Source organism: Streptomyces sp. I05A-00742 (assembly GCF_013055795.1).
Taxonomy (GTDB): domain Bacteria; phylum Actinomycetota; class Actinomycetes; order Streptomycetales; family Streptomycetaceae; genus Streptomyces.
On sequence record NZ_JABETO010000013.1, the window covers coordinates 1 to 181,785 of the forward strand.

General features: G+C 73.6%; 119 protein-coding genes, 7 pseudogenes and 1 riboswitch. Of the genes and pseudogenes, 73 read left to right on the forward strand and 53 right to left on the reverse strand.

Features of this window, described 5'->3' with window-relative positions:
• From HN013_RS14935 to HN013_RS33920, 7 genes and pseudogenes are all read left to right on the forward strand, one after another.
• A partial coding sequence (locus HN013_RS14935; RefSeq protein ID WP_171166621.1) for a beta-ketoacyl reductase occupies positions 1-1,159 on the forward strand: 1,159 nt, incomplete at its 5' end.
• Positions 1,160-1,184: 25 nt separating this feature from the next.
• Positions 1,185-6,260: a type I polyketide synthase gene (locus HN013_RS14940; RefSeq protein ID WP_171166622.1), complete on the forward strand. Its 5,076-nt coding sequence runs from the start codon at positions 1,185-1,187 to the stop codon at positions 6,258-6,260.
• A 198-nt stretch (positions 6,261-6,458) separates the two neighbouring features.
• Entirely contained in the window at positions 6,459-7,124 is a 666-nt protein-coding gene (locus HN013_RS14945) for a TetR/AcrR family transcriptional regulator (protein ID WP_171166623.1), read from the forward strand.
• Between the two features lie 54 nt (positions 7,125-7,178).
• A complete protein-coding gene (locus HN013_RS14950) occupies positions 7,179-7,964 on the forward strand; it encodes a collagen binding domain-containing protein (protein ID WP_171166624.1) in 786 nt (261 codons plus the stop codon).
• Between the two features lie 237 nt (positions 7,965-8,201).
• Positions 8,202-9,752: an MFS transporter gene (locus tag HN013_RS14955; protein ID WP_171166625.1), complete on the forward strand. Its 1,551-nt coding sequence runs from the start codon at positions 8,202-8,204 to the stop codon at positions 9,750-9,752.
• Between the two features lie 237 nt (positions 9,753-9,989).
• Positions 9,990-10,433: pseudogene (locus HN013_RS34140) on the forward strand (AAA family ATPase); the annotation flags it as partial.
• Between the two features lie 198 nt (positions 10,434-10,631).
• Positions 10,632-12,752 carry a helix-turn-helix transcriptional regulator gene (locus HN013_RS33920; RefSeq protein ID WP_312018607.1) on the forward strand — a complete coding sequence of 707 codons (2,121 nt, stop codon included), beginning with the start codon at positions 10,632-10,634 and terminating at the stop codon, positions 12,750-12,752.
• A 94-nt stretch (positions 12,753-12,846) separates the two neighbouring features.
• Here HN013_RS33920 and HN013_RS14965 read toward each other — a convergent pair whose 3' ends face one another.
• A complete protein-coding gene (locus HN013_RS14965; protein ID WP_171166627.1) occupies positions 12,847-13,278 on the reverse strand; it encodes a GNAT family N-acetyltransferase in 432 nt (143 codons plus the stop codon).
• An 88-nt stretch (positions 13,279-13,366) separates the two neighbouring features.
• Between HN013_RS14965 and fhuB the strand changes: the two genes are divergently transcribed.
• Genes fhuB through HN013_RS14980 form a run of 3 tightly spaced genes read left to right on the forward strand, consistent with a single transcriptional unit; the run spans position 13,367 to position 18,016 of the window.
• Positions 13,367-15,568: a Fe(3+)-hydroxamate ABC transporter permease FhuB gene (gene fhuB, locus HN013_RS14970; RefSeq protein ID WP_171166628.1), complete on the forward strand. Its 2,202-nt coding sequence runs from the start codon at positions 13,367-13,369 to the stop codon at positions 15,566-15,568.
• Positions 15,569-15,617: 49 nt separating this feature from the next.
• The gene (fes, locus tag HN013_RS14975) at positions 15,618-16,889 is read left to right on the forward strand and encodes an enterochelin esterase (protein ID WP_171166629.1); all 1,272 of its coding nucleotides are present in this window, start codon (positions 15,618-15,620) and stop codon (positions 16,887-16,889) included.
• Positions 16,886-18,016 carry a M20 family metallopeptidase gene (locus HN013_RS14980; RefSeq protein ID WP_171166630.1) on the forward strand — a complete coding sequence of 377 codons (1,131 nt, stop codon included), beginning with the start codon at positions 16,886-16,888 and terminating at the stop codon, positions 18,014-18,016. The genes fes and HN013_RS14980 overlap by 4 nt, the downstream gene beginning before the upstream one ends.
• A gap of 60 nt (positions 18,017-18,076) precedes the next feature.
• Here HN013_RS14980 and HN013_RS14985 read toward each other — a convergent pair whose 3' ends face one another.
• On the reverse strand, positions 18,077-19,072 hold the full coding sequence (locus HN013_RS14985; RefSeq protein ID WP_171166631.1) for an ABC transporter substrate-binding protein: 996 nt from the start codon (positions 19,070-19,072) through the stop codon (positions 18,077-18,079).
• A gap of 173 nt (positions 19,073-19,245) precedes the next feature.
• Between HN013_RS14985 and HN013_RS14990 the strand changes: the two genes are divergently transcribed.
• Positions 19,246-20,046, forward strand: a complete 801-nt coding sequence (locus tag HN013_RS14990) for an ABC transporter ATP-binding protein (RefSeq protein WP_171166632.1) — start codon at positions 19,246-19,248, stop codon at positions 20,044-20,046.
• A 51-nt stretch (positions 20,047-20,097) separates the two neighbouring features.
• On the opposite strand, the gene HN013_RS14995 is transcribed toward HN013_RS14990, so the two are convergent.
• Positions 20,098-22,077: an ABC transporter ATP-binding protein gene (locus HN013_RS14995; protein ID WP_312018608.1), complete on the reverse strand. Its 1,980-nt coding sequence runs from the start codon at positions 22,075-22,077 to the stop codon at positions 20,098-20,100.
• Positions 22,078-22,176: 99 nt separating this feature from the next.
• On the opposite strand from HN013_RS14995, the gene HN013_RS15000 reads away from it, so the two are divergent.
• A complete protein-coding gene (locus tag HN013_RS15000) occupies positions 22,177-22,608 on the forward strand; it encodes a hypothetical protein (protein ID WP_171166633.1) in 432 nt (143 codons plus the stop codon).
• A 35-nt stretch (positions 22,609-22,643) separates the two neighbouring features.
• Here the strand turns inward: HN013_RS15000 and HN013_RS15005 are convergent, their stop codons facing one another.
• On the reverse strand, positions 22,644-23,729 hold the full coding sequence (locus HN013_RS15005; RefSeq protein WP_171166634.1) for an NAD-dependent epimerase/dehydratase family protein: 1,086 nt from the start codon (positions 23,727-23,729) through the stop codon (positions 22,644-22,646).
• Between the two features lie 162 nt (positions 23,730-23,891).
• Here HN013_RS15005 and HN013_RS15010 point away from each other — a divergent pair, with 162 nt between their 5' ends.
• From HN013_RS15010 to HN013_RS15030, 5 genes are all read left to right on the forward strand, one after another.
• Complete coding sequence (locus tag HN013_RS15010) at positions 23,892-24,077, forward strand: hypothetical protein (RefSeq protein ID WP_168094306.1); 186 nt, start codon at positions 23,892-23,894, stop codon at positions 24,075-24,077.
• An 18-nt stretch (positions 24,078-24,095) separates the two neighbouring features.
• Positions 24,096-25,436, forward strand: a complete 1,341-nt coding sequence (locus HN013_RS15015) for a lanthionine synthetase C family protein (RefSeq protein WP_171166635.1) — start codon at positions 24,096-24,098, stop codon at positions 25,434-25,436.
• Positions 25,437-25,512: 76 nt separating this feature from the next.
• Complete coding sequence (locus tag HN013_RS15020; RefSeq protein ID WP_171166636.1) at positions 25,513-28,752, forward strand: lantibiotic dehydratase; 3,240 nt, start codon at positions 25,513-25,515, stop codon at positions 28,750-28,752.
• A complete protein-coding gene (locus tag HN013_RS15025; RefSeq protein ID WP_171166637.1) occupies positions 28,749-29,678 on the forward strand; it encodes a phytanoyl-CoA dioxygenase family protein in 930 nt (309 codons plus the stop codon). Before HN013_RS15020 ends, HN013_RS15025 begins: the two co-directional genes overlap by 4 nt.
• A 25-nt stretch (positions 29,679-29,703) precedes the next feature.
• On the forward strand, positions 29,704-30,561 hold the full coding sequence (locus HN013_RS15030) for a phytanoyl-CoA dioxygenase family protein (RefSeq protein ID WP_171166638.1): 858 nt from the start codon (positions 29,704-29,706) through the stop codon (positions 30,559-30,561).
• 48 nt (positions 30,562-30,609) lie between these two features.
• Here HN013_RS15030 and HN013_RS15035 read toward each other — a convergent pair whose 3' ends face one another.
• From HN013_RS15035 to HN013_RS15070, 8 genes are all read right to left on the reverse strand, one after another.
• Positions 30,610-32,808 carry a terpene synthase family protein gene (locus HN013_RS15035; RefSeq protein ID WP_171166639.1) on the reverse strand — a complete coding sequence of 733 codons (2,199 nt, stop codon included), beginning with the start codon at positions 32,806-32,808 and terminating at the stop codon, positions 30,610-30,612.
• A gap of 157 nt (positions 32,809-32,965) precedes the next feature.
• Positions 32,966-34,372 carry a family 2B encapsulin nanocompartment shell protein gene (locus HN013_RS15040; RefSeq protein ID WP_171166640.1) on the reverse strand — a complete coding sequence of 469 codons (1,407 nt, stop codon included), beginning with the start codon at positions 34,370-34,372 and terminating at the stop codon, positions 32,966-32,968.
• A 257-nt stretch (positions 34,373-34,629) separates the two neighbouring features.
• Positions 34,630-35,688, reverse strand: a complete 1,059-nt coding sequence (locus HN013_RS15045; protein WP_171166641.1) for a cation diffusion facilitator family transporter — start codon at positions 35,686-35,688, stop codon at positions 34,630-34,632.
• Between the two features lie 230 nt (positions 35,689-35,918).
• A complete protein-coding gene (locus HN013_RS15050) occupies positions 35,919-36,128 on the reverse strand; it encodes a hypothetical protein (protein WP_171166642.1) in 210 nt (69 codons plus the stop codon).
• A gap of 474 nt (positions 36,129-36,602) precedes the next feature.
• A complete protein-coding gene (locus HN013_RS33925; protein WP_171166643.1) occupies positions 36,603-37,568 on the reverse strand; it encodes a GNAT family N-acetyltransferase in 966 nt (321 codons plus the stop codon).
• 79 nt (positions 37,569-37,647) lie between these two features.
• On the reverse strand, positions 37,648-38,727 hold the full coding sequence (locus HN013_RS15060; protein WP_171166644.1) for an SDR family oxidoreductase: 1,080 nt from the start codon (positions 38,725-38,727) through the stop codon (positions 37,648-37,650).
• A complete protein-coding gene (locus tag HN013_RS15065) occupies positions 38,672-39,058 on the reverse strand; it encodes a diiron oxygenase (RefSeq protein WP_171166645.1) in 387 nt (128 codons plus the stop codon). Before HN013_RS15065 ends, HN013_RS15060 begins: the two co-directional genes overlap by 56 nt.
• A gap of 171 nt (positions 39,059-39,229) precedes the next feature.
• Positions 39,230-40,561 carry a CAP domain-containing protein gene (locus tag HN013_RS15070; RefSeq protein ID WP_171166646.1) on the reverse strand — a complete coding sequence of 444 codons (1,332 nt, stop codon included), beginning with the start codon at positions 40,559-40,561 and terminating at the stop codon, positions 39,230-39,232.
• A gap of 151 nt (positions 40,562-40,712) precedes the next feature.
• Between HN013_RS15070 and HN013_RS15075 the strand changes: the two genes are divergently transcribed.
• Entirely contained in the window at positions 40,713-41,315 is a 603-nt protein-coding gene (locus HN013_RS15075; protein WP_171166647.1) for an HD domain-containing protein, read from the forward strand.
• 28 nt (positions 41,316-41,343) lie between these two features.
• Here the strand turns inward: HN013_RS15075 and HN013_RS15080 are convergent, their stop codons facing one another.
• Positions 41,344-41,844, reverse strand: coding sequence for an NUDIX domain-containing protein (locus tag HN013_RS15080; protein ID WP_171166648.1), 501 nt, complete (start codon positions 41,842-41,844; stop codon positions 41,344-41,346).
• A 321-nt stretch (positions 41,845-42,165) separates the two neighbouring features.
• On the opposite strand from HN013_RS15080, the gene HN013_RS15085 reads away from it, so the two are divergent.
• On the forward strand, positions 42,166-43,278 hold the full coding sequence (locus tag HN013_RS15085) for a DUF5954 family protein (protein ID WP_171166649.1): 1,113 nt from the start codon (positions 42,166-42,168) through the stop codon (positions 43,276-43,278).
• 62 nt (positions 43,279-43,340) lie between these two features.
• On the opposite strand, the gene HN013_RS15090 is transcribed toward HN013_RS15085, so the two are convergent.
• A complete protein-coding gene (locus HN013_RS15090) occupies positions 43,341-43,844 on the reverse strand; it encodes an AfsR/SARP family transcriptional regulator (RefSeq protein ID WP_312018609.1) in 504 nt (167 codons plus the stop codon).
• A 15-nt stretch (positions 43,845-43,859) separates the two neighbouring features.
• Positions 43,860-44,402, reverse strand: a pseudogene (locus HN013_RS34145) (winged helix-turn-helix domain-containing protein); the annotation flags it as partial.
• A gap of 429 nt (positions 44,403-44,831) precedes the next feature.
• Here HN013_RS34145 and HN013_RS15095 point away from each other — a divergent pair.
• The 15 genes and pseudogenes from HN013_RS15095 to HN013_RS15165 all read left to right on the forward strand — a co-directional run bounded on the left by HN013_RS15095 (position 44,832) and on the right by HN013_RS15165 (position 98,125).
• Positions 44,832-52,874, forward strand: coding sequence for a type I polyketide synthase (locus tag HN013_RS15095; protein WP_171166651.1), 8,043 nt, complete (start codon positions 44,832-44,834; stop codon positions 52,872-52,874).
• Between the two features lie 30 nt (positions 52,875-52,904).
• The gene (locus HN013_RS15100) at positions 52,905-54,665 is read left to right on the forward strand and encodes a beta-ketoacyl synthase N-terminal-like domain-containing protein (RefSeq protein WP_249375028.1); all 1,761 of its coding nucleotides are present in this window, start codon (positions 52,905-52,907) and stop codon (positions 54,663-54,665) included.
• Positions 54,562-63,048 (forward strand): annotated as a pseudogene (locus HN013_RS15105) (SDR family NAD(P)-dependent oxidoreductase); the annotation flags it as partial. The gene HN013_RS15100 and the pseudogene HN013_RS15105, both read left to right, overlap by 104 nt.
• A 319-nt stretch (positions 63,049-63,367) precedes the next feature.
• On the forward strand, positions 63,368-68,809 hold the full coding sequence (locus HN013_RS15110) for an SDR family NAD(P)-dependent oxidoreductase (RefSeq protein WP_398979733.1): 5,442 nt from the start codon (positions 63,368-63,370) through the stop codon (positions 68,807-68,809).
• Positions 68,806-75,369 carry an SDR family NAD(P)-dependent oxidoreductase gene (locus HN013_RS15115; protein WP_398979735.1) on the forward strand — a complete coding sequence of 2,188 codons (6,564 nt, stop codon included), beginning with the start codon at positions 68,806-68,808 and terminating at the stop codon, positions 75,367-75,369. The genes HN013_RS15110 and HN013_RS15115 overlap by 4 nt, the downstream gene beginning before the upstream one ends.
• Before the next feature lie 53 nt (positions 75,370-75,422).
• The gene (locus HN013_RS15120) at positions 75,423-80,975 is read left to right on the forward strand and encodes an SDR family NAD(P)-dependent oxidoreductase (RefSeq protein ID WP_398979793.1); all 5,553 of its coding nucleotides are present in this window, start codon (positions 75,423-75,425) and stop codon (positions 80,973-80,975) included.
• 44 nt (positions 80,976-81,019) lie between these two features.
• Complete coding sequence (locus HN013_RS15125; RefSeq protein ID WP_171166655.1) at positions 81,020-88,069, forward strand: type I polyketide synthase; 7,050 nt, start codon at positions 81,020-81,022, stop codon at positions 88,067-88,069.
• A gap of 56 nt (positions 88,070-88,125) precedes the next feature.
• Complete coding sequence (locus tag HN013_RS15130) at positions 88,126-88,812, forward strand: class I SAM-dependent methyltransferase (RefSeq protein ID WP_171166656.1); 687 nt, start codon at positions 88,126-88,128, stop codon at positions 88,810-88,812.
• Between the two features lie 16 nt (positions 88,813-88,828).
• Positions 88,829-89,332 carry an SRPBCC family protein gene (locus HN013_RS15135; RefSeq protein WP_171166657.1) on the forward strand — a complete coding sequence of 168 codons (504 nt, stop codon included), beginning with the start codon at positions 88,829-88,831 and terminating at the stop codon, positions 89,330-89,332.
• Between the two features lie 123 nt (positions 89,333-89,455).
• Positions 89,456-91,297 (forward strand): asparagine synthase (glutamine-hydrolyzing), encoded by a 1,842-nt coding sequence (asnB, locus tag HN013_RS15140; protein ID WP_171166658.1) that lies wholly within the window; start codon positions 89,456-89,458, stop codon positions 91,295-91,297.
• A gap of 19 nt (positions 91,298-91,316) precedes the next feature.
• Positions 91,317-92,111: a bifunctional 2-polyprenyl-6-hydroxyphenol methylase/3-demethylubiquinol 3-O-methyltransferase UbiG gene (gene ubiG, locus HN013_RS15145; protein ID WP_171166659.1), complete on the forward strand. Its 795-nt coding sequence runs from the start codon at positions 91,317-91,319 to the stop codon at positions 92,109-92,111.
• Positions 92,098-93,891: an FAD-dependent monooxygenase gene (locus HN013_RS15150; protein ID WP_171166660.1), complete on the forward strand. Its 1,794-nt coding sequence runs from the start codon at positions 92,098-92,100 to the stop codon at positions 93,889-93,891. Before ubiG ends, HN013_RS15150 begins: the two co-directional genes overlap by 14 nt.
• Positions 93,892-94,022: 131 nt before the next feature.
• A complete protein-coding gene (locus HN013_RS15155; RefSeq protein ID WP_171166661.1) occupies positions 94,023-94,643 on the forward strand; it encodes an HD domain-containing protein in 621 nt (206 codons plus the stop codon).
• A gap of 189 nt (positions 94,644-94,832) precedes the next feature.
• A complete protein-coding gene (locus HN013_RS15160; RefSeq protein ID WP_171166662.1) occupies positions 94,833-95,600 on the forward strand; it encodes a phosphatase PAP2 family protein in 768 nt (255 codons plus the stop codon).
• Positions 95,601-95,782: 182 nt separating this feature from the next.
• Positions 95,783-98,125: a serine/threonine-protein kinase gene (locus tag HN013_RS15165; RefSeq protein WP_171166663.1), complete on the forward strand. Its 2,343-nt coding sequence runs from the start codon at positions 95,783-95,785 to the stop codon at positions 98,123-98,125.
• A gap of 16 nt (positions 98,126-98,141) precedes the next feature.
• Here the strand turns inward: HN013_RS15165 and HN013_RS15170 are convergent.
• The 3 genes and pseudogenes from HN013_RS15170 to HN013_RS15180 all read right to left on the reverse strand — a co-directional run.
• A pseudogene (locus tag HN013_RS15170) lies at positions 98,142-98,390 on the reverse strand (nuclear transport factor 2 family protein); the annotation flags it as partial.
• Between the two features lie 35 nt (positions 98,391-98,425).
• Positions 98,426-99,364 (reverse strand): nuclease, encoded by a 939-nt coding sequence (locus tag HN013_RS15175; RefSeq protein ID WP_171166664.1) that lies wholly within the window; start codon positions 99,362-99,364, stop codon positions 98,426-98,428.
• A 153-nt stretch (positions 99,365-99,517) separates the two neighbouring features.
• Positions 99,518-99,937: a DUF6234 family protein gene (locus HN013_RS15180; RefSeq protein ID WP_171166665.1), complete on the reverse strand. Its 420-nt coding sequence runs from the start codon at positions 99,935-99,937 to the stop codon at positions 99,518-99,520.
• 130 nt (positions 99,938-100,067) lie between these two features.
• On the opposite strand from HN013_RS15180, the gene HN013_RS15185 reads away from it, so the two are divergent.
• Positions 100,068-100,643, forward strand: a complete 576-nt coding sequence (locus tag HN013_RS15185; protein ID WP_171166666.1) for a MepB family protein — start codon at positions 100,068-100,070, stop codon at positions 100,641-100,643.
• A gap of 13 nt (positions 100,644-100,656) precedes the next feature.
• Here the strand turns inward: HN013_RS15185 and HN013_RS15190 are convergent, their stop codons facing one another.
• Positions 100,657-101,931, reverse strand: coding sequence for an MFS transporter (locus HN013_RS15190; protein ID WP_171166667.1), 1,275 nt, complete (start codon positions 101,929-101,931; stop codon positions 100,657-100,659).
• Between the two features lie 76 nt (positions 101,932-102,007).
• On the opposite strand from HN013_RS15190, the gene HN013_RS15195 reads away from it, so the two are divergent.
• Positions 102,008-102,592 carry an ABATE domain-containing protein gene (locus tag HN013_RS15195; protein ID WP_171166668.1) on the forward strand — a complete coding sequence of 195 codons (585 nt, stop codon included), beginning with the start codon at positions 102,008-102,010 and terminating at the stop codon, positions 102,590-102,592.
• A 122-nt stretch (positions 102,593-102,714) separates the two neighbouring features.
• On the opposite strand, the gene paaK is transcribed toward HN013_RS15195, so the two are convergent.
• Positions 102,715-104,007 (reverse strand): phenylacetate--CoA ligase PaaK, encoded by a 1,293-nt coding sequence (gene paaK, locus HN013_RS15200; protein WP_171166669.1) that lies wholly within the window; start codon positions 104,005-104,007, stop codon positions 102,715-102,717.
• A gap of 229 nt (positions 104,008-104,236) precedes the next feature.
• Between paaK and HN013_RS15205 the strand changes: the two genes are divergently transcribed.
• Positions 104,237-104,473 carry a DUF397 domain-containing protein gene (locus HN013_RS15205; protein ID WP_171166670.1) on the forward strand — a complete coding sequence of 79 codons (237 nt, stop codon included), beginning with the start codon at positions 104,237-104,239 and terminating at the stop codon, positions 104,471-104,473.
• Positions 104,474-104,509: 36 nt separating this feature from the next.
• On the opposite strand, the gene HN013_RS15210 is transcribed toward HN013_RS15205, so the two are convergent.
• Entirely contained in the window at positions 104,510-105,232 is a 723-nt protein-coding gene (locus tag HN013_RS15210) for a leucine-rich repeat domain-containing protein (protein WP_171166671.1), read from the reverse strand.
• A gap of 133 nt (positions 105,233-105,365) precedes the next feature.
• Between HN013_RS15210 and HN013_RS15215 the strand changes: the two genes are divergently transcribed.
• A complete protein-coding gene (locus tag HN013_RS15215; RefSeq protein ID WP_171166672.1) occupies positions 105,366-105,866 on the forward strand; it encodes a hypothetical protein in 501 nt (166 codons plus the stop codon).
• 48 nt (positions 105,867-105,914) lie between these two features.
• On the opposite strand, the gene HN013_RS15220 is transcribed toward HN013_RS15215, so the two are convergent.
• Both HN013_RS15220 and HN013_RS15225 read right to left on the reverse strand, forming a co-directional pair.
• Positions 105,915-107,933 carry an N-acetylmuramoyl-L-alanine amidase gene (locus HN013_RS15220; protein ID WP_171166673.1) on the reverse strand — a complete coding sequence of 673 codons (2,019 nt, stop codon included), beginning with the start codon at positions 107,931-107,933 and terminating at the stop codon, positions 105,915-105,917.
• 221 nt (positions 107,934-108,154) lie between these two features.
• Positions 108,155-109,270, reverse strand: coding sequence for an aminoglycoside phosphotransferase family protein (locus HN013_RS15225; protein ID WP_171166674.1), 1,116 nt, complete (start codon positions 109,268-109,270; stop codon positions 108,155-108,157).
• Between the two features lie 331 nt (positions 109,271-109,601).
• On the opposite strand from HN013_RS15225, the gene HN013_RS15230 reads away from it, so the two are divergent.
• Complete coding sequence (locus HN013_RS15230; RefSeq protein ID WP_171166675.1) at positions 109,602-111,101, forward strand: hypothetical protein; 1,500 nt, start codon at positions 109,602-109,604, stop codon at positions 111,099-111,101.
• 100 nt (positions 111,102-111,201) lie between these two features.
• Here HN013_RS15230 and HN013_RS15235 read toward each other — a convergent pair whose 3' ends face one another.
• Complete coding sequence (locus HN013_RS15235) at positions 111,202-112,659, reverse strand: PP2C family protein-serine/threonine phosphatase (RefSeq protein ID WP_171166676.1); 1,458 nt, start codon at positions 112,657-112,659, stop codon at positions 111,202-111,204.
• A 328-nt stretch (positions 112,660-112,987) separates the two neighbouring features.
• Here HN013_RS15235 and HN013_RS15240 point away from each other — a divergent pair, with 328 nt between their 5' ends.
• The 4 genes from HN013_RS15240 to HN013_RS15255 all read left to right on the forward strand — a co-directional run bounded on the left by HN013_RS15240 (position 112,988) and on the right by HN013_RS15255 (position 118,071).
• Complete coding sequence (locus HN013_RS15240) at positions 112,988-114,415, forward strand: HEAT repeat domain-containing protein (RefSeq protein ID WP_171166677.1); 1,428 nt, start codon at positions 112,988-112,990, stop codon at positions 114,413-114,415.
• 98 nt (positions 114,416-114,513) lie between these two features.
• Positions 114,514-114,726, forward strand: a complete 213-nt coding sequence (locus tag HN013_RS15245) for a DUF5302 domain-containing protein (protein ID WP_171166678.1) — start codon at positions 114,514-114,516, stop codon at positions 114,724-114,726.
• A gap of 170 nt (positions 114,727-114,896) precedes the next feature.
• The gene (locus tag HN013_RS15250) at positions 114,897-117,197 is read left to right on the forward strand and encodes an MMPL family transporter (protein WP_171166679.1); all 2,301 of its coding nucleotides are present in this window, start codon (positions 114,897-114,899) and stop codon (positions 117,195-117,197) included.
• Positions 117,163-118,071, forward strand: coding sequence for a diiron oxygenase (locus HN013_RS15255; protein ID WP_171166680.1), 909 nt, complete (start codon positions 117,163-117,165; stop codon positions 118,069-118,071). The genes HN013_RS15250 and HN013_RS15255 overlap by 35 nt, the downstream gene beginning before the upstream one ends.
• 50 nt (positions 118,072-118,121) lie before the next feature.
• On the opposite strand, the gene HN013_RS15260 is transcribed toward HN013_RS15255, so the two are convergent.
• From HN013_RS15260 to HN013_RS15280, 5 genes are all read right to left on the reverse strand, one after another.
• Complete coding sequence (locus tag HN013_RS15260; protein WP_171166681.1) at positions 118,122-119,345, reverse strand: beta-ketoacyl synthase; 1,224 nt, start codon at positions 119,343-119,345, stop codon at positions 118,122-118,124.
• On the reverse strand, positions 119,342-119,620 hold the full coding sequence (locus HN013_RS15265) for an acyl carrier protein (RefSeq protein WP_171166682.1): 279 nt from the start codon (positions 119,618-119,620) through the stop codon (positions 119,342-119,344). Before HN013_RS15265 ends, HN013_RS15260 begins: the two co-directional genes overlap by 4 nt.
• A 67-nt stretch (positions 119,621-119,687) precedes the next feature.
• A complete protein-coding gene (locus tag HN013_RS15270; protein WP_312018610.1) occupies positions 119,688-120,713 on the reverse strand; it encodes a 3-oxoacyl-[acyl-carrier-protein] synthase III C-terminal domain-containing protein in 1,026 nt (341 codons plus the stop codon).
• A 93-nt stretch (positions 120,714-120,806) separates the two neighbouring features.
• Positions 120,807-121,703: an SDR family oxidoreductase gene (locus HN013_RS15275; protein ID WP_171166683.1), complete on the reverse strand. Its 897-nt coding sequence runs from the start codon at positions 121,701-121,703 to the stop codon at positions 120,807-120,809.
• Positions 121,704-121,828: 125 nt separating this feature from the next.
• Positions 121,829-122,278 carry a VOC family protein gene (locus tag HN013_RS15280; protein ID WP_171166684.1) on the reverse strand — a complete coding sequence of 150 codons (450 nt, stop codon included), beginning with the start codon at positions 122,276-122,278 and terminating at the stop codon, positions 121,829-121,831.
• 243 nt (positions 122,279-122,521) lie between these two features.
• Here HN013_RS15280 and HN013_RS15285 point away from each other — a divergent pair, with 243 nt between their 5' ends.
• The gene (locus tag HN013_RS15285; protein ID WP_171166685.1) at positions 122,522-122,938 is read left to right on the forward strand and encodes a hypothetical protein; all 417 of its coding nucleotides are present in this window, start codon (positions 122,522-122,524) and stop codon (positions 122,936-122,938) included.
• A 173-nt stretch (positions 122,939-123,111) separates the two neighbouring features.
• A complete protein-coding gene (locus HN013_RS15290; RefSeq protein ID WP_171166686.1) occupies positions 123,112-125,484 on the forward strand; it encodes an excinuclease ABC subunit UvrA in 2,373 nt (790 codons plus the stop codon).
• A 23-nt stretch (positions 125,485-125,507) separates the two neighbouring features.
• Here the strand turns inward: HN013_RS15290 and HN013_RS15295 are convergent, their stop codons facing one another.
• From HN013_RS15295 to HN013_RS33020, 3 genes are all read right to left on the reverse strand, one after another.
• Positions 125,508-126,425 carry a hypothetical protein gene (locus HN013_RS15295; RefSeq protein WP_171166687.1) on the reverse strand — a complete coding sequence of 306 codons (918 nt, stop codon included), beginning with the start codon at positions 126,423-126,425 and terminating at the stop codon, positions 125,508-125,510.
• 99 nt (positions 126,426-126,524) lie between these two features.
• Positions 126,525-126,887 (reverse strand): DUF6233 domain-containing protein, encoded by a 363-nt coding sequence (locus HN013_RS15300; protein WP_171166688.1) that lies wholly within the window; start codon positions 126,885-126,887, stop codon positions 126,525-126,527.
• Positions 126,888-127,235: 348 nt separating this feature from the next.
• Positions 127,236-127,364, reverse strand: a complete 129-nt coding sequence (locus HN013_RS33020; protein WP_312018611.1) for a DUF6126 family protein — start codon at positions 127,362-127,364, stop codon at positions 127,236-127,238.
• A 262-nt stretch (positions 127,365-127,626) separates the two neighbouring features.
• Between HN013_RS33020 and HN013_RS15305 the strand changes: the two genes are divergently transcribed.
• Complete coding sequence (locus HN013_RS15305; RefSeq protein WP_171166689.1) at positions 127,627-129,630, forward strand: glycosyltransferase family 2 protein; 2,004 nt, start codon at positions 127,627-127,629, stop codon at positions 129,628-129,630.
• A 213-nt stretch (positions 129,631-129,843) separates the two neighbouring features.
• Here the strand turns inward: HN013_RS15305 and HN013_RS15310 are convergent, their stop codons facing one another.
• Positions 129,844-130,236, reverse strand: a complete 393-nt coding sequence (locus tag HN013_RS15310) for a VOC family protein (RefSeq protein WP_171166690.1) — start codon at positions 130,234-130,236, stop codon at positions 129,844-129,846.
• Positions 130,237-130,283: 47 nt separating this feature from the next.
• Entirely contained in the window at positions 130,284-131,003 is a 720-nt protein-coding gene (locus HN013_RS15315) for an NADPH-dependent F420 reductase (protein WP_171166691.1), read from the reverse strand.
• 92 nt (positions 131,004-131,095) lie between these two features.
• Here HN013_RS15315 and HN013_RS15320 point away from each other — a divergent pair, with 92 nt between their 5' ends.
• Positions 131,096-132,070: a YafY family protein gene (locus tag HN013_RS15320; RefSeq protein WP_249375030.1), complete on the forward strand. Its 975-nt coding sequence runs from the start codon at positions 131,096-131,098 to the stop codon at positions 132,068-132,070.
• A gap of 13 nt (positions 132,071-132,083) precedes the next feature.
• On the opposite strand, the gene HN013_RS15325 is transcribed toward HN013_RS15320, so the two are convergent.
• Positions 132,084-133,379: a glycoside hydrolase family 6 protein gene (locus HN013_RS15325; RefSeq protein ID WP_249375031.1), complete on the reverse strand. Its 1,296-nt coding sequence runs from the start codon at positions 133,377-133,379 to the stop codon at positions 132,084-132,086.
• Between the two features lie 277 nt (positions 133,380-133,656).
• Positions 133,657-134,718, reverse strand: coding sequence for an ATP-dependent DNA ligase (locus HN013_RS15330; RefSeq protein ID WP_171166693.1), 1,062 nt, complete (start codon positions 134,716-134,718; stop codon positions 133,657-133,659).
• 78 nt (positions 134,719-134,796) lie between these two features.
• On the opposite strand from HN013_RS15330, the gene ligD reads away from it, so the two are divergent.
• The 3 genes from ligD to HN013_RS15345 all read left to right on the forward strand — a co-directional run bounded on the left by ligD (position 134,797) and on the right by HN013_RS15345 (position 137,749).
• The gene (gene ligD, locus HN013_RS15335) at positions 134,797-135,846 is read left to right on the forward strand and encodes a non-homologous end-joining DNA ligase (RefSeq protein WP_171166694.1); all 1,050 of its coding nucleotides are present in this window, start codon (positions 134,797-134,799) and stop codon (positions 135,844-135,846) included.
• Positions 135,847-135,965: 119 nt separating this feature from the next.
• Entirely contained in the window at positions 135,966-136,367 is a 402-nt protein-coding gene (locus HN013_RS15340) for an SH3 domain-containing protein (RefSeq protein ID WP_249375032.1), read from the forward strand.
• Positions 136,368-136,573: 206 nt separating this feature from the next.
• Positions 136,574-137,749, forward strand: a complete 1,176-nt coding sequence (locus tag HN013_RS15345; protein WP_171166695.1) for a hypothetical protein — start codon at positions 136,574-136,576, stop codon at positions 137,747-137,749.
• A 12-nt stretch (positions 137,750-137,761) separates the two neighbouring features.
• Here the strand turns inward: HN013_RS15345 and HN013_RS15350 are convergent, their stop codons facing one another.
• Together HN013_RS15350 and HN013_RS15355 are read right to left on the reverse strand one after the other, a co-directional pair.
• On the reverse strand, positions 137,762-138,727 hold the full coding sequence (locus HN013_RS15350; RefSeq protein WP_171166696.1) for a DUF6528 family protein: 966 nt from the start codon (positions 138,725-138,727) through the stop codon (positions 137,762-137,764).
• A 215-nt stretch (positions 138,728-138,942) separates the two neighbouring features.
• Positions 138,943-139,383, reverse strand: coding sequence for a nuclear transport factor 2 family protein (locus HN013_RS15355; RefSeq protein ID WP_171166697.1), 441 nt, complete (start codon positions 139,381-139,383; stop codon positions 138,943-138,945).
• 99 nt (positions 139,384-139,482) lie between these two features.
• On the opposite strand from HN013_RS15355, the gene HN013_RS15360 reads away from it, so the two are divergent.
• A complete protein-coding gene (locus tag HN013_RS15360) occupies positions 139,483-140,064 on the forward strand; it encodes a TetR/AcrR family transcriptional regulator (protein ID WP_171166698.1) in 582 nt (193 codons plus the stop codon).
• A 7-nt stretch (positions 140,065-140,071) separates the two neighbouring features.
• Here HN013_RS15360 and HN013_RS15365 read toward each other — a convergent pair whose 3' ends face one another.
• The gene (locus HN013_RS15365) at positions 140,072-141,571 is read right to left on the reverse strand and encodes a PLP-dependent aminotransferase family protein (RefSeq protein ID WP_171166699.1); all 1,500 of its coding nucleotides are present in this window, start codon (positions 141,569-141,571) and stop codon (positions 140,072-140,074) included.
• Between the two features lie 73 nt (positions 141,572-141,644).
• Here HN013_RS15365 and HN013_RS15370 point away from each other — a divergent pair, with 73 nt between their 5' ends.
• Positions 141,645-142,250 (forward strand): LysE family translocator, encoded by a 606-nt coding sequence (locus HN013_RS15370; RefSeq protein ID WP_171166700.1) that lies wholly within the window; start codon positions 141,645-141,647, stop codon positions 142,248-142,250.
• Here HN013_RS15370 and HN013_RS15375 read toward each other — a convergent pair.
• From HN013_RS15375 to HN013_RS15385, 3 genes are all read right to left on the reverse strand, one after another.
• Positions 142,167-143,477 carry a DUF6777 domain-containing protein gene (locus HN013_RS15375; protein ID WP_171166701.1) on the reverse strand — a complete coding sequence of 437 codons (1,311 nt, stop codon included), beginning with the start codon at positions 143,475-143,477 and terminating at the stop codon, positions 142,167-142,169. The genes HN013_RS15370 and HN013_RS15375 overlap by 84 nt on opposite strands.
• A gap of 103 nt (positions 143,478-143,580) precedes the next feature.
• Complete coding sequence (locus tag HN013_RS33025) at positions 143,581-145,428, reverse strand: serine/threonine-protein kinase (RefSeq protein ID WP_249375033.1); 1,848 nt, start codon at positions 145,426-145,428, stop codon at positions 143,581-143,583.
• Between the two features lie 164 nt (positions 145,429-145,592).
• Positions 145,593-146,711 carry an esterase family protein gene (locus HN013_RS15385; RefSeq protein ID WP_171166702.1) on the reverse strand — a complete coding sequence of 373 codons (1,119 nt, stop codon included), beginning with the start codon at positions 146,709-146,711 and terminating at the stop codon, positions 145,593-145,595.
• A gap of 816 nt (positions 146,712-147,527) precedes the next feature.
• Here HN013_RS15385 and HN013_RS15390 point away from each other — a divergent pair.
• The 10 genes from HN013_RS15390 to HN013_RS15435 all read left to right on the forward strand — a co-directional run bounded on the left by HN013_RS15390 (position 147,528) and on the right by HN013_RS15435 (position 159,941).
• Positions 147,528-148,259: a 2OG-Fe dioxygenase family protein gene (locus HN013_RS15390; RefSeq protein ID WP_171166703.1), complete on the forward strand. Its 732-nt coding sequence runs from the start codon at positions 147,528-147,530 to the stop codon at positions 148,257-148,259.
• A 688-nt stretch (positions 148,260-148,947) separates the two neighbouring features.
• Positions 148,948-151,125, forward strand: coding sequence for a hypothetical protein (locus tag HN013_RS15395; RefSeq protein ID WP_171166704.1), 2,178 nt, complete (start codon positions 148,948-148,950; stop codon positions 151,123-151,125).
• A gap of 66 nt (positions 151,126-151,191) precedes the next feature.
• Entirely contained in the window at positions 151,192-152,703 is a 1,512-nt protein-coding gene (gene pelF / locus HN013_RS15400) for a GT4 family glycosyltransferase PelF (protein ID WP_249375034.1), read from the forward strand.
• Positions 152,700-154,139 (forward strand): hypothetical protein, encoded by a 1,440-nt coding sequence (locus tag HN013_RS15405; protein ID WP_171166705.1) that lies wholly within the window; start codon positions 152,700-152,702, stop codon positions 154,137-154,139. Before pelF ends, HN013_RS15405 begins: the two co-directional genes overlap by 4 nt.
• A 524-nt stretch (positions 154,140-154,663) precedes the next feature.
• Positions 154,664-155,725, forward strand: a complete 1,062-nt coding sequence (locus HN013_RS15410) for an SDR family NAD(P)-dependent oxidoreductase (protein WP_171166706.1) — start codon at positions 154,664-154,666, stop codon at positions 155,723-155,725.
• Positions 155,726-155,787: 62 nt separating this feature from the next.
• Positions 155,788-156,501, forward strand: coding sequence for a sugar phosphate nucleotidyltransferase (locus HN013_RS15415; RefSeq protein WP_171166707.1), 714 nt, complete (start codon positions 155,788-155,790; stop codon positions 156,499-156,501).
• A 9-nt stretch (positions 156,502-156,510) separates the two neighbouring features.
• Positions 156,511-157,416 carry an NAD(P)-dependent oxidoreductase gene (locus HN013_RS15420; RefSeq protein WP_171166708.1) on the forward strand — a complete coding sequence of 302 codons (906 nt, stop codon included), beginning with the start codon at positions 156,511-156,513 and terminating at the stop codon, positions 157,414-157,416.
• Positions 157,413-158,081: a spherulation-specific family 4 protein gene (locus HN013_RS15425; protein ID WP_312018612.1), complete on the forward strand. Its 669-nt coding sequence runs from the start codon at positions 157,413-157,415 to the stop codon at positions 158,079-158,081. Before HN013_RS15420 ends, HN013_RS15425 begins: the two co-directional genes overlap by 4 nt.
• Positions 158,051-159,130, forward strand: coding sequence for an endo alpha-1,4 polygalactosaminidase (locus HN013_RS15430; protein ID WP_171166709.1), 1,080 nt, complete (start codon positions 158,051-158,053; stop codon positions 159,128-159,130). The genes HN013_RS15425 and HN013_RS15430 overlap by 31 nt, the downstream gene beginning before the upstream one ends.
• A gap of 170 nt (positions 159,131-159,300) precedes the next feature.
• Positions 159,301-159,462, forward strand: a riboswitch (cyclic di-AMP (ydaO/yuaA leader).
• A gap of 5 nt (positions 159,463-159,467) precedes the next feature.
• Positions 159,468-159,941, forward strand: a complete 474-nt coding sequence (locus HN013_RS15435) for a C40 family peptidase (protein WP_171166710.1) — start codon at positions 159,468-159,470, stop codon at positions 159,939-159,941.
• A gap of 75 nt (positions 159,942-160,016) precedes the next feature.
• On the opposite strand, the gene HN013_RS15440 is transcribed toward HN013_RS15435, so the two are convergent.
• Entirely contained in the window at positions 160,017-160,445 is a 429-nt protein-coding gene (locus tag HN013_RS15440; RefSeq protein WP_398979776.1) for a DUF1330 domain-containing protein, read from the reverse strand.
• A 25-nt stretch (positions 160,446-160,470) separates the two neighbouring features.
• Positions 160,471-160,869: a YchJ family protein gene (locus HN013_RS15445; protein WP_171166711.1), complete on the reverse strand. Its 399-nt coding sequence runs from the start codon at positions 160,867-160,869 to the stop codon at positions 160,471-160,473.
• Between the two features lie 200 nt (positions 160,870-161,069).
• On the opposite strand from HN013_RS15445, the gene HN013_RS15450 reads away from it, so the two are divergent.
• Positions 161,070-161,714, forward strand: a complete 645-nt coding sequence (locus HN013_RS15450) for a hypothetical protein (RefSeq protein ID WP_171166620.1) — start codon at positions 161,070-161,072, stop codon at positions 161,712-161,714.
• A 73-nt stretch (positions 161,715-161,787) separates the two neighbouring features.
• Entirely contained in the window at positions 161,788-162,816 is a 1,029-nt protein-coding gene (locus HN013_RS15455; RefSeq protein ID WP_171166712.1) for a PD40 domain-containing protein, read from the forward strand.
• A 21-nt stretch (positions 162,817-162,837) separates the two neighbouring features.
• Here HN013_RS15455 and HN013_RS15460 read toward each other — a convergent pair whose 3' ends face one another.
• Positions 162,838-164,973: a hypothetical protein gene (locus HN013_RS15460; RefSeq protein ID WP_249375035.1), complete on the reverse strand. Its 2,136-nt coding sequence runs from the start codon at positions 164,971-164,973 to the stop codon at positions 162,838-162,840.
• A gap of 235 nt (positions 164,974-165,208) precedes the next feature.
• Between HN013_RS15460 and HN013_RS15465 the strand changes: the two genes are divergently transcribed.
• Together HN013_RS15465 and HN013_RS33930 are read left to right on the forward strand one after the other, a co-directional pair.
• Positions 165,209-166,525: an esterase family protein gene (locus HN013_RS15465; RefSeq protein ID WP_171166713.1), complete on the forward strand. Its 1,317-nt coding sequence runs from the start codon at positions 165,209-165,211 to the stop codon at positions 166,523-166,525.
• Positions 166,522-169,059 carry a bifunctional lysylphosphatidylglycerol flippase/synthetase MprF gene (locus tag HN013_RS33930; RefSeq protein WP_171166714.1) on the forward strand — a complete coding sequence of 846 codons (2,538 nt, stop codon included), beginning with the start codon at positions 166,522-166,524 and terminating at the stop codon, positions 169,057-169,059. Before HN013_RS15465 ends, HN013_RS33930 begins: the two co-directional genes overlap by 4 nt.
• 177 nt (positions 169,060-169,236) lie before the next feature.
• On the opposite strand, the pseudogene HN013_RS15475 reads toward HN013_RS33930, so the two are convergent.
• Positions 169,237-169,395: pseudogene (locus tag HN013_RS15475) on the reverse strand (TetR family transcriptional regulator); the annotation flags it as partial.
• Here HN013_RS15475 and HN013_RS15480 point away from each other — a divergent pair.
• Positions 169,387-169,737: pseudogene (locus HN013_RS15480) on the forward strand (anthrone oxygenase family protein); the annotation flags it as partial. The pseudogenes HN013_RS15475 and HN013_RS15480 sit on opposite strands and share 9 nt — an antisense overlap.
• A 168-nt stretch (positions 169,738-169,905) precedes the next feature.
• On the opposite strand, the gene HN013_RS15485 reads toward HN013_RS15480, so the two are convergent.
• From HN013_RS15485 to HN013_RS15500, 4 genes are all read right to left on the reverse strand, one after another.
• On the reverse strand, positions 169,906-170,361 hold the full coding sequence (locus tag HN013_RS15485; protein ID WP_171166716.1) for a PQQ-binding-like beta-propeller repeat protein: 456 nt from the start codon (positions 170,359-170,361) through the stop codon (positions 169,906-169,908).
• Between the two features lie 1,069 nt (positions 170,362-171,430).
• Positions 171,431-171,964, reverse strand: coding sequence for an AAA family ATPase (locus HN013_RS15490; protein WP_212764381.1), 534 nt, complete (start codon positions 171,962-171,964; stop codon positions 171,431-171,433).
• 53 nt (positions 171,965-172,017) lie between these two features.
• On the reverse strand, positions 172,018-172,269 hold the full coding sequence (locus HN013_RS15495) for an HAD family hydrolase (protein ID WP_171166717.1): 252 nt from the start codon (positions 172,267-172,269) through the stop codon (positions 172,018-172,020).
• On the reverse strand, positions 172,260-172,766 hold the full coding sequence (locus tag HN013_RS15500; RefSeq protein WP_171166718.1) for an HIT family protein: 507 nt from the start codon (positions 172,764-172,766) through the stop codon (positions 172,260-172,262). The genes HN013_RS15495 and HN013_RS15500 overlap by 10 nt, the downstream gene beginning before the upstream one ends.
• Positions 172,767-173,269: 503 nt before the next feature.
• Here HN013_RS15500 and HN013_RS15505 point away from each other — a divergent pair.
• Together HN013_RS15505 and HN013_RS15510 are read left to right on the forward strand one after the other, a co-directional pair.
• Positions 173,270-173,608, forward strand: a complete 339-nt coding sequence (locus HN013_RS15505) for a trypco2 family protein (RefSeq protein ID WP_171166719.1) — start codon at positions 173,270-173,272, stop codon at positions 173,606-173,608.
• Between the two features lie 48 nt (positions 173,609-173,656).
• A complete protein-coding gene (locus tag HN013_RS15510) occupies positions 173,657-173,953 on the forward strand; it encodes a hypothetical protein (RefSeq protein ID WP_171166720.1) in 297 nt (98 codons plus the stop codon).
• 368 nt (positions 173,954-174,321) lie between these two features.
• Here HN013_RS15510 and HN013_RS33670 read toward each other — a convergent pair whose 3' ends face one another.
• On the reverse strand, positions 174,322-174,447 hold the full coding sequence (locus HN013_RS33670; protein WP_283247562.1) for a hypothetical protein: 126 nt from the start codon (positions 174,445-174,447) through the stop codon (positions 174,322-174,324).
• Between the two features lie 324 nt (positions 174,448-174,771).
• Here HN013_RS33670 and HN013_RS15515 point away from each other — a divergent pair, with 324 nt between their 5' ends.
• Both HN013_RS15515 and HN013_RS15520 read left to right on the forward strand, forming a co-directional pair.
• On the forward strand, positions 174,772-176,247 hold the full coding sequence (locus tag HN013_RS15515; RefSeq protein WP_171166721.1) for an NF041680 family putative transposase: 1,476 nt from the start codon (positions 174,772-174,774) through the stop codon (positions 176,245-176,247).
• A gap of 581 nt (positions 176,248-176,828) precedes the next feature.
• Entirely contained in the window at positions 176,829-177,704 is an 876-nt protein-coding gene (locus HN013_RS15520; RefSeq protein ID WP_171166722.1) for a DUF5995 family protein, read from the forward strand.
• Here HN013_RS15520 and HN013_RS15525 read toward each other — a convergent pair.
• The gene (locus HN013_RS15525; RefSeq protein WP_171166723.1) at positions 177,677-178,438 is read right to left on the reverse strand and encodes a DUF6406 domain-containing protein; all 762 of its coding nucleotides are present in this window, start codon (positions 178,436-178,438) and stop codon (positions 177,677-177,679) included. The genes HN013_RS15520 and HN013_RS15525 overlap by 28 nt on opposite strands.
• A gap of 707 nt (positions 178,439-179,145) precedes the next feature.
• Positions 179,146-179,619: a hypothetical protein gene (locus HN013_RS15530; RefSeq protein WP_171166724.1), complete on the reverse strand. Its 474-nt coding sequence runs from the start codon at positions 179,617-179,619 to the stop codon at positions 179,146-179,148.
• 335 nt (positions 179,620-179,954) lie between these two features.
• On the opposite strand from HN013_RS15530, the gene HN013_RS15535 reads away from it, so the two are divergent.
• Both HN013_RS15535 and HN013_RS15540 read left to right on the forward strand, forming a co-directional pair.
• Complete coding sequence (locus HN013_RS15535; protein WP_171166725.1) at positions 179,955-180,809, forward strand: arylamine N-acetyltransferase; 855 nt, start codon at positions 179,955-179,957, stop codon at positions 180,807-180,809.
• Positions 180,810-180,913: 104 nt separating this feature from the next.
• Positions 180,914-181,785 (forward strand): annotated as a pseudogene (locus tag HN013_RS15540) (FUSC family protein); the annotation flags it as partial.

Here is a 181,785-nt window from a genome sequence, read left to right on the forward strand (position 1 = left end):
CCACACCCTCGGCGCCCACACCGTCACCATCACCGCCTGCGACACCACCAACAAAACCGCCCTCACCCACACCCTCAACACCATCCCCACCAACCACCCCCTCACCGCCGTCATCCACACCACGGGTGTGCTCGACGACTCGACGCTGACCGAGCTGACTCCCAAGCAGCTGCGGACCGTGCTGGCGTCGAAGGTGGACTCGGCGGTCAACCTCCATGAGCTGACCAAGGACCTCGACCTGGGCGCGTTCGTCCTCTTCTCCTCGGTCGCCGGCCTCCTCGGCAGCCCCGGCCAGGCCAACTACAGTGCGGCCAACGCGTTCCTGGACGCCCTCGCCGCCCACCGCCAGGCCCACGGCCTGCCCGCCACCAGCCTCGCCTGGGGCCTGTGGGCCCAGGCCAGCGGCATGACCGGCCACCTCAGCGACCAGGACCTCGCCCGCATGTCCCGCAGCGTGATCGTTCCGCTGGAGTCGGAGAAGGGGCTGCAGATCTTCGACGCCGCCAACCAGGCGCACCGGCCCCTGTATCTGGCGTCCTTGCTCAACCTTGAGCACATACCGCAGCTCCCCGTGTGGTCGCGGCTGGCCACGGTGCGGCGCACGGCCACGGCGGAACAGGCGGGCGGCCCGGCGCTGTCGGACCAGTTGGCCGGGATCGCCCCCGCCGAGCGTCACGAGCACGTTCTCCACCTCGTGCGTGCACAGATCGCCGTGATCCTCACGCTGGACTCGCCGGACGCGGTGGAACCGAACCGGGGATTCCTCGACCAGGGTCTCGACTCGCTCACCGCGGTCGAACTCCGCAACCGGCTCTTCTCCATCACCGGAATCCGGCTGCCCGCCACCACCGTCTTCGACCACCCCACCCCCACCGCACTCGCGCAATTCATCCTTGACCAGCTGGCCCCCGCCGATTCGGAATCCACGGAGACGAGCGCGGACGGCGGCGAGGCGGGCGAGGCCGAGATCCGACGGGCACTGGCAAGGGTCCCGTTGGAGCACCTCAGGAAAGCGGGTCTGATGACCTCCCTGCTGCAGGCCATTGGGCTGACCGCCCCGGCCGGGGCGGCGGAGACGGACGGCGGGAGCACTGAGGAATCCATCGACCAGATGGATATCGAAGACCTCGTCCAGTTCGCCTTCGGCGACGAATCCTGAACCGACTCCGAAAGCAGGTTTGCTCATGGCTTCATCGACTGAAGACGTTGTTCGGGCACTGCGGGCGACGCTGAAGGAACGCGACCGTCTGCAGCGGGAGAACAGCCGGCTGATCGAGGCATCACGGGAGCCGATCGCCGTGGTGGGTATGGCGTGCCGGTATCCCGGGGGCGTGTCGTCGCCCGACGAATTGTGGGACCTGGTGGCGAACGGGATCGATGCGACCTCGGAGTTCCCCACGGACCGCGGGTGGCCGGAAGACCTCTACGACCCGGACCCCGAAAGGACCGGAAAGTCGTATACCCGTCGTGGCGGATTCCTCGACGATGTCGCGGGGTTCGATGCGGAGTTCTTCGGGATTTCGCCGCGTGAGGCGTTGGCGATGGACCCGCAGCAGCGCCTGCTGCTGGAGGCTTCCTGGGGCGCCCTGGAACATGCCGGCCTGAACCCCTCCGGCTTGCGCGGAAGCCGGACCGGCGTGTTCGTGGGCGGCTCCGCGTCGGCGTACGTTCCCAATCCGGATCAGGTGCCGCAGTCCGTGGAAGGTCATGCCTTCACCGGTAATACGTCGAGTGTGCTGTCGGGGCGGGTGTCGTATTCGTTCGGCTTCGAGGGCCCTGCCGTGTCGGTGGACACTGCCTGCTCCTCATCGCTCGTTGCGCTGCACCTGGCGGTCCAGGCGCTGCGGCAGGGCGAATGCGGTCTGGCACTGGCCGGTGGTGTGACCGTACTGGCCGGCCCGGGTGGATTCACGGAGTTCTCGCGTCAGCGCGCGTTGTCTCCGGAGGGCCGTTGCAAGGCATTTTCTGCTGATGCCGATGGGACGGCGTGGGCTGAGGGTGTGGGGTTGGTGGTGTTGGAGCGGTTGTCGGATGCTCGGCGGTTGGGGCATCGGGTGTTGGGTGTGGTGCGTGGTTCGGCGGTGAATCAGGATGGTGCGAGGAGTGGGTTGACGGCTCCGAATGGTCCGTCGCAGCAGCGGGTGATTCGTGCGGCGCTGGCGAATGCTGGCTTGTCCACCGGGGATGTGGATGCGGTCGAGGCGCATGGCACCGGTACGAAGCTGGGCGATCCGATCGAGGCGCAGGCGCTGCTTGCCACGTACGGTCAGGAGCGTTCGTCGGAGCGTCCGGTGTGGCTGGGTTCGCTGAAGTCGAACATCGGGCATTCGGTTGCGGCCGCCGGTATCGGTGGTGTTATCAAGATGCTGATGGCCCTGCGGCAGGAGGAGTTGCCGCGCACCTTGCATGTGGGTGAGCCGTCGCCGTTCGTGGACTGGGACGCGGGCGCCGTGTCGCTGTTGACGGAGCCGGTGGCCTGGCCGCGTGGTGAGGATGTCCGTCGTGCGGGGATCTCGTCGTTCGGCGCGAGCGGTACCAACGCGCATGTGATCGTGGAGGAAGCTCCGGTCGAGGAGCCGGCGGACGAACCGTCCGCCGTCGAGATGGCTCCGGTGGTCTCGGGCGCGGCGGTGCCCTGGGCACTCTCCGGTGGCAGTGCCGCCGGTCTGCGGTCCCAGGCCGCCCGGCTGCGGGACTTCGTCACCGAACAGGGCGACGCCGCGGACCCCGCCTCCGTCGCCCGGGCACTGACCCGGCGCGAGGAGCTGAGCCACCGCCTGGTGGCGACGGGCGAGAACCGCGAGGAACTCCTCGCCGCACTCGAAGCCTTCGCGATATCCGGCGAGGTGAGTGCCGGCGTATCGGGGGTCGCTGTCGAAGGAGGCAAGTCTGCGTTCCTGTTCTCCGGCCAGGGTGCGCAGCGTGCCGGTATGGGGCGGGAGTTGTACGAGGTGTCGCCGGTGTTCGCGGCGGCACTGGATGAGGTGTGCGACGGCCTGGACCGTGAGATGGACGGCCCCGGGGTGCGAGAGGTGATGTTCGCCGAGCCCGGCAGTGAGCCGGCCGCTCTGCTGGACCAGACCGCGTACACACAAACAGCGCTGTTCGCCTTCGAAGTCGCCCTGTACCGGCTGGTCGAGGCATGCGATCTGCGTCCAGACTTCCTGCTCGGGCACTCCATCGGTGAGCTGGCCGCCGCGTATGTGGCGGGGGTGTGGAGTCTGGAGGACGCCTGCCGGCTGGTGGCCGCACGCGGCCGCCTCATGCAGGCCCTGCCCGCCGGCGGCGGCATGCTCTCCGTCCAGGCACCCGCCGAACACGTCACCGAAACGATCACCGGGCACGAGGCAGTGGAGATCGCCGCCGTCAACGGCCCCGCCGCCACCGTGGTCTCCGGCGACCTCGACGCCCTCACAACCCTCGCCGCCACATGGCAGGAGCAGGGCGTCAAGACCCAGGCCCTGACCGTCTCGCACGCGTTCCACTCCGCACGCATGGAACCCATGCTGGAGGAGTTCGGCCGCATCGCCGCCTCCCTCACCTACCACACCCCCACCGTCCCCCTCATCTCCAACCTCACCGGCCGCACCGCCACCGACGAACTGCTCACCCCCCACTACTGGGTGCAGCAGGTACGCCGCCCGGTCCAGTTCCTCGACGCCGTCCGCACCCTCACCACCCTGGGCGTGCGCACATTCACCGAGATCGGCCCGCGCGGCGTCCTGACCGCGATGACCGCCCAGTGCCTGCCCGAAGAACACCAGGCCACCACCACCCTCATCCCCCTCACCCGCACCAACCGCCCCGAACCCGCCACTTTGCTGACGGCTCTGGCCCGGGTATGGACCACCGGCCAGACCCTCAACTGGCCCGCCCTCATCCCCGCTTCCACATCGTCACCGAAGCTGCCGACCTACGCCTTCGCGCACACCCGCTACTGGCTCGACCGCACCTCCGCCACCACCGACCCGGACGAGAGCCGCTTCTGGGAAGTGGTCGAGCGCCACGACACCGACGAGCTCGCCGCGCTGGTGGGCATCGAGGGCGAGGAGTCCCGGTCGTCGCTGGAAGCGGTCGTGCCCGCCCTCGCGTCCTGGCGCCAAGTGCGCCAGGGCAACCGGGCGTTGGACTCCTGGCGCTATCGCGTCGAGTGGAAGCGGCTGCCGGACGGCGAGCCGACGGCGGTGTCGGGTACCTGGCTGGTCGTGGTGCCGTCGTCGTCCGACGGCGACGACCACATAGCGGGCTGCGTCGAGGCGTTGAAGGCGGGCGGCAACGACGTCCGGCTCCTGNTGGTGCCGTCGCCGTCGGACGACCACATAGCGGGCTGCGTCGAGGCGTTGAAGGCGGGCGGCAACGACGTCCGGCTCCTGGAAGTGGACTGCGCCGGGGCGAGCCGCGACGGTCTGACGGAATCCGTCCGCACCACGGCCCAGAACCTCGGCGAAGGCGAATTCGACGGCGTGCTGTCCTTGTTGGGCCTGTGCGAGACGGCCCACCCCCGCCACCCCGAGGTTCCCGCCGGAGTGGCGGCGACAGTGCTGCTCACGCAGGCCCTGGCCGACACGGACGCGCAGGTCCCGTTCTGGTCGGCCACCCGCGGCGCCGTCGCCGCCCTGCCCGGCGAAAGGCTCACCAGCCCCGGCCAGGCGCAGATCTGGGGCCTGGGCCGGGTCGCGGGTCTGGAGAGCCCCGACAGGAAGGTCGGTCTCCTCGACCTGCCCCCGGTCATGGACGCGGCGGCCGGGGCACGCCTGTGCGCCGCGCTGATCGGTGCCGAACCCGGCTCCGGCAACGGCTCCGGCCACGGCCACGGCACCGACACCGGTGACGAGGACCAGCTCGCCCTGCGCGACACCGGTGTGCTGGCCCGTCGGCTCGTCCGCGCCCCCCTGCCCGACGCCCCTCCGGCGGCTCACTGGCGTCCCTCCGGCACCGCCCTCGTCACCGGTGGCACCGGTGCGATCGGCGGACACGTCGCCCGCTGGCTCGCCGGCAACGGCGCACCCCACATCATGCTGTTGAGCCGAAAGGGCCCGGACGCCCCCGGCGCCGCGGAACTCCGGGACGAGCTCCTGGAGGCGGGAGCCGGCGAGGTCACCCTCGTCGCCTGTGACACGTCGGACCGCGACGCGCTCGCCCGCGTCATCGACGGCGTTCCCGCCGAGCGGCCCCTGACCGCCGTGTTCCACGCGGCGGGTGTGGCCGGTGAGGCGAGGCCGCTGCTGGACACGGAACCGGCGGACATGGCGGGCCTGCTGGCGGCCAAGGCGACGGGCGCCGGGCATCTGCACGAGCTGCTCCGCGACACCCCGCTGGAGGTCTTCCTGCTGTTCTCGTCGAGCGCCGGGGTGTGGGGAAGCTCCGGGCAGGCGGGGTACGCCGCCGCCAACGCGTACCTCGACGCCCTCGCCGAGCACCGCCGCGCGGAGGGCCTGCGGGGCACGGCCGTGGCGTGGGGTGCCTGGGCGGGGGAGGGCATGGCCCGGGACGCCGAGTACGTGGCGTGGCTCAACAAGACGGGCATGCGCACCATGGCCCCGGCCCGGGCGATCGCCGCGCTCCAGGCCGCGGTCGACCACGACGAGACCTTCGTGGCCGTGTCCGACATGGACTGGACGCGCTTCGCCGAGGTCTTCAGCGCCGCCCGTCCGCGCCCGCTGCTGGACGGACTCGCCGCGGCCGGCGGCGAGACCGCCGCGGCGGACGAGTCCGGGGCGGGTCCCGCGCCGCTGGCCGAGCTGGTCCGGCGGGTTCCCGTCGCGCAGCGGCGTTCGGCCCTGCTGGAGGCGCTCGGTGGCGAAGTGGCCGCGGTGCTCGGCCACAGCGGGGCGGTGGACCTCGACGAGGGCCTGTCGTTCGTCAAGCTGGGCTTCGACTCGCTCACCGGCATCGAGCTGAAGGCGCGGCTGGTCACGACGACCGGACTGGAGCTCCCCGGCACGCTGATCTACGACCACCCCACTCCGGGGGAGCTCGCCGCGCACCTGCTGGAGCGTCTCCAGGGCGACGAGGAAGGGGACCCGGCCGACTCCGCGCTCACCGGGATCCGGCAACTGGAGCAGGCGCTGGCCTCGCTGCCGGACGACGAAGGGCTTCGGGACGAGATCACCGGCCGGCTGGAGACCCTGCTGTGGACCTGGCAGCAGGCGACCAAGGGCCGCCCGGACTCCGAGTTCCCGGGGTCCGGCGACGACTTGGAGGCGGCCACGGACGAGGAGATCTTCGACTTCCTCGACAAGGAGATCGGGCTGGGCTGAGCGGCGCCGTGCCGAAGGGGGCGGCTGTCGGCCGACGGCCGCCCCCGGCCGCTCTTTTGATAGTCTACTGTCACTTGGGGTGCGCTCTGCCCTCGCGCGGAACCGGACGGACCGGACGGCAGTCCCTCAGGGGATGCTCACGTGATCAGAGCCGTTGGACCCCGGATCGTCCGTACCGGTGACACAGGGAGAAGCCGTATGAGCCCTTCGAAGGTGAACGACACATCAGCGCCGGAGACGGGCTCGCGCACCATCGGTCTGCGGGAGCGGAAGAAGGCCAGGACCCGCGCCACGATCCAGCAGCACGCGCTGCGGCTCTTCCGCGACCAGGGGTACGACGCCACCACCATGGAGCAGATCGCCGAGTCGGCGGAAGTGTCGGTGAGCACCGTCTTCCGGTACTTCCCGACCAAGGAGGAACTGGTGGTCTCCGACGAGCAGGAGGCCTTCTTCATCCAGGCCTGGCGCTCCCAGCCCCAGGACCTGCCGCCGGTACGGGCGCTCCGCCAGGCCATCCGGAGCGCTCTGGAAGGTCTGTCGCCCAATGAGCTCGGCGCGCACCGGGACCGGGACATCCTGATGTTCACCGTGCCCGAGCTCTGGGCAGCCAGTCTTGGGAACGTCACCCACGCCACCCGGACCATCAACGAGCTGGTGGCCGAACGCTCGGGGCGTTCTCCCGACGACCCCGCGGTGCGCGCGGTGAGCGGCACCGTCTTCGGCATCATCCTGGACGCGATGCTGCGGTGGGCGCAGGACCCCGGCCAGGACATCGCCGCGGAGCTCGACCGGGTGCTGGCCTTCGTCGACAACGATCAGTTCAACGGCCTGACGGTGGAGGGACCGGTGACGGGCCGCGCGTAATGGGGCCGCCGGACACACCCTCGCCGGCCGGAATCGCGAGAGGGGAAGGCAGCCATGGGACGGCAAGGTGACAGCCTGGGGGACGTCCGGGGACGGGTGATGAACGCGGGAGGTCTTCCCGTGTCCGGCGCGCGGCTCACCATCCTGGACTACGGGGGCCGCCGGATGGGCGACGGCCTGGCGGACCAGGACGGTTTATACCGGCTCCCGGTGCCCCCGACGGGCGAGTACGCGGTGCTCGCCTCCACGGTGGGGCACCTGCCGCAAGTCGTCGAGATCGTCGTGGAGCGTCCCCGGGGTACGGAGCCCGCTCCGCGGCCCGCGCGGGCCGCGGTCGTCCGGGGAACGGTCACCGAGGACTGCCTGCGCATGCCGGTGCCCGAGGCGCTGGTGGTCTTCGTGGACGCCGGGGGAATGGTGGTCGGATCCACGCTGACCTCGGCGGAAGGGTGCTACGAGTACCGAGGGCTGGCGCCCGGGAGCTACGGCGTCGCCGTGTTGCACCGTCAGTACGAGCCGCTGGTACGCCAGTTGGCCGTCTCCGGGGCGGACCCGGAGCCCGTCGACATCGAACTGACGCGAAGACTGCTGACGTTCTCCGGAGTCGTTCGTGACGCGGACGGACGGTCCGTGCCGGGCGTTCCGGTCAGGCTCGCCGACGGCTCCGGGTGCGATCTGCGCGAAGACGCCGACGACGAGGGCCGGTTCGCCTTCTCCGCCGTTCCGCTGGGCATGTACAGCCTGCTGGTCGAGGATCCGCCCGTCACGGGCGAGCGCGTCCTGGTCGACAGGGACCGCTGTGACGCACAAGTCATCCTGAGGCGCGACACCGCCCGCTGACCCTGCCGCCGGCCCTTCCGCCGCGGCGAGCGAAAACACTGAGCTCGGGCCGTAGTCCCGCCTGCCCATCAGTCGTCACTCAGTGTAGTGGAACGGTCGCCGTGTGCCCGCTTCGGAGTGGGGCCCTCGATGAACACCCCGCCCTCCTCCCCCCGGTTGGGCAATCGTGGTAGCGCGACTAGCAAATGAGAGGTAACCTTCAAAAGAAGGTACACATCGAATTGAAGTGGGGTTTCCGTGTCACAGTCAGGAAGCCGTAAGTGGTGGGCGCTGGGAGCGCTGAGCCTGTCGATGCTCGCGGTTGGCCTGGACGGCACCATCCTGAGCGTGGCTCTGCCCGAGCTGTCGGATGCCTTCCAGGCCACCGAGACGGACTTGCAGTGGTTCTCGTCGTCCTATCTGTTGTTCCTCGCGGCGCTGATGCTGCCGGTCGGTCTGCTGGGTGACCGCTACGGGCGCAAGAAGGTGCTGATGGGGTCGCTGGTGCTGTTCGCCGGCTCGTCCGCCGCGTGCGCCTACGCCGATACGCCCTGGCAGTTCATCGCGGCGCGGTGCGTGCTCGGTGTGGCCGGCGCCGGGATCATCGTGATGGCCCTGTCCGCCCTGACCGTGCTGTTCACGGCGGAGGAGCGCCCGAAGGCGGTCGGTATCTGGTCCGCGGCGAACTTCCTGGCGCTGCCGCTGGGGCCGCTGCTGGGCGGCTATCTGCTGACGCACGCCTGGTGGGGCTGGGTCTTCCTGATCAATGTGCCGGTCGCCCTGCTCGGCGCGCTGGTCGTCATGGCCCTGGTCCCGGATTCGCGCGCCGACGAGCGCCCGCAGCTCGACTTTGTCGGGGCCGGGCTGTCCACGCTGGGGCTGACCGGCATCACGTACGGCCTGATCCGGGTCGGTGAGCACAGCTGGAGCGACGCCCTGGCCTGGGGCGCGATGTGCGGCGGCCTGGTGCTGCTGATCGCCTTCTACCGGTACGAGAGCCACGTCAGCCGGCGCGGCGGGCGGCCGATGGTCGATCCGGCGCTCTTCCAGGTGCGGTCCTACACCTGGGGCATTATCCTCATCGGTTTCGTCGCCCTGGCCAACATCGGTGTCATCTTCATCATGCCGCAGTACTTCCAGGCCGTGCAGGGCACCGACGCCATGGGCTCCGGGCTGCGCCTGCTGCCGCTCATCGGCGGTCTGATCGTGGGCGCGGTGCCCGCCGAGAAGTTCGCCCGGCTCCTCGGGGCCAAGATCACCATCTCGGCCGGATTCGTCGCGATGGCCGTGGGTCTCTTCATCGGGGCCGCCACCGACTCCGGCTCGGGGGACGGCTACTCCGGCACGTGGATGGCGCTGTCCGGCATCGGCATGGGTCTCTCCATGGCCACGGCCACCTCGGTGGTGCTGTCCCAGGTGCCCAAGGAGCGCAGCGGTGTCGGCGCGGCGGTGCTGCAGTCGGTGAACAAGGTCGGAGCGCCGCTCGGTGCCGCCATCCTCGGCAGTGTGCTGCTGAACGCCTATCAGTCGCACCTCTCCCTGCCGGACGGGGTGCGGGGCGCGGCCGCCGAGGAGACGCGCTCGGGCGTCTTCGGCGGGGTCGCCGTCGCCGAGAAGAGCGGCTCGCACGACCTGCTCACCACGGTGCGGGACTCCTTCGTGCACGGCCTCGACGTCTCGCTGCTGGTCTCGGGCGGCTTCGCCCTCGCGGGCCTGCTGTGCACGCTGCTGTTCCTGCCGAAGATCCCGAAGCGGACCGCCGCGGACGAGAAGGCCGGAGACGCCGGAGACGTCGTCTCGGTGGCCTGACCAAGCTCCAGGGCCCGTGGGCGGCCCCCGTGTCGACGGGCCCTGGTTCGGCACCGGCGTCCCGGCGCCGGTGCCGAGATCATTTGAGGGTCCACCCATCCCGCCAAATGCCAGTAATGCAAGGGGAGTTGAGTCAAACCCCGCATAGCGAACAGCATCCCGAATGGATCTATGATCCATCGCACAGGGTTGCTATTGTCGGGGGCTCAACACGGACCACTGCGGGGGGTGGCTGTCATGAGTACGATCGAGCGCGATCCCGAACTGGAGACTCTGGACAACCTGTTAACTGAATGTTCGAACGGCAGGGGTGGTGTCGCGCTCATCACGGGCGCGGTGGGCAGCGGCAAGACGGAACTTCTCAACACTTTCGCCCGACGGGTTTCCGCCGCCGGGGTCACCGTGCTCTCCGCCATGGCATCACCTGCCGAATGCGCGATTCCGTTCGGGGTCGCGGACCAGCTCTCGCACAATGTGACGTTGTCTTCCGATGATGTCATGGAGGTGCAGGAGATCATCCAGGACGGAGTCCTGCTCGCAGGCATCGCGTCCGCGGATCCCGAGCGCATTCATCCCCAGCACGCACGTGTGCTGGCGAAGTTGCATGCAGCACTGATGCGCCTGGCGGGTATGGGACCGCTGCTGGTCACCGTTGACGACCTGCAGCATGCCGACAGGATGTCGTTGCACTTTCTGCGATATCTGGCCCGGCGGATTACGAACAAACCCGTTCTCCTCGTTCTCAATCTACTTTCCGGGGCAACACCTGCCTACCCGTTGTTCCAAATGGAAATCCTTTCCCAGCCCAACACCAGACGGATCCGGCTGGAACCGCTTTCCGAACCGGGCATCGCGCGGATCCTGGAAGAACGCTTGGGAGTGGCGGAGGCGAACCGGCTGAGCGCCATGTACGAGCGGCTGAGCGGCGGCAACCCGCTGCTGGTCAACGCGCTGCTGGAGGACCGCCTCGGGGGCGCCGACAGCACGGCCATGCCGCCTCCGGCGCAGGCCTACCGGCACGCCGTGGTGACCTGTCTGCAGCGCAGCGACGAGCTCACGGCGCAGGTCGCCCGCGGCCTGGCCGCGCTCGACCTGTCCCGGGCCACGCGTCTGGTCGGCCGGCTGCTCTCCCTGGAGCACGAAGCGGTCCAGCGGTGCAAGCACGTCCTCCGGCTCACCGGCCTGCTCGACCAGACGGGCTTCCGGCACCCGGAGACCCGGGCGGCGGTGCTCGACAGCCTCGCCCCGGACCGGCGTTCGGCCCTGCACCTGCAGGTGGCACGGCTCCTGTTCAGCGAGGGCGCGGCCGCCGCGGAGGTGGCGAAGCACCTGCTCGCCGCGGACGACGCGGGAGAGACCTGGGCGCCCGGGCTGCTGCTGGAGGCGTCCGCGCAGGCGCTGCACGAGGACCGGACGGACCTGGCGGCCCGTTACGCGCGGTTGGCCCGGAGCGGCACGCTCAACGAGGAGGAGCGCGTCGCGGTGACGTTCATGCTGGCCCAGGTGGACGGGCGGGTGAACCCGGTGGCCTCGGTGCGGCACTTCTCCTCGCTGCTGGATGCCCTGACCGAGGGTCAGCTGCATTTCGACCAGGCCATCGACCTCGTCAAGCACCTCCTCTGGCACGGCCAGCTGGAGCAGGCGGAGGAGGCGCTGCGGTACGTCGCCCGCATCCGGAAGGACGCGGACGCCACCGAGCCGCCCGAGTGGGAGGCGTTCCGGCTCTGGCTGGGCTGCACCTATCCCGCGCTGGCGCGGAACGTGTCGGACGCCCTGGACCCCCAGGGGGCCGACGCGCCGCCGCGGCACACCGCCGATCCTCATGTGCAGGCCGCCTGGCTGCTCAACGGCGTGCTGCGCGGACGGCTGTCACAGCTCGACATCGCCGCAGTCCAGGAGCACCTGCAGCCGCTGAGGCTGAGCGAGACGACGTACGAGCCGCTGGCGATGACGCTCACCGCGCTGGTCTACGCGGACCGGCACGAGACCGCGGCGGCCTGGGGCGAACTGCTGCTCAAGGACGCGAGGGACCGTGAGGTGCCCAGCTGGAAGGCGACCCTGTCGTCGATCACGGCGGAGGCCGCGATGCGCTGCGGGGACCCCGAGGTCGCGGAGGACCACGCCCGGGCGACGCTGCGGTGGGGCCTCGGGGTCGAGCACGCGACCGCCAGTCTGCTGCTCGCCCTCGTCGCCCGCGGGGCCCTGGAGGAGGCGGGAAGACTCCTGGGTCGGCCCGTGCGGAACTCCGCCCCGCATACGCCCGCCGACCTCTACTACCGGCATGCCCGGGGGCACTACTACCTCGCCATCAACCGTCCGCTCGCGGCCCTGGCCGAGTTCGAGACGTGCGGCCGGAGCGCGCGCTCCTGGGAGATGGACCTGCCCTCGTTCGTGCCGTGGCGCAGCGACACGGCGCAGGCGCTGGTCGCCCTGGGACGGGAGAAGGAGGCGGGGGACCTCGTGAACGAGCAGCTGTCCCTCCTCACTTCCGCGCAGGGCCGCACCCGGGCGCTCACCCTGCGCGTCCTTGCCGGGGCCTCCGCCCCCGAAAACCGGGTGCCGCTGCTGCTGGAGGCCCTGGAGTGCCTCCGGGACGATCCGGACCGCGTGGAGCGCTGCCGGGTGCTCGGCCTCCTGGGGCACGCGTACCACGCGCAGGGAGATCCCACCGAGGGCAGGAGATGGATCCGGCAGGCGCGGGACCTGGCCCGGGAGTGCAAGGCCGACGGGCTGCTGACCGCCCTGAACCTCGTGGGCGAGCCGGAGCGGGAGACCGTCCAGGACCGGGACGGCGCGGTGGGCATCGAGGACCTGAGCAAGGCGGAACAGCGCGTCGCCCTGCTGGTCAGCCGGGGGCACACCAACAGCGAGATAGCGGGCAAGCTGTTCATCACGGTCAGCACCGTCGAGCAGCACCTCACCCGTATCTACCGCAAGCTGGGAATCAAGCACCGCAGCGGTCTGCGGTCGATGTACGAAGGGGTGGTGGCACCCTGCTGACCTCCCGCTGACCTTCCGGCCCGGCGCGCCGGGAGGGTGTCAGTGGCCGTGGGCCGGTGGTGGACCACCGGCCCTTCATTCTGTTCATACTTTGTCAGTCGAGGTCCTTTTCGAAGTGGAAGGCGGTTATGGCCATCCGCTCCCGGAAGTAGAAGCGGTGGGCGTCGGTCCGCTGGGTGCCCGAGTCCAGGGTGAGGCGGTGGCAGCCGGCCTCGCGGGCCCGCTCCTCCAGGTACGCGACGAGGGCCTGCCCGACGCCGGTGGAGCGCGCGTCGGCGGTGGTCACGAGGTCGTCCACGTACAGGGCGCGCAGGGTGTAGGTGCTGATCACGATGCGCCAACCGGCCGCGCCGACGCACACGCCGTCGTCCCGGTAGGCGGCGGTGAACCGCAGGCCCTGCCCATGGCCCTCCTCGTACACCTCCCGGAAGCTGTCCTCGGTCAGGTGCGGGCGCAGCTGGCGCAGCACGGGCAGGAGGTCGGACACGAGTCGCGGGTCGCCGGGCTCAAGATCGATGAGTTTCATGAAGGCACCCTAAGCCTCGGTCCACCGGCCGCCGGCTGTGGATAACGCCTGGGAGAAGGCGGATCAAGGCTTAGGCTAGCCTTCCCTTATGACTCTGTTGCAAGTGGGTCCTCAGGAGGTGCGGCCCGCCGGGCAACAGGCTCCGGCCGGGCGTCGGCACGGCACCCGGACCATCCTGGTCGCGTCGGCCGTCCTCGTCCTGGCCGTCCTCGTCCTGTCCGCCGTCTCGCTGTCGGTGGGCGCGGGCGAGGTCGGGGCCGGCGATGTCCTGGACTATGTGCTGGGGCGGAACGGCGCCCGCGACAACAACCGGCTGTCGCTGGTCGTCGGAGACCTGCGGCTGCCCCGGACGCTCACCGCGCTCGCCGTCGGCGCCGCCCTCGGCACGGCCGGCTGTCTGCTCCAGGCCGTCACCCGGAACCCGCTCGCCGAGACGGGCCTGCTCGGGGTCAACGCCGGCGCCTCGCTGGGCGTCGTCGTCGCCATCGCCTTCCTCGGCGTGGAGAGCGGCTACGGGTACCTGATGTGGGCGTTCGGCGGGGCCGTCGTCGCCAGCGCGCTCGTGCTGTTCATGGCCGGCCGCCGCGGCGGGGGTTCGCCGATGCGGCTGGTCCTCGCCGGGTCGGCGCTGGGCGCCACCTTCGGCGGCGTCACCAGCGTGATCATCGTCAACTCCGCCGAGACCTACGACCGCTTCCGCTTCTGGGTGCTCGGCTCGCTGGCCGGCGTCGAGGGCTTCACCAAGCTCGGCAGCCTCGCACCCGTCCTGGCCCTGGGCTTCGTCGTGGCCCTGCTCATCGCCCGGCCGCTGTCCGCGCTCGCACTCGGCGACGACCTCGCCCGGGGCCTCGGCCACCGGCCCGGCGTCATCCGCGTCGTGGTCGCCCTCGCCGTGACCCTGCTGACCGCCGCGTCCGTCGCGCTGATCGGCCCCATCTCCTTCCTCGGGCTGCTCGCCGGCTTCGTCGCGCGCGCCATCACCGGCCCCCGGCTGACGGCGCAGATCGCGCTCGCCGGCGTCATCGGCGCGGGCGTCCTGACCGGCTCCGACATCCTCGCCCGGGTCGTCTCCCGGCCGTTCGAGGCGCCGGTGTCCGTCATCATCGCGCTGTTCGGCGCTCCCGTTCTCATCGGTATCGTCCGCTCCAAGCGGCTGGGCGCGATGGGCATGACGGATCCCGCCACCGCCGAGAGCGGCAAGCCGGGACGGCGCCCGCTGCCCCGGCTCCCGCTGCCCCGGCTCCCGCGCCGGTCCGAGGAGCTCGCCGCCGGCCTCGTCGTACGCCGCGGCGCCCTGTCGCTGCTCGTACCCCGCCGGGCGGCACTCGCCACGCTGCTGCTGATCGCCCTGCTGGTCGGGGCCGTGATGGTGTCCGCGTACGCCGGGCAGAGCGACATGAGCCTCGGCCGCACCTTCTGGGCGGTCCTCGGTTCCGGCGACCGCTTCGATGTGCTGCTGGTGCAGAAGTTCCGGCTCGGCCGGATCGTGGCCGGGCTGGCCGCCGGCGCGGCCCTCGGGCTCGCCGGCTGCCTGACCCAGACCCTCGCCCGCAACCGCCTCGCCACCCCCGAACTCCTCGGCGTCAACGACGGCGCCACCGCGGCCGTCCTGCTCTCGACCACCCTCACCGGCACCTTCGGCGCCTGGTGGGCGGGCCCGGTCGGCGCGCTCGCCGCCGTACTGGTCGTCACCACCGTCTCGGGTGGCCTCGGTCAGCGCGGCTACCGCGTCCTGGTCGTGGGCCTGGCGATGTCCGCGCTCGCCTCCGCGATCACCCAGGTCGTGGTCTCGCGCCGCTCGCTGAACTCCGCGACGTCCCTGTACGTGTGGACGTCCGGCAGCCTCAACGGGCGCGGCTACTCGGTCGCTACGCCGGTGCTCATCGGCCTGGCCGTGCTCGTACCGCTCGCGCTCGTCGTCGCCCGCCATCTGAACGTGCTGCGCTTCGACGACTCGACGGCCGCGTCGCTCGGCGTCGCGCCCGGGCGGGTGCGTCTGCTGTGCCTGCTCCTGGCGGTGGGCCTCGCCGGCCTGGCGGTCGGCATCTGCGGGCCCGTCGGCTTCGTCGCGCTCGCCTCGCCCGTCATCGCGGGGCGGCTCGCGGGGCCGTCGCGGGTGCCGGTGGTGGGGTCGATGCTGGTCGGGGCCACGCTGATCGTCCTCGCGGACACGGTGGGGCGTGTGGTCTTCTCCGGTGCCGAGGTGCCGGTCGGCATCGTCACGACCGTGCTCGGGGGACCGTTCCTGCTGTGGGTGCTGCTGGGGCGGTCGGCGACGGCGCGGGTGTAGGCCCGTCCCACCGGAACCCGTACAGGAATCCCCTCAGGAACAAGGAGTCATGGAGATTCAGAGTCCGCTGCTGCGCGACCTGGCCGAAGCCGTGCGGAGCGGCACCCCCGGTGCCGTCGACGCCTTCTGGCAGCACGCGAAAGCCACCGGCACCCCCCTCGTCGAACCCGACCCCACCGATCCCGCCCACCGCCTCGTGACCTTCGTCCGGCAGGACGTCGCCGCCACCGATGTGCTCACCCTCCTCCACACCGTCACCGACAAGGACCGGCACGCCGGCGACCTCTCCCCCCACCTCATGGAGAAGGTGCCCGGCACGGACGTCTGGGCCCTCACCCACCGGCTGCGCGCCGACCACCGCGCCTCCTATCAGTTCTTCCCCGCGCCCGGCCCCCGCGCGGAGACGCTGCGCACGGACCGGGAGGCGTGGCTGGGCGTCCTGGACGCTGCCGTGCCCGACCCGTTGAACCCGGCACCCGTGCTGCCGTCCCGTGACGGCCGCCACCCCTCGTCCGTGCTGGAGCTGCCCGAGGCCCCGGCCCAGCCGTGGACGCACCCGCGCCCCGGGGTGCCGCGCGGCGAGCGCGGCATGGCCGAGGTCGACGGCCGGCGCGTGGGCGTCCACCTGCCCGCCGGGCATACGGAGGCCGGCGGGCCGTACGCCGTCGCCGTGCTGCTCGACGGCGAGATGTGGGGGCCGGTCCTGGGGTTCGCCGACACGCTCGACAACCTGCACGCGGAGCAGGCCGTGGTGCCGACCGTCACCCTGTTCGTGGAGACCATGGGCCGGGACCGCAGGATGGCCGATCTCTGTTGCAGCGAGGAGTTCGTCGACTGGCTGGCCGACGGGCTGCTGCCGTGGGCGGCGCGGATGTACGGGGTCACGGACGACCCGGCGCGCACGGTCGTGGCGGGGCAGAGCGCGGGCGGGCTGACGGCGGCGTTCGCGGGGTTCCGCAGGCCGGAGCGGTTCGGGAACGTCCTGTCGCAGTCGGGGTCGTTCTGGTGGCCGGACGGGACGGAGTTCGACAGCGGCAGCGAGTGGCTGACCCGCCAGTACGCGGTGCGCGAGAGGCTGCCGGTCCGCTTCCGCCTGGAGGTGGGCCTCCAGGAGTGGATGCTCCTCCCGCAGAACCGTCACCTCCGCGATGTGCTCCAGGCGCGCGGCTACGAGGTGGCGTACCACGAGTTCAACGGCGGTCACGACTACGCCTGCTGGCGCGGCGGGCTCGCCGCGGGACTGGCCGGCCTGCTGCCGGGCCGGAACGTACGGACGTCGGACCGGAGCATCCGGAACATACGGACAGGAGCCGGATCATGACCGCGGCCGACGGCCTCAAGGCCGCCCTGCGCGATCGCGTGCGCGCCCACCAGGAGGACCTCCTGACGCTGAGCCGGCGTATCCACGGGCACCCCGAGACGGCCTTCGCCGAGCACCGCGCCGCCGCCTGGTGCGCGGACCTCCTGCGGGAGCACGGCTTCGACGTCATCGCCCCGGCGTACGGCCTCGACACCGCCTTCACCGCGACCGCCGGCTCCGGTCCTGTGACGGTGGCCGTCGTCTGCGAGTACGACGCGCTGCCCGGGCTCGGACACGCCTGCGGCCACAACCTGATCGCCGCCGCCGGCGTGGGCGCGGCGCTCGCCCTGGCCCCGCACACCGGGGAACTCGGCCTGACGGTAAGGGTCGTGGGCACCCCGGCGGAGGAGCGCGGCGGGGGAAAGGCGCTGCTGCTGGAGGCCGGCGCGTTCGACGGGGTGGACGCGGCGATGATGGTGCACCCGTGCCCGTTCGAGGTGGCGGACTTCCGCTCGTTCGCGCTGGGCACGCTCTCGGTCGCGTACACCGGCAGGTCCGCGCACGCGAGCCTCGATCCGTACGAGGGCCGCAACGCCGCCGACGCCCTGACGGTCGCCCAGGTCGCGCTCGGTCTGCTGCGCCAGCAGCTGCCGCCGGGGTGGAAGGTGCACGGGGTGACCACGGGCGCGGGGACGGCGCCGAACCTGATTCCCGGCCGGGCGACCGCCGAGTACGAGATCCGCGCGTCGGCCGCCGAGGACCTGCGCGAACTGCGGGAGCGGGTCGAGGCGTGCTTCCGCGCCGGCGCGCTGGCCACGGGGTGCGAGGTCGAACTGACCCGCCCCGAACCGGACTACCTGGACTTCCGCACGGACCCCGGACTCAGCGCGCTGTGGCAGGCCAACGCGCGCGCACTCGGCCGCCCGGAGCCGCTGCGGCGCGAGGCGTTCGCGTGCACCGACATGGGCAACGTCTCGCACGTCGTCCCGTCCATCCACCCGGTGCTGGACATCACGGGGGGTGCGTGCGGGCCGCACGAGGCGGAGTTCGCGGAGGCGGCGGTGTCGCCGATGGGGGAGCGGGCGCTGCTGGACGGTGCGGTCGGCATGGCGTGGACCGCGGCGGACTTCGCCGCCGCCCGCGCGTAGCGGCCGCCCTCCGCAGGACGGGCCGGGTTCGGCCCGTCCTGCGGTCGAGCACGCCGGCGGCTATCCGTGGAGCGCCTTCACGATGTCGTCGATGACGACCTGGCTCGCCAGCGGACCGCCCCGCGTGGACCAGACGGAGCCGTTGACCGTCACGGCGTGCTTCTTCTTGACCGCGTTCAGGTCCTTGTACGCCGGCTTCTCCTGGACGTCCTTCAGCGCCTTCTCACCGTCGGAGGTGAGGGTGGAGAGGAAGAGCCAGTCGCCGTCGATCTCGTTGATCTTCTCCAGGCTGAGCGCCGGGGTGTGGGCGTTGCCGTCCTTGTCCTGGGACTTGGGGCGCTTGAGGCCCATGTCCAGGGCGACACCGCTGGCGAACTGCTTCTTCTCCATCCAGCTGGGGCCGTCCGGGTTCCAGCGCACGATGCTGACCTCGGCGCCCTTGTTGTCGCCCAGACCCTCACCGGCCTTCTTGGCCTTGGTCTCGTAGTCGGAGATGACCTTGTTGGCCTTGTCGGTGGCGTTGAGGGCGTTGCCGATGCCCCGGAAGGACAGCTTCCAGTCGTCGTTCGGAGCCATGGTGACCAGCGTGGCCGGGGTGATCTCGCGCAGCTGCTTGAGCATCTGCTCGTCCTGCATGTCACCGGCCAGGATGAGGTCCGGCTTGGCGGCGACGACCTTGTCGATCACCGGCTGGAGCAGGTTGCCGACGACCTTGACGTCCTTGACCTTGTCCTCGAGGTAGGCCGGCGGCTTGGCGAGGCCCTGGCCGTTGGTGATGCCGACCGGCTTGATGCCGAGGGCCAGCACCGCGTCGAGGTCCTCCTGAGTGAGCGTCACAACGCGCTGGGGGTGCGACGGGACCTGTACGGCCTTGCCGGTGGCGTCCTTGACGGTGCGGGTGCCCCCCTCGGAGGTGCCGGACGACGCCTCCGACTTCTTGTCCGCGTCGGAGTCCGAGCCGCAGCCCGTCACCAGCACGGCCGCAGCGCCGACGGCGGCGAGAACCGCCACCGCCCGGCGGGGGGCGGACAGCAGGAAACGGTGGGGTGAGGTCATCGCAAGCTCCGAACGAGAGGAAACAGGACAAAATTAGACAAGAAATAAGCCAAGTGTCCGCACAAGGGTTTCCTCATCCGGACCGGCTCTAATATAGGTTAGCCTTGCCTAAGGGATCTTCGATCAGGGGTCTCCGTAACAATCCGGCGATCTTCTTCGAAAGGCACCCGCCCGTGGAGCTCCGCGTCGAACAGCTCATCGCCGGTTACCCCGGTCACCGCGCCGTGGCAGGCGTCGACCTCACCGTGCCGTCAGGCCAGGTCGTCGCCATCGTCGGGCCCAACGGCTGCGGCAAGTCCACGCTGCTGCGCTCCATCGCCCGTCTCCACCAGCCCGAGTCCGGCCGCGTCCTCGCGGGCGACGCGGACATCTGGCGGCTGAAGCAGCGCCGGGCCGCGCACCGCATCGCGCTTCTTCCCCAGTCCCCGCTGGCTCCCGAGGCCGTCACGGTCGCCGGGCTCGTACGCTACGGACGCCACCCGCACCAGGGCCTTTTCCGCCAGTGGTCCCGCGAGGACGAGCGGGCCGTCGGGGAGGCCCTGCGCGCCACCGGCGTCGACGGACTGGCCGACCGCCGCCTCGACCAGCTCTCCGGCGGCCAGCGGCAGCGCTGCTGGCTGGCGATGGTCTTGGCCCAGGAGACACCGGTCGTGCTCCTTGACGAGCCGACCAGCGCGCTCGACATCGGCCACGCCGTCGAAGTCCTCGACCTCGTACGCGAGGTAGCCGTCGCCGGCCGTACGGTCGTGATGGTCCTCCACGACCTGGCCGGCGCCGCCCGCTACGCCGACACCGTCGTCGCCATGAAGGACGGCCGGATCGTCGCCCAGGGGGCGCCGCGCGACGTCGTCGTCCCCGCCCTGGTGCGCGAGCTGTACGGCATCGAGGCCGACGTCCTCCAGGCGCCGGACGACGGCTCCCCCGTGGTGGTGCCCGCCGCCCGGCACGCCACCACGGCGGTCACCGCGTCGTAGCCGGGATCATCCGGCGGGGGTCAGGGCCGAGCGGCTCCCCCCGGGGGCCGGTCACCCGGGACCGGCGGGCCCGGCCGGTCCGGACGCGGCGGCCCGGCCCGCCCCGGCGTACGGGGTCTGCTCCGGTCCGTCCCGGAACTGCTCGGCCTGGAGGCGGTAGGCCGCCGCGAAGGCGCCCCGCGCGGCCAGCAGGCCGTCGTGGTCGCCCTGTTCGATCACCTTGCCGCGGTCGAGGACGTAGATGGTGTCGGCGCAGCGCACCGACGCGAGGCGGTGGGTGATGAGGACGACCGTACGGCCGCTGTCGGCCAGGGCCCGTATGCGGTGGAAGACCTCGATCTCGGAGGCGGCGTCGAGCGCCGCGGTGGGTTCGTCGACGATGACGACGGACGCGTCGCGGAAGTGGGCCCGGGCCAGGGCGAAACGCTGCTGCTGGCCGCCGGAGAGGCCCTGGCCGCCGTGGAAGCCGCGTTCGAGGAGGGTGTCCCAGCCGCGGGGGAGCGTCTTCACCAGGCCGTCCACATCGGCGAACGCGGCGGAGCGCCGCAGGGCGTCCTCGTCGTGGGCGCGTTCGGGACGTCCCAGGGTCACATTGGCGCGGGCCGTGAAGGGCCACTTGAGGAAGTCCTGGTCGACGAGGGCGACGCGGTCGAACACGGTGTCCCGGTCCAGCTCCCTGATGTCGGTGCCGTCCCAGGCGAGGCGGCCGGAGTCCGGGAGGTAGAGCCCGGCGATCAGCTTCGCCAGCGTGGACTTGCCCGAGCCGTTGTCCCCGACCAGGGCGACGACGCCGCCGCGCGGAATGCGCAGGCTCACCCCGGAGACCGCGGGAGTGTGCTGTCCCCGGTAGGTGAACGAGACGTCGTCGAGCTCCAGGACGGTCGGCCGCCCGGTCAGCGGAACGCCGCCGTCCGGAATGGCGCGCTCGCGTGCCAGGGCGACCGCCCGGTCCAGGTCCAGGAGGTAGAGCGACTGCTCGTACAGGTAGTTGACGTTCCGGACCAGCCCGGACAGCTGGCTCGTGGTGTTGCGGACGGCCAGCACCGCGGTGCCGGCGGCGGCCATCGGCAGATGCCCGGAGACGAGGAGCAGCCCGAGGACGGCGTACGTGCCCCCGGTGGCGGCGCCCGACACGGCACCGGCGGCCAGGTCGGTGCCGGCGGCCGCCAGCGCGAGCCGTTTCTGCTCCGCCGTCGACTGATCGGTCAGCTCCCGGTACCGCCGCAGCAGATGGGGACCCACGGCGTGGGCCCGGAGCTCCCGGGCCGGGTCGGGGGCCAGCAGCAGGTCGGACAGGCGCCGGCGCACCCGTACGTGGTCGAGCCAGCGCTGGATGCTGCGGTAGACCCGGCGGGCCGTGCGGACCGTGCCGTAGCCCTTGGGGATGGCGGTGAGCAGGAGGAGGGGCAGCAGGACCGGGTGCAGCACGGTCAGCACCCACGCGGCCGCGACCAACGAGATCAAGCCATTGACCACGGCCACGGCGTGCCCGATCAGCCGCCGCGCGGCGTCGGTGCCGTATTCGGCCGTCTCCAGCAGCCGGCGCACCTCCGCGTCCTCCAGGTCGGCGAGCTCCACCCGGATCGAACGGGAGAGCAGCCGGAGCGAGGCGGCCCGCTCCACCTGGGGTTCGAGCCGGCCGACCGCCAGCGAGGACACGGCGGTGAGCAGCGCGACGAGCACCGCCATACCGGCCACGAACAGCAGGGACGGCAGCGCGGCGCGCACCCGGTCCGGCGTCGGGCCGCCCGCGAACAGATCGACCAGCACCTCGTTGGTGGCCAGCAGCCCGAAGGCCGTGGCCGTGCCCCGGCCCACCTCCGCGACGGCCACGGCGACCAGGGAGACCCGGTCCACCGCCCAGGCCATCGCGGCGGACCGCGCCAGCAGCGCCGGCACCTGGCCGGCCATCCTGCGGAAGGGGATCTCCAGCGGCACCTGCTCGTGCCGGACCGACGCCTCGTCCATCCGGAGGCGGCCCCCGAAGAGTTCCCGTTCCGCGTCGTTCGCCTGCTCCTGATCGGACGTCACTGGGCCCAGCGCCTCCCGTTCCGGTGTCGTTCGTCAGCGTCCGAAAGCCGCTGTCTCAAAGTGGATGTCCTGTCACGTCGTGTGCAGTTCAGTGGACTTATGACTCAGCTGACCACCACGTCCCGGCCCGGACGGCATGTGCTCGGCAAGCGGCTGGGCTTCGTCGCGCTCTTCGCCGCGCTCGCCGGGTGGCTGATTTTCGTCACCTTCTCCATCGCCACGGAGGACGACGGCAGCGAACCGAGCCCACAGAAGCTCGCCGAGGCGGTGCAGCGGGACCTGCGGAAGGGCGACGCGGACGCTCTGCAGAAACGCTTCACCGATGACACGGCGGGCGAGAAGTACGCCGACACCTTCGTCGGCAAGCTCAAGGACATCCCCGGGGACCGGATCGCGGTGCGGGCGGTCCGCGACGCGCTGCGCGTCGAGGTCGCCGGCTCCCCCTCCTGTACGGCGTGGACGCTGGTGGAGGAGGAGAAGGGGCACTGGAAGCTGGACGGCACTCCGCCCGGCCCCGGCTCGGGCTGCTGACCGGTCTCCGTACCGGAGCGGGTGCGCCGGCGCGGTCACGCCGGCCGCGCCCGTACGTCCCGGGCTTCCGCCTCCGGGGCTCCGGCGGCCAGGCCGTCCGCGTCCCGTGTCCCCGCCTCGCCGGGCCGGGTGTCCCAGGCCCGCAGCAGGGCCTCCTCCCGCTCCGGCGTGAGCGCGTAGACGCCGGCCGCGTAGTCCCGGCCTGCCCGGCCGTCGGCCGTCATCCAGGCCCAGGTGTCGCGCACGGTCTCGCCGACGGGCCGGGTGCGCAGGCCGGCGGCCTCCGCGCGGGAGGTGTCCACGGCCCGGACCCCGTCGCCGCCGGCGGCCCACAGCGGCAGCCCGAGCCACGGCCGGACGTCGTGGGCCCGCAGGAACTCCCCGTCGGCCCAGACGGTTTCGGCGCCGACGGTACCGGCGGCGTCCAGGCAGTGCGCCAGCAGTTCGCCGAACGTGGTCTGCCCCGGCGGGCCGGTGACGTTGAACGCCCCGGCCGCCGACGGGCCTTCGAGGATGTCGAGCAGCCAGCGGGCCAGGTCGCGCGCGTCGAGGAAGCGCAGCGGCCGGGCGGGCGGCCCCGGGGTGAGGATCCTGCCGCCCCGCGCGGCGCGGTTCAGCCATCGCGGCAGCCGCCCCAGGTCCTCGTGCGGCCCGAGGAGGAAGCCCGGGCGGACGATGAGGGAACGCGGCCCGAAGACCCCCGTGACCGCCCGTTCGCAGCCCGCCTTGAGGGTGTCGAAGTCCGCGTCGTCGAGACCGGCGTCGGGCGGACAGGGCCGCAGCGGTGAGTCGCCGGTGACCGCGGTCCGCGGCCAGCCGAGGGCCGCCAGCGACGAGACGAACACGTACCGCCCGGCGGCCCCCTCCAGCTCGCGGGCCGAGGCGAGCACGTCCCGGGGGAGCATCCCCGAGGTGTCCACGACCGCGTCCCACGGCCCGCTCGCGGCCAGCCGCCGGAGGTCCGCAGCCCGGGTGCGGTCGCCGCGAACCACCGCGGCGCCCGGGTGGTCGGGGCCGTGCGTCCCGCGGTTGAACGTGGTGACGCGCCGGCCGCGCGCCAGGGCCTGTGCCACCAGGGTCCTGCCGAGGAATCCCGTTCCGCCCAGTACCAGGATGCGCATGACTCTCCCTCGCTCGGGGCCCGTTGGCCGAGGGGCGTGAACACCGGCGGTCCGATTCCCCTGCCCCTCGCGTCACTGTTGACACGCGTTCAACAGCAACCTAGCTTCATTGACGGCGTCTTGAAAGCCGTACAAGAGATGTTCCGAGAGGAGTGATCCGTCGTGTCATCCGCAACGCTGATCGATCTGGACAGCGAGTTCGACCTCGACATTCACATCGCGTCGCCGGACGCCCTGGACACCGAGCCGACGGCCTGGTGGTGCACCCACCCGTACAGCTGCCGGTGGACCAAGTGCTGTTCGGGTTCCGAGAGCCCCGAGGGCGACCCGACCGCGTTCGGTCGCTGACGGGCTGGAGAACATCGTATGAATCGGGACGTCCCGGCAGTCGTGCCCGCAACCCGCTTCGGCCGTGACGTCCCGGCCCGCCCGCCGCTCCGTGACACGGCCCTCGGGATCGTGCGCGAGGCGGCGGGCCGGCTGCGCGACCCGGAGGCGGCGCCCCGGTACGCCGACCTGGCCCGGAGCCGGTCGGCGGGCGGCTTCGAGTTCTGGCCCACCGCGCTGTCCTCGGGACTGCCCAGCGCCGCCCTGCTGATGACCGAACTCGCCCGCGCCCTGCCCGGCGAGGGCTGGGACGCCGCGGCCCACACCCATCTGAAGACCCTCGCCGGAGCCACCCGCGCCCGGCCGGTCGCCGGCCTCGGCATGCACGGCGGCCTCGGCGGCGTGGCCCTGACCTTCGCCGCGGCCGAGGCCATGGACCCGCGCTACCGCACGGTCCGGCGCTCCCTCGACCTCGCCCTGGCCGAACGCGTCAGGGACCACCCCTGGCGCCACGGCGACGACGGCGTCCGGGACCACGACTACGACGCGGTCAACGGCGCCGCCGGCCTGCTCGGTTACCTCGTCACCGCCACCGGCTCCGGCCCGGCCGTCACCGAGGCCGTCACCGTGCTCGTCGGCCACCTCGTCCGGCTGGCCGGTCCGCCCGACGCGCCGCGCTGGCGGATCGCCGCGCACGCCGACGGCCACGGCCACCCCGGCGGCCACTACGACCTCGGCCTCGCCCATGGCATCGCGGGACCGCTCGCCGCCCTCGCCCTCGCCCGCCGCGCCGACCACGGCGGCCCGGCCCTCGACCGCGCCCTCGGCGACACCGCCGACTGGCTGCTCGCCCGGCGCACGGATCCCGTCGCCCCGGACGAGACACCCGACTGGCCCGCCACCGTCCCGGCCCCCGCGCCGGCCACGGGCGCGGGGCTGCAACCAGGCCGTCCCGGCTGGTGCTACGGCGGCCTCGGCGTCGCCCGCGCCCTCTGGCACGCGGGCAGCGCCCTGGGGCGGGACGACCTCCGACAGCACGCCCTGCGCCGTGCCGCCGCCGACCACCGGCCCCAACTCGACCACACCGCGGGGGACTCGCCGGGCCTCTGCCACGGCACGGCCGGACTCCTGCGGCTGTGGACCCTGTTCGCCCCCGACGACCCCGGCGGCCGGGCCCGCGCGGCGGCGGACGCGGCCCTCGCCCGGCTGACCGCCGAGTACGACCCGTCCACCCCCCTCGGCTACCGCGACGAGGAACAACCGGGGGTCCACCTGGACGACCCCGGCTTCCTGACCGGCGTCTGCGGCGTGCTGCTGAGCATGCTGGCCGCCGTCACCGACACGGCCCCGCTGTGGGACCGCGGCCTGCTCATCGACTGAGGGGGCGACACCCGCCGAGGCCGAGGCCGGCGGCGAAGGATGCGTCGCCCCACTGATGGTGAAGGAGAGAGTGCACGTGACCGTCCGCACCGCGGCACCGGGCCAACCCCTGTACGAACCCGCGCCGTTCTACGTCCTGCGGGCCCCGGCGCTGAGCACGGACGTCTACCGGAGGACCGCCCCCGGGCCCGGGACCGGGACGCCGGCCTGGGAGGCGGACCTGCTCCGCACGGCCGCCCTCCCCGCCGTACGGCACGCCCTCCGGCTCGCCAGCCCTTCCCTCGCCGACGCCGTCACCCACCGGCTGACCGGGACGGACCCGTCCGACGGAACCGCCGGCGCGGCGGAGTCCCGGCGCCGCGCCCGCACCCGCGCCGCGCTGCTGCGCTACGTCACACGCATGAGCACGCGCCCCACCCCGTTCGGGGCCTTCGCGGGCGTCTCCGTCGGCCGCTTCGCCGACAGCAGCACCGAGCGCCTGGGTGCCACCGCGCTCGCCGCCGTCCGTACCCGCGCCGACTCCGGCTGGCTGCTCGGCGTCATCGAGCGGATCGAACAGGACGAGACGCTGCGCGCCGGGCTCCCCGTCCACGTCAACGGCGCCTGCCAGGTCGTGGCCGGCCGGCTCGTCCTGCCGCAGGCCGACGTCTACGGGCGGCGCGACGTCCGGCGGGCCACGGTCCGGATCTCCCGGCCGGTCGCCGCCGTCCTCGGCCTCGCGGCGGAGCCGATCGCCCTCGGGGACCTGCACACCAAGCTCGCCGCGGAGTTCCCCCAGGCCGGACCCCAACGGATCGGCGCCCTCCTCGGCAGGCTCTGGGAGAGCCACTTCCTCGTGGGCGCCCTCCGCCCGTCACCCACCGACCCCGACCCCACCCGCTCCCTGCGCGACGCGGTCGGCCGCCTCCCCGGCGGCGAAGCGTTCAACGCGGCCCTCGACGAGGTCCTCGCCCGCACCGCCGACCTCGACCGCGCCGCACCCGCGGACGCCGACGACGCGCTGCGCGCCCTCCACCGCAGCCAGCACGCGCTGTGCGACACGACGCCCGCCGCGCAGGCCGACGCGCGCCTAGCCACCGTCGGCCGCACCCTGCACCGGGACGTGGCCAGGGCCGCCGCCGACGCCGCGGAGATCCTGCTGCGCCTGGGCCGCTTCCCGCACGGCCACGACCACCTGTCGGCCTACCGGGACGCCTTCCTGGAGCGCTACGGCATCGGGGCCCAGGTGCCCGTCGAGGAGTTGCTGTCCCCCGAGACCGGGCTCGGACCGCCCGCCACCTACACCGAGCCCCGCCCGGTGCGGCCCCCCACGCCCTCGGCGCCCACCCGTGAACAGGAACGCGACGACATCCTGCTGCGCATCGTCAGCAACGCCGTCAACTCCCGTACCGCGGAAGTGGAGTTGACCGACGACCTGGTCGCCCGGCTCACTCGCTGGTCGCCCGCCGACTCGCCCGCCCCGCCCGCCCTCGACGTGTTCCTCCAACTGCACGCCCGCAGCCGGGAAGACCTCGACCGCGGCGACTGGCGGGCCGTCCTCGGCGTCACGCCCCTGGCGCCGGGCGGCCGTTCCCTCAGCCGCTTCCACGATCTGCTGGACGAGGCCGAACTCTCGGCCCTGCGGGCGCTGTACGACGCCGAGGCGCGCGCCGAAGGAGCCCTGCCGGTCGAGCTGAGCTATCTGCCCAGCGCGGGCCGGGCGGGGAACGTCGCCCTCCACCCGGTCGTCCGGCCCTATGAGATCGCCGTCAACGTGGCGCCGTCCGTGCCCGCCGACCGTGTGCTGCCGCTGTCCGACCTCACGGTCGGGGTCGAGGGTGGCCGGTTCGTCGTCCGCTCCCGGCGGCTCGGCCGTGAACTCGCCATCGGGCAGAGCCACATGCTCACCGCCATGCAGGCGCCGAACGTCTGCCGGTTCCTGCTGGAAGTGGCGGAGGACGCCCGCCCGCTGCCGTCCGTCTTCCACTGGGGAGGCGTTGGCAAGGCACCGTTCCTGCCCCGCCTGGTCCGGGACCGGATCGTGCTGAGCCCCGCCCAGTGGAACGTCACCGACAACACGGTGGTCCCGGAGGGCGAGGGCAGCGAGGACGAACGATGGTTCCGCGGCGTGCGGCGCTGGCGCCGCGAGTGGCGGGTGCCGCGCCATGTGTACCTGGTCGAGTTCGACAACCGGCTGCTCCTGGACCTGGAACACCCGTCCTTCGCCGCCGAGTTGGCCGCCCAGCTGCGCAAGGCCCGGGGGCAGGGACGCCAGCGGGTCACCGTCCAGGAGATGCTGCCCGACTTCGACCACCTGTGGCTGCGGGACGAGACCGGGGCGCCCTACCTCTCCGAGGTCATCGTCCCGGTGGTGACCAAGGGAACCAGGGGAGCCCCGGCGGACGCGGCCCCCAGCCGGACCCTCGCCCCGGCGGACCGCCGGTGCCTGCCCGGCGGCGACTGGGCGTACCTCAAGCTCTACGGCACGCCGGAACAGCTCGAACACCTGGTGTCCGGCCGCGTCCCCGGCCTCGTCCAGGGACTCGCGGACGACGGCCTCCTGGACCGCTGGTTCTGGATGCGCTACGCCGACCCGGACCACCACCTGCGCCTGCGGCTGCGCGGCATCACACCCGAGGCGGGGGAGGAGGTGCTGACGCGAGCTCTGCGCTGGGCCCGCGAGGCGGCCGACGCCGAGGGGCTGTCCGCCGTCGCGGTCGACACCTACCGGCCGGAGACCGAACGGTACGGCGGCCCGGCCGCGCTCGCCGCCATGGAGCGCGCGTTCGGCGCCGACAGCACGGTGTGCGCGGCCGTCCTGGGCGACGCCCGGTCCGCGGAGCCCGGCCCCGACCGGCTCGCGGAGGCCACCTTCACCCTGGACCGGCTCTTCGCGCACTGGGGACTCGACCCTGCCCAACGCCTCGCCCTCGCCGCCGACTTGAGCGACGGACACCGCGCCGACGACACCGTCCGCGGCCTCGTCCGCCGGGTCGGCCTGCGGATCGCCGCCGCCGACCGCCCCGCGCCCGCAGGGCCCGGGGACCGCACCCCGCCGCCGGACCTCCTCCGCCCCTACGCCGACCTGCTGCCCGCCGCCGCCGCCGCGGCGGACCGGCTGCACCGGGCCGGGGAGCTGTGGCGGCCCCCGCGCGAGATCCACGCGAGCCTCGCGCACATGCACGCCAACCGGCTCTTCGGCATCGCCCGCGAATGGGAGAACCGGATGTACACCCTCTGGGCGCAGGCGCTGCGCGCGGCGGCCCACCTGGGAGCGGCGGCGGACGGGGCACCGGCCGGGACGGCACGAGAGAAGAGGAGCGTGGAGACCGCATGATCACCCATCCGCTCGACCGTCCCGAGGACGTCGAACGAGCCGCCGCGGCCTTCCGGGAGGACGGGTACGTCGTCCTCGACGGCCTGTGCACCGAGGACGACGTCGCGCACTTCCGGCGGCTGCGCGAACGGGCCGTCGCCGACACCCAGTTCACCGACGGCACCGACGACCGGCCGCTGTTCGTCACCGACCTGGTGGAGCGCTACCCCCGCGAGGTCTGGCCGACGGTCAGCCGGCCCGCGCTGGTGCGGTTCGCCGAAGCCGTCATGGGCCCCCGCGTCCAGCTCGACAGCACCGTGCTGTTCGGGGCGCCCGCGATGGAGCCCGAACTCCGCCGGCTGCCGGTGCACTGGCACCGCGACCGCTTCGGCTCCTTCCCCCGGGGCGGCTACGCCCACCCCCTGCTGATCATCTGCTTCCTCTACCTCCAGCCCATGACGGACGACGCGGGCCCCCTCCGCGTCGTCCCCGGCTCCCACCGCCGCGCCGTGACGATCGAACCCGACGCGCTGGACCTGCCCCACCCCGAGGAACGGCTGCTCGCGACCCGGCCCGGCCACCTCGTCGTCATCCACCACAACCTGCTCCACTCCGGCACGCACAGCGTCCTCGCGGAGGAGCGGCAGTTCCTCGGCATCGGCTTCAACACCTCCGCGATGCGCCAGGACGACACCTTCACCGGCCCCAACTGCACCGCCCTCGCCCGGACCGCCCGCCGCACCGGCGACCGGCGGGCCCTGCGGCTGCTGGGCCGGGACGACACGATCAACCTGCGCCAGAACGCGGGCTTCACCACACCCGAGGACCCCGTCTGGGCGCGCTGGGCGGACGAGGACGACCGGGCGCTGAACCCGGAGGAGGACAAGGCCGTCCGCACCGCCCGGGCCGCGCTGCTCCCCGACGGACCCCAAGGACCAACGGCGTAGGCCGGGAAGGAAGGGAACCCCTCCGATGCGACTCTCCCAGGAGCAGATCGAGCACTACCGGAACTTCGGATACGTCGTGCTTCCGCGCCTCCTCAACGACGACGAGACCGGACGCCTGACGGACGAGGTCCGCCGGGCCCACGCCGACGCCTTCGTCACGGACGAACGGACCGACGGGGGCGGGATCCCCGGCCGCTACCTGCCGATGATGACACCGGACCGGACGCCGCTCAGCCTGTCCCTGCTGGAGGACCCCCGGTTCCTCGACACGGCCGGGCAGCTCGTCGGCAACGTGCTGCCGACCTTCGCGGAGAGCGTCCTCTTCTACCGGGAGGCGCCGCTGCACAAGGACGCGATCCCGGGGATGTCCGGCGTCAAGCTCATCATGTACCTGGAGCACGTGACGGCCGACACGGGCGCGCTCCGCGTGCTGCCCGGCTCCCACCACGCCGACTACAGCGCCGTACTGGCCGACTGGCACCGGAAGTTCGGCGTCTGGGAGGGCGAGTGGGACGGCAAGCGCCTGCGCCGCCAGCTCGCCGGGCTGCCCCTCCAGGTGCTGGAGACCCGGCCGGGCGACGTCGTCGCCTTCGACTGGCACCTCTGGCACGCGACCCTCGGCGGCATCGACCGCCACCAGTGGACCGTCAGCTACGTCCGGGACCCGCAGACCCCGGAGGAGACCGACCGCTTCCGCCGGCAGATGGCGGCCGTCGACGAATCCGGGCTCGACGTCCCGTACGACCCGGCGAAGTATCCGCGGTACGCGCCGTCCTGGCTGACCACCGGCCTCGGCGACGAACGGCACGACCGGGTCATCGGCCGCATGCGGGAACTGGGCATGGTGGCACAGGAGCAGGACGTGCCGTCCGCCGCGCGCTGAGCCGGGCGGCGGTGGCCCCCGGACGGGGACGGCACGCCGCCCGGCGGGTCACGGTGCCGCCCCGACGGGGGCCGGCGGCGGCACCGGCGCGGGCAGGAGCGGAGCGGGGAGGAAGCGGAAGTTCTGTTCCAGGACCTCCTGCCGGTACCGCCGGCACTTCAGGTGCCAGTTCAGGATGCCCGCGAGCCAGTTCTCCAGCTCCTTCACATAGCCGTCGAGAGCGGCCCGTGCCTCCGCCGTGAGCCCGGCGTCCTCGTAGAGGAGCGGCAGTTCGTGCCGGGCCACGTGCTGGAACTGGCTCATCCTGCCGCGCATCAGGTCGTCGACGATGCCGAGCGCCTTCGGGTAGTCGCAGCCGAAGAACGTCTGCACCACGAGGACGGCGTTGTGCACCTCGCCCTCGTACTCGATCTCCTTCTGGTACGAGAACACGTCGTTGAGCAGCGTCGCGTAGTCCACCGCCGCGTTCTCCAGGGAACGCACCGTGCCGCTCCGGTAGATCTCGTCCGGCACCGCGCGCCCGTGCCCGACGCGGCACAGCGCGATCGTGAGGTCGGACCCGAAGGTGCGGCGGCGCATCTCGATGTAGTCGACGGGCTCGGGGACGCGGTGGGCGGCCTGGTTGTGGAGCTCCCACAGCCAGCTCTCCGTCATGACCGCCACGGCGTCCCGCAGTTGCGTCCGCCCGTCGGCGTTCATCGGCCCCGCCGTCCGCACCCACAGGTCCGCGAGGCCGCGCTCCAGGGAATTCACGGGCACCGGAAGACCCGTCAGATCGAGCGGCATGCAGGCGAGCATGCGCTCGTGGCAGACCTTGGCACCGAGCAGGTCGCGCGGGCGGCCGTAGACGACGGGGAAGTAGTCGTCGCCGTACGTACCCCAGGTCAGCCACTGCGAGGCCAGGTCGAGCTCCTCGGGGGTGGCGTCCGGATGGAGGCCCGCCGCGCACAGCGGGAAGTCGTACCCGTACAGCTTCCGCTCGTCCCAGATGTCCGACGCCGGGATGCCGGGCTGCGGGGCGAGCATGCCCATCTCCCGTGACCAGACGACGGTGTTCGTCCGGGCGCCGTCCAGGTGCGGGCTCAGCCGCAGCGTGAACGGCACGTCGAAATCGAGCAGTTGGGACGGCCCGACCTGTTGGTGGGGGACATGGGTGTGGGAACGGACGATCTGCGCGCCCGTCGCCGCGATCAGCTCCTTGATCCCGAGACCGGACGTGCCGGGCCCCGTGGGGCCGGGCAGGAGGGAAGGGGCCGCCTCCTTGTTCATATAGCGGCTGGAGCGCATGTGCCACTCGTGGCCGCCGGACTGCCAGTCCTGGAGGCCCTTGGCGTACGCGAGGACGGCGGCGCACTCCTGCGGGCCGAGCGCGTACTCGGCGAACAGCGGGGCCAGCTCGGTCAGGGTCGTGTGCTCGAACTGCCGCATCCGCGAGGTGAGCAGATCGCCGACCGCGTCGGCGGCCTCCTGGGTGGAGCAGCCCAGGAAAGTCTCCAGCACCAGGACACCGTTGGACAGTTCGCCCTCGTCCTCGATCTCCCGCTGGTACGAGAACAGGTCGTTGCGCAGGTGCACGGCGTCCGCGAACGTGTCCCGCAGCACCCGGAGCGGCCGCGATCCGGCCACCGCCTCCGGGACCTCGGCCCCGGCCGCGTACTCCACGATCCCCGCCGACCAGGGCGCGCCGCCCACCTTGCGGCGCATCTCGATGTACTCGACCGGGTTGGCGACCCTCCCCTCGTTGATGTTGGACAGCTCCCAGAGGGACTCGTTCAGGAGGTTCCTGGTGCTCTCCGCGAACCGGGCGCGCCAGTCGGCGGACATGTGCGGGACGGTGCGCGCCCACAGGTCCGCCAGGCCCGCCTCCACCGGATGGGTCGGCTCCGGCACGGCGGCGTCCGGATCCATCGGCATGAACGCCGGAAGCCGGTCCAGGTAGTCCTTGCCGCCCTCACGGTCCTGCGTCCGCTTGAACAGCTCCAGGAAGTGGTCGTCGAAGAAGAACACCCACACGTACCAGTCGGTGACCAGCGACAGCGTCGGGCCGTCGCAGTCGGGGTGGGTGTACGCGCACAGCAGCGCGTAGTCGTGCGCGTCCAGATCCGCCTGGTCCCACACGCCCGACCCCTCCAGCATGCCCATCTCGCGGGCCCACTCCCGTGTGTGGGCGCGGGCCTCCTCGAGGTGCGGGTTGAGCCGGGCGGGGTGGTTCATGTAGAAGGCGGGCAGGGTGAAGGGCTGGCTCACTCAGGGCTCCTCGTCCGGTCCGGGTTCGGTCCGCGCGCCCGGCCGCGGCACCGCGCCGGAGCCCGGCGGCCCGGGGCGCGGTGTGGCCCCGGACGCGGGGATCCGGGGCCCGAGCTCCCGGATCCCCGTGCTCCCGCGGGGCCGGCGGGACGAACGCTCAACGCCACCGCCCGATCTCCACGTTCTCCAGGACGCCGAGCGCGTCCGGCACCAGCACGGCCGCCGAGTAGTACGCCGTCACCAGGTACGACATGACCGCCTGCTCGTTGATGCCCATGAACCGCACCGACAGGCTCGGCTCGATCTCGTCCGGGATCCCGGCCTGCCGCAGCCCGACGACGCCCTGCTCGCCCTCGCCGGTACGCATGCAGATGATCGAGGTCGTCCGCTCCTCGCTGATCGGGATCTTGTTGCACGGGAAGATCGGGACGCCGCGCCAGGTCGGGATGCGGTGGCCGCCCATGTCGATGGTCTCCGGGACGAGGCTGCGCTTGCTGAACTCGCGCCCGATCGCCGCGATCGCCCGCGGGTGCGCCAGGAACAGCTTTGACCCCCGCCTGCGGCTGAGCAGTTCGTCCAGGTCGTCGGGGCTCGGCACGCCGTCGTGCGGCTGGAGCCGCTGCTCGTAGGCGCAGTTGCTCAGCAGCCCGAACTCCCGGTTGTTGATCAGCTCGTGCTCCTGGCGCTCCTTGAGCGCCTCGACCGTGAGCCGCAGCTGCTGCTCCGTCTGGTTCATCGGCTGGTTGTAGAGATCGGCCACGCGCGTGTGGATGCGCAGTACGGTCTGCGCCACGCTCAGTTCGTACTCCCGTGGACGCAGCTCGTAGTCGACGTACGTCGCCGGGATGTCGGCCTCGCCCACGTGGCCGGCCGACAGGTCGATCTCCTTCTCACCGAACTTGTTGGTCCGCTGGGCCGGCAGCGCGCGCAGCCGTTCCAACTGCCCGCGCAGTGAGTCCGAGCGCTCGACGGCCTGGTTGAACGCGAGCTTCGGCAGCACGAGCACCGTGCAGGCGGTCACGGCGCGGGCGGTGTACTCCCATGTGCCGTCGGATTCGAGCAGACAGTGCTCACCGAAGTGCGCGCCGTCGGCCAGCACGCTGAGCACCGCGTCGTCCCCGTACGGCCCCGAGCCGACCTTCTCCACCCTGCCGTGCGCCAGCAGCACCACCCCGTCGACCGGGTCCCCCGCCGAGGCCAGGAGCTCACCCGCCCCGTACTCCCGCTGCTCGCACCGGCGCGCGAGCTCGGTGAGCACCTCCTGGTCCTCGTAGCCGCGCAGCACCGGCAGTTCGGCCAGCTCGCCCGGGATGACCTCGACCCGGTCGCCCGTCTTGACGAAGCTGATGCGCCCGTCCCCGACCGTGTACGTCAGCCGGCGGTTCACCCGGTACGTGCCGCCCTGGACCTGGGCCCACGGCAACATCTTCAGCAGCCAGCGGGAGGTGATCTCCTGCATCTGCGGCACGGACTTGGTGGTCGTGGCCAGGTTCCGTGCGGCGGCCGTGCCGAGACTCTGTTGCGGGCGGTCCTGCTCGGTACGGTTCTCTTCGCCTACGGGCATGTGTGCGTCCTCCTGGTCACGTTGCGGTCGGCACGGGTGTACCGGGAAGAGACTTCCAACGCGGGCCGTGGTCGCATCCCCACACAAGTGAGTGAGAATGACCGCTGGGTTTCGACTGCCGTGTTCGACTGCGCGGAACAAAGTCCGCGATTCCAACTCTTCGACCAGGATGGGTTGTTAACGGCTTTGGGAGTGAAGTGAGAAGCTTCGCCGAGTCCTCGGGCCCATCGCGGTGGGGAGTCGAGGGCTCGAACCGCTCAGCGGTCCTCCGGCTCCCGGCGGTGGACCGTGCCGTGCGGCTCCTCGCAGTGCCGGCCGGCCGGTTCGCCGGAGCCGACGGCGACGAGCTCGCCGTCGGGGGCGGAGCAGACCTCCAGGGTGGCGTGGGTGATCCCGTAGCCGTCGCGGAGGTCGGCCTGGACGGCGGTGCGGACGGCGTGGCAGTCGCCGCCGGGCTCCACGAGCACATGGGCGGAGAGCGCCACCTCGCCCGAGGTGATTTCCCAGATGTGCAGGTCGTGGACCTCCACGACGCCGTCCTGGCGCGCCATGCGGGCGCCCACCTCGTCGGGCTCCATACCGGGGGGAGCGGCCTCCAGGAAGATCCGTCCGGAGGCCCGGACGAGCGACACCCCGGACCGGACCATGAGGGCGACGACGACCAGGGTCGCGAGGGAGTCGGCGCGGGTGAAGCCGGTCAGCATGACCACCGCGCCGGCGACCGCCGTGGCGATGAAGCCGTAGAGGTCGGTGAGGACGTGCTGGAACGCGCCCTCGATGTTGAGGGACGAGCGGTTGGCCTTCGACATGCACCAGGCCGCGGCTATGTTGACCAGCACTCCCGACAGGGCGGTCACCAGCACCATGCCCCCGCCCACCTCCGGCGGATCGACCAGGCGCTCGACGCTCTCGTAGGCCAGCCAGGCGGAGAGCAGCAGCAGGGTGAGCCCGTTGCCCTGGGCGGAAAGGATTTCCGCCCGCTTCAATCCGTAGGTGTAACCGCCCCGCGCGGGACGGGCCGCCAGCCGCATCGCGATCAGGGCGAGCACGATGGAGGCGGCGTCGGACAGCATGTGGGCGGCATCGGAAATAAGCGCCAGTGAATGGGCCAGGAAAGCGACGACGACTTCCACTGCCATATACGCGACGATGAGCCCCAGCGCGATCGTCAGCCAGCGGCGGTCCGCGTCGGCGGATACCCCGTGACTGTGCCCGCCGTGGCCGTGCTCGCCGTGGCCGTGGGGGCGGCCGTGCTCGTGTCCGTGCCCGTCCCCGTCCGTCGATTTGTTTTCGGCATGCCGGTGCGCCTGCTGCATGAAACCCCCTCGATCCTGTCCTGGGCACGGAAAGTGAAGCGCATCGGTTCGGTAATTTCAAAGGCTGCAATGACGACGGTTATCAAGAGCGTGGCAGCCTGCGGAAAAGTCCCGCATTCTTTCGTTCAATTCCGCGCGGCGGACGGCCAGGGGTGGCCGGAAATCGCCGGAGAAACCGGTCCGGTGGAGGGGATTCGGACAGATCACGGGGAAGCCGGCACCGGTCCGGGTCACGCCACCGGGCCCGCCGTCTCCCACCACCGGAGCAACTGGTCGTACGGGCCGGAGGACTTGGTCAGCGCGAGGATGGACAGGGTGGTGTTGGTCCACTCGATGCCGTTGCCCTCGCCGTCCCGGTCCCGGTAGCACGCCGTGGTGCCGACGATCCTGCCGTCGACGGCGTAGGCTGCCTGCCGTTCAGGGGAGTTGACGCGTCGCACCTGTTGTGGGCGAACGAGTAGTCGCTCAGGTCGCTGTCGAAGGCGTTCTGCATGCCGGACGTGTCCGAGAACCGCATGTAGACGACCGGTATCCCGCCCGGGGGCCTGCAGCCGACCGCACCGACGGCGGAGGACGGAAGGTCCGGGGCGGGCACGGGGGAGCAGGAGCCGCGTATGGCCGTGGGCACATGGGCGAGGAGGCCGCCGTCCGCGGCGGACGCCCGGGCGGGCTGCACGGCCGGCAGGGCGACGCACGCCGCTCCGGCCATCACCGCCCCGGTCCTGGCGCGAGCCGATGACGGGCGGGGGCCGGTGGGGACGCGGGGCATGGCTGACTCCTCGGCGGGGCGGCGGCGGGCCTGTGGGGGAGTCTGTTGGGCGCCGTGCCGGTTACAGGGCGGTACACGACCGTGCGCCCCCGCCCCGGCTCCTGTGCGCTCCCGCGGCTCGGATTGCCCGCTTCCGCGGCGTCCCTCAGTCCAGCGGCCGGCCGTACGTCACGAACTCCCGCTCCGTCACGAAGCCCATCCGTTCGTAGAGCGCCAGCGCCCCGGTCGGGTTGGCCGAGTCGACGATCAGCTCCGCATTGTCGTACCCCTGGCGCCCGGCCTCGGCCAGCGTGTGCGCCAGCAGGGCGCGCGCCGCGCCGCGGTTCCGGTGGGCGGGACGGGTGCCCAGGTGGCCGATCGTGCACGAGCGGTGCCCCGTGGCCGCGCTGTCGGCGACGTACTCGTCGGCGAGGAGGTACGCCGCGACGAGGCCGTCGGCGTCGAGCAGCAGGGCGGACAGGCCGGCGCGGAACGAACGGTCCCCGGTGAACCAGGTGTCCCAGTCGACTCTGTCCGTCTCGGTGTGGTTCCAGTGGTCGCGGAACGCGTCGTTGTGCGCCAGACGCGTCGCTTCGTCGAGGCCCGCCTCGAAGGGCACCAGGCGCAGACCGGCCGGCACCGTCGCGGCGGGCAGCCGGTCCGCGCGCAGGTCGTGCGTCATACTGAACCAGTACCGGCGGGGCTCGAACCCGGCCCGCCGGGCCAGGGCCGCCAGACCGGCGTTGCCGACCGCGCCGTCGATCAGCAGCTCCCCCGGCACGTCGGAGTGGCGCTCCGCCCGGATCGCGTCCGCGCGGTCGCGCATCCAGTCGACCAGCAGCGTGCCGATCCCCTGCCGCCGCAGGTCCGGATGGACGGCGGCGGTGGTTCCGAAGCGGGCGATGTCCCGTACCCGCTCCGGCTCGTACACCACCGCATAGGCCACCAGCCGTGAGCCCTGCCAGATGCCGGCGGAGTTGCGCGCCAGGTCCACCTTGGGGTCGCCGAGCTCGTGGAGGACATCCTCCTCGTCCTCGTGGAGGCCTGTCCTGTCGACGCGTTCGACCTCTGCGCGCAAGGTCGCGAGGTCCCGGGCGTCGGTCTTGTCGAGGGGCTTGAGGAGAGGGATCACCAGCAAACAGTACAAAGAGGCGGAAGGACGGATCAAAGGCTTTTCAGCAGGCCGGCCCGCCGGGGATGCCCCTTCACGCTCACGCCAGAGACCTCACCAGATAGGCCTCGTCGAGAGGCGCGTCGGCCGGCCAGTCCAGCCCCATCGCCCTGGTGCGTGCGGTCTCGTACCGCCGGGTGCCGGCCATGAAGGGCAGAAACCTGCCCCACATCTCCCCCGCGGCCCGCTGGGCGGCCGAAGCGGGAGGCAGCGGGTCGGGGACGAAGACGGGGCGGCCGCCGAGACCGCGGGTGAGGGCGGAGAGGAAGGTCCCCACCGGGGTGCCGGCCGGGTGGGTGATGTGCTGGATGTACGCGCCGTGGGCGGGAAGGGCGCGGTCCACGGTTTCGGCCATGACACGGGCGACGTGTTCCACGGGCAGGTAGTTGATCACGGCGTCGGGGTTCGTGCCCGGCAGCCGGACGGTGCCGTCGGGGCCGATGACTTCGGGGTGGGCGCGCAGGGCGGCCCGGCAGACGGCTGCCACCGTGGCGAGGGGGTGTTCCGGGCGGCCCGGGTAGGCGGGCGCGTCCGTGATCAGGCCGGGCAGGCGGAACACGGCGGCGCCGCGCCGGTGGTGTGCGCACCAGCGGTGGATCAGGAGTTCGCTCAGGAACTTCGACTCCTCGTAAGGGCTGTTGAAGCCGGAGTCGCCGGTGAGGGGCGCTTCGGGGACGATTCCCCCTTGCTGGGCCCCGGCGACCGCGAAGGTGCTGGCGTGGGCGAGCACGGCCCGGGGCGGTCCCGCCTCCAGAAGGCGCAGCACGTTCCTCGTTCCCGCGACATTGCGGGTGCGGACGGCGGCGTCGGTGGGGCTGAGGGAGATGTCGGCCGCGCAGTGCCAGAGCACGTCGACGCTGTCGGCCAGGCGGCGGAAGACGGGCTCGGGCAGGCCCAGGAGGGGCAGGGTGACGTCGCCCTCCACCAGCGACAGCCGCCGGGGCAGCAGGCGCAGCTCGTTCTCCGGCATGCCGCCGTGTTCCAGGAACCGCAGGACGCGGGGCAGGGCGGGCGGGGAACCGGCCCGGGTGAGGAGGGTCAGGGCCGGGTGGCGGCCGAGGAGTTCACGGATCAGGTGCAGACCGAGGAAGCCGGTGCTTCCGGTGATGACGACGGACATACGGAGCCGGCTCCTTCACGGTCTCGCCGGGCGGATGGCGGGAGAGCATCCGCATCGGACAGAGTTCGGTCCAGATGCCCGTGCTCACCCAGTTGACGGCCTCGCTGCGCGACAGGGCGATGCGCCGGTCCTGATCCATCGCCTCCCACAGTGGTGTTCCGTAGAGGGTGATCAATTCCGGGGGCATGAACCACTGGTCCGGTGCGACAGGGACGCTCCAGTCGATGTTCACGGACGGGTCGGAAAAGTGCTCCGCGGAAGCGCGCAGCAGGCGGGCGGCGGTTCTTCCCGCTTCACTCGAACGGTCGTTCGCGTGGATGGTTCCTGCCACGTCGTGTCCTCTCCCGACGGGTGGTGCCGCAGAGCGGATTGATGTGAGGATGCCGCGGGTGCCGCCCCCGGCGGACCCGCGTCCCGGTCCACAGCCTTTCAACTCCTCCACGGCTCTGCCATCGCGGCAGATCAAGTGGGTGACCCCGCTTGCCGACCCGTCGGCCGCTCCCTAGGCGGACCCCCCGAAGAGCTGGGTCCAGTACGTGCCCGCCGGGCCGCCGCCCGCGAAGCCGACGCCGAGGTGGGTGAAGCCGGGGGTGAGGATGTTGGCGCGGTGGCCGGGGCTGTTCATCCAGCCCTCGACGACCTCGGCGGGGGAGCGCTGGCCGCAGGCGATGTTCTCGCCTGTGGAACGGTGTGTGGAGCCGGCGGCGACGGCCCGGTCCCAGGGTTGGCGGCCGTCGGGGGAGGTGTGGGAGTGGTAGCCGCGCGCCGCCATGTCCCCGCTGTGCGCCTGGGCCGCGGCGGCGAGCCGTGCGTCGTCGGACAGGGGGCGCAGCCCGGCCGCGGCCCGGCGGGCGTTGGTGAGGGCGAGGACCTCGGCGGCGGTCCGCGACAGGCCGTCGGGGGTGAGGGGGCGGGCCCACAGGGCGGTCCAGTACATGTCACCGGAACGGGCGTCCACGGCGTGGGCCAGCCCGGCCGCGGTGAACGCCGGATCCGTCACGGGGACGGACGCCCGGGCGTCCCCCAGGCAGAAGTCGAGGAACTCGGCCGGCGTCCGCGGGCCGGACACCAGCTGCTCCGCCAGCGAGAGATAGGCGTAGCCGCACGCGGTGACCTGTTGGAAGAGGGAGACGCCGGACGGTCCATCGGTACCGAGGCGGCCCAGGCGGGCCATGCCCTCGGCGTGACGGCGTGCGGCGTCGGCGAGCCGTGCGTCCGGTGCCACCGGGGGTACGCCCCTGCGGCCGCGTTCGGCGTTGACGAGCGCGGCGAACGCCCGGGCGTCGTCGGGAACGGCGTTGCCGGGCACGGCGGGGGCGGGTCGTGCCGGTGCGGGCGGCGGCGGGGAGGTGCCGTCGTCCGCGACCTCGATGCCGAAGTCCCGGGCCACGCCGGCCAGGCCGTCCGCGTACCCCTGCCCCAGGGCACGCAGCTTCCAGCCCGGGCCCCGGCGGTAGATCTCCGCGAGGAGCAGCACCGTCTCGCGCGTCGGCCGCGGCGGCGTGAACCGGGCGACCGCCCGGCCGTCCGGCCCGGTGACCCGCAGCACGGGGACGGGAAGCGCGGCCGGGCGGGCCCCGGGATCCTCCGGGCTGACGACGGCCGTCAGACGGCTCGCCCCCGGGCGGAGGCCGCGGCGGTCCACGACGACGGCGCCCGGACCGAGCCGGACGCCCGGCGCGGCCGGCTGGTTGTAGAAGACGAAGTCCCCGTCGCCCGCGACCTTTCCACCGTCCCCGGTGATCAGCACCGACAGGTCGTAGGGCCCCGTCACCTCCACCGTCAGGACGCCGTCGGGCAGATGCAGGGTGCCCCCCGGGACCAGCGTGCTCATCGGCCATCACGTCCTCGCCGTACGGTGAACGGGCCGCTCGCGCCGCGCCCGCGGACCCCGCCTGCCGCGGGTCGTGCCCGGAACAACGCAGGGCGGCGGCGTCGTGGTTCCCACTGCCGCACGCCTCCCGGGTCGTTGTTACGCTGCCCGGATGCCATCACTCCCGACCGTCGAGGACATCCGCGCCCTGCACGAGAAGTACGCGCCCACGCAGGAGGCGTTCGATCTCGTGCACACCCACTGCGAGATCGTCGCCCACCTCGCCGAGCAGCTGCGGGCCGCCGCCGCGCCGGAGGCCGATGCCGCGCTGGTGCGGGCGGGGGCGCTGCTGCACGACATCGGCGTCTACGGGCTGCTCGACGCCGACGGACGGTTCACGATGGGGCAGTACGTCCGGCACGGTGTGCTGGGGTACGAGATCCTGCGCAAGGAGGGCTTTCCGGAGCCGCTGTGCCGCTTCTGCTCGTGCCACACCGGGGTCGGGATCACCCGGGAGGACATCCGGACGCAGGGGCTGCCGCTGCCGGAGGGGGACTATGTGGCGGGGACGGTCGAGGAGCAACTGGTCATGTACGCCGACAAGTTCCACACCAAGCGCACACCGCCGGCGTTCCTCTCCGCCGGGACCTGCGCGGCGGGCCTGGCCAGGTTGTTCGGGCCGGGGAAGGCCGCCGCGTTCGAGGAGCTGCGGGAGCGGTTCGGCGAGCCCGTGGTCGACGGCCTCGCCGCCCGCTACGGCCACGTCCGGAGGTGACGGGCGGCGAGGCCGGGGCCTGGCTCGGTCAGCAGGCGGGGTCCGGGGAGCTCTCCAGGTAGGCGGTGGTGCGGGTGCGGCGCGCCCGGTTGACGGCCGCGAGGCGGTGCCAGGTGCGGGTGTCCATGATCCGGGCCCAGCCGGTCATCGGCCGGACCTCCCAGGCGTCGTGCTCACCGGGGTCGAGGACGATGCGGGCCAGGGCGTCCGGGGTGAGGCGGCCGCCGTCGAAGACGAAGCCCGTCTTGGCCACCGGCCACAGGCCGGGCAGGGCGAAGTCCACCGCCAGCAGGTGCGGACGGCCGGTGAAGACGATGCCCGTCTCCTCCCGGCACTCCCGCACGGCCGTGCCGAACGGGCTCTCACCGGGATCCATGTCCCCGCCCGGGAACTGCCACAGCCCCTGTTTCACGGAGGAGCGCAGCTGGAGGGGGCGGTCCTCGGTGTCGGTGAAGAACAGCGCCGCGTACACGGCGGCCTTGGGCAGACCGGCGACGTACTCGGCGAGCGGCAGCCGCGGTTTCACCACATGAACTCCTCGGGTCGGCCGGAGGTCCGGAATCCCAGGATGCGGTAAACCGCCGCATTCCGGGAAGAGTTGGGGAATCCGCGTGGTGCCTCCCGTAAGGCGCGTCGGCGGGAGCACACCACCCACAGCGGTGAGCGGGACTTCACGGGCCCTTCGCGTCCCTCGGGAACGAACACGGGGCGTCGGCCGGCGATCAGTGGGCTGTCACGTCCACGCACGACCGGACGGATATCGTCGCGCCCTCGTCCCGAGGGGGCGCGAAAGGCTCCTGAAGCCCCGTTCCGCTGCGCGGGCGCGCGCGGACCCGACATGCTGGTGCGCATGCCCGATCACAGTGAGCAGGTGCCGGGTTACCGGCAGATCAGAATGACACCGCCGACCGCCCCGGTCGCGGCACTCGCGGACGAGGACGCCTGGCGCGCCCGGGACGCCTACCCCGACATCATGGGCGTCGGCGGCGCGGCCTTCGGGGTGGCGCGTGAACGCGAGGAGGGCGGCTGGGAGATGCTGACGCACCTCGGCGACTTCGCTCCCCAGGACGCCCGGGACACGATGGCCTCGCTCTTCCGGCGGCGGGCCCATGAGGCGGAGCAGGCCGGGGACGAGGCCACCCGGGAGGAGTGCGTCAAGGCGTACGAACTCCTCGACTGGGAGGTCGTCGACGAGCTGACGGTCCTCGGCAGCCGCCACCGGGTGGTGCGCGGCGAGCGGTTCATCCGCTCGGGCCCCACGGGTCCCGAGCCCCCGCGCCTGTCCGACCCGGATCCGGCGGGACCCGGCCAGGGGTACCGCGTCGCCGACCCGGTCGTGGGCTTCGTCATCGACACCGTCACGGTGACGGGTCTGTCCGAGGGGATCCTGAAGACGGAGCTGCTGTCGCTGGTCCGCGCCACGGGGACCGTCCCGGACGATATGCGCGACGACTCGTTGTGCGCGGCGCTGACCCACCCCGGCGGGGTCCTGCTCCCCGCCGAGTTCATGATCGCGGAACGGATCGACGGCCGCTGGTCGCCGCTGACGAACGGCTGCTCGAACCCGCAGGGCGCCCGGGACGCCCTCACCATGGACCTGCGGGTGATGGCCCCGGTGATGCGCCGGCTGGACGAGCGCGAGCGGGCGGAGTACGCGCGGGCGGCCGACCGCTTCGACGAGGAGCGGGGCGCGGCACTGCGGGTCGGCGACCGGCTCTTCCGCGTCGTGCGGGTGGAGCGGCTGGTCCGCGTGGGGCCGGACGGCCCGGAGGGGCCGCGCCCGTCCGACCCCGACCCCCAGCCCCCGGTGATGGTGCACGACCGGCAGCTGAGGGAACAGGGTCTGCTCCGGGACGACGACGAGGAGGAGGAGCCGCCGGAGGAGGTCAAGGAGATGATGGAGCTCGCGGAGAAGGAGCGCGAGCGGCGGCGGCGCCGGGACGAGGCATCCGGGTCCTCCTGATACGGCGTCATATCAGTTCTGACACAGGGCATTTGTGAAGAAAGGCGGCCGTATGGAGGCCGTCAGATGACCGCGCCCGGCCGTGCGCGTTGGACGGCCGACACGCCCCGGAGGATGGACCCGAACAGGTCCTGCAACTCCGGGCAGGGGTCGACGCCGTACTCGTCCGCCAGCAGGCGCCGCGTCTGGTGGTAGACCTTGAGTGCTTCCGCCTGGCGGCCCGCCCGGTAGAGCGCCTGCATATGCAGCCAGCTCAGGCGCTCCCGGGTCGGGAACTTCATACTGAGCGTCGCCAGATCGGCGGCGATCACGGAGTAGTCCCGTTCCTGGGCCAGTTCCGCCTCCCAGCGGCTCTCCAGGGCCAGCAGCCGCAGCTCCTCCAGGCGGGTCGCGGCCTGCGCGCCCAGCTCGTCGTCGCACATCTCCGGGTAGGGGGCTCCGCGCCAGAGCGCCAGGCAGGTCTCCAGGGTGCGGCTGGCGGCCTGGTGGCGGCCCTCCAGGAGCAGACGGCGCCCGTCGCGGAGCAACTGTTCGAAACGGCAGACATCGATGAGTTCCGGTGCCACGGCAAGGACATATCCGGATGGTTCGCGGCGCAGAATCCGGTTGCGGCACCGCGGTGGACTGCTTGGTTCCAATTTCCTTCGCAGATTGGACACATAGCTGTGCAGGGTCGTCATCACGGCACTCGGCGGGTTGCGCGGCCATACGGCTTCGGTCAGCCGTTCGGTGGTGACCGCTTCGCCCGGTGTCAGCAAAAGCGCCGCGAGCACGGCGCGTTGGCGGGCAGGACCCAGATCCACCGGCCGGTCACCGGCGTGGACCTCCAGCGGTCCCAGAACACTGATCTGTAACCCGGCTGCTATGGACATCGACACTTTCCTCCAGTCACGAGTCCCGACGGCGGCGAACGCACGGGAATGGTCGTCCCCCCGCCGGTGCCCGCACCGCTTCCGCACATGACGTTCGGGGCGCACGTTCGTTCGCGCCTCCGATGCCAAGTGTGCCCCTCTTTTCCGGACGTGGGCCAGGCGAGGTTTCGTTCCCGGACGGCCGATGATCCAGCAGGCGCCGCGCCCGCGCACCGGTGCGTGGCCGACGCGGTCCGCCGGGAAGGGTTCCATGGCACGGAAACATGCAGGATAAACGTGACCAACAACACGTACGGGACGTAAGTCCGCTGGTGCGGCCCAGGAGGTTTCCCGCACTCCGGCGGACTCCTCCGGTCCGGTAGGGCCCCCTCCGGCACCAGCCGCACCACGCCCGTGGTGGGGGCCTTCGGGCGCTCCCGTCGACGTCCGTTCGGAAAGGGTTCACGCGGGCGACGGTACGTAGTGGATTTCACCGTCGTAATTCAGGTGACGCCATTGTTGATTTCTTGTTTCGGCGGGGTTCCGTTTGGTGTCCAAGAAGGATCCAAGACGGCTTCAAGATGCCGCCAAGACGGTCGCGCTAGGGTGCCCGGAGCCGTCCGGGAGGAAGTCCCGAAAAGAATGCGGTAAGAGGCCGCGGCATATTCGTGTCCGAGTGTTTCCGGTAACGGGGAGCAGCCCATGAGCAATTCCGATCGCCTTGCGCCGGAACCGCCTGTCGCCCCGGACGAGGCGGTGGCGGTCATCGGAATGTCCGCCCGTACGCCGTGGGCCGCAGGACCGGACGGGCTCCGGCGGAAACTCCGGGACGGAATACCGGCGGAAACCGGGCCGGAGGGCGGCGCCTGGTGCGATCCCGCGTTGTTCGACGCGGAATTCTTCGGCCTGTCCGGCGCGCGGGCGGACCGACTGGACGCGGAACAGCGGCTGTTGACGGAACTCGGCTGGGAGGCCCTGGAGAACGCGGGCATCGTCCCGGGACCCGGCACGTCCGGTGGAACGGCCGGCCTCTTCCTCGGGCCCGTCCCCTCCGGGACGGCGACGGACGTGATCGCCGCCGCGCTGCGGCTGACCGCACCTCATACGCCGTCGGACACCGCGCCCCTGCCGTCGGCCGCCCCCGGCGCCCACCTCGCGCGGGCGGTACGGAGCCTGCGCGACGGCCACTGCTCCCTGGCCCTCGCCGGCGCCGCGCACCTCGGCACGGACCCCTCGGCCGACGCCCCCGTGCCCCCCGGCGCCTTCGTCGTGGTCCTCAAGCCGTGGTCCCGCGCGCTACACGACGGGGACCGGATCCTCTGCCTGATCCGGCCCGACGACGAGGACGCGCCCGAGGTCACCGCGGCGAGCCGGCCGGTATCCGGTGGATCCGGGCCGGGACCGGTCCCGGCCCGGCCGGGGGACGGCCACGGCGTCACGGACGTCCTCGCCGGACTCGTCCGCGTCGCACACGGTGACGAGGCCCGCTCGGCCGTCGGCGGAGTCCTCCTGGAGCCGCCCGGTGCCGCGGAACCGGACACCACGACCGATGTCGCCCCCGCCGCCGACGCGTTACTCGTCCCCTGGCGGATATCCGCGCGGAGCGAAGGCGCGCTGCGCGCCCAGGCCGAACGCCTGCTCCGGCATCTGGACGAACACCCCGCGGCCGATCCGGCCGGCATCGGCCTGTCCCTCGCCACCACCCGCCCGCTGTTCGAGCACCGTGCCGTTCTGCTTGCCGCCGACCGTGCCGACGCCCTTCGGGCATTGACCGTTCTGGCGGCGGGGGACAGCACACCGGACGTCATTCGGGGCGTGGCGGGCCCGGGCGGAAGGACGGCGAACGCAATCCCGGACGGGACCGCTCCGCACGCGGCCGGCGCCATTGCGGACGCGGCGAAGAAAGCCCCCGCGAAAGCCGTGTTCGTCTTTCCCGGACAGGGCACCCAATGGCCCGGCATGACGCACGAACTCCGTGAATCCTCCGAGGTGTTCGCGAACAGCCTCCGCGCCTGCGCCGAGGTGCTGGACCCGCTGACGGGCTGGTCGCTGCTGGACGTCCTGGACGGCGCGGACGGGACTCCGGACCCGGAGCGGGTGGACGTCGTGCAGCCCGTGCTGTTCGCCGTCATGGTCTCCCTCGCGGCGCTCTGGCGCTCCCATGGGGTGGAGCCCGCCGCGGTCGCCGGAGCCAGCCTGGGCGAGATCGCCGCCGCCCACGTCGCGGGCGCGCTGACCCTGGAGGACGCGGCGCGCGTCGTCGTGCCCTGGAGCGCCGCCCAGGCCCGCGTGGCCGGCCGCGGCGACATGGCCTCCATCCTCCTCACCCGGACCGAACTGGCGCCCCGGCTGGCCCGCTTCGGCGACCGGCTGAGCCTCGCCGGCGCCAACGGACCGCGCAGCGCCCTGGTCTCCGGGGAGCGCGCGGCCGTCGCCGAGCTGCTGGACGAGCTCACGGCGGAGGGCATCCGCGCCAGGAAGCTGAGCAACGGACTCGCCGCGCACTCCCGGCAGTTGGAGGAGGCCCACGAGCAGCTGCTGAAGGACCTGTCGGCGGTCTCCCCACGCCCGTCCACCGTGCCGTTCTTCTCCTCCGCCACCGGGGAACGCCTCGACACCCGGGAGCTGGACGGCGCCTACTGGTGCCGCAACATCACGGAGGAGATCCGCTTCGACGAGGCGGCCCGCGCCCTCGTCCGGGACGGTCACCGCGCGTTCGTCGAGGTCGCCCCGCACCCCGTGCTCGCCGTGGGCCTCCAGGACACGCTCGACGACGCGGGAGCGGGCGGGGAGGGCGTCGTCGTGGAGACGCTGCGCCGAGGCCGGGGCGGCCCGGACCGGTTCCTCGCCGCGCTCGCGGAACTCCACGTCCACGGCGTGGACGTGGACTGGGCGGCCCTGCCCGCCTTCGCCGGAGCCCGGCGTGTCGAACTGCCCTCGTACCCCTTCCGGTCCGGGAGCCCCGAGCCGGACCCGAGCGCCTCCCTGACGCACCGTCTGAAAAGCCTCACCGAGCCCGAACAGCGGCGGACACTCGGCGAGTTGATCCGCACGCACATGGCTCGTCTTATCGGCGACGCCGCGGACGTTCCCGAGGACCGGTCGTTCCGCGAGCTCGGCCTCGACTCGGCCGCCGCCCTCGCCCTGCGCAACCGGCTCCGGGAGGCCACCGGACTCCCGCTGCCCACCGGCCTCGTCTACGAGCACCCGACGGTCGCCGCCCTCGCCGAACACCTGCGCACCGCCCTCCTCGGCCTGCGCCCCGCCCCCGCCCTCCCGGCGACCGGCCCCGTACGGGACGGTGAGCCCGTCGCCGTGGTCGGCATCGGCTGCCGCTTCCCCGGGGACGTCCGGACCCCCGAGGACCTGTGGAACCTGGTCGCGGAGGGCAGGGAGACTCGTTCGGAGTTCCCCGCCGGGCGCGGCTGGGACCTCGACTCCCTCCAGGACCCCGACGCGGACAAGCCCGGCACGACCTACGTGCGGCACGGCTCGTTCCTGCACGACGCCGACCGCTTCGACGCGGCCTTCTTCGGGATCAGCCCGCGCGAGGCCCTGGCCATGGACCCGCAGCAGCGGCTGCTGCTGGAGACGGCGTGGGAGGCGTGCGAACGGGCCGGCGTCGACCCGGCCGGGCTGCGCGGCAGCCGCACCGGCGTGTTCGTCGGCGCCATGCGGCAGGAGTACGGACCCCGCCTGTACGAACCGGCCGAGGGCCTGGAGGGCCACCTCCTCACCGGCACCGAGGGCAGCGTCCTCTCCGGCCGGCTGTCGTACGTGCTGGGCCTGGAAGGGCCCGCCCTCACCGTGGACACGGCCTGCTCGTCGTCCCTGGTCGCCCTCCACCTCGCCTGCGAGGCGCTGCGCCGCGGGGAGTGCTCCCTGGCGCTGGCCGGCGGGGCGACGGTGATGTCGGCGCCCGGCCTGTTCGTCCAGTTCAGCCGGCAGCGCGGGCTGGCTCCCGACGGCCGGTGCAAGGCGTTCGCCGCGGCGGCGGACGGCACCGCCTGGGGCGAGGGCGTCGGCGTCCTGCTGCTGGAACCCCTCTCCGAGGCGCGCCGCAACGGCCATCCCGTCCTCGCGGTCCTCCGGGGCTCCGCGGTCAACCAGGACGGCGCCTCCAACGGGCTGACCGCCCCCAACGGCCGCGCCCAGCAGCGACTCGTCGAACAGGCCCTCGCCGCCTCGGGGTTGACCGCCGCCGAGGTGGACGCGGTGGAGGCGCACGGGACGGGGACGAGGCTCGGCGACCCCATCGAGGCCGAGGCGCTCCTGGCGACGTACGGGCAGGGCCGCCCGGCGGACCGGCCGCTGTGGCTCGGGTCGCTGAAGTCGAACATCGGTCACACGCAGGCCGCGGCGGGCGTGGCCGGTGTCATCAAGATGGTGATGGCGCTGCGGCACGGCGTGCTGCCGCGCACCCTGAACGTGGACGCCCCCACCCCGCACGTCGACTGGTCGGCGGGCGCGGTCGAACTCCTGGCGGAGGAGCGCGCCTGGCCGGAGACGGGCCGGCCGCGCCGCGCGGGCGTCTCGGGCTTCGGCATCAGCGGCACCAACGCCCACCTGATCGTGGAGCAGGCGCCGGACGAGGAGCCCGCCCCGCCGGACCCCGGCACGGGCGTCCTCCCCTGGGTGGTGTCGGCCCGCTCGCCCGAGGCGCTGCGGGCGCAGGCCGGGCGCCTGGCCGCCGCCGCCCCGGACGACCCGGGAGCCGTCGGATGGACACTGGCCACCGGACGGCCGTCCTTCGAGCACCGCGCGGTGGTCGTCGGGGACGACCACGACAGCCTGCTCCGCGGCCTGGCCGCCGTCGCCCGGGACGTCTCCGCGCCGGAGGCGGTCACGGGCACGGCCGGCCCCCTCGCGGGTGCCGTGTTCGTCTTCCCGGGGCAGGGCTCGCAATGGGCCGGGATGGCCGTCGAACTGCTAGACGCCGACGAGGAGTTCGCGGAGCGGATCGCCGCGTGCGAGCGGGCGCTGGAGCCGTTCGTCGACTGGTCGCTCGTGGACGTGCTGCGGGAGGCGCCCGGGGCGCCGGGGCTGGACCGGGTGGACGTGGTGCAGCCCGTGCTGTGGGCGGTGATGGTCTCCCTGGCAGGCCTGTGGCGGTCCCTGGGCGTGGAACCGGTGGCGGTCGTCGGGCACTCGCAGGGCGAGATCGCCGCGGCCTGCGTGGCGGGCGGACTGTCCCTGGAGGACGGCGCCCGCGTCGTCGCCCTCCGCTCCCGCGTCATCCGTGAGGTACTGGCCGGGGACGGCGGCATGGTCGCCGTGTCCCTCGGCGCCGAGGCCACCGGCGAGCTGGTGGCCGCGTACGGCGGACGCGTGTCGGTGGCCGCCGTCAACGGTCCGCTCTCCACGGTCGTGTCCGGTGAACCGGACGCCCTGGACGCCCTGTTGGCACACTGCGAGGAGCGGGGGACCAGGGCCCGGCGGATCCCCGTCGACTACGCCTCCCACTCCGCCCAGGTGGAGCGGATCCGCGACCGGATCCTCGCCGACCTGGCCGACGTCCGGCCCCGCACCGGCACGGTCCCCTTCCACTCCACCGTCACCGGCGAGGTCCTCGACACGGCCCGGCTCGACGCCGAGTACTGGTACACCAACCTGCGGCACACCGTGCGGTTCGCGCCCGTCGTCCGGGACCTCGCCGCCCGCGGCCGGCACGCGTTCGTCGAGTGCAGCGCCCACCCCGTGCTCACCGTCGGCATCGAGGAGACCGCGGAGGAGGCGGGCCGGCCGGCCGTCGTCACCGGCTCGCTGCGCCGCGACGAGGGCGGCCCGCGGCGGTTCCTGACCTCCGTGGCCGAGGCGTACACCCGCGGCCTGCCGGTGGACTGGGCGGCGGTGTTCCCCGAGCGCTCCCGCCGGATCACCGATCTGCCGGCCCACCCGTTCCGGGGCGAACGGTTCTGGGCGGAGGCGCCGCGGGCCGCCGGCGACCTCCGATGGGCCGGACTGGCCGGCACCGCCCACCCGCTGCTCGGCGCCGACGTCGCCCTCGCCGGGGGCGAGGACACCCTCCTCACCGGCCGGCTCTCCCTCGCGACGCACCCCTGGCTCGCCGACCACGCCGTCCGCGGCACCGTCCTGCTGCCCGGCACCGCCCTCGTCGAACTCGCCCTGCACGCGGGGGAGCGGACCGGCTGCCGCACCGTCGAGGAACTGACCCTGGAGGCCCCGCTGGTCCTGCCGGCGGACCCCGCCGACGCGGCCGTACTGATCCAGGTCAGGGCCGGCGCCCCGGACGAGGACGGACGGCGGCCCGTCACCGTCCACTCCCGCGCCGAGGAGGCCGCGGACCCGTGGACGCGCAACGCCACCGGATTCCTCGCCCCCGCCGGCGACGAACCCGAGGCACGCACCGGCGGCGCCTGGCTCCCACCGGGCGCGGCCCCCGTCGACCTCCGGGGCGCCTACGACCGGCTCGCCGCCGTCGGATTCGAGTACGGCCCGGTGTTCCAGGGCCTGCACGCCGTGTGGCGGCACGGGGACGACCTCTACGCCGAGGTCCGGCTGGACCGCGCCGCCCACACCGGCGCCGACGCCTACGCCGTCCACCCCGCGCTCCTGGACGCCGCCCTGCACGCGAGCCTGCTCGACGGAACGGAACAGGTACGCCTGCCGTTCGCCTGGACGGGCGTGACCGCGTCCGCCGCCGGGGCGACCTCGCTGCGCGTCCGGCTCTCCCCGGCCGGCCCCGACGCACTGTCCGTCGAGGCGTCCGACGACAACGGCCGCCCGGTCGCCCGCATCGCCTCACTGACGCTCCGTCACATCACGGACGAGCAGCTGCGGTCCGCCGCCCAGGGCGCCCGCGAACCGCTCCACGAGGTGACCTGGACACCCCTGCCGGACGACGGCCCCGCACCGGACACCGCACCCCTCGCGGTGGCCGGACCCGGCGCGGCGCCGCTGAACGACACGCTGGCCGCGGCCGGCGCCCGGACGACCGCGTACCCGGACCTCGCGGCCCTCACCGAGGCCGTCGCCGACGGCACCCCGGCGCCCCGCGTCGTCCTCGTCCCCCTGCTCCCCGACTCCGGCGCACCGCGGGACGACGCCGCGGCGGCCGCCCGCGCCGCCACGCACCACGCCCTGGACCTGGTCCGCTCGTGGCTGTCCGACGAGCGGTTCGCCGCCTCCCGCATGGTGCTCCTCACCCGCGGCGCGGTGGCGACCGCACCCGGCGACGACGTGCCCGACCTGGCCCACGCCCCGCTCTGGGGCCTGGTCCGCTCCGCGCAGACCGAGAACCCCGGCCGCCTCGCGCTGCTGGACACCGACGGCCCCGAGGCCTCCGGCGCACCGGCGCTGCTGCGCGCCCTGGCCGCCGACGAACCCCAACTCGCCGTCCGCTCCGGGAAGGTGCTCGCCGCACGCCTGGCCCGCGCCGCCACCGCCCCCGACGGACCGGCCGCGTTCGGCGGCGGGGGCACCGTCCTGGTCACCGGCGGCACCGGCGTCCTCGGCGGCGCGCTCGCCCGCCACCTCGTCACCGTCCACGGCGTCCGAGACCTGCTGCTCGTCAGCCGCCGCGGCCCCCGGGCCGACGGCGCCGCCGAACTCGACGCCGAACTCACCGCCCTCGGCGCCCGCGTGACCGTCACGGCCTGCGACGCGGCGGACCGGGACGCCCTCGCACGGGTCGTGGCGGCGGCCGAGCCGCCCCTGACCGGCGTCGTGCACCTGGCCGGCGTCCTGGACGACGGCGTCGTCGCGTCCCTGACGCCCGAACGGCTCGACACCGTCGCCCGGCCCAAGGCCGACGCCGCCTGGCACCTCCACGACCTCACCCGCGGCCTCGGCCTGACGGACTTCGTGCTGTTCTCCTCCGCCGCGGGCGTCATCGGCACCGCCGGACAGGCCAACTACGCGGCCGCCAACGCCTTCCTGGACGCCCTCGCCCACCACCGGCGCACCCGCGGCCTCCCGGCCCTGTCCCTCGCCTGGGGCCTGTGGGCGGACGCCAGCGGCATGACCGGCCACCTCGACGACACCGACGTCCGCCGGCTGAGCCGCGCCGGACTCCTGCCGATGCCCACCGACCAGGGCCTCGCCCTCTTCGACGCCGCCGTGGCCGCCGGCCGCGAGGGCCCCGCCGTGCTCGTACCGGCCCGGCTGGACACCGCGGGCGTCCGCGCCGGGGGCGAGATCCCGGCGCTGCTCCGCGGCCTCGTCAAGGCCCCCGCCCGGCGGGCCGCCGACGCCTCCCCGGGCATCGCCCTGGAGCAGCGGCTCGCGGACCTCCCCGAGGCCGAACAGGAGCGGGTCCTCCTCGAACTCGTCCGCGGCCGGCTCGCCGACGTCCTCGGCCACTCCGCGCCGCACGCCCTGGACCTCGACCGGGGCTTCCTCGAACTCGGCCTGGACTCCCTCACGGCGCTGGAGTTCCGCAACCGGCTGGGCGCCGCCGCGGGCCGCCGGCTGCCCCCCACCCTGATCTTCGACCACCCCACCCCGGCCGCGGTCGGCCGCTACCTGCACGTAGAGCTCCGGCCCGCCGACCGCCCCGACGGGGCACCCGAACCCCTCCCCGACGAACGGGAGTTCCACCGCGCCCTGGCCGCCGTCCCGCTGGCCCGCTTCCAGGAGGCGGGACTGGTGACGACCCTGATGCGGCTCGCCGAGTCCGCGGGCGTCCCCACCGGGGGCGACGGACCGGCCGGCGACGACGGCGGCAACCCCCTGGACAGCATGGACCTCCAGAGCCTCGTACGGGTGGCGCTCGGTGACAACTGACCGGCACGGAACAGACATTCGGAGTGAGCGATGACCGCATCCAGCGAAGAAGTCATCAAGGCGCTGAGGGTTTCCCTCAAGGAGGCGGAACAGCTCCGGCAGCAGAACCGCAAGCTGACCGAGGCCCATTCCGAACCCGTCGCCATCGTCGGCATGGCCTGCCGCCTGCCCGGGAACGTACGGTCGCCCGAGGACCTGTGGCGGCTCGTCGCGTCCGGCACCGACGCGATCACCCCGTTCCCCGAGGACCGCGGCTGGGACGTCGACGCCCTGTACGACCCCGACCCCGACGCCCCCGGCCGGACCTACGTCCGGGAGGGCGGGTTCGTCCACGAGGCCGCCGGGTTCGACGCCGACTTCTTCGGCATCAGCCCCCGCGAGGCCACGGCCATGCACCCCCAGCAGCGGCTGCTCCTGGAGACCGCCTGGGAGGCGCTGGAACGGGCCGGCATCGACCCGTCGTCCGTCCGCGGCAGCCGCACCGGCGTGTTCGCCGGCGTGATGCAGATGGACTACGCCTCCCGCCTGCGCAGGACCCCCGAGGACCTGGAGGGCTACCTGATGACCGGCGGCCAGGGCAGCGTCGTCTCGGGGCGTATCGCCTACACGCTCGGCCTGGAGGGCCCCGCCGTCACGGTGGACACCGCCTGCTCCTCCTCCCTGGTGGCCATGCACCTCGCCTGCCAGTCCCTCCGGCGGGAGGAGTGCACCCTGGCGCTGGCCGGCGGCGTCACCGTCATGGCCGACACCCTCGGCTTCGTCGAGTTCAGCCGGCAGCGCGCCCTCTCCCCGGACGGCCGCTGCCGCTCCTTCGCCGAGGGCGCCGACGGCACCGGCTGGGCCGAGGGCGCCGGCGTCCTGCTGCTGGAACGGCTCTCGGACGCCCGCCGCAACGGCCACCGGATACTCGCCGTCCTGCGCGGCTCCGCCGTCAACCAGGACGGCGGCAGCAGCGGCTTCTCCGCACCCAACGGGCCCGCACAGCAGCGCGTCATCCGGGACGCGCTCGCCAACGCCCGCCTCGGCGCGACGGACGTGGACGCGGTCGAGGCACACGGCACGGGCACCAAGCTCGGCGATCCGATCGAGGCGCAGGCCCTGCTGGCGACGTACGGGCGGGGCCGTCCCGCGGACCGGCCGCTGTGGCTCGGCTCCTTGAAGTCCAACATCGGCCACACCCAGGCCGCCGCGGGCGTGGCCGGTCTGATCAAGACGGTGATGGCGCTGCGCCACGGCGTCCTCCCGCGCACCCTGCACGTCGACGCGCCCACCCCGCATGTCGACTGGGCCGCCGGCGGCGTCGCGCTGCTGACGGAGGAGCACGACTGGCCGGAGACCGGACGGCCGCGCCGGGCCGCCGTCTCCTCCTTCGGCATCAGCGGCACCAACGCCCACATCATCATCGAGCAGGCGCCCGCCGACGGCAGCGACGAACCCGCCGGCGCCGGCGCGGTGGCCGACGGTTCCGGCGTNGCCGGAGACCGGACGGCCGCGCCGGGCCGCCGTCTCCTCCTTCGGCATCAGCGGCACCAACGCCCACATCATCATCGAGCAGGCGCCCGCCGACGGCAGCGACGAACCCGCCGGCGCCGGCGCGGTGGCCGACGGTTCCGGCGTCCTCCCGTGGCTCCTCTCCGCCCGTACGCCCGAGGCCCTGCGGGCCCAGGCGGCCGCACTGAGCGAGAGCGTCACCACCCACCCGGAGTGGTGCGCCGGCGAGGTGGGCTGGTCGCTGGCCGCCGGGCGCGGCTCCTTCGAGCAGCGCGCCGTCGTCATCGGGAGCGACCGTGACGGACTGCTCCGCGGGCTGTCCGCCGTGGCGGACGGCGACCCGGCACCCGCCGTCGTGACCGGCGGAACGAGCGGCACCCTGGGCCGTCCCGTCTTCGTCTTCCCCGGCCAGGGGTCGCAGTGGCTCGGCATGGCGGTCGAACTGCTCGGCTCCTCCGAGGTGTTCGCCGGCCGGATGGCCGACTGCGAGCGGGCGCTCGACCCGTTCGTGGACTGGTCGTTGGTGGATGTGCTGCGGGGTGCGGAGGGTGCTCCGGGGCTGGAGCGGGTGGATGTGGTGCAGCCCGCGCTGTGGGCGGTGATGGTGTCGTTGGCGGGGTTGTGGCGGTCGGTGGGTGTGGAGCCGGTTGCTGTGGTGGGCCACTCCCAGGGGGAGATCGCTGCGGCGTGTGTGGCGGGCGGGCTGTCGTTGGAGGATGGCGCGCGTGTGGTGGCGCTGCGCTCCCGAGCGTTGCTGGAGATCGCGGGAGAGGGCGGCATGATGTCCGTTCCTCTTCCGGTGGACGAGGCGGAGGCGCTCGTCGGACGCTGGGACGGGCGAATATCGGTGGCGGCCCTCAACGGCCCGCGCTCCACGGTGGTATGCGGCGACGCGGGCGCGCTGGACCAATTACTGGCCCACTGCGAGGAGCGTGAGATCCGGGCGCGGCGGATTCCGGTCGACTACGCCTCGCACTCGGAGCACGTGGAGCGGATCCGTGAACGGATCCACCGGGAGCTGGCGGACATCCGCCCCCGCTCGGGTTCCGTTCCCTTCCACTCCACGCTGACCGGCGAGGTGATGGACACCGCCGGTCTGGACGCCGACTACTGGTACCGCAACCTCCGCAACACCGTCCGCTTCGAGTCCGTGATCAGTGGTCTCCTGGCCGACGGCCACCGGGCGTTCGTCGAATGCAGCGCCCACCCCGTCCTCACCGTCGGCGTGGAGGAGACCGCCCAGGAGGCGGGCGTCCCGGCGGTGGTCGTCGGTTCGCTGCGCCGGGACGAGGGGGACTGGCGACGGTTCCTGACCTCGATGGCCGAGGCCCACACGCAAGGCCTGTCCCTCGACTGGCCCTCGCTCTTCGCCGGTGGCGCGCGCCGCCTCGTCGACCTCCCCACCTACGCCTTCCAGCACCGCCGTTACTGGCTGGAGGAGGCGGCGCCCGACGTCGCGCAGACCGCCGACGACGGCCTGGAGGCCGGGTTCTGGAACGCGGTGGAGGCGGAGGACGCCGAGGCCCTGGCGGCGGCCCTCCGGGTCGAGGACGACGCACAGCGCACCTCCGTGGCCTCTCTCCTCCCGGCGCTGTCCTCCTGGCGGCGGCAGAGCCGGGAACACTCCGCCGTGGACGGCTGGCGCTACCGGATCGGCTGGAAGCCGGTCGCCGGGCGGCCCGGCTCCGGCCCGTCCGGCACCTGGCTCGTGGCCGTGCCCGAAGGGCACGCCGACGACCCGTGGGTGGCGGCGGCCCTGCGGTCCCTCGCGGCCCGCGGCGTCGACGTCGTCACCCTGGAACCGACCGCAGCGGACACCGGCCGGGAGGCCCTGGCCGCCCGCGTCCGCGCCGCGCTGTCCGGTGCGGAGCCCACGGGAGTGCTGTCGTTCCTCCCCCTGGACGCACGCCCGTCGACGGACCGCCCGGAACTGGCGACCGGTGTCGCGCAGACGCTCGGCCTGGTGCAGGCGCTGGGCGACGCCGGGGTGCGGGCGCCCCTGTGGTGCGTCACGCGCGGCGCGGTGGCCACCGGCCCGTCCGACCCGCCGGCGGACCCGGTGCAGGCCCAGGTCTGGGGACTCGGCCGCGTCGTGGCCGTGGAACACGCCGAGCGCTGGGGCGGCCTGGTGGACCTGCCCGCCGGTGCCGGCCCGGACGAGCGGACGCTCGACCAGCTGTGCCGGGCCCTCGCGGGGGACGGCGGCGCGGGGGCGGGAGACGGCGGCGAGGACCAGGTGGCCGTACGCCCCGCGGGCCTGTTCGCCCGCCGTATGCTCCCCGCCCCGCTGGGCGACGCCCGCCCGTCCCGCACCTGGAAGCCGCGCGGCACCGTCCTGGTCACCGGCGGCACCGGCGTCCTCGGCCGGCGCCTCGCCCACTGGCTGGCCGCCTCCGGGGCCGGCCACCTCGTCCTCGTCAGCCGTCGCGGCGCCGACGCCCCGGGCGCCCGCGAACTCCGCGCCGAACTGGCCGAGTCGGGCACCGACGTCACACTGGCCGCCTGCGACCTCGCCGACCGCGACGCGGTCGCCGCCCTGCTCGACGGGCTGAAGGAGGACGGCCGCACGGTCCGCGCCGTGCTGCACACGGCCGCCCACATCGCCCTCGACCGGGTCGACGGGACGACGCACGACGCCCTCGCCGACGCCCTCGGCGCCAAGGTGGCCGGCGCCCGGCACCTGGCCGACCTCCTGGACCCGGCGGAGCTCGACGCGTTCGTCATGTTCTCCTCGATCGCCAGTGTCTGGGGCAGCGGCGAACACGCCGCCTACGCCGCGGCCAACGCCGCCCTCGACGCGTTCGCCGAACACGGCCGCGCCCGCGGCCTCCCGCTGACCACCGTGGCCTGGGGCGTCTGGGAGGACGCCGTGCACACCTGGGAGGACCACGGCCTGGACGTCGAGGACCGGCGCCGGCGCGTCCGGGAGCAGGGCCTGCCCCTGATGCGCACCGAACTGGCCCTCGCCGCCCTCCGGCAGGTCCTCGACCACCGCGACACCTTCGTGGCCGTCGCCGACATCGACTGGGACCGCTTCGTCCCCCTCTTCACCTCGGCCCGCCCCAGCGCCCTCCTGCGCGAACTGCCGCAGGCCCACCGCACCCCCGACGCCACGGCCGGACCCGCCGCCGGCGCCGCGGAGGGAGAGGGCAACGCGCTGCGGGACCGCCTCACCGGTCTGTCCCCGGCCGATCGGCAGCGCACCCTCCTCGACCTGGTGCGCACCCACGCCGTAGCCGTCCTCGGCCACACCGCGCCCGAGGCCATCGGCGCCGAACGCGCCTTCAAGGAGCTCGGGTTCGAGTCCCTGACGGCCGTCGGCCTCCGCAACCGGCTCGCCACCGCCACCGGCCTGCGGCTGCCCGCCACCCTCGTCTTCGACTACCCCACACCCCTCGCCCTCGCCGCCCACCTCGGCGAACAGATCCTCGGCAGCGCCCCGGCCGCCGCCGCGCGGACCACCGCCGCTCCGGCGCCCGACGACGACCCGATCGCGATCGTCGGCATGGGCTGCCGCTTCCCCGGCGGCGTCGGGAGCCCCGAGGACCTGTGGCGGCTCGTCGCCTCCGGCGGCGACGCGGTCTCCGGCTTCCCCACGGGCCGCGGCTGGGACACCGACGGCCTCTACGACCCCGACCCCGACCGGCTCGGCACGAGCTACGTCCGCGAGGGCGGATTCGTGTACGACGCGGACCGGTTCGACGCGGCCTTCTTCGGGATCAGCCCGCGCGAGGCCCTGGCCATGGACCCGCAGCAGCGGCTGCTGCTCGAAACCGCCTGGGAAGCCTTCGAACGGGCCGGTATCGGCCGGGAGGCCCTGCGCGGCAGCGCCACCGGTGCGTTCATCGGCGCCATGACCAACGGGTACGGCCCCCGGCCCCACGAGGCACCCCGCGAGATCGGCGACTACGTCGTCACCGGCAGCGTCACCAGCGTCGTCTCCGGCCGGCTCGCCTACGCCTTCGGCCTGGAGGGCCCGGCCGTCACCGTCGAGACGGCCTGCTCGTCCTCCCTGGTCGCCCTCCATCTCGCCTGCCAGGCCCTGCGGGCGGGCGACTGCACGATGGCCCTCGCCGGCGGCACCGTCGTCATGCCCACCCCGGACGCCTTCATCGGCTTCAGCCGGCTCCGGGGGCTGTCGCGGGACGGCCGCTGCAAGGCGTTCTCCGACGACGCCGACGGCTTCGGCCTGTCCGAGGGCGCCGGTGTCGTCCTGCTGGAACGCCTCTCCCAGGCCCGCCGCAACGGCCATCCGGTCCTCGCCGTGGTCCGCGGCTCCGCGGTCAACCAGGACGGCACCTCCAACGGCCTCGCCGCCCCCAACGGCCCCTCCCAGCAGCGCGTCATCCGCGAGGCCTTGGCGAACGCCCGGGTGTCGGCGGCGGACGTGGACGCGGTCGAGGCACACGGGACCGGAACCAAGCTCGGCGATCCGATCGAGGCGCAGGCCCTGCTGGCGACGTACGGACAGGACCGTCCGGCGGACCGGCCGCTGTGGCTCGGCACGGTGAAGTCCAACATCGGCCACACACAGGCGGCGGCGGGTGTCGCCGGGGTCATCAAGACGGTGATGGCGCTGCGTCATGGCGTCCTGCCGCGCACCCTGCACATCGCCGAACGGACGACCCAGGTGGACTGGTCGGCCGGTGGCGTCGACCTGTTGAGGGAACGTCAGGACTGGCCCGCCCTCGACCGGCCGCGCCGGGCCGGCGTCTCGGCCTTCGGCATCAGCGGGACGAACGCCCACGTGATCCTGGAGCAGGCGCCGGAGGAGGAGCCCGCCCCGGTCGTCGGGGTGGGTGACGGCGCCGGTGTGGTGCCGTGGGTGGTGTCGGCGCGTTCCGCGGGGGCGTTGCGGGCGCAGGCCGGGCGGCTCGCGGAGGCCGTGGGGGATGTCGACCCGGGGCGGGTGGGCTGGTCGCTGGCCTCCGGGCGGTCGTCCTTCGAGCACCGAGCGGTGGTCGTGGGGGAGGGCGCCGGTGAACTCCTCGACGGGCTCGGTGCGCTGGGCCGGGGAGACGTCGCCGCAGGTGTGATCGCCGGGACGGCCGGTGAGGTGGACGGCGCGGTGTTCGTGTTCCCGGGGCAGGGGTCGCAGTGGGCCGGGATGGCGGTCGAACTGCTGGACTCCAGTGAGGTGTTCGGGGAGTGGATCGGCGAGTGCGAGCGGGCGCTCGATCCGTTCGTGGAGTGGTCGTTGGTGGATGTGCTGCGGGGTGTGGAGGGTGCTCCTGGGTTGGATCGGGTGGATGTGGTGCAGCCGGTGTTGTGGGCGGTGATGGTGTCGTTGGCGGGGTTGTGGCGGTCGGTGGGTGTGGAGCCGGTTGCTGTGGTGGGGCATTCGCAGGGTGAGATTGCTGCGGCGTGTGTGGCGGGTGGGCTGTCGTTGGAGGACGGGGCGCGTGTGGTGGCGCTGCGGTCGCAGGCGTTGCTGGAGATCGCGGGGGAGGGCGGCATGGTGTCCGTTCCCCTCCCGGTGGACGAGACGCGCGAGCTGCTGGCCGCCTGGGGTGAGCGGATATCGGTGGCCGCGCTCAACGGTCCGCGCTCCACGGTGGTGTCGGGCGAGGCCGGTGCGCTGGACGAGTTGCTGGCGCATTGTGAGGGGCGTGAGATCCGGGCGCGGCGGATTCCGGTGGACTACGCCTCGCACTCGGAGCATGTGGAGCGGATCCGTGAGCGGATTCACCGGGAGCTGGCGGACGTCCGTCCGCGTTCGGGTTCTGTCCCCTTCCACTCCACGCTGACCGGTGAGGTGGTGGACACCGCCGGTCTGGACGCCGACTACTGGTACCGCAACCTCCGCAACACCGTCCGCTTCGAGTCCGTCGTCAGCGGCCTGCTCGCGGCGGGTCACCGGGCGTTCGTCGAGTGCAGCGCGCACCCCGTGCTCACCGTCGGCGTGGAGGAGACAGCCCAGGAAGCCGGCGTCCCGGCCGTCGTGGTCGGCTCCCTGCGTCGTGACGAAGGAGGCCGGCGGCGGTTCCTGACCTCGATGGCCGAGGCGTACACCCAGGGCGTGCCCGTCGACTGGACCACCGTCTTCCCGGACGGCACCCGTCAACCCGTCGACCTCCCCACCTACGCGTTCCAGCGCGAGCGGTTCTGGGCCGACACCCCGCGCCCCTCCGGCGACGTCGGACAGGCCGGCCTGGCCGAGGCTGGGCACCCGCTGCTGGGTGCGGGTGTGGCGCTGGCCGGAGGTGAAGGGCTGCTGTTCACGGGCCGGTTGTCCGTGGAGAGCCATCCCTGGCTCGCCGACCACGCCGTGTGGGGCACCGTGCTCCTCCCCGGCACCGCTCTCGTCGAACTCGCCGTCCACGCGGGTGACCAGGCCGGATGTGACACCCTGGACGAACTGACGCTCCAGGCGCCGCTCTTGCTGCCGGAGACGGGTGCGGTCCAGGTGCAGGTGCGCCTCGGTGCCCCCGACGAGCACGGGCGGCGGGCCGTCGGCATCCACTCCCGCACCGGAACGGCCGCCCCGGCGCTCGTCGACGACGACTGGGTGTGCCACGCCACGGGTCTCCTCAGCGCCGTGGCGTCGGAACCCGCCTCCCGGCCCGACGCCGTCTGGCCCCCCTCCGGTGCCGTCCCCGTGGAGCTGGACGGGCTCTACGAACGCCTCCTGGACGACGGTTTCGGGTACGGACCTGCCTTCCGCGGGCTGCACGCGGTGTGGCGGACGGAGGACGAGTTCTTCGCGGAGGTCCGCCTGGACCGGGAACAGCACGCCGACGCCGGGCACTTCGCCGTCCACCCGGCCCTGCTCGACGCCGCCCTGCACACCACGCTCCTGGAGGGTGTCGACCAGGTGAGGCTGCCGTTCGCCTGGACGGGGGTGACCCTGCACGCGACCGGCGCGACGGCCCTGCGCGTACGGCTCTCCCCGTCCGGACCGGACACGCTCTCCCTCACCGCGTCCGACCCGGCCGGCCGCCCGGTGGCGTCCGTCGAGTCGCTGGTGGTCCGGCCGGTCCGGCCCGACCAGCTGCGGAACGCGGCCACCGGCCACCGGGACGCGCTGTTCCACCTCGACTGGCAGCGGCACGAGACCTCTCCGGCCGCGCCCGCCACCGCCGGTTGGGCCCTGCTCGGCACCGACACGACGGGCCTGGCGGACGCGCTGACGGCTGCCGGAACACCCGTGACCGCCTACCCGGACCGGGAGGCCCTGACCACCGCCCTCGCCGGCGGAACCGAGGCCCCGGACGTCCTGCTGCTGCCCTGGATCGCCGGGACGGACGACGCGGCCGATCCGGTCGGGGCCACCCATGCCGGGGTCGCCCAGGCCCTGACGTCACTTCAATTCAGCCTCAGCGAGCCGAGGTTGCAGAACACCCGTGTGGTATGGGTGACCCGGGGCGCGGTGAGCGTCCGCGACGGCGAGGACGTCACGGACCTGCCCGCCGCCGCCGTGCACGGCGCGGTACGGGCGGCGCAGGTGGAGCACCCCGAGCGGTTCGCCGCGGTGGATCTCGACGGCGACGACGTCTCCGTCCGCGCCCTGCCCTCCGTGCCGTTCGCCACCGAGCCCGGGACGGCCGTCCGGGCGGGCCGGGTGCTCGTCCCACGGCTCGCCCGGTCCGGCGCGCCGGGTACGGAGGCCGGGGCGCCCATGACGCCCGGGGACGGCACGGTGCTCATCACCGGCGGCACGGGCACGCTCGGCGGGCTGCTGGCCCGGCACCTGGTGACCGTCCACGGCGTGCGGAACCTGCTGCTGGCCGGCCGGCGCGGGCCGGACGCCCCCGGTGCCGCCGAGCTGGTGACCGAACTCACCGCGCTGGGCGCCCGGGTGACGGCCGTGGCCTGCGACGTCGCCGACCGGGACGCGCTGGCCCGGGTCATGGCGGCGGCCGAGCCGCCGCTGACCGGCGTCGTCCACGCCGCCGGCGTCCTGGACGACGGGGTCGTCACCTCGCTGACGCCCGGCCGGATGAGCGCGGTCCTGCGGCCGAAGGCGGACGCGGCCTGGCACCTGCACGAGCTGACCCGGGACGCGCCGCTGTCGATGTTCGTCCTGTTCTCCGGCGCCGGCAGCACGCTCGGCAACGGAGGCCAGGCCAACTACGGCGCGGCCAACGCCTTCCTGGACGGACTGGCCGCACACCGCAGGGCGCTCGGGCTGCCTGCCGTGTCGATGGCCTGGGGCCACTGGGCCGACACCAGCAGCATGACCGGCGGGCTGGACGGGGCCGACCGGGCCCGGATGCGGCGCTCCGGCATCCTGCCGCTGTCCGCCGCCGAGGGCCTGGCCCTGTTCGACGCGGCCCTGGGCCGGGACCGGGCGTTCGTCCTCCCGGCGCGGATCGACCTCGCCGGGCTGCGGGACGGCACCCCGCCGCCGCTGCTGCGGTCGCTCGTGGGGCCGTCCAGGCGGCGGGCCGCGAGCGCCGGGGCCTCCGCGGACGGTTCCGGGCTGGGCGTGCGGCTGGCGTCGCTGCCCCCGGCGGAACGCGGGGCGGTGCTGCTGGACCTGGTCCGCGCCCATGTGGCGACCGTCCTCGGGTACGGCTCGCCGGACGAGGTGGACACCGGGCGCGGCTTCCTCGAATCGGGCTTCGACTCGCTGCGGGCGGTCGAGCTCCGCAACCGGCTCTCCGCCGCCACCGGGCTGCGGCTCCCGGCCACCCTCACCTTCGACCACCCGAGCCCGGCCGCGCTCGCCGCGCACCTGCGGACCCGGCTGCTGGAGGACGAAGTGCCCGCACAGGCACCGGTGTTGGCGGAACTCGACGGACTGGAGTCCGCCGTACGGGCCCTGCCGGCCGACGACCCCGGCCGCGCGGGCGTCGCGGCCCGGCTCCGGGACCTGCTGACGGAGCTGAAGAACGACACGGAACCCGCCGACGGGGACGACGACGCGGTGACGGCGGCGACCCTCGACGAGATCTTCGACATCGTCGACGACGAACTGCGCAGGTCCTGACCGCCGGGACGGGGTGCCTCGCACCCCCCACCCCGGCACAGGAACTGTTCGTGGCAGAGAAGGGCCAAGAGTGAAGATGACCAGTGACGAGAAGGTTCTCGACTACCTCAAGCGCCTGACCGTCGACCTGCGCAGGACCCGGCAGCGGCTGCAGGAGGTCGAGGAGGGCGCCCGCGAGCCGATCGCCGTCGTGGGCATGGCCTGCCGCTACCCCGGTGGCGTGCGGTCGCCCGAGGACCTCTGGGAACTGGTCGCGACCGGCACGGACGCGATCACCGGATTCCCCGTCGACCGGGGCTGGGACCCGGACCTGTACGACCCGGACCCGGCCCGGCACGGCCGGGTGTACGTCCGCGAGGGCGGGTTCCTGCGCGACGCCCACCGGTTCGACGCCGGCTTCTTCGGGATCAGCGGGCGCGAGGCCCTGGCCATGGACCCCCAGCAGCGGCTGCTGCTGGAGACCTCCTGGGAAGCCCTCGAACGCGCCGGCATCGACCCGGCCGGCCTGGCCGGCACCCGGACCGGCGTCTTCGCCGGGGTGATCTACCAGGACTACGCGTCCCGACTGCGGCGCGTACCCCCCGAGTTCGAGGGCTACATCGGCAACGGCAGCGCCGCGAGCGTCGCCTCGGGCCGGGTGGCCTACACCTTCGGCCTGGAGGGCCCGGCCGTCACCGTCGACACCGCCTGCTCGTCGTCGCTGGTCGCCCTCCACCTCGCCTGCCAGTCGCTGCGGCTCGGCGAGAGCACCACCGCGCTGGCGGGCGGCGTCACCGTGATGGCCTCCCCGATGGCGCTCGTCGAGTTCAGCCGCCAGCGCGGACTGGCCCCGGACGCCCGCTGCAAGGCGTTCGCCGCGGGCGCCGACGGCACCGCCCTGGGCGAGGGCGCCGGCATGCTCGTCCTCGAACGGCTGTCGGACGCCCGGCGGAACGGCCACCCCGTGCTCGCGGTGATCCGGGGCAGCGCCGTCAACCAGGACGGCGCGAGCAGCGGACTGACCGCGCCCAGCGGGCCCGCCCAGCAGCGCGTCATCCGCCAGGCCCTGGACGCCGCTGGCGTCCGGGCCGCCGACGTCGACGCCGTCGAGGCACACGGCACGGGCACCACCCTCGGCGACCCCATCGAGGCCCAGGCCCTGCTCGCCACCTACGGCCAGGACCGGCCGGACGGCCGGCCCGTCCGGGTCGGCTCGGTGAAGTCCAACATCGGCCACGCGCAGGCCGCCGCCGGTGCGGCCGGTGTGATCAAGATAGTGATGGCGCTGCGGCAGAGCGTCCTGCCGCGCACTCTGCACATCGACGAGCCGTCGCCGCACGTCGACTGGTCGGCCGGTGCGCTGTCCCTGCTCACCGAGCCCACACCGTGGCCGGCGGACGGGCGGCCCCGGCGGGCCGGGGTGTCCTCCTTCGGCGTCAGCGGCACCAACGCGCACCTGGTCCTGGAGGAGGCACCGGGCCCTGTGGAACCGGCGGCCGAGGGCGATGGTTCTGCGTCCGGCCCATCCGTCCTGGGTGTGGTGCCCTGGCCGCTGTCCGCGAAGTCCCCCGAGGCCCTGCGCGAGCAGGCAGCCCGGCTCCTCGCCCACCTGGACGCGCACCCCGACGAGAGCGCCGCCGACATCGGGGCCGCCCTCGCGCGTACCCGCTCGGTTTTCGAGCACCGCGCGGTGGCTCTCGGGGCCGACCGGGATGAACTGAGCCGGGTGGTCGAAGGGTTGGCCGAGGGGAACGCGGGGCCGGTGGCAGCCCACGAGGCCACGAAGGTCGTCTTCGTCTTCCCCGGCACCCTCGCGGGAGGGGGTGCTGTACGTGAACTCCTGGTTGAATCCCCGGAGTTCGCCCGCCGCATGGAGGAGTGCGCCGCCGCCCTGGCCCGGACCGTCGAGGAGATCCTGCGGAACGCGGAGGGCGGGCCGGGCGACGAGGCCGACGCCCGTGCGGCGCGCTGGGCCGTGATGGTTTCGCTCGCCGCCCTCTGGCGCCACCACGGCGTACGGCCCGCCTCGGTGGTGGGCGACGGCATCGGAGAGATCGCCGCGGCCTGCGCGGCGGGCGTGCTGTCCCTGGAGGACGGAGCGCGCGCGGTGACCGGGCGCGCCGCGGACGCCGTCACGCCGCGCGCGGCGGAGCTGCCGTTCCACTCGACGGCGGGGTCTGTGGGTGAGGACAGCGCCGGCTGGCAGCGTGCGGACCGGCCGGAGCACGGACTCCGGCCCACCGTCCGGGAGCTGGCGGGACGCGCTCGTACCGTCTTCGTCGTCATGAGCACGGACCCCGCGCCCCTCGCCGAGGTCACCGAGGGTGCACGGGACGGCGGCCCGGACTCCTTCGCCGTCCCCGCGCTGCGCCATGATGACAGCGGCGCGCGCGGCTTCCTGGCTTCCCTCGCCGACGTGCACGTCCGCTCCGCCGCCGTCGACTGGTCCGCGGCCCTGCCGGTCGCGGGCATCCGCCGGGCGGACCTGCCGACCTACCCCTTCCGGCGCCGCCGCTACTGGCTGGACGACGCGCCCGCCACCGGTGACGTGGCCTCCGCCGGGCTGGGCGCCGTCGACCACCCGTTGCTGAGCGCCGCCGTCGAACTGCCCGAAGGCAGCGGTGTGTTGTACACCGGCAGGCTGTCGACGCGAACGCATCCGTGGCTCGCCGACCACACCGTCCTCGGCCGGACCCTGCTGCCCGGCACGGCCTGCCTGGAACTCGCCCTGTGGGCCGCCGCCCGCGCCGACTGCGACCTCGTCGAGGAACTGACCCTGCACGCCCCGCTCGTCGTCCCCGGCGGCCTTCCCGGGGATTCGTCCGGCGTCCGCCTCCGGCTGGCCGTGACCGACCCCGACGCGTCCGGCCGCCGCGGCATCACCCTCGACGCACGTCCCGACGGTGACCAGGACTGGACCCGGCACGCGAGCGGCACCCTGGCCACGGGCGCGCCGGTCGCCGCGTACGACCTGATGAGCTGGCCGCCGAAGGGTGCCGAGGAGACGGACGCCACCGCCTTCTACGAGCGTGCCGCCGCCCGCGGATACGCCTACGGCCCGGCCTTCCGCGGCCTGCGGGCGCTGTGGCGGCGCGGCGACGAGGTCTTCGCCGAGGTCTCCCTCGACCAGGACCGTCAGTCCGAGTCCGGCCGCTTCCGCCTCCACCCGGCCCTGTCCGACGCCGCCCTCCAGGCCCTCGGCGCCCTGACCGAGGACGACGACAGCCGTCAACTCCCCTTCTCCTGGCGCAACGTGACCCTCCACGCCCCCGGCGCCGCCTCCCTCCGCGTCCACATCGCCCGCACCGGCCCGGACACCGTCACCCTCCACGCCGCCGACCCGGCCGGGACGCCCGTCGCCTCGGCGGGCGGCGTCGTCCTCCGGTCCGCCGGTCCGGCACGGGACGAGACTGTGACGGGCGGCCTGTACCGGCTGGACTGGATCCCGGCAGCTGCCGTGTCCGATGCGGATGTCCGCGCTGCTGCCTTGTCGGGTGCGGATGACGTGGCGGCAGGCGCGTCCGGTACCGATGCCGCTGCTGTACTCCTCGGTGCCAGTGACACAGCCCTCGTGACCGGCGTCCCCCACACCGCCGTGTACCCGGACCTCACCTCCCTCACCGAAGCGTTCGAGGCGGAAACTCCCGCTCCCCGCGCGGTGATCGCCCTCCTGCCCGCCCACGCCGGTGACCCCGGCTCGGACGCCCTGCGCTCGGCCACCCGGGCCGCTCTGGACCTCGCCCGCACGTGGATCGGAAACCCCCGCCTCAGTGGGGCGACGCTCGTGGTCGTCACCTGCGGCGCCGTGGCTGCCCGACCCGGCGAGGACGTCCCCGACCCGGCCGCCGCGGCGGCCCTGGGTCTGCTGCGCACGGCCCAGTCGGAGCACCCGGGCCGGATCGTCCTCCTCGACACCGACGCTCCGGTGGACATCCGGGTCGTCGCGGCCGTGCTGGCGGGCGACGAACCCCAGTTGGCGGTGCGCGGGGGCGAGATCCTGGTTCCGCGACTGATGCAGGCCGCCCGGCCCGCCGGTACCGGAACCGCGGCGGATGCGGCCCATGGCGCCCGCACCGACGCCGACGCCGACACCGGCATCCGCATGGACGAGCGCACCGAGGCCGAGCCTGCCGGCGGCGATGCCGCCGCCCTCGACCCGAGCGGCACCGTCCTCGTGACCGGCGGCACCGGAGCCCTCGGCGGCGAAGTGGCCCGGCACCTCGCCCGGAGCGGCGTCAGCAGGCTCCTGCTCACCGCGCGGCGCGGCCAGGAGGCGCCCGGAGCAAGGGAGTTGGTGGCGGAGCTGGCCGGACTCGGCGCGGAAGCCACCGTAGCCGCCTGCGACGTCTCCGACCGCGCGGCACTCGCGGAGCTCCTGGAGAGCGTGCCCGCCGGGCACCCGCTGACGGCGGTGTTCCACGTCGCGGGGGTCACCGATGACGGCGTCCTGGACGCGCAGACGCCCGAACGCCTGGACGCCGTGCTGCGGCCCAAGGCAGACGCCGCCTGGCACCTCCATGATCTGACGAAGCGTCACAATCTGGCGGCGTTCGTGATGTTCTCGTCCGCCGCAGGTACGTTCGGCTCCGCCGGGCAGGCCGGCTACGCCGCGGCCAACGCCTACCTCGACGCTCTGGCCCGACACCGGCGCTCCCGGGGCCTGCCCGCGCAGGCTCTGGCCTGGGGGCTGTGGGCCCGGGGAAGCGGACTCACCGACGCCCTGGACGCCGCGGGGCGGGCGCGCATCGGCCGGGCGGGCGTCCTGCCGCTGGCCACGGAGGACGCACTCGGGCTCCTCGACGCCGCCCGCGCGGAAGGGACGCCGGTCCTGCTGCCGCTCCGGCTGGACACCGACCGGCCGCGCGCCCAGGGCACGCCCCCCGCACTGCTGCGGGCGCTCACCGGAACCCCCACCCCGTCCACGACTCCCCAGGCGACGGAACCCGAGCAGGAGCAGCCCGCCCCGCAGAGCGACGGCCCGCTCGGCCGGCGGCTCGCCGCCCTGCCGGAGGCCGAGCGGCGGCGCGTCGTGCTCGGGCTGGTCCGGACGCATGCCGCGGCCGTCCTGGGCGAGGCGACTCCGGCGGACATCGCGCCGGACCGCGGCTTCGTCGACCTCGGCCTGGACTCACTGGCGGACCTCGAACTCCGCGACCGGCTCCACGAGGCGACGGGACTGCCCCTGCCCACCACGCTGATCTTCGACTACCCGACGGCGGCCGTCCTCGCGGACCACCTCTGCGAGGGGTTCGCGGCCACCGCACCCGCCGGGGACGCCGGCACCGGCCTCGACGAGCTCGACGGAGAGCTCGACCGCCTGGAGGCGGCCCTGACCCCGTACGCCGACGACGACGGGGCGAGGGCGGCCGTGACCCTGCGACTGAAGGACATGCTGTCCCGCTGGGAATCCGCCCCCGGCGCACGGGACGCGGACGCCGGGCAGGACAGCGGCACCTCCGACGACTTCGCCACCGCCACCGACGACGAGCTCTTCGAAGCGCTTCGAGAGCTGCGCACCGCAGACCGCGGGTGACCACCGAACCGCACAGTCCCCTGAGGAGCTGGCTCGAAGTGAGCAACGAAGAGAAGCTGCGCGAACACCTCCGGTGGGCGACCGCCGAACTCAAGGAGACCCGACGCCGGGTCAGGGAGCTGGAGGACGGCGACCGCGAGCCCGTCGCCGTCGTCGGCATGAGCTGCCGGCTGCCCGGCGGCGTCGGCTCGCCCGACGACCTGTGGCAGCTGGTCGTCAAGGGCGCCGACGCCATCGGCGCGCCGCCCGCCGACCGGGGGTGGCGCATCGACGACCTCTACGACCCGGACCCCGAGTCGGACCGGCCCGGCACCACCTACGTCCGCGAAGGCGGCTTCGTCGACGGGGCCGACCGCTTCGACCCGGCGTTCTTCGGGATCAGCCCGCGCGAGGCCCTGGCGATGGACCCGCAGCAGCGGCTGCTGCTGGAGGCATCCTGGGAGGCCGTCGAACGGGCCGGGGTCGACCCGCGCGGACTGCGCGGCGAACGCGTCGGCGTCTACGCCGGACTCATGTACCACGAGTACGGCAATCGCGGCATCCAGGTCCCCGAGTCCGTCGCGGGCTTCCTCGGCAGCGGCACCTCCGGCAGCGTCGCCTCCGGACGCATCGCCTACACCTTCGGCTTCGAGGGCCCCGCCGTCACCGTCGACACGGCCTGCTCCTCGTCGCTCGTCACCCTCCACCTCGCCGCCCAGGCGCTGCGCCGAGGCGACTGCACGCTCGCCCTGGCGGGCGGCGTCACGGTGATGGTCACCCCCGGCACCTTCGTCGAGTTCAGCCGGCAGCGCGGACTGGCCCCCGACGGGCGGTGCAAGTCCTTCGCCGCTGCGGCCGACGGCACCGCGTGGGGCGAGGGCGTCGCCATGCTCCTGCTGGAACGCCTGTCGGACGCCCGCCGCAACGGCCACCCCGTCCTCGCCGTGGTCCGCGGCTCCGCCGTCAACCAGGACGGCGCCAGCAGCGCCCTCGCCGCCCCCAACGGCCCGTCCCAGCAGCGCGTCATCCGACGCGCCCTGGACGACGCCCGGCTCACCCCGGCCGACGTCGACGCCGTGGAGGCGCACGGGACCGGGACGAAGCTCGGCGACCCGATCGAGGCGCAGGCCCTGCTGGCGACCTACGGCAAGGACCGGCCGGCCGACCGGCCGCTGTGGCTCGGCTCGCTGAAGTCCAACATCGGTCACACGCAGGCCGCCGCCGGGGCCGCCGGGGTCATCAAGATGGTGATGGCCCTGCGCCATGGAGTCCTCCCGCAGACCCTCCACATCGAGGAGCCGACTCCGCGCGTCGACTGGACGTCGGGCGCGGTGGAACTGCTGACGGAACGCCGCGACTGGCCGGAGACCGGCCGCCCGCGCCGCGCCGCCGTGTCCTCGTTCGGCGTCAGCGGGACGAACGCCCACGTCATCCTGGAGCAGGCGCCGGAGGAGGAGGCCATCCAGGCCGTCGCGAGCGGCGGTGACACTGCCGGCCTCGTGCCGTGGGTGGTGTCGGCGCGTTCCGCGGGGGCGTTGCGGGCGCAGGCCGGGCGGCTCGCGGAGGCCGTGCGCGATGCCGACCCGGGTCGGGTCGGGTGGTCGCTGGCGTCGGGGCGGTCGTCGTTCGAGCACCGCGCGGTGGTCATGGGGGACGGGCGGGAAGAACTGCTCGCCGGACTGGGTGTCCTGGCCGACGGCGGTGTGGCACCGGGGGTGGTGACGGGGACGGCCGGTGAGGTGGACGGCGCGGTGTTCGTGTTCCCGGGGCAGGGGTCGCAGTGGGCCGGAATGGCGGTCGAACTGCTGGATTCCAGCGAGGAGTTCGGGGAGTGGATCGGTCGCTGCGAGCGGGCGCTGGAGCCCGTTGTGGAGTGGTCGTTGACCGATGTGCTGCGGGGTGTGGAGGGTGCTCCCGGGTTGGACCGGGTGGATGTGGTGCAGCCCGCGCTGTGGGCGGTGATGGTCTCGCTGGCGGGGTTGTGGCGGTCGGTGGGTGTGGAGCCGGTTGCTGTGGTGGGCCACTCCCAGGGGGAGATCGCTGCGGCGTGTGTGGCGGGCGGGCTGTCGCTGGAGGACGGGGCGCGTGTGGTGGCGCTGCGCTCCCGGGCGTTGCTGGAGATCGCGGGAGAGGGCGGCATGGTGTCCATCCCCCTGTCGCCCGGGGAGGCGGAGGCGCTCGCGGGACGCTGGGACGGGCGGATATCGGTGGCGGCCCTCAACGGCCCGCGCTCCACGGTGGTATGCGGCGACGCGGGCGCGCTCGACGAATTACTGGCCCACTGCGAGGAGCATGAGATCCGGGCCCGGCGTATCCCGGTCGACTACGCCTCCCACTCGGAACATGTCGAGCGGATCCACGACCGGATCCACCAGGACCTGGCGGACATCCGCCCCCGCTCGGGTTCCGTCCCCTTCCACTCCACGCTGACCGGCCAGGTGGAGGACACCGCTGGTCTGGACGCCGACTACTGGTACCGCAACCTCCGCAACACCGTCCGCTTCGAATCCGTCATCAGCGGCCTGCTCGCGGCGGGCCACCGGGCGTTCGTCGAATGCAGCGCCCACCCCGTCCTCACCGTCGGCGTGGAGGAGACCGCCCAGGAGGCTGGCGTCCCGGCTGTGGCGGTCGGCTCCCTGCGCCGGGACGAAGGAGGCCGACGACGGTTCCTGACCTCAGTGGCCGAGGCGTACACCCGGGGCGTGCCCGTCGACTGGACCACTGTCTTCCCCGAAGGCGCCCGTGCCCTCACCGAGTTGCCCACCTACGCCTTCCAGCGCGACCGCTACTGGCTGGAGGGCGGCACCGCCACCGGCGACGTCACCGCCGTCGGCCTCCGGGCCACCGGTCACCCGCTGCTCGGCGCGGCCGTCCCCGTGGCCGGCGGGGACGGGCTGCTGCTCACCGGGCGGGTCTCCGTCGAGACGCACCCTTGGCTCGCCGACCACTCCGTGTGGGGCACCATCCTGGTGCCGGGTGCCGCGCTCGTCGAACTCGCCGCCCAGGCAGGTGATGTGGTCGGCAGCGGCACTCTGGAGGAGCTGACGCTCCAGGCGCCCCTCGTCCTGCCCGAGTCCGGCGGCGTCCATCTCCAGCTCTCCGTCGGCACGGCCGACGAGGACGGCCGCCGGCCGCTCGCCCTCCACTCCCGCCCCGAGGGCGCCGCACCCGACGCCCCATGGACCGGCCACGCGACCGGCTTCCTGACCGCGGATGCCGCACCCCGGGCCGACTGGGACCTGTCCGCCTGGCCGCCCCCGGGAGCCACCCCGGTCGCCGTCGACACGCTGTACGAGGACTTGGCCGAGGACGGCCTGGGCTACGGCCCGGCGTTCCGCGGGCTGCATGCCCTCTGGCAGCGGGGGGACGAGCTGTACGCCGACGTCCGGCTGCCGCGTGAACAGCAGGAAACGGCGGGTTCGTTCGCCCTGCACCCCGCCCTGCTGGACGCCGCCCTGCACGCGGCCGCGGCCCGGTCGTCCGGCGAGGTCCGGCTGCCGTTCGCCTGGACGGGTGTCACCGTGCACGCCACCGGCGCCACCGCCCTCCGCGTCCACCTCACCCCCACAGGAACCGACGGCCTGTCACTCAGGGCCGCCGACGGCTCCGGTGCCCCCGTCGTGACCGTCGCGTCGCTGGTGAGCCGTGCCGTCAGCCGGGAACAGCTGGAGGCGGCCGGGTCCGCGCGCCACCACGACTCCCTCTTCCACGTCGAATGGGCGGAAGCGGCCGCCGAAGAGCGGGAGTTCGACTGGGCCCTGGTCGGTGACGACGACCTCGGCCTGGCCGGCGGGCGGCAGGACGTGCCCGTCCACCCGGACCTCGCGGCGCTCGCCACCGCCCCGGCCGTGCCCGGCACTGTCGTCGTCCCCTGCCGCTTCGACACCGGCGATGCCGCAGCCCCCGTCGGCGAAGCGGCCACAGCGGTGACGCACCGGCTGCTGGCCCTGCTGCGCGACTGGCTGGCCGAGGAGCGCTTCGCGTCGTCCCGGCTCGTCCTCGTCACCTCGGGCGCGGTGCCCGCGGCCCCGGGGGAGACCGTGCGCGACCTGGCGCACGCCGCGGTGTGGGGCATGGTCCGCTCCGCCCGCACCGAGCACCCGGGCCGGTTCGTCCTGCTCGACATCGACGGGCTGCCCGGCTCCCGCCGTGCCCTGCCCACCGCCCTCGCCTCGGACGAGCCCGAAACCGCGCTCCGCAACGGGCAGTTGCTCGTCCCCCGGCTCGCCCGCACCGCCGCCGGGCGGTCTCTGGAACCGCCGCAGGACGCGCCCGACTGGCGGCTCGACGTCACCAGCAAGGGCACCCTGGAGAACCTGGCCCTCGTCCCCGCCCCCGAGGCGGCCGGGCCGCCGGGACCGGGGCAGGTGCGGATCGCCGTGCGTGCCGCCGGGATGAACTTCCGGGACGTCGTCCTCGGGCTCGGCATGGTCGACCAGGACGTCATGGGCGGCGAGGCGGCCGGCGTCGTCCTGGAGACCGGCCCGGATGTCACCGAATTCGCGCCCGGTGACCGGGTGTTCGGCATGGTCCCCGGCGCCTTCGGGCCGCACGCGGTCGTCGACCGGCGGCTGCTCGCGCGGATGCCCGACGACTGGACGTACACCGACGCCGCCACCGTCCCGATCGCCTTCCTCACCGCCTGGTACGGGCTGGTCGACCTCGCCGCCGTCCGGCCCGGCGACACTCTGCTCGTCCACGCGGCCACCGGGGGCGTCGGCCTCGCCGCGCTCCAGCTGGCGCGGCATCTGGGCGCCGAGGTGTACGCCACCGCGAGCCCCGCGAAATGGGACACGCTGCGGGCGCTGGGCGTGCCCGACGACCGGATCGCCTCCTCGCGCGACCTGGACTTCGAGACGGCGTTCCGGGCGGCGACCGGCGGGCGCGGGGTGGACGTCGTCCTCAACTCCCTCGCCCAGGAGTACGTGGACGCCTCGCTGCGGCTGCTCGCGCCCGGCGGCCGGTTCGTCGAGATGGGCAAGACCGACATCCGCGACGCGGGGACGACGGAGGCCGCCCACCCGGGCACCACCTACCGGTACTTCGACCTCATCGACGCCGGACACGAGCGCATCGGCGCGATGATGGCCGAGCTGATGGCCCTGTTCGGGCGCGGGGTCCTCCGGCCGCTCCCGGCGGCCACCTGGGACGTGCGCCGCGCCCCCGAGGCGTTCCGGTTCATGAGCAGGGCCCGCCACACCGGCAAGGTCGTCCTCACCATGCCGGACGTCCTCGACCCGGACGGCACCGTCCTGATCACCGGCGGCACGGGCGTCCTCGGCGGCCTGGTCGCCCGGGACCTCGTCGAGCGGCACGGCATGCGGCACCTGCTGCTGATCGGCCGCCGGGGCGCCGACGCCCCGGGCGTCGCCGGTCTCACCGCCGAACTCACCGCCCTCGGCGCCGAGGTGACCGTCGCCGCCTGCGACGCCGCCGACCGCGAGGCGCTGGCCGCCGTGCTCGCCGCCGTCCCCGCCGACCGCCCGCTGACCGGTGTCGTGCACGCCGCCGGGGTGCTGGACGACGCCGTCATCGCCTCCCTCACCGCCGAACAGGTGGACGCCGTCCTGCGCCCCAAGGTCCGGGCCGCGTGGAACCTGCACGAGCTCACCCGGGACGCCCCACTCGGCGCGTTCGTCCTGTTCTCCTCGGCCGCCGCCACCCTCGGCGGCCCCGGGCAGGGCAACTACGCGGCCGCCAACGCGTTCCTGGACGCCCTGGCCCGGCGGCGGCGGGCCGACGGCCTGCCCGGCCTCTCGGTCGCGTGGGGCCTGTGGGAGACCGCGAGTGGTATGACCGGCCACCTGGACACGGCCGACCTGACAAGGATGCGGCGCTCCGGCGTCGCCCCGCTGACCGACGCGGAGGGGCTGGACCTGTTCGCGGCGGCACTCGCCGGGGACCGGCCGCTGCCCGTCGCCCTGCGTCTCGACGCCGCGGCCCTGCGCGCCTCCGCGGGACCCGAGGGCGTCCCGCCGCTGCTGCGGGCCCTGGCCGGCGGACCCGTGCGGCGGACCGCGGAGGCCGGGGCGGGGGAGGGACGGGACGCCCTCGGCGCCCGGCTGGCCGCCCTGCCCGCCGCCGAACGCGACGGCGCGCTGCTGGACCTCGTCCGCGACCACGCGGCGACCGTCCTCGGCCACGCCTCACCGGAAGAGGTCCACGACCGGCAGCCGTTCAAGGCGCTCGGCTTCGACTCCCTCACCTCCGTCGAACTGCGCAACCGCCTGAACGCCGCCACCGGCCTCCGGCTCCCGGCCACCCTGCTCTTCGACCACCCGACCCCCGCCGACCTCGCCGCCCACCTGCGGACCCTGCTCCTGCCCGACGGCGGCAACGGCCTCGACGACCCCGGAACGGCCCGGAACGCGGCGGCCACGGGAGAGGACGGCGTACGGAACCTGCTCGCCACCATCCCGGTGGCCCGCCTCCGGGCCGCCGGACTGCTCGACCCCCTGCTCCGACTGGCCGCCGAAGAAGGCGAGTTGCCGCCGGACGGCCGGGAGGACGAGGACTCGATCGACACCATGGACGCCGACTCACTGGTGGACATGGCCCTGGACATGACGGACATCCGATAGCGCCCGGACGGCGGAGAACCAGCATGGCTGCATACGAAAAGGTCCTTGAAGCGCTGCGGGCGTCCGTCAAGGAGACGACACGGCTCCGGCAGGAGAACCAGCGGCTCACCGACGCCGCGCGGGAACCCGTCGCGATCGTCGGCATGGCCTGCCGCTTCCCGGGGGACGTACGGTCCCCCGAGGACTTCTGGCGGCTCGTCGACAGCGGCACCGACGCCGTCGGACCGTTCCCCGACGACCGGGGCTGGGACACCGCGGAGCTGTACGACCCCGACCCCGACCGGGTGGGCAAGAGCTATGTGCGGCAGGGGGCGTTCGTCCGCGACGCGGACCGGTTCGACGCCGCCTTCTTCGGGATCAGCCCGCGCGAGGCCGTCGCCATGGACCCGCAGCAGCGGCTGCTGCTGGAGACCGCCTGGGAGGCCTTCGAACGGGCGGGCATCGACCCGGAGTCCGTGCGCGGCAGCCGCACCGGCGTCTTCGTCGGCACCGCGCCCCTCGGCTACGCCACCGGCGCCCGGCAGGGCTCGGACGGCGCCGAGGGGTACCTGCTGACCGGCACGACCGTCAGCGTCGCCTCCGGGCGGCTCGCCTACGTCCTCGGCCTGGAGGGCCCGGCCGTCACCGTCGACACCGCCTGCTCCTCCTCACTGGTCGCCCTGCACCTCGCCTGCCAGTCGCTGCGCCGCGGCGAGTGCACCATGGCGCTGGCCGGCGGGATGGCCGTGATGGCCGAGCCGCGTATGTTCGTCGAGTTCAGCCGGCAGCGCGGGCTGGCGCCCGACGGCCGGTGCAAGGCGTTCGCCGCCGGGGCCGACGGCACCGCCTGGGGCGAGGGCGGCGGCGTCCTGCTCGTCGAACGGCTGTCGGACGCCCGGCGCAACGGGCACCCCGTCCTCGCCGTGGTCCGCGGCTCCGCCGTCAACCAGGACGGCGCCTCCAACGGGCTGACCGCGCCCAGCGGCCCGTCCCAGCAGCGCGTCATCCGCGAGGCGCTGGCCGACGCCGGGCTCACCCCCGGCGAGGTCGACGCCGTGGAGGCGCACGGCACCGGCACCGCTCTCGGCGACCCCATCGAGGCCCAGGCCCTGCTCGCCACCTACGGCCAGGACCGGCCGGCCGAACGGCCGCTGTGGCTGGGCTCGGTGAAGTCCAACATCGGCCACACCCAGCTCGCCGCCGGCGTGGCCGGGGTCATCAAGACGGTCCTCGCGATGGGCCACGGCACCCTGCCCCGCACCCTGCACATCGACGAGCCCACCCCGCACGTCGACTGGTCCTCCGGCGCGGTGTCCCTGCTCACCGAGCCCGTGGCCTGGCCGGAGACCGGACGGCCGCGGCGGGCCGCGGTGTCCTCGTTCGGCATCAGCGGCACCAACGCCCACGTCGTCCTGGAGCAGGGCGAAGGCCTGTCCGTACCGGCCGAACAGCCCGCGGAAGAAGGCCCGTTGCTGTGGGCGGTGTCGGCCCGCGGCCCCGAGGCGCTGCGCGCCCAGGCCGCCAGGCTGGCGGACGCCGTCCGCGCCCACCCCGAGTGGCGGCCCGGTGACCTCGCCCGGTCCCTCGCCGGCCGCCGCGCCGCCCTGGAGCACCGCGCGGTCGTCACCGGCACCACCCGCGAGGACCTGCTCGGCGGCCTCGACGCCCTGCGCTCCGGGACCTCCGGGCCCCACCTCGTCCGGGGCACCGTCCTCCGCGCCGCCAAGACCGCCTTCCTGTTCACCGGACAGGGCGCCCAGCGCATCGGCGCCGGCGCCGAACTCCACGCCACCCAGCCCGACTTCGCCCGCGCCCTGGACGACGTCTGCGAAGCCCTGGGCGACGGCCTCGGGGCGCAGACCCGGGCCCTCGTCCTCGGCACCGGCGACCCCGCGCTCCTCGACGGCACCCTGCACGCCCAGACCACCCTGTTCGCCCTGGAGACCGCCCTCTTCCGGCTCCTCGAATCGTGGGGGCGGCGTCCGGACGCCGTCCTCGGCCACTCCATCGGCCAGTTGACCGCCGCCCACGCCGCCGGGGTGCTCTCGCTCCAGGACGCGGCCACCGTCGTCGCCGCCCGCGGCCGCCTGATGGCCGACCTGCCGACCGGCGGGTCCATGACCGCCGTCCAGGCCGACGAGGACGAGGTGCTGCCGCTCCTGGAGGGCCGCGCCCACCTCGCGTCCGTCGCCGCCGTCAACGGCCCGCGCGCCGTCGTCGTCTCCGGCGACGAGGAGACCGTGCGGGACATCGCCGCCCGGTTCACCGCCGACGGCCGGCGCACCAAACGGCTCCACGTCAGCCACGCCTTCCACTCCCCGCACATGGACGGCATGCTCGACGCGTTCCGGGCCGTCCTGGACCGCGTCACTTTCCACGAGCCCGTTCTGCCGCTCGTCTCCGACCTCACCGGCGGGACCGTCACCGGCGCCGAGGTCCGCACCGCCGACCACTGGGTCCGGCACGTCCGCGAGACCGTCCGCTTCCACGCCGGCGTCCGCCGCCTCGTCGCGCAGGGCGTGCGCACCTGCCTCGAACTCGGGCCCGCCGGTGTGCTGTCCGCCCTGGCCCAGGAGAGCGCGGCAGAGGACGGCACGGACCTGGTGGCCGTCCCCCTGCTGCGCCCCGACCGGCCCGAGCCCGAGACCGTCCGCACCGCCGTCGCCCACGCCTGGGTCCGCGGCGCCCGCGGCGGCCTCGCCGCCGTCCTGCCGGAGGGCCCCGCGCCCCACCTGGACCTGCCCACCTACGCCTTCCAGGGCGAACGCCACTGGCTCCGGCCCGCGGAAGGCACGGACGGCACGGGCGGTCCCGCCGCCCTCGGCCTCGACGCGTCGGGCCACCCGCTGCTCGGCGCGGCCGTCCGGCCGGCCGACGACGACCGGCTTGTGCTCACCGGCCGCGTCTCCACCCGCTCCCACCCCTGGATCGCCGATCACGTGGTGCTCGGCACGGTCATCGTCCCCGGCACCGCCTACCTCGACCTCGTCCTCGACGCCGCCCGCCGCGTCGGCTGCGGCACGGTCGAGGAGCTCAACCAGGAAGCCCCGCTGATCCTCACCGGCACCCGCCCGGTCGCCGTCCAGCTGACCGTCGCCGTCGGGGGCGCCGACGGCGACGGCCGGCGCACCGTCGGCCTGCACTCGCGGCCCGACGACGGCACCNGCGCCCCCGACGGCGACGGCCGGCGCACCGTCGGCCTGCACTCGCGGCCCGACGACGGCACCGGGCAGCCGTGGACCCGGCACGCCCACGGCACCGTCGCCCCCGGCGAGCCCGAGCCCGCCCGCGACCTGGGCGGCGACTGGCTCCCGGCGGACGCCGTCCCCGTCGACCTCACCGACTTCTACCCGGCGGTCGTCGCCGACGGCTTCTCCTACGGGCCCTCCTTCCGCGGCCTCCGCGCGCTGTGGCGGTCCGGCGACGAGGTGTTCGCGGAGGTCACCCTGCCGGAGGAGGGCCGGGACGGCGCCGAGGGGTACGGGGTGCACCCCGCCCTGCTCGACGCGGCCCTGCACGCCGGACTCGTCGGCAACACCGGCGACACCGTCCGCCTCCCCTTCTGCTGGAACCACGTCGCCCTCCACACCACCGGCGCCACGGCCCTCCGCGTCCACCTCGCCCCCGCCGGGCCGGACGCCATACGGCTGACGGTCGCCGACGCGGGCGGCACCCCCGTCCTCACGGCCGGCTCCCTCCAGGCCCGCCCGGTCTCCCTCGCCCAACTGCGCGCCGCCCGCCGCGACGACGCCCTGCACGAGGTGCGGTGGACCGCCGCGCCCGACGCCGAGCCCGGCACCCGGGCCCGCACCTGGGCCGTCGTCGGCGACGGACTGAAGGGCACGGCCGACGCCCTGCCCGCCGGGGACACGCTCGACGCACACCCCGCGCTCGACGCCGTCACCTCCGTCCCCGACGTGGTCCTGGCGGCCGCCCCCGCGCCCGGCGGAGAGGTACGGGAGACCGTCCACGCGACCCTGGCACTCCTCCAACAGTGGCTCGCCGACGAGCGGTTCGCCTCCTCCGTTCTCGCCGTGGTCACCCGCGGCGCGGTCGCCACCGGGCCGGACGACGGCGTCCCCCACCCCGAACAGGCCGCCGTCTGGGGCCTCGTCCGCGCCGCCCAGGCCGAGAACCCGGGCCGCTTCGTCCTCGCCGACCTCACGGCGGACGACGAGGTGAGCCCCGCACTGCTCCGCGCAGTGCTCTCGGGCGAGCCCCAACTCGCCCGGCGGGCCGGGACCGTACGGGTTCCCCGGCTGGTCCCGGCCCGCCTGTCGGCCGCCGCGGAACCGGCCGTCCTCGACCCCGAGGGCACCGTCCTCGTCACCGGCGGCACCGGCGCGCTGGGCGCCCTCGTCGCCCGGCACTTGGTGGCCCGGCACGGCGTCCGCCACCTGCTGCTGCTCGGCCGCCGCGGGCCCGACGCCGACGGCGCGACCGGCCTCGTGGCCGAACTGGAGGGTCTGGGCGCCCGCGTGACCCTCCGCTCCTGCGACGTCTCCGACCGCACGGACCTCGCCGCGGCGCTCGACGGCATACCCGCCGCCCACCCCCTGACCGCCGTCGTGCACGCGGCCGGCGTGGTGGACGACGCCGTCGTCCCCGCCCTCACCCCGGAGCGCGCCGACACCGTCCTCGCCCCCAAGGCCGACGGCGCCCGGCACCTCCACGACCTCACCCGGGACCTGCCGCTCGCCGCCTTCGTGCTCTTCTCCTCCGCCACCGCCACCCTCGGCGGCGCCGGACAGGGCACCTACGCGGCCGCCAACGCCTACCTCGACGCCCTCGCCGAACACCGCGGCGCCCGGGGCCTGCCCGCCCTCTCCCTGGCCTGGGGCCCGTGGGAGGGCACCGGCGGCATGGCCGACGCGCTGGACGAGGCCGGCCGGCGGCGGATGCGCCGCTCCGGCGTGCTGCCGCTCCCGGCCGACGAGGGCCTGGCCCTCCTCGATGCCGCCCTCGCCGGGGACCGGCGGACGCTGCTGCCCGTCCGGCTCGACACCGCCGCCCTGCGCGCCGCGGCCGCCCAACTGCCGCCCTTGTTCCACGGCTTGGTCCCCCCGTCCGTCCGCCCGTCCGGGGACACCGGACCGGGCGCCGACGGGGAGCTGCTGCAGCGCCTCGCCGGGCTGGACGCGGCAGGGCAGGACCGCGTCCTGCTCGACCTCGTACGCACCCAGGCCGCCCAGGTCCTCGGCCACGCCGGTGCCGCAGCCATCGCCGCCGACCAGCCGTTCGAGGAGCTGGGCTTCGACTCGCTGACCGCCGTCGAACTCCGCAACCGGCTCACCGCCGCCACCGGCGCCCGGCTGTCCGCGACCCTCGTCTTCGACTACCCGACGGCCACGGCCCTGGCCCGGCACCTCCGCGAAGGGCTGCCGGCGGAGGGCGTCCCCGCCGCCAGGACCGTCCTCGACGACCTCGACCGGCTGGAGACCGCCCTCGCCGCGCTCGCCCCGGACGACCCCGACCGGAACAGGGTCGCCACCCGGCTGCGGGCCGTCGCCGCCCGGTGGGACGACGACAGGACCGCCGACGGGGAACCGGCGTTCGGCGCCGACCTCGCCGCCGCCGACGACGACGAGGTCTTCGACTACATCGAGAAGGAACTCGGAATTTCCTGACCGCTCGGGAACCGTGCCGGAAATCTGTGAAGGGTGTTGCGTCCATGGGGACCGAGGAAAAGCCTGCCGGCGGCGCGCAGCCGCGCACCGAGGACAAGCTGCGCTACTACCTCAAGCGCGTCACCGCCGACCTGGGGGAGACCCGGCGGCGGCTGGAGGAGATGGAGGCCGTCGCCGGCGAACCCATCGCCGTCGTCGGTATGGCCTGCCGCTTCCCCGGCGGCGTCGCGGGCCCGGAGGACCTGTGGCGGCTGGTGGCCGAGGGCCGCGACGCCGTCGCGCCGTTCCCCGACGACCGCGGCTGGGACCTCGACGCGCTCTACCACCCCGACCCCGACCACCCGGGCACCTGCTACGCCCGCGAGGGCGGATTCCTGGACGACGCCGACCGGTTCGACGCCGCGTTCTTCGGCATCGGCCCCCGCGAGGCCCTCGCCATGGACCCGCAGCAGCGACTGCTCCTGGAGACCTCCTGGGAGGCGCTGGAACGCGCCGGGATCGACCCGGAGGTGCTGCGCGGCAGCCGCACCGGCGTCTTCGTCGGCACCGGCCACCAGGAGTACGGCGCCCTCCTCCAGCGGGCCACCGAGAACTTCGAGGGCTACCTGCTGTCCGGCAGCGCCGCCAGCGTGCTCTCCGGCCGGCTGTCGTACGTCCTCGGCCTGGAGGGCCCGGCCGTCACCGTCGACACCGCCTGCTCGTCGTCGCTGGTGACCCTGCACCTCGCCTGCCAGGCCCTGCGGCGCGGAGAATGCACCACGGCACTGGCCGGCGGCGCGGCGGTCATGGCCTCGCCGGGCATGTTCGTCGAGTTCAGCCGGCAGCGCGGAATGGCCCCCGACGGCCGGTGCAAGGCCTTCGCCGCCTCCGCCGACGGCACCGGCTGGGGCGAGGGCGTCGGCATGCTCGTCCTCGAACGGCTCTCCGACGCCCGGCGGAACGGCCGTCCGGTCCTCGCCGTGGTCCGCGGCTCCGCCGTCAACCAGGACGGCGCCTCCAACGGGCTGACCGCGCCCAACGGCCCGTCCCAGCAACGGGTGATCTGGCAGGCGCTCGCCGACGCCCGGCTCTCCGCCCGGGACGTGGACGCCGTCGAGGCGCACGGCACCGGCACCTCCCTGGGCGACCCCATCGAGGCCCAGGCCCTGCTCGCCACCTACGGCCAGGACCGGCCCGCGGACCGGCCGCTGTGGCTCGGCTCGCTCAAGTCCAACATCGGCCACACCCAGGCCGCGGCGGGTGTCGCCGGGGTCATCAAGACGGTCATGGCGCTGCGCCACGGCGTCCTCCCGCGCACCCTGCACGTCGACGAGCCGACACCGCACGTCGACTGGACGGCCGGCGCGGTGGAACTGCTGACCGAGCACCGGGACTGGCCCGAGACCGGACAGCCCCGGCGCGCCGGCGTGTCCTCCTTCGGCGTCAGCGGCACCAACGCCCACGTGATCCTGGAGCAGGCGCCGGACGCCGCCCCCGTCGCCCCCGCCGGCGACGCCGGGGTCCTCCCGTGGCTGCTGTCGGCCAAGCACGCGGGCGCCCTGCGCGCCCAGGCCGGGCGGCTCGCCGCACACCTCACCGCCGGGCCGGAGACCGACGCGGCCGCCGTCGGCTGGTCGCTGGCCTCCGGCCGGTCGACCTTCGCCCACCGGGCCGTGGTCATCGGCCGGGCCGACGAACTCATCGACGGAGTCCGCGAGTTGGAGTCCGGCGGTGCCGCGCCGGGTGTGGTGACGGGCGAGGCCGGGGCCGCGCACGACGGTGCCGTCTTCGTCTTCCCCGGGCAGGGCTCGCAGTGGGCGGGCATGGCCGTTGGGCTGCTGGACACCAGCGAGCCCTTCCGGGAGAGCGTCGAGGCGTGCGAGCGGGCGCTGAACCCCTTCGTGGACTGGTCGCTGACGGACGTCCTGCGCGGCGCGCCCGGCGCCCCGGGGCTGGAGCGCGTCGACGTCGTCCAGCCGGTGCTGTGGGCCGTGATGGTGTCCCTGGCGGCGCTGTGGCGGTCGGTGGGCGTGGAACCCGTGGGCGTGGTGGGTCACTCCCAGGGGGAGATCGCCGCCGCCTGCGTCGCCGGCGGGCTGACCCTGGAGGACGGCGCCCGGGTGGCAGCCCTCCGCTCCCGGGCCATCGGCGAGATCCTCTCCGGCGCCGGCGGCATGGTGGCCGTGACCCTCGGCGCCGACGCCGTAGCGGACCTGCTCGACGGGCTCGGCGACCGGGTGTCCGTCGCCGCCGTGAACGGACCGCTGTCCACGGTCGTCTCCGGCGAACCGGCCGCCCTGGAAGAGCTGTTGGCCCGCTGCGAGGCCCGCGAGATCCGCGCCCGGCGGATACCCGTCGACTACGCCTCCCACTCCGCCCAGGTCGAACGCGTCCGCGACCGGATCCTCGCCGACCTCGCCGACCTCGCCCCCCGCACCGGAACCGTCCCCTTCCACTCCACGCTCACCGGCGAGGTGACGGACACCGCCGGCCTGGACGCCGACTACTGGTACCGCAACCTCCGCGAGACCGTCCGCTTCGAGCCCGTCGTCCGCGACCTCCTCGACCGGGGCCGCGGCGCGTTCGTCGAGTGCAGCCCGCACCCCGTCCTCACCGTCGGCATCGAGGAGGCCGCCCAGGAGGCGGACACCCCGGCCGTGGCCGTCGGTTCGCTGCGCCGCGACGAGGGCGACTGGCGCCGCTTCCTCACCTCCATGGCCGAGGCCCACACCCGCGGCCTCGCCGTGGACTGGACGCCCGCCTTCCCGCCCGCCTCCCGCCGCCTCGTCGACCTGCCCACCTACGCCTTCCGGCACCGCCGTTACTGGGTGGAGACCCGGCCGGACACCGCCACCCACCCTGCCCCGCTGCCGGCGGGGCGGCAGGGCGAGGAGGAGGCGGCGGACGAGCCGGACACCGCCGCGTCCGCGCTGCGCCGCAGGCTCGACGCGCTGCCCGAGGCGGAACAAGTGCGGGTGCTGGTGGACATGGTGGCCGCGCACGCCGTGGCCGTGCTCGGGCAGGACGTGACGGTCGAGCCCCAACGGCCGTTCAACGAGCTGGGGTTCGTGTCGCTCACCGCGGTGGAACTGCGCAACCGGCTGCGCGCGGCCACCGGCCTGCCGCTCCCGGCGACGGTGGTCTTCGACCACCCGAGCGCCGAGGCGCTGGGCCGCCACCTCCTCGCGGAGCTCCTGGGCGGCGGCGAGAGGGCCCCCCTGGCCGTGGCGGCGGGGGCGGACGACGAGCCGATCGCCGTCGTCGCGATGGCGTGCCGCTTCCCGGCGGGGATCGCCTCCCCGGAGGACCTGTGGCGGCTGGTGGACGCCGGGGGCGACGCGATCACCCCGTTCCCCGACGACCGCGGCTGGGACGTCGACGCCCTGTACCACCCGGACCCGGCCCACCCGGGCACCACCTACACCCGCGAGGGCGGCTTCATCGAGGGCGCCGACCGGTTCGACGCGGGGCTGTTCGGCATCAGCCCCCGCGAGGCGCTGGCGATGGACCCCCAGCAGCGGCTGCTGCTGGAGACCGCGTGGGAGGCGTTCGAGCGCGCGGGCATCGACCCGAAGTCGCTGCGGGGCAGCCGCACGGGCGTGTTCGCCGGCTCCAGCGGGCAGGACTACACGTCGCTCGTGGCGGGCACCGCCGAGGGGCTGGAGGGGTACGTCCTCACCGGCAACGCCGCCAGCGTGATCTCCGGACGGCTGGCCTACACCTTCGGCCTGGAGGGCCCGGCCGTCACGGTCGACACGGCCTGCTCCTCCTCGCTGGTGGCCCTGCACCTGGCCTGCCAGTCGCTGCGCTCGGGCGAGTCGACGCTCGCCCTCGCGGGCGGGGTGACGGTGCTGTCCACCCCACAGGCGTTCGTCGGGTTCTCCCGGCAGCGCGGACTGGCGCCCGACGGGCGCTGCAAGGCGTTCTCGGCGGACGCCGACGGCACCGCCTGGGGCGAGGGGGCGGGACTGCTCCTCGTCGAGCGGCTGTCCGACGCGCGGCGCAACGGCCACCCCGTGCTCGCCCTCGTCCGGGGCACGGCCACCAACCAGGACGGCGCCAGCAACGGCCTCGCCGCCCCCAACGGCCCGTCCCAGCGGCGCGTCATCGCCCAGGCGCTCGCCAACGCCCGGCTGGCCCCGGCCGACGTGGACGCCGTGGACGCCCACGGCACCGGCACCCCCCTCGGCGACCCCATCGAGGCCCAGGCGCTGCTCGCCGCGTACGGCGGGGACCGGCCCGCGGACCGGCCGCTGTGGCTGGGCTCGGTGAAGTCCAACATCGGCCACACGGCCGCCGCGGCCGGCCTCGCGGGCGTCATCAAGATGGTGAAGGCGATGGAACACGGCGTCCTGCCCAGGACGTTGCACGCCGACGAGCCCACCCCGCACGTGGACTGGTCGTCCGGCGCGGTCTCCCTGCTCACCGACGCCCGGCCGTGGCCCGACGCCGGCCGCCCCCGCCGGGCGGGCGTCTCCTCGTTCGGCATCAGCGGCACCAACGCGCACGTCATCCTCGAACAGGCACCGCCGGAGACCGCGCCCGAGGAGCCCGCACGGGACGGGCACGCCCCCGCACTCGTCCCCTGCCCGGTCTCCGCCCGCACCGACCAGGCGCTGCGCGCCCAGGCCGAGCGCCTGCACGCGTTCGTCGCCGCCCGCCCGGAGCTGGACCCGCTGGACGTCGGGTACGCGCTCGCCACCACCCGCAGCGCGCTCGAACACCGGGCCGCCGTGCTCGCCGCCGACCGCGAAGGGCTGCTCACCGGACTCGCCGCGCTGGCCGCCGGCACCCCGGCGCCGCACGTCGTCCGCGAGGTCGCCGCCGGGGGCAGAACCGCGTTCCTCTTCCCCGGCCAGGGCAGCCAGCGGCCGGGCGCGGGCCGCGCCCTGTACGCGGCGTTCCCCGCCTTCGCCCGCGCGCTGGACGAGGTGTGCGACCACCTGGACCCGCACCTGGAACGCCCGTTGCGGGACGTGATGTTCGCCGAGGAGGGCACGCCCGAGGCCGCGCTCCTGGACGACACGTCGTACACCCAGCCCGCGCTGTTCGCCACCGGCGTCGCGCTCGCCCGGCTGCTGGAGGGCTGGGGCGTCGTCCCCGACCGGCTCGGCGGGCACTCCGTCGGCGAACTGACGGCCGCCTGCGTGGCCGGCGTGCTGTCCCTGGAGGACGCCTGCGCCCTGGTCGCCGCCCGCGGCCGGCTGATGCGGGCGTCGTCGCCCGACGGCGCCATGGCGGCGGTCGAGGCCGGAGAGGACGAGGTGACCGCCGTCCTCGCCGAGCTCTCCGTCGACGGCACGACCGGCATCGCCGGGCTCAACGGCCCGTCGGCCACCGTCGTTTCGGGCCCGGGCGCCGACGTGGACCGGGTGACCGAGGCCTTCGCCGCCCGCGGCGCGCGCGTCAAGCGGCTCAGGGTGACGCGGGCGTTCCACTCGCCGCTCATGGACGAGGTGCTGGACGGGTTCGCCGCCGTCGCGGCCGGGCTCACCTACCACGCGCCGCGCGTCCCCCTGGTGTCCAACGTGACCGGCGCGACGGCCTCGCCGGACGAGGTGTGCTCCCCGGACTACTGGGTGCGCCACATCCGCCGCCCGGTGCGGTTCCACGACGGCGTCCGGCAGCTGGCGGCGGACGGCGTGACGACCTTCCTCGAACTGGGCCCCGGCGGCGTCCTGTCGGCGCTGGTCCGGGACGGCCTGGCCGGAGGGGACACCGCCGCCGCGGCCGTGCCCCTGCTCCGGCACGGCCACGACGAGGCTACCGGCGTGATCACGGCCCTCGCCCGGGCCCAGGCGCGCGGCGCGGACGGCCCCGGCCGGTCGCGGTTCCACGCGGAGCACGGCGCGCGGCGCGTCGAACTGCCCACGTACGCCTTCCAGCGGCAGCGCTACTGGCCCGACACCGTCTCCACCTCCACCCCGGGCCCGGACACCCCGGCCGTGAACGTCCCCGCCGAACCGGCCCCGGCGTCGTCCCTCCGGGAGCGTCTGTTGTCCCTCCCCGGAGGCGAACGGGAGGAACTGATAACGGAGTTGGCCGCCACGCACATCGCCGCCGTCCTCGGCCACCCGACCACCGAGGCGGTCGAGGCGAGCGTCGGCCTCCCCGAGCTCGGCTTCGACTCGCTCGCCGCCGCCGAACTCCGCGCCGCCCTCCAGACGGCCACCGGACTGACCCTCTCCTCCTCGCTGGTCTTCGACCACCCCACCCTCAAGGCGCTCTCCGCCCACCTGCTGGCCGCCCTGGAGGAGGAGCCGGCCGGCGAGCCCGGCACCGGGACCGGCGACGGCACTCTCGCCGCACTCGCCCTCCGGGCCGGGGAACTGGGTGAGTTCGCCGCCTTCCAGGGCCTGCTGAGGACCGCCTCCCGGTTCCGTCGGACCTTCGGCTCGGGGGAGCGGAGCACCGCCCGCCCGGAGCCCGTCCGGCTCTCCCGCGGCCCGGCGGACACCCGCCTGCTCTGCTTCCCGTCGTTCGCCGGCCGCTCCGCCGCCCACCAGTACGCCCGGCTCGCCGCGGCGGCCCGCGGCGGGGCCGAGCTGTGGGCGCTGCCCGCACCCGGCTTCGTCCGCGACGAGGACCTTCCGGAGAGCCTCGAAGCGCTCACCCGCCACCACGCGGACGACGTCGAACGCTGCGCCCCCGACGGCGCGTTCACCCTCCTCGGCCACTCCGCGGGCGGCTGGATCGCCCACGCCGTCGCCGCCCGGCTGGAAGCACAGGGCACCCCGCCGCGCGCGGTCGTCCTGCTCGACAGTTACCTGCCGGGCAGCGCGGCACTGACCGCGATCCAGGAGGAGATCGGACGGCAACTGCGCACCGGCGGAGGCTCCCTCGGCCCCGGCGACGACCGCTGGGACGACACCTGCCTGACCGCGATGGGCGGCTACGACCGGCTGTTCACCGGCTGGCGGCCGGAACCGCTGACCACACCCGTCCTCCACCTCCGGGCGGCCGAACCGCTGCCGGCCTTCCCCGCCGACGGCTGGCAGGCCGTGTGGCCACCCGCCCGGGACACCGCCGAGGTGCCCGGAGACCACTTCACCCTGGCCGGCGACCGGGCCGCCACCACCCTGCGGGCCGTCCTCGGCCTGCTCGGCCCGGCCTGAGACCGCACCACCCGAACCCGTACCGTCCACCAACCACAGCGAAGGACACCACACCCATGAGCATCGATCAGGTCCGGCCGGAACCCGTGGACCAAGCCGTCATCGACGGCCAGGCCTCCTACCACCGGCGTGCGCTCGCCTTCTACGACCTGGTCGTCTTCCGCGGCAGCGCGCCCCTGTTCTGGCGCTGCTCGCCGCGCAACTTCCACCGGATGTACGAGACCTGCGCCGGTGAAAAGCACCTGGAGGTCGGCGTCGGCACCGGCTACCTGCTGGACCACTGCCCCTTCCCGGGCCCCGACCCGGACATCACCCTCGTCGACCTCAACCCCAGCACCCTCGCCTACACGGCCCGCCGTCTGAAGCGCTACCGCACCACCCAGGTCCGGGGGAACGCCCTCGAACCGCTGCCGGTGCCGGAGGCCTCCTTCGACTCGGTCGCCCTGAGCTTCCTGCTGCACTGCATCCCCGGCAGCCTGCGCGAGAAGGGCATCGCCTTCCGGCACGCGGCACAGGCCGTGCGGCCCGGCGGCTATGTCTTCGGCAGCACGGTCCTCTCCCAGGGCGTCCCCGTCACCCGCGCCGGCCGCTCGCTGATGGACAGGCTCAACGCCAAGGGCGTGTTCCACAACGCCGAGGACAGCCTCGACGACCTGCGCGACCAGCTCACCGAGCACTTCACCGACCACGAACTGGTCGTGCGCGGCTGCGTCGGCCTCTTCCGCGCCCGCGCGGCCCGCTGAGCGGAGGAACCCGGCCATGGCACACCGCTGGTACCCCATCGAGGAAGCGGGCGACGCGTTCCTCACCTCGGCGCCCATGCGCCACACGCGCACCGTCGACCTGCCCTTCCCGCCCGAGGAGACCTGGGCCGTACTGACCGGCGACGAGGCGTCGAGCTGGACCCGGGGCATGGAGAAGCTGCGCTGGACGTCCGAACGGCCCTTCGGCGTCGGCACCACCCGCGAGATCAACATGAGCGGCAACTTCGTCCTCAAGGAGCGCTTCTACCGCTGGGACGACGGACACCGCAAGACCTTCACCGGGGTCGAGGCGTCCCGCCCGATCTTCCGGCGGCTGGTCGAGGACTACGAGGTCGAACCGGCCCCGAACGGATCCCGGCTCCGCTGGCGCTGGGCCGCCGAACTCCGCGCCCCCTGGAGCCTCGGCCCCGTGCGGTACGCCCTCGACCGGTTCTTCTTCGCGCCGACGGGCCGGTCGCACATCGACGGGCTGCGCACCTACATGACCACCCGGCGCTGAACCGCGGGGCACCGGGGCAGGGATGACGGCGGCGGGGCCGACACCGGGCGGCGCCGCGACACGAACGACCGAACGACCGAACGACACGAGCGGGAACGACCGGAAAAGAGGGCGTGGGCAACCATGTGCGGTATCGCAGGCTGGATCTCCTTCCAGCGCAACCTGGAGGGCGAAGGGCCCGTACTGCGGGCCATGAACGACACGATGGCCTGCCGCGGCCCCGACGCCGAGGGCACCTGGCTGTCGCGGCACGCCGCACTGGGCCACCGCAGGCTGGCCGTCATCGACATCGAGGGCGGCGTCCAGCCCATGGTCGCGCAGACCGACGACGGGCCGGTGGCCCTCACCTACAGCGGTGAGGCGTACAACTTCACCGAGCTCCGCGACGAACTCCGGCGCCTCGGGCACGTGTTCCGCACGGCCAGCGACACCGAGGTCGTCCTCCGCGGCTACCTGGAGTGGGGCCCGGGCGTCGCCGACCGGCTCAACGGCATGTACGCCCTGGGCATCTGGGACAGCAGGACCGAACGGCTCGTCCTCATCCGCGACCGGCTCGGCATCAAGCCCCTCCACTACCACCCCACCAAGGACGGTGTGGTCTTCGGCTCCGAGGCCAAGGCCCTCCTCGCCCACCCCCTGGTCGAGCCGGTGGTCGACGCCGACGGCCTCCGCGAGCTGTTCGGCTTCGTCAAGGCCCCCGGGCGGGCCGTCTGGTCGGGCATGCGCGAGGTACGGCCCGGCACCGTCGTCACCGTCGACCGCGGCGGGCTGCGGGAACACGTCTACTGGACCCTGGAGGCCAGGGAGCACCCGGACGACACGGAGACCACCGTGCGCCGGATCCGCGAGCTGCTCGACGACACCGTCGCCCGGCAGCTCGTCGCCGACGTCCCCCAGTGCGTCCTGCTCTCCGGCGGCCTGGACTCCAGCGCGCTGACCGCCCTGGCCGGCCGGCACCTGGCCGAACAGGGCGGGCGGACCCGCACGTTCACCGTCGACTTCACGCAGAGCGAGGAGTTCGCCCCCGACGATCTGCACGACACCCAGGACGCCCCCTTCGCCCGGGACGTCGTCCGGCACGTCGGCACCCTCCACCAGGACATCCGCCTCGACCACCAGCAGCTCGCCGACCCCGCGGTCCGCAGGGCCGTTGTCACCGCCCGCGACCTGCCGTTCGGCTTCGGCGAGGCCGACAACTCGCTCTACCTGCTGTTCAAGGCGATCCGCGAGCACTCCACCGTCGCCCTGTCGGGGGAGTCGGCCGACGAGGTCTTCGGCGGCTACCCCTGGTTCCACATCCCCGCCGTCCAGGAACGCGCCATGTTCCCCTGGGTCACCGCCTCGTCGCTGGACCCGTCCGGCCACCCCACCAAGCTCATCGACCCCGACCTGCTGCTCCGCACCCTGGACGTGCCCGGCTACTGGGCCCAGCGGTACGCCGACTCCGTGGCCGCCATACCCGAGGTGCCGGGGGAGGACGCGCGGGAACGCCGCATGCGTGAGTTCTGCCACGTCCACCTCACGAGCCTGCTGCCCATGCTGCTGGACCGCAAGGACCGGATGAGCATGGCCGTCGGTCTGGAGGTCCGCGTCCCCTTCTGCGACCACCGGATCGTCGAGTACGTCTACAACACCCCCTGGGCCATGAAGACCCACGACGGCCGCGAGAAGAGCCTGCTGCGCAGCGCCACCCGGGACGTCCTGCCGCGCTCCGTCGCCGAGCGCGTCAAGGCCCTGTACCCCCGGACGCAGGAGCTCCGCTACGTCTCCGCGCTCCAGCGGCAGGTCTCCGACCTGCTGGCCGAGGACCACCAGGCCGTCGCGTTCTTCGACCGCGCCGCCCTCCGCGACGCCGCCCACGGCGCGCCCGAGGCCGTCCGCCGCGACGCGCGCGACGCCTTCGAGCGCGTGCTCGACCTGGCCGTCTGGTTCGACGTCCGCCGCCCGATCGTCAAGCTGCCCTGAATCCGAGGAGGACGCACCCATGAGGGTCAACAACGAGGTCTACGACCAGCCGGACTCCTGGTGGCGCGACGACCGCCCGTTCGCCACGCTCCAGGAGTTCACCCCCGCCCGCTTCGCCTACTTCCACGACGTCCTCACCCGGCGGCTGCGGATGGACCTGAACGGCCTGTCCGTCCTCGACATCGGCTGCGGCGGCGGCCTGCTCGCCGAGGAGTTCACCCGGGCCGGCTGCCGTGTCACCGGCATCGACCCGTCCAGGCCGTCCCTGGACGCCGCGGCCAAGCACGCCGCCGGGCAGGGACTCGACATCACCTACCAGCAGGGAACCGCGGAGCAACTGCCCTTCCCGGACCACAGCTTCGACCTGGTCTACTGCTGCGACACCCTGGAGCACGTCACCGACGTCGACCGGGCCGTCGCCGAGGCGGTCCGGGTGCTGCGGCCCGGCGGCCACTACCTCTACGACACCATCAACCGGACCTTCGCCTCCTGGCTGGTCATGGTGAAGATGGCCCAGGACTGGCCGGCCGTCAGCTGGGCCGAGAAGGACCTGCACGTCTGGCGGCAGTTCATCAAACCCGACGAGCTCTACCGGATCTTCGGCCGGCACGGCCTGCGCAACCAGGGCCAGGCCGGCTTCTCCTCCAGCCGCCGCCCGCTGGAGGTGCTCCGGCTGCTCCGCCGCCGGGCCCGCGGCCACATCTCCTACGGCGAACTCGGCCGCGAGTTCCGGCTGGGCACCAGCACCGACATCTCCGTCATCTACGCCGGATACGCCCGCAAGACCGGAGGGAGCGCGGATGCCGGCCTGTGACCACCCGGCCGGGGACACCGCCGACGTCCGGGTCCCCGTCCTCATCGTGGGCGGCGGCCCCGCGGGCCTCGCCGCCTCCCTCGCCCTGTCCCGGTACGGCGTCCGCCACCTCCTCGTCAACAAGCACCGCGGGACGGCCCACACCCCCCGCGCCCACCTGCTCAACCAGCGCACCGGGGAGATCCTGCGCGACCTCGGCGTCGAACAGCGGGTGCTGGACCGGGCGACCCCGCCCGAACTCCTCGCCAACCACGTGTTCATGTCCACCTTCACCGGCACCGAGGTCGCCCGGCTCGACGCCTACGGCAACGGCCCGGACCGGATCGGTGACTACCGGGCCGCCAGCCCCGCCCGGATGTGCAACCTGCCGCAGCACCTGCTGGAACCGATCCTCGCCGAGGCGGTCGAGGAGGCCGGCGTCGGCGAACTCCGCTTCGGCCAGGAGTTCCTGTCCCTGACGCAGGACGAGAAGGGCGTCACCGCGCTGGTCCGCGACCGCGGGTCGGGCCGCGAGTACACCGTCCGCTCCGACTACCTCGTCGGCGCCGACGGAGCCCGCAGCCGCGTCCTCCGGCAGCTCGGCCTCGGCCTCACCGGCGCCGACGGGGTCGCCCAGGCCGTCTCCGTCTGGTTCGAGGCCGACCTGAGCCGCTACGCCGCCCACCGGCCCGGCATCCTCTACGTGGGCGCCGTCCCCGGCCGTCCCCCCACCGACGGCCGGGTCTTCGTCAGCGTCCGGCCCTGGGACGAGTGGGTCTTCCTCTCCTTCCCACACCCGGACGAGCCCCTCGACCTCGACGACCACGAGGCGGTCCTGGCGCGCATCCGGGAGAGCATCGGCGACGACTCGATCCCCGTCCGCATCAAGAACATCTCCCCCTGGGAGGTCAACGGGACGGTCGCCGAACGGTACTCCGCCGGGCGCGTGTTCTGCGTCGGCGACGCCGTCCACCAGGGGCCGCCCACCAACGGCCTGGGGCTGAACTCCGCGGTCGCCGACTCGTTCAACCTCTGCTGGAAGCTCAAGCTGGTCCTGGACGGCCCGGCCGGACCCGGACTGCTGGACACCTACCACAGCGAACGGCACCCGGTCGGCCGGCAGGTCGTCGACCGGGCCTTCCGCAGCATGGCGGACCTCCTCGCCGTCCCGCAGGCCCTGGGCTTCACCGAGGGCCAGAGCGCGCGCGAACAACTCCGCATCCTGGGTTCCCTGCACGACGACACCGAGGAGGCCCGCGCCCGCGGCGAGGCCCTCGCCGCCGCCACCCGCCGCATCAACTACCAGGTCAACGCGCACGGCGTCGAACTCGGCTACCGCTACCGGACCGGCGCCACGGTCCCGGACCACACCCCGGAACCGGACCCCGACCGCGACCCCGAGCTCTACTACCGGCCCACCACCTGGCCCGGCGCCCACGTCCCGCACGCCTGGCTGGAGGACGGCCGCCGCCGCTGCTCCACCCTCGACATCGTCGGCCACGGCACCTTCGTCCTGCTCACCGGCCCCGGCGGCAAAGCCTGGCACGCCGCCGCCCGCGAGGCCGCCCGCCTCACCGGCGTCGAGCTCACCGTCCGCGTCATCGGCTCCCCGGAGGGCCTGCGCGACCCGTACGGAGCCTGGGCCGAGGTCCGCGAAGTCGCCGCGGACGGCTGCGTCCTGGTCCGCCCCGACGCCCACGTCGCCTGGCGCGCCGCCGACAGCGGCCGGGCGCGCGAACTGCCCGGCGTCATGGCGCGGCTGCTGCGCATCGGCGTCGCGGAGGCGGGCGCCGGGAGATGACCGACGGCCCGCGGCGGCGGCGCGCACCCTCGGCGCGCCGCCCCGCGGCGGACGTCCGCCGGCCGCGGACTCCTCGTCATCCGGGCGAGTTTAGGATCATGGTGATCCACTGAGCTCCGGGGGAGGACCACATGGACGACGAGCTGCGCGGCCGGCTGGACTTCATCACGTTCACCGCGCGCCTGCGCGAGGTCGAGCGGCACAACAACGCCACGGCGTCCCGCAGGGAGAGCGTCGCCGAGCACTCGTGGCACCTCGCGATGGTCTGCTGGGCGCTGCACACCCGGTTCGAGCGGGAGCACGGCGGGGCCCTCGACCTGTCCAGGATGATCAAGATGTGCCTGCTGCACGACGTGGTGGAGATCGAGGCGGGCGATCCGTCCGCCTGGCGGACGGACGGCGACGCCGCCGCCGACAAGGCCCGCACGGAGGAGGAAGTGGCCCGGCGCCGCTTCACCGGCCTCCCGGACGGCCTCGGCGACGAGCTGCTCGCCCTCTGGCACGAGTACGAGCGCGGGGAGACCCCCGAGTCCCGCCTGGTGCGCGGGGTGGACCGGCTGAACCCCGCCCTGATGAGGTATCTCACCGGCCAGGGGTGGGCGGACGTCGGCGCCGACGCCGACGACCTGGACCGGTTGCAGCTGCCTCGCGTCGGCGTGAGCGACGCGCTCACCGCCCTGTACGGGGAGGTACGCGACGCGGCCGTGGCGCAGGGACTGCTGCCGCCCGGCAAGGAAGGCGACGCTCCGTGACCGTTCGGGTGCGAGGTGTCCCCGTGATCCGTGGGTGTGACGGCCGCGCTTGGGGGGACACCCGCTCACGCGTGTAGTTTTTGTAGTACGGCCGCACCGGTCCTCCCGGAGCATGCGGCACGTACTCGTCATCAAGCGCGTGCTGCCGCCCCCCGGCGCCGCCCTGCCGATACGAAGGACGCCCCACCCATGCCCTATGTGCGCCACTGGCTGCGCAATTCCGTCCTGCTGTTCGCGGCAGCGATCGTGCTCGGGCTGACCGCCGCCCACACGTCCCTGATCCAGCCGCACGACCTGGACATGGACCGCACGATCCAGACCAACACCCGCACCGGCTGGCTGAACAACGTGATGGAGGGCGTCAGCTACCTGGCCTCGCCCGTCGCGGGCGTGATCATCCTTGCGCTGTGGAGCGGCTGGCTGCTGATCGCCCGGCGCCGCCCGATCCAGGCCGTGGCCACCTTCCTCGTGGTCGCCGTCGGCTGGAACAGCACCCAGATCGCGAAGGCCCTCGTCGCCCGCGAGCGGCCGCCGCGGCAGTTCTCCCTCGACCCGGAGATCGGCTCCAACAGCTTCCCCAGCGGCCACACCGCCTTCACCGTGGCGATGGCCATCGCCGTGTACTTCCTCTTCCGGGAGTCCCGCCACCGGCGCACCGTCGCCGTCTGCGGCGTCCTCGCGGTGCTGCTGGTCGCCTTCTCCCGTATGTACATCGGCGCCCACTACCCGACGGACACCTTCGGGTCGGTCCTGGTCGCCGGGTCGGCGATCCTCTTCGTCACGGGGGTGTGGCACGCCTGGCTGCTGCCGCGGCTGGACCGGATCCCGCTGCTGGGCCGGTTCGGCCTGGAGCAGGAGCGGGCCGAGCTGGAGGCCCGGCACGGCGGGTACGCGGACGTGCCCGGGCCGGGCGGTCCCCGGCGCCCCGGCCGGCACCGCCGGCACGCCGCCCGCTGAGCCCCCGCCGAGGGCCCGCCGCCTCCCCGGAGGCGGCGGGCCCTCGGCCTTTCCCGGCGGGCGGACCCCCGTCCGCGCCCCCGTGAGCCGTTCCCGTCGCCCTACAAGCCGCTGGGACGGCCCGCCATACTTGGAGTGGGCCGGGGGCGGCACGGCGTAGTCGACGGGGCGGCGGGGCGGGGATGGCGGAGACCAGGCTGATCCAGGGCAGGTACCAGCTGCTCGACAGGATCGGGCGGGGCGGCATGGGAGAGGTCTGGCGCGCCCGCGACGAGTCCCTCGGCCGGCACGTGGCCGTCAAGTGCCTCAAGCCGCTGGGCCCGCAGCACGAACAGTCCTACCTGAGGGTGCTGCGCGAGCGCTTCCGCCGCGAGGCCCGCGTCGCCGCCTCGCTCCAGCACCGCGGCATCACCGTCGTGCACGACTTCGGCGAGAGCGACGGCGTCCTCTACCTGGTGATGGAGCTCCTCGACGGGCGCAACCTCAGCCAGCTCCTGGAGGACAACAAGCAGCACCCGCTCCCCGTCCCCGAGGTCGTCGAGATCGCCGAACAGGTCGGCGCGGCCCTCGCCCACACCCACCGCCAGGGCATCGTCCACCGCGACCTCAAGCCGGCCAACATCATGCGGCTGACCGACGGCACGGTGAAGATATGCGACTTCGGCATAGCGCGCCTCGGGCACGACATCGGCTTCACCGCCCGGCTCACCGGCACCGGCATCGCCATGGGCACCCCGCACTACATGTCGCCCGAGCAGATCGGCGCGCGCGCCGTCGACCACCGCAGCGATCTGTACTCCCTGGGCTGTGTGCTGTACGAGGTCGCCACCGGCACCCCGCCGTTCGACATGGACGACGCCTGGGCGGTGCTCGTCGGCCACCGCGACACCGCGCCCCGGCCCCCGCGCGAATTCCGTCCCGAGCTGCCCGAGGTGCTCGAACGCCTCATCCTCGACCTGCTCGCCAAGGACCCCGACGACCGTCCCGACGACGCCGCGGAACTCGTCCACCGGCTCACCGGGGCGCGGCCGCGCCCCGGGGCCACGGCGGGCCGGGCCTTCCAGGCGGAGGGGCTGCCGCGCCCCGGCCAGGACGGCTTCCGCCCGGCCGAGCCGCCCCGGCTCCCCGCCTGGGCCCGCAATATGACCACCGGCTCCAAGGCCGCGGGCACCGGCACCGTGACGCCGCCGCACGACCCCTCCGCCGTGCTGACCGGCACCTGGACCGCGCCGTGGCGCGACGCGCCGGCCCGCGCGACGCCGGGCGCGGACCCGCGCCTCTCCCTCGGCACGGGCGCGCTCCTCTCCGCCGGGACGGAACGCCCGTCGCCGTCCGCGCCCGTACCGGGACCCGTGCCCGCCGGCGTGCTCGACGAGCTCGCCGCCCGGCACACCGGCGGCCTGCGCCTCGGCCGGGCGGGCCGCTGGGCGGAGGCGGGCGAGACACACCGGGCCGTGGTCGCCGACCGGGAACGGCTGCTCGGCCCGGACCACCCGGACACCCTCGCCAGCCGCTACGAGGTGGCCTTCTCGCTCAGCCGCCTCGGCCGCCCCGAGGAAGCGCTCCGCGAGTTCGCCCGCACCGCCGCCGCCCGGTCCCGGGTGCTCGGCCCCGACCACCCCGACACGCTCGCGGCCCGGCAGGAGACGGCGTACGTCCTCGGCCGGCTCGGCCGCCACTTCGAGGCCCGGGAGGTGTACGCCGACGTGCTGACGGCCCGCGAACGCATCATGGGCCCCGACCACCCCGACACCCTCCGCTGTGCCCACAACCTCGCCTTCAGCCTCAGCAGACTGGGGCTGCTGGAGGAGTCGTACCGGATGGCCCAGGACGTCGCCGTCGCCCGGGCCGGGGTGCTGGGCCCGGACCACCCCGACACGCTCGTCACCCGCTACGAGGTCGCCTACACCCTCGGCCAGCTGGACCGGTGGAGCGACGCCCTGCGCACCTACCGCGACGTCGCGGAGGCCCGCACCCGCGTGCTCGGCCCGGATCATCCCGACACCCTCGCCGCCCGCTACGAGGCCGGCATCTGCCTCGGCCGCCTCGGCCGCAGCGCCGAGGCGCTGGAGCTGTACCGCGCCCTGATCGACGACCGCACCCGGGTCCAGGGCCACGACCACCCCGACACCCTCCGCGCCCGGCACGGCATGGGTGTCAACCTCGGCCGCCTCGGCCGCTGGGAGGAAGCCCTCGCCGAGGCCCGCGACGTCTGCGCCCTCCGCGCGCGCGTCCTCGGCGCCGACCACCCCGACACCCTCGTCAGCCGCCGCGAAGTGGCCGTCGGCCTCGGCTGGCTCGGCCGCTGGACCGACGCCCTGGCCGTCTACCGCGACGTGGCCCAGGCCCGGCAGCGCGTCCTCGGCGCCGACCACCCGGACGCCCTCGCCAGCCGCAACGACGAGGCCCGCTGTCTGCAACAGCTCGGCCGCACCGCCGAGGCCGGCGAACTCTACCGCCAGGTCGCCGCGTTGCAGCACACCCGCGCCACCCGCGGCCGGGTCCCGGGGGCCGGCCCGGGGTAAACGCCGTGCCGGACCCTCACCCCTCGAACGCCTGCTCCGCCGCGAGGCTGTCCTCGTACATGTGATGCCGCGTCACCAGCCCGTTCTCCACCGTCAGGCGCAGCGCGAACCGCGCCCGGTACGTCCGTCCCGTCGGCCGCGCCGTCAGCCGCAGCTCACCCGTCACCACCGCGTCCGCCCCGTCGACGAGCACCCGCTCGATCCGCGTCCCCGTCGCCTCCGGCACGCGGTGCGCCCCGGTCTCCCGGTAGTGCGCCGCCGCGTCCCGCGGGGGAGGGCGCCTACCGCCCGCGGCCCTCGCTACCGCCCGCGGCCCCCGCCCCCGAGCTCCCTCGACGGCACCAGGTTGAGACGCCCCACGGCCTCGTTCACGTCCGCGGGCCAGAACCAGAGCCGGTACACGGGCGGGACCCGGAAGTAGTCCTCGGGGCCGAAGAGCTCGCGGGTGCGCATGTCCGCGCAGTACCGCTGACGCCAGGAGAAGGATTCCCCCGGCCTCAGGGGCTTCCCCTCGGCGATCTTCTGCGTGACACCGTGGAGCTTCTCGACGGCTCGGTACTCGTAACCGAGAAGGGTTTCGGGGTTCTTCCAGATGCCCTTCTTGCCCTTCACGGCCTTGTCGGCGGCCTCCAGGGTGAGGGGGAGGTCGAGTTCGCCGGGGATGGAGGGGAAGATGATGAACGTGGCGGCCCAGCCCTCGGCGATGAGGTCGAGGTTGAAGGTGGCCCGCTGCCGCCGGGTGAGAACGGCCCGTTCGTCCTTCGAGTAGTCGGGCGCCACATAGGCCAGCAGGCGGTGGTGGTCGTCGAAGGGGTCGTCGGCCGTGCGGACGAAGATCTTCCGCGGCTTGTCGCGAGGAGGCTGTCCCTCGGGCACGCCCTCGATCAGTCGCTTGGTGATGTTCGACGTGTTGAACTCGGCCGCGGCCGTGCCCTGTTCGAGCTGCAGCGTTCCGGCACGCCCTGTGTCGATCTTCGGCAGCAGGAACTCGGCGAGGTCACGGGAGATGGGCGCGATGCCCTGTCTGATCCACTCGGCGAGCTGCTTGAACTTCGCGTCCACGTTGGCGGCGCCCGTGGCGCTCCGCGCCGTCACTTCCGGTGTGTCGACGGACAGCATGCGGACCGGCATCCGGATGTTCGGCGTATCACCGTCATGGACGTCCGCCAGGGCGTTGGAACCCAGCGACGGCATGGAGGCGCCGGCGGGCGACCACAGGACCTGCAAGGGGTCGATCACGACTCTCGTCCTTCCGCTCCGCCCCCACCACCGCCTCTGCCCGGCCCGCGTGCCCCGCCGCCGGTCCCCTCCACAGCCTCGGGCCGCGTCCCCCGCTCCGCAACAGGGGATCCGCCATGTGGGGCCGGGCGGGCGGGTCCGTCACCTCGTCCGTCACCAGTCGTCGCACGCCGGTGCGGACGGCGTGTCACGGCACGCGGCCCGTGTGTCCTCGTAGTTCTGCGCCATCACTCCGCCCAGGGTGATGACGCAGATCAGGGTGGCCATGACGCCCTGGCTGACGACGGTCACCATCGCCCTTGCGCGGGCGGCGATCCCGGCCGCCACGACGGAGAGGACACCGACCCCGCCGGCGGCGATCAGGTAGCCCCACAACGGGTCGCCCTCGACGGTCGATTCCGGGTCGAGGTTGAACCAGGACAGCCACCAGAGCCCGAAGATCACCACCAAGGCGATCAGCTCCAGGAACACCAGCCCGCACCCGGCTCCGATGTCGGCGCCGAGGTTCGCACGGTGGTGCCGCCGGGAGCCGTCGGCGGTGTCGGCGACGGGCGGGGCAACAGGCAGGCTCATGACCACCACGCTGCCCGGCCGGGCGAGGCGGGCGCATGAGTACGGGTACTCAGCTCCGCGGGTCCGCCGGCACCGGGAGCCCCGGCGGCCTCATTCGTTCGCACGTTCGATATCTGGCAGAATGGCGGGAATGGCGAGGGAAAGTGAAGTCTCTTCGGAATTCGGCGCGTGGTCGCCCGAGCCGGGCATTCCCGATGATCTGCTGAGGGCGAAGACGCTGGTGTACGACCCGGGTGGGTTCACGTGCTCACAGCCGGTGCCCGAAGCGGAGAGTGTCGAGTACGGGGCCTGCGAGTTCACGCTGAACGGCCTCTCGGTCAGGTTCCGCGCGGCCAAAACGACTCCGACGAAGGCCGGCCAGTTCGTCACGGTGTGGAAGAGGTCCGCGAGCGGGCCGATCCGGCCCTTCGATGCCGAGGACCCCATTGATCTTTTCGTCGTCAGTACCCGCGAGGGCGAGCGCTTCGGGCAGTTCGTGTTCCCGCGAGACGTGCTCCGTGAGCGGGACATCGTGTCGGCGAACGGTTCCGGCGGGAAACGGGCCTTCCGCGTCTATCCCCCGTGGGTGACCACCACCAACCGCCAAGCCCGCGGCACACAGGCCTGGCAGGTCAAACACTTCCTCCACCTGCCTGAAGACGCGGCCGTCGACATGCCCCGGGCCCACACGCTCTATCACCCCTTGGGCACCGACGGCGCTGCTTGACCGGGCGGGCGGCTCAGTCGGCCGTGCCGGGAGAGCCCACGCCCTCGGGAACGGGGCTGCCGCCGCTCCGCGCCGCGCGCGGGCCCTGAGTGCGGGTGCGGCCCGCGCGTGTCGTGCCCGCGGCCAGGGACAGCAGGGCCAGTACCTCGAAGCCCGCGCCCGTCCAGGGGAGCGACCCCAGGTGTCCGGCGCCGGCGAGGAGGCCGCCGGCCGCGGCGGCCAGGGTCTGGCCCAGGTAGACGGCGCTGTTGTTGAGGGCGAGCAGCATGTCGCCGTTGTCGCCGCCGAGGGTCAGCAGGCGGTGCTGGATGAGCGGGAAGCAGGACCAGTGGACCAGCCCCCACACGGTGAGGGCCACCGCCGTGCCCGCAGTGGAGTGCAGGGCCGGCGCCAGCGCCGCCAGGACGACGGCGAGCAGGCCCACCGAGGCGGCGAGACCCCTGCGCGGGTCGACGCGGTCGGCGAGGCGCCCGCCGGCCATCACACCGGCGAAGCTGCCGATGCCGAAGAGGAGCAGGAGCCAGGGGCGTCCGGCGGTGCCGACGTGCCCGGCCCGGTCGAGCAGGGTGCCCAGGTAGGTGTAGACGACGAACGTCCCGACCACCCAGAGCATGGTCGTCAGCAGTGCCGAGGGAGCCCGGTGGATGCGCACCGCCGCGAGGCGCCGCCGGATGCCCGTCCGGCCGGGGCCCGGCACCGAAGGGAGGCTGGGCCAGAGCCCGGCCAGGGTGACCAGGGCCAGCAGGGCGACGAACCCGAACGCCCAGCGCCACGAGGAGAAGTCGCCGATCAGGCTGCCCAGGGGCACGCCGAGGGCGATCGCCGTCGTCATGCCCGCGTAGACGACGGCCAGTGAGCGTCCCCGCCGTTCGGGGGCGGTGATCCCGGCCGCGACGGCCGACGCGGTGGACGCGTACAGCGCCGCCCCGGCGCCCGCCACGACCCGGCTGAGCAGCAGGACCGGGTAGGAGGGGGCGACGGCCGACAGGCCGTTCCCCGCGGCGAACACGATCAGCACCACGACCAGCAGGGTGCGGCGGTCGACGGCCGATGTGAGCCCGGCGAGGACCGGCGCGGCGATGGCGTAGGTCAGCGCGAACACCGTCACCGTCTGGCCGGCGGCCGCCGTGGACAGCCCCAGCTCGTCGGCGACGGACGGGAGCAGCCCCGAGACGATGAACAGGTCCGTCCCGATGGCGAACATCCCCAGGGCCAGCAGCCAGATCCGGGCCGCGCCCGGGCTCCTCCCGCCCGGTGCCCCTCCCGCGCCGTCCGTGTCGTCCCTCATCGCGCCCACCCCTTCCGGACCGGAGTAACCGGTCATGTGGTTACTTTTGCCGAGGCGGGTAACCTAACATGGGGTTATGAGTGCGGAGCAAGAGGAGAAGGACCGCGACTGGGTCTGGTACGGCGCCCGGATCAGCGTCGACTTCGTCAACACCCGGCGCGACCGCTGGGCGGCCGGCCGCGAACTGCTGCGACGGCCGGAGGACCTGACCACCTGGTTCGAGGCGGCCGGGATCGGACCCGCCTGCATCCCCGTCGACGAGCCGCTGCTCGCCCAGGCCGTCGAGCTGCGGGAGGCGGTCGACGCCGGGCTGCTCGCGGTCGTCGAGGGGGACGCCTTTCCCGCCGCCTCGCAGGAGGTCCTCAACGGCTGGCTCGCCCGGGCCGCGGAGAGCCCGCCGCGGCTCGATGTGCGCGACGGTGTGCCCGTGCTCACGGCCGGTGCCCTGCCCGTGGACGGACGCGGCGCGCTGAGCCGGATCGCGGTGGACGCGGTGGAGATCCTCGGCGGTGCGGACCGTGACCGGCTGCGCGTCTGCGCGGGCGAGCGGTGCAGCGCGCGGTTCTTCGACAACTCGGCCGGGCGGCGCCGGCGGTGGTGCTCGATGGCGGCCTGCGGCAATCGCGCCAAGGCGGCCCAGCACCGCAGGGCACGCGCCTGACACCGGGCGGACGGACGAACCCGTACACGCGAAGGGTGCGCCGCGCGGCGCACCCTTCGTGACGGGCCGGCGCGGTCAGCGGCCCTCTCACCTCATCCGGTCACCGCACAGGAGCGACTTCCTTACGCGCCACGCTCGTCGACGATGCGCCTGATCTTGCCCACCGACCGTTCCAGCGTCTCCGGCGGCACGATCTCCACGGCCACCGAGACCCCCACGTCGTCCTTCACCCGCCGGGCGATCGTCTCCACGGCCGCCGCGCGCTGCTCCGGCGTCGCCCCCGGACGGGCCTCCGCCCGTACGGTCAGCCGGTCCATCCGGCCCTCGCGGGTGAGCCGCAGCTGGAAGTGGGGCGCGACACCCGGGACGCGCAGGACGATCTCCTCGATCTGGCCGGGAAACAGGTTCACACCCCGGAGGATGATCAGGTCGTCGCTGCGGCCGGTGATCCGTTCCATCCGGCGGAAGACGCGGGCGGTGCCCGGGAGCAGCCGGGTGAGGTCGCGGGTGCGGTAGCGGATGACGGGCATGGCCTCCTTGGTGAGCGAGGTGAGGACGAGCTCCCCGTGCTCGCCGTCGGGCAGTACCTCGCCCGTGACCGGGTCGACGACCTCCGGGTAGAAGTGGTCCTCCCAGATGTGCAGCCCGTCCTTGGTCTCCACGCACTCCTGCGCGACGCCGGGACCGATCACCTCGGAGAGGCCGTAGATGTCGACCGCGTCGACGGCGAACCGCTCCTCGATCTCCCGCCGCATCCCGTCGCTCCACGGCTCGGCGCCGAAGACGCCCACGCGCAGGGAGGTGGAGCGGGGGTCGACGCCCTGGCGCTCGAACTCGTCGAGGAGGGTGAGCATGTAGGAGGGGGTGACCATGATGACGTCGGGCCGCAGGTCGCGGATGAGCCGGACCTGCCGGGCGGTCATGCCGCCGGAGGCGGGGATCACCGTGCAGCCGAGCCGTTCCGCGCCGTAGTGGGCGCCAAGGCCTCCGGTGAACAGGCCGTATCCATAGGCCACATGGACCTTGTCGCCGGGCCGCCCGCCCGCCGCGCGGAGGGAACGGGCGACGACGTCGGACCAGGTGTCGATGTCCCGTTCGGTGTAGCCGACGACGGTGGGTTCGCCCGTGGTGCCGCTGGACGCGTGGAGGCGCCGGACGCGGTCCTCGGGCACGGCGAACATGCCGAAGGGGTAGTGGGCGCGGAGGTCGCCCTTGGTGGTGAACGGGAAGCGGGCGAGGTCGGCGGTCGAACGGCAGTCCTCGGGGCGGAGCCCGGCCGCGTCGAACGCCTCGCGGTAGAAGGCCACGTTGTCGTACGCGTGCCGCAAGGTGGCCCGCAGCCGCTCCTGTTGGAGCACCGTCAGTTCCTCGCGCGACAGGCGTTCCCCCGCGTCGAGCGTTCCGGCTCCCGTCATGACGCCCTACCCCCGATGTGCCGACCGATCATTCGGTAGTTTCTCTCCGGGCAAAAGAATCAGCCATCGCCCACGGGCGTCAAGAGGGCGGTCCACGATTGCCCCACCCGTATGGGCGATCTTGAATTGCTCCGCGTCGACGCCGTGCCCGGCGGCGGCCTGTCCGTGGCGCGGCGGGCTCGCTAGGGTGGCGGGACGGGACACCGTGCGACCGGGAGGGGAACGGCACGTGGCGAAGAGCGCGACCGAACACCTGGTGGACGACGAGCGGCAACGGCTCGACCTGGCCAACGCCACCTGGCAGTCGGGCAGTCAGGGCAAGGGGGACGTCCAGATCGGGTTCATCGAGGGGTACGTCGCCCTGCGCGACCGGCGCACCCCCGACGTGCCGGCCCTGATCTTCAACCCGGAGGAGTGGCGCGCCTTCGTGGACCTCGCCCGGGAGGGCGAGTTCGACCTCACATAGGCCGTAGCGGCGCGGCGCCGCCGAGCCGACGCACCGTCAGACGAGCACCGCGCAGCCCCGTCCCGCCAACGCGTCCAGCAGCCGCGGCGCCGGATCGAGCGGGTTCCACCGCAGGTCCAGCTTCTCCAGCGACGGCAGCTCGGCCAGCCAGCCGGGCAGCGCCGTCAGCCGGTTGGCCCGCAGGTCGAGTCGGCGGAGCAGCGGCAGCCCCCGCAGCGCGCCGGGCACGGCGGCGAACGCGTTCTCACGCAGCTCCAGTTCACGCAGCTCGCCCAGCCGTGCCACTGAACCGGGCAGCTCCTCCAGGGCGTTGCCGCGCAGCCACAGCTCGCGCAGCGCCCGGAGGCGGCCCGTGCCCTCCGGGAGCCGGACGAGGCGGTTGTGCTGGGCGCGCAGCTCGACGAGAGCACTCATGTCCCCGATGCTGTCCGGCAGTTCCGTCAGACGGTTGCCGCCGACATTGAGGTAGCGCAGCCGGGTCAGCCGGCCCAGCGGGGCGGGGAGCTCGGTCAGCACGTTCTCGTGCAGGTACAGATACCGGTCCAGACCGCTCAGCCCGCCCAGCTCGTCCGGCAGGGACGTCAGCGCGTTGTGCCCGAGGTCGAGGGTCCGCAGGCCGTCCAGCCGCCCGATCCGCCCGGGCAGCGAGGTCAGTCTGTTGCCGGCGAGGATCAGCGTCCGCAGGCCCTCCGTGCCCCAGATCTCCTCCGGAACGTGACCGAGGCCGCGCTTCCAGTAGTCGAGCGTGTCGTTCCGCATCCCGGGCCCCCTCGCCGGACGTTCCCCGGGTGCCGCCCCGGGCGCGGTGACGCTACCAAGGGGGCGCGGCGGGCCCCGCACGGGAGGGGCTCCCCGGGGATGCCACCCGCCGCCGTGCACGTACGATGTGGGCATGTCCTTCCTCCGCCGCCGCAGCGCCGCCACCCCCACGGGGCCGGACTTCGACGTCCTCGCCATGGACCCCGGAGACTGGCCGGGCGACCTCGGGGCCGGGCTGCTGCCCGCGCCCGATGGCAGTTGCCAGGGGGTCTTCCTCCGCTACGACCTGTTCGGCGGGCGCGGCCCGGCGATGATCATCGGCAATCTGCCCGAGGGCTCCCCCGCCCGGGAGCTGGACGAGGGCCAGGTGCCCTTCGAGGTGGCGCAGCTGCTGGCCGCGCTCGGCAACGACGAGCCGGTCCAGGTGCTGGAGACCGAGGACACCCCGGTCATGCACGAGGACAACCTGCTCATCGTGCGCCGGCTGAAGTGCTCGGAGAGCCGTATCTCCTGCACCCAGTTCGACCGCAGCGACGGCGTCCTCGTCACCATCGCCAGCTGGGACCGTCCCATCACGGACGACCTCTACCAGCTGCTCAAGCCGCTCCCCGCCGAGATGTTCCAGGCGGGCTGATCCCCTGCGGGTGCCCCCGGCTCCGGGCCGGAAGGGCACCCGCGACCGTCAGCGGTTGGACGGGCGGACCGTCACATCGGCCGCCCGGACGAAGGCCACCCGGTGGCCGAACTGGATCTCGTAGTAGACGTCCTTCCCCCGCACGACCGTGTGCTTCGCCGGGTCGAAGTCCTTGGCGTACAGATACTCGCCGGGGTACGCCCCGCCCAGCACGTACGCCTGCCCGGCGGGCAGCTTGTACGGCAGCGGCGTCACGGCCTGCACCGGCACGCCCGCCGGGTACGCCTCCTTCTCCGGGTACGCCCGCCCGTAGACCGGGATCTCCTTCAGCCCCTCGCGCGGCGTGACCAGCTTTCCGGCCGCGCCGACCGCCACCGGCTCCCACCAGGGGTTGCGGAACCATGCCCGCTGGCCCAGGTACCAGACGGCCGTCCAGCCCGGCAGCCGGTCGGCGACCGCGAACTGCTGGCCCGTGGAGGCGCGGGCGCCCGTGTCGTTGACGCCGGTGGTCGAGTCGCTGCCGTCGGGGCGCAGCCCGATGTCCTTGACCAGCGGCGCGTCGTCCCGGGGCGCCACGTGCAGCCGGACCGCCCCCGAACCGTGCGGCGCGCACGGCCGGCCGGGCTGCTCGCATCCGGTGTACACGGGCTCGTTGTCGTCGTAGTCGGGCCGGATGGTGACCATGCCGCTGAACGGGCTCGCCGTCGGATGGAAGGGCTTGCCCATCAGCTCGAAGTAGTGCGCCCAGTCCCAGTAGGGGCCCGGGTCGGTGTGCATGCCCTTGATCGACGAGGGGACGGTGCCGGGGACGTTGTCGTGCCCCAGGATGTGCTGCCGGTCCAGCGGGATGTCCAGCTCCCGCGCCAGGTACCGCACCAGCCGGGCCGAGGTGCGGTACATCTCCTCCGTGTACCAGGCGTCCGGCCGGGCCAGGAAGCCCTCGTGCTCGATGCCGACGGACTTGGCGTTCACGAACCAGTTGCCGGCGTGCCAGGTCACGTTCTTGACCGGCACGTGCTGGGCGATGTGGCCGTCGGCGGAACGGATGGTGTAGTTCCACGAGACGTACGCCGGATCCTTTATCAGCTTGAGGGCCGTCTCCCAGCTGCCCTCCGTGTCGTGGATGACGATGAAGTCCGCCTTGTGCGAGCGCGGCCGGTCCGACAGGTCGTGGTTGCCGTAGTCCGAGCCCTCCAGCCGCTGGTACGGAGCGGGGACGGACTCGCAGGCGACGGTGGAGGGGCACTCCACCGGCCCGGCGGGGGGAGTCGCCAGGCCCAGCCGGGCCACCTGCTCACGGCGCGGGGCGATGTCGGGGGCGGGGGTGAGGGTCACCTGCTGGTGGGCGTCGGTCGTCCGCCGCTCACCGGTGCGGATCAGTGCGAAGACGTCGTCGGCGAAGGTCGTCGCCGTCGCCGTGTCGGAGGCCCCGGAGTAGCGCGCCACCGCTCCGTACCAGTCGGCGGGGCTGCCGCTCGCCGGCAGGCCGAGCCGCTTCTGGGCATCGGCCAGCAGCGCTGCGCCGCCCCGCACATTGGCCGCGGTGTCCTCGCGCAGCGCGGCGGGGGGCAGCCCGGTGAGGCCGGCGGCCCGGTCCAGGGTGCGCAGGCGCTCGGGGAGGGTGCCTGGCGAGGGCAGGACGGGGGCCGCGGCCCGGTGCGGGCGGGCGGTGTCGCCGCGGGCGTCCTCACCGGAGTCGCTGTGGTGGGCGCCCTGGGAGGGACCCCGGGAAGAAGGTGCGGCGAGGGCGGTGGCGGCGTCGGTGAGGTGCATGGGGCCGTAGCCGCCGGTGACGCTGGGGGCTCCGGCGTGGGTGTCCCAGCGCGACTGGAGGTAGGAGACGGCGAGCAGGACGCTCTGCGGCACGTGGTACTCGGCGGCGGCCCGGGCGAAGTCCCGCTGGAGCGCGTCCTGGCCGCCGCCCGCGGCGGTGGCGTCCGGCAGGGCCGAGACCAGCGGGAGCAGCAGGGCGGCCGACGCGAGCGCGCCGGCCGCCCGTCGGGTGCGGCGGGTTCTTCGGACAGCTCTCGGTGGCGTGTGCTCTGGGGCGGGGGCGGGAGCTCGCAATGCAGCCTCCTCAGGACGGGCCGTGCCGTGCGCCGGAGTGGTGGCGACCCGAACCTACCAAGCGGCGATGCCGAGCAGACGATCCGTCAATCAGACTGGAGTGCATGTTGTGGGCACGTCAACGCCTGGGCTGCGGGAACCTTCCCGGCCCCTGGGCCGGAGGGGTGAACGCCGACACGCCGCGCCCGGGGCACGGCGTGTCGGCAGGGAGCGGCGGCGCCTCAGCGGGTGCCCACCGCAGCTCGTACGGCCCGCCGGGCGAGCGCACAGTCGTCGTGCAGCCGGCGCAGCAGGAGCCGGTGCTCCTCGCCGGTGTCCGGGGCGCCCGGAGGGGTCGGCTCCTGCTGGGCACGCTGGACTGCCGTCTCGTACGTCCTGATCTCCCGGGTGAGGACGAGCATCAGATTCACCAGAAAGGCGTCACGGGACGTCGTGCCCGCGGCCTGCGCGTGCTGGCTGATCTGCCGACGGGCCACCGGCGCGTCCCCCAGCACCGTCCACAGGGTCGCCAGGTCGTACCCCGGGAGGTACCACCCCGCCTGGCCCCAGTCGACCAGCACCGGGCCGGCGGGGGAGAGGAGCATATTGGCGAGCAGCGCGTCACCGTGGCAGAACTGGCCCTGGACATGGGCCAGTCCATGGAGCAGCTTCTGCAGATCGCCCAGGTCCCGGTCGGTGAGCAGGCCGAGCTCGTGGTAGCGGATGATGTGCTTGCCGTAGTCGAGCGGCATGTCGAACATGCCGACCGGCGGCCGCCACAGGTTGACCCGGCAGACCGCGCCGAGCGCCACCCTGACATCGGCCCGCGGCGGGGTGTCCGCGGGGTGCCGCTGGGCGGCGGCCGGACGGCCCGGCATCCGCTCGACGACCAGGATCCCGTTGTCCGGGTCCGCGGCGATCAGGCGGGGCACCCGGACGGGAGGACGGTGCCGCACGAAGGTGCGGTACGTCGCTATTTCGTGGCGGAACCGTTCGGTCCCCGCCGCGGAGCGGTCCAGTAAACACTTCGCCACCACGCTGGTGCGCCCGGCGGTCCCGACCAGCAGCACGGAGCGACCGCTGCGGCGCAGCACCTGCACCGGCGTGAACTCCGGGCAGATGCGGTGCACCGACGCGATCAGCGAACGCAGCTCGGCGCCGTCGGGACCGGACAGGTCGATTCTCCCGCTGAGCGGTGGCGTGCCGAGCCCCGAGCCCCTCCGCGTCCGTCCGCCCCCGAACGCGGCCCCCACGGCGTGGGAGGGGTCGAGGTACGGCCCGCCGCCCTGGGGCGGCCGGATGTGCTGCGGCCGCGGGGGCCGGAGCGGAGCGGACACGGAGGCCGATGCTGCATACATGGGCGGAACGGATCCCTTCGTGTGCCGACGAGTTGCGGCGCGCCCTCCCCGGGACCACCCCCGCTGACGCGGGACCGCGGTCCCATCGGTCCTTCGACCGTTCCCGACCGAACCTGATTCGGCTCGGTCGGGCCCGATCGAAACCGGTCGAGCCGTGGCCGTCGCGCACCCTGGGGAATGCGCGCCGGGTGGTCGGGGTGGCGCGTTCCTACATCACACCCGGGCGCGGGTGGCACACCATCTGGCGGACCCTGGCGAACCCTGGCGAATAGTCGCCTGGCATCTGAGGGACCGCTACCTTCAAGTCAGCCGAGGAACCTGGGGGCTTGACGTGACGAGGGAACCCAACACCCGCCTTGCGGACCTGTTCGGACTGGCCGGATGGTCCAAGGGCGAGCTCGCGAGGCTGGTCAACCGGCAGGCGGCGGTCATGGGACATCCGCAGCTGGCGACCGACACCTCACGGGTGCGGCGTTGGATCGACATGGGGGAGTCCCCGCGCGATCCCGTGCCCAGGGTGCTGGCGGCCCTCTTCACCGAGCGTCTCGGTCGTGTCGTGACCATCGAGGACCTCGGGTTCGGCCGGCGCGGGCGTGCCGGCAAGGGACAGTCGCAGGACGGGCTGCCCTGGCCGCCCGAACGGACCGCCGCGGTCCTCACCGAATTCACGGGAATGGACCTCATGCTCAACCGACGCGGCTTGGTGGGCGCGGGCGCCGCGCTCGCCGCAGGCTCAGCACTCAGCGGGGCGATGCACGACTGGCTGCACTCCGATCCGGTGCTCGCCACGGACGCCCCACGTTTCGACGACCCACTCCACCGGGACTCCTACCCGGCCCACGCGGACCAGGCCGGATACGACCGGTACGAGGCGGCCCCCGTGGGCTCGGCCGAGATCGACGAGCTGGAGCGCTCGGTCGATGTCTTCCGTGCCTGGGACGCGGCCCGCGGCGGCGGGCTCCAGCGCAAGGCCGTGGTCGGCCAGCTCAACGAGGTGGGCGGGATGCTCGCCTACCGCCACCCCGAGCACCTCCAGCGCCGGCTGTGGGGGGTGGCGGCCAACCTGGCGGTGCTGGCCGGCTGGATGTCCCACGATGTGGGGCTGGAGCCGACCGCCCAGAAGTACTTCGTGATCGCGGCGCACGCGGCCAGGGAGGGCGGCGACCGGCCCCGGGCGGGGGAGGCGCTCTCCCGGGCGGCCCGTCAGATGGTCCACCTCGGCCGTCCCGACGACGCGCTGGACCTGATGAAGCTCGCCAAGTCCGGCTCCGGGGACGAGACCCTGCCGCGCACCCGGGCCATGCTCCACACCATCGAGGCCTGGGCACAGGCGTCGATGGGCCGGGGCCAGGCCATGCGGCGGACCCTGGGCCAGGCCGAGGAGCTGTTCGTCTCGGACAAGGGCGATGTGCCCCCGCCCAGTTGGATGCAGATGTTCAACGAGGCCGACCTGCACGGCATGCAGGCCCTGGCGTACCGCACCCTCGCGGAGCACGATCCGTCCGCGGCGGCCGTGGCGCAGCGCCACGCCAAGGAGGCGCTGCGGCTCCGCCAGGGGAGCAACCAGAAGCGGTCCGTCATCTTCGACTACATCTCCATGGCCTCCGCCTGCTTCATCGGCGACGATCCCGAGCAGGCCGACACCTATGCCCGGCTGGCCCTGGTCAGCATCGGGGAGAACTCCTCCCACCGGACCTGGGACCGGCTGCGCGAGATGTACCGGCTGACCGGCAAGTACGCCGGCTTCCCCCGGATCGCCGACCTGCGGCAGGAGATCGAACGGGCCCTGCCCAAGGGGCCCGGCGGCCGGGGCAGGGCGGCCATGGCCTGAGCCCGCCGGGGCCCGGACGCACGACGAGTGGGTGCGGTGCCCTGCCGCACCGGGAACCCCGGGGTGTCCCGGACCAGTCCCGGAAGCACTCGGATCAGTCTCAGGAGCAGGAGCCGACCCGGGCGACGAGCACGCACGCGTCGTCCTGCCGCGGCCGCCCGCTCCACTCCTCCAGGACGGCACGGACACACTCCTGGGCGCTGCGTGCCGCGGTGAACCGTGCCGCCAGCCCCAGCAGGACGTCCGTCCTGTCGCAGGTGCCGTGCGGCGTCAGCCCGTCCGTCCGCAGGACGAGCACGTCGCCGGGGTGCAGCCGCTCCTCGGCCTGGGCGTAGCCGGCATCGGCGACGGCCCCGAGGAGCACGCCCTCCGGCGGCCGCAGCGCGCGCCCCCGTCCCTCGCGGAACAGCAGGGGGGCGGGGTGTCCCGCCTGTGCCCACCGCAGGGTGCGGCTGCCGGCGTCGTAGCGGCAGCAGACCGCGTTCCCGAGGGCCGGGTGGGCGGAGACGCCGAGCAGCCGGTTGAGGCAGTCCATCATCCGGCCCGGCTCGGTACCGGCCATCGCCATCCCCCGGACCGCGCCGAGCAGGACGGCCACGGTGGAGGCCGCGGTCACGCCGCGGCCCATGGGGCCCGTGAGGCCGCCCGCGCTGAGCAGTGTGCCGCCGTCGGGCAGCGGCAGCGCGTCGGACCAGGTGCCGCAGGGGGCGGCGCCGTCGGAAGGGAGGTACCGCGCGGCCACGTCCAGGGACCCGCCGGGGTCCGCCGGGGCGTCGTGGGGGAGTCTCGCCGGCTCGTGCCACGGCGGCAGGACGGCCTTCTGGAGCTCGGCCGCCAGCCGCTGCTCGGCCTGTGCGCGCCGCCGGTGCAGCCGGAGCGAGTCCCCGGTCGCGTCCACGGTGTCCCGGCTGCGCCGGAGCTCGGTGATGTCCCGCAGCACGGCCCACATGGAGGAGGTGCAGCCGTCGGCGTCGAGGACGGGCTCGCCGAGCATGTGCAGGGTGCGGGGGGAGCCGTCGGTGTGCACGATGCGGAACTCGCCGTCGATGGGCTTCCCGTCGACGAGGCAGTCGGTGACCAGCGCGGTCAGCAGCTCCCGGTCCTCCTCGAACAGCCGGGACGGGAGTTCGTCCAGCGTCAGGGCGCCGTCCTCCGGGCGCCGTCCGAAGATCTGGAAGAGCTCGTCGGACCAGGTCACCTCGTCGGTGAGGAAGTTCCACTCGGCGCTGCCCGCCCGTCCGGGCGGTAACGCGCGATCCTCGGCCGGCGGCGCGGGGTCCGGGGCGGGCAGCCCGTCCCGCAGCTGGCCGAGGTGGGCGCCGAGGTCGTCGAGCTGGTGGGTGGCCAGGTCGCACAGCGCGCGCTGCCAGCGGCCGAGCGGATCGTCCGGCAGCTCCTCGCCCGCCGCCTCGCGGCGCACGGCGTCGATGCCGCCCCTCAGCCGTCGCGTCTGCGAGATAAGGGCGTCGACCGCGCCGGGGACGGGCGGCCCGCCCGGGCCGTCTTCGACACGGCCTGCTGGGTACTCCGCGGGTGAAGCAGAAGAAGGGGACGGCATCAGGTACTCCGAGGGGGCGCGGGCGCGGCCGACGCCGACGGGGTCCGCGAGAGCGGCCGGAAGACTGCGTGACGACTCTGGCACAGTGGGCGACGGCTCGTAAGGCGTTTGGCCATACCCGATCCGGTGGTGACTCCGGCATATGCCAGGGGCGTGACGGGGCATATCGGGCGGCGGCTCGGCGGAACCTCGGACTCCGGGTAGGCTGCGGGCGCTCGGTCCCCGAGTTCCCACAGTTCACCAGGCATAGCCCGGGTGGACACCGGCAAGAATGCCGGACGACGGAAATCCCGTTGCCAGTCGACCCCCCGCACCGGATGCTGACTTCATGTTCGATCCAGACATAGCGCCCAGCGGCACCCTGCTCGGCCTCCTCCAGCGAGGCCGCGGCGACGGGACCCTGCACGCCCTCGCGGCGCCGCGGGCCGAGGCCCTCGCGGCGCTGAACCAGTGCGTGCTCCGCGACCCCCGGCGCGACTGGCAGGTCGAGAACCGCTCCCTGTACTACGCGCGGCTCCACCTGGAACTCGACGGCGGTCTGGAGGAGATCGAGGAGCACCTCTTCCACCCCGACGACCTGCTCGACCCCGCCGAGGAGCGCACCGGCCTCGCCCTGGCCGTCCTCGGCCACCTCGCCTCCTACGGGCGCGAGGACGCCCTGCTGCTGCTCCGCCGCTACGCCGCCACCGGCGGCAACTGGCGCTGGGCCCTGGACGAGCTCGCCGTGCGCGACGACGACGCAGCCCTGGCCGCCCTCGGCGAGGCCGTCGTCGCCCGCTTCCCGCGGACCCCCGAGGGCGACGCCGCGCTGGCCGCCGCCGTCCGGGACGCCTTCGAACCCCGCCCCTGGCGGATCTGGGCCGACGACCCGCACGCCCCCGCCACCGCCGCCCGGGTCCGCGCGGCCCGCGAGCAGGGCTCCTTCGACCGCTGGCAGCGGCAGCTGCGGCCCGCCGGCCCCCGGCCGGGCTGGAGCGTGCGCGAAGTGCTGGACTGGGCCCAGGAAGGCCTCGCCCTCCACCCGCCCCAGCAGCGCCACGTCCCCGCGACCCGCTGCCTCAACGCCGTCGCCGGACCCGAGGACCGCCTGGAGATCATCGAGGCCGCCGCCTTCGGCCCGGACGCCGCCCGGGCCACCGCCCTGCGGTACCTCGCGGAACACGACGACCCGCAGGCCCTGGACCTCATCGAGGGGGCGGCGGCCGACCCGGCCCGCCTCGTCGCGGAGGCCGCGGTGACCGCCTTCGAACGCATGCGGGGACCGGCCGCCCTGGAGCGCGCCCGCGGCTGGATCCACCGGGCCGACGCCCTCGGCGGCGCCGCGGCGGGCATGCTCGCCTGCCGGGGCGCCGAGTACGACGCGGCACTCGTCCTGAGCGCCCTGCGCCGGACCGTGCGCACCGAGGGACCCGACGCCCCCGTGCTCTGGGACCTCGTCGACGGCACGGGCCGCCTGGGGATCGGCTGCGCCGCCCCGGTCCTGCGCCACCTCTACCGCGAGACGTCCTCCTCCCAGCTGCGCGGCCGTGCCGCCCGGGCGCTCGCGGCGACGGACCCCTCCTTCGCCGCCGGCTTCGCCGTCGAGTGCCTGTGGGACTGCGAGGAGACCACCCGCGAGCTCGCGGTGCGCCATGTGGCCACGGCGGACTCCCGGGTCGTGGACCAGCTGCGCAGGCTCGCCGCCGACCCGGCCGAGGAGGCCGAGGTCCAGACCGCCGCCGGCGACCGCTTCGGACCGGACGCGTCGCCGGTGTGACGGGCCGGTGTGACGGGAAGTCAACCGAGTCCGAGAGGACCATCAGCGCCCCATTTGTGCGAAGCTGGGGCGAACACCCGTGTCTCCAGGAGGTATTGATGCCCGATTCAACAGCGGGGGAGCAGGGCGGACCCGACGCAGGTGGGGCCGCCGAGAACGATGTGAAGCGCAAGTTCCGCGAGGCGCTCGACCGCAAGCGGGGCAAGCCCGGGGAAGGGGCCGCGGGCGCGCGGGGCCGGGACGGCTCCAAGATCCATGGCACGCACGGGAAAGCGGGCGGACAGCGGTCCTTCCGCCGGAAGAGCGGCTGACCGGCGTCCGGCGCGGGTGCGGGACGCCGGGGTCCTGACATCCGCCAGGTGCCCGGGCCCGCACCGCGTCCGGCCCCGGCGCCCGGCGGTTGGCCCTTTCGTGCGACAAGAGCCGAAGGCGCTCGTGTGAAAAGAGTGACGCCGGTCACCCTGTGGTTACGGTGGCCGGGATGCGTATCTCGCGAGCACGGGCGGACGACCCGGCACCGTCGGCACCGGCCCCGGCCGTTCCCCGGACCGCGCGGCACCCCCGCTCCGTCCTGGTGGCGGTCGTCCTCCTGACGGCCGCCGCCGCGTGGTTCGGCGCCCCGGTCCACCGCTATCTGTCGGCCGGTGAGATCGTCCCGGCCGGCGCCGAATCGCTGCGCGCGGCCGGCCTGCTGGAGAGCGGCTTCGCCGCCGGCCCTCCCGACCTCCTGCTGGTCGCCAGGAGCAGCGAACCGGTCGAGAACGCCGGCCCCGAGGCGGCCGGCACCCGGCTCGCCCAACAACTGCGCACCGACCCCGACGTGGCCCGGGTGACGTCCTACTGGCCGTCCTGCCCACCCGCCCTCCGCGCCAAGGACGGACGTGCCGCACTGATCCTCGTCACCCTGCGCGGCCGCGAGGCGGACGCCACCCGGGCGGCCGGCCGGCTGATCCCCGAAGTCACCGGCCGGCACGGCCCGCTGGACATCACCGTCAACGGGCGGGCGGCCATCCGGGCGGCCGTCCTGGAGCGGACGGCACATGACCAGGGCCGCGCCGAACTGCTGGTCCTCCCCGTCGTCGCCCTGCTGCTCCTCCTCGCCTTCCGGTCCGCCTGGGCGGCGCTCCTCCCCGTCGGGGTCGGCGTCTTCGCGGTGACGGGCAGCATGGCCCTGCTGCGGCTGCTGGCCTCCGTCACCCCCGTGTCGGTGTACGCGAGCAACCTGGGCGCCGCGCTCGGCTTCGCCCTGGCGGTGGACTACAGCCTCTTCCTGGTCGGCCGCCACCGGGAGGAACTGACCGCCGGGCGGCCGGTCGGCGCGGCCCTGCGGACGACGATGCGCACGGCCGGCCGCGCGGTCGCCTTCTCCGCGGGAACGGTCGCGCTGTCCCTGGCGGCCCTTCTCGTCTTCCCCCACACCATCCTGCGGTCGAACGCCTACGGCGGCATCACCGCGGCCGTCCTGGCGGCGGCCGGGAGCCTCGTGCTGGTCCCGGCGGCGCTGACGCTGCTGGGGGACCGGGTGACGCGCCTCGATCCACTGGCCCGTTGGCGCCGTGCGCCCGGTCACGGCCGGCCGGCGCCGCAGACCCCGGGCCTATGGGGGCGCACGGCCCTGCGCCTGATGCGCCGGCCCGTCACCACCGCCCTGGCGGTCACCGCCTTCCTCGTCCTCCTGGCCACCCCCTTCACCCAGCTCCGCGTCGGCCTCTTCGACGACCGGGTCCTCCCCGCGTCCTCCGACGTCGGCCGCAGCGGAGCCCTGCTGCGCGAACGGTTCGACGCCGGCGCGGCCACCAGCCCGACGACCGTCGTCCTGCCGCGCTTCGACGCCCGCGGCGGCGCCGCGGCCCTCGACGCGTACGCCCGGCGGATCTCGGCCGAACCGGGGGTACGCGGCGTGGAGACCGCCACCGGCGCGTACCGGAACGGCCACCGGGACCACGCGCCCACCGCGGCGTCCGCCCGGTTCGCCTCCGCCCGTGCGGTCTGGCTGGCGGTGGCCACCGAGGGGGAACCCGTCTCCCCGGCCGGCCGTGACCTCGCCCGCGCCCTGCGCCGCCTGCCGGCCCCCGCCCCGGTCCTGGTCGGCGGCCCGGGCGCCGACCTCGCGGACGTCCAGCACACCCTGTCCGGCCGACTGCCCTGGTCCCTCGCCCTGATCGCCGTCACCATGCTCGCCCTGGTCTGGTGGATGACCGGCCGCCCGGTCCTCGCCTGCAAGGCACTGCTGCTCAACACGCTCAGCCTGAGCGCGACGTTCGGCGCGCTCGTGTACGTCTTCCAGGAGGGGCACTTCGCCGGCCTGCTGGGCGGGTTCACCGCCACCGGGACGACCGACACCCTGGTGCCGGTGCTCGTCTTCTGCCTCGCCTTCGGCCTGTCCATGGACTACGAGATCATCCTGCTGGCCCGCGTCTGCGAGGAACACGACCGCGGCGCCGACACCCCCGAGGCCGTCGCCCGCGGACTGGACGGCACGGCCCGGCAGTTCGTCTGGGCGGCCCTGATCTTCGCCGTGGTCATGTCCGCCCTGGCCACCTCGGGACTGGTCGTCCTGAAGGTCATCGGCGTGGGCCTCGCCCTCGCCGTCCTCCTGGACACCACCGTGGTGCGCGCGCTGCTTGTACCGGCCGTGATGAAGCTCGCCGGACCCGCCAACTGGTGGGCGCCCGGCCGGAGAGGGAGCCCGGGCCGAGGCAGCGCCCCCGCGGCAGTCGACTCCCCACAGGAAGGAGCCCTCCACCATGCCCGACCGACCGCTGTCGACCCGACAACGTGACCCCGAGGCGGTCGCCGCGCGACTGCTGCGCGCGTCCGAACGGCCCACGGCGGAAACCGATGCCGACATCGACTGGACGACGCCGCCGCTGGAGGACACCTGGTTCCTGCCACCGGAGCGGTTGTCCCTGTACGGCACGCCGCTGTGGCACGGGATGGACCGGGCGCAGCGCATCGCGTTGTCCCGGGAGGAGTGGGCCCGCGCCGCCGCGGCGGGGGTCTGGTTCGAGCGGTTCCTCATCAAGTCGATCAGCCGGTACGTGGCCGATCGGGACGTGACCGATGTGCGGACCCACTACGCCATGACGGAAATGGGCGATGAGACCCGGCATATCGTCATGTTCGGGCGAGCGGTGAGCTGGGCCGGCTGCCGGGATCACGGCCCGGACCCCTGGTTGCGGCGGGCCGCGCCCCTGGCGCTCGTCCTCCACGACGACGTCACCACGTTCGCCACGGCGCTCCTGGCCGAGGAGATCCTCGACCGTCTCCAGCGGGAGATGGCAGGGGACGAGCGGGTGCAGCCCCTGGTCCGGCAGATCAGCAGGATCCATGTGCGGGAGGAGGCCCGGCACGTGAGTTTCGCCCGCACGGAGCTCCTGCACGCGCTCGAACGTGTTCCGGCGCCACGGCTCGCCCTCGACCGGCAGGTGGTCGGGCTCTCCGTCAGCCTCGTGATGAACAACATCTGCCGTCCGACCACGTACCGTGCGATCGGCCTCGACCCCCGCCGGGCCGTGCGCGAGGCCGCCCGCAACCCGCACCACCGGGAGACCCGGCTGTGGGTCGGGGAGAAGCTGGTCGCGTTCCTCACCGAGGCGGGTCTCATCACCCGCGCCGAGCACCCCTGGTGGCGCCGGGCCGGTCTCATGCGCTGACGGACCGACGGACGCGGCCCGGCGGGAAAGCCCGCCGGGCCGCATCCGCGTCACACCCGCCGCAGCACCACGACCGCGTTGTGGCCGCCGAACCCGCACGAGTTGCTGACCACCGCCTCGACCCGGCCGCTGCGCGCCTCCTTGGCCACGACGTCGAGGTCGATCTCCGGATCGAGGCGTTCGAGGTTGGCGGTCGGAGGGATGACCTGGTGCTGGAGCGTCAGGACGCCCAGCGCCGCCTCGACGGCCCCCGCGGCCCCGAGCATATGGCCGGTGACTCCCTTGGTGGACGTCACGGGCGGGGGACGGTGACCGAACAGCCGGCGCAGGGTGTCGCCCTCGATCCGGTCGTTCATGGGCGTGGACGTGCCATGGGCGTTGACGTGCCCGATGTCCGCCGGCCCCAGCCCCGCGTCCGCGAGCGCGGTGGTGAACGCCCGGACCAGGCCCGCCCCTTCGGGGTGGGCGGCGGCGTGGTGGAAGCCGTCAGTGGAGGTGCCGTGCCCGGCCAGCAGCGCCCGCACCGGAGCCCGCCGGGCACGGGCGTCGGGGAGCCGTTCGAGGACAAGGATCCCGGCCCCCTCGGCGAGGACGAAGCCGTCCCGGTCGGCGTCGAACGGGCGGCTGGCCCCGGCCGGGTCGTGCAGCCGCGTCGAGAGGGCCTTCATCTGGGAGAAGGAGACCGACGACATGGGGTGGCAGGGCGCCTCGGCCCCGCCGGCGAGGACGACGTCACAGCGCCCGGCCAGCAGCAGGTCCCGGGCCACGCACAGGGCCGTCGCCCCCGAGGCACAGGCGGTGGTCACCGCCATACTGGGACCCAGCGCCTGGAACGCCATGCCGATCTCGCCCGCCGCCGCGTTCACCGTGGACCGGGGGACGGTGAGCGGGGAGACCCCCTCGTAGTCGGCGTTCAGGAGCTTGGTGATGCCCCGGACCGCCGTGTCCTTGCTCTCCGTGCCCACGCCGACGACCACACCGACGCGGGCGCCGTCCCAGGTCCCCGGGTCGAGCCCGGCATCGGCCACCGCCTCGTGCGCGGCGGCGAGGGCCAGATGGACGAAGCGGTCCATGCGCCACGACTGCCGTCCCACCACGGCGCGGACGTCGAAGTCCGGGACCCGGCAGCTCATCGGCACCGGCACATCCCCCAGCGCGGGGTCGAGGGCGGCGGTCGGCACCCCGGAGCACACCCTCCGCCACGTCGCGTCGACCCCCACCCCGGCCGGGGTGACCAGCCCCAGGCCGGTGACGGCGACGCCGGGGGACGTCATGCCGACGGGCCCGGGGAGCCGGCGAAGGTCTCCGGGGCGCGCTGCGCCTGCTCGACCGCGGCCACCGCCTCGGCGAACGTGGTGCGCAGGGACATCAGGTCCTCGCCGGACGGGACATGGAGGCCGAGGTCGTCCTTGAGCACGCACACCAGCTCCACCAGCGCCAGGGAATCCATGCCCAGGGCTTCCATGGTGCTGTCGGGGCGGATGGAGTCGACGGGGATGTTGAAGTACTGGCCCATGCAGGACCTGATGGGCTCGTACAGAGGCGTCATGGTCGGTTCCTCACTGCCGAAGGGAGGGTCGTCGGGGGAAGTCGGGGAGGGGCGGAGCGGGCACACGTCACAACCGGGCCACCACCAGCCCCGCGCTGCTGCCCGCCGCCAGTCCGAGGAGGGCGATCAGGTCCCCGGGGTGGGCCTTTCCGGTCTCCAGGGCCCGGACCAGTTGCAGGGGCAGGGACGCCGACGCCACGTTGCCGTGCCGGGGCAGCGTCACCACCAGCCGGTCCTCGGGAAGGCCGGTGAGCGTGCACAGGGTCCCGATGTCGCCGACGGCCACCTGATGGACGCCGACGAAGGCGAAGTCCGTGACCGACAGCTCCAGGGCGTCGAGCAGGGCGCGCAGGCGGGGCGCCAGGGACCGCAGGGCGGACCGCAGGTGCACGCCGTCCATCCGGAAGTAGCGGTGCTCGTCGTCCTGTTCCCGCAGATCGAGACTGCCGCCGTACCGGAGGGTCGCCGCCTGCCAGGCACGGGAGTCCGCGGCGAAGTCGCAGTGCAGCACACCCGGCGCGTCCGGCCCGTCCGGGCCCGCCGTGACCAGCAGCGCCGCTCCGGCGTCGGAGAAACCGTAGGCCGGGAAGGCCCGGGTGAACGCCGCCGCGTCCGGGACGCGCATCCGGACGGCCGTCGAGGGCACCTCACCACAGGTGATCAGCACGGTGCGGTACCGGTGCGCGGAGATCAGCGCCTGGGCGACCTCCAGGGCGTTGAGCACGCTGTTGCACGCGTTCTTCACATCGAACACCGGGCAGGAGAGCCCCAGTTTGGCGGCCACGATGTGGGACGTCGCGGGCTCGATCATGTCCTGGGAGCTCGCCGCGAACAGCAGCAGGTCGATGTCGGCCGGCTGGGCCCCGGTGTCGGCCAGCACCTTCCGGGCGGCGCACACCGCCAGGTCGGACGCTTGCTGGTCCGGCGCCGCCACATGCACGCCCTCCACGCCGGTGAGCTGGGTGATCAGGCCCGGCGGCGGAGCGAAGGGGGCGCTGGCGGCGGCGATCCCGGCCTCCCGCTCCGCCATGCCGATCCACCGCTCGGGCAGATGGACCGCTGCGCCCGTCAGCCGGGCTCGTACATCGCTCACCCGCGGCAACGTAACAAGCACTCTGTACGACGATCTCTCATGCGCGCGGCGAGGCCGGTCCGATGACACCTGACCGGCCCAACGCCGCGGCCGTCACAGCCGGGGCAGCCCGCACCACCGGGTGAGGAGGCGGTCGCAGCCCAGCGGCACCTCGTCCAGCCCCGCGACGGCCCGTTTCACCGGGTCGCGCACGACGGCCGGGGTCACCGCGTCGAGCAGGGCGGCGAGCCGTACGTCGGCCCCGACCCCGTACCGGGCCCGCGGCCGGGGTGCGGTCAGGGCGCGGTGGACGACCGCCGCGGCGCGTTCCGGACCGGGGTGACGGCCGGGGGTGCGGAGGGCCGCCGCGGCGGCCCGGTAGCAGTCGCCGTAGCGGGGGGAGACCGTGCTGGGCCGCTCCAGCGCGCGGGCGGCCTGCTCCAGCAGGGGGCTGGCGTGGAAACCCGGTTCGACGAGGACCACGTCCACGCCGAACGGCGCCGCCTCCATGCGCAGTGCCTCGGTCAGCGCGTTGAGGCCGGCCTTGCCCGCGCTGTACCAGCCGGTGAAGGGCAGGACGGCCCGGCCCGCGGCAGAGGAGACGTTGACGATCCGGCCCCCGCCGCGGCGCCGCATCGCCGGCAGGACCAGCCGCGCGATGCGGGCCGGCGCCAGGAGGTTGACCTCAAGACCCTGCCGCGCCTCGGCCTCGTCCACGTCCTCCACGGCCCTCGGCACGGTGACACCGGCGTTGTTCACCACGGCCCACGGACCGCCGTCGGTGCGTTCCGCGATATCGGCGAGGACGTCCCGGCAGGCCGTCGCGTCCGTGACGTCGAGCACCGGGACGTGCAGCCGTACGCCCCGTTCCTCGGCGTGGGCCCGCAGCTTCCCGGCCTTCTCCTCGTCGCGGGCCGTCGCGAACACCTCGTACCCCGCGCGGGCCAGCCGCAGGGCCGTGGCCCGGCCGATCCCGCTGGTCGCCCCCGTCACCACCACGCTGCGCGACATCCGACACCCTTCCCACCGACGGCACTGGCTGTCCCGTCAGTGGACCGTCCGGCGCGTTCAAGGCGGCCGGGACACCCCGCGTGCCCGGAAAGATCGCCCGGATGTCCGCGTGCGGGCCCGCCGCTCTACTGCACGTCGAACTCGTTGCCCTCCGGGTCCGTCATCGTCACATGGCTGTTGCCGTGCCCGGTCACCACGCGCAGCACCGCGGCGCCGAGGCCCTCCAGCCGCTTCACCTCGTCGTCCCGGGTCCCGGCGGCGACGTGGAGGTCCAGGTGGAGCCGGTTCTTGCCCCGCTTGGGCTCGGGGACGGCCTGGAAGAGCAGCCGGCGGCCGAGGCCCGTGCCGCTCGCCGCGTCCACCGGGTCCTCGGGGTGCCGGACCGCCGCCAGGTTCCGCCATGCCTTGCGGCCACCGGTTTCGACGACGTCCTCCGGGCCGACGGCCCCGGCGCCGAGCAGCCGCTCGATGAGCGCGCTGTTGTCCTCGACCTCGTAGCCCAGGGCCGCGCCCCAGAAGGCGGCCAGCCGGTTCGGGTCGGCGCAGTCGACGACGAGTTTCCAGTGCAGAGCCATGGGATCCCCCGGGTGACGGTTCTTCAGGACAAGGAAGCCTTTCATAGTGGTTACACGAGCGACGCCGCAAACCGGACTGGAGGGGTCGACGGCCTGGGCCCGGCGCCGACCGGTGCGATATGCGCCCTGCTGGGCATCCGTCGGATGTGCCGATAATGGAGGCGCGTCGCGCCCGGCCGCCGTCACGGAGGCCGCGGACGCGGACACCCGACAGACAATGAGCACCGGAAAATGGGGGCGTCGATGAAGAGCGAGCAGCAGCACGAGAAGCGGTACCGGGGGCGACCGGCCCGCCGGATCTCCGCTGTCGTGGCGCTGGCGCTGGGCACCGCGCTGCTGGCCACGCCCGCGTCGGCCGTGAGCGACCGGCCGGTGGCCCGGACGGCACAGCACGCGTCGGTGGACACCGCCGCCGGTCCGGCCGCCGCGGCCGGGGACGGGGCGGCGCGCTCCGCGGCCGGTCCGGCGGCGGAGGTCCGGCAGGCGGACGCCGGTGACCAGGTCCTGGCCAAGGAGAAGAAGAAAAAGAAGAAGGGTTTCTTCAAGAAACTGGGCATCGCCCTGGTCGTCATCCTGATCGTCGTGATCATCCTGGTGATCGTCGCGATCGCGCTGATCGTCCACTTCGTGCGCAAGGCGTTCCGCCGCCGCCGTTCCTGAGCGGCCGATCACCACACTGTCGGGCGCGGCCGGGCCCCCGTAGAGTCGGCGGTGGCCCGGAGCCGGCTCCAAGGACTCCGGGCCGACCGCCGTTCAGGGGCGGTGCAGCTCCCGAGGCAGGCGACGCCGACGGGGGCCGCGGAAGCGGTCCCGCCCGACAGTTGGAGAGAACGATGAACAAGGCCACCAGGACGGACGGGCAGCCGCACGCCGCCGACAGCCATGATCTGATCCGCGTGCACGGCGCGCGCGAGAACAACCTCAAGGACGTCAGCATCGAGATCCCGAAGCGTCGTCTGACGGTGTTCACCGGTGTCTCCGGCTCGGGCAAGAGCTCGCTGGTGTTCGACACGATCGCCGCGGAGTCGCAGCGGCTGATCAACGAGACGTACAGCACCTTCGTGCAGGGCTTCATGCCAGCGCCGGCGCGGCCCGAGGTCGATGTCCTCGACGGACTGACCACCGTGATCACGGTCGACCAGCAGCGGATGGGAGGCGACCCCCGCTCCACGGTCGGCACGGCCACCGACGCCCACGCGATGCTGCGCATCCTCTTCAGTCGGCTCGGCGAGCCGCACATCGGCCCGCCCAGCGCGTTCTCCTTCAACACCGCCTCGGTCCGGGGGAGCGGAGCGATCGCCGTCGGCACCAAGAAGGCGGTGAAGGCGACCTACTCCCGCACCGGCGGCATGTGCACGCGCTGCGAGGGCCGGGGGTCGGTCTCCGACATCGACCTCACCCAGCTCTACGACGACTCCAAGTCGCTCAACGAGGGCGCGCTCACGATCCCCGGCTACAGCATGGACGGCTGGTACGGCCGGATCTTCAGCGGCTGCGGCTTCTTCGACCCGGACAGACCGATCCGCGAGTTCACCGAGAGGCAGCTGCACGACCTCCTCCACAAGGAGCCGACCAAGATCAAGGTCGACGGCGTCAACCTCACCTACGAGGGCCTGATCCCGAAGATCCAGAAGTCGATGCTGTCCAAGGACATCGACGCGCTGCAGCCGCACATCCGGGCGTTCGTGGAGCGGGCGACGACGTTCACCGTCTGTCCCGAGTGCGACGGCACCCGGCTCAGCGAGGGGGCCAGGTCGTCGAAGATCAAGGGGATCAGCATCGCCGACGCCTGCGCGATGCAGATCAGCGACCTCGCCGCGTGGGTGCGCGGTCTCGCCGAGCCCTCGGTGGCGCCGCTGCTCGCCGCGCTGCAGCGGACCCTCGACTCGTTCACGGAGATCGGCCTCGGCTACCTCGCGCTGGACCGGCCGTCGGGCACGCTGTCGGGCGGCGAGGCACAGCGCGTCAAGATGATCCGCCACCTCGGCTCCTCGCTCACCGACGTCACGTACGTCTTCGACGAGCCCACCGTGGGGCTCCACCCGCACGACATCCAGCGGATGAACGACCTGTTGCTGCGGCTGCGGGACAAGGGCAACACGGTGCTCGTCGTGGAGCACAAGCCGGAGGTGATCGCGATCGCCGACCACGTCGTCGACCTCGGGCCCGGCGCCGGTACGGCGGGTGGCGCCGTCTGCTTCGAGGGCACCGTCGAGGGGCTGCGGGCCGGCGGAACCGTCACCGGCCGCCACCTCGACGACCGGGCCGCCGTCAAGGAGACGGTGCGGAAGCCCACCGGCACGCTGGAGATCCGCGGCGCGACGGCGAACAACCTGCGCGACGTCGACGTCGACGTCCCGCTCGGGGTGCTCTGCGTGGTCACCGGTGTCGCCGGCTCCGGCAAGAGCTCGCTCGTGCACGGATCGATCCCCGCGAGCGAGGGCGTGGTCTCGGTCGACCAGGGCGCCATCCGCGGCTCCCGGCGCAGCAACCCGGCGACGTACACCGGGCTGCTGGACCCGATCCGCAAGGCGTTCGCGAAGGCCAACGGCGTGAAGCCGGCGCTGTTCAGCGCCAACTCCGAGGGCGCGTGCCCCACTTGCAACGGCGCCGGCGTCGTCTACACCGACCTGGCGATGATGGCCGGCGTCGCCACCCCGTGCGAGGACTGCGAGGGGAGGAGGTTCCAGGCGTCCGTGCTGGAGTACCACCTCGGCGGCCGGGACATCAGCGAGGTGCTCGCGATGTCCGTGACCGAGGCCGAGGAGTTCTTCGGCGCCGGCGAGGCACGCGTCCCGGCCGCGCACCGGATCCTCACCCGGCTCGCCGAGGTCGGGCTCGGCTACCTCACCCTCGGCCAGCCGCTCACCACGCTGTCCGGCGGCGAACGGCAGCGGCTCAAGCTGGCGACCCACATGGCCGACAAGGGCGGGGTCTACGTGCTCGACGAGCCGACCACCGGCCTCCACCTCGCCGACGTCGAGCAGCTGCTCGGCCTGCTCGACCGGCTTGTCGACGCCGGCAAGTCGGTCGTCGTCATCGAGCACCACCAGGCGGTCATGGCGCACGCCGACTGGATCATCGACCTCGGCCCCGGTGCCGGTCACGACGGCGGCCGGGTCGTCTTCGAGGGCACGCCCGCCGACCTCGTCGCCACCCGCCCCACCCTCACCGGCGAGCACCTCGCGGCCTACGTCGGCGGCTGACGCCGAGCGGGGCCGGCCGGTTCTCAGCTCGTCCGGACGACCCAGGCGAGGGCGAGCCACGGGCCGGCCGCCGCGCCCGCGGCGAGCCCCCAGCCCGTCGTGGTGTCGGGGAAACCGGTGAGCAGCGGGACGCTGAGCGCCGCCCCGCCGGCCAGGACCGCCGCGGCGGGCAGGTGCACCCAGGGTTCGAAGCGCCGGGCGCGGGCGACCCCGGCCTCCCGGCGGTGCATGGCGACGGCCGTGCTCAGCCCCGCGACGAGGGCGAGCAGCCAGATGACGGGCCGGACGACGATGCGGCCGACGGTGGACGAGAGGTCGTCGGCGGCGGGACGCACTCCGAGGTCCGGGCGGCTCGGCGCGTACAGCAGCTCGATGGAGCGGCCCTGTTCCAGCTCTCCCTCGGTCCGGACCCCGCCCACGGTCATCTGGCGCGGGCCGGAGTCGAACGGCACGGTGACCACGATCGTCGAGCTGAACTCCTCGACGTCACGGCCGGCCGCTCCGGGGGTCTGCGTCCCGCCGACCACCTTCGACACGGTCAGCTGGTGAGTGCGGCCCCCCGCCCGGTTCAGCTCGGCGAGCCACCTGCCCTCCGTCCCGTCCGGCCCCACCGCCTGGTTGAGCGCGGCGGCGCTGGTGAGGGCGATGCCGAGGCCCAGCACCCAGGAGAGGGCGCGCGACCGGCGCGGTTCGGGCCACGGTTGATGGCGCTTGCGCAGGGCCTTCCTGCGCAGCGCGGCCCGTCGGCGCGCGCGGACGAGAAGTGAGGCCAGGATCCAGCAGAGGGCGCAGAACCCCGTGGCGCCGAGCATCCAGAGCAGATGGCGCTTGGGCGGCAGTTCGCCGTAGGGGACCACGCCGTACGGGAGTACGGCGAGCAGTACGGTGGCGTAGCCGACGAGCAATGTCGCCCAACCGGTGAGCCGCGTCCCTGCCCTCATGCCCAACAACCCCGCCCCGCCGTCTGATGATCTTGACGTGGACAGCGTAGTTGGTGTTCTCGCGCATGTGTGCGAGCACCCGGGGGTCGGTGCGGAGGATCAGGCGTAGGGGGTGAGGAATCGTTCGGGCTGGCAGGCGTCGCACGGCCGGACGTCGTGGGTGGCCATCTGGGCCCGGGCCTCGGCCGTCGTCAGGGTGTCCTCGCCGCCCTTGGGCACCCAGCAGCCGGCGTGGTGCAGTTCCTGGAGAACGCCGCCGGAGCGGCGGTACAGGGTGATGGGCCAGACCGCGTCCTCGAAATCCGGGCGCAGCGTCCGCCGATGGGAAATATGGGTCTGATCGGAGTCCCCGGAGAGACGTTTGAGCACGATCTCGCGGATCCAGTCGTGCGGAGAGCGGCCTACTCGGTGCGCCGCTGCCTCGATACGGTCGAGTTCGTCTGGGCTGAAGAGCTCCTCCATGACGGGGGACAGTAGCAGCGCGGGAGCACTCCCGGACCCGGATCCGAAGGATGAACTCACTGGGCTGACCTGCGGGTTGACCAGGGTGTACGGTTCGCCTCGGCAGGTGCCCGCGGCCCTCGCGCGGGTGCCGCGCGGCTTCTGCCGGGCCAACGCGCCCGGCATAGGACAAGCGTGTATTCGACGTGGCATCCGCCGCATACCTGAAGGGCCCATTCCGCGTTTCCGGGAATCACCTGTCCTCGTGAATACCCGGCCGTCCGGCGCCGGCCGCGGAAGGCGGGAAATGCGCAGCGAACAAGGGCGAATCCGGGGCAAGAGGGCGCTTTTCCGGAGGCCGCCCGGGCTTCACCGCGAGGCGTGCGAACCCAGGTAGAAGAGCAGCCAGATGAAACCGGCCAGCAGGTGGCCCAGGACGATGTAGATCAGGACCCGCCAGCCGATCGCCTTCTCGGCGTACTTCTCGCTGTCGCCCACTGCCGTGCTCCTGTCCGAACGCCGTCCGGTCATCGTAGAACACCCGTGCGGGGGGTCTCCGGCCGTCGGTGGCGCCCGGCCGTGTGGGCCATGTGGGGGCGGACGAGGCGTGTTCGGTGAGTTTGTCACATGATCTTAGGTCCATTTTGTTAGGTTATTTCCGCTTGTTCCCGTCTGTCCGTGTACGGCTGGGGGTGTTGTGGTGGCGGTTTCTGCGCGTGAGGCCCGGCTGGCGGCGGCCCGTGGAGGGAAGGTGGCGAGCGTGTCCGGCGAGGGGGCCGCCGCCGCACACCCGCTCGGCGGGATCGCCGGGAGCATGCCGTTCGACGGGGCGTCGGCCGACGTCGTCCCCGCGCTGGGCGGACGGGGCGGATCGGCCCCCGGCGGGCCCGGCACCCCCGGCTCGGGCGGCGGCGGCCCGGGCGGACCCGGCGGACAGGGACCGGGCGGCCCCGAAGGGCCGCGCGGCGGAGGGCCGGCGACCTCCTCACGGACGGGCCCCCGGCAGGACTACGACTACGCCGGATTCAGCAGACTGGCCGGGGAGTTGACGGAACCGCCCGCCGGAACCTACCGGGTGCGCTACCGGCGCCTGGTCGCCGGCGGCATCCGGGGGCAGCTCGGCGCCCTGCTGCTGGTGACCGCGGCGCCCCTGGTCTCCCTCGCCCTGCTGGTGTGGCTGATGCTGCCGGAACACTGGGTGGAGCGGCCGTTCATCAGCGACTGGGAACGTGCCGCGGACGCCGTGATGACGCTGTCGATCGGTCTGATCGAGGCCTTCCGCCTGATCAACGTCGTCTCCAACGCCCACGCCACCTGGGTGGCGCGCGACCCCGTACCGGTCCGGGCCCAGCCGGGCACCCGGGTGGCGTTCCTCACCAGCTTCGTACCGGGCAAGGAGCCGCTGTCCATGGTCCGCGCCACCCTGGAGGGCGCCGTCCGCGTCGAGCACGACGGGGTGCTGGACGTCTGGCTGCTCGACGAGGGCGACGACCCCGAGGTCAAACGGCTCTGCGAACGGCTCGGCGTACGCCACTTCACCCGCAAGGGCGTCGAGCGCTGGAACCAGCCCTCGGGATGCTTCCGGGCCCGCACCAAGCACGGCAACTACAACGCCTGGCTCGACGCGCACGGGGACGACTACGAGTTCATGGCCTGCGTGGACACCGACCACGTCCCGCTGCCCAACTTCCTGGAACGGATGATGGGGTACTTCCGCGACCCCGACGTGGCCTTCGTGGTCGGCCCGCAGGTCTACGGCAACTACACGACGGCGGTCACCAAGGCCGCCGAGAGCCAGCAGTTCCTCTTCCACGCCCTCATCCAGCGCGCGGGCAACGCGTACGGCGCGCCCATGTTCGTCGGGACCAGCAACTGCGTCCGGGTCAGCGTGCTCCGCCAGATCGGCGGACTCTACGACTCCATCACCGAGGACATGGCCACCGGCCTGGAGATCCACCGGCGCCGCAACCCCGCCACCGGCCGCCGCTGGCGGTCCGTCTACACCCCCGACGTGCTCGCGGTCGGGGAGGGCCCCTCCTCCTGGACGGACTTCTTCTCCCAGCAACTGCGCTGGTCGCGCGGGACCTACGAGACGCTGCTGCGCCAGTTCTGGCGCGCCGTGTGGACCATGTCGCCCGGACGGGTCGTCAACTACTCCCTGATGGTGGCCTATTACCCCATGGCCGCGATGAACTGGGTGCTTGGTGCGGTGTCCTGTGTCCTCTTCCTCGCCCTCGGCGCCTCCGGCATCAACGTCGAGTCCCAGGTGTGGCTGATGCTCTACAGCGACGCGGCGGCCCTCCAGATCGGCCTCTACGTCTGGAACCGCCGCCACAACGTCAGCCCCCACGAGCCGGCGGGCTCCTCCGGCACGGCCGGGATGCTGATGTCCGCCCTCTCCGCGCCCCTGTACGCCCGCTCCTTCGGCGAGGCACTGCTGCGCCGCCGCTCGCGGTTCGTCGTGACCCCCAAGGGCGACTCGGCCAGCCCGGACCGCGTGCTGACCTTCCGCACCCATCTGACGTGGGCCGCCGTCCTCGCGTTCGCGCTGCTCGCCTCGGTGGTGCTGAGCCACGCCCACACGGCCATGCGCGTCTGGGCCGTCCTGGGGCTGCTCACCACGCTCATCCCGCTGGGCGTCTGGCAGGCGGGGCTGCTGGCGCAGCGCCGCCGGCCGGTGCCGGTGCCGGCGGACGCGGGCCAGGACGGCGGCGGGCCGGAGCCCGAGTCGGCCCGGCCGGTGGGGCAGCGGACGCCGGTCTAGACGGCGCCCGGCCCGGTGGCGGCCAGGGACGCCGTGCGCTGTCCTCGGTGCCGAACGCGCGCAGGAAGGTGCCGACGGCGCCGCCCGCGGAACCGCTGAGCGCCTTCGTCCGGTACGAGCGGATCGGGCTGGACGACCCGTCGTTCGACCCGGCGGCCGCGGAACGGCTGCACGAGGCGACGGAACGGATGCTGCTGGGGCTCCGAGCCGGGGTCAGCGGCCGCCGTGGATGCAGAACGGCTGGCCGGACGGGTCGAGGAGGACGGTCCAGTGTCCGCCGCCGGGCTGGTGGGCGGGCTTGGTGGCCCCGAGCTCCAGCAGCCGCTCCTCCGCCGCCGTCACGTCGTCGAACACCAGGTCCATATGGAAGGGGAGTTCGTCCTTCGGCCAGTCGGGGGCGGTGAAGGAGTCGGATGTGTGGAAGAGGTATATCGCGCCCTTGACGGAGAAGGCGACGGCGACGTCGTTGCCCTCCGCGTCGGGGTAGGCCTGGCTGACCTCGGTGCCGAGGGCGGTGGCGTAGAACTCGGCGAGCTCACGGCCGTCCCGGGCCCAGAAGGCGTGGCAGAGGATCTTCCCGGACAGGGGCTTGGCGGTGCTGGTCATGGTGCTTCCTTCGCGGGTGGTGGTTCCGGAGGTGGCGCGCGCCGGGTTCAGCGCACGACCTTGATGCCGAAGTGGCCGCCGAACTGCTGACCGAGGCCGAAGCCGATGGCGGAGTGCATATGGGCGTACATCTCCATGCCGCGGGCGCACACCAGCGGGCCCAGGTCGAGGATGTCGGTCCAGCCGTACTCCTTCAGCAGTCCGGTGACCCGCTGCTTGGCGTCGGGGTGGTCGCCGGCGACGAACATGGTGTGGTCGCCGCCCCCGACAGCCCGGGGGTTGACGACGGTGTCCTGTTCCTGGGTGACGAACGACTTGACGACCTTGACGTCCGGCAGCGCCCGCTGGATCTGCTCGCCGAGGCTGTCGGTGTCGCACGGGTCGAGCTTCGGCATGACTCCCCAGGGGGTCGGCCAGGGGTGCTCGACCTCGGGGTTGTAGACGAAGGGGACGGCGTAGTCGACGAGCGTCCTGCCGGCGAGCCGGTCGGCGACGGCGGACAGGGCGGCGACGGCGTTGTGGCCGTCGATGCCGTTGATGACCAGCTCGTCGGCGGCGGCCGCGGCCTCTCCGAAGGTGCGCAGGGTGATGCCGGGATGGTCGGCGAGCCACTGGCCGTAGGGCGGGGTGCCCATCATGTCGGGCTCGGTGCGGGCCAGGGTGGCCTCGGGGTCACGGGTGCCGACGTACACCTCGTGGCCGAGCTCGACGAGTTTGGCGGCGTGCGCGCGGCCACCGGCGCCGGTACCGAGAACTGCGATTTTCATGGGGAAACCTCCCACTTTGTTCGTTCGGACGGATCCACAGTAGGAGGCTTTCAGGACAATCCATGTCCTTTGATGTGGGCATAGTGGGTGTCATGACGAGCGACATGACCGCCCGTATGCTGCGGCTGCTGTCCCTGCTGCAGACCCGGCGGGAATGGTCCGGCTCCGACCTGGCCGAACGGCTGGACGTGACCGTGCGCACCGTCCGCCGCGACATCGACCGGCTCCGCGAGCTGGGCTACCCCGTCGACAGCGCCCGCGGCCACGCCGGCGGCTACCGTCTGGCCTCCGGGACGGACCTGCCGCCCCTCCTGCTGGACGACGACGAGGCCGTCGCCGTCGCCGTCGCCCTGCGCACCGCCGCCGGTGGCCTGGCCGGCATCGAGGAGACCGCCCTGCGGGCCCTGGCCAAGCTGGAGCAGGTCCTTCCCCGTCGACTGCGCGGGCGGGTCACCGCCCTCCAGGAGTCCGTCGCAGGCATCACCTGGGAGAGCCGGGGGCCGCGCGCCGACCCCGCGCTTCTGGCCACGCTCGCCGTCGCCTGCCGGGACCACGAGATCCTCGGCTTCGACTACACCACCCGCCAGGGGACGGCCTCTCCGCGTCGCGCCGAGCCCTGCCACCTCGTCGCCTCCGGCGACCTCTGGTACCTCCTCGCCCACGACACCGACAGGGACGACTGGCGCCTCTTCCGCCTCGACCGCATCAGCAGGCCCGTTCCCACCGGCCGCCGCGTCCCGCCCCGCCCGGTCCCCGGCGACGACCCCGCCGCCTTCGTCGCCGCCCGGCTGTCCGCCGCCCCCACCCGGCACCGCGCCGTCGCCACCGTCCACGCCCCGGCCGACCACGTCCGCGCCCGCACCCGCGGCCTGGCCACCCGCCTCCGGCCCGTCGACGACGCCACCTGTCGCGTCGACGTCTCCGACGACTCCCTGCCCCGCATCGCCCGGACCCTCGCCGGACTCGACACCGACTACACCCTCGACGCCGACCCCGCCGTCCTCGCCCACCTCCGCGCGGCCGCCCACCGCACCCTGCGCGCCACGGGCGGCCCCCAGGAAGGCTGAACCGGCGGGCGCGTCAGGGACCCGGCGCCGGAGGCACCGCCGGCCGGGCCACCGGGGGCGGTGGCGCCGGAGCGGGGGTGACGACGGGGGCCGCTGGGACCGCTTGGGGTGGCGGGGCGGACGCGGGGGCCGGGGCGGCCGGGGGCGGGGTCACCGGTGGTGCCGGGGGCGCCTGTTGGGCCGTCGGCGGGGGAGAGGTGACCGGTGCCGCCGGCGCGGGCGCCGGGTTCGCGGGCTGCTGCTGTTGCTGCGGGACGGCGGCGGGCGGCGGGGGCTCCGACGGCCGGGTGGGGGCCGTCGTCGCCAGGGCGAGCGCGTACTCGGCCCACCAGTGGCCCGCCGGGGGCGCGCCCCGGCAGGAGCCGTCCGACTCCCCGGGGCGCTTGACCCACACCAGGGCGTCGACCAGGGGGACACCGGTGGCCGTGGTGGGCGCCGCCCCGAGGGCGCGGCCGGGCGGGTTGCACCACGTCTCGTCGCCGTCCTGCTCCTGGTCCTGCTTACGGGGGAGCGGGCCGTTGCCGTTGCGGCTGGTGTCGATGATGTAGTGGGCCCCGCCGAGCAGGGCGGACAGCCGGTCCCCGTACGCCCGGGTGACGTCCGTGGTGTGGAAGTTCGACACGTTCAGGGCGAATCCGTCGGCCCCGCCCACCCCCGACTCCTTCAGCAGACCGGCCAGGCGCTGCTGGTCGGAGACCCAGCCGGCGTTGCCCGCGTCGAGGTACACCCGGGTCCTGGGCAGCGCCTTGAAGGCCCGTACCGCCTCCGCGAGCAGCCCCGGCCGTTCCGCCGCCGCGTCCGGCGGGGACGCGCAGCCCGAGGCCAGGTGGGCCAGGGCGTCCGGTTCCAGCACCACCCAGGCCGGGCGCCCGCCGATGCCCTGCGCCGCGCGGGCCACCCACCGGCGGTACGCCGCCGCGTCGGCGGCACCGCCCGAGGAGTACTGGCCGCAGTCGCGGTGCGGGATGTTGTAGGCCACCAACAGCGGTACGCGGCGCGAGCGTTGGGCCGCGCGCGTGACCTGCTCCGCCTGGGCCCGCGGATCGTCGCCCGTCAGCCAGACCGCGGCCGGCCGGTCGGAGATGCGCCGCAGCGCCTCCGCGTCGTCCTCACGACCGCGTTCCTCCCAGACCCGCACCTGCCGGGCCGCTCGGCCGAGCGGGTCGACCCAGAACGGTGACTGCGCGACGCCGTCCACGGCGTCCGCCCGCCCCGGACAGAGCGGCAGACACACCGCGCCCGCGCTCGCCAGCAGGACGGCGCTCCGGCGGGCGCGGAGGAGCGCGCGGCGTGTGCGCGGCCTGAGCATGGAGTCCACCTCTCGCCTGGGCGTCATCGGGTGCTACCAGGCTGTGACCTGTCGGTGCGTCAGGTCCTGTTCTGTTGCGCCGGGCGGGGTGGGCGCTGCGCCGTACGGGGGCATGCGGGGGCCCTGCCGGGCCGCTTCGGTGGGTGCTTCCCCCATCCCGCCCCTTCCCGTAACCGGGGGCTTCGCCCCCGGCCCCCCGGGACCGCGCCGCGCGCGGTGTCCTCGAACGCCGGACAGGCTGATCCAGCCCGTCCGCCACCGGCCCGCCGGACAGGCCCTAACCGCCCAGCACTTCCGCCAGGTCGTACGACACCGGCTCCTCCAGCTGCGCGTACGCGCACTCGTGGGGCTCGCGGTCCGGCCGCCAGCGGCGGAACCGGGCGGTGTGCCGGAAGCGGTCGCCCTGCATGTGGTCGTACGCCACCTCGCAGACCCGCTCGGGGCGCAGCGGCAGCCAGGAGAGGTCCTTCTTGCCCGTCCAGCGGCTGGGGCCGCCCGGCAGCCGGGACGTGGCCTGGGCCTCCGCGCTGGCCCAGTCCTCCCAGGGGTGCCCCTCGGCGGTGGGCATACGGAGGGGTTCCAGCTCCTCCATCAGCTCCTGACGGCGTTTCATGGGGAAGGCGCCGCACACCCCGACGTGCTGGAGCCGTCCGCTGTCGTCGTACAGGCCCAGCAGCAGCGAGCCGACCACCGGCCCGCTCTTGTGCAGGCGCATCCCCGCGACGACGCAGTCGGCGGTCCGCTCGTGCTTGACCTTGACCATCACGCGCTCACCGGGCCGGTAGGGCAGGTCCGGCGGTTTGGCGATCACGCCGTCCAGGCCCGCTCCCTCGTACTGCCGGAACCAGCCCCGCGCGACGTCGAGTTCGTAGGTGACGGGGGCGGTGAACACCGGGTCGGAGGCGTCGCGGAGCGCTTCCTCCAGCGCGTGCCGGCGCTCGCGCTGCGGTGTGGACATCAGCGACGCGTCGCCCAGCGCCAGCAGGTCGAAGGCGACGAACCCGGCGGGGGTGACCTCGGCCAGATGGCGTACCCGGGAGGCGGCCGGGTGGATGCGTTCCAGCAGCGCGTCGAAGTCCAGCCGTCCGGCGCGGGCGACGACGATCTCGCCGTCCAGGACGCAGCGTTCCGGCAGGTGCTCCTTCAGCGCCCGCACCAGCTCGGGGAAGTAGCGGGTCAGCGGCCGGCCGGAACGGCTGCCGATCTCCAGCTCGTCGCGGTCCCGGAAGACGACGGCCCGGAAACCGTCCCACTTGGCCTCGTACTGCATGCCCGGGGGGATCGTCGCCGCGGGCTTGGCCAGCATCGGCTCCACGGGCGGCATCACCGGAAGGTCCATGATCCCGATTGTGCGGGCGCCGGTGCCGCCCCGCCCGCCGACAGGCGCCCGCCCCCTCGGACGCCTTAGCGTGGCCGCATGGCAGAGACGCTGGAGCTCACCGTCGGCGAGCGGACGGTACGGCTGTCCAACCCGGAGAAGGTCTACTTCCCGGAGCGCGGCTACACCAAGTACGACGTCGCCCGCTACTACCTGAGCGTCGGCGACGGCATCCTCCGGGCCCTGCGCGACCGGCCGACCACCTTGGAGCGCTACCCCGACGGCGTGGAGGGCGAGTCCTTCTTCCAGAAGCGGGCGCCCAAGAACCTCCCGGAATGGATCCCCACCGGCCGGATCGCGTTCCCCAGCGGCCGGTACGCGGACGAGATCTGTCCGACGGAGACCGCGGCCGTCCTCTGGGCCGCCAACCTCGGCTGCCTCACCTTCCACCCCTGGCCCGTCCGGCGGGAGGACACCGACCACCCGGACGAGCTGCGCATCGACCTCGACCCGCAGCCCGGCACCGGGTACGACGACGCCGTGCGCGCCGCGCTCGCGCTCCGGGAGCTCCTGGACGGGCTGGGCCTGGCCGGCTGGCCGAAGACCTCGGGCGGCCGGGGCCTGCACGTCTTCGTGCCCATCGCCCCGCGCTGGACCTTCGTCCAGGTGCGCCGGGCGGCCATCGCCGTCGCCCGGGAGCTGGAGCGGCGGATGCCGGACCGGGTCACCTCGGCGTGGTGGAAGGAGGAGCGCGGGGCCAAGATCTTCGTGGACTACAACCAGACCGCCCGCGACCGCACCATCGCCAGCGCCTACTCGGTACGGCCCCGCCCGCACGCCCCCGTCTCCGCGCCGCTCCGCTGGGAGGAGCTGGAGAGCGCCGTCCCCGAGGACTTCGACATCACCACCATGCCCGCCCGCTACGCCGAGCTCGGCGACGTCCACGCGGACATGGCGGACCACGCCTGCACCCTGGACGCCGCCCTGGAGCTCGCCGCGCGCGACGAGCGCGAGCACGGCCTCGGCGACCTGCCGTACCCGCCGGAGCACCCGAAGATGAAGGGCGAGCCCAAGCGCGTCCAGCCGAGCAGGGCCAAGAAGCCGAAGGACCAGAAGGACCGGAAGGGCGAGGCGGCGGAAGGGAAATGAGCGGGCGGATACGGCTGATGGTGTGTCAGACGGACTCATCACCCGTTCTCCGCGTTTATCCGGGCATCGCGGGTGGAACCTGGGCAATGCTCTGTTCCACCTCGTCCAAGAGGAGTTCCATGTCCAGGAGACTCGCGACCCGTGCCGGCCGGCTCGCCGTCGGCGTGCTGGCGGCCGCCGCGGCGGGCTTTTCGCTGTTGACCGCACCGGCCCAGGCGGCGCCGGACGCCGCGGTCCGCCCGTACGGCACGGTCAGCGCCCGCACCGGCGTCAACGAGCGCACCCAGCCGAGCACCGACGCCACCGTGCGCGGCATCCTGCGCCACCGGATCCAGATCGGACTGCGCTGCAAGGTTCGTGCGCAGGACATCGCCGGCAACAACGTCTGGTACATGCTGCGGGACCGTCAGACCTGGGTCGCGGCGAAGTACATCGAGAACGCCGGGGACATCCCCTACTGCCGGATGCTCAACCGCAGCGCCGTGGACGACAGCGCCGAGTCGCGCAACGCCATGGGCTGACGCGGCCGCAGGGCACGACGGGTCCCGTCCGGGCGATCGGACGGGGCCCGTCCCGTGCGTACGGGGTGATTGCCGGAGCCGATACCGGTGGCGGCGCCTACAGTTGCCTCACGTACTGCACGGAACGTACTGCACGGACGTGGGATCCGGCACCGGGCACCACGCCGGGGGCACGAGCTTACGTATCGGCCGGAAGGAAGAACGCGTTGGACCACCTGACCCATGGCTGTGTTCTGCTGCTGGACGGCACCCCTGACCGGCGGCGGGGCCTCCTGCCGAACCCGACCGCGCACGCCATCGCCGGGGCCGGTCCACGCGGCTTCCTCGCCGCCGGGACGGCGGACGTGGTCCAGCTCCCGGCGATGGCCGGGCCGCAGAGCGTCCTGGCCTACCTCCGCGACGCCGCCACCGTCCCCGGACCGCTCCTCGTCTGGGTCACGGGCCACCTGATGGTCCCGGCCCGCAAGGGCGGCGAGGTGCACCTGGCGCTCCGCGACAGCACCCCCGCCACCGTCCGCTACACCGGCCTGCCCTGGGAATGGCTCACCCGCGCCCTGGGCGAGCACACCGGGCCGACCCTGCTGCTGATCGACGCCGAGGCCGACGCGAGAACCTGGCCCCACGTCACCGCGGCCGTCCAGGACGGGCGGTTTACCGCGGGACTGGCGGTGTGCGGGGTCGTCACGCCCAGCCCGGACCGGGCGCCCGGCGAGGCGGCGCCCTACACCCGGGCCTTCCTCACCGCCCTCGGCCTCGGCCACCCCACCGCGGGGCCCGTCCTCGACCCCGCGCTGCTGCACCAGCACGCGCTCGGCCAGGCGGGGTTGCCCGACGGTCCGCTGGTGCTCCAGCACGGCACGACGGGACCCGTCCTCGCCAACCCCGCGCACGCCGCCCCGGCACCGGCCGCCCCGGCCCCCGCCGCTCCCGAGGAACCCGCGCAGCCGTCCGCCCCCGCCCGGGAGGAGGACGCCCTGCCGCGCATCCTGGCGGCCGCCAACGCCGGGCGCCACAACGAGGCCGCCGCCATGGCCGCCGCCTGGGAACAGCAGGTGCTGCGCCGGCACGGGCCCCGGAGCGCCGAGGCGGGGCTGTGGATCGAGGTCCGCGCGGACCTCGCGCGGCTGGCCGGGGACCACCCTCGCGCGGCCGAGTTGTGGATGTCGGCCGCCGCCAACCGGCTGGCCAGGGGCGGCCCCACGGACTCCGAGGCCGTCGCGGCCCTCAAACGCGCCCACTACTGCTGGCAGCAGAGCGGGGAGCGGGCGTCCCTGCTCGCTCCCGCCCTGCTCGCCCTGTGGGAGCAGGTGCCGGGCAGCCTCGACGCCGCGGCGGACGTACGGGCCCGGCTGGGGGAGGTCCCGCGGCCCGTCTCCCGCTGAACGGCCCCGGGCTCAGTCCCGGCGGGCGGTCCACCAGCGGGCCTTGTACATCGCGCCGCGCACCAGGCGCTTCGTACCGTCCGGCTGATGGAACGTCAGGACCGAGGTGCACCACGCGCAGGTGTGCCCCGGTTCCGGCCTGGCCACCAGGATCCGCCCGGTGGCCGGGTCGTTCCCGACGCTCTTGACGCCGGGGGCGCTGACGCGGGAGCTCCGCGGGTAGTCCACGAAGCGGTGCCGGGCCGTGGCGTACTGGTGGACGGCCGAACCGGTGGTCACCCAGAAGCGGCCCGGCGAGCCGAGGACGGGGGCGAGGTCGTGGCCGTCGCGGGTGGGCAGGGCGCTGCGGTGGACGACGGTCAGGACCGGGTCGTCGGCGGGGCCGGTCACCCGCAGGGCGACGAGTTCCCGGCGGCCCAGCGCCCACAGCAGCCGGGACCGGGGCTCCCAGTGGACGCCGTGGGCCCCGGGGAGCGGCACCTCCGCGTGCCGGGTGGCGCGGACGCCGAGTGAGGCCGCGTAGAGGCGGACGAAGCCGCCGGTGCTGGCCGCGACGGCGACGTTGCCGTCGGGCAGCAGATCGATGCTGTGCGCGTTGCCGGGGCCGGTGTGGGCGGCCCAGTACACGTCCCGCCCGGGGTAGCCGACCACCGCGGCGAGCCCGCCGGAGGCGGTGGCCAACAGGTACCGGTGGCCGTCTAGTTCGCGGAGCTTGGCCTCGCTCGGGTTGGTCCACGAGGAGCCGGGGTCCAGGTCCTCCAGCTCCCGCTGTCCGTCGGCGGTCCAGGACCACAGGACGCCCGTGCCCCGCCGCGCGTCCCAGCTCCGTACCTCGGAACGGAGGACGAGGACGGACCGGGTGGCCTGGTCGGCCGCGACGACAGGGGTGCCCGCCGGGGCCCGCGCGCTCGCGCTGCCGGCGGAGGCGGTCGACAGGGCGACGGCCGCCGCGAGGGCGGCCGTCAGCAGACGCCGCACGGGTGGTCCGGGATGGGGGTGCGCACAACGGTCAGGATCGGGCGGATCCGGGCGCCCGGGACGGCGCCACGCCCGGGCGGACGCGGAGTTCGCCCCGGGGGGTGCTCCGTGCCGCGGTTGTGCGGATTCCGTGCGGCGCGCCGGTGCCCCGCCGCCGGTCCGGGCGGGGTCAGGCGGTCCGCCGGGGCGGGGTCACGCGGTGGGGCGGGGCGGGGTCACGCCGTTGGGCGGGGCGGTCCGACCGCCACCCGGCGCTCGTCCTCCGCGATGGGGACGTCGTTGATACTGGCGAACCGCCGTCGCATCAGTCCGTCCGGGGCGAACTCCCAGTTCTCGTTGCCGTACGAGCGGTACCACTGCCCCGTCGTGTCGTGCCACTCGTACTCGAAGCGCACGGCGATCCGGTCGTCGCCGTACGCCCACAGCTCCTTGCGCAGCCGGTAGCCGAGTTCGCGGCGCCACTTCGCGCGGAGGAACGCCACGATCTCCGCGCGGCCGGTGAGGAAGAGATCGCGGTTGCGCCACTCCGAGTCCTCGGTGTAGGCGAGCGCGACCCGCTCCGGATCGCGGCTGTTCCAGGCGTCCTCGGCGGCCCGCACCTTCTCCAGGGCGGTCTCCGCGGTGAACGGCGGCAACGGGGGCCTCCGGTCGGGCATGACGGTCTCCTTCCGTGGTCCGTCGAGCGGAGAACGTACGTTCTCCGTGATGTGCGGTAGCGTATGAGAACGATGGTTCTCGCGCAAGGAGAGAGCACGATGAAGACCGTGGAGCAGGAGACGCTGGAGGGCCGGGTGCTGGACGCGGCCGAGGGGCTCTTCTACGGCCGGGGGCTCCAGGCGGTGGGGATGGACACCATCCGGGCCGCCTCCGGGGTGTCCCTCAAACGGCTGTACCAGATCTTCGCCTCGAAGGATTCCCTCGTGGAGGCGTACCTGTGCCGCCGCGACGAGCGGTGGCGCGCGTCCCTGGAGCGGTTCGCGGACGAGCGCCCGGCCGGGTCCGAGCGGGTGCTGGCCGTCTTCGACTGGCTCCACCGGTGGTTCCGGGAGCCGGACTTCCGGGGCTGCGCCTTCGTCAACTCCTACGGGGAGCTGGGGGCCGCCCACCCCGGCGTGGCCGCGGCCGCCCGGTCCCACAAGGACGCCTTCCGGCGGTACCTGGCCGGGCTGGTGGCCGGCGCCGGGGCCCCCGACGCGCTGACGGGCCAGATCCTCCTGCTGGCCGAGGGGGCGATCACCACCGCGGCCATCTCCGGGAGTCCCGAACCCGCGCTGCACGCCCGCGAGGCAGCCCGGGTTTTGCTCGCCTCGAACCGCCCTGCCGATCGGGAGAATTGACGTAGCGTCAGGACAGCTCGCGCAGGACCTCCCCGAGGATCGTCACGCCCTCGGCGATGTCGGACGTCGGGGACGCCGCGTAGCCGAGGACGAGGCCCGGCCGCTGCGGGCGCAGGCTGTGCCACGACAGCGGCTGCACCTTGACGCCCCGCTCCAGGGCCGCCGCGGCCACGGCGGCGTCGTCCGGACCCCCGTCGAAGGTGACCATCAGGTGCAGGCCGGCCGCGGCGCCGTGCACCACCGCGCCGGGCAGCCGGGCGGCGATGGCCTCGATCATGGCGTCCCGGCGCCGGCGGTGTCGCCTGCGCAACTGCCGCAGGTGGCGCTCCAGTTCACCGGTCTCCAGCAGCCGGGCCAGGACCAGCTGCGGCAGCGACGCGTTGCCGAGGTCGGTGAACCGCTTGGCCTCCACCAGGGCCTCCCGGTACCGCGGCGGGGCGAGCAGCCAGCCCACGCGCAGCGCGGGGGCGAAGAGCTTGGAGATGCTCCCGGCGTAGCAGACGCCGTCCGTCAGCATCGACCGCAGCGCGGCCACCGGCGGCCGGTCGTAACGGTGTTCGGCGTCGTAGTCGTCCTCGAAGACCACGCCGCCCTCCGCGACCCACTCCATCAGCTCGCGCCGCCGGGCGCCGCCGAGGACCACACCGGTCGGGAACTGGTGCGCCGGAGTGAGCAGGACGGCCCGCGCGCCCGTGGCGCGCAGGGCGTCGACGCGGATGCCCCCGGCGTCCACGGGCACCGGCGGGGTGCCGAGCCCCCAGTACCGGAAGTGCTGCCGGGCGCCGAGCGACCCCGGATCCTCCACCGCCATCTCCGTGACCCCCTCCCGGCGCAGCACCTGGGCCACCAGACCCATCGCCTGGGCCACCCCGCCGACCACGATCACCTCGTCCGGCTCCGCCCGGATCCCCCGGGTCCTCGCCAGCCAGTGGACGAGGGCCAGGCGCAGCTCCGGCGTGCCCCGCGGGTCGCCGTAGCCGAACGCGGAGGTGGTGAGGGAGCCGAGCACGGCGCGCTCGGCGCCCAGCCAGGCCGCGCGCGGGAACGCGGAGAGGTCCGGGAGGCCGGGCGACAGGTCGATACGGGCCGGGGCGGTGCGCAGCGCGTCGAACGCGTCCGGTCCCGGCGCCGTGAACAGCCTCTCCTCCGGGCCGGGCCGTCCGGGCCCGGGCGTCCGTCCGGACGGCGTGGGCGCCGCCACCGGAGCGGCGACGACGAACGTGCCGTGCCGGCCGCGCCCGGCCGCGTGCCCGTCCTCCGTGAGGCGCCGGTACGCCTCGATGACCACGCCCCGGGACAGCCGCAGCTCCCCGGCCAGCAGCCGGGTGGGCGGCAGCCTGCTGCCCACCGGCAGCCGGCCGTCGGCGATCGCCTCCCGGAGCCGGCGGGTCAGCCAGTCGGCCAGCCCGCCGGCCGGCGCGTCCCCGGTGTCGAGCTGGAGGAAGTCCGAGCCCGACATACCCCAGGTTTTGGCCTCATCGGATGAACTCTCTTTGGATCTGTCCATCGGTCCATTGTGGCGGCAGGGTCGGGGTGACAGATACCCCCGACCCCCGGCACCTCTGCTTCGGACGGACGCCTTGACCATCGAATTCCTGCTGACATCACTGATCGTCGTCGCCACGCCCGGCACCGGCGTGCTCTACACCATGGCCGCCGGGCTCTCGCGCGGCGCCCGTGCGAGCTTCGTCGCCGCGACCGGGTGCACGCTCGGCACGCTGCCGCACATGGCGGCGGCCGTCACCGGGCTGGCGGCGCTGCTGCACACGAGCACCCTGGCGTTCCAGGTGCTCAAGTACGCCGGAGTGGCCTACCTGTTCTTCATGGCCTGGGCGACGCTCCGGGACAAGGGATCGCTCGCCGCGGACGAGGGCTCCGCGCCCCGGTCCGTCCTGCGGACGATCGTCGACGGCGTGCTGATCAACATCCTCAATCCCAAGCTCACCATCTTCTTCTTCGCCTTCCTCCCGCAGTTCGTGAGCGAGGACGAGCCGCACGCCCTGCTGCGCATGGTCGAGCTGAGCGCCGTCTTCATCCTGCTCACCTTCCTCGTCTTCGTCGTCTACGGGCGGTTCGCGGCCGCCTTCCGGGACCGCGTGGTCTCAAGTCCGCGTGCCACCCTGTGGGTACGACGTGTCTTCGCGGGTGGGTTCGCGGCGCTGGGTGTCGGGCTTGCGCTCTTCTGAGGGCCCGCGCGGCGCCGAGCGCTCGGCGGACGGCGGCCGCGCGGGGCGTTCCGCCGGCGGGGAGGCCGTCCGCGGGGGAGCGGGGCGTGAGGGCTCCCGGGGCGCGCTGGGGCGGGCCGGGGGCTCGTGCGGGGCCGACGGCGGCCGCACGGACTGCCCCGGCGGGGAACCCGCGGTGGACGGGACCGACGGCCTTGACGGCACTGCCGGTACTGACGGTACCGAGGGGCCCGACGGGGACGACGGTCCGCGCGACGACGGCTTGCCCGAGGACGGCTTGCCCGACGGCGGTTTGTCCGGGAACGGGTCGTCGGACGGCGGCCGGGACGGGGAGCCCGAGGACCCGGGCGACGACGCCGGGCCGGAGGGCGTAGCGCCGGCCGGCGAGGACGGCGTCCCCCCGGTCGACGGGGGCGTGCCCGGGGTGCGGGACGGCGTCGGAGGCCGGGGCACCGGCGGCGAGTCGTGGGCGCCGTCGTTGCCGACCTCGCGGTGGAACACCTTGTCCTTCTGCTCGGTGTCGACCAGCGGGATCGTCTTCATCGGCCCCTTCGCCGCCGGCCGCGGTGTGATGACGGTGACCGTCGCCACCGCGAACCCCTCCCACCGCTTGCCGTTGTACTCGGAGGCGCGCACGTCGACGGAGGCGTCCGGCTCCCGCAGCGGATTCCCGCAGTTGCACTTGACCGCGGGCTTCCCGTACGCGTCCACGAGCACCGCCACGCCCGCCTGGAGCACGGCCTGGTAGGAGCGCGTCGTGCCGTCGTCGTAGTTGTGGTTGGTGACGAGTGTGTCGTGCATCAGGACCGCCGGCGTCAGGCCGTTGACGTGGTCCTCGATCGTCTTCCGCGGGATGCCCCGGGCCTCGGCCCACGCCTCGGCCTTGACCCGGTCACCGGCCAGGTCCTTGAGCAACTGGGCCTTGTCGCACCGGGAGGCCTGCCGGGTGCCGCCGAAGGCACCCGGGGCGTCGCCGGCCGTCGCGCCGCCACCGCCCGCCGAGCTGACGCCCCGCGCGTCGCTCTGCGGGTCCGGGACGAACGGGCCGTCGCCGACCTGCCCGACGGCCTCCAGCGTGATGCGTTTCTTGCCGTCGCCGTCGGAACCGTCCGACGAGCAGGCCGTCAGCACCGTGCCGACGGCCAGGGCGGGGACCGTCAGGAAGGCGACGGTCCGGATCCGGCGCCGCCTCCGCGACGCGTCGATGGGGACAGGTATCAGCCACATGTGCGCACCCCCGATTGCCGGTTCTGCACTGCCGATGAACGTGCCGGTGAACGATCCGTTGAACGCGTGGGTGGACGGACGGGGAGTCGGGCGGACTGGTGGATCAGTAGGGGCGGCAGGTCGCCACCCAACTGCCGGGCGGACAGGTCGTCGTGGCGCCGGGTGTCTCCGGCGGGCGGTCGGGCGGCGTGGCCGCCGTCGGGGCGTCGGACGCGGACGGGGTCGCCGGTGGCGCGCCGCCCTCCGTCCCGGAGGCCGGTTCCGGCTGCTTCACGGGTCCCGGGGCCGCGGAACGGGTCGACGTCCCGCCCGACGAGCCCGTCCCCGGGTCCTTCGCGTCGTCGAGGAACAGCACGGCGGAGACGCCGCCGCCCGCGATGAGCAGGGCCGCCAGGGGAAGGATCAGCCGTCGCGCGGACCACCTTCCGCGGCCCGCGGGTACCGGGGACCCGGCCGGGGCGGGATCCGGGGCGCCCGCCGCGTAGAGGTGGGCCACGGGGGTGGGGGGTGTGGAGGGGGAGGGCGACGAGCGGACGGTGGGGGGCGTTCCCCCGGTCCCGGGCGCCGGAGCGCCGGAGGGGGTGGGCGGCCGTACGTCGGGAGAGGTCGGTATATAGGTGGGGTGGTAGGCCGGCCGGTGGGGGGTGGCCGTCGTCGGGGAGGGCGTGTCGGATGTTCCCGGGCCGGCGGGCGTTCCGGAGCCGCTCGGTGTCCCGGCGCTGCCAGGCGTCGCTGAGCGGCCCGGTGTCCCGGGGCCGCCCGGCGTTCCCGAGCCGCCTGGTGTCCTTGAGCTGCCTTGTGTTCCGGCGCCGCCTGGTGTCCTTGAGCCGCCTTGTGTCCCGGCGCCGCCCGGTGTCCCTGAGCCGCCTTGTGTCCCGGCGCCGCCCGGTGTCCCTGAGCCGCCTCGTGTTCCGGCGCCGCCCGGCGTCCCGAAGCCGGCCGGTGTCCCGGCTCCGCCCGGGGTCCCGGCCCCGGTCCAGGGCTGCGTCGCGGTCGTCGGGTCCGTCCGCGTCCACCCGTCTCCTGTCCGTCCCGTCCGTCCTGCCCCGGTCCGGTCCGGTCCGCCGTGGACCGGAGAACCGGCCGTGCCGGCCGTGCCGCCCGTGCGCTCCCCGGGGCCTTCCGCCGCGGCCGCGTCCAGCAGCCGCTGAGCCTCCACCGAACCCATGCGGGTCTGCGGGTCCTTGCGCAGCAGCCCGAGCAGGAGCGGGGCGAGCGCGCCGGCCCGGCGCGGCGGGGGCGGGTCCTCGTGGACGACGGCCTGGAGGGTGCCCAGCGCGGAGGCGCGGCGGAACGGGGACATGCCCTCGACGGCCGCGTAGAGCGTGGCGCCCAGCGACCACAGGTCCGAGGGCGTCCCCGGGTGCTTCCCGAGCGCCCGTTCCGGGGCCAGGTAGTCGGGGGAGCCGATGACGTCGCCGGTGCGGGTGAGGGTGCCCGCGCCCTCGACGAGGGCGATGCCGAAGTCGGTCAGCACCACCCGGCCGCCGTCCTCCAGGAGGACGTTGGCGGGTTTGACGTCGCGGTGCAGCACCCCGGCGGAGTGGGCGCTGCGCAGCGCCCGGAGCACCGCGGACCCGACCCGCGCCGCCTCCGGCGGCGGCAGGAGGCCGTCGTGCTCCAGGACGTCGGCGAGCGACCGCCCGCGGACCAGTTCCATGACGATCCACGGGCGGCCGTGCTCCTCCACCACGTCGTGCACGGTGATCACACAGGGGTGGCTGATCCGGGCCGCGGCCCGGGCCTCCTGCACCAGCCGGGCGTGGAGCACCCGGACGTCGGCCTCGCGCAGGTGCTCCGGGGCCCGGACCTCCTTGACCGCCACCTCGCGGCCGAGCACCTTGTCGAAGGCGTGCCAGACCACGCCCATGCCGCCGCTGCCGAGCCTGCCCAGCAGCCGGTACCGCCCGGCCAGCAGGGGAAACCGCTCGTCGCCGCCGTTGGCGTCCATGCCGCCGCGCCCCCTCCCGCGCGGGGGCCCCGGGCCGCCCCGGGACCCCGCACAATTGGCCACACCGGCTGGGACGCGACGGCGTCCGTTCCCGTTCCAGTGGATCGGTACGGTTTCCCGGACGGGTCCGGCGGCGGGTCGCGCGGCCGGGGCCGGCGGTCGGATCAGCGGTTGGCGACGAGCTGCCGGTCGAGCCAGCGCAGCACCTCGGGGTACTCCTCGCGCCAGGTCTGGAAGTTGTGGCCGCCCTCGTCGCGCATCAGCTTGTCGACCTTGGTCGGGGCCTTGGCCTTCTCGGCGAAGTGCATGGCCTGCTTGTAGTACTTCTCCTCGCCCTTCTTGCTGACGCCGACCAGCAGGGACACCGGCGGCGGGGGCATGTGGGCGAGGCGCCAGACCAGGTCGGCCTCGTTCTTGAGCTGCTTGTTGCCGGCGTAGAGGTCGCCGGTGTCACGGTCCTGGCGTGCGAAGAAGTCGGCGGAGAGGCCGGCCGCGGCGCCGTAGCGGGCCGGGTTGGTCATGGCCATCTTCAGCGCGCAGTAGCCGCCGGTGGAGTTGCCCACCGCGCCCCAGCCGCCCCGCGAGTTGTCGGCGCGGTACTTGTCGTTGACGGCGACGGGCAAGTCCTGGTTGAAGAAGGTCAGCGCCTGCGGGCCGCCCGGGACGTCGGTGCAGTTGGTGTCGCGGTTCATCACCACGGAGGGCCGGACCATCAGGACGATCGTCGGGCGCATCTTCTTGTCGACGATGGCCTTCGAGGCGGCCTGCGGGACCTTGATCTGGGTGATCAGGTTCTTGGAGACGCCGGGCTGGCCGGTGACCGCGACGATCACCGGGAAGCGCTCCTTCTCGTGGGCCTTCTGGAAGTACTGCGGCGGCAGGTACGCGTACCCGTCCATGCTCAGCCCGGTGACCGGCCCGCGTATCGCTATCCGGTCGACCTGGCCCGCCTTCTCCCGCGGCCCCAGACCCACCGACTCCTGCCCCTTGACCACGAGCGCGGGCGGCCGCTTGCCGCCCACCTGGCCGGGCTGGAGTTCCTGGTGGCTGGAGGTCTTGCCGAACAGCTCGTTCCAGGTGGAGTAGAAGCCGAACTCGTTGTTGGCGGCGACGAGCAGCACCGCGAGAATGCTCACCTGGGACAGGACGAGCATGCCCAGGCGCGACGCCCAGGCCAGCACCCCCTTACGGGCGGCGCGCGGCCACAGCCACAGAACCAGGGCGCACATCGCTACCGCGACGCACACCAAGAGCAACAGAAGATTCTGGGACGTGAGACCCACGGTGGTAACTCCTCTTGGAGGGTGCTTTCACCTGAAAGAGAGGGACGACGACCGGGGGAGGTTCCGTATATGAACCGCAATCTCATGCTATGGCGCCGGCGGCCGGCGCGCACGCCCGTTCCCGGTGCTCCGAGGGGGCGCCCCGGGAACGGCGCGGAGGAGATTACCACGCGGTAAGGGGCCGCCAATGAGTGGGTACTTGCGTGGAAAAGGCCGGTGCCGGGGGCCGGGAACCGTTCCGGCGGAATGCCGGGGACAGGCGCCGCCCGGAAATGAGGTATTCCGGCGCGAAGCGCCGCGGCATCACCGTCGGCGGCATCCGCATTTCCTCCGGAGAGGAGAGCGAAGGCGCGTGCGGGGAGTGACTGACATCACGCCGGAGTGCTGGTCCGAGGGGCGGCCGGTGACGAGCGGGCCGCGTCATTTCCGGTTTCTCCGGAGGGCGGGGCGGATTCCGTTTCCGGCGCCGCCGGCATGGCCCGAGTGCGCCGGGTCACATGCCCGAGTGCGCTGGGTCACATGAGGAGAAGCGGTCCGCGGACGGCTGTGAAAGTCACGGCGAATTTCATGGCGGGCGGAATGTCGCTCGGCGGGCCGAGGGTGGGGAACATCCGACGCGCGCCGAGTGTGCGGCCCGAGCATGGCCTCCTTGGCGAGGAGGCGTGCGGGGGGACCTGACAGTCTGTCAGATAGGGGTGGTGCTCGTGGGGCAAGTGTGACGCGTGTGACGGAAGTTGAGAATCTCTGCCCTTCCGACCCTCCCGTGCGTAGGCTCGACCATCGGTATCCGGCTCGTACGAAGGCTGAGGAAGGCCGATGACTCCTGCGTCCCTGCGCGCCCCGGAACATCCCGGGACGTCCGCCCAGCAACTCCCGCCCCCGTTCTCCCATTTCCCCGCCGATCTGCTGACGGACGCCCTCGGGGCGCTGCCGCAGACGGCGGTGACCACGTTCACCGAGTCCTGGAACGACCTGCCCGCCGACGCGCACCTGGGCACCGACACCCCGTACCGCTTCCGCCGGTACAGCAGATTCCGGATCCACCCGGACCGCCTGGAGCGGCTGCCGCACGTCGCCTTCTTCCAGGACGAGACCGTGAACCGGGTGAACGGCGGAGTGGACCGCATGTTCGCCCCGCTGGCGGACGACGTGGCCGGGGGGAGCGCCCTGGACACCATCGTCCGCACGCTCCGGGAGCGGCTGCCCGGGCCGCGGGAGGGGATGGACGCCTGTGGGGTGCATCAGATACGCGTCGTCGCCACCCGGGACGCCGAGGGGCACCCCGCCCCGGAGGGCATCCATCAGGACGGCCACTGCTACGTGGCCCAGGTGCTGATCCGGCGCGAGAACGTGGAGGGAGCCGACTCCCGCCTCTACGACCTGGAGCGCGTGCCCGTCCATGAGGCCCTGCTCCGCGCGCCGTTCGAGACGATCGTCCTCGACGACCGTCGGGTCTTCCACGGGGTCACGGCGATCCGTCCGGCCGCGGGGGTCGAACGGGGCGTGCGGGACATGATGCTGGTCGACTTCTTCCCCGACGGGGACTGACGCTTCTTCCCCGACGGGGACTGATGCTCCTTCCCCGATGGGGCTGATACTCCGATTCGCCCCCGGGGGACTGATGCTCCGGGGTGTCCGCGCGGCGGCGCGGGCACCCCGGTTCTCCTGTGCGGCCCGGAGCCCCCGGGCGCCGCGGCGGCGGGCGCGGGCGGTGCGCTCGTGAAGGCCGGACTCACCCGGCATTTCCGACAGTTGTCATCAGGCCGATCTGGAGACACACGCCAACCGGACTGTTGTGCGATCAACTGTACGAAAGACGTGTGTCCGGAATCGGCGCTTCGCGCCATCGAAGCAGGTCATCCCGGACGGCAGGGCGTATGGGCGGAATATCGCGCCTCCCTCGACGGCCGCGGCCCCTGCGGCGGATTCCGGCCAGGTACACGTAAACGACAGTGGCCTCCTGTGCCGGTCGACACACGCCGCGTTCCGGCATGGCGCACTATATGGCTGGGCGATCGAGAGGCGTATGGGCCTCCCGGTGTCCCTCGCTCCCACGCCCTTGACCGGGGCCCAGCGGGAGACGAATGCGGCCGGCGTGGGGAGCCGGCCGAGTGCGACCGAACAGCCGGGGGTTCGACCACCCGTGCGCCCGGGGCCCGGCCGTCCCGCGCGGACACATTCACGAAGAGGACGGCACCGCCGTGTCACCGCCGTCCCAGCAGGGGGGAGTTGCACCATGGTACGTACCACGCGTCTGCTCGCGGCCTGGGCCGCCGCGGCCCTGACGGCACTGACCCTGCCGTCGGCCGCCGCCGGGGCCGACGACGCGATACCCAGGGTCGACCTGCGGGTCCTGCTCGTCGACGACGGCGGGCCCGCGGTGGACGCCATCGGCGCCGAACTCGACACCGCGGGAACGCCGTACACCAAGGTCAGCCTCAAGGACGCCGGCCGGCCGAAGATCGACGAGGCCTACCTCAGCGACACCGTGGACGGCAGACCGCGCGCCAAGTTCCAGGGCGTCGTCCTGCCCAACGACAACCCGTTCGGCGACGGTTCGTCCGAGATGGCGGCCCTGGCCGCCTACGAGAAACGATTCGGCATCCGTCAGGTGGACGCCTACACCTACGCCCGCCCCGCCGTCGGCCTCAACGCCGCGCAGGAGCACGGCTGGAGCGGCCCCCTGGACGGGAAGACCGCGGCGGTCACCGCCGAGGGCGCGGGCGGTCCGTTCGGCTACCTGCGGAAGAACGTGCCCTTCGAGGACAACGACCCGGAGGTCAAGGAGAGTTACGGCTATCTCTCCACGCCCCTGGAGCGGCAGGACGAGGGGGCGACCTTCACCACGTACGTCGACGCGCCCATCCCCGGCACCTCCTCGCGCGGCTCGCTGATCGGCCAGTACACCCACGACGGCCGCAGCGAACTGGTCGTCACCTTCGTCGCCAACCAGTACCAGACCCAGTTCCGGCTGGTCTCCCGCGGCATCGTCGAGTGGCTGACCCAGGGCGTCCACCTCGGCGCCTCGCGCGACTACTTCGGCGTCCACGTCGACGACCTCTTCGCCTCCGACGACCGCTGGGACAGCAAGCGCAAGTGCACCCCGGGCGACGTCGACTGCCCCGGCAACCCCTCGCCCGACGCCCCGCCGATCCGGATGACGCCGGAGGACGCGACGTACGCCAAGGAGTGGTCGAAGCGCCACAACCTGCCGCTGGACTTCGCGTACAACGGGGTCGGCAGCGAGGAGTACCGGGCGTCGCACGGCGGCGCCCGTGACCCGCTGCTCGACCGGTTCGTCGCCGACCAGCAGTCGTTCCGCTGGCTCAACCACACCTATACGCACGCCTTCCTCGGCTGTGTGCAGAACACCAACGTCGTCCCGTGGAAGTGCTCCACGGACCTGCTCGGCAGGATCCGCTGGGTCGACGAGCAGAAGATCACCCAGGAGATCGGCCAGAACCTCACCTGGGCCGCCCGGCAGGGGCTCAAGGTCGAACCGGACGAGCTCGTCACCGGCGAGCACTCCGGGCTGCGCACCCTTCCCCAGCAGAAGGACGACAACCCCGGCCTCGCCGGCGCCCTCACCCGCACCGGGGTGAAGTGGCTGGCCAGCGACAGCTCCCGGGAGCCGAGCCAGCGCCGGATCGGCCCCGCCCGGACCGTCTCCCGCTACCCGATGAACGTGTACTACAACGTGGGCACCGCCGCCGAGCAGACCGACGAGTACAACTGGCTGTACACGAAGAAGGCCGACGGCGGCAGCGGCATCTGCGAGAACTCCACCGTCACCACCTGCCTGAAGGCCCCGCTGGACGTCACAACCGGGTTCACCTCCTACATCGCGCCCCTGGAGGCACGGATCGCCCTCGGCCACGTCCTCTCCAACGACCCGCGCCCGCACTTCATGCACCAGTCCAACCTCGCCGAGGAGCGCATCGGCTACACGGTCCTGGAGAAGGTCCTCGCCGACCACACCGCCCTCTTCGCGGACAACACCCCGCTGGTCAGCCTCCGTATGAGCGACGTCGGCGCCGAGATGGGCAAGCGGGCCGCCTGGGCCGACGCCGTCGCCGCGGGCAAGGTCACCGCCCACCGCACCGGCTCCACCGTCACGGTCACCGCACCCGCCGGCGTCGAGGCGACCCTGACCCTGCCCACCGGGGCCACCCAGGTCGAGGACGGCACCTCCGTGCCCTTCGGCGGCGCCTACGCCGGGCAGCGCTCCGGCTGGGCCGTGCCCGCGGCCGGCCAGGGCAGCACGGTCTTCGCACTCCCCGCCGACGGCACCCCCGCCGCACCGCACGCCACCGGGAAGGCCGCCCGCGTCCAGGCGCCGGCCGCCGCCCTGCCGGTGCCGCCGGGCACCGGGCACCGGGTCCCCCGCGGCACCGGCGACGGCCCGCGGCGCTGAGCACGGCCGTACCTCCGTGCGCACCGCCCCACGTCACGCCGTCTCTCGCGGAGAAACCGAATTTCCATGCACGGACCCCTTGCCGCTCCCGCGGCCGACGCCCCCTTGGTGACGCTGCTCACCGAGGGGACCTATCCCCACAGCCACGGCGGGGTCAGCGTCTGGTGCGACCAACTGGTGCAGGGCATGCCCGACATCCCCTTCCGGATCATCGCCGTCACCGGAACCGGGCGTGAACAGCTCGCCTGGCAGCTCCCGCACAATGTGCGGAACGTGGACACCGTCCCGCTGTGGGGCACCGTCCCCGCCGGCCGCGCACCCCGCGGCCGGGCGCTGCGCACCTTCCTCGCCGCCTACGAACGCTTCCTCCTGTCCCTCCTCGACCCGGCGCACGAGCAGGACTTCGCCCACGCCTTCCACCGGCTCGCCGACCACGCGGCCACCGGCACCCTGCCGGCCCTGCTCCAGGGCGAGGACGCCGTCCGCACCCTCGCCCGGCTCTGGACCCGGCCGGCGCTGGCCACCGCCGCCGCCCGCCCCACCCTGCACGACGCGCTCACCGCCACCGACCTGCTGGAGCACGCGCTGCGCCCGCTCGCCGCCGACGTCCCCGCCGAGGGCATCACCCACGCCGTGAGCGGCGGCCTCGCGGCCGTCCCCGGCCTGATCGCCCACCACCGCCACGGCACCCCCTTCCTCCTCACCGAACACGGCATCTATCTGCGCGAGCGCTACCTCGGCTTCCGCGCCGAGCCCTACCGCTGGCCGGTCAAGGCCCTGATGCTGGGCCTCTTCCGGCAACTCGCCCAGGAGTCCTACCGCCGCGCCGCGCTCGTCACCCCCGGCAACCGCTACAACCGGCGCTGGGAGGAGCACGGCGGCACCCCGCCCGAGCGCATCCGCACCGTCTACAACGGCGTCGACCCCGCCGCGTTCCCGCCCGCCGGGCCGGAACCCGGGGTGCCGACCCTCAGCTGGGCCGGACGCGTCGACCCCATCAAGGGCCTCGACACCCTGATCCGCGCCTTCGCCCTCGTCAAACGACGTGTCCCCGAGGCCCTGCTGCGGCTCTTCGGCGGCACACCGCGCGGCGGCGAGGGCTACCGGACCGCCTGCGAGAAGCTCGCGGCCGACCTCGGGGTCGGCGACTCCGTCACCTTCGAGGGCCGCGTGGAGGACATCCGCGACGCCTACGCCGCGGGCAACGTCGTGATGCTCTCCAGCATCAGCGAGGGGTTCCCCTTCACCCTGATCGAGGCCATGTCCTGCGGCCGCGCCACCGTCTCCACCGACGTCGGGGGAGTGCGGGAGGCCGTGGGCGACAGCGGTATCGTCGTACCGCCCCGGGACCCGGAGAGCATGGCTGAGGCCGCCCTCACGCTGCTGAGTGACCATCAACTCCGCGCGCGGATGGGGGAGTCGGCACGGCTCCGGGTCATCGAACAGTTCACCCTCCGGCAGACCATCAGCGCCTTCCGCGAGATCTATCACGACCTCGACGCCGGACGGCACCGGGAGACGGCGTTCGCCGTACGGGACGTGCCCACCATGGTGCTCGCCGCGGGCGGTGCCCGATGAGCGGCCCGCTGCGGCTGGTGCCGCCCGACCCCGACGCCGTCCACGAACTGAGCGGCGCGCCGCCCGTCCGGCCGCGCGGGGACGCGGACCCCATCGGCGAACTCGCCCGCGAACTCGCCGACGTCTGCGCCGCCGCCGTGCACCCCGACGAGATCGCCGCCGTCCTGGAGGCCGACGGCCTCACCAGCGAACAGATCACCGGCCGTTACGGACTGAACGACTCCTTCGAACTCGCCGCCGCACTCTACGCCCGTGTCCCCCGCGCCCACCCCGAACCCCCGCCCGCCCCCGACCCCTGGCGGGTCAGACCCGCCCTCGTCCTGCTCCGCTCACTGGTCTTCACCCTCCCCGGCTTCGGGTACGCGCTCGGCGCGCCGCTGCTCACCGGCGGCCGGGGCGCCGGCGGACTGCCCGACGGCACGGCCGGGCTGGTCGCCGCCGCCCTCACGGCCTGGGCCTGGAACCAGGCCCTCGCCCACCGCGCCTACCTCCGCCTGGCGTCCGGCGGCCGCGCCGCCGCCGGACGCTGCCTCCGCGTCGGCGCCCCGCTCGGCGCGCTCCTGGCCACCGCGGCCGCGCTCGCCCTCCACGGGCCCGCCGGGGCCGTCTCGTTCGCCATCGGCCAGGCGCTCTATCTGTCGGCCGCGACCGTCCTGCTCGTGCTGGGCCGCGAACGCCTCCTCCTGTACACGCTGGTGCCCGTCGCCGGCGGGGGCGCCGCCGTCCTCGTCGCCGAACCGCCCCGCGCCGTGGCCGTCGGCCTGCTGCTCGCCACCCTGGCCGCGGTGATCGGAGCCGCGGCGTACCAGAACGTCCTCGCCGTACGGGAGAAGGGAACACCCGCACCGGCGCTCTCACCGCTCGCCTCCGTCCCCTACGGGCTCTTCGGGCTCGGCTGCGGCATCCTGACGGCCGTCGCCGCCCTCGGCGACGTGCTGCGCCACGGCGACCACGCCGATCCCGCGGGCCCCGCCGTCATCGCCCTCACCCTCAGCATGGGCGCCGCCGAGTGGCTGCTCTACCGGTTCCGCAGCCGGGCCCTGAAGGCGCTCGCCCGGGCGACGACGATCCGTGGACTGCCGGCGGGCATCGCCCGCGTCCTCGGCCTCTGCGTCACCGGCTACCTCGCCGCCCTCGCCGCGCTGGCGCTCGCCGCCGACGCGGTCTGGCCCGACGGCCCGCCGCCGACACCCCTGCGCACGGCGGCCCTGCTGGCCCTCGGCGCGGTGCTGTGGACGGGGCTGCTGCTCCAGGCGTACGGCATCGCCTGGATCCCGGCGCTGCTCTGTCTCGGGGCGGGCGCCGCCGAGGCCGTCGCCCTGGCGGCCCGGCTGCCCTCGCCGGCCGTCGTCCAACTCGTCGTCTGCGCCTGTGCCGCGGCCGCCCTGGTGGCCGCCACCACCGCGCGGCTCGGCCGGATCACCGCACACCGCTGACCCGGCCGCGCCGCCAACGGTTCCACCGGCACCACCTGTTCGTCCCGGCACCATTGCCCGGCCGTCCGTACCACCGCATCACTGCCCGGCCTGTACCACGGCTCCACTGCCGGACCGTCTGCACCACTGCGCCACCGCCCGTCTGTACCCCTGCGCCACCGTCCGGCCTGTACTACCGCTCCACTGCACGGCCGTCCGTACCACCGCTCCACCGCCGGGCCGTCTGCACCACTGCACCACCGTCCGGCCTGTACTACCGCTCCACCGCCGGGCCGCCCGTACCACCGCATCACCGCCCGGCCCGCACCACGCACCACCGCCCGGCCGTCCGTATCACCGCCCGGCCTTCACCACCGCAACACCGCACCACCCCCGGGCCGTCCGCACCACCGCGCCACCCCCGGCCGTCCGCGCCACCGCGTCACCGCACCACCGAGGCCGTCCCCGCGCCGCCCGCACACCCGGGGCGGCGCACCGCCCCGGACCCGTACCGCCCGGCACACCGACCCAGAGGAGCACTCCGCATGACCCCGCAGTCCCCGTCCCCCGCCCCGAACCCGTCCGCCCCGAGCCCGTCCGCCGAGGGCTCCGCCCCCACCCGCGTCGCCGTCACCGGCGCCGAGGGGTTCATCGGCTCGCACCTGGTGGAGGCGCTCGTCGCCGACGGCCACCGGGTCCGGGCGATGGTGCAGTACAACTCCTTCTCCTCCTACGGCTGGCTGGAGACCCTGCCGGCCGAGGTGCTGGACGCCGTCGAGATCGTCCTCGGCGACGTCCGCGACCCGGGCTCCGTCCAGGACCTGGTCAAGGGCGCCGACGCCGTCTACCACCTGGCCGCGCTGATCGCGATCCCGTACTCGTACCGCGCGCCCCACAGCTATGTGGAGACCAACGTCACCGGCACCCTCAATGTGCTGGAGGCCGTGCGCCACCTGGAGATACCGCGCCTGGTCCACACCTCCACCAGCGAGACCTACGGCACCGCGCAGACCGTGCCGATCACCGAGGACCACCCGATCCACACCCAGTCCCCGTACGCCGCCTCCAAGGCCGGCGGCGACCGGCTCGCCGACAGCTACCACGCCAGCTTCGAGCTCCCCGTCGTCACCCTGCGGCCCTTCAACACCTTCGGCCCCCGCCAGTCCATGCGCGCTGTCATCCCCACCGTCATCGGACAGGTGGCCGCCGGGGAACGCACCATCACCCTGGGCGACCTGCGCCCCACCCGGGACTTCAGCTACGTCAAGGACACGGTGGCCGCCTTCCGCGCCGTCGGCACCGCGCCGGCCGAACGCGTCGTCGGCCGCACCTTCAACTCCGGCACCGGCCAGGAGATCTCGGTCGGCGACCTGGTCGGCCTGATCGGCAAGATCATGGGCACCGACCTCGACGTCCGCGAGGACACCGCCCGCGTCCGGCCCGCCGCCTCCGAGGTCATGCGCCTGGTCTGTGACGCCTCCCGGCTGCGCGCCGCCACCGGCTGGGCGCCCGCCCACACCCTGGAGGACGGCCTCGCCGCCACCGTCGCCTTCTTCCGCGACCCCGCCAACCTCGCCCGCTACAAGACCGGCATCTACAACGTGTGACCGCTTCCCCCGGTCCGTCCCCGTGAACCGACCGCGCACCCCAGCAGAGAGGAACGGCACCCATGCACGCAGTCATCCTGGCCGGAGGCAAGGGCATCCGGCTGCGCCCGTACACCACCGCCCTGCCCAAACCCCTGGTTCCGATAGGCGACCAGCACGCCATCCTGGAAATAGTGATGCGTCAGCTGGCCAACGCCGGCTTCCGCAGCTGCACCCTGGCCATCGGCCACCTCGGCCACATCATCCGCGCCTACGTCGGCGACGGCTCCCAGTGGGGCCTGCGCGTGGACTACACGACGGAGGAGAGCCCGCTCGGCACCATGGGCCCGCTGCTCACCATGACCGACCGGCTGCCGGCGCACTTCCTGGTGATGAACGGCGACATCCTCACCGACCTCGACTTCGCCGACGTGCTGCGTGACCACCGGGCCTCCGCGGCCCCGCTGACCATCGCCACCTACGCCCGCCGGGTCAACATCGACTTCGGGGTGCTCACCACCGAGGCCGGCCGCGTCACGGGGTTCGCCGAGAAGCCCAGCATGGACTACCGCGTCTCCATGGGCGTCTACGGTGTCACCCGCGACGCGCTGGCCCGCTACACCCCCGGCCTGCCGCTCGGCTTCGACGAACTGGTCCTGGACCTGCTCGCCGCCGGCACCCCGCCGAACGCCTACGAGTTCGACGGCTACTGGCTGGACATCGGCCGCCCCGACGACTACGACCGGGCCAACGCGGAGTTCTCCCACCGCCGCGACCTACTGATCAAAGGAGTGTGAACGACCCGCATGCGCATACTCGTCCTGGGCGCGACCGGCTTCCTGGGCCGGCACGCCGCCGAGCGGCTGCGCGCCCTCCCCGGCGCGCGGGTGCTCGACGGCGGCCGGTCGCCGGGCTCCGCCCTCCCCTGCGACCTGGCCGACGCCGACCCCGCCGACCTGGCCGTCGCCCTGCGCGGGGCCGCCCCCGACGCGGTCGTCAACTGCGCGGGCGCCATCGGCGGCAGCGCCACGGTGCTCACCGCCACCAACGCGCGGGGCCCGGCCGTGCTGTGCGAGGCGCTGCGGCTGGCGGCCCCCGCCGCGCGGCTGGTGCACCTCGGGTCGTCGGCGGAGTACGGGGCCGGCGACGGCGCGCGGTCGCTCACGGAGACCGCCCCCGCCGCTCCGCTCGGCCTCTACGGGGCCACCAAGCTGGCGGGCACCCTGGCGGTGACCGGCTCCGGGCTCGACGCCCTCGTCCTGCGGGTGTTCAACCCGCTCGGCCCCGGATCGCCGTCCGGCTCCCTGCCCGGCCGGCTGGCCGAGGGCATCCGGGACGCCGGGCCCGACGGCACCGTCCGCACCGGCGACCTCTCCGCGCACCGCGACTTCGTCGACGCCAGGGACGTGGCGCGGGCCGTCGTCCTCGCCGTCACCGCCCCCGAGCCGGTGACCGGTGTGCTCAACATCGGCAGCGGGACCGCGCACACGGCCCGCGAGGTCGCCGAGGGGCTGGCGCGGGCCGCCGGATTCCGCGGGCGCGTCGACGAGAGCGGCGCGGGGTCGCCGCGGTCGGCGGCGCTGCCCTGGCAGCAGGCCGATGTGACGGCCGCGGCCCGGTCCCTCGGCTGGACGCCGCGGTACCCGTTCGACACCACCCTCGCCGACCTCTGGGCGGCCGCCCGGAGCCGGCCCGCGGGGGCGCTGCGGTGACAGCGCCGGCCGACGGCCGACGGCTGCTCGTACCGCTGTACGTCCACCCGGACGTGGACCCCGGCGCGTGGGCGGCCCTGCTGCGGGCCGCCCCCGCGCTGCGCGGCGTGGTGCTCAACACGGCGGACGGGCCGGGGCACCGGCCCGATCCGGTGTTCCGCGCCGCCGCCCGGCGGCTCCGGGCCGCGGGCGTCCCGCTGCTGGGGTACGTGGACACGGGCTACGGACATCGCTCCCTCCGCGCGGCGTTGACGGACGTCCGCAGGCACCGCAGATGGTACGACGTCTCCGGAGTGTTCTTCGACCAGGTGCCGGCGCAGCCGGAGTTCCTGTCCCGTTTCCGCCGACTCGCCCTGGTCACAAGGGCGTTGGGCGCCGGGACGATCGTCCTCAATCACGGCACGCATCCCGATCCCGGATATGCCGGGATCGCCGACCTTCTCATCACCTTTGAGGGTCCGTGGGAGGCGTACCGGACCGCCGGGGTCCCGGACTGGACGAAGTCCCATCTCCCTTCGCTCTTCGGCCACTTGGTCTACGGTGTGCCCCAGGAGCGGGCCGATCATGTGGCCCGCATTGCTGGCCTGCGCGGAGCCGGAGTGCACTGCGCGGTGCCGGGAAAGGGAGACAATCCATGGCAGACCGCACCACCGCCGAGCGTCTGACCCCGGGTGACGGGCGGCGCCGGAAGGCCCTGAAACCCCTGGGTGCCGGGGCGCTGGCGGCCGCAGCCCTGCTGGTCGTCACCGGTTGCTCGGGATCCGATGCCACGAACGTGAGCAACACCACGGCGCACAAGCCGAGTTCGAAAGCACCTCAGATGGAAGAGACCGCTCCCGCCGGTCAGCTCGGCAGTCAGGGCAAGCCCGGAAAGCCCGCGCGGCACGGCGCGACACCGGCGGCCTCCGGGCACGGAGGTCCGCGCACCGGCGCCGGCTCCAAGCCGTCGCCGACCGCTCCGCGGAAGTCCGCTCCGTCACCCGCCGCGCCGCCCCCCGGGAAGGCCGCGGGCGGGTGGTGGAAGCCGAGCCCCCGCACCCTCTGGCAGTGGCAGCTCGACGGCAAGGTCGACACGTCGGTGGACGTCCCCGTCTACGACATCGACGGCTTCGAGAACGACGCGGAGACCGTCGGGAAGCTGCACGCCGACGGGCGGAAGGTCATCTGCTACATCAACGTCGGAGCGCACGAGGACTGGCGGCCCGACAAGGACAAGTTCCCGGAGTCCGTCCTGGGCGAGAAGGTCGAGGGCTGGGAGGGCGAGCGGTGGCTCGACATCCGCCGGACGGACATCCTTGAGCCGCTCATGGCGGAACGTTTCGACATGTGCCGGAAGAAGGGGTTCGACGCGGTCGAGCCCGACCTGACCGAGGGCTACCGCAACAAGACGGGATTCGACCTCACCGCCGACCACCAGCTCGCGTTCAACCGGATGATCGCCCGGCTCGCCCATCAGCGCGGGATGTCCGTCGGGCTGAAGAACGACCTCGACCAGATACCGGAGCTCGTGGGCGACTTCGACTTCTCCGTGAACGAACAGTGCGCCGAGTACGGCGAGTGCGACAAACTCACGCCCTTTGTGAAGAACGGCAAAGCGGTGCTCCACGTCGAATACAAGCTGACGCCGGACAAGTTCTGCAGCAGGTCCAAGGAGCTGGGACTCAGCTCGATGCAGAAGAAACTGGGCCTCAACTCCTGGCGTCTTCCCTGCTGAACGGGGTTGTACGGGGGCGGAAGGATACCTTCCGCGCAGCGTGAAGAACCTCACAGATAACCGTTTCGACACCGGTTTTCGCCGGTGAATGGTGCAGGATCATGCACCGAACAACCAAGACCCCGTCACAGAGGCGGGCGACCCGGGCGGACGCCGAGTCCTGCCGCCGCTCCGGGTGCGGACCGGATTTCGCGGATCGGCAGGAGCGGGAGACCCAGGCACGACGGACCACGATGGCGGTGGTTCTAGGGGTGAAGCCACTTGGTGGCCGGGCAACTTCGCCAGCCCGAACCCGACAGGTCATCTTTCGCAGGCGGATGACGAAGGGCTTATCGGCATGTCTGCGTTGCCTCGAATACCCGCGCTCGTCTCCCGGGCCGGAGCCGCATCCGCCCTCACCGCCGCCACCGTCGCGGCCTCCGTCCTGCTCCCCGGCATGGCCGGAGAGGCACAGGCGGCGACCCCCGGTTCCAAGGCAGTGAAGGTCGCGGCGTCCAAGCAGGGCTCCCCGTACCAGTGGGGCGCCACGGGCCCGAACCGCTTCGACTGCTCAGGCCTGACGCTCTACTCGTTCAAGAAGGCCGGCAAGAAGCTGCCCCGCGTGGCCGCCGACCAGTACAACGCCACCCGGCACATCTCCCGGGGCTCCCGCTCCGTGGGCGACCTGGTGTTCTTCCACTCCGGCAGCAACGTCTACCACGTGGGCATCTACGCCGGCGGCGGCAAGATCTGGCACGCTCCGGGGACCGGCAAGAAGGTCCGGCTGGAGAAGATCTGGTCCAACAGTGTCTGGTACGGCCGCGTCCGCTGACGTCCGACGCACGGCCGGTGCCGGCGCCCCCGTGGCGCCGGCACCGGCTTTCGCGCGTCCCGGGCCCGCGGCGGCTCAGCCGGCCAGGGCGGCGCGGAGGGCCGCGGCCCTGACGGCCGGACGGTAGCCGTCCTCCACGCCCTCGAAGAGGACGAGGTCGCCCGGGACGTGACGGGCCCGCAGCGGGAGGATGGCCTGGTAGGCGGGGGAGTCGTACCAGGCCCGGGCCCGCTCCAGGTCCGGGAAGGCGACCATGGCGACGGCACCGGTCCAGACGCCCTCCCGGACGTCGGTCTCGCCGCCGTGGGCGACGAACCTGCCCTCGTACGGATCGAGGGTCTCCTGGACGCGCTCGATGTACTCCGCGACGTCCGCGTGGGGCGCGGTCTCTTCCATCCGGGCGAGGGCGTAGGCGGGCATCGTCATCTCCTGGTGGGGGGAGCGGCTGTCGTGGTGACCACTCTGCCGTGCGCCGGGCGGACGGGCGATTACGCCGGAGGTCATGCGGCGCCCGGCGTCCGTCCTCCCGTCAGACGGCGTCCAGGTAGACCCAGCTCCCGTTCTCCCGGACGAAGCGGCTCAGCTCGTGCTGGGAGTCCGGGTGCCTGCCCCGCACCAGGCTGTGGGCGCGGAACTCGACGGTCCCCTCCTGGTGGAAGGCGGTGCCGTCCGAGGTGGCCAGGATCTCCAGCCCGGTCCACCGCACCCGTGCGTCGAGCTCCAGGGACGGCGGCCGGGTGCCGGAGTGCCAGGTGCGCAGCAGGTACGCGGTGTCGCCGACGGCGAAGGCGCTGTAGCGCGAGCGCATGAGCCGCTCGGCGGTGGGCGCCTGCTTGCGGCCGCTGTGGTAGGCGCCGCAGCAGTCGCCGTAGGAGGCGTCGAGGCCGCAGGGACAGGGGGAGGCGGGGCCGATGCTGTTTCCGGGCATCTGACGATTGTGCACCGGCGAAACCCTTTCGGCGGCATCGGCGGACGGAGCCGACGGTCGTGGGACCGACGCGGAAAGGCCAGGCCAGGGGTGGTGCGATGGGGCACACCCGCGTCCCTGCCCCGGCGGGCGACCGGTTGCGGGCCGCGCGCCGGTCGACACACGGTGGCCTCGTCCCGACCGGAAGGAGTGCACTCAGCATGCGCATCAACAGAACCACGGCCGTCGCCCTCTCGGCCTGCTGCTCGCTCGCCCTGGCCGTCGGCGGGCCCGCCCTCGCCGCGGACCCGGCGCCGGAGCACCCTGTCGCGGTGGCGCCCGCCGTGGGCAACACCGAGCGGCTGGCCGTGGTGGGCAGCCTGGGCGACACACTCTCGCTCGGCGCCCGGATCGGCAGGGAGGCCCAGGCCCCGAAGCCGGACCTGACGAAGCTGCGGGAGATGCAGCGTCAGCTGACGGAGCAGACCGCCCGGCTGCACGCCTCGGTGAAGGCTCAGCAGCCGCAGCAGCCCCAGCAGCCGCAGCAGCCCCAGAAACCGCAGACCCAGCAGCCGCAGCAACCGCAGACCCAGCAGCCGCAGCAACCCCAGGCCCAGCAGCCCCAGAAGCAGCCGCAGCAGCCCCCGGCGGGCGCCCCCGCGGCGCGCAAGGACGCCGTGGACGACGTCAAGAAGGCGCTGGACCAGCTCGTCAAGGACGTCAACCAGCTCCTGGCGGACGTCGCCGCGGCCAACGTCCTGGCCGTCGCCGCCGACATCGCCAAGGTCCTCGACGACCTGGCGGCGCTGGCCACCGCCGTGCCGAAGCTGGCGACGGGGTCGGCCGCCCAGCCCGCGCCGGCCTGACGGGTGCCGGCCGTGCCGCCGGGAATCGGCGAAACGGCCGGCCGGGACGTCCCGCTGCGCTAGCGTCGGCCCGGTGCGCAAACGCCTGTTCCCCGCCCTGCTCGCCGCCGCCCTGCTGCTGACGGCCTGCGAGACGGGCTCCGACCCCGGGCCCGGCCACCGCGACGACCCCCGCCCCTCACGGGAGGCCGGCCCCCGCGCGGAGACCCGGCGCGACGGCGCCGAACTCCTCCACCGCCCCGGCGGCCGGGCGAGCGCCCAGAACCCCGCCTTCTCCCCGGACGGCACCTCCCTCCTCTTCACCGTCTTCCACGGCGGCTACAACGCGGGCGCCGCCGCCCTGCGCACCCTCCCCCTCGGCGACGCCCGGCGGCGGACGCCGCGGACGCTGCTGGACGAGTCCGACCGGGCCGCCGTCAACCTGCCCGGGACGAGCTGGAACCCGTCGGCCGGCGTCACCTTCGCGTCCGACCGCGCAGGCCACGACGAGGTGTGGGTGCTGCGCCCCGGCGGCAGGCCGCAGCGGGTGACCGAGCACGACGGCGACACCGGGTACCTGGAACCGAGCTTCTCCCCGGACGGACAGTGGATCGTCTTCCAGGAGAGCGTGGAGCGCGAGGACGGCAGCGGCGGCGACGGCTCGATCTGGAAGGTCCGGCGCGACGGCTCCCGGCGCACCCGGCTGATCGACGGGCCGGGCACGCGGACGGACAACCGCCAGCCCAACTGGTCGCCCAAGGGCGACCAGTTGGTGTTCCAGCGCCGCCTGCGCGGCAGCGACGAGTGGGGCCTGTACGTCATGGACGCCGACGGCGGCCGGATCCGCCCGCTGATCCGGGGCGAGGGGGAGCACACCGACCCGAGCTGGTCACCCGACGAGAGGTCCGTGGTGTTCTCCTCCACCGCCGGCGGACTGGAGCTGCCGCAGATCTTCGTGATCCCCGTCACCGGCGGCCGGCCGGTCCGCGTCACGCGCCACGACACGGCGTACGACGGCGCGCCCAGCTGGTCCCCCGACGGCAAGTGGATCGCCTTCGAGTCCCACCCGGGCGGCGAGGACCGGCCGTCCGCACTGTGGCGCGTCGCGGCGCCGCGCGGCTGAGACGGCCGGCCGGGGGCCGCCTCAGCTGATCGTGACCGTCAGCAGCGCGTACTGCGCCACCGTCAGGCCGACCGTGGCCGTCCGCCCGGACGTCGTCCAGGTCACCGGCCGGGGCGCGGGCGAGGCGGCGTCCGGCGAGCTCACGGCGGCGGCCGTCACCTGTTTGCCCTCGGGGACGGCGAGGGTGACGGAACAGGCCGCGGGGACGGTGGTGAAGGCGGCCGGTTTGTCGCCGAAGCAGGTGAAGTTGACCAGCTGGACGACGGTGTCGTCGCCGAGGCGGCTCAGCTCCAGGTGGATGCGGCGGTCACCGGTGAGCGTCACCGGGGGAGGGGCGGCCGCGCGGACCGGGGCGAGGAGCTGGTCGGCGCCGGCCTGGCCGGTGGCGGACAGGAAGGCCTTGCCGAGCAGGTCCTTGAAGTACCAGCAGGTCCCCGCGCCGAAACGGTTCTGCCTACTGGTCGGGAGCGGGTCCTTCTTCCGGAGGCCCAGCACGTCGGAGAGGGCGAACTCGCTCCGCGCCGCGCCCAGTTCGTCCAGGGCCGTCGGCGCCGGACCGGTGATCACCGCGGTGCCGCCCGCGGCCACCCAGTCGCGCAGCACCTGCGCCTCCGCGTCCGAGACGGCCTGGAGGTTCGGCAGCATCAGCACCCGGAAGCGGGCCAGGTCCGCCGCCGCGAGCCCCTGGCCGATCACGGTGTCGAACGGGACGTGCCCGTACACCAGGGCCTTGACCGTGCCCCGGAACTCGCCCAGCCACGGCATGGTGGTGCAACTGTCCTCCGGGGTGCCCTCGCTCCACCACTCCTTGACCCCGGACGGCTTCCTGGCGTTGACGTACATGCCGGTGCCGGCCGAGGGGCTGACGTAGTCCCGGGAGGCGGTGGAGTGGTAGACGCCGACCTCGGCCGCCGGGGCGGCGTCGTAGAGCCGTTGCTGGTGCGCCGCCACGAACCCGTACATCCGGGTGCGCATCCTCGCGTCGGTGGTCTCGTTCTTGAACGGGCTCTTCACCTCGTACGGGTTGCAGCCGGCCGCCAGCAGCTCGGCCATCACCAGCGAGGCGTCGTCGGCCTTCCAGCCGTAGGAGAACGCCCAGGCCGGCTTGGTGCCGCTGGCCGCCCGCGCGTACTTGTACATGGAGATCAGGCAGGTCCAGTCGGACGCGGTGGCGTGCCGCATGCCGTCGTAGTTGCCGAGGATGTCCACTTCCCAGGCGTGGCTGACGCCCTCGGCCTGCCGCAGGTAGGCGCCGTCCAGGCCGATGGAGGTGGCGTACTGGTAGTCCATGCTCACCGTCTCGACGAAGGTGACCATGTCCTTGTTCGCCGCGCGGCCGGCGGCGGCGATGTCGAGTTGCCACTGGAGCAGGTTGCGGTGCCGCCACTCGATGAAGCGGCGGAACGTGGTGTCGCCGAAGTCGTCCTTCTTCGGCAGGGGCAGCCCGGTGTCGGCCTTGAAGGCGGCCGCCGCCCAGGGGGAGGCGTCGCACCAGCTGGCCTTGCCGTCGAAGTAGATGGGCACGTCCGGCCACAGGGCGTCGATGCCCGAGCCGGCCAGTGCCTTCACCCGGGCCAGGTAGTAGTCGCGCCAGGGCGAGTTGGGGCTGAGCCAGCAGCTCTCGTCGCCCGGGTCGACCCAGACGACCAGGCTGCCGTAGAAGACGTTGGGCTGACCGTCGAGGGAGAGCTGCACCCATGCCTTGCCGTTGTCGTCCTTGTAGAACGAGCGGCCCTTCTCACCGCCGACGCTGATCAGCTCCAGGGACGGGTAGTACATGACCACCCGGATCCCCGCCGTGTGGGCCAGCTCGGCGAACCGGCCGACCTGCTTCACATGGAAGTCGAACTCGGCCTGCGTCAGCCAGTTCGACAGGATCGTGTCGAGCTCGATCACGCTGACGTTCTGCGCCTTGAGGGCGTTGATCACCGGCTTCATGTCGCGGACCGGATCGGCGTCCTCGTCGAAGGTGCCGTCCGCCACCCGGGCGAACCGCGCCCACTCCGGGAAGACCCCCTGGCGCACGGCCGGCGCCGCCCAGGCGGCGCTGTCGACCCTCATCGGCGCCGGTGCCCCCGGCGGCCCCGGCACGACGTTCGCCGCCCAGGCCGCGCCCCCGACGCCCAGTCCCGCCCGTAACAGCCCTCTGCGGCTCATTCCTCGTATGCGGTGCACGCGTTCCCCCCTGTTGCTCAGGTTCTCGGATGGTCGAGCCGTGCCCCGCGATTCTTTCGGGAATGCCGCCGGAGGGAAGCCCTCCGGCGGGGAACGCGCGTTTTCCGCCGGTCGACGCTCCCGGCATCGGCCGGGGTGGGCGCGGGGCGTCCGGGAGCCGTCGGAAAGCCGCCGTCGAGTTGCCCGGAAAAGGCCGATAGGTAGCATTTTCCCTGACATGGCAAGCGCGGCAGGCCCACTGGACTGGTCCCTGGTGAGCGGATGGATTCCGGTCACCCTCGTGGTCGTCGGCCTCTGCGCCCTCGCGGTGCTGCTGTTCTCCCGCCGGCGCACCTGGTGGACCCGCTGGGCACCCGCCGCCGTGCTCCTCGCCGCCCTGGTCACCTGGCTGCTCCGGATGGCCGTCGACGACTGGCTCCAGCCCTTCCCCGACCCCCTCCCGACGGACGTCGTCCTGTGGACCGGCGTCGCCGTCCTCGGCGTCTGCCTCACCCTGTTCCGTCTCCCGCTGCTGCGCCCCCGGTACTGGGCGCCCGCCGTGCTCGCCGGGCTGCTCGTCGTCCTCCTCGGCGCCTCGCAGGTCAACCGCCACTTCGACCAGTACCCCACGGCGCGTTCCGCCCTGAACACCTGGCTGACGAAGACCACGAAGCTCGCCGACGCCACCGGCACCGTCGAGCCCGCCCTGCGCGTACCGCCAGGCAAGACGCTTTCGGAGGTCTGGCGGCCCCCGCCCGGCCTGCCCGAGGACGGCACCCTCTCGAAGTCCCGGATCCCGGGCACCAGATCGGGCTTCCACGCCCGCAGCGCCTACATCTACCTGCCGCCCGCCTACCGGGCCAGCCCGCGCCCCCTGCTCCCGGTGCTCGTCCTCCTGGCCGGACAGCCCGGCTCCCCGGACGACTGGATCAACTCCGGCCGCCTGGTCGACATGATGAACACCTTCGCCGCCGGCCACCGCGGCCTCGCCCCCGTGGTCGTCGTCGCCGACCCGCTCGGCTCGCAGTTCGCCAACACCCTCTGCATGGACTCGCGGCTCGGCAACGTCCAGACGTACCTGGACACCGACGTCCCCGACTGGATCCGCGCCCACCTCCAGGTCGCCACCGCCCGCACCGCCTGGGCGATTTCCGGGATCTCCTTCGGCGGCACCTGCTCCCTCCAGCTCGGCGTCAACGCCCCCCGCGTCTACGGCGTCCTCAACGACATCTCCGGCCAGGAGGCCCCCACCCTCGGCAGCCGGAAGAAGACCGTCGACAAGGCGTTCGGCGGCGACACGGCGGCCTTCGCCCGGGTGAACCCGCTCGACGTGATGGCCCGCGAACGCTTCCCCGACACCCGCGCCGCCTTCGTCGCCGGCCGCGACGACGGCACCTACCGGCCGCAGCAGCGGAAGGTCTACGAGGCGGCCGTCGCCGCCGGCATGCGCGCCGAGTGGGTCGAACTGCCCGGCGGCCACAGCTGGCAGGTCTGGCGCCCCGGTCTGGAACGCCAACTGCCGTGGATCGCCCGGCAGACGGGGCTGATCCGGTGACCGTCGCCGCCCCGGCCCCCGTCGTCGGACGCCGCCGCGACCGCTGGCGGATCACCGTGGGACGTGTCCTCGCGCCCGTCCGGCACGCCCCCTTCACCCTCGCCTTCCTGGCCGTCCTGTGGATCGTCGGAGCCGTCACCCACTCCCTCGGCTCCGGACCGGGACCGCACCGGATGGAACGGATCGCCTTCGGCGCGCCCGCCCTGGCCGAGGGCCGCTGGTGGACCCCGGCCAGTTCCCTGCTGTGGTGCCCCGGGCTCGGCGGCTACCTCGCCGCCACCGTCGCCGTCCTGCTCCTCGTGACCCCCGCCGAGCGGCGCCTCGGCGTCGCCCGCACCGCCGGCGCCCTGCTCGGCGGCCAGATCCTCGGCACCCTGCTCGGCATCGGCCTGGCCGAACTCGGCTCCGCCGCCGGCGAACAGTGGCTCGACAGCCTCACCGAGGACCTCACGGTCACCCCGACCGTCGGCGCCCTCGCCGTCGGCGGCGTCCTCAGCCGGCACCTCACCGCCCTCTGGCGCCGCCGCACCCGCCTCGGCATCGTCGCCTTCGCCCTCGTCATGGCCCTGTACATCGGCCACCTCCAGGGCGTCCTCCTGCTCGGCGGCGCCGTCGTCGGCCTCGCCGCCGGCGCCGCGCTCCACCGCGGGGACGGACCCCTGCGCCCGCGCACCGCCTCCCACACCGAGACCCGGGTCCTGGTCGCCCTGGTCGTGGCCGCCTCCGCGATCGGCCCGATGGTCGCCATCCTGTACCGGGACGCGTACGGCCCCTTCAGCACCTTCAACGAGATCTACGTCTCCACCCGGCCCGGCGCCCAGGACGTCGAGGACGCCTGCGCCCTCTCCGCCCTCGACTGCGACGCCGTGCACGCCATGCGCGACTTCTACGACTCCCCGGCCGCCGCCATGTCCGTCCTCGTCCCCGTCATCCTGCTCGTCCTCGCCGAGGGGCTGCGCCGGGGGCGCCGCCTGGCCTGGGCGCTGGCCGTCCTGCTGCACCTGGCCTGGACCGCCCTCTTCGCCTACTGGCTCCACGACTTCCTCGACAACCCCACCTCGTACGGAGCCGCCCCGGCCGAACACGCCGACTTCGTCCAGTACTTCGCCGAGCAACTGCTGCTGCCCGTCCTGGTGCTCGCCCTGCTCCTGGTCACCCGGTACCGCTTCGACCTGCGGCTGCCGCGGCCGGCGCTCCGGAAACTCGCCGCGGTGACCGGCGGGGCGTTCCTGCTGACGTGCGCCGCCTACGTCGGCATCGGGTACGCCGTCCGGGACCAGTACGCCCCGCCGGCCGACACCGGCGCCCTCTTCGGCGGGCTGGTCTCGGAGTTCCTCCCGCCCGCCTTCCTCGGCTACTTCGCTCCCTGGCCGGTCCCCGTGGGCGGCACGGCCAAGGCGCTGTACCAGTACTGCGGCCTGCTCTGCTGGCTGGTCGCCCTGATCGCCCTGTTCGTCACCCTCCGCCGGCCCCGGCTGCACACCGACGGCGACGCGGCCGACCGGGCCAGGGAACTCCTCGTCGCGCACGGCGGTTCCACCCTCTCCTTCCTGACGACGTGGGACGGCAACTACTACTGGTTCGGCCGGGACGGCCGGGCCGCCGTCGCCTACCGCGTGATCGCGACCGTGGCGCTCACCACCGGTGACCCCTTCGGCGTCCCCGACGAACGGGCCCCCGCCGTCGAGGAGTTCGCCCGCTACTGCGACGAGCGCGGCTGGACCCCGTGCTTCTACAGCGTCGGCGAGGGCACCCGCGCCGCGGGGGAGCGGCTGGGCTGGCGGTCCGTCCAGGTCGCCGAGGACACCGTCGTGCCCCTGCCCGACCTCGCCTTCACCGGGAAGAAGTGGCAGGACGTCCGCACCGCCCTCAACAAGGCCGGGAAGGAAGGCATCTCCGCCGAGTGGTGGTCCTTCCGCGACGCCCCCGTCGCCCTCACCGACCAGATCCGCGGGATCAGCGAGGAATGGGTCGCCGACAAGGGCCTGCCCGAGATGGGCTTCACCCTCGGCGGCCTCGACGAGCTCGACGACCCCGCGGTGCGCTGCCTCATCGCCGTGGACGGCGACCGCACCGTGCACGGCATCACCAGCTGGATGCCGGTGTACGGTGACAGCGCGACCGGCACCGCCGGCCGGCCGGTCGGCTGGACCCTGGACTTCATGCGCCGCCGGACGAACGGCTTCCGCGGCTCCATGGAGTTCCTCATCGCCTCCGCCGCCCTCGGCTTCAAGGAAGAGGGCGCCCGCTTCCTCAGCCTCTCCGGCGCCCCCCTGGCCCGCACCGCCACCGAGGAGCCCCCGGCCGCGCTCCAGCGCATGCTCGACTACGCCGGCAAGGTCCTCGAACCGGTCTACGGCTTCCGCTCGTTGCTGCACTTCAAGGCGAAGTTCCAGCCCCGGTACCGGCCGATGTACATGGTCTACCCCGACCCGGCGGCCCTGCCCATGATCACGCGCGCGATCGCGAAGGCGTACCTGCCGCACATGACGGCGACCCAGGGGGTGCGGCTGATGCGGCAGTTCTCGGCCTAGGGCGCGTATCGGGTCGTGATCAATGCGCATCGCAGCTTGCGGGGCGGTTGCCCGTCTGGGGTACGGGGCCGAGCGATTTGCGGCTGCGCCGTGTGGGCGCGAGTGACCGGAAGCGATGCCGCAGGCAGGCAGCGCCGGGCCCGAGGGCCCCGGCTGCGTGCCCGCCGGGACGGTGTGTCAGATCATGGCGAGCCGGTCTACCAGCAGCTCCACCCTGCGCTCGGTGTCCTCCGGCGGCAGCCGTCGCGCCCGGGGCGGGGTGGCCAGTCCGTGCAGGGCGGCCCAGAACGTCTCGGTGAACAGTGCCGGGTGGACGCCGTCCCCGGGGCACTCCCCGGCGACAGCGGCCAACTCGGCCGCGCGCACGGGGGCCGGATGCTCGGCGCCGTGATGCCGGTCTGGTACATCGGCTCGCTCATCCTCGTCGCGGTCCGGGCCATCGCCGGATGGCACCACCACGGCATCGGCCTCGTCGTCACCGCCGGCGCGCTGCTGATCCTCAGCGTGATCATGTCGCTTCTGCTGCTCGTCCCGATCAACAACCGGGTCACGACGTGGACCCCCGAGAACCGGCCCGCCGACTGGAAGCAGCAGATGAACCGCTGGGACCGCTTCCACTACGTCCGCGTCGCCGTCATCATCGCCGCCTTCGCCCTGCTGGCCGCCGCCCTCGCCTGAGCCCGCGGGCCGACACCACGCTGGTGGCGCACCATCCCGCTCCTCAAGCGAAACGGGGCGCTAAATCCCGGCATCCAGGCATGCGGCTGCCTCGCAGGGCCCCCGCAACTGCGATTCTGACAAGCTACGTCCCTCCCGGTCCCGTGCCAGGACGCTCCGGCCAGTCGGCTATCCAGCTGAGCAGTCCAGCAGGCGTCCGTCGTCGGTGCCGATGAGCAGCCGCTTCGGCCCGGCGATGGTCAGGGCGGTCGGCACAACGAGCACTCCGGCGACGGTGAGGTGCCTACGCCAGCGCACCGTCCCGTCGTGGAGATCGAGCGCGACGATCTCGCCATCGTCGTAGGTGACGTAGACGGTCTCTGCGTCGCAGTCGAGGTCGGTGGCGGGACGGTCGGTCGTGAAGACCCAGCGCGGCTGCCCGGCAGATACCTCGCGCCGTACGACGAACGAGCCACCGGGCTGCAGGCCGTGGCCGTTGTACACGGTGCCCGCATGGACCAGAGACCCGTCCGAGGCCTCAGCACCCGGGCCGGCGAAGTGTGTCTCGTCGGGGACCCAGGAATACGGGAACAGTCGCCTGACCTTCGGCTCTGCCGGCTCGCGCAGGCGTTCGGCAGCGGGCATGCCGTCCAACTCGACAGCGGCGAGCCATGGTTCACCTCGCGCAGGGTTCCGGCCCCCGTCCTCACGGGCTACCGTCCGAAAGTAGACCCGACTGCCGCGACGGATATTCAGCCTGCTTCGCCTTCCGTCGCGCCCGGCGGGCGCGAGCGCCGGCAGGCCGTCGGCGCAGTGAACTACGGATACCGGGGCGGCCGGCCGGAGGTGCGCGAGCTGTGCCCCGTCCTGAAGGGACAGCTGGACGACTGACTGAGGAAACTCCTCCCAAATAGGACGTACCAGGCCGACCCAAGCCGACTGCTCGTCTGCGGCGACGGCGATCTCACGGCCGCCCTCCTCATCCGGAACCGCCCACTTCTGCTTCCCGGACAGAAGCCAGCACTCCAGCTGGATCCCGTCGAGCGTCGCGAGGATCCTGCCGTCCGACAACTCTTGTACTGCTCGAACGTTACGGCGGGGCTCCCAGTCGGCACTCAAACCGGAGACAGTCCGTCGCGCCTCCTCTCGTCCGTCGGGACGCGGGGCGCTCACCCTCGGACCGGCCAGCTCTTGAGAGATGATCGATCTCGGTGGTACGGCCCTCCAGTCGGACCGCAGCACGTTGGCAACGTGCCCCTCGACGTGTGCGTCTCTGTCCTGCCAGTCGTCAGGCGGTGCCATCAGCACACGTAGTTCCTGCTCGTTGAGCCATTCCAGACTCAAGATCTGACCGAACAGAAGAACGTGACAGGGAAGTCGACCAAGGCCCCGTCCCAGTCCGTCAACAGCGCCTCGTATCGCGCGAAGTCCAAGGTCGTTCCGCTCCGTTACCCATCGGACCGTACCCACGACACAGTTGTGAGTTCCTCTCTCATCGGGGAACAGCGCTGTACGGGTCCCTCGGGGAGGGGAGGATCAGGACCGCGGAGGGGCCGCCCGCTGGCAGCGAGCGATACGCCAGGGCGGCCGGGGCCGATCCGGCAGGCCGACGTCCGTCTCTGCCGTCATCCTCACGGGCGCGCCCGCCCCCTGAGCACTTCGTCGCAGTAGAGGTCGCTCACCACGCCTCCCCATGGCTCGGCCGGTCTGCGGTTCACCGGGCAGGCCGCGGCTCCAACCCGGCCTCGGTCAGGACGGTGCGGATGGTCTCCTCCAACGTGCTGTCCTGCTTGATCAGTGCCTCGTCCATGCCGTCGAGCAGATCAGCAGGCCGGTACCAGTCCCGCATTGTGCTCTCGTCGAACTCCGAGGACTCCGGCCGCGTGGTGTGCCGGCGCAGCGTCTCGGCGAAGGGCAGGTCGAAGTAGAAGAACCGGTTCGTCCCGCGGTGGTCGGCAGCCAGCCGGTGGAGGAGTTCGCCCCACCGGGCAGCGGAGAAGATTCCTTCGAGGATCACGTGGAAGCCCTCGTCCAGGCACTGGCGGGTGATGACGTCGATCAGCCCGGGCGTTGCCCGGACCGGGCCGTGCGCCTCGCACAGGATTTCCCTGCGGACCGTGTCCTGGCTCACGATCGCCAGACCGCTGCCGTAGCGCTCGCGGACCGCACGGGCAGCGGTGGTCTTGCCCGAGCCGGAGTTGCCGCGCAGCACCACCAGCCGGGTGTCCGCCGTCCCCATGTGCCCCATGGTCAGTTCTCCTTCAACAACAGTTCTACGGCGTCGCGGACGCCGACGGCCGTTCAGTGAGGCTGCGGCCCGTTCTCCAACAGGGGAGAGCCATCGGAGATCCAAACGCAGGCAGCCCGGCCGCCCACGTCCGCCGTGAAGGAATCACCGACCATGAGGACGCGCGGACTCGGCTCGGCACCGAGCACGGCGAGGGCATGGCGGAAGATCCGCGGATCCGGCTTGCGTACGCCGACGCTCTCGCAGATCACGACGGTGTCCACCGGATCGGACAGGCCCACCTTCGCCACGTAAGTCACCGGCATCCTTCGCTCCTCGTACCCGCCAGCCGGTCGAGTTCCGTCCCGATGGCGCACCGCAGGACCTCGTGCCGCGGGCCCAGGGCATGCTGCTGGTCCGTCCAGCGCTCGGGCGGGTACAGCCAGACGGGCCGGAGGACGAGCTCGGCGGGCTCCCAGTCGTACCGCGGCCAGATGTGGGCGTGCAGATATGGGTCCGCGTTACCGAGAATCTCCAGGTTCACCCGGCGAAACGCCGCATCAGCGCTGCGACAGGCAAGCTCAACGGCCTCACCGAGGCGGTCCATGCTCTCCAAGAACCTCCGCCGGCGCTCCCTCGGAAGGTCCGTGAGCCGCTGCACGCCAGGGTCGTCGACGAGGAGGACCGAGTAGCCGGGCAGGAACTGCGTGTCCCCGATCACCGCGAAGCCGGCCTCCAGGCGCCGTAGCACCGTAGGGTTCTCACCCCGCAGCGCACTCCCGATCCGGTCGCTGCGCCAGCCGCTGGTCCTCGTCGTGGTCAACGTCGTCTCCTTCGCTCGTCCAGGCGGGCAACCTGTCCCACCTCTCGTTCACCGATCATGGCGTGTCCGCGGACGCGGTCGAACTCAGGGCGGAGAAGCTGGACCAGATGATGGAGCTCCTGGAATTCCTGGCGCAAGCCACCGCGAAGCGGAAGAGCGCCGGTGTCCTGCGGTCGTGAGGACAAGGCAGCCGCCGTCGACTGCACTCGCTCCGGTGAGCGGTTATGCCGACGACCAGCCACCGCAGTGTCGACAGGAAGTGAGGACCACCACGCCGCGCTGCTCGGCAAGGTGTTTCCCCGGCCGGCCGCACGGGAGGAGCCGGTGGCAATCCGTGTCCTGTCGCACGAGGTTCCCCGAGCGTATGGCAGGGGTCACCCTTGGTCGTTACAGTCAGGGACAGGCGTCCGGGCGACCCGCGCAAGCATGGGAAGGCTGGTAGGCAGGGGCGGAAGGCGCCGGGGGGCGAAGAGCCACTGAGGCCTTCGCGTACGGGGGTTGGTATGGAAATCGAGCTCGGCGGAGCTGTGGCCGCACTGCGTGACGAGCTGTTGGAGGCTGCTGCTCAGGGGGCGAACCGGGAAGTCGTCTTCGAAGTGGGGCCGATCGAGATGGAGTTCCAGGTCGAGCTGCGCCGTGACGTCCGGGTGAAGTCCGGCTTCCGCGCCTGGGTGCTCTCCGCGGACGCCGACGCCGGCGTTGCCCGCGGCCGGGCCCACCGGGTCTCCTTCAGCCTCACCCCTCGCGGCGTGAGCGGTGGCGGTCCTCTGCTGATCTCGGCGAGAGAGGACGACGCCATCGTCCAGCGGCCCGACAACGACCCGGAGCTACGCGCCCGCTGACCCCGACGGGGACACCGGGGTGCCGCCGTCCGCGCGGGCGCCGCCGTTATGCCGTCGTGCCCGCCGTCAGGTCTGCTGCGCCAGGCGGACGACCCGGCCACCGCCCTCCCACTCGTCGACGAAGCCATCGACCTCGGCGGCACACTGGGAAGGAACGGCTCGGGCGCCTACGCGGAAGGACTGGCCAAGAACTGGCTCGTCCAGTACCTGTGCCTCGTCGACCTCGCCCGGTACGAGGACGCGGCGACCGCGGCGTTCGAGGCGTTCGAGGCGGTGGACCGGAGCCCTGGCGCGCGAGGTACCACAGTTGTACGAGGGCACCCTGATCTCGGCCCTCTCCGCTAAGCGTGTTGCGGCGGAGCACGGGCCACGGCGAACGGGCCCTGGAAAAACTGGGCGACGCCGTGGCCATCGGCCGCCGACTCGTGCGGCACGGCCCGGAACGCCATCAGAACTTGTTTCTGAACTGCGGTACGGCAGGTCAGATGCATGCTGCGCGAAACAGGAGATTGGCGAAGCGTTCGCGGAATGGTCTCGGTAACCGTTCCGCGCACACCTTTAGCGGGCCGTGAGCGACGTGTTCGCCTGGCGGCCAAGGGCTGGCCTCGCCCGCTTCCTCATCCCGGGAGTGCTTGCCTTACACGACCTTCGGGTTCCTGATTTGCTGCACGGCCTTGTCCCCGTCCCCCTCGACCGCGGACCCAACGACATCGTCACCGGCCCCCCCCTCTGAACTGCACCCCCTGCAAGGACTGGAACGCGAACACCACCTTCTTCTTCACCTCGTCCGACTGCTGCTCCAGCCACTTCTTGTTCTCCGGGTTCTGACACTCGTCCATAACATCTGTAATGGTCGCCATCACGTGCCTCCTGGATGTAGCGTCCTGGTGGTCAAAGGGACGATTCCAGGCAAACACAAAATACCTGGTATAAGCACAGCGAATTGGTCCACCTGTACGACAGGGGTCGCTGATCGCGCGCCCGCATGCCGCACCTGCTGGCTTCGGGTTCAGGAACAGGCACTCAGCTTGAGTTTTATCCCCGCGGGTCGAATCGTTCCTCGAACTTGATCACTCATGGTGATAACTGCCGTACAGCGGGGCGGCCTTCGTCTGATCCTTTGCTCCGTCACAGAGGCAAGGAATCAACCGAAGGCCGTAAGGGTGAGTCTGCTGTACCACGGTGTTCAGCGGGAGCCGTTCGGGGTGCTCTCACACTTCCGGACGGAGTTGTACGCGTCGATGACGGCCCGCAGCGACGCGCTGTTCGAGCTGACTGACGCGATGCTGTGCGCGGACGGTCCGGTGAAGACGCTGGTCGGCCTGGCGCTCGCGCCGGAGCATCGGCGTGGGCACGGAGCCCTGTATGCCGGGCTGAACCATGGGCGCCTGGATGTGGACCGGCTGCGGCGGGCCCTGGTCGCGGTGCCGCTGCCGAAGGCGTCCGATGGGCGCCTGGTCCTCGCGGTGGACGTCTCCCCGTGGTTGCGGCCGGATGCGGATACCGCGCCTGACCGGTGTTTTTGCCACACCTACGGGTACGGCGACAACAAGCACCTGATGATCCCGGGCTGGCCCTATTCGATCGTGGCCGCGCTGGAGACCGGCCGGACGTCGTGGACCGCGGTGCTGGATGCGATCCGGCTGGAGCCCGGCGCCGACGTCGCTGCGGTTACCACCGCACAGATCCGGGAGGTCGTCGACCGCCTTGTCGTGGCAGGGCAGTGGCAGGCGGGCGATCCGGACATCGTGATCGTGGTCGACGCGGGCTACGACGCCCCGCGTCTGGCCCACCTGCTGGCGGACCTGCCCATCGAGATCCTGGGCCGGACCCGCTCGGACCGGGTGATGCGCCGGCCGGCGCCCTCCCGCGAGGAGTTCCACCGGGACCACCCCGATGGCGGACGCCCGCCCAAGCACGGAGGTGAGTTCGTCTTCGGCAAGCCCGGCACCTGGGGCGACGAGCACGCGGCCACGGTGACCGACACCCGCCGCTACGGGAAAGCGACCGCGCGGGCCTGGGATCGGCTCCACCCCCGGCTGACCCGGCGGGCGGCCTGGCTCGACCACACGGCGGAACTGCCCATCATCGAGGGCACCGTCATCCGCCTCCAGGTCGAGCATCTGCCCTCGGGCGGGGACCCGAAGCCGGTCTGGCTGTGGTGGTCCAAGACCGGCGCCACCGCGGCTGACGTCGACCGCTGCTGGCATACCTTCCTGAGAAGGTTCGACGTCGAGCACACCTTCCGCTTCTGGAAGCAGACCCTGGGCTGGACCCGCCCCAAGATCCGCACTCCCGAGGCCGCGGACCGCTGGACGTGGCTCGTGGTCGCCGCCCACACCCAGCTGCGGCTCGCCCGGCCGCTCACGCAGGACTTGCGGCACCCTTGGGAGAAGCCGGCCCCACCCGAACGACTCACTCCCGCCCGCGTCCGACGGGGGTTCAGGAACCTCCGCCCAGCGGCCGGCTCACCAGCCAGTGCACCGAAACCCGGCCGGCCCGGCCCCGGACGGCCACCGGGCTCGAAGAACAGGCACCCCGCCATCCGCCATGACGTGGGCAGAGTCCTCGCCACCGGCCAGCCCTACCAACGGCCCACCCACCACAAGACCGGCACCAAACCTCGGCGAACCGGATAAAACTCAAGCTCAGGACACCCTGGCCGCGAACCCGGAAGCCCATGGCGACTGCCTGTGGCTGCTGGGCCGGCAACGGGAAGCGCTCGGAGCCGTCGCCGAAGCGGTACGCCACCGCGGAGCCCTCCACCGGTGCCGGGGAGCGGACACCACCGCGCTCGACGCGATCCGGGCGACGGCCGTCCTCGGCGCCCGCCTGACGGCGTGCGGTCACCGCGTACACGCGCTGCGGGTGACCCGCGAGGCCGTGGACGCACTGAGACCCCTGCACGCCGCCGCCCCCCACGAACACGGAGCCATGCTCTCCACCTTGCTCTCCCCGCTGCAATTGCTGCTCTTCCACGCGGGCGCCGGCGACGCGGCGATGAACACGGGCACGGAAGCGGTGCGGATCGGCCGGGAGGCCGCCGCCCGATTGCACGACAAGACCCCGGATCAGACCCTGACAGACCGCCGGGCCGTCGTGCCTGCCGGACACGGTGGCCATGCCGTGCGCCCGTCGTCCGCGCACCGGACGGGCGGAACCGTCGTTGACACAGGGTGGCGTATGCAGGACGGGCTGCCCGCCGGAACGGAGTCGCGAAGTGATCAGGTCCACCCCGGCCCGGAGGGCGGTCGCCCTCGCCGCGTCGGTGCTGCTCAGCCTGCCGGTGGCCGGCCCGTCGCGGGCCGCCCCCGGCGGCGGGGTGCCGCGGGAGATCCGCTGCACGGGCCCGGTCGTCGGCTGTGCCGAGGACGCGGCGCGGCTGTTCGGCCGGATCCGGGACGGGCTCGGGTGCGATCACCGGGCCCTCTTCCCCGTCATCTCCGTGCGCTTCCAGGAATCCCTGGCCGCCGCGCTGCGGGCGAACGCGTTCCGGGAGCCGCGATGGGTGGGCGGGCAGCTCAACACCGGGTTCCTCAACGAGTACCTGGCCGTCTTCCACGCGGACCGGGAGGGGCGGCCGGTGCCCGTGGCCTGGCGCGTCGCGTTCGAGGCCGCCCGCTCCGGCGACGCCAACGCGGGCCAGGACGTCCTGCTCGGCGCCAACGCCCACATCCAGCGTGACCTGCCCTACGTCCTGGCACGGTTCGGGCCGCGGAGCCCCGACGGCTCGTCCCGCAAGCCGGACTACGAACGCGTCCAGGAGGTTCTCGACCGGGCGTACCAGCCCGCCGTCGAGGACGTCGCCCGGCACTACGACCCGATCCTGGCGCTCGGGGACAGCCGCTGGAACCCGATCGCGCGGTACACCGCGCGCGAACTGTTCCACCTGTGGCGGGAGACCGCCTGGAAGCACGCGTGGCAGCTGGCGTCCGCCGGGGACGCCGCGGCGTACCGCCGTGCCGAGCGGGCCGTCGAGACGAACGCCGCCCACTGGGCCGTGTTGTTGAGCGCGGCCCCGCCCTCCGGGTACCGGGCGGGGCGCGACAACTACTGCCGGACGCATGGTCATTCCATGCTGCGGAGGTCCACGTAACCGGCCGCGAACTCCCGCGAGCCCTCGGGGGCGTCCATGTTTCCGGTGCCGATGGCCGCCACCCGCCAGAGGCGGTCGGCGATCTCCAGGGTGTCGCCGACGCGGGCGTCGTGGTAGGACGCGTCCTCGCCGTCCCTCCGGGAGGCGACGGCGATGTCGGCGCGGTCCGGGCGGCCCTGGATGTCCGAGACGACCACGCTGATGCCGTCGGCCCCGAACTGTGTGTGCGGTACGTGCCAGCGCAGCCGCCAGCGGCCGTCGACGGTGTCCGGCCAGCCGCGGTCGTCCCTTCCCCGCGCGGTTTCCCGTGCGGTGGGAGAGGGCGACGGCGCGGCGTCCGCCGGGTTCTTCGGGGTGAGCACGACACGGTAGGCGCAGATCTGCCGGACCGTGTAGGAGTGTCCCTTGACGGTGATCTCCTGCCGGGGCGCCACGGTCAGGTGGCGGCCCTCGTGGCGGTCCAGGGGCGTCTCGCCCTCGGCCAGCACGGCCGTGCGGGACCGGCCGTCCGCGCGGGCCTCCGTGTACGCGACAGCGGTGCCGCCCAGCCGTGCCGTGCCGCCCCTGAGGATCCGGATGCCGCCGATCCCCGGGCTTCCGTCCTTGTCCCCGTCGCACAGGGGGCCCTTGTCCGGCGGGGGAGCGGTCACCTTCTCCGCCCGGGCGGAGGGCCGGGACAGCGTGTCGGTCCCGCCGGAGGAGGTGCAGGCCGTCGCGAGCAGTGCCGCGCACACTCCGGTGGTGATGCGTGCGAGGTGTGCGCGAGTGCGGGCGCCGCCCTGGGGGTTCGCGGGTTGCGGGGAAATCGCCGGTACTCCTGTGGTGGGGCCTTTATGACGGGCCGGCAACATATCCCAGGGATCCGGACCCGATGACTTCGGAGGGCAGGCATGTGCGGGTGTTCCCGGCGTCGACGGAGGAAGGAAAGGCGGAGGTGTCGTGAAAGCCGTCACAGTATTCCGGGACTTCAGTACGTGCCGCGCGCCCCGCAATTCCCGCGAACGGGATGAATTCCGGCTCATGCCGCCTTCCTGCGCCGGACCGGAGGGCCCCGGGCGGCTCACGGCCCTTGCCCTGACGCCGATATGACCGATCGCACACGGGACGAGCCGCCGGCCGGGGCGGTCCGCCTCCGGCGGGGAGGACAGCCGAGCAGGTGGGTGAGTGGCTGCCGGAGTCGGCCGTCGGGCATCCCGACGACGCCGAAGTGGCTGTCGGTCGCCTGGGCCCGGAGGCGGAGGCCGTCCCGTTCCGCGAGCGCGGTCCCGGCCGCCCCGGGATGCCGGCGGAAGACCACCGCGGAGCCCTGCGGACGTTCCTCGGACTGCTCGTCACGGCGAGCAACGCCCCTTACGCGCACGCCAATACCGAACGACCGACAGGCATTACCCGGGGAATCCCGAAGAAACCGTGTGAGGAATTCCGGATTCCGAGCCCCCGCTCACGGACGGGTGCCCCGATGCCGTGCCGCCGCCGCGTCCGCGAGAATGCCCGCCACCTCGGCGGAGAGGTTCAGATGACCGGCCAGCCACGCGGCGTCCCGCCCGCGCAGGGCCAGGACCCAGGCGGTGCGGAGCCGGTTCAGGGTCGCCTCGTCCGGCGCCGGGAGGCACGGACGGAGGGCGTCCAGCGGGAAGCTGTCCCGTGTCGCGGCGTCGAACAGCGTCCCGCCCGCGAGCGGCGGTTCCGGGCGCCGGTACGGCCGCCGGGGGTGGTGGCACAGGACGAAGGACGTCACCGCGACGGCGGCGAGGGCGGCGCCCAGGGCCACGGTGGCCAGCGGCCAGTCGCCCACCGGCGTCAGGCGCAGGGCCAGTGTCTCCAGCACCACGAGGGTGGCCACGGCGATCGCGGCCAGGCCGTCGCGCGGGTGCGGACGGGGTGCGGTCCGCGCGGGTGTCCTGATCCTCTCCATGACCGCGACCTCCTTTCGACTCCTCCCATGCTGCGCGGCCGCCCGGACGCCGCGCCCCCTCCGGCCCGGGGACGCGGCGGAGGACCGCGCCGTCACCGATCGGTGGACGCTACCGTTCCGCCGTCCGGTCCTAGGCCGGTCCTAGGACCGGACGGGAACGGCGTCCGCCCCCCGGGGGCGCCCTCCCGCCTACGCCCAGGAAGCGCCCCTCACCCGTCCCGCGGCGGAGGTTTCCGCAGCTCATGGCACGTAGGGTCGAGCGTGCACCGGTTGTTGAAACAGCGATTACAACGACACGCATGACGGCGGATCCCCGGGTCCGGGAAGGTGGAGCCATGACGAGGCCGAAGGCCGGAGAAGAGTGGAACGGCGGTCTGCTCGACCTGGATGCCTATCTGGACCGCGTCGGGTACGCGGGGGAGCGGCGTCCCACCCTGGAGGTGCTGCGCGCGCTGCACCGGGCGCACGTCACCTCGATCCCCTTCGAGAACTTCGACGCCGTCCTGGGCGTCCCGATCCCGCTCGATGTCGGGGCCGTCCAGGACAAGCTGGTGCGCCGCCGCCGCGGCGGCTACTGCTTCGAGCACGTCATCCTGTTCGCCGCCGTCCTCGAACGCCTCGGGTTCCGCTTCACCGGCATGCTGGGCCGCGTCACGCTCGGCGCGGACAAGATCCTCCCCGCCACCCACGCCCTGCTGGCCGTGACGGCCGAGGACGACGAGCGGCGGTGGCTGTGCGACGTCGGCTTCGGCAGCGGCCCCCTGGGGCCGATCGAGCTGGCCGACGGGGTCGAGGTGGACTTCTCGGGCTGGCGGTTCCGCATGGAGCGGCGCCCCGGCGCCCACGGCGTCGAAGCGTGGTGGCTCCACCAGGACGGGCCGGACGGCTGGGTCGACCGCCACACCTTCACCCTGACCCCGCATCACACGATCGACTATGTAGTGGGCAGCCACTACGTCTCCACCCACCCCCGCTCCCCGTTCGTCAAGCGCCCCTTCGCCCAGCGGTTCGCCCCCGACCGCCTCCTCAAGCTCGACGCCACCACCCTGACCACCGTCCTCCCCGACGGCACGCGCACCGAACGGAAGGTCGCGCCCCACGAGTTGAGGGCCGTCCTCGACGGGGAGTTCGGCATAGCGGTGAGCGCGGAGGACCTCGCACGGCTCATGGACCGGCCCGCAATGTCCTGACCGCCCGGGGCCGCGGACGACCCGCCTTCTCGGCCTCCGGGCGAGCCCGCCCCGGCGGACGTCCGGTTGCGCCCGCCCGTAACGGGCCGAATCGTGGAAGGACCATGATCCGGTGGCTGCTGCGGCACGAGGACGGTCCGCCCGCCCTGCGGCGCGCCGTCTGGGTCGTCCTGGCCGGCTGCGTCCCGTTCTCCGTTCTCCTGCACCTCGCCCACCGGCCCGTCGTCGCCCTCTACGCCGTCTTCGGCGCCCTGCCGCTCGTCCTCTTCTGCCGGGTTCCCGGCCCGCCCGCGGAGCGGAGCCGCACCCTGCTGGCCGCCCTGCCCGTCGGCTGGCTCCTGGTGTCGGCCGGGACGCTGCTCGCGGTGCACTCCTGGACGGCGGCCTGCGGCATGTTCGCCGTCGGGTTCCTGGTCTCCTTCGGCGCGGTGGGCGGGCCCCGCCTCGCCGCCCTCGCGACCGCCTACCAGCTGTACTACGTCCTCCCGTGCTTCCCGCCCTACGCACCCGACACGCTCGGCTCCCGGCTCCTCGGACTCACCATCGGCATCGTGGCCACCGTCCTGGTCGAGCGGTTCGTGTGGCCCGAGCCGGCGCCGGAGCCGTACCGGGCCGTCCTCGGCACGGCGGTCGGCGCCGTCGCCGGGTACGCGGACGCGACCGCGGACCGGCTCGACTCCGGCACGGGCCCGGCCGGCACGGCCGCCCCGAACGCGGGCGCCGACCGCGCGCTTGACGCCGCCCGGCCCTCCCGGGTACCCGCGGCCGAACGCCCCACCGCGCCCTCGGTCCGCGACCGCGCCCTCAACCACGCCCACGAAGCCGTCCGCCACGTACGCGACCAGCTCGACCGGGTGTCCGCCTGCCCGGACGTGCCCCACCCGGCCGCCGCGGCACTGCTGCGCCGGACCGCGGCCGCCCTCCGCCCGTCCGCCGCCGCGCTGCGCACGGGCGGACCGCCGCCGCCCCCGGACGG

Coding starts and splice junctions, on each gene's coding strand:
- HN013_RS15285 (WP_171166685.1), top strand. CDS start 122,522: ATGAAGAGCGAGCAGCAGCACGAGAAGCGGTACCGGGGGCGACCGGCC.
- HN013_RS15185 (WP_171166666.1), top strand. CDS start 100,068: ATGGCGAGGGAAAGTGAAGTCTCTTCGGAATTCGGCGCGTGGTCGCCC.
- HN013_RS15165 (WP_171166663.1), top strand. CDS start 95,783: ATGGCGGAGACCAGGCTGATCCAGGGCAGGTACCAGCTGCTCGACAGG.
- HN013_RS15030 (WP_171166638.1), top strand. CDS start 29,704: ATGCGACTCTCCCAGGAGCAGATCGAGCACTACCGGAACTTCGGATAC.
- HN013_RS15365 (WP_171166699.1), bottom strand. CDS start 141,571: ATGGACAGATCCAAAGAGAGTTCATCCGATGAGGCCAAAACCTGGGGT.
- HN013_RS15410 (WP_171166706.1), top strand. CDS start 154,664: ATGACCCCGCAGTCCCCGTCCCCCGCCCCGAACCCGTCCGCCCCGAGC.
- HN013_RS15495 (WP_171166717.1), bottom strand. CDS start 172,269: ATGCCGGTGACTTACGTGGCGAAGGTGGGCCTGTCCGATCCGGTGGAC.
- HN013_RS15045 (WP_171166641.1), bottom strand. CDS start 35,688: ATGCAGCAGGCGCACCGGCATGCCGAAAACAAATCGACGGACGGGGAC.
- HN013_RS14950 (WP_171166624.1), top strand. CDS start 7,179: ATGGGACGGCAAGGTGACAGCCTGGGGGACGTCCGGGGACGGGTGATG.
- HN013_RS15315 (WP_171166691.1), bottom strand. CDS start 131,003: ATGAAAATCGCAGTTCTCGGTACCGGCGCCGGTGGCCGCGCGCACGCC.
- HN013_RS15225 (WP_171166674.1), bottom strand. CDS start 109,270: ATGTATGCAGCATCGGCCTCCGTGTCCGCTCCGCTCCGGCCCCCGCGG.
- HN013_RS14945 (WP_171166623.1), top strand. CDS start 6,459: ATGAGCCCTTCGAAGGTGAACGACACATCAGCGCCGGAGACGGGCTCG.
- HN013_RS15530 (WP_171166724.1), bottom strand. CDS start 179,619: ATGGAGAGGATCAGGACACCCGCGCGGACCGCACCCCGTCCGCACCCG.
- HN013_RS15015 (WP_171166635.1), top strand. CDS start 24,096: ATGAATCGGGACGTCCCGGCAGTCGTGCCCGCAACCCGCTTCGGCCGT.
- HN013_RS15060 (WP_171166644.1), bottom strand. CDS start 38,727: ATGTCCGTCGTCATCACCGGAAGCACCGGCTTCCTCGGTCTGCACCTG.
- HN013_RS15040 (WP_171166640.1), bottom strand. CDS start 34,372: ATGCCCGTAGGCGAAGAGAACCGTACCGAGCAGGACCGCCCGCAACAG.
- HN013_RS15290 (WP_171166686.1), top strand. CDS start 123,112: ATGAACAAGGCCACCAGGACGGACGGGCAGCCGCACGCCGCCGACAGC.
- HN013_RS15280 (WP_171166684.1), bottom strand. CDS start 122,278: ATGGCTCTGCACTGGAAACTCGTCGTCGACTGCGCCGACCCGAACCGG.
- HN013_RS33670 (WP_283247562.1), bottom strand. CDS start 174,447: ATGGACGAGTGTCAGAACCCGGAGAACAAGAAGTGGCTGGAGCAGCAG.
- HN013_RS15355 (WP_171166697.1), bottom strand. CDS start 139,383: ATGCCCGACCGGAGGCCCCCGTTGCCGCCGTTCACCGCGGAGACCGCC.
- HN013_RS15340 (WP_249375032.1), top strand. CDS start 135,966: ATGTCCAGGAGACTCGCGACCCGTGCCGGCCGGCTCGCCGTCGGCGTG.
- HN013_RS15240 (WP_171166677.1), top strand. CDS start 112,988: ATGTTCGATCCAGACATAGCGCCCAGCGGCACCCTGCTCGGCCTCCTC.
- HN013_RS15415 (WP_171166707.1), top strand. CDS start 155,788: ATGCACGCAGTCATCCTGGCCGGAGGCAAGGGCATCCGGCTGCGCCCG.
- HN013_RS15510 (WP_171166720.1), top strand. CDS start 173,657: ATGCCGTCGTGCCCGCCGTCAGGTCTGCTGCGCCAGGCGGACGACCCG.
- HN013_RS15535 (WP_171166725.1), top strand. CDS start 179,955: ATGACGAGGCCGAAGGCCGGAGAAGAGTGGAACGGCGGTCTGCTCGAC.
- HN013_RS15160 (WP_171166662.1), top strand. CDS start 94,833: ATGCCCTATGTGCGCCACTGGCTGCGCAATTCCGTCCTGCTGTTCGCG.
- HN013_RS15085 (WP_171166649.1), top strand. CDS start 42,166: ATGCCCGATCACAGTGAGCAGGTGCCGGGTTACCGGCAGATCAGAATG.
- HN013_RS15295 (WP_171166687.1), bottom strand. CDS start 126,425: ATGAGGGCAGGGACGCGGCTCACCGGTTGGGCGACATTGCTCGTCGGC.
- HN013_RS15395 (WP_171166704.1), top strand. CDS start 148,948: ATGGTACGTACCACGCGTCTGCTCGCGGCCTGGGCCGCCGCGGCCCTG.
- HN013_RS15320 (WP_249375030.1), top strand. CDS start 131,096: ATGACGAGCGACATGACCGCCCGTATGCTGCGGCTGCTGTCCCTGCTG.
- ligD (WP_171166694.1), top strand. CDS start 134,797: ATGGCAGAGACGCTGGAGCTCACCGTCGGCGAGCGGACGGTACGGCTG.
- HN013_RS15375 (WP_171166701.1), bottom strand. CDS start 143,477: ATGTGGCTGATACCTGTCCCCATCGACGCGTCGCGGAGGCGGCGCCGG.
- HN013_RS15070 (WP_171166646.1), bottom strand. CDS start 40,561: ATGAGCACGCTGGTCCCGGGGGGCACCCTGCATCTGCCCGACGGCGTC.
- pelF (WP_249375034.1), top strand. CDS start 151,192: ATGCACGGACCCCTTGCCGCTCCCGCGGCCGACGCCCCCTTGGTGACG.
- HN013_RS15130 (WP_171166656.1), top strand. CDS start 88,126: ATGAGCATCGATCAGGTCCGGCCGGAACCCGTGGACCAAGCCGTCATC.
- HN013_RS15135 (WP_171166657.1), top strand. CDS start 88,829: ATGGCACACCGCTGGTACCCCATCGAGGAAGCGGGCGACGCGTTCCTC.
- HN013_RS15505 (WP_171166719.1), top strand. CDS start 173,270: ATGGAAATCGAGCTCGGCGGAGCTGTGGCCGCACTGCGTGACGAGCTG.
- HN013_RS15310 (WP_171166690.1), bottom strand. CDS start 130,236: ATGACCAGCACCGCCAAGCCCCTGTCCGGGAAGATCCTCTGCCACGCC.
- fhuB (WP_171166628.1), top strand. CDS start 13,367: ATGACTCTGTTGCAAGTGGGTCCTCAGGAGGTGCGGCCCGCCGGGCAA.
- HN013_RS15095 (WP_171166651.1), top strand. CDS start 44,832: ATGAGCAATTCCGATCGCCTTGCGCCGGAACCGCCTGTCGCCCCGGAC.
- HN013_RS15000 (WP_171166633.1), top strand. CDS start 22,177: ATGACTCAGCTGACCACCACGTCCCGGCCCGGACGGCATGTGCTCGGC.
- HN013_RS15460 (WP_249375035.1), bottom strand. CDS start 164,973: ATGAGCCGCAGAGGGCTGTTACGGGCGGGACTGGGCGTCGGGGGCGCG.
- HN013_RS15420 (WP_171166708.1), top strand. CDS start 156,511: ATGCGCATACTCGTCCTGGGCGCGACCGGCTTCCTGGGCCGGCACGCC.
- HN013_RS15235 (WP_171166676.1), bottom strand. CDS start 112,659: ATGCCGTCCCCTTCTTCTGCTTCACCCGCGGAGTACCCAGCAGGCCGT.
- HN013_RS15330 (WP_171166693.1), bottom strand. CDS start 134,718: ATGGACCTTCCGGTGATGCCGCCCGTGGAGCCGATGCTGGCCAAGCCC.
- asnB (WP_171166658.1), top strand. CDS start 89,456: ATGTGCGGTATCGCAGGCTGGATCTCCTTCCAGCGCAACCTGGAGGGC.
- HN013_RS15075 (WP_171166647.1), top strand. CDS start 40,713: ATGCCATCACTCCCGACCGTCGAGGACATCCGCGCCCTGCACGAGAAG.
- HN013_RS15180 (WP_171166665.1), bottom strand. CDS start 99,937: ATGAGCCTGCCTGTTGCCCCGCCCGTCGCCGACACCGCCGACGGCTCC.
- HN013_RS15435 (WP_171166710.1), top strand. CDS start 159,468: ATGTCTGCGTTGCCTCGAATACCCGCGCTCGTCTCCCGGGCCGGAGCC.
- ubiG (WP_171166659.1), top strand. CDS start 91,317: ATGAGGGTCAACAACGAGGTCTACGACCAGCCGGACTCCTGGTGGCGC.
- HN013_RS15390 (WP_171166703.1), top strand. CDS start 147,528: ATGACTCCTGCGTCCCTGCGCGCCCCGGAACATCCCGGGACGTCCGCC.
- HN013_RS15250 (WP_171166679.1), top strand. CDS start 114,897: ATGCGTATCTCGCGAGCACGGGCGGACGACCCGGCACCGTCGGCACCG.
- HN013_RS15490 (WP_212764381.1), bottom strand. CDS start 171,964: ATGGGGCACATGGGGACGGCGGACACCCGGCTGGTGGTGCTGCGCGGC.
- HN013_RS15360 (WP_171166698.1), top strand. CDS start 139,483: ATGAAGACCGTGGAGCAGGAGACGCTGGAGGGCCGGGTGCTGGACGCG.
- HN013_RS15325 (WP_249375031.1), bottom strand. CDS start 133,379: ATGCTCAGGCCGCGCACACGCCGCGCGCTCCTCCGCGCCCGCCGGAGC.
- HN013_RS15245 (WP_171166678.1), top strand. CDS start 114,514: ATGCCCGATTCAACAGCGGGGGAGCAGGGCGGACCCGACGCAGGTGGG.
- HN013_RS15275 (WP_171166683.1), bottom strand. CDS start 121,703: ATGTCGCGCAGCGTGGTGGTGACGGGGGCGACCAGCGGGATCGGCCGG.
- HN013_RS15005 (WP_171166634.1), bottom strand. CDS start 23,729: ATGCGCATCCTGGTACTGGGCGGAACGGGATTCCTCGGCAGGACCCTG.
- HN013_RS15445 (WP_171166711.1), bottom strand. CDS start 160,869: ATGCCCGGAAACAGCATCGGCCCCGCCTCCCCCTGTCCCTGCGGCCTC.
- HN013_RS15405 (WP_171166705.1), top strand. CDS start 152,700: ATGAGCGGCCCGCTGCGGCTGGTGCCGCCCGACCCCGACGCCGTCCAC.
- paaK (WP_171166669.1), bottom strand. CDS start 104,007: ATGACGGGAGCCGGAACGCTCGACGCGGGGGAACGCCTGTCGCGCGAG.
- HN013_RS15255 (WP_171166680.1), top strand. CDS start 117,163: ATGCCCGACCGACCGCTGTCGACCCGACAACGTGACCCCGAGGCGGTC.
- HN013_RS15430 (WP_171166709.1), top strand. CDS start 158,051: ATGGCAGACCGCACCACCGCCGAGCGTCTGACCCCGGGTGACGGGCGG.
- HN013_RS15465 (WP_171166713.1), top strand. CDS start 165,209: ATGGCAAGCGCGGCAGGCCCACTGGACTGGTCCCTGGTGAGCGGATGG.
- HN013_RS15300 (WP_171166688.1), bottom strand. CDS start 126,887: ATGGAGGAGCTCTTCAGCCCAGACGAACTCGACCGTATCGAGGCAGCG.
- HN013_RS15450 (WP_171166620.1), top strand. CDS start 161,070: ATGCGCATCAACAGAACCACGGCCGTCGCCCTCTCGGCCTGCTGCTCG.
- HN013_RS15485 (WP_171166716.1), bottom strand. CDS start 170,361: ATGCCCGCTGCCGAACGCCTGCGCGAGCCGGCAGAGCCGAAGGTCAGG.
- HN013_RS15215 (WP_171166672.1), top strand. CDS start 105,366: ATGTCCTTCCTCCGCCGCCGCAGCGCCGCCACCCCCACGGGGCCGGAC.
- HN013_RS14965 (WP_171166627.1), bottom strand. CDS start 13,278: ATGAAACTCATCGATCTTGAGCCCGGCGACCCGCGACTCGTGTCCGAC.
- HN013_RS15025 (WP_171166637.1), top strand. CDS start 28,749: ATGATCACCCATCCGCTCGACCGTCCCGAGGACGTCGAACGAGCCGCC.
- HN013_RS15190 (WP_171166667.1), bottom strand. CDS start 101,931: ATGAGGGACGACACGGACGGCGCGGGAGGGGCACCGGGCGGGAGGAGC.
- fes (WP_171166629.1), top strand. CDS start 15,618: ATGGAGATTCAGAGTCCGCTGCTGCGCGACCTGGCCGAAGCCGTGCGG.
- HN013_RS15195 (WP_171166668.1), top strand. CDS start 102,008: ATGAGTGCGGAGCAAGAGGAGAAGGACCGCGACTGGGTCTGGTACGGC.
- HN013_RS14980 (WP_171166630.1), top strand. CDS start 16,886: ATGACCGCGGCCGACGGCCTCAAGGCCGCCCTGCGCGATCGCGTGCGC.
- HN013_RS14985 (WP_171166631.1), bottom strand. CDS start 19,072: ATGACCTCACCCCACCGTTTCCTGCTGTCCGCCCCCCGCCGGGCGGTG.
- HN013_RS15265 (WP_171166682.1), bottom strand. CDS start 119,620: ATGACGCCTCTGTACGAGCCCATCAGGTCCTGCATGGGCCAGTACTTC.
- HN013_RS15125 (WP_171166655.1), top strand. CDS start 81,020: ATGGGGACCGAGGAAAAGCCTGCCGGCGGCGCGCAGCCGCGCACCGAG.
- HN013_RS15155 (WP_171166661.1), top strand. CDS start 94,023: ATGGACGACGAGCTGCGCGGCCGGCTGGACTTCATCACGTTCACCGCG.
- HN013_RS33025 (WP_249375033.1), bottom strand. CDS start 145,428: ATGGACGCCAACGGCGGCGACGAGCGGTTTCCCCTGCTGGCCGGGCGG.
- HN013_RS15150 (WP_171166660.1), top strand. CDS start 92,098: ATGCCGGCCTGTGACCACCCGGCCGGGGACACCGCCGACGTCCGGGTC.
- HN013_RS15260 (WP_171166681.1), bottom strand. CDS start 119,345: ATGACGTCCCCCGGCGTCGCCGTCACCGGCCTGGGGCTGGTCACCCCG.
- HN013_RS15440 (WP_398979776.1), bottom strand. CDS start 160,445: ATGACCTCCGGCGTAATCGCCCGTCCGCCCGGCGCACGGCAGAGTGGT.
- HN013_RS15210 (WP_171166671.1), bottom strand. CDS start 105,232: ATGCGGAACGACACGCTCGACTACTGGAAGCGCGGCCTCGGTCACGTT.